This window comes from Wukongibacter baidiensis, from assembly GCF_050888315.1.
Taxonomy (GTDB): Bacteria; Bacillota; Clostridia; order Peptostreptococcales; family Caminicellaceae; genus Wukongibacter; species Wukongibacter baidiensis.
The window spans coordinates 3,114,253-3,344,938 of the sequence record NZ_CP138202.1; the positions used below are offsets into that span (position 1 = coordinate 3,114,253).

The 230,686-nt window shown below is 34.4% G+C and carries 178 protein-coding genes, 1 tRNA gene, 3 rRNA genes, 1 pseudogene, 2 riboswitches and 1 other annotated feature (2 of these 186 running past the window's edge); of the genes and pseudogenes, 47 read left to right on the top strand and 136 right to left on the bottom strand.

Annotation, left to right across the window (positions count from 1 at the left end):
* The 7 genes from mfd to purR form a co-directional block, all read right to left on the bottom strand.
* Positions 1–2,333, bottom strand: the 5' portion of a protein-coding gene (gene mfd / locus R9X47_RS14175; RefSeq protein ID WP_432667511.1) for a transcription-repair coupling factor. The gene continues 1,183 nt to the left of window position 1, outside the view; the window shows 2,333 of its 3,516 coding nt (coding positions 1–2,333); the start codon lies at positions 2,331–2,333; the stop codon falls past the left edge of the window.
* A 303-nt stretch (positions 2,334–2,636) separates the two neighbouring features.
* Positions 2,637–3,194, bottom strand: coding sequence for an aminoacyl-tRNA hydrolase (gene pth, locus R9X47_RS14180; RefSeq protein WP_432667512.1), 558 nt, complete (start codon positions 3,192–3,194; stop codon positions 2,637–2,639).
* Positions 3,195–3,446: 252 nt separating this feature from the next.
* Positions 3,447–5,477, bottom strand: a complete 2,031-nt coding sequence (locus tag R9X47_RS14185; protein WP_432667513.1) for a methyl-accepting chemotaxis protein — start codon at positions 5,475–5,477, stop codon at positions 3,447–3,449.
* 197 nt (positions 5,478–5,674) lie between these two features.
* The gene (locus tag R9X47_RS14190; protein WP_432667514.1) at positions 5,675–6,625 is read right to left on the bottom strand and encodes a ribose-phosphate diphosphokinase; all 951 of its coding nucleotides are present in this window, start codon (positions 6,623–6,625) and stop codon (positions 5,675–5,677) included.
* 31 nt (positions 6,626–6,656) lie between these two features.
* Positions 6,657–8,027, bottom strand: a complete 1,371-nt coding sequence (gene glmU, locus R9X47_RS14195; protein ID WP_432667515.1) for a bifunctional UDP-N-acetylglucosamine diphosphorylase/glucosamine-1-phosphate N-acetyltransferase GlmU — start codon at positions 8,025–8,027, stop codon at positions 6,657–6,659.
* Positions 8,028–8,335: 308 nt separating this feature from the next.
* Complete coding sequence (spoVG, locus tag R9X47_RS14200) at positions 8,336–8,602, bottom strand: septation regulator SpoVG (RefSeq protein WP_432667516.1); 267 nt, start codon at positions 8,600–8,602, stop codon at positions 8,336–8,338.
* Positions 8,603–8,778: 176 nt separating this feature from the next.
* A complete protein-coding gene (purR, locus tag R9X47_RS14205) occupies positions 8,779–9,591 on the bottom strand; it encodes a pur operon repressor (RefSeq protein ID WP_432667517.1) in 813 nt (270 codons plus the stop codon).
* A gap of 509 nt (positions 9,592–10,100) precedes the next feature.
* Here purR and murC point away from each other — a divergent pair.
* Positions 10,101–11,498 carry a UDP-N-acetylmuramate--L-alanine ligase gene (murC, locus tag R9X47_RS14210; protein WP_432667518.1) on the top strand — a complete coding sequence of 466 codons (1,398 nt, stop codon included), beginning with the start codon at positions 10,101–10,103 and terminating at the stop codon, positions 11,496–11,498.
* Between the two features lie 137 nt (positions 11,499–11,635).
* Here the strand turns inward: murC and R9X47_RS14215 are convergent, their stop codons facing one another.
* The 5 genes from R9X47_RS14215 to R9X47_RS14235 form a co-directional block, all read right to left on the bottom strand.
* Entirely contained in the window at positions 11,636–12,952 is a 1,317-nt protein-coding gene (locus tag R9X47_RS14215; RefSeq protein WP_432667519.1) for a chloride channel protein, read from the bottom strand.
* 34 nt (positions 12,953–12,986) lie between these two features.
* Complete coding sequence (locus R9X47_RS14220; protein WP_432667520.1) at positions 12,987–14,195, bottom strand: hypothetical protein; 1,209 nt, start codon at positions 14,193–14,195, stop codon at positions 12,987–12,989.
* Positions 14,196–14,409: 214 nt separating this feature from the next.
* The gene (locus R9X47_RS14225) at positions 14,410–15,384 is read right to left on the bottom strand and encodes an LCP family protein (RefSeq protein WP_432667521.1); all 975 of its coding nucleotides are present in this window, start codon (positions 15,382–15,384) and stop codon (positions 14,410–14,412) included.
* Between the two features lie 379 nt (positions 15,385–15,763).
* A complete protein-coding gene (locus tag R9X47_RS14230) occupies positions 15,764–16,087 on the bottom strand; it encodes a hypothetical protein (RefSeq protein ID WP_432667522.1) in 324 nt (107 codons plus the stop codon).
* Positions 16,088–16,429: 342 nt separating this feature from the next.
* Entirely contained in the window at positions 16,430–17,635 is a 1,206-nt protein-coding gene (locus R9X47_RS14235) for an aspartate kinase (RefSeq protein ID WP_432667523.1), read from the bottom strand.
* Between the two features lie 224 nt (positions 17,636–17,859).
* Positions 17,860–18,046: riboswitch (Lysine riboswitch) on the bottom strand.
* Positions 18,047–18,232: 186 nt separating this feature from the next.
* Between R9X47_RS14235 and R9X47_RS14240 the strand changes: the two genes are divergently transcribed.
* The 4 genes from R9X47_RS14240 (at position 18,233) to R9X47_RS14255 (ending at position 22,764) form a co-directional block, all read left to right on the top strand.
* Positions 18,233–19,582, top strand: coding sequence for a Na+/H+ antiporter NhaC family protein (locus R9X47_RS14240; RefSeq protein WP_432667524.1), 1,350 nt, complete (start codon positions 18,233–18,235; stop codon positions 19,580–19,582).
* 20 nt (positions 19,583–19,602) lie between these two features.
* Entirely contained in the window at positions 19,603–20,280 is a 678-nt protein-coding gene (locus R9X47_RS14245) for a metal-dependent hydrolase (RefSeq protein WP_432667525.1), read from the top strand.
* 164 nt (positions 20,281–20,444) lie between these two features.
* On the top strand, positions 20,445–21,326 hold the full coding sequence (locus R9X47_RS14250) for a DMT family transporter (RefSeq protein ID WP_432667526.1): 882 nt from the start codon (positions 20,445–20,447) through the stop codon (positions 21,324–21,326).
* A gap of 190 nt (positions 21,327–21,516) precedes the next feature.
* Positions 21,517–22,764: an aminotransferase class I/II-fold pyridoxal phosphate-dependent enzyme gene (locus R9X47_RS14255; protein ID WP_432667527.1), complete on the top strand. Its 1,248-nt coding sequence runs from the start codon at positions 21,517–21,519 to the stop codon at positions 22,762–22,764.
* A gap of 437 nt (positions 22,765–23,201) precedes the next feature.
* Here the strand turns inward: R9X47_RS14255 and lspA are convergent, their stop codons facing one another.
* The 10 genes from lspA to R9X47_RS14305 all read right to left on the bottom strand — a co-directional run bounded on the left by lspA (position 23,202) and on the right by R9X47_RS14305 (position 35,127).
* The gene (lspA, locus tag R9X47_RS14260; RefSeq protein ID WP_432667529.1) at positions 23,202–23,654 is read right to left on the bottom strand and encodes a signal peptidase II; all 453 of its coding nucleotides are present in this window, start codon (positions 23,652–23,654) and stop codon (positions 23,202–23,204) included.
* 110 nt (positions 23,655–23,764) lie between these two features.
* Positions 23,765–25,321 (bottom strand): cardiolipin synthase, encoded by a 1,557-nt coding sequence (gene cls, locus R9X47_RS14265; RefSeq protein WP_432667530.1) that lies wholly within the window; start codon positions 25,319–25,321, stop codon positions 23,765–23,767.
* Positions 25,322–25,603: 282 nt separating this feature from the next.
* Positions 25,604–25,696, bottom strand: a tRNA-Ser gene (locus R9X47_RS14270).
* 65 nt (positions 25,697–25,761) lie between these two features.
* Positions 25,762–25,878: ribosomal RNA gene (gene rrf / locus R9X47_RS14275) — 5S ribosomal RNA — on the bottom strand.
* Between the two features lie 94 nt (positions 25,879–25,972).
* Positions 25,973–28,895 (bottom strand): 23S ribosomal RNA (locus R9X47_RS14280).
* A 158-nt stretch (positions 28,896–29,053) separates the two neighbouring features.
* Positions 29,054–30,586: ribosomal RNA gene (locus R9X47_RS14285) — 16S ribosomal RNA — on the bottom strand.
* The 16S, 23S and 5S rRNA genes sit together here with 1 tRNA gene alongside, the layout of an rRNA operon.
* A 596-nt stretch (positions 30,587–31,182) precedes the next feature.
* Positions 31,183–32,106, bottom strand: a complete 924-nt coding sequence (locus tag R9X47_RS14290; protein ID WP_432667531.1) for a dihydroorotate dehydrogenase — start codon at positions 32,104–32,106, stop codon at positions 31,183–31,185.
* On the bottom strand, positions 32,099–32,884 hold the full coding sequence (locus R9X47_RS14295) for a dihydroorotate dehydrogenase electron transfer subunit (protein WP_432667532.1): 786 nt from the start codon (positions 32,882–32,884) through the stop codon (positions 32,099–32,101). Before R9X47_RS14295 ends, R9X47_RS14290 begins: the two co-directional genes overlap by 8 nt.
* Positions 32,885–32,902: 18 nt before the next feature.
* The gene (gene pyrF, locus R9X47_RS14300) at positions 32,903–33,844 is read right to left on the bottom strand and encodes an orotidine-5'-phosphate decarboxylase (RefSeq protein ID WP_432667533.1); all 942 of its coding nucleotides are present in this window, start codon (positions 33,842–33,844) and stop codon (positions 32,903–32,905) included.
* On the bottom strand, positions 33,835–35,127 hold the full coding sequence (locus tag R9X47_RS14305; RefSeq protein WP_432667534.1) for a dihydroorotase: 1,293 nt from the start codon (positions 35,125–35,127) through the stop codon (positions 33,835–33,837). Before R9X47_RS14305 ends, pyrF begins: the two co-directional genes overlap by 10 nt.
* A gap of 697 nt (positions 35,128–35,824) precedes the next feature.
* Between R9X47_RS14305 and pyrB the strand changes: the two genes are divergently transcribed.
* From pyrB to R9X47_RS14320, 3 genes are all read left to right on the top strand, one after another.
* A complete protein-coding gene (gene pyrB / locus R9X47_RS14310) occupies positions 35,825–36,751 on the top strand; it encodes an aspartate carbamoyltransferase (protein ID WP_432667635.1) in 927 nt (308 codons plus the stop codon).
* Position 36,752: 1 nt separating this feature from the next.
* The gene (locus R9X47_RS14315) at positions 36,753–37,181 is read left to right on the top strand and encodes an aspartate carbamoyltransferase regulatory subunit (RefSeq protein ID WP_432667535.1); all 429 of its coding nucleotides are present in this window, start codon (positions 36,753–36,755) and stop codon (positions 37,179–37,181) included.
* Positions 37,182–37,322: 141 nt separating this feature from the next.
* The gene (locus R9X47_RS14320; protein ID WP_432667536.1) at positions 37,323–38,606 is read left to right on the top strand and encodes a uracil-xanthine permease family protein; all 1,284 of its coding nucleotides are present in this window, start codon (positions 37,323–37,325) and stop codon (positions 38,604–38,606) included.
* 66 nt (positions 38,607–38,672) lie between these two features.
* Here R9X47_RS14320 and R9X47_RS14325 read toward each other — a convergent pair whose 3' ends face one another.
* A complete protein-coding gene (locus R9X47_RS14325; protein WP_432667537.1) occupies positions 38,673–39,314 on the bottom strand; it encodes a lactate utilization protein in 642 nt (213 codons plus the stop codon).
* Positions 39,315–39,407: 93 nt separating this feature from the next.
* Positions 39,408–39,902, bottom strand: coding sequence for an AbrB family transcriptional regulator (locus R9X47_RS14330; RefSeq protein ID WP_432667538.1), 495 nt, complete (start codon positions 39,900–39,902; stop codon positions 39,408–39,410).
* 228 nt (positions 39,903–40,130) lie between these two features.
* Between R9X47_RS14330 and R9X47_RS14335 the strand changes: the two genes are divergently transcribed.
* The gene (locus R9X47_RS14335; RefSeq protein WP_432667539.1) at positions 40,131–40,826 is read left to right on the top strand and encodes a TrkA C-terminal domain-containing protein; all 696 of its coding nucleotides are present in this window, start codon (positions 40,131–40,133) and stop codon (positions 40,824–40,826) included.
* Between the two features lie 188 nt (positions 40,827–41,014).
* On the opposite strand, the gene R9X47_RS14340 is transcribed toward R9X47_RS14335, so the two are convergent.
* The 11 genes from R9X47_RS14340 to R9X47_RS14390 form a co-directional block, all read right to left on the bottom strand.
* Positions 41,015–43,396, bottom strand: coding sequence for a glycogen/starch/alpha-glucan phosphorylase (locus tag R9X47_RS14340; protein ID WP_432667540.1), 2,382 nt, complete (start codon positions 43,394–43,396; stop codon positions 41,015–41,017).
* Between the two features lie 8 nt (positions 43,397–43,404).
* Positions 43,405–44,883 carry a 4-alpha-glucanotransferase gene (gene malQ, locus R9X47_RS14345; protein WP_432667541.1) on the bottom strand — a complete coding sequence of 493 codons (1,479 nt, stop codon included), beginning with the start codon at positions 44,881–44,883 and terminating at the stop codon, positions 43,405–43,407.
* Positions 44,884–44,931: 48 nt separating this feature from the next.
* Complete coding sequence (locus tag R9X47_RS14350) at positions 44,932–47,082, bottom strand: glycoside hydrolase family 31 protein (RefSeq protein WP_432667542.1); 2,151 nt, start codon at positions 47,080–47,082, stop codon at positions 44,932–44,934.
* 15 nt (positions 47,083–47,097) lie between these two features.
* Positions 47,098–47,949, bottom strand: a complete 852-nt coding sequence (locus R9X47_RS14355; protein WP_432667543.1) for a carbohydrate ABC transporter permease — start codon at positions 47,947–47,949, stop codon at positions 47,098–47,100.
* Positions 47,949–48,815 carry a carbohydrate ABC transporter permease gene (locus R9X47_RS14360; protein WP_432667544.1) on the bottom strand — a complete coding sequence of 289 codons (867 nt, stop codon included), beginning with the start codon at positions 48,813–48,815 and terminating at the stop codon, positions 47,949–47,951. The genes R9X47_RS14355 and R9X47_RS14360 overlap by 1 nt, the downstream gene beginning before the upstream one ends.
* 163 nt (positions 48,816–48,978) lie before the next feature.
* Complete coding sequence (locus R9X47_RS14365) at positions 48,979–50,331, bottom strand: ABC transporter substrate-binding protein (RefSeq protein WP_432667545.1); 1,353 nt, start codon at positions 50,329–50,331, stop codon at positions 48,979–48,981.
* A 208-nt stretch (positions 50,332–50,539) separates the two neighbouring features.
* Positions 50,540–51,556: a LacI family DNA-binding transcriptional regulator gene (locus tag R9X47_RS14370; RefSeq protein ID WP_432667546.1), complete on the bottom strand. Its 1,017-nt coding sequence runs from the start codon at positions 51,554–51,556 to the stop codon at positions 50,540–50,542.
* Positions 51,557–51,793: 237 nt separating this feature from the next.
* Positions 51,794–53,563 (bottom strand): family 14 glycosylhydrolase, encoded by a 1,770-nt coding sequence (locus tag R9X47_RS14375; RefSeq protein WP_432667547.1) that lies wholly within the window; start codon positions 53,561–53,563, stop codon positions 51,794–51,796.
* Between the two features lie 250 nt (positions 53,564–53,813).
* Positions 53,814–54,572: a hydroxypyruvate isomerase family protein gene (locus R9X47_RS14380; RefSeq protein WP_432667548.1), complete on the bottom strand. Its 759-nt coding sequence runs from the start codon at positions 54,570–54,572 to the stop codon at positions 53,814–53,816.
* Between the two features lie 33 nt (positions 54,573–54,605).
* The gene (locus R9X47_RS14385) at positions 54,606–55,541 is read right to left on the bottom strand and encodes a 3-hydroxyacyl-CoA dehydrogenase family protein (protein ID WP_432667549.1); all 936 of its coding nucleotides are present in this window, start codon (positions 55,539–55,541) and stop codon (positions 54,606–54,608) included.
* A 67-nt stretch (positions 55,542–55,608) separates the two neighbouring features.
* Positions 55,609–56,790, bottom strand: a complete 1,182-nt coding sequence (locus R9X47_RS14390; RefSeq protein WP_432667636.1) for a glycine C-acetyltransferase — start codon at positions 56,788–56,790, stop codon at positions 55,609–55,611.
* Between the two features lie 569 nt (positions 56,791–57,359).
* Here R9X47_RS14390 and R9X47_RS14395 point away from each other — a divergent pair.
* Positions 57,360–59,129: a sigma 54-interacting transcriptional regulator gene (locus R9X47_RS14395; RefSeq protein ID WP_432667550.1), complete on the top strand. Its 1,770-nt coding sequence runs from the start codon at positions 57,360–57,362 to the stop codon at positions 59,127–59,129.
* A gap of 159 nt (positions 59,130–59,288) precedes the next feature.
* Here the strand turns inward: R9X47_RS14395 and nhaC are convergent, their stop codons facing one another.
* The 10 genes from nhaC to R9X47_RS14445 all read right to left on the bottom strand — a co-directional run bounded on the left by nhaC (position 59,289) and on the right by R9X47_RS14445 (position 75,577).
* On the bottom strand, positions 59,289–60,683 hold the full coding sequence (gene nhaC, locus R9X47_RS14400; RefSeq protein ID WP_432667551.1) for a Na+/H+ antiporter NhaC: 1,395 nt from the start codon (positions 60,681–60,683) through the stop codon (positions 59,289–59,291).
* A 507-nt stretch (positions 60,684–61,190) separates the two neighbouring features.
* Positions 61,191–62,582, bottom strand: a complete 1,392-nt coding sequence (asnS, locus tag R9X47_RS14405; protein WP_432667552.1) for an asparagine--tRNA ligase — start codon at positions 62,580–62,582, stop codon at positions 61,191–61,193.
* A 77-nt stretch (positions 62,583–62,659) separates the two neighbouring features.
* Positions 62,660–62,947 (bottom strand) — a binding site (T-box leader).
* A 128-nt stretch (positions 62,948–63,075) separates the two neighbouring features.
* On the bottom strand, positions 63,076–64,395 hold the full coding sequence (locus R9X47_RS14410; protein WP_432667554.1) for an aspartate kinase: 1,320 nt from the start codon (positions 64,393–64,395) through the stop codon (positions 63,076–63,078).
* 261 nt (positions 64,396–64,656) lie between these two features.
* The gene (pyrE, locus tag R9X47_RS14415) at positions 64,657–65,289 is read right to left on the bottom strand and encodes an orotate phosphoribosyltransferase (RefSeq protein ID WP_432667555.1); all 633 of its coding nucleotides are present in this window, start codon (positions 65,287–65,289) and stop codon (positions 64,657–64,659) included.
* Between the two features lie 28 nt (positions 65,290–65,317).
* Positions 65,318–68,518 (bottom strand): carbamoyl-phosphate synthase large subunit, encoded by a 3,201-nt coding sequence (gene carB, locus R9X47_RS14420; protein ID WP_432667556.1) that lies wholly within the window; start codon positions 68,516–68,518, stop codon positions 65,318–65,320.
* Between the two features lie 13 nt (positions 68,519–68,531).
* Positions 68,532–69,587 (bottom strand): glutamine-hydrolyzing carbamoyl-phosphate synthase small subunit, encoded by a 1,056-nt coding sequence (carA, locus tag R9X47_RS14425; protein WP_432667557.1) that lies wholly within the window; start codon positions 69,585–69,587, stop codon positions 68,532–68,534.
* Positions 69,588–70,030: 443 nt separating this feature from the next.
* Complete coding sequence (locus R9X47_RS14430) at positions 70,031–71,554, bottom strand: putative glycoside hydrolase (protein WP_432667558.1); 1,524 nt, start codon at positions 71,552–71,554, stop codon at positions 70,031–70,033.
* A gap of 297 nt (positions 71,555–71,851) precedes the next feature.
* A complete protein-coding gene (locus R9X47_RS14435) occupies positions 71,852–73,327 on the bottom strand; it encodes a L,D-transpeptidase family protein (RefSeq protein ID WP_432667559.1) in 1,476 nt (491 codons plus the stop codon).
* 280 nt (positions 73,328–73,607) lie between these two features.
* Positions 73,608–74,504, bottom strand: coding sequence for a nitroreductase family protein (locus tag R9X47_RS14440; protein WP_432667560.1), 897 nt, complete (start codon positions 74,502–74,504; stop codon positions 73,608–73,610).
* 173 nt (positions 74,505–74,677) lie between these two features.
* The gene (locus R9X47_RS14445; protein WP_432667561.1) at positions 74,678–75,577 is read right to left on the bottom strand and encodes a fumarylacetoacetate hydrolase family protein; all 900 of its coding nucleotides are present in this window, start codon (positions 75,575–75,577) and stop codon (positions 74,678–74,680) included.
* A 142-nt stretch (positions 75,578–75,719) separates the two neighbouring features.
* Between R9X47_RS14445 and R9X47_RS14450 the strand changes: the two genes are divergently transcribed.
* The 5 genes from R9X47_RS14450 to R9X47_RS14470 all read left to right on the top strand — a co-directional run bounded on the left by R9X47_RS14450 (position 75,720) and on the right by R9X47_RS14470 (position 81,532).
* The gene (locus R9X47_RS14450; protein ID WP_432667562.1) at positions 75,720–77,123 is read left to right on the top strand and encodes an MBL fold metallo-hydrolase RNA specificity domain-containing protein; all 1,404 of its coding nucleotides are present in this window, start codon (positions 75,720–75,722) and stop codon (positions 77,121–77,123) included.
* Positions 77,124–77,626: 503 nt separating this feature from the next.
* A complete protein-coding gene (locus tag R9X47_RS14455) occupies positions 77,627–78,439 on the top strand; it encodes an ABC transporter permease (protein WP_432661758.1) in 813 nt (270 codons plus the stop codon).
* A gap of 12 nt (positions 78,440–78,451) precedes the next feature.
* On the top strand, positions 78,452–79,429 hold the full coding sequence (locus R9X47_RS14460; protein WP_432661760.1) for an ABC transporter ATP-binding protein: 978 nt from the start codon (positions 78,452–78,454) through the stop codon (positions 79,427–79,429).
* Between the two features lies 1 nt (position 79,430).
* Positions 79,431–80,249, top strand: coding sequence for an ABC transporter permease (locus R9X47_RS14465; protein ID WP_432661762.1), 819 nt, complete (start codon positions 79,431–79,433; stop codon positions 80,247–80,249).
* 230 nt (positions 80,250–80,479) lie between these two features.
* On the top strand, positions 80,480–81,532 hold the full coding sequence (locus R9X47_RS14470) for a metalloregulator ArsR/SmtB family transcription factor (protein ID WP_432661763.1): 1,053 nt from the start codon (positions 80,480–80,482) through the stop codon (positions 81,530–81,532).
* Between the two features lie 120 nt (positions 81,533–81,652).
* On the opposite strand, the gene bioA is transcribed toward R9X47_RS14470, so the two are convergent.
* The 4 genes from bioA to R9X47_RS14490 form a co-directional block, all read right to left on the bottom strand.
* Entirely contained in the window at positions 81,653–82,999 is a 1,347-nt protein-coding gene (gene bioA, locus R9X47_RS14475) for an adenosylmethionine--8-amino-7-oxononanoate transaminase (protein WP_432661764.1), read from the bottom strand.
* Positions 83,000–83,098: 99 nt separating this feature from the next.
* Positions 83,099–83,797, bottom strand: coding sequence for a dethiobiotin synthase (gene bioD / locus R9X47_RS14480; RefSeq protein ID WP_432661765.1), 699 nt, complete (start codon positions 83,795–83,797; stop codon positions 83,099–83,101).
* 247 nt (positions 83,798–84,044) lie between these two features.
* Complete coding sequence (gene bioB, locus R9X47_RS14485; protein WP_432667637.1) at positions 84,045–85,022, bottom strand: biotin synthase BioB; 978 nt, start codon at positions 85,020–85,022, stop codon at positions 84,045–84,047.
* 46 nt (positions 85,023–85,068) lie between these two features.
* Positions 85,069–85,641 (bottom strand): biotin transporter BioY, encoded by a 573-nt coding sequence (locus tag R9X47_RS14490; protein WP_432661766.1) that lies wholly within the window; start codon positions 85,639–85,641, stop codon positions 85,069–85,071.
* 336 nt (positions 85,642–85,977) lie between these two features.
* Here R9X47_RS14490 and R9X47_RS14495 point away from each other — a divergent pair, with 336 nt between their 5' ends.
* A complete protein-coding gene (locus tag R9X47_RS14495) occupies positions 85,978–86,604 on the top strand; it encodes a GyrI-like domain-containing protein (RefSeq protein WP_432661767.1) in 627 nt (208 codons plus the stop codon).
* 134 nt (positions 86,605–86,738) lie between these two features.
* Here the strand turns inward: R9X47_RS14495 and R9X47_RS14500 are convergent, their stop codons facing one another.
* From R9X47_RS14500 to R9X47_RS14520, 5 genes are all read right to left on the bottom strand, one after another.
* A complete protein-coding gene (locus R9X47_RS14500; RefSeq protein ID WP_432661768.1) occupies positions 86,739–88,652 on the bottom strand; it encodes a TRAP transporter permease in 1,914 nt (637 codons plus the stop codon).
* 260 nt (positions 88,653–88,912) lie between these two features.
* Positions 88,913–89,914: a TAXI family TRAP transporter solute-binding subunit gene (locus R9X47_RS14505; protein ID WP_432661769.1), complete on the bottom strand. Its 1,002-nt coding sequence runs from the start codon at positions 89,912–89,914 to the stop codon at positions 88,913–88,915.
* Between the two features lie 283 nt (positions 89,915–90,197).
* Positions 90,198–91,541 carry a sigma-54-dependent transcriptional regulator gene (locus R9X47_RS14510; protein WP_432661770.1) on the bottom strand — a complete coding sequence of 448 codons (1,344 nt, stop codon included), beginning with the start codon at positions 91,539–91,541 and terminating at the stop codon, positions 90,198–90,200.
* Positions 91,526–93,496, bottom strand: a complete 1,971-nt coding sequence (locus tag R9X47_RS14515) for a transporter substrate-binding domain-containing protein (protein WP_432661771.1) — start codon at positions 93,494–93,496, stop codon at positions 91,526–91,528. Before R9X47_RS14515 ends, R9X47_RS14510 begins: the two co-directional genes overlap by 16 nt.
* Positions 93,497–93,582: 86 nt before the next feature.
* The gene (locus R9X47_RS14520; RefSeq protein WP_432661772.1) at positions 93,583–94,644 is read right to left on the bottom strand and encodes a 4Fe-4S dicluster domain-containing protein; all 1,062 of its coding nucleotides are present in this window, start codon (positions 94,642–94,644) and stop codon (positions 93,583–93,585) included.
* Between the two features lie 218 nt (positions 94,645–94,862).
* Here R9X47_RS14520 and R9X47_RS14525 point away from each other — a divergent pair, with 218 nt between their 5' ends.
* A complete protein-coding gene (locus R9X47_RS14525) occupies positions 94,863–95,537 on the top strand; it encodes a hypothetical protein (RefSeq protein ID WP_432661773.1) in 675 nt (224 codons plus the stop codon).
* A gap of 452 nt (positions 95,538–95,989) precedes the next feature.
* Here the strand turns inward: R9X47_RS14525 and R9X47_RS14530 are convergent, their stop codons facing one another.
* The 5 genes from R9X47_RS14530 to R9X47_RS14550 all read right to left on the bottom strand — a co-directional run bounded on the left by R9X47_RS14530 (position 95,990) and on the right by R9X47_RS14550 (position 104,619).
* On the bottom strand, positions 95,990–97,897 hold the full coding sequence (locus tag R9X47_RS14530) for a S8 family peptidase (RefSeq protein ID WP_432661774.1): 1,908 nt from the start codon (positions 97,895–97,897) through the stop codon (positions 95,990–95,992).
* 488 nt (positions 97,898–98,385) lie between these two features.
* Complete coding sequence (locus tag R9X47_RS14535; RefSeq protein ID WP_432661775.1) at positions 98,386–99,534, bottom strand: anti-sigma factor domain-containing protein; 1,149 nt, start codon at positions 99,532–99,534, stop codon at positions 98,386–98,388.
* A complete protein-coding gene (gene sigI, locus R9X47_RS14540; RefSeq protein ID WP_432661776.1) occupies positions 99,524–100,261 on the bottom strand; it encodes an RNA polymerase sigma-I factor in 738 nt (245 codons plus the stop codon). Before sigI ends, R9X47_RS14535 begins: the two co-directional genes overlap by 11 nt.
* A 179-nt stretch (positions 100,262–100,440) precedes the next feature.
* Complete coding sequence (locus tag R9X47_RS14545) at positions 100,441–102,501, bottom strand: S-layer homology domain-containing protein (RefSeq protein ID WP_432661777.1); 2,061 nt, start codon at positions 102,499–102,501, stop codon at positions 100,441–100,443.
* Positions 102,502–102,987: 486 nt separating this feature from the next.
* Positions 102,988–104,619 (bottom strand): S-layer homology domain-containing protein, encoded by a 1,632-nt coding sequence (locus tag R9X47_RS14550; RefSeq protein WP_432661778.1) that lies wholly within the window; start codon positions 104,617–104,619, stop codon positions 102,988–102,990.
* 208 nt (positions 104,620–104,827) lie between these two features.
* Between R9X47_RS14550 and R9X47_RS14555 the strand changes: the two genes are divergently transcribed.
* From R9X47_RS14555 to R9X47_RS14565, 3 genes are read left to right on the top strand one after another with little or no spacing between them, the layout of a single operon-like run.
* The gene (locus tag R9X47_RS14555; protein WP_432661779.1) at positions 104,828–106,021 is read left to right on the top strand and encodes a GerAB/ArcD/ProY family transporter; all 1,194 of its coding nucleotides are present in this window, start codon (positions 104,828–104,830) and stop codon (positions 106,019–106,021) included.
* Positions 106,002–107,138: a Ger(x)C family spore germination protein gene (locus tag R9X47_RS14560; RefSeq protein WP_432661780.1), complete on the top strand. Its 1,137-nt coding sequence runs from the start codon at positions 106,002–106,004 to the stop codon at positions 107,136–107,138. The genes R9X47_RS14555 and R9X47_RS14560 overlap by 20 nt, the downstream gene beginning before the upstream one ends.
* A gap of 11 nt (positions 107,139–107,149) precedes the next feature.
* Positions 107,150–108,589: a spore germination protein gene (locus tag R9X47_RS14565; protein ID WP_432661781.1), complete on the top strand. Its 1,440-nt coding sequence runs from the start codon at positions 107,150–107,152 to the stop codon at positions 108,587–108,589.
* A gap of 88 nt (positions 108,590–108,677) precedes the next feature.
* Here R9X47_RS14565 and truA read toward each other — a convergent pair whose 3' ends face one another.
* From truA to R9X47_RS14625, 12 genes are all read right to left on the bottom strand, one after another.
* The gene (truA, locus tag R9X47_RS14570) at positions 108,678–109,415 is read right to left on the bottom strand and encodes a tRNA pseudouridine(38-40) synthase TruA (protein ID WP_432661782.1); all 738 of its coding nucleotides are present in this window, start codon (positions 109,413–109,415) and stop codon (positions 108,678–108,680) included.
* A 146-nt stretch (positions 109,416–109,561) separates the two neighbouring features.
* On the bottom strand, positions 109,562–111,265 hold the full coding sequence (locus R9X47_RS14575) for a bifunctional diguanylate cyclase/phosphohydrolase (protein ID WP_432661783.1): 1,704 nt from the start codon (positions 111,263–111,265) through the stop codon (positions 109,562–109,564).
* A gap of 233 nt (positions 111,266–111,498) precedes the next feature.
* Entirely contained in the window at positions 111,499–111,636 is a 138-nt protein-coding gene (locus tag R9X47_RS14580; RefSeq protein WP_432661784.1) for a cyclic lactone autoinducer peptide, read from the bottom strand.
* A 183-nt stretch (positions 111,637–111,819) separates the two neighbouring features.
* Positions 111,820–112,470 carry an accessory gene regulator ArgB-like protein gene (locus R9X47_RS14585; RefSeq protein ID WP_432661785.1) on the bottom strand — a complete coding sequence of 217 codons (651 nt, stop codon included), beginning with the start codon at positions 112,468–112,470 and terminating at the stop codon, positions 111,820–111,822.
* Positions 112,463–112,921 carry a hypothetical protein gene (locus R9X47_RS14590; RefSeq protein WP_432661786.1) on the bottom strand — a complete coding sequence of 153 codons (459 nt, stop codon included), beginning with the start codon at positions 112,919–112,921 and terminating at the stop codon, positions 112,463–112,465. The genes R9X47_RS14585 and R9X47_RS14590 overlap by 8 nt, the downstream gene beginning before the upstream one ends.
* A 389-nt stretch (positions 112,922–113,310) precedes the next feature.
* Positions 113,311–114,264, bottom strand: a complete 954-nt coding sequence (locus tag R9X47_RS14595) for an arsenic resistance protein (protein WP_432661787.1) — start codon at positions 114,262–114,264, stop codon at positions 113,311–113,313.
* A gap of 282 nt (positions 114,265–114,546) precedes the next feature.
* Entirely contained in the window at positions 114,547–115,071 is a 525-nt protein-coding gene (locus R9X47_RS14600) for a GNAT family N-acetyltransferase (protein ID WP_432661788.1), read from the bottom strand.
* A 14-nt stretch (positions 115,072–115,085) separates the two neighbouring features.
* Positions 115,086–117,044: an endonuclease MutS2 gene (locus tag R9X47_RS14605; RefSeq protein WP_432661789.1), complete on the bottom strand. Its 1,959-nt coding sequence runs from the start codon at positions 117,042–117,044 to the stop codon at positions 115,086–115,088.
* An 855-nt stretch (positions 117,045–117,899) separates the two neighbouring features.
* Positions 117,900–118,133: an FmdB family zinc ribbon protein gene (locus tag R9X47_RS14610; RefSeq protein WP_432661790.1), complete on the bottom strand. Its 234-nt coding sequence runs from the start codon at positions 118,131–118,133 to the stop codon at positions 117,900–117,902.
* A 57-nt stretch (positions 118,134–118,190) separates the two neighbouring features.
* A complete protein-coding gene (locus R9X47_RS14615) occupies positions 118,191–118,661 on the bottom strand; it encodes an HAD family hydrolase (protein ID WP_432661791.1) in 471 nt (156 codons plus the stop codon).
* A 383-nt stretch (positions 118,662–119,044) separates the two neighbouring features.
* A complete protein-coding gene (gene nifJ / locus R9X47_RS14620; protein WP_432667638.1) occupies positions 119,045–122,584 on the bottom strand; it encodes a pyruvate:ferredoxin (flavodoxin) oxidoreductase in 3,540 nt (1,179 codons plus the stop codon).
* A gap of 208 nt (positions 122,585–122,792) precedes the next feature.
* A complete protein-coding gene (locus R9X47_RS14625; protein ID WP_432661792.1) occupies positions 122,793–123,341 on the bottom strand; it encodes a cupin domain-containing protein in 549 nt (182 codons plus the stop codon).
* Positions 123,342–123,688: 347 nt separating this feature from the next.
* Here R9X47_RS14625 and R9X47_RS14630 point away from each other — a divergent pair, with 347 nt between their 5' ends.
* On the top strand, positions 123,689–125,047 hold the full coding sequence (locus tag R9X47_RS14630; RefSeq protein ID WP_432661793.1) for a D-serine ammonia-lyase: 1,359 nt from the start codon (positions 123,689–123,691) through the stop codon (positions 125,045–125,047).
* Positions 125,048–125,364: 317 nt separating this feature from the next.
* On the opposite strand, the gene R9X47_RS14635 is transcribed toward R9X47_RS14630, so the two are convergent.
* Positions 125,365–126,537, bottom strand: coding sequence for a class I SAM-dependent methyltransferase (locus R9X47_RS14635; protein ID WP_432661794.1), 1,173 nt, complete (start codon positions 126,535–126,537; stop codon positions 125,365–125,367).
* Positions 126,538–126,821: 284 nt separating this feature from the next.
* Entirely contained in the window at positions 126,822–127,325 is a 504-nt protein-coding gene (locus R9X47_RS14640) for a ferritin-like domain-containing protein (protein WP_432661795.1), read from the bottom strand.
* Between the two features lie 214 nt (positions 127,326–127,539).
* Positions 127,540–127,643, top strand: a riboswitch (SAM riboswitch).
* 128 nt (positions 127,644–127,771) lie between these two features.
* Between R9X47_RS14640 and R9X47_RS14645 the strand changes: the two genes are divergently transcribed.
* The 3 genes from R9X47_RS14645 to R9X47_RS14655 are packed head-to-tail and all read left to right on the top strand — an operon-like array spanning position 127,772 to position 130,251.
* Positions 127,772–128,767 carry a methionine ABC transporter ATP-binding protein gene (locus R9X47_RS14645; RefSeq protein WP_432661796.1) on the top strand — a complete coding sequence of 332 codons (996 nt, stop codon included), beginning with the start codon at positions 127,772–127,774 and terminating at the stop codon, positions 128,765–128,767.
* Positions 128,760–129,410 carry a methionine ABC transporter permease gene (locus R9X47_RS14650; protein WP_432661797.1) on the top strand — a complete coding sequence of 217 codons (651 nt, stop codon included), beginning with the start codon at positions 128,760–128,762 and terminating at the stop codon, positions 129,408–129,410. The genes R9X47_RS14645 and R9X47_RS14650 overlap by 8 nt, the downstream gene beginning before the upstream one ends.
* Positions 129,411–129,423: 13 nt before the next feature.
* Complete coding sequence (locus R9X47_RS14655; RefSeq protein WP_432661798.1) at positions 129,424–130,251, top strand: MetQ/NlpA family ABC transporter substrate-binding protein; 828 nt, start codon at positions 129,424–129,426, stop codon at positions 130,249–130,251.
* 79 nt (positions 130,252–130,330) lie between these two features.
* On the opposite strand, the gene R9X47_RS14660 is transcribed toward R9X47_RS14655, so the two are convergent.
* The 7 genes from R9X47_RS14660 to R9X47_RS14690 all read right to left on the bottom strand — a co-directional run bounded on the left by R9X47_RS14660 (position 130,331) and on the right by R9X47_RS14690 (position 139,749).
* The gene (locus R9X47_RS14660) at positions 130,331–131,485 is read right to left on the bottom strand and encodes a dicarboxylate/amino acid:cation symporter (RefSeq protein WP_432667639.1); all 1,155 of its coding nucleotides are present in this window, start codon (positions 131,483–131,485) and stop codon (positions 130,331–130,333) included.
* A gap of 114 nt (positions 131,486–131,599) precedes the next feature.
* Positions 131,600–133,366, bottom strand: a complete 1,767-nt coding sequence (locus tag R9X47_RS14665; RefSeq protein WP_432661799.1) for an NADH-dependent [FeFe] hydrogenase, group A6 — start codon at positions 133,364–133,366, stop codon at positions 131,600–131,602.
* Positions 133,367–133,385: 19 nt separating this feature from the next.
* Positions 133,386–135,029, bottom strand: a complete 1,644-nt coding sequence (nuoF, locus tag R9X47_RS14670; protein ID WP_432661800.1) for an NADH-quinone oxidoreductase subunit NuoF — start codon at positions 135,027–135,029, stop codon at positions 133,386–133,388.
* A 27-nt stretch (positions 135,030–135,056) separates the two neighbouring features.
* Positions 135,057–135,452 carry a (2Fe-2S) ferredoxin domain-containing protein gene (locus R9X47_RS14675; RefSeq protein ID WP_432661801.1) on the bottom strand — a complete coding sequence of 132 codons (396 nt, stop codon included), beginning with the start codon at positions 135,450–135,452 and terminating at the stop codon, positions 135,057–135,059.
* Entirely contained in the window at positions 135,452–135,979 is a 528-nt protein-coding gene (locus R9X47_RS14680) for an NAD(P)H-dependent oxidoreductase subunit E (RefSeq protein WP_432661802.1), read from the bottom strand. Before R9X47_RS14680 ends, R9X47_RS14675 begins: the two co-directional genes overlap by 1 nt.
* Before the next feature lie 339 nt (positions 135,980–136,318).
* Complete coding sequence (locus R9X47_RS14685) at positions 136,319–138,208, bottom strand: sensor histidine kinase (RefSeq protein WP_432661803.1); 1,890 nt, start codon at positions 138,206–138,208, stop codon at positions 136,319–136,321.
* A gap of 230 nt (positions 138,209–138,438) precedes the next feature.
* Positions 138,439–139,749, bottom strand: a complete 1,311-nt coding sequence (locus tag R9X47_RS14690; RefSeq protein ID WP_432661804.1) for a YjiH family protein — start codon at positions 139,747–139,749, stop codon at positions 138,439–138,441.
* A 303-nt stretch (positions 139,750–140,052) separates the two neighbouring features.
* Here R9X47_RS14690 and R9X47_RS14695 point away from each other — a divergent pair, with 303 nt between their 5' ends.
* The 5 genes from R9X47_RS14695 (at position 140,053) to R9X47_RS14715 (ending at position 148,169) form a co-directional block, all read left to right on the top strand.
* Complete coding sequence (locus R9X47_RS14695; RefSeq protein WP_432661805.1) at positions 140,053–140,739, top strand: response regulator transcription factor; 687 nt, start codon at positions 140,053–140,055, stop codon at positions 140,737–140,739.
* A gap of 92 nt (positions 140,740–140,831) precedes the next feature.
* Positions 140,832–142,568: a flavin monoamine oxidase family protein gene (locus R9X47_RS14700; protein WP_432661806.1), complete on the top strand. Its 1,737-nt coding sequence runs from the start codon at positions 140,832–140,834 to the stop codon at positions 142,566–142,568.
* 43 nt (positions 142,569–142,611) lie between these two features.
* The gene (locus R9X47_RS14705; RefSeq protein WP_432661807.1) at positions 142,612–143,151 is read left to right on the top strand and encodes a methylated-DNA--[protein]-cysteine S-methyltransferase; all 540 of its coding nucleotides are present in this window, start codon (positions 142,612–142,614) and stop codon (positions 143,149–143,151) included.
* A 400-nt stretch (positions 143,152–143,551) separates the two neighbouring features.
* Positions 143,552–145,759, top strand: a complete 2,208-nt coding sequence (locus R9X47_RS14710) for an SBBP repeat-containing protein (RefSeq protein ID WP_432661808.1) — start codon at positions 143,552–143,554, stop codon at positions 145,757–145,759.
* Between the two features lie 187 nt (positions 145,760–145,946).
* On the top strand, positions 145,947–148,169 hold the full coding sequence (locus tag R9X47_RS14715; protein WP_432661809.1) for an SBBP repeat-containing protein: 2,223 nt from the start codon (positions 145,947–145,949) through the stop codon (positions 148,167–148,169).
* A 313-nt stretch (positions 148,170–148,482) separates the two neighbouring features.
* Here R9X47_RS14715 and R9X47_RS14720 read toward each other — a convergent pair whose 3' ends face one another.
* On the bottom strand, positions 148,483–148,788 hold the full coding sequence (locus R9X47_RS14720) for a hypothetical protein (protein WP_432661810.1): 306 nt from the start codon (positions 148,786–148,788) through the stop codon (positions 148,483–148,485).
* Between the two features lie 177 nt (positions 148,789–148,965).
* Between R9X47_RS14720 and R9X47_RS14725 the strand changes: the two genes are divergently transcribed.
* The gene (locus tag R9X47_RS14725) at positions 148,966–149,343 is read left to right on the top strand and encodes a helix-turn-helix domain-containing protein (RefSeq protein WP_432661811.1); all 378 of its coding nucleotides are present in this window, start codon (positions 148,966–148,968) and stop codon (positions 149,341–149,343) included.
* 264 nt (positions 149,344–149,607) lie between these two features.
* Here the strand turns inward: R9X47_RS14725 and R9X47_RS14730 are convergent, their stop codons facing one another.
* Entirely contained in the window at positions 149,608–149,775 is a 168-nt protein-coding gene (locus R9X47_RS14730; RefSeq protein WP_432661812.1) for a hypothetical protein, read from the bottom strand.
* Between the two features lie 439 nt (positions 149,776–150,214).
* Positions 150,215–150,781 carry a uracil-DNA glycosylase gene (locus tag R9X47_RS14735; protein WP_432661813.1) on the bottom strand — a complete coding sequence of 189 codons (567 nt, stop codon included), beginning with the start codon at positions 150,779–150,781 and terminating at the stop codon, positions 150,215–150,217.
* 171 nt (positions 150,782–150,952) lie between these two features.
* Between R9X47_RS14735 and pepV the strand changes: the two genes are divergently transcribed.
* Entirely contained in the window at positions 150,953–152,341 is a 1,389-nt protein-coding gene (gene pepV / locus R9X47_RS14740; protein WP_432661814.1) for a dipeptidase PepV, read from the top strand.
* Positions 152,342–152,402: 61 nt separating this feature from the next.
* Here the strand turns inward: pepV and R9X47_RS14745 are convergent, their stop codons facing one another.
* The 4 genes from R9X47_RS14745 to R9X47_RS14760 all read right to left on the bottom strand — a co-directional run bounded on the left by R9X47_RS14745 (position 152,403) and on the right by R9X47_RS14760 (position 154,547).
* The gene (locus R9X47_RS14745) at positions 152,403–153,509 is read right to left on the bottom strand and encodes an FAD-dependent oxidoreductase (protein WP_432661815.1); all 1,107 of its coding nucleotides are present in this window, start codon (positions 153,507–153,509) and stop codon (positions 152,403–152,405) included.
* Between the two features lie 91 nt (positions 153,510–153,600).
* Positions 153,601–154,050, bottom strand: a complete 450-nt coding sequence (locus R9X47_RS14750; protein WP_432661816.1) for a hypothetical protein — start codon at positions 154,048–154,050, stop codon at positions 153,601–153,603.
* Positions 154,051–154,099: 49 nt separating this feature from the next.
* A complete protein-coding gene (locus R9X47_RS14755) occupies positions 154,100–154,327 on the bottom strand; it encodes a DUF2383 domain-containing protein (RefSeq protein ID WP_432661817.1) in 228 nt (75 codons plus the stop codon).
* 10 nt (positions 154,328–154,337) lie between these two features.
* Positions 154,338–154,547, bottom strand: a complete 210-nt coding sequence (locus R9X47_RS14760) for a hypothetical protein (RefSeq protein ID WP_432661818.1) — start codon at positions 154,545–154,547, stop codon at positions 154,338–154,340.
* Positions 154,548–154,686: 139 nt separating this feature from the next.
* On the opposite strand from R9X47_RS14760, the gene R9X47_RS14765 reads away from it, so the two are divergent.
* Positions 154,687–155,169, top strand: a complete 483-nt coding sequence (locus R9X47_RS14765; protein ID WP_432661819.1) for a CBO0543 family protein — start codon at positions 154,687–154,689, stop codon at positions 155,167–155,169.
* A gap of 5 nt (positions 155,170–155,174) precedes the next feature.
* Positions 155,175–156,245, top strand: coding sequence for an NAD(P)-binding protein (locus tag R9X47_RS14770; RefSeq protein WP_432661820.1), 1,071 nt, complete (start codon positions 155,175–155,177; stop codon positions 156,243–156,245).
* 81 nt (positions 156,246–156,326) lie between these two features.
* On the opposite strand, the gene R9X47_RS14775 is transcribed toward R9X47_RS14770, so the two are convergent.
* From R9X47_RS14775 to R9X47_RS14810, 8 genes are all read right to left on the bottom strand, one after another.
* Positions 156,327–157,424, bottom strand: a complete 1,098-nt coding sequence (locus tag R9X47_RS14775; RefSeq protein WP_432661821.1) for a GerAB/ArcD/ProY family transporter — start codon at positions 157,422–157,424, stop codon at positions 156,327–156,329.
* Positions 157,425–157,474: 50 nt separating this feature from the next.
* The gene (locus tag R9X47_RS14780; RefSeq protein WP_432661822.1) at positions 157,475–158,626 is read right to left on the bottom strand and encodes a Ger(x)C family spore germination protein; all 1,152 of its coding nucleotides are present in this window, start codon (positions 158,624–158,626) and stop codon (positions 157,475–157,477) included.
* Between the two features lie 44 nt (positions 158,627–158,670).
* Complete coding sequence (locus R9X47_RS14785; protein ID WP_432661823.1) at positions 158,671–158,880, bottom strand: hypothetical protein; 210 nt, start codon at positions 158,878–158,880, stop codon at positions 158,671–158,673.
* 1 nt (position 158,881) lies between these two features.
* Positions 158,882–160,045: a Ger(x)C family spore germination protein gene (locus R9X47_RS14790; protein WP_432661824.1), complete on the bottom strand. Its 1,164-nt coding sequence runs from the start codon at positions 160,043–160,045 to the stop codon at positions 158,882–158,884.
* Between the two features lie 4 nt (positions 160,046–160,049).
* The gene (locus tag R9X47_RS14795) at positions 160,050–161,603 is read right to left on the bottom strand and encodes a spore germination protein (protein WP_432661825.1); all 1,554 of its coding nucleotides are present in this window, start codon (positions 161,601–161,603) and stop codon (positions 160,050–160,052) included.
* Positions 161,604–161,945: 342 nt separating this feature from the next.
* Complete coding sequence (locus R9X47_RS14800) at positions 161,946–162,704, bottom strand: exodeoxyribonuclease III (protein WP_432661826.1); 759 nt, start codon at positions 162,702–162,704, stop codon at positions 161,946–161,948.
* A gap of 24 nt (positions 162,705–162,728) precedes the next feature.
* Positions 162,729–164,309 carry a PAS domain-containing sensor histidine kinase gene (locus tag R9X47_RS14805; protein ID WP_432661827.1) on the bottom strand — a complete coding sequence of 527 codons (1,581 nt, stop codon included), beginning with the start codon at positions 164,307–164,309 and terminating at the stop codon, positions 162,729–162,731.
* 244 nt (positions 164,310–164,553) lie between these two features.
* On the bottom strand, positions 164,554–166,173 hold the full coding sequence (locus R9X47_RS14810; protein ID WP_432661828.1) for an ATP-binding protein: 1,620 nt from the start codon (positions 166,171–166,173) through the stop codon (positions 164,554–164,556).
* Positions 166,174–166,460: 287 nt separating this feature from the next.
* Here R9X47_RS14810 and R9X47_RS14815 point away from each other — a divergent pair, with 287 nt between their 5' ends.
* The gene (locus R9X47_RS14815) at positions 166,461–166,604 is read left to right on the top strand and encodes a hypothetical protein (protein WP_432661829.1); all 144 of its coding nucleotides are present in this window, start codon (positions 166,461–166,463) and stop codon (positions 166,602–166,604) included.
* A gap of 75 nt (positions 166,605–166,679) precedes the next feature.
* Here the strand turns inward: R9X47_RS14815 and R9X47_RS14820 are convergent, their stop codons facing one another.
* Complete coding sequence (locus R9X47_RS14820; protein ID WP_432661830.1) at positions 166,680–167,819, bottom strand: hypothetical protein; 1,140 nt, start codon at positions 167,817–167,819, stop codon at positions 166,680–166,682.
* 361 nt (positions 167,820–168,180) lie between these two features.
* Here R9X47_RS14820 and R9X47_RS14825 point away from each other — a divergent pair, with 361 nt between their 5' ends.
* Positions 168,181–168,348, top strand: a complete 168-nt coding sequence (locus R9X47_RS14825) for a CDIF630_02480 family spore surface protein (protein WP_432661831.1) — start codon at positions 168,181–168,183, stop codon at positions 168,346–168,348.
* Between the two features lie 113 nt (positions 168,349–168,461).
* Here R9X47_RS14825 and nifJ (R9X47_RS14830) read toward each other — a convergent pair whose 3' ends face one another.
* The 5 genes from nifJ (R9X47_RS14830) to R9X47_RS14850 all read right to left on the bottom strand — a co-directional run bounded on the left by nifJ (R9X47_RS14830) (position 168,462) and on the right by R9X47_RS14850 (position 174,721).
* On the bottom strand, positions 168,462–171,992 hold the full coding sequence (gene nifJ / locus R9X47_RS14830) for a pyruvate:ferredoxin (flavodoxin) oxidoreductase (RefSeq protein WP_432661832.1): 3,531 nt from the start codon (positions 171,990–171,992) through the stop codon (positions 168,462–168,464).
* A 250-nt stretch (positions 171,993–172,242) separates the two neighbouring features.
* On the bottom strand, positions 172,243–172,674 hold the full coding sequence (locus R9X47_RS14835; RefSeq protein WP_432661833.1) for a putative ABC transporter permease: 432 nt from the start codon (positions 172,672–172,674) through the stop codon (positions 172,243–172,245).
* Positions 172,675–172,733: 59 nt separating this feature from the next.
* Positions 172,734–173,456 (bottom strand): lysophospholipid acyltransferase family protein, encoded by a 723-nt coding sequence (locus R9X47_RS14840; protein ID WP_432661834.1) that lies wholly within the window; start codon positions 173,454–173,456, stop codon positions 172,734–172,736.
* Positions 173,457–173,725: 269 nt separating this feature from the next.
* On the bottom strand, positions 173,726–173,956 hold the full coding sequence (locus tag R9X47_RS14845; RefSeq protein WP_432661835.1) for a helix-turn-helix domain-containing protein: 231 nt from the start codon (positions 173,954–173,956) through the stop codon (positions 173,726–173,728).
* 408 nt (positions 173,957–174,364) lie between these two features.
* Entirely contained in the window at positions 174,365–174,721 is a 357-nt protein-coding gene (locus tag R9X47_RS14850; protein ID WP_432661836.1) for a hypothetical protein, read from the bottom strand.
* Positions 174,722–174,944: 223 nt separating this feature from the next.
* Between R9X47_RS14850 and R9X47_RS14855 the strand changes: the two genes are divergently transcribed.
* From R9X47_RS14855 to R9X47_RS14870, 4 genes are all read left to right on the top strand, one after another.
* A complete protein-coding gene (locus R9X47_RS14855; protein WP_432661837.1) occupies positions 174,945–175,760 on the top strand; it encodes a divergent polysaccharide deacetylase family protein in 816 nt (271 codons plus the stop codon).
* A gap of 237 nt (positions 175,761–175,997) precedes the next feature.
* Positions 175,998–176,477 (top strand): DUF4342 domain-containing protein, encoded by a 480-nt coding sequence (locus R9X47_RS14860; RefSeq protein WP_432661838.1) that lies wholly within the window; start codon positions 175,998–176,000, stop codon positions 176,475–176,477.
* A gap of 281 nt (positions 176,478–176,758) precedes the next feature.
* On the top strand, positions 176,759–177,442 hold the full coding sequence (locus R9X47_RS14865; RefSeq protein ID WP_432661839.1) for a response regulator transcription factor: 684 nt from the start codon (positions 176,759–176,761) through the stop codon (positions 177,440–177,442).
* Complete coding sequence (locus tag R9X47_RS14870) at positions 177,435–178,949, top strand: HAMP domain-containing sensor histidine kinase (RefSeq protein WP_432661840.1); 1,515 nt, start codon at positions 177,435–177,437, stop codon at positions 178,947–178,949. The genes R9X47_RS14865 and R9X47_RS14870 overlap by 8 nt, the downstream gene beginning before the upstream one ends.
* Before the next feature lie 71 nt (positions 178,950–179,020).
* On the opposite strand, the gene R9X47_RS14875 is transcribed toward R9X47_RS14870, so the two are convergent.
* The 9 genes from R9X47_RS14875 to R9X47_RS14915 form a co-directional block, all read right to left on the bottom strand.
* On the bottom strand, positions 179,021–180,385 hold the full coding sequence (locus R9X47_RS14875; RefSeq protein ID WP_432661841.1) for a Na+/H+ antiporter NhaC family protein: 1,365 nt from the start codon (positions 180,383–180,385) through the stop codon (positions 179,021–179,023).
* Positions 180,386–180,475: 90 nt separating this feature from the next.
* Positions 180,476–180,637, bottom strand: coding sequence for a rubredoxin (locus tag R9X47_RS14880; protein WP_432661842.1), 162 nt, complete (start codon positions 180,635–180,637; stop codon positions 180,476–180,478).
* Positions 180,638–180,798: 161 nt separating this feature from the next.
* On the bottom strand, positions 180,799–181,599 hold the full coding sequence (locus R9X47_RS14885; RefSeq protein ID WP_432661843.1) for a M55 family metallopeptidase: 801 nt from the start codon (positions 181,597–181,599) through the stop codon (positions 180,799–180,801).
* A 237-nt stretch (positions 181,600–181,836) separates the two neighbouring features.
* The gene (locus R9X47_RS14890) at positions 181,837–182,670 is read right to left on the bottom strand and encodes a hypothetical protein (protein ID WP_432661844.1); all 834 of its coding nucleotides are present in this window, start codon (positions 182,668–182,670) and stop codon (positions 181,837–181,839) included.
* A 239-nt stretch (positions 182,671–182,909) separates the two neighbouring features.
* Positions 182,910–184,298: a sensor histidine kinase gene (locus R9X47_RS14895; protein WP_432661845.1), complete on the bottom strand. Its 1,389-nt coding sequence runs from the start codon at positions 184,296–184,298 to the stop codon at positions 182,910–182,912.
* Complete coding sequence (locus R9X47_RS14900) at positions 184,295–184,993, bottom strand: response regulator transcription factor (protein WP_432661846.1); 699 nt, start codon at positions 184,991–184,993, stop codon at positions 184,295–184,297. Before R9X47_RS14900 ends, R9X47_RS14895 begins: the two co-directional genes overlap by 4 nt.
* Positions 184,994–185,040: 47 nt before the next feature.
* Positions 185,041–186,369: a hypothetical protein gene (locus R9X47_RS14905; RefSeq protein ID WP_432661847.1), complete on the bottom strand. Its 1,329-nt coding sequence runs from the start codon at positions 186,367–186,369 to the stop codon at positions 185,041–185,043.
* 230 nt (positions 186,370–186,599) lie between these two features.
* Positions 186,600–187,067: a DMT family transporter gene (locus tag R9X47_RS14910; protein WP_432661848.1), complete on the bottom strand. Its 468-nt coding sequence runs from the start codon at positions 187,065–187,067 to the stop codon at positions 186,600–186,602.
* A gap of 12 nt (positions 187,068–187,079) precedes the next feature.
* Positions 187,080–187,502, bottom strand: coding sequence for a DMT family transporter (locus R9X47_RS14915; protein ID WP_432661849.1), 423 nt, complete (start codon positions 187,500–187,502; stop codon positions 187,080–187,082).
* A gap of 177 nt (positions 187,503–187,679) precedes the next feature.
* On the opposite strand from R9X47_RS14915, the gene R9X47_RS14920 reads away from it, so the two are divergent.
* Positions 187,680–188,378: a cyclic nucleotide-binding domain-containing protein gene (locus R9X47_RS14920; RefSeq protein WP_432661850.1), complete on the top strand. Its 699-nt coding sequence runs from the start codon at positions 187,680–187,682 to the stop codon at positions 188,376–188,378.
* Between the two features lie 55 nt (positions 188,379–188,433).
* Here the strand turns inward: R9X47_RS14920 and R9X47_RS14925 are convergent, their stop codons facing one another.
* Positions 188,434–189,888 (bottom strand): aminoacyl-histidine dipeptidase, encoded by a 1,455-nt coding sequence (locus R9X47_RS14925; RefSeq protein WP_432661851.1) that lies wholly within the window; start codon positions 189,886–189,888, stop codon positions 188,434–188,436.
* Positions 189,889–189,916: 28 nt separating this feature from the next.
* The gene (locus R9X47_RS14930; RefSeq protein ID WP_432661852.1) at positions 189,917–190,936 is read right to left on the bottom strand and encodes an alpha-hydroxy-acid oxidizing protein; all 1,020 of its coding nucleotides are present in this window, start codon (positions 190,934–190,936) and stop codon (positions 189,917–189,919) included.
* Positions 190,937–191,102: 166 nt separating this feature from the next.
* On the opposite strand from R9X47_RS14930, the gene R9X47_RS14935 reads away from it, so the two are divergent.
* Positions 191,103–191,807 (top strand): DUF554 domain-containing protein, encoded by a 705-nt coding sequence (locus R9X47_RS14935; RefSeq protein WP_432661853.1) that lies wholly within the window; start codon positions 191,103–191,105, stop codon positions 191,805–191,807.
* A gap of 53 nt (positions 191,808–191,860) precedes the next feature.
* On the opposite strand, the gene R9X47_RS14940 is transcribed toward R9X47_RS14935, so the two are convergent.
* From R9X47_RS14940 to R9X47_RS14950, 3 genes are all read right to left on the bottom strand, one after another.
* Positions 191,861–193,750, bottom strand: coding sequence for a diguanylate cyclase domain-containing protein (locus R9X47_RS14940; RefSeq protein WP_432661854.1), 1,890 nt, complete (start codon positions 193,748–193,750; stop codon positions 191,861–191,863).
* Positions 193,751–194,086: 336 nt separating this feature from the next.
* Positions 194,087–195,475 (bottom strand): MATE family efflux transporter, encoded by a 1,389-nt coding sequence (locus R9X47_RS14945; protein ID WP_432661855.1) that lies wholly within the window; start codon positions 195,473–195,475, stop codon positions 194,087–194,089.
* Positions 195,476–195,558: 83 nt separating this feature from the next.
* A complete protein-coding gene (locus tag R9X47_RS14950) occupies positions 195,559–196,128 on the bottom strand; it encodes a TetR/AcrR family transcriptional regulator (RefSeq protein WP_432661856.1) in 570 nt (189 codons plus the stop codon).
* Positions 196,129–196,416: 288 nt separating this feature from the next.
* Here R9X47_RS14950 and R9X47_RS14955 point away from each other — a divergent pair, with 288 nt between their 5' ends.
* From R9X47_RS14955 to R9X47_RS14970, 4 genes are all read left to right on the top strand, one after another.
* Positions 196,417–198,027 carry a spore germination protein gene (locus R9X47_RS14955; protein WP_432661857.1) on the top strand — a complete coding sequence of 537 codons (1,611 nt, stop codon included), beginning with the start codon at positions 196,417–196,419 and terminating at the stop codon, positions 198,025–198,027.
* A 101-nt stretch (positions 198,028–198,128) separates the two neighbouring features.
* Positions 198,129–199,325, top strand: a complete 1,197-nt coding sequence (locus R9X47_RS14960; RefSeq protein ID WP_432661858.1) for a Ger(x)C family spore germination protein — start codon at positions 198,129–198,131, stop codon at positions 199,323–199,325.
* 4 nt (positions 199,326–199,329) lie between these two features.
* A complete protein-coding gene (locus tag R9X47_RS14965) occupies positions 199,330–199,563 on the top strand; it encodes a hypothetical protein (protein ID WP_432661859.1) in 234 nt (77 codons plus the stop codon).
* 11 nt (positions 199,564–199,574) lie between these two features.
* Positions 199,575–200,672: a GerAB/ArcD/ProY family transporter gene (locus tag R9X47_RS14970; protein WP_432661860.1), complete on the top strand. Its 1,098-nt coding sequence runs from the start codon at positions 199,575–199,577 to the stop codon at positions 200,670–200,672.
* A gap of 105 nt (positions 200,673–200,777) precedes the next feature.
* On the opposite strand, the gene cls (R9X47_RS14975) is transcribed toward R9X47_RS14970, so the two are convergent.
* The 10 genes from cls (R9X47_RS14975) to R9X47_RS15020 form a co-directional block, all read right to left on the bottom strand.
* Positions 200,778–202,223 (bottom strand): cardiolipin synthase, encoded by a 1,446-nt coding sequence (gene cls / locus R9X47_RS14975; protein ID WP_432661861.1) that lies wholly within the window; start codon positions 202,221–202,223, stop codon positions 200,778–200,780.
* Positions 202,224–202,475: 252 nt separating this feature from the next.
* On the bottom strand, positions 202,476–203,021 hold the full coding sequence (locus R9X47_RS14980; RefSeq protein ID WP_432661862.1) for a TetR/AcrR family transcriptional regulator: 546 nt from the start codon (positions 203,019–203,021) through the stop codon (positions 202,476–202,478).
* Positions 203,022–203,183: 162 nt separating this feature from the next.
* Positions 203,184–205,469, bottom strand: coding sequence for a beta-glucosidase (locus R9X47_RS14985; protein ID WP_432661863.1), 2,286 nt, complete (start codon positions 205,467–205,469; stop codon positions 203,184–203,186).
* A gap of 213 nt (positions 205,470–205,682) precedes the next feature.
* Positions 205,683–207,416 carry a ribosomal protection-like ABC-F family protein gene (abc-f, locus tag R9X47_RS14990; RefSeq protein ID WP_432661864.1) on the bottom strand — a complete coding sequence of 578 codons (1,734 nt, stop codon included), beginning with the start codon at positions 207,414–207,416 and terminating at the stop codon, positions 205,683–205,685.
* Positions 207,417–208,005: 589 nt separating this feature from the next.
* Positions 208,006–209,616 (bottom strand): polysaccharide deacetylase family protein, encoded by a 1,611-nt coding sequence (locus tag R9X47_RS14995; RefSeq protein WP_432661865.1) that lies wholly within the window; start codon positions 209,614–209,616, stop codon positions 208,006–208,008.
* A gap of 121 nt (positions 209,617–209,737) precedes the next feature.
* A complete protein-coding gene (locus R9X47_RS15000; protein WP_432661866.1) occupies positions 209,738–212,017 on the bottom strand; it encodes an ATP-dependent Clp protease ATP-binding subunit in 2,280 nt (759 codons plus the stop codon).
* A 478-nt stretch (positions 212,018–212,495) separates the two neighbouring features.
* The gene (locus R9X47_RS15005) at positions 212,496–213,830 is read right to left on the bottom strand and encodes a GNAT family N-acetyltransferase (protein WP_432661867.1); all 1,335 of its coding nucleotides are present in this window, start codon (positions 213,828–213,830) and stop codon (positions 212,496–212,498) included.
* A gap of 302 nt (positions 213,831–214,132) precedes the next feature.
* Entirely contained in the window at positions 214,133–214,648 is a 516-nt protein-coding gene (locus R9X47_RS15010) for an FMN-binding protein (RefSeq protein ID WP_432661868.1), read from the bottom strand.
* 715 nt (positions 214,649–215,363) lie between these two features.
* The gene (locus tag R9X47_RS15015) at positions 215,364–216,059 is read right to left on the bottom strand and encodes an RluA family pseudouridine synthase (protein WP_432661869.1); all 696 of its coding nucleotides are present in this window, start codon (positions 216,057–216,059) and stop codon (positions 215,364–215,366) included.
* 112 nt (positions 216,060–216,171) lie between these two features.
* Positions 216,172–216,789 carry an acetate uptake transporter gene (locus tag R9X47_RS15020; protein WP_432661870.1) on the bottom strand — a complete coding sequence of 206 codons (618 nt, stop codon included), beginning with the start codon at positions 216,787–216,789 and terminating at the stop codon, positions 216,172–216,174.
* Positions 216,790–217,344: 555 nt separating this feature from the next.
* Here R9X47_RS15020 and R9X47_RS15025 point away from each other — a divergent pair.
* Positions 217,345–217,395: pseudogene (locus R9X47_RS15025) on the top strand (hypothetical protein); the annotation flags it as partial.
* A gap of 86 nt (positions 217,396–217,481) precedes the next feature.
* On the opposite strand, the gene R9X47_RS15030 reads toward R9X47_RS15025, so the two are convergent.
* From R9X47_RS15030 to R9X47_RS15060, 7 genes are all read right to left on the bottom strand, one after another.
* Entirely contained in the window at positions 217,482–218,720 is a 1,239-nt protein-coding gene (locus R9X47_RS15030; protein ID WP_432661871.1) for an Nramp family divalent metal transporter, read from the bottom strand.
* A gap of 395 nt (positions 218,721–219,115) precedes the next feature.
* Positions 219,116–219,757 carry a pyroglutamyl-peptidase I gene (pcp, locus tag R9X47_RS15035; protein WP_432661872.1) on the bottom strand — a complete coding sequence of 214 codons (642 nt, stop codon included), beginning with the start codon at positions 219,755–219,757 and terminating at the stop codon, positions 219,116–219,118.
* A gap of 207 nt (positions 219,758–219,964) precedes the next feature.
* Positions 219,965–220,882 (bottom strand): DUF979 domain-containing protein, encoded by a 918-nt coding sequence (locus tag R9X47_RS15040; RefSeq protein ID WP_432661873.1) that lies wholly within the window; start codon positions 220,880–220,882, stop codon positions 219,965–219,967.
* A gap of 1 nt (position 220,883) precedes the next feature.
* The gene (locus R9X47_RS15045) at positions 220,884–221,576 is read right to left on the bottom strand and encodes a DUF969 domain-containing protein (RefSeq protein WP_432667640.1); all 693 of its coding nucleotides are present in this window, start codon (positions 221,574–221,576) and stop codon (positions 220,884–220,886) included.
* Between the two features lie 242 nt (positions 221,577–221,818).
* Positions 221,819–222,670 (bottom strand): TrmB family transcriptional regulator, encoded by an 852-nt coding sequence (locus R9X47_RS15050; protein WP_432661874.1) that lies wholly within the window; start codon positions 222,668–222,670, stop codon positions 221,819–221,821.
* A gap of 135 nt (positions 222,671–222,805) precedes the next feature.
* On the bottom strand, positions 222,806–223,111 hold the full coding sequence (locus R9X47_RS15055) for an AzlD domain-containing protein (RefSeq protein ID WP_432661875.1): 306 nt from the start codon (positions 223,109–223,111) through the stop codon (positions 222,806–222,808).
* Entirely contained in the window at positions 223,104–223,817 is a 714-nt protein-coding gene (locus R9X47_RS15060) for an AzlC family ABC transporter permease (protein WP_432661876.1), read from the bottom strand. The genes R9X47_RS15055 and R9X47_RS15060 overlap by 8 nt, the downstream gene beginning before the upstream one ends.
* A 366-nt stretch (positions 223,818–224,183) precedes the next feature.
* Between R9X47_RS15060 and R9X47_RS15065 the strand changes: the two genes are divergently transcribed.
* Complete coding sequence (locus R9X47_RS15065; RefSeq protein WP_432661877.1) at positions 224,184–225,860, top strand: alkyl sulfatase dimerization domain-containing protein; 1,677 nt, start codon at positions 224,184–224,186, stop codon at positions 225,858–225,860.
* Positions 225,861–226,079: 219 nt separating this feature from the next.
* On the opposite strand, the gene R9X47_RS15070 is transcribed toward R9X47_RS15065, so the two are convergent.
* The 4 genes from R9X47_RS15070 to R9X47_RS15085 all read right to left on the bottom strand — a co-directional run.
* Entirely contained in the window at positions 226,080–227,786 is a 1,707-nt protein-coding gene (locus tag R9X47_RS15070) for a methyl-accepting chemotaxis protein (RefSeq protein ID WP_432661878.1), read from the bottom strand.
* Positions 227,787–228,046: 260 nt separating this feature from the next.
* Complete coding sequence (gene pyk, locus R9X47_RS15075) at positions 228,047–229,483, bottom strand: pyruvate kinase (protein WP_432661879.1); 1,437 nt, start codon at positions 229,481–229,483, stop codon at positions 228,047–228,049.
* Positions 229,484–229,630: 147 nt separating this feature from the next.
* Complete coding sequence (locus R9X47_RS15080; RefSeq protein WP_432661880.1) at positions 229,631–230,122, bottom strand: TRAP transporter small permease; 492 nt, start codon at positions 230,120–230,122, stop codon at positions 229,631–229,633.
* Between the two features lie 40 nt (positions 230,123–230,162).
* Positions 230,163–230,686 carry the final stretch of a DctP family TRAP transporter solute-binding subunit gene (locus tag R9X47_RS15085; RefSeq protein ID WP_432661881.1) on the bottom strand. It continues 556 nt past the right edge of the window, so only the last 524 of its 1,080 coding nucleotides appear in the window; its start codon lies beyond the right edge, outside the window — the gene reads right to left on this strand; its stop codon occupies positions 230,163–230,165.

Genomic DNA, 230,686 nt, shown 5'->3' on the forward strand with positions numbered 1-230,686 from the left:
AAAGTTAAGACATCAACACTTCTTTTCAATTCCTTAAGCGCTTCCTTATGCTTCACTCCAAATCTTTGTTCCTCATCAACTAGCAAAACACCTAGATCCTTAAAAGCTAAATCCTTCGACAACAGTCTATGGGTTCCCACTATAATATCAATAACCCCTGTTCTAACATCCTCTAAAATCTTTTGCTGCTGGGCTCTGCTCCTGAATCTACTAAGCATCTCTATGGTAACTGGAAAGTTTTTAAATCTTTCTACAAGGGTGTTATAGTGCTGCTGGGCTAATATAGTTGTAGGTACTAAAAAGGCCACTTGCTTACCATCCATAATCGCTTTAAATGCTGCTCTTATTGCCACTTCAGTCTTTCCAAAGCCAACATCTCCACACAGAAGCCTATCCATAGGTGATTCTTTTTCCATATCTACCTTAACCTCTTCAATACATCTCAATTGGTCAGGTGTCTCTTCATAGGGAAACATATCTTCAAATTGTCTTTGCCATTGGCTATCCTTTGAAAAACCATAGCCCTTAGATGACTTTCTTGCAGCATAGAGCTTGAGTAAATCCTGAGCCATATCTTCTATGGCTTTTTTAACCTTTGCCTTCGTTCTTTTCCACTCAGCACCACCTAGTTTATTTATCTTTGGTGCCTTTTCTTCACCGCCAATATACTTTTGTACCAAATCCATTTGATCTATAGGAACATAGAGAAGATCAGTCCCGGAGTACTTTATTTTTAAGTAGTCCTTTTTTGTATCTTCAACCTTCAATTGCTCTATACCAATATATTTTCCTATACCATGATTTTCATGTACTACATAATCACCAATATCAAGATCTCTAAAGGTTTTAATTTTTCTACCTTTTTTACTGAATTGCTTCCTTCTCTGCTTTTTTGATGATCCAAATATCTCTTTTTCACTTATTATGATAAATTTAGAATCAGTAAATATAAATCCATTTCCAAGGGTACCTCTAATAATAAAGGTCTGGCCTGATAATATATTTTCTTTAAAATCACTAAAGTACTGACATTCAATATCCTTGTCCCTTAGCTCATTTTCTATACCTTTTCCTTTTTCATCAGTCCTACATAACAATACAACCTTATAGCCTTTATATTTCCAGTTCTTTATATCCTCTGCAAGTAAATCCATTTTACCATGATATGAATGCATATCCTTACTTACAAAGGAAATATGGGCGCTAGGATAGAAATCCTTTATCTTCTTAGGAAGGCTGTTTATCAATATAGTATTTCTGTTGTTTAAGTCCTTTAGGGTCTCTTCATAGGGCCGTAGAATGTTATACTGACCTGTAAGTACCTCTCCCCTCTCAAGGAACTGCTTAAACCTTTCATTGAAGTCATCCAAATAACTCTGAACCTTCTCCCTTATTCTTTCAGGTTCATGTATGAATATTAAGCTGTCATCATGAAGATAGTCTAGGAAGGTTTCCGTCTCATTTAATAAATAGTTAATATAGTTATGAATACCGTCAAAATATATTCTATTATTAAGCTTGGATACAGCCTCTCCGATTTTTTCTTTCAAGCTCTCCTTTGGCCCATCCTCTAATCGCTTCTCATATTCACTAAGTTCGCTTTCTATCTTGTCTATACCCTTTTGGAGCAATTTATCATCTATAAGAGTTTCCCTTGTAGATTTAACTATAATATCCTTTAGTTTTTCTAAGGATAATTGAGTTTCAATATCAAAACTTCTTATGGAATCTACTTCATCATCAAACAGTTCTATTCTAATCGGATAATCATCCACAAAGGAGTAGAAATCTATTATTCCTCCTCTGACACTAAATTGGCCTTTTCCCTGAACCATGTCTACTCTTTCATATCCCATAAATACAAGTTTATCTATAAAATTACTGAGATCTATAATATCTCCAATCTTCAGATATATTTCGTGGCTTATCCAATCCTTTCCTGGAATTAATCTCAACAAAATACTATCAATCGTTGTAACCACAATACATTTTTCACCACTCAGAACTGAACGAATAGCCTTTAATCTTTCCTCAATAATTTGATTACTATGGGCATACACATCATAAAATGTTATCTCTTTCGCAGGAAAGTATAGAACCCTATCACCTGTAAAAAATCTTAAATCCTCATATATCTTTCTAGCTTCCAATTCGTTATGGGCTATAACTAAGCTTTGCTCCCCTTTATTAGCGCTTAATGAAAAAATAGTATTGCTAACGGCTGAGCCCGATGGTCCAGTTATTGATATTGGAAACATACCAGTTTTAATGCTCTGACTTAATTTTGAATACTCTTTAGAGCTTTTAAAAACATTTGAAAAAAGATTATTCATTCCTTATCTCATTCCTTCCAAAAATAAAGACACCTGAAGTACTTTGTAGTCTAACCCCTAATTAGGGTTCCAGTTTTGTTATAGAGATTCCAGTCAAAACTTTAACTTATACACATCAAAAATCCTCAGAAGCATCGGATATTTTAATATGTATAAATTAAGATTTACTTGGAACTCTTTATATCTAAATGATAACGCCTTTAGCCCGGATCCATAAGACCCGGGCATGTTAATACTAGTTATATATTTTTAATCTATTCATATTTATCTCCATAATTTATTACTCACTTAAGACTTAATTATCTATTTATTATAATTATTCATAGCTTTATCTATACCTTCTTCAATCATATTTTCAACGGCTTCCGTAGCTAATTTGATTGAAAGTATAATATCTTCCTTCTCTTTTTCAGCAAATTTACCTATAACAAAGGACACTAGATCTCCCTTTTCAGGTCTTCCAATACCAATCCTTACCCTTGGAAAAACATCTTGCTGGAGTAGGTATATTATATTTCGCATTCCATTATGGGTTCCACCACTACCTTTCTTTCTAATTCTCACTCTACCGAAGTCAATATCGATATCATCATATATTACTATTAATTTATCCAAGTCTATTTTATAGTAATTACATATTTCTGATACGCTTTGCCCACTTAGGTTCATAAAAGTTTGTGGCTTAACAAGCATAACCTTCTTCCCTGCAATTGTTCCTTCACCAATTAGTGCTTTATGTTTAATTTTTTTTACTTCAATATTATTTCTGTATGCTAAATAGTCTATTACTTCAAAACCTACATTATGTCTAGTTGCATCATATTTTCTACCTGGATTACCTAGACCAACTACTACGTACATTATTCTCACCTCATATATATAAAACTATCAATATTATACCATAAGTTCACCTTTTTAAAATCCATATATGCTTATATATAATATATATTAGTATATTACCCTTCCTTTGTTCCTCTTATTAGTGTGTAAATAAAAACTCCTGAGTATCGAACCCCTTCGTTTTGTTTTGTCCGACTTCTCTTCGAGAAATAATGTCGACAAAAAAAATAATTGCTGAATTCTAATCCAGCAATTATTTTTTATTTAAACCTATTAAATCTTAAATTTCTTTATTCCATCATTAAGCTCAAGAGAAAGCTCGTTCAGTCTTTCAGCTGCCCTAGCAACCTCTTCAACAGCCATACTTTGCTGTTGCATAGAAGCACTAACTTCTTCAGATGCTGCGGCGGTTTCTTCTGATACTGCTGAGATATTCTCTATAGCAGCAACTATCTCATCCTTTTCTTTATTCATAGCTGTAACAAATTCCCCAATTGAAGTAATCTTTCCTGAAATATTATCAATGGATGTAGATATAGCATCAAAGGAGCTATTTACTTCGTTAACCGCTTCTGATTGTTCTTGTGATCTTTCCTTAACATCCTTCATTATTTCTACTGTATTCTCACTATCTCTCTGAATATTTATTACTATTTCCTTTATTTCATCGGCTGCATCCCTTGAATCCTCTGCAAGCTTTCTGATCTCATCGGCAACAACTGCAAATCCCTTGCCGTGTTCTCCTGCCCTTGCAGCTTCGATTGACGCATTTAGAGCTAAAAGATTAGTTTGTTCAGATATAGAACTTATTGTTTCTAATATATTTCCTATGTGCTTAGTCTTTTCATCTAACTCACTAATTGCTCTTTCGATTTTTGAAGTCGCTTCATCATTTTGCTTCGTTTTTTCTTGGAGTTCTGTCATCATATTAACACCATTTACATTTGCTTGAGACACTTCATTTGCTGAAGATAGCATATCCTCTGTATTACTCGTAAGCTTAATAAAGTTCTCAGCCAAATGTGCCGTTAATGCAGCTCCTCTCTCAGATTCCGAAGCTTGGTCAGTGGCACCCTTAGCTATCTCTTCTACTGTCCTAGATACTTCTTCAGCAGAAGCACTAGTTTCTTCTGATGTTGCTGCAAGTCCTTGGGCTGCCATTGTAACCTCTGATGATAAGCCTTGAACATTTTTTATAAGATTACCTACATCTTCAATCATTAGGTTAAATCCATCGGCAAGGCTTCCTACCTCATCTCTAGTTTTCACTTCATTTCTTACTGTAAAGTCACCCTTCTTAATTTGCTCCATATTATGTAGAAGCTTAGCGATATGTTTAGTTAAGCCTGATGAGAATACTAACGAAATAACAACCGCAACAATTAATGAAATCGCTCCAAATATTAATGTGGTAGATAACACGCTGGAGGCATCCTCACCAATCTCATTAACGTACATTGTAACAAGTATAGTCCAATTTAATTTCTCAATCTTAGTAAATACAGCAAACTTATCGTATGACTCTTTAACTCCATCTCCGTCAGGGTCTTCATCCCACTCATAATCAGCATAACCATGATGGCTTTCATCTAATGCATTGTTTATCTCCTCTATAGGTAGAGGCTTCCCTATAAGCTCAGGATTTCTATGGGTCATAGTATTTCTATTCCCATCTAATATTACCGGATATCCATTTTTACCTACTTCAATTTCATTCATCTTTGCAGCAAGGGTATCTAATGTTAAATCTATCCCCATTACACCTACAAATTCTTTGTTATTAAAATTATTGTATACTGGAATAGCTACTGTGATAGTTAAATTTCCAGTGTTGGCATCTCTATAGGGTTCTGTCCAGATTATCTTATTCTCCTTTTTAGCCTTTTGATACCAAGGTCTTGAAGTTGGATCGTAATTAGTAAGGTCCTCCTTAGGATACATATGCATATCCTTATTCTTTGTACCTAAATATATGTATTCAGCTTCTGGATGGCTCTTGATATAGCTCTCGAAACTCTTCATCATCCACTCGGCAGAATCAGGATGACTAAGTACCTGTTGTACATTAGGATCTAGCGCCATTTGTCCAGCACTTTCTTCATAACCCTTCATCATATTGTTTATTGCTTCCTTAGTCTGCTCGACAAATTGAAGGGAAGAAGTCTTAAGATTTTCCTCTAATACAGCTACAGACTTCATATAGGAAAATGTTCCCAAGGCTAAAAGTGGAATAGTTATAAGAACAACAAACATAATTATTAGCTTTGCTTTAATTCCCATACCTTTCTTAAATCCCTTTTTCAAATGTAATTCCTCCTTTGTTTTTTTAACTGTGGGTCAAAGTACAAACTTACAAAACTTATAAATGCTACATTTTTTTCACAGTTCAACATTGTCTATTTATTCGACATTTTTATCCAAATTCCTTTTTTTTACCACAAAAAAAAGATGGTCACCAGACCATCTTAAGTGATTTTTAACTAACAAGTATATAGGTCAAATTAATCAAAAAGCACACTTACAGATTCATTTCCATATATTCTCTTTATAGCGTCACCGAGTATAGGAGCTACTGATAGAGTCTTCATATTTGGAAGTTTCTTTTCTTCAGGAAGTAATATTGTATCTAATACTACAATTTCCTTTATGTCTGCATCTTGTAATCTTTCAATAGCAGGTCCAGATAATACTGGATGTGTGCAACATGCATATACATCCTTTGCTCCAAATTTCTTTAATGCCTTTACTGCCTGTGTTATGGTTCCAGCAGTATCTATCATATCATCTATTAGTATAACGTTTTTGCCTTCTACTTCACCTATTATATTCATAACCTCAGCTACGTTAGCCTTTGGTCTTCTTTTATCAATAATAGCTAAGGAAGCATCAATTCTGTCGGCAAATTTTCTAGCTCTAGTTACACTTCCAAGATCCGGTGATACAACAACTACATCTTCTAATCCAAGCTCTTTAAAGTAGTTTCCAAGTATAGGTACTCCAAGTAGGTGGTCAACTGGAATGTCAAAGTATCCTTGTATCTGTGAAGCATGTAGATCCATTGTTAGAACCCTATCAGCACCAGCCGTAGTTAGAAGATCAGCAACCAGCTTAGCAGAAATTGGATCCCTCGCCTTTGCCTTTCTATCTTGTCTTGCATACCCATAGTATGGTATAACGGCATTGATTCTTGCAGCAGAGGCTCTTTTTAAAGCATCAATTAAAATAAGTAACTCCATAAGATACCTATTTACTAGAGGAGCACTCGTTGATTGTATAACATATACATCAGCACCCCTTACCGATTCAGTTATATTTACAGCTATTTCTCCATCACTAAAAGAATCAACTTCAGCAATTCCAAGGGGTAAACCTAATTCTTCACAAATTTCAAGTGCTAATTTTTTATTGGAATTACCCGCAAAAACCTTAATCTTTCTTTTTTCAACATTCATAGTATTTCCTCCTAGAGTTTATTGTATAGTGCTATTCTTTTACTAAGCCTTTTCTCCTAACCCATCCTTCTATATTGCTTTGCTTGATTCTTGCAACAGCTAAAGAGTCTTCTGAAACCTCTTTAGTAATTGTTGACCCAGCGGCAACATAGGCATTTTTCTTAATGGTAACTGGAGCAACAAGATTTACATTACAACCTACAAAGGCATTATCTTCAACGATGGTTTTGTTCTTATTTTTCCCATCATAGTTTACAAATACAACTCCACATCCAATATTTACATTTTTGCCAACTTCACCATCTCCAATGTAGGATAAATGTGAAGCCTTGGAATTGTCACCAATCTTAGAATTCTTCACTTCTACAAAATCACCAATTTTTACATTTTTACCCAAATCACTATTTGGTCTTAGGTATGCATATGGTCCTACCTTAGTATTTGAGTCAATCCTACTTTGTAGAACTGTGGAATTTCTTATTTCAATATTATCCTTTAGTGTAGAATCTTCTATACGGGCGTCAGGGCCTATTATACAATCTTCACCTATTACAGTGTTCCCCATTATGAATGTTCCTGGATACAAAACCGTATCCCTTTCTATTTTAACGTCTTTTCCAACATAGGTATTACTTGGATCTATTATAGTAACACCATTGTCCATTAGCTTATTCATGATTCTTTCTCTCATTATTCTTTCTGCATCAGCAAGCTGCCTTCGAGAGTTCACACCCATTATTTCAGTATGATCTTCAAGCTTAAATGCACTTACTCTTTTATTTTCATTATTTAAAATCTCGATAACATCAGTTATATAATATTCGCCTTGGCTATTTTTGTTATCTAATTTAGATAATGACTTTTTTAAATCCATTGCTTTGAAGCAGTAGATTCCAGAGTTGATCTCTTTTATGTTCTTTTGTTCTTTACTTGCATCTTTTTCTTCAACTATTGCTATTACTTGGTCCTTGTCGTCCCTTATAATCCTACCATAGCCAGTAGGATCGTCCATATCTGTAGTTAACACAGAGGCCGTAAAATCGTTATCCTGATGGAAACTTATAAATTTCTCCAGAGACTCTTCTCTAATAAGTGGCGTGTCTCCATATAATACTATTACATTTCCTTCTTCAGGTATTTCTTCTTCTGCCTGCATAACAGCATGGCCGGTACCAAGTCTTTCACTTTGAAGGACAAACTTGGCATCCCTATGTTCAATAGCTTTTTTAACTTCATCTGCACCGTGGCCTATAACCACAACCTTCTTATTGCAGTTCACATGTTCTACTATATCTAGAACATGTTCAATCATAGATACACCTGCCACCTTATGTAGTACCTTAGGCAGCTTTGATTTCATACGTGTACCTGCACCAGCAGCTAAAACAATAGACATCAACATATTCCTCAAAGCACTCCTTACTATAGAGTTTTAAGTAACACTATTAATTTTCATATATTCCAAAGACCTACAAGAATCGAGTATTCGTGTATACATGAATCAAGTTTTACCATGGGAACTCTATATTATTTATTTAAATTATATTTCAAATCTCATCAGACTTTCCGCGATATATTATATCATTTTATGCACAAAAAAACAAAAGCGATATTGCTTTTGTTTCAGGCTGGTGACAAATCTGAAATTCAAATTTATCAACAATCTGAAACAAAAACTAAACCACTTTTGTTTTAGGCTGTTATTTTTTGTTAACTAATGCTAACTAATGCCTTTTCGTACTCCGTAAGAATGATGTCTTGTAAATTAGCTCTGGTGTCAGAATTAATTGGGTGAGCTATATCTCTATAATCTCCCTCAGCAACCTTTCTGCTCGGCATTGCAATGAATAGCCCGTTTTGGCCTTCGATTATCTTTATATCATGTACAACGAAAGCGTCATCAAAGGTTACAGACACTATGGCCTTCATTTTCCCCTCATCATTCATCTTACGAATTCTTACATCCGTAATATTCACCCTAACCCCACCTTTCACGTCAATCATTTTAGGTTTATTAATATAACAAACTTATTCTCCATAAAATGATAAACTCCTCTTTCTACTTGACAAAATTTTAAGAAAATTTTATTTTTTTTGCTATTCCTTATAAAATACATAAAAATTTGCCATTCTAGGGTGATATAAACAGAAAATTATTCGATTTCATTTGGATAAATTTTTATTCCCTTTTCATCCTTTACGTTATCTAATATTATTAGTGGTAAGTATTCATCAACCAATTTTTCCTCAGGCTCTTTAGTAGCAATCATTACTCCGATACCCTTTACGGTAGCATCAAATTCCTTCATAAGGTCTACTAGCCCCTTTGCAGTACCTCCTGCCTTCATAAAGTCATCGATTATAAGTACATTGGCCCCATTTTTAATAGCTCTCTTAGATACATACATAGTTCGAATGTTTCCAGTAGAACCTGAAACATAGTTCATACTAACAGTTGATCCCTCAGTTACTTTGTTATCATTTCTCACTATAACCAATGGAATATTTAAATAATTTGCTGTCATTAGAGCTAATGGAATTCCCTTAGTTTCTATAGTTATAACATAGTCTATATTTTCGTCCATAAACTTAGTTGCGAATATTTTTCCCATTTTTCTAACGTAGGTTGGATTATAAATAACGTCAGACATATATAGAAAACTTCCCGGTATTATTCTACTTTCATCATTAATTATTTCACATATCTCATTTAAGGTTTGCATAGTACTTTCCTCATTCATATATGGCACATATTTAACACCACCAGAGGCCCCAGCAATAGTTTCTACCTTTCCAAGTTTTAGGTCTTCCATAAGCTTCTTTACAATAACTAAATCCTCACTTATAGTAGACTTTGCAGCATTAAATATATTAGTGAAATAATTAAGAGTATGGATTTCATTAGGACTATCGCATAGAATCTTAACCAGAGCCCCTATCCTTTCATTTCTTTTAAGCTTGCTCACCTTTTCCTCTCCTATTCGAATAATTTTTTTATTATATATAATTTTATTCGTTTTTTTTGTTTTATTCAATAGTACAAATCACATATTTTCCTTTTTTTCAATAATTTTATCTTCCTTGATGCTCCTATATGTCATATACTTTTCTAAGCTTACATTTTAATACTAGTTTATTATAGCTAAAATTACATAATTTCCTTATTTATCTAAATTACTTATAACATTTCCTCTATCAATAAAAATATGATATAATTGCCTATGTATTATAAAATGAGGGAAATAGCCCCTTATTTTCATGTTATATTTCGATTAAAAAATAGCCTCTAATATTTTTTTTAAATAATGAATTATAGTACAATAATTTCATGGATATAATACATATAATAGTAATATGTAAATAATTGTATTTTTTTATTCAGAGTTATAATATAAATTACAGTATGGTGAAACGAAGGTATTTTCTATCTTCGGAGTTTATGTTTTCCATCACATTATATCAAGGAGAGTGTATAATGTTAGATTTTTTGAAAAATAAAAAGTTAAACAGAGTCCACCTAATAGGAATCGGTGGAATCGGCATGAGTGCATTAGCTGAGATACTTTTAGATAAAGGATTTAATGTTTCTGGTTCTGACATTAAATCTTCCCATATAACTGAAAAGTTGAAAAAAAATGGTGTTAAGCTATTTATTGGACACCATGAGGACAATGTGGTAGGTTCAGATATTATTGTTTATACCTCAGCAGTAAAATCTGATAATCCAGAACTGACAAAGGCTAAATCCCTAGATATTCCAGCTTTAGACAGAGCTGAAATGCTTGGTAAACTTATGAACGATTACAAGACTAGTGTAGCTGTTGCTGGAGCCCACGGAAAAACTACTACCACTTCTATGATTTCTTTAATATTTGAACACGCAGACTTTGACCCGACTATTTTAGTAGGTGGAGAACTTAGAGAAATAGGCGGAAATGTAAAGGTAGGCAATAATGATCTTTTAATTACTGAAGCATGCGAATATAAGGAGAATTTTTTGAAATTCAATCCCAATGTAGGTGTCATATTAAACATCGATGAAGATCATCTTGACTATTTCAAGGATTTTGAACATATTTTTTCGACCTTTTCAAAATTTGTAAGGCTTATACCTAAAAAAGGTCATCTTATATTGAATAATGATGACTACGATGTTCGAAAATTAGTATCCCATGCTAATTGTAATATCATAACCTGCGGAATAAACTTGGATAGTGATTTCCAAGCAAAAAATATTACATTTAACGAAGCTGGATACCCTTCCTTTGATGTCGTTTATAAAGGAACAGTTCTCGAGCGTTTTACTCTAGATATACCTGGCCAACATAATATATATAATGCTCTTGCTGCTATAGCGACGACCTATACTCTTGGAGCTGAGCCAGATAAAATCAAAGAAAAGTTAAGTGTATTTAAAGGTACACATAGACGCTTTGACATTTTAGGTGAATGGAATAATATTAAGGTGATTGATGATTATGCACATCACCCAACTGAGATAAAGGCAACTTTAGGTGCTGTGAAAAAATTCCCACATAATAAAATTTGGTGTGTTTTCCAGCCCCACACCTATACAAGAACTAAGGCTTTATTATTAGATTTTGCTAAATCCTTTGGTGATGCCGATAAAATTATTATTAGCGACATATATGCTGCCAGAGAAAAGGATACAGGTGAGATTCATTCGAAGCATTTAGTAGAACATATCAGAAAAGAAGGCTATAATGTAGTATATATTGATTCTTTCGAAGAGATAGTTAGCTATCTTGAGAAAAACACAGAGGGTAACGATATTGTATTGACTATGGGTGCTGGTAATATATACGAGGTTGGTAATATGCTGATAAGCAAGAACGTCAATAGTGCAGTGTAGAGCAAGCTTGTCTAGAATTATACTTTAGATTTAAAAAGATTAAGTCTTATATTGACTTAATCTTTTTTATTGAAATCATTTCCTGAGGATAGATTTTAGCAAAATCTTAGAGCTGAGAACCGGTCCCTTTAGCTCCTCTACTGTTTCTTATCTTCAATATCGTCAAGAGACATATTATAAATTGTCTTTTGGAATATCAATTGAGTGGTAACACTACCAACGGCGCAGGATAATAGTATAGGAAGAATTATTGTGTAATTATCAGTTAGTTCAAATAATATTATCGATCCAGTTAAGGGTGCATTTGCAAATGCTGCAATCATAGCTCCCATTCCAACTAGAGCATAGGTATTTACATTGAATATTTTAAGTTGCATAATTTCTGCAATGTTTCCGTATATACTTCCTACTGTAGCTCCAATAAATATACCAGGTACAAAAACTCCTCCTACTCCTCCCGATCCCAAAGTAAGTGCAGTAGCAAGCATCTTTCCTAAGGATAGGAATATAAGAAGTCTTAATTCATAACTTCCTTCTACAATTTCCTTGATAGTTCCATATTTGATATCAAATATCTCGGGCAGGAAGTACCCAATGAACGCTACTCCCAGAGCTCCTACAACAGGATAGAATACTGAGTTTATCCTTATTCTCGCTATATTCTTTTTGATATAATCAATCAGCTTCATATAGAATACTGCAAATACTCCTATCAAAATACCTAGACCCACATAAAGAACAAGTTCTCTATAGCTTACTAAACCAAAATTTCCTTCTATTACAAAGAATGCACTATTTCCTATCAAAACTCTCGCTATTATTACAGATGTTATAGATGATATTACAATAGGTGCAAAGTATTCGAGGTGCTCCTTACTCATTAAAACCTCAAGTACAAATACTGATGCAGCAATGGGGGCATTAAATACTCCAGCAATAGCCCCCGAAACACCACAACCTATCAATATCCTTAGTTTCGTCTTACTAAAATTAAATTTATATCCAATGGTAGCCCCTATTGCCCCGCCAAGATGAACTGTGGGACCTTGGCGACCTGCTGATAATCCAGAACCAAGGGTGATAATTGTCTGTAATATTTTTATTAAAACAATTTTAGGTTTCATCAGAAACTTGTTTATATATCTCAATTCCTCAAGTACTCTTGATACTCCAAAGCCTTCATCCTTCTTATCTAAAAAAAATCTATTAATTATACCTATTGTAGCTCCACCTAAAATGGGTATAAAAAACAGTCTAAGCCTAATGGAAATATTTGATGTGCTAAATAATTGATCGAAGAACAAATGTCGAGTAATATCTACCATTTTATTAAATGCTATTGCAGCAGTTCCAGTAACAACACCAATAAAAACTGCTAAGCCCATCATTATTAGATTTTCGTATCTTTTTTCATCACCTATAAGCTTATTAGCAAATGATAAATAATACCGCATCTTTTCATCTTCCTTCTGTTATGTTTTTAATCGATTAGGGTAACATCAAGGTTGCTTTGATATGCTCATATATATTTTTCGAGTAGTACAAATTATCTTCGTATGCAATATAGTTATCATATATTAATACCTCTTTAGATTTTCCTTCTACTGAAAATTTAAGAACAAATCTTAAGTCTTCATTAATAGTAGTTTCATCACTTGTTCTTTCTATTTTCTCGGGCTTTGATTTAAGTATCTGTCTTGGGAGTTCAACATTATAGTAGGAACTATTCTCTAGGTCATATACTCCTTCTAGGTCTTTAACCACAACTCTATCAGCCTTCATAAGAAATCTTAATTCGTTTTCTCTCGCTGAGTTTTCCTTTGGCAGCTTGTCTACTATATAATCCCATAACTGCTTATCATACTTGCAGTATAGATATACTATTGGAGTATCAATAATCATTACTTCTTGATTTTTTATATAGAATTTATAGTCTGGATTTCTTTTAATAGTTATTTCGTAATTTGGATACATTGTAGGAGTTCCAATATACTGGTTCTGGTCCTCTATTGATAATATCTTAAGTCTTGAAATCAAACCCTTCGTCTCTCTCTTGTCCATAACATACATGGTATTTTCATCCCTGGCGCTTAAATATACTTTATCTGAAATTGGATATAAAATCTTTTCAAGTAATTTACCAATATACATCTCTTCTAATAGTGTTACAAAATTTCTAAATTCTCTTTCATCAAGTTTGTATATATACTTCATGTCATCTGTACTTTCTATTTTTTCAATTATCATATATTCACTCTGGTTATATAACCTTATCTTGATATTTTTCGAGAATATATCAATTTCATAATCATATAAATCAAAGTCTGTTATTTCTTCTTTAATTTCAGATATATCAACCTTTTCTTTTTGGAGGGCCTTAAAGTTTGCAACAAATACTGCTCTATCCTTTCCATTTAGCTCTACTACGCTTGATTGCTTAACATAGCCTTTTATGTATATTTTTTCTATTTCATTAAAAATATCCTGAATAGAGAAATCTGGTTGCTTGTCTTCGCTGTTCTCTTCTGTGGATACATCAATACTCTCCTTAACCTTCTCAACCTCTTCAACCTTTGTCTCTACTACCGGTTTTTCATTATTTTTTGTCCCCATTGTTCTATATGTTATTATTCCACTAAAAATAGACAAAACCATAATGAAAAAAATAAAATATAGTATTATTTTTTTATTTAACATATTTCATCACCTAAATTATAATTTTACATTCAAATTTTTACATTATTCATATATTTCTTAATTTATTCTACAAATTTTAATAAATACCTTCATAAAAAGAACAAAGTCTTTGATGAACATTCTCAGGATGGACTTTATTGAAATACATAAGGGAAATTACAAAGTTATTCTAGACTTCAAAAATTATAAAAAGCGGCTTTATCAGCCGCTTTAACTACTCTTCTAAACCTCTTTTATATATTTGTATCATCAACTGTTCAGTTGCACTTGGATCATGGATATAATATGATGCTCTTTTAGTATTCTCAGCCTTACCAGGAAGTCTATATGTCTCAATATCCTCGACAGAGATTCCTATAGCACTTTTAGCATAGTATATTATATCATCTAGTTCCATACTGGTTTTAACAAATTTAAAGGCTGTGTGGGCAACCACTGGCAATTTAAAACTTAATGCCCTTTTGGCAGCGGCTTTAGCAAATTGCTGTTGACGCTGTATTCTTCCTAAATCACCACTAGAATGACTTCCATCATCATTCTGCCTATGTCTTAAAAATTTAACTGAATCCTTACCATTTAACACTCTAGTACCCTTTTTAAGATCTATGCTAAGTGGAGGATTAGAGTAAGGATCGGTATACTTCATATCAAATGGAATTGTAACTTTAACTCCTCCAAGGGAATCAATTATCTGCTCTACTCCTTTATATGACAATGTAACATAATGATGTATTGGTACTTTTAAAACATTTGCTGCAACCTTCATAACACCCTCGGGTCCACCACCCTTAGATTTTTTATGTCCATATACAGCGTTAATCTTTTTCTGATCTGCGGAATCATAGCCCTTTATATGATAGTATGTATCTCTAGGTATAGAGATTAAATCTATATTTTTACTCTTTGGATCAAAACTGGCTAGAATTAATGTATCTGTTCTCGTTCCTTCTAACCCCATTAACAATATGTTTATCCTTTTGCTTTTTTCTACTAATTGCTCAAGTTCTGATTTTTCCTTTACTTCTGTTTTTTCTGGTTCTGGAGAAACTACTATATCATCAGGCTCTATCGGACCCACAGTTTGATTATCTGATTCACTAGTCATTTTTAGAAATGCTAATACTCCGCCACCCAAGAGTAGAGTGAAGCATATAAAAGAAACAATAAATACTTTCAAAAAAGATTTCATCAAATTCACCTTCCACAACAAATATTCCTATATAAAAAAGTCTTTTGTAAAGATTCTCAAAGTCAGCTTTTCTGAAATACATAAGGAAAATTATGTTCATTCATAATTTTAGCAGGTTTATAATTTCCTATGTATTGTAAAAACATCCACGATTTAGTAATCAAAACAGTTTTAAGAGATTTATCTTTTGCCAGATATTATATATACCAAATACTATTTTATCATACATTTAATTTATTTTGATAATTAATTTTTCATTACAAAAAATTAACAGCGGATAAGCTAAAATGTTATCCTCTGTTAATGACTACTCAAAAACTACTTCTGATATTACATGTTATTTTACGACGCATAATAAATTGTAGGTTCATTATATTTATCAATGCATGAGAGCTTCTAAAGTAAATCCTATTATTACCATAACTACAGCCATTAATGCAGGTCCCATTCCTTCTCCACCACGCATTGGATCTTCGAACTTCTCCTTGGTTTTCCTTACAAAGTATTCTTTTCTTATCCGCGGTGTCCCTACTAGTAAAACAACTGAGATAATCATAGCCACTGATCCTGCACCTAAAACTGCTATATATGCGCCCTTAAGAAACTCCCATCCCTTAAAGAGAGAAAATGCCCCGCCAATCACAGCAAATATCAGCGAATAAATTAACCCCTTAAAAACATACGTTAATAAATTTTTTATCAAAACGATCTCCCTTTCTCCTGGTTTCTATTTTACCCTAATTATATTTTTACAAAAAAGAAGGGAAACTGTCAAATTTACAGTTTCCCTCCTTAAATATATATTCATATGGGGGTATGAATATCAGATTAAAGAAATCTATACTATAGATTTCCGAAAATTGCACATAAATGCAATTCCCTTAGTTTTATTATAAATGATTTCATGGCTTTTAGCATTATAATAATTAAAATTTTATCAAGGAAATTTATGCAATTTTCTAATTTGCTTGAATTTGCTTTCAAATTATATCAAAATATACAACTTCTTATCATTTTTTCACATAGTATTTAAATGAAATTACCTTTATAAGTTGAATTCTTTTGCCACAGCTATAACTGCTTTTTCTTTGTCGCTAGTATTTATAGTATATGATATTCTTATTTCAGATGTTGTCACTTGCTTAAACTCAATGTCGTTATCTGCAAATATCTTAAACATCTTAGCTGCAACTCCTGATTGACTTTTCATTCCTATACCAACAACTGATAATTTTGTTATATCTTCTTCAACATCTATTTCAATACCTTCTAACTTACTTTTTACATCTTCCATTACCTTATCAATTATGAATTTATCACTTTGAGGTGCAGTAAAGGAAATATTTATATATCCATGGGATGGTGCCGTCTGGCTAATCATATCAACGTTTATATCATTCGAAGCCAAGTTTTGAAATATCATAGATATATTCCTTGCTGCATAAGGAACATGGTTTATAGTTATCATTATATCATCATCACTGACAGATAATCCAGTGATAACTTTACTTTCCATAGACTCATCAAACTCCTTTATATATGTTCCTGGCCATTCTTCAGTACTTAAGGCCACGTATATAGGAACACTAAATCTTTGTGCAATCTCTATTGATCTGGTTTCCATGACTCCTGCACCGAGGCTTGCCATCTCTACCATTTCTTCATAACAAATGTAGTTAAGCTTTTTAGCAGTTGAAAAAAGTCTAGGATCTACTGTATAAATACCGTCTACATCGGTATAAATCTCGCATACTGAATCTAGCTTAGCTGCTAGAGCTACGGCAGTAGTATCAGATCCACCTCTTCCTAAGGTAGTAATGTTACCTTCTTCATCTGCACCTTGAAATCCTGCCACAACTACTATCTTCCCATCACCAATATGCTTCTTTACCTTTTCAATTTCTATATCAGTAATTCTAGCCTTTGTATGATAACCCTTAGTAATTATTCCTGCTTGAACTCCTGTAAGAGATATAGATTCGTAGCCTAGTTCCTTTAAGGCAATTGACAATAGGGATATCGATACTTGTTCTCCTGTAGACATAAGCATATCTAGCTCTCTTCTATCAGGATTAGGAGCGATATCCTCAGCCATACCTAAAAGTATATCGGTGGTTTTTCCCATAGCTGATACTACAACTACAACGTCATCACCCTGAGCTTTTCTTTTGGCTACCCTTTTAGCTACATTTTTTATCTTATCTATAGTTCCTACGGAGGTTCCTCCATATTTTTGAACAACTCTTGCCATGCATTTCACCTGCCTTTACTTACAATAATAACTTTGTTTTTTTAACATAGATAACCAACTTTAATGAAAAAAATATTCATTGAAAAAATATTGGAGCTTTCATTATTTTCTGCTGAATATTTTTAATTTTAAGGTTGAGTCTCTATAATTTAACAAATAAAAAAACAGCCAAGAGCAAAAGGCAGCCATGACTGATGATATTATCATCAAATACCTCTCACCCCGCACAAATCAGCACTCCATCGGAAGATTGGGCAATCAACCGTAGACAGTACTATACTTATTAAGCATAGTCCCAATATATTACCTAGGGAAGTAATACATTTCGGCAATTATACCTTTCTTCTAACTCTACGATTTCCCCAAACCTAAGTTAAAATACTAATTATAATTGCATCCTCTAATTTGCACTCAAAGGATTTCTTATTCATTTCCATGTATCTTATCATAATTGTTACGTTCTGTCAATATTTCAACACCACATCTATCCCTCTTAATCAGCCCAAAAAGCTTACTACAGCTTGATTAAAGTTGGTTTTCCTATAAAAATATATTATAATAAATATGTTCACAGAATACTATTAAACGAGGTAAGATATGAAGAGAACAATCGAAACAAAGTATACATATTTAACGATTATCGTTACAATTATTGCAATAATAATAACTTTAATATTAAACATACCTTTATACTATGGACTTTTAATGGGACTCCTCATGGCTTGTGGGATTTCCTACAAAAACGGATATTCCCCCAAAGAAATTTTTCAAATGATTATCAAGGGTGTTAAAGGCGCTCTAATAATACTGATTATGATGTCTCTAATCGGAATGCTCATAAGTATATGGATGTCTAGTGGAACTATACCTACTATGATTTTCTACGGATTTAAGTATTTATCAAATACAAATATTATCTTGGCTGCATTCCTTACCAGTTCAGCTATTTCCATGGTTCTGGGTACGGCCCTCGGTACCATAAGTACTATTGGTACTGTTTTTCTAAGCTTAGCCCTTGGCTTAGATTTACCTATGGCACCCTTAGTTGGGGCAATAGTTTCTGGTGCATATTTAGGAGATAGAACATCTCCAATGTCAAGTAGTGCCAATTTAGCCGCTACAATTACTGAAACCAATATTATTGATAACATAAAACACATGATGACAACTACTTTGCCGGTTTTTTCTTTGAGTGCAATATTATATTGGATCATTGGCAATAATCTTGTTAATGATATTTCAAGTTCAAGTGATATTAAATATTTTCAGGAACTTTTATCATCTAACTTTCAAATTGAATTTGTTTCACTACTGCCACCATTATTAATCTTAGTTTCAGCAATTGCCTTTAGAACTTCAATAGTCAAAAGTATAACCCTAGGATTAATAGCCAGTGTTCTTATTTTTCTAATTAGAGATGGTGCTTCTATAGTAGATACCATATATATAATAATTTTAGGCTATAATCCTGACAATGTGGAGATTGGAAGGATTATGTCCGGTGGCGGATTTGTATCAATGAAAAATGTATTATTAGTCATTGGTATCTCAACGGGTTTAAATGGAATTTTAGAAGGCACAGAAATGATCGCCCCTCTAATCGAGAGCTTCTCCAATAGTATTAAAAGCGTAAGGAATCTTATTCACAAGACAGCTATTCTCTGTATTGCTGTATGTGCTATAACCTGTAGCCAGGCCCTTACTACTATAATACCGGGGCAATATTTAAAAAAGGTTTATGGGGAATTTAATCTTTCTAAAAATACCTTAGCCCGTACTATTTCCGATGCTGGAATTGTCATAGTTCCACTTATACCGTGGAATATTAACGCTATCTTAGTTTCATCAATAATGAAGGTTCCAACATCAGAGTATCTACCTTATTCTTTTTTATGTTACATGCTTCCTATGCTAACTTTTGTTTATCCAATGTTTAGAAAAAATTAAATTTTAAGGAGTGATTTTATATGAAGCTTAAATACTTAGGTCACGCTGCTTTCTATGTTGAGAGTGGAGATTTCAAATGTCTAATAGACCCTTTTCTAAATGGAAACCCTATGGCAAAGTCGGTACCAGATGATTTTACAGATATATCCCATATTTTTGTAACCCACGGCCATGGTGATCATCTAGGTGATACTGTTGAGATCGCTAAAAAGAATGATTCTACTGTTATAACAAATTTTGAAATAGCTGCTTTTCTAGGAGAAAATGGGGTTAATGCTCATCCAATGCACATAGGTGGAAGAACAAGGTTTGATTTTGGTAGAGTTAAAATGACTCCTGCTCTACATGGCTCTGGAATACAAACTCCAGAAGGAATGGTTTATGGAGGTAATCCATGTGGCTTTGTCATTGAAATCGATGACAAGAAGATATATCATGCTGGCGATACAGGACTTACTATGGATATGAAACTCCTTGAGATGGAAAATATCGATTTAGCTATACTTCCAATCGGTGGTAACTTTACTATGGATATTGATGACGCAATAAGGGCGATAGAGTTTATTAAGCCTAAGAAAGTTATACCTATACATTATGATACCTTCCCAATAATTGAGGCTTCTCCTCAGGAACTTAAGGATAAAGCCAGTGATGTTGAGATAATAATATTAGGATCTGATGATGAGTACTCTCTTTAATAGGTGTTGTAGTCTATTATCTTGTTATAAATATGAGAACCGAATTTTTTCGGTTCTTTTAAATTTCCTTAATAAAGGTTTATATTTTCCCTATATGATATATAATCAATACGATGAATAAATTCATATAATAAAATAATATATACATAAACGAGGTGTTTAATATGAGACAGGAATCTAAGGGTATAATATGCCTTCTTTTATCAACGTTCTTTTTTGCTATGATGGGGGCCGCAGTAAAATCAGTACCAGATATACCTATTGCCCAGAAGATCTTCTTTAGAAATCTAGTAGGTGTTCTTATTACTGGTAGTATTCTTATTAAGAGCAAGGAGAGTTTTAAAGGTTCTAATATAAAGCTTTTATCATTAAGGTCATCATTTGGATTATTAGGTGTAGCAGCAAATTTCTATGCCATTTCAAAATTACCTTTATCCGATGCAGCTTTATTAAATAGAATGTCTCCCTTCTTTCTTATATTACTGTCCTTACTTTTTTTAAAGGAAAATGTAAACAGATATCAGCTTTATGCAATGGTAGTGGCATTACTGGGTGCTGTCTTTGTGATAAAGCCTCAATTTGACTATACTGTTATACCTGCATTAATAGGGTTATCCTCTGCCATATTTGCTGCAGCAGGATATGCCACAGTAAGACAGTTAAGGCTCTATTCATCCCCATATATAATCGTGTTTTTCTTTTGTATGTTCTCATGCCTTGGCACAATTCCATTTATGTTAATGGGCCACTATAAGGTTCCAAATTCTGCAGAGCTGGTTATGCTTATTTTAATAGGTCTTTCTGCTACAGTGGCTCAAATCTTTATGACAACGGGCTACAGATTTGCACCAGCTTCTAGATTAGCTATATATGGATATACTAATATTATTTTTTCAACCATCTTAGGAGTAATACTTTGGAGCGAATATCCAGATCTATTAAGTATCACAGGTGGTCTTCTCATAATAATAGGTGGATTTATCAATTACGTTGCTATGAATAATAAAAACTTTAATCAGTCAGATGAAACAACAAATGATGACTAAGAATGAATAAGTATTAATTTATTAAAAATATGTTATAATTTAAAGAAGGTTTTGAAACGAAAATATATTTTTAGAGTAATGACACTTTAAAGATTAATAAATTTTACTGAAAGAATGTAGAAGCGATCATTATTTCAATAAAATTTATCTAAAGTTTTAAGGTGTCATGACTATAATAGGAGGAATACTTATGAGTCAAAGTTTTTCAATGGTTGCACCTCATTCTAAAAGACCAGTTAACGAAGACAAGATTTTTTCGGCCAGTAGGCAAGCTAATGAGGCCGCTTCAAAATATGGCTTTGAAAATGTTATTAATTCTACGGTAGGTGCTCTTCTAGACGACGATGGCAATTTGCTTGTCCTACCTACGGTTATTGATATACTAAAGAATTTACCACCTCAAGAAATAGCTGCCTACGCTCCAATTGCAGGATTGCCTGATTTTCTAGAATCAGCAAAGACTGCTACCTTCAGAGATTATCTACCAGAAGGATATATCGAAGCTGTAGCTACTCCTGGTGGTTCAGGGGCTATAAGACATACCATATGGAATTATTCTGAAATGGGTGATTATATACTGACATCGGATTGGTACTGGGGTCCTTATAAAACGGTAGCTGAAGAGCATGGTAGAAAAATTGCTACATACAATTTATTTGATGAGAATAATAATTTTGATATTAAGTCATTTAAGGAAAAGTTAGGCGAGTTGTTAAGTGCTCAGAAAAGGGTGGTTATTCTTTTAAATTCACCTGCTCATAATCCAACAGGATTTACCTTAGAGTTATCTGAATGGGAACAAGTAATTGATGTCCTAAAGCATTATGCCAATATTGATAGTAATAATAAAATTGTTTTATTCTCAGATATTGCATATATAGATTTTGCTGGAGAAACGAATTCTTCTAGGGAGTTCATGAAATACTTTAGTAACCTTCCTGAGAATATACTTACAATAGCATCCTTTAGTATGTCAAAGGGATATACTTTGTATGGAATGAGAAGCGGCGCAATGCTTTGTGTATCATCTAATAAGGAAATAGCTGAGGAATTTAAAAATACTGTACAATTTTCAAATAGAGGCGTATGGTCTAATGGAACAAGAAGTGCTATGAAGGTATTAGCTGAGATCTTCAATAACAAGGAACTTCTTGATAAGGTTGAGAGTGAAAGAGAAGTATATAAAAAGTTACTTGACGATAGAGCCAACGCCTTTGTGACTGAGGCAAACAAAGTAGGATTAGAGATTTGTCCATATAAATCTGGATTCTTCGTAACGATACCATGTGATAATCCTGCCGAGATAGCTGATAAGCTAAAAAAAGATAATATATTCCTTGTACCTCTTGAAAAAGGACTTAGATTTGCAGTATGTTCTGTGTCTAAGGAAAAATGTAAAAGTGCACCTCAAAAGATATATGATGTAATTAATGGATAAAATGGGGGTATCTCAGAATGGCAAATTTCTGCGTTATTTGAAATATTCACCGACTTGGCACGTACGTCAGTACTAGCCAAACCGTTGAAATTTCAAAACCTTGAACTTCACTCATTCTGAAACACCCCGAGGCTGTACTCATAAGTGATCTTTATGAGACAGCCCCGTTAGTTTTGTTGATAAGTATTTAAAAACAATAATTTTATCCACAATTTTAAAGGAATTATCATTATATGTGGAAAAAGAGAGGATATCCTCTCTTTAAGGCTGTTAAGAAACCCAAATTTCTTCGTTGTTGCTTCAACAAAGAATCCTTACGTATGTCTATATACGCTGCGGCCTCTTCGTTTCAGCACGCCTCGAACTTCGATTTTCTTAACAGCCTATTATCTTGTTAACCTTATTAACAATCTAAAAGAGAGGATATCCTCTCTTTTTTATATTTCTATATTTTTAAAAATCACAGCATATCCAAAAATTATTGATCCCGTAACAATAAAAACATCTGCCACATTGAAAACTGGATAATTAATCAAATTGAAATCCAAGAAATCAATAACGTAGTTCAATCTTATTCTATCAATCAAGTTACCAATGGCTCCCCCAATGATAAAAGCTAGAGGTAGTTTTAATAATAGTAAATTTTCTTTCTTCATTATCTTGATAAAGTATACTATCAGAGCAACTACTACTATTGATGTTATTAATATTAGCAATGTTTGCTTATCTCTTAAAATACTAAATGCTGCCCCAGTATTTTTTCTATATGTAAGATGAAAGACATTTTCGATCATTGGGTAAGTTTCTATTGGTCTTAGATGGATAACAGCCAAATATTTAGTCCATTGGTCTAAAATAATTATGGAAATTATCATTATAAAGTATATCATCAATTTCCCTCCAAGTTCTTTTAATGGGCTTTTTCAGTACCTTCTCTATTCTAACATATAGAGTTCATATAGTAAAATTTAATTTATACATATCCGAAGAGTCCGTTCTTCTAAAGTATTGGAGAAAATAATCTACCTAGGGCCTCTCTAAACTTAACAAATATATTTCTCTTTGAATACTCTGCAAATTCTATCTCTTTGCTATCACTAATATCCTTTAAAAAATCGCTCTCTATCCTTTCTACTACATCATTATCATAAATAAAGGCATTTACTTCAAAGTTAATGCTAAAACTCCTAATATCAAGATTTGCCGTCCCAATAGAGGCTCCAATTCCATCTACTAGTAAGAGCTTACTATGTATAAATCCATTTTGGTAATCATATACCTTAACTCCCGCAACTAGAAGTTCTTCTATATAAGACCTTGTTGCCCAGTATACTAGATAATGATCAGGCTTATTGGGTAGAATTATACGCACATCTATCCCACTAAGGGAAGCAGTCTTTAGGGCCATCAAAATACTCTCATCAGGAACTAAATATGGAGTGACTATCCATATCCTTTTCTCTGCAGTAGATATCATCGTAAAATATGCCTGTAGAATTGATTCCCAGTTTGAATCTGGCCCACTCGATGTTATTTGTACTAATTGCTCTCCATAATGAGCTAACTTTGGGTAATACTTTTTATCTAGGATTAGTTCCTCTGATACAAAGTTCCAATCCTTTAGGAAAATGTTTTGTAAACTATATATAGCTTCACCTGAGATTTTTATATGGGTATCTCTCCAAAATCCTAAGTGAGTGTTTTTTCCCAAATACTCGTCTCCAATATTTATGCCGCCTAGGAACCCTACTCTACCGTCGATAACTATTATCTTTCTATGGTTTCTATAGTTTAGCTGTCTGCTAAGTACTGGAAAAATAACAGGATAAAATGGATAAACCTCTACACCTGCATCCTTCAAAGATTTGATATATTTTTTACCTAATTTCCAACACCCAACGCTATCATAGATAAGTCTAATCTCTAATCCTTCCCGTGCCTTATTAATAAGGATATCTTTAATCTCATTTCCAATGTTGTCATTCCTTATTATAAAGTACTGCATATGAATATGATGTTTTGCTTCTTTAAGGGCCTTTATTATAGAAGCATAAGTATCTTCTCCATTAGCTAATACTTCTACGTTGTTATTAACAGTAAAGGGAGCATTTGAGTTTTTTAAGAGTAATTTAATCAGCCTACTTTTTACCATACTCTCATCATTCTGAAATAAGCCTATTTGATCTAAAATCTTTTCTTGGGTAAAAGCGATTTGTGAGAGAAGCTCAAAATCTATATTCTTCTTTCTTTCAAATCTTTTTTTCTTTCTGACGTTCTGTCCAAATAAAATATAAAAAACAAATCCAACTACTGGTACTAAAAACAGTATAAGTAGCCACGCAATCGTCTTTGAAGAGTTATTATTTTCTAAGAAAATAACTATTCCTATAAAAATGGCATACCATGTGAATATAATTCCTAATAGCGTGGTAATTTTTTGTAAAGCCTCGTCGTATGTAATATTCATCTTCACTTCAAAAACTACTAGACCTAAAAAAGCAAGAATTAATATAGAAAAAACTGAAATTGCTATAATTTTTTTAGATAGTATTTTCATATTATTCACCACTATATTCTATAGAGATTCAAGGAAAACTATTAATTTATAGATATTTAAAACGCCAAGAAGCATCGAGTATATACATAAATTAAGCTTTGCTACATGAACTCTATATATTTTATTTATTGAATATATATAATATTATAGAGTTTTCATACTAAAAATACTCTTGGTAGTTTTAGCAAGAATCTTTGTCTCCATAATATTATATTATTAGATACCCTATTCTAAAATAATAAAAACATCCTGCTAAATTTAACAGGATGTTCTTATTTATTTTGGCGGAGAAAGCGGGATTCGAACCCGCGCGCCGGTAAACCCGACCTAACGGTTTAGCAAACCGTCCTCTTCAGCCTACTTGAGTACTTCTCCACAATATTGCTTCTAATACACAAAATACCCTAACATGCATTAGGGAATTTTGAAATATTTAGTTTAACCGGCAACGACTTACTCTCCCAGGCGGCTGCCCGCCAAGTACCATCAGCGCTGAAGAGCTTAACTTCTGTGTTCGATATGGGAACAGGTGTATCCTCTTCGCTATTGCCACCGGATTTTTCGCTTTTTAGCGAATAAATATCATTAATTTAATTTTAAATTAGAAAAAATAAAGAAACTTTATTCTCTCAAAACTGAACAATGGAAAGTATGGTCAAGTCCTCGACCTATTAGTACCTATCAGCTAAAGACATTACTGCCCTTACACCTTAGGCCTATCAACCAGATAGTCTTTCTGGGGTCTTAATCCATAAATGGATGGGAAATCTTATCTTAAGGTGGGCTTCGCGCTTAGATGCCTTCAGCGCTTATCCCTTCCGTACATAGCTACTCAGCGGTGCTCCTGGCGGAACAACTGATGCACCAGAGGTACGTCCATCCCGGTCCTCTCGTACTAAGGACAGCTCCTCTCAAATTTCCTGCGCCCACAGCGGATAGGGACCGAACTGTCTCACGACGTTCTGAACCCAGCTCGCGTGCCTCTTTAATGGGCGAACAGCCCAACCCTTGGGACCTACTACAGCCCCAGGATGAGACGAGCCGACATCGAGGTGCCAAACCTCCCCGTCGATGTGGACTCTTGGGGGAGATAAGCCTGTTATCCCCGGGGTAGCTTTTATCCGTTGAGCGATGGCCCTTCCACTCGGAACCACCGGATCACTAAGCCCGACTTTCGTCCTTGCTCGACCTGTATGTCTCGCAATCAAGCTCCCTTCTGCCTTTGCACTCTTCGCGCGATTTCCAACCGCGCTGAGGGAACCTTTGGGCGCCTCCGTTACTTTTTGGGAGGCGACCGCCCCAGTCAAACTGCCCACCTGACAGTGTCCCAAGACCGGATCACGGTCTCTGGTTAGAACTTCAGTATTACAAGAGTGGTATCCCAACAACGACTCCGCACAAACTGGCGTCCATGCTTCTAAGTCTCCCACCTATCCTGTACATGCAATACCAAAATCCAGTGCCAAGCTACAGTAAAGCTCCACGGGGTCTTTCCGTCCTGCTGCGGGTAACCGGCATCTTTACCGGTACTACAATTTCACCGAGCCTACTGTTGAGACAGTGCCCAAATCGTTACGCCTTTCGTGCGGGTCGGAACTTACCCGACAAGGAATTTCGCTACCTTAGGACCGTTATAGTTACGGCCGCCGTTTACTGGGGCTTCGGTTCACAGCTTCGCATACGCTAACCACTTCCCTTAACCTTCCAGCACCGGGCAGGCGTCAGCCCCTATACATCATCTTTCGATTTAGCAGAGACCTGTGTTTTTGCTAAACAGTCGCTTGGGCCTATTCTCTGCGGCCACCTCGGGCTATTCACCCTAACGTGGCACCCCTTCTCCCTAAGTTACGGGGTCATTTTGCCGAGTTCCTTAACAGTAGTTATCTCGCTCGCCTTAGGATTCTCTCCTCACCTACCTGTGTCGGTTTACGGTACGGGCACCTTTTATCTCGGTAGAAGCTTTTCTTGTCAGTGTGGAATCAGCAAGTTCGCTACTTATTTTTCGCTCCTCATCACCTTTCAGGATTGCAAAGACGGATTTGCCTATCTCTGCTCCCTACGGGCTTGAACCCACTCAACCAACCGTGGGCTTTGCCTATCCTCCTGCGTCCCTCCATTCCTCAAACGATAAAGTGGTGGTACAGGAATCTTCACCTGTTGTCCATCGCCTACGACTTTCGTCCTCGGCTTAGGTCCCGACTTACCCTGAGCGGACGAGCCTTCCTCAGGAAACCTTAGGTTTTCGGCGGGTAGGATTCTCACCTACCTCTCGCTACTTATGCCAACATTCTCTCTTGTATAAAGTCCACTGCTCCTTACGGTACAGCTTCAGCCGATATACAATGCTCCCCTACCCCTGCCATACGGCAAGCCATAGCTTCGGTAACAGATTTGAGCCCCGGTAATTTTCGGCGCAGAGCCACTCGACTAGTGAGCTATTACGCACTCTTTAAATGAGTGGCTGCTTCTAAGCCAACATCCTAGTTGTCTAAGCAGCTCCACATCCTTTCCCACTTAATCTGTATTTAGGGACCTTAGCTGATGGTCTGGGCTGTTTCCCTCTCGACTACGAATCTTATCACCCGCAGTCTGACTCCCAGATAAAAGAATACGGCATTCGGAGTTTGATAGGCTTCGGTAGGCGGTGAAGCCCCCTAGGCCATTCAGTGCTCTACCTCCGTTTCTCTAAATCTGAGGCTAGCCCTAAAGCTATTTCGGGGAGAACCAGCTATCTCCGAGTTCGATTGGAATTTCTCCGCTATCCACAGGTCATCCGATAGCTTTTCAACGCTAAACGGTTCGGACCTCCACGAAATTTTACTTTCGCTTCATCCTGCCCATGGATAGGTCACCCGGTTTCGGGTCTACGGCATGCAACTAAATTCGCCCAGTTAAGACTCGCTTTCGCTGCGGCTCCAGACCAAAGGTCCTTAACCTTGCTGCATACCGTAACTCGTTGGCCCGTTCTACAAAAAGTACATGGTCGTTCATATAAAGAACTTCCACTGCTTGTAGACATAGGGTTTCAGGTTCTATTTCACTCCCCTCCCGGGGTTCTTTTCACCTTTCCCTCACGGTACTATCCTCTATCGGTCACCAGGTAGTATTTAGCCTTGGGAGGTGGTCCTCCCAGCTTCCCACAAGGTTTCACGTGCCTCGTGGTACTCTGGAGTAGTGCCAAGGATCTTCTTCTTTCACCTACAGGACTTTCACCTTCTGCGGTGGGCCTTTCCAGACCTCTTCGGTTAGAATACCTTCCTCTTTATGGCTCTATCCACAACCCCTAAAGCCGTAGCTCTAGGTTTGGGCTCTTCCCCTTTCGCTCGCCGCTACTGAGGGAATCGATTTTTCTTTCTCTTCCTCAGGGTACTTAGATGTTTCAGTTCCCCTGGTTGCCTCCAACTGCCTATGTATTCAGCAGAAGGTATCTAAGGTTTACTTAGATGGGTTTCCCCATTCGGAAATTCCCGGATCAAAGCTTGCTTGCAGCTACCCGAGACTTTTCGCAGCTTACCACGTCCTTCATCGGCTCCTGGTGCCAAGGCATTCACCCTATGCCCTTAATAACTTGACCATTATATTAGTCAATAAAACCTTTTTACAAAAGTTGAATTAACTCAGTGAAATTGCTTTTATAGCAATTCTGTTTCTCTCCATTGTTCAGTTTTCAAAGAACAAAATTTGAATGTCCTTAGACATTCAAAACTAAACAGTGTAAGGTTTTCTCCTTAGAAAGGAGGTGATCCAGCCGCACCTTCCGATACGGCTACCTTGTTACGACTTCACCCCAGTCATTGATTTCACCTTCGGCAGCTTCCTCTTAAAAAGTTAGATAGCTGACTTCGGGTGCCCCCAACTCCCATGGTGTGACGGGCGGTGTGTACAAGACCCGGGAACGCATTCACCGCGACATTCTGATCCGCGATTACTAGTAACTCCAACTTCATGTGGGCGAGTTGCAGCCCACAATCCGAACTGGGACTGGCTTTTTGGGATTCGCTCCAGATTACTCATTCGCTTCCCGTTGTACCAGCCATTGTAGCACGTGTGTAGCCCAGAACATAAGGGGCATGATGATTTGACGTCATCCCCACCTTCCTCCGGTTTGTCACCGGCAGTCTCTCTAGAGTGCCCAGCTTAACCTGCTGGCAACTAAAGACAAGGGTTGCGCTCGTTGCGGGACTTAACCCAACATCTCACGACACGAGCTGACGACAACCATGCACCACCTGTCTCCTCTGTCCCCGAAGGGAAAGGTACGATTAAGTACCGGTCACAGGGATGTCAAGTCCTGGTAAGGTTCTTCGCGTTGCTTCGAATTAAACCACATGCTCCGCTACTTGTGCGGGTCCCCGTCAATTCCTTTGAGTTTCAGTCTTGCGACCGTACTCCCCAGGCGGAGTGCTTAATGCGTTAACTCCGGCACCGAGGGTGTGAACCCCCGACACCTAGCACTCATCGTTTACGGCGTGGACTACCAGGGTATCTAATCCTGTTCGCTCCCCACGCTTTCGTGCCTCAGCGTCAGTTGCAGTCCAGAGAGTCGCCTTCGCCACTGGTGTTCCTCCTAATATCTACGCATTTCACCGCTACACTAGGAATTCCACTCTCCTCTCCTGCACTCAAGCCATACAGTTCCAAAGGCTTACTACGGTTGAGCCGTAGCCTTTCACCTCTGGCTTATTTGGCCGCCTACGCACCCTTTACGCCCAGTGATTCCGGATAACGCTTGCCCCCTACGTATTACCGCGGCTGCTGGCACGTAGTTAGCCGGGGCTTCCTCCTAAGGTACCGTCATTATTCTTCCCTTAGGACAGAGTTTTACGACCCGAAAGCCTTCTTCACTCACGCGGCGTTGCTGCATCAGGCTTTCGCCCATTGTGCAATATTCCCCACTGCTGCCTCCCGTAGGAGTCTGGACCGTGTCTCAGTTCCAGTGTGGCCGATCACCCTCTCAGGTCGGCTACTGATCGTCGCCTTGGTAGGCCTTTACCCCACCAACTAGCTAATCAGACGCGGGTCCATCTTGTACCACCTGAGTTTTGACTAATGCGCCATGCGACGCTATAGTTTTATGAGGTATTAATCACCGTTTCCAGTGGCTATCCCTCTGTACAAGGCAGGTTACCCACGCGTTACTCACCCGTCCGCCGCTTTCCAGTTAATCCTTCATCCGAAGAATCAGTCATAACCTTCTCGCTCGACTTGCATGTGTTAAGCACGCCGCCAGCGTTCATCCTGAGCCAGGATCAAACTCTTAAAAAAAATCTGGCGTTTATATTTCTTTAGCTTGAATTTATATCAAACTAAGGTTTAATTCCTTACACTGTTTAGTTTTCAATGTCCAAAGCGTTGCTCGTTGTTTCAGCAACATGAATTATTATATCAAATCTTTTTGAATCTGTCAATACTTATTTTCATCAGATTCAAAGTTTTTCTTCAAGTCGCTGTTTTCATTTCCCTTAGCGACAATGACTAGTCTATCACATTAAGACAACTATGTCAAATGGAACTTTATAGTAATTCATTTAAATTAAGTATCACTTTATAACCACAATTATTATATATCACTTCTATTCTTTTTATTCATAGAATATAGTTTTTTTATTTTTTTAATTTTAATAGGAATTTTTCATAAAAAATTCAAAAGATATAATTTAGTATAGCAGTGACCCACTTTAACTTCTAACTACTTTTCTAATGGATTTTAAAGTCATTTTCTTTAATTCTATATGAGTTACGAAAAATATATTACATCCTGAGGATTTAACATCCCCAGAAACATTGGCTGTCAAATCTCCAAACTGTAATATATTATCGTATCATATATAAGCCAGAATCTAATAGCTAGCGGCTGTACTTTACTTACTCGGTACCTTTACTCTTCCTTTAATTTCTTCAATTGATTTGTACCCTTTCTTCTCTAAATGCTTCTCTATTCCCTCAAGCACTTCCATAGAAATAGTAGGATTAATGAGGTTTCCAGTCCCTATAGATATGGCTGTAGCACCGGCCAATAAGAATTCTATTGCATCTCTCTCATTCATGATTCCACCCATTCCAATTATCGGAATGGATACAGAATTAAATACCTCATACACCATCCTCACGGCCACTGGTTTAATAGCTGGCCCTGAGAGTCCACCCATACCCCTAGCAAGAATAGTCACTTCTCTATCAATATCTATACTCATTCCTATTAAGGTATTTATAAGAGATAAACAGTCTGCGCCGCCTTTTTCAGCAGCAGCTGCTACTTCCTTTATATCAGTTACATTTGGACTAAGTTTTACAATGAGATGCTTATCAGCATACTCTCTAACTTTTTTTGTTACCTTATATACCATCTCAGGATCACGTCCAAAGGATACCCCGCCTTCCTTCACATTAGGGCATGATATGTTAAGCTCTAAAGAATCTACTGAGGTTTTTGAAAGAATATCAGCGATCTCACAATATTCTTCTATAGTATTTCCATTAATGTTTGCTATCACCTTTGTATCATATTGTTTTAGAAAAGGTAGTTCATTCTTTATAAAGTACTCAACCCCTGGGTTTTGAAGTCCCACACTATTTAGCATTCCCATCGGTGTCTCGGCTACCCTTGGTACAGGATTACCCTTTCTTTCCTTTAGGGTTAAACCCTTTACCATTATTCCTCCTAAGCTATTTAAATCCAAATAATCCTCAAACTCTCTTCCAAAACCAAAGGTTCCTGAAGCTACTGTTATAGGATTCTTAAGCTTTAATCCATTCAAGTCAACACTTAGATCTATTTTACTCATCAAATATCACCTCTTCACCGTAGAAAACTGGTCCCTCTTTACAGGTTCTTACATAGCTCCAATCATTGTCACCTTTCTTGGTTTTGCATGTGCACACAAGACATGCTCCAATTCCACATGCCATTCTTTCTTCTAGTAACAATTGTACAGTTTGATTGTTGTTTTTACATATTTCATTTACCTTTTTTAGCATAGGCTCCGGTCCACAGGTGAAAACTAAATCGTATTTCATTTCCTTTAGTTCTTCCTCAAGGGGTTTTGTAACATATCCCTTATAGTCGAAGCCTTCCTTTTCAGAAACTACTATTATATTCTCAGTATAGTTTTTAAATTTCTTAGTTAAAAATGGTTCCTCTCTATACCCTAGTATTGCTTTAATATCTAAATCCTTCTTGGTCGATAATACCCTAGTTAATTCTAATAGTGGAGCAACACCTATACCACCACCAACTATAAGAACTCTACCCTTCTCTATATCCATGTTAAAGGTATTCCCTAATGGCCCTAGTATATCCACAAGCTCACCCTTACTTCTATCACATAGTAATTCAGTTCCCTTACCAACCTTATTAACATATATCGTCATGCTATCTTCGTCGGTCAGTCCTATACTGATTGGTCTTCTAAGTAGTGGAAAGTCTCCTTCTCCGCACTTAATATTTATGAATTGTCCTGCCTTGATTTCAAAATCTTTATTAGGCTTTTTTAATGTTATTTTGTGTATATTCTGAGCAACCTCTATATTTTCAATAATCTCACAAAGAATTTTTTTCTCCAATCTTTGTCCCTCCTCACATTACCAATATTTTTTCCCGTGCTTTTCTAATGTTGTGTTTATATCTTCTCTCATATTAATAGCAGCTTCTCTTGCCGCCCTTCCGTAATCTTCTTCTGTCCATTTTTCTTCTTTATTATATGCAAATAGTATTCCCCTTGAAGAGTTTACTACTGCTCCAAGTCCATCTTCATTAAAACTATGAATTACATCCTCAGCTGTTCCACCCTGAGCACCATAGCCTGGCACTAAGAAATATGAACTTGGCATCAATTTTCTTAGATTACTTGCTTCTTCTGGATATGTTGCTCCTACTACTGCTCCTATTGATGAGTAGTTATATTCCCCAACATATTTTTTACTCCATTCGTCTACCATTTCAGCAACTTTCTCATATATTTTCTTTCCCTCTACAACTAAATCTTGAAGTTGACTAGAAGTAGGATTTGATGTTTTCACTAGGACAAACATTCCTTTTTCATACTTTTCAATGTCTCCTACAAATTCCTTTAAACAATCATCACCTAGGTATGGATTAACAGTTATTGAGTCAGAGTAAAATGCCTCTAAAAGCTCATCTTCTACTGCTGTTTTTCCTAAGTGGGCATTGGAATATGCCTTAGAAGTCGATCCAATATCGCCTCTTTTTATATCTCCTATTATTAGTAGGCCTTTTTCTGAAGCATATTCACAGGTTTCATTGTATGCTCTTAATCCTTCTATTCCATACTGCTCATAAAAAGCTATTTGAGGTTTTATGGCAGGAACTATGTCATAAACATTATCTATTATTTCTTTATTAAACTCTATTATTGATTCGGCAGCTGCCTTAAATGTCTTTCCATATTTTTCGAAGTATTTGTTTTTTATAGTACTTGGTATAAGCTCCAATCTTGGGTCGAATCCTACAACTACAGGACTCTTCTTTTCCTTTATTCCTTTAATCAATTTATTTATGAACATATTATTTTACCCCTTTCATATATTATTTTTCCTCCAACAATTGTAGATACGGGTTTACCCTTAACCTTATATCCATTGAATGGTGTATTTTTTCCCTTTGAATAAAACTTATTTGAATCTATAATGTATTCTTCATTTAAATCTATTATTGTTATATCAGCCTCTTTACCTACTTCCAAACTTCCTTTATCTATATTGATTATCTCCGCTGGCTTTCTAGTTAACATATCAATTAGTTTAATAAGTGGAAGTTTGTTTTTTAACACGAGATATGTGTAGCTAAGAGAAAATGCTGTTTCTAGTCCGGTTATTCCAAATGCAGCCTTATCATAGCTTACCATCTTGCTTTTATCATCATGGGGAGCATGATCGGTTGCTATAATATCTATGGTTCCATCTAAAATACCTTTAATTACTGAGTCTACATCTTCTTTAGCTCTTATTGGTGGGTTTACTTTTGTGTAGCAGTCCTCAGGTGTGATTATATCGTCAGTTAGTATGAAATGATGTGGTGCTACCTCTGATGTAACATTTATGCCCTTACTTTTTGCGTCCCGTAATATATCAACAGATTCCTTTGTACTTACATGGGCTATATGAACCATAGACTCCAGTTTTTCACATAACTCTATGTCTCTTTTTACTATCAAGTATTCCGCTGCTGCTGGTATACCTTTGATTTTGGTCCTTTCTGATGCTTTTCCTTCGTTTATACTTCCACCCTTAGAAAGATTGTGATCTTCACAGTGAGATATTAGAGGAATATTATATTCCCTAGCTTTCTTAAAGGCTTCTACCATAAGTTCTTCCTTCATTGGGGTTTTTCCATCATCAGAAATAGCTACTATTCCTGATTTATACATTTCATCTATGCTAGAAAGTTCTTCTCCATCTAAGCCCTTAGTTATACTCCCTATAACTAAGACGTTCGCTTTACCTTCTTCATTGGCTTTATCCTTTATGAGCTCAACAATTTCCTTTGAGTGAATAGTTGGATTTGTATTTGGCATACAAGCTACTGTTGTGAATCCTCCTGCTACCGCACTGCTTGTACCTGTCTCTATTGTTTCTTTATATTCAAATCCCGGCTCCCTTAGATGTACATGTATATCTATGAATCCTGGCGTTATCACCATACCCGTTGCATCAATTACTTTTTTATCCTCTGTACTGATATTTTTTTCAATAGCTGTTATTATATTGTCTTTAACAAGTACATCCATCTTTTCGTTCATTCCAGTTTTAGGATCTACAACGGTACCACCCTTTATAAGTAATTCCATAATTTCACCTCCATAATAAGTACGACTAAAATTCTTTCTTGTTAGTTTCCTCTTTATTAACACAAAAAAACCTTCCACTTTGAGAAGCGGAAGGCATTATTCATCCTAATTAGGCATAGTTCACCTATATACATTATTAATCTCCTACCTTTCCGGCCTCTCGGACCAAATTAAAGGTACTGCAAGTATTCAATTTTGCTTTTATTGCTTAACATCGTAACACAGAAAAAATTGTATGTCAAACTATAAATTATATGTTTTATTACTTATTTTTTATTAAGGATGAGATAATTATCTAATTCTCATTTAGCCCAATTGCCTAGGCCAATATTATCCCTAATTTAATTATTAAGAATAAAACATAATTTCAGCGATATAATCTTAGGCAGTTTTGATTAATACATTTCATAAGGCTTTTGAATAGATTTTTCCAGATAATTCTACTAAATTTGTTCTATTGACATAGGATTTTTAGTATGTTAGTATAGGTACGACAAGTAAATATTACGCACCTTTAAATTAGCCCCGTGAGGTTAAAAAGGAATGGAAAGCTACATAGGAGTTGGTATGCTAAATTTTGTACTACCTACAACAACTCTGCTTAGATTACAAACCTTTTTTACCCTCAGGGTAAGAAAGGTTTTTTTAGTACCTTTAATTTGATCCAGAGAGGTCAACAAGGAGGAGTGAAATTATGATGAGAGAAAGTGTTAAACATTTAATCAGTCTTGCAAATTACTCAAATGAAGAAATACTAGAATTAGTTGAGCTTGGAGAAAAAATCTATAATTCACCTAAGGATTATGCTGACGTATGTAAGGGACAAATCATGGCAACCCTATTTTTTGAACCAAGTACAAGAACTAAATTCAGTTTCGAATCTGCAATGCTTAGACTTGGAGGAAATATACTTGGATTTAGTGACGCAAATACTAGCTCAGTGAAAAAAGGAGAAAGTATTGCCGACACAATAAGATGTATCTCATACTATTCTGATATAGCAGTTATGAGACATCCAAAGGAAGGTACTCCAAAGCTAGCTTCAATCTACTCTGATATACCAATAATCAATGCTGGAGATGGTGGACATTTACACCCTACACAAACCCTTACAGATCTCCTTACAATCCACAAGTATAAGGGCACACTTGAAAATCATGTAGTAGGATTATGTGGTGACCTGAAATACGGAAGAACGGTTCATTCCCTTATTAAAACAATGGCTAGGTTTAATACGAAAAAGTTTGTACTTATATCTCCAGAAGAATTAACTCTTCCAAGCTCTTTAAAGAGAATTCTAAAGGAAACCTATGACATCGAAATCGAAGAGGTAAGATATATAGAAGATGTTATAGACCAACTAGACATTTTATATATGACTAGAATCCAAAAAGAACGCTTCTTTAATGAGGAAGATTATTTAAAGCTTAAAAACTCTTACATTTTAAATAACGAAAAAATCAAGAACGGTAAGGATGACATGATCATAATGCATCCACTGCCAAGGGTTAATGAAATTTCTTATGAAGTAGATTCTAACAAAAGAGCAGTCTACTTTGACCAAGCTAAAATGGGCGTATATGTAAGAATGGCACTTATCATGAAACTTTTGGAGGTGGAGTAATATGTTAGAGGTAAAACAGATACAAAACGGTATAGTAATTGACCATATTAAATCTGGAAACGGACTTAAAATTTTCAATAAGCTTGAGCTTTTTAAGGCTGAAAGTCCAGTAGTTTTACTCATAAATGTTAAGAGTAAGCAATTGGGTAAAAAAGATATAATAAAAATTGAAAATACGTTTGATGTAGATTTAAATTTACTAGGTTTAATAGATGAAAATATATCAATAAACTTTATCAAAGATGGAAAAATTATAGATAAGAAAAAGGTAGTTATGCCTGAGAAAGTGGCTGGATTAATCACATGTAAAAATCCTAGATGTATTACAAACTCTGATGATTATGTAAAGCCAACCTTCAATTTAGTATCAAAGGAAAAACTTGAATATAGATGCAGCTTCTGCGATGAAATAACAAGATACAAAATATAATTCTTGCAAGCTTTATCAACGGAAGTCCTGAATAAGGACTTCCGATTTACTGTAAACTTGAAATATACAAATTAAGGAAACAAATCTACATTTATGATTTTAAAAATTTTAACGACATCAAAGGAAGGGAGCACAAAACTAATGAATAACGATAATATATTATCACCAAAGGATGCTGTGACAGATCTCAATCAAGTATCTATTCAAAAGAAGATCATATTAGGAATTCAGCACACTTTTACTATGTTTGGCGCCACAGTATTAGTTCCAATACTTACAGGATTTGATATTTCAGTATCTCTTTTTATGGCTGGAATAGGTACACTTTTATTTCACTTAGTTACAAAGGGGAAAATCCCTGCATTTTTAGGTTCATCTTTTGCATTTATAGCTCCGGTATTATCTGTTTTATATTTAGTAACAGGAACACCTCAGTCAACAGATCCTAATGTATTGCTCGCCAATCCACTAGTTGCAGATGCTCTACCATATGCTCAAGGTGGATTGGTTGTAGCCGGTATTATATATCTGATTATGGCAGGACTTATAGCGGTTTTCGGAGTAGAAAAGGTTATTAGCTTTTTCCCACCTATAGTTACAGGCCCAATCATAATGGTAATAGGTCTAAAGCTTGCTCCTGTAGCAATAGGCATGGCTTCAAGTAACTGGGCGTTGGCAATAGTAAGTTTTGCTATAGTTACAGCGGTAAGTATATACGGTAGAGGATTTTTAAAGGTTTTACCAGTTTTAATGGGTCTTACTGGCGGTTATCTTGTAGCTCTTTTAACTGGAAATGTAGACTTCACACCATTAGCTACTGCAGCTTGGGTAGGAGCACCAAAGTTCACCATGGCAAAGTTCAGCTTTGAAACTGTTATGATAGTAGCTCCAGTGGCTGTTGCAACTATGATAGAGCATATAGGTGACGTTTTAGCTATAGGTACAACTGTTAATAAAGACTTCGTAAATGAACCAGGACTTCACAGAACGTTGATAGGCGACGGTTTAGCAACTTCAATATCAGCAATGTTTGGTGGACCAGCAAATACAACTTATTCTGAAAACACTGGAGTTTTAGCACTTACAAAGGTTCATGATCCATTTATAGTAAGGATAGCAGCAGTATTTGCGATTCTTTTAGGTATAATGCCTAAGATCGGTGCGGTAATTAAAACAATACCTACATCAGTTGTTGGAGGTATATCAATAGTTCTGTTCGGTATGATAGCTTCAATTGGTGCTAGATCATTAGTTGAACACAAGATAGACTTCACAAAACAAAGAAACTTAATAATATCTGCAGTAATACTCGTACTTGGTCTAGGTGGTGCTTCATTACCAATCCCTACATTGAATATTACATTAGAGGGTATGGCACTGGCTGCAATAGTTGGTATAATCTTAAATAAAGTGTTACCACAGTAATAAATGTTTTATAGATAAAAAAAGAAGTCCTAAATTTGGACTTCTTTTTTATTAATTCTATTTATATTAATACCCTAGCGCTTTATTAACTATTATTACATGTATTCTGTCTGCATCCATTTGTTTCTTGATAATGACATAATCACTACAAATTCTATCTTTACTGCTGCAATCCATGCAGTAACCCACTTCTGCACATGGAGTTTTTCTATCTAACCTCTTAGCATTTGCTGGAGCAGCCCATTCTCTATTTCTCATGATAGCTTCATCTAAATCTCTGACTATCTTGTTTACTCCTAAAACTACTACTACTTTATCAGGTCCATATATCATTGCTGCAACTCTATTTCCTCTGCCATCAACATTGTAGAGTTCACCTTCTTCAGTAATGGCATTACTACTTGTAAAATAAGCATCAGCAGCAAAACTTTTTCTATAAATTTCTTTAATATCCTCCTGGGATAATCCTTCTTCATATCTGTCTAAGAATTTATACTTTCCATTTCTTAAAAGGTCAATTACTCCGGTTTCAAATAAGGTCATGGAGCCACCAACGGTTACAGTATCTCCCTCTTTGATTATCTCCTGAACTTTTTTCAGTGCTTCGTCTTCGCTTTGAGCAAAGTATCCCCTCATATTATTCTTTTCTAGATTTTCAATTGTTCTTGATACCCTTTTCTCTAATACAAACTTCGCATTATTATCCATTAGAATCCACTCCCCTATGAAAATTTTATCTTATTTCTTTTTTAAATATTATAATACCTTTTCTAATTTATACCTTAATATATATTCAACTATTTACTTAGCTAGTCCTGCAAACAACTTTATAACAAGTGGCAGTACAGTTATAACTGTAATAAGCCTCATAAGATGCATTAAAGCTACTTTAGGAGTCTGAGCTCCATATTCCTCAGCAATTAGTGTCATGTCTGTAAGTCCTCCAGGGGAACAGCTAAATAATGCAGTTATTAAATCTAATCCCGTAAGCTTTGAAATTATAAATCCTAGACATATACTGAAAACTGTTAAACCAATTACTAGCATCAGAGCCGGTACAATTAGATTTTTTAAACCATATACCGTATCCATAGTAAAGTTTAAACCAATCATACCCCCCACTAGGATTTGAGCGAAGATTTTAAAATTGGTCGGTATCTCTCCTTTTCCAGTAAAAATATTATAAATAGCTACAGCAATCATTGCCCCAATTAATGCGCCGGCAGGAATTTTTAGTTTTATTCCAATAATTCCTCCTAGACTAGCAACTAAAATAGTGTATAAAACTTTGTCCATATATGTAATTCTCCTTAGTATATTCTTCTTCGTATTTTTCATTTCCAATATCCATCATAACTATATCATATATTATCTATGATTAATTTATTATTTTACTAAATATTCAGCAAACATTCTTTTAATATCTATAATTTTGTATTACAATTAATTAACCCCTAATTTTTCATGAATAATTCGGGTTAACTACTATAGATTCTCATATATTTAATAAAGGGGGATTAAAGAATGACTGGCATAACTAGTATAGTGATACTTTTAATACTAATTTTTTTAGTTGAATTCTTTTCAATAGCATTAAAGCTTACAGGTTTGGATATAGATAAAGCACGCTTTCAGGTTATTTCAATAATAACAAATACCGGTTTTACAACACTGGAATCGGAGCTAATATCTCAGCATCCTACAAGAAGAAAGATAGCTCAAACCTTAATGCTTCTTAGCTATGTTGGATATGCTGCTCTTATTGGTTTAGTAGTTAATATAGTTCAAAGCAAATATGAGATACTTTATGTACTATTAGCAGTGATAATAGTTTCCTTAGGTGTTCTATTCCTACTCAGAAACAAACCTCTAATTTATAAGTTGGAAAAAAACATTGAGAAATTTCTAATTAAGAAAATGGCTAAGGATAAAAAATATAGAACTGTAGATGAGGTTTTAAAGCTAAACGATGAGTTTGGGGTAGCTGAGTTTATGGTTGAGGAAGGTAGCAGATTAGTAGGTATAACCTTAATGAAATCAGATCTTACAGATAAATCCATACAAGTTCTTAATGTCGATAGAGGCTCTCATATAATTCATTTTCCAAAAAGAGATTTGGTTTTTAAGGTTGGGGATAAGGTAACAGTCTATGGAAATTTGGATAATATTAAAGAGCTTGTTATTAGGCAATATGATGAATTTCCAGAAAGTAATATATAAAAGATAAGAGAATAGCCTCGGCTATTCTCTGAGACTGTTAACAAACCCGAATTTCTTCGTTGCTGTTTCAACCAAGAACCCTTACGTATGTCTATATACGCTGCGGTCTCTTGGTTTCAACGCGCCTCGAACTTCAAGTTTCTTAACAGCCTGTCATCTTGTTAACAAGATGAAGAGAATAGCGAAAGCTATCCTCTTATCTTTTTATCTTCTATATTCCAAATCTCATTTGCATATTGTGCAATAGTTCTGTCACTGCTGAATTCACCTGCATTCGCCATATTCATCCAGCATTTTTGTGCCCACTTCATTCTGTCTCTGTATGCCTTATCAACCTTCATCTGTGCTTCTCTATACTCATTAAAATCTCTAAACAAGAAATAGTCATCGGCTCTATGCCAATCTGCTCCCTCTAGTAGAGAATCATATAATTCTTTGAACATACCCGTTTCTTCATCATCAAAGGTTCCATCAATCAGGGTATCTACGACTCTTTTTAATCCTGGTATCTTTTCATAATATTCCTTAGGGTCATAGCTTTCTTTAATCTCATTTATCTCTTCTACCCTAGCTCCAAATATAAAGTTATTTTCCTCTCCAGCATGTGCTACAATTTCTACATTGGCTCCATCATAGGTTCCAAGGGTTGGAGTTCCATTAAGCATGAATTTCATGTTGCCCGTACCAGATGCTTCCTTGCCAGCCGTTGATATCTGTTCAGAGATATCAGCCGCCGGAAACAGCTTTTCTCCATATGAGACTCTATAGTTTTGAACAAACACTACTTTGATTTTTTCATTTATATCTTGATCGTTGTTTATCAGCTTCGCTATCTCGTTAATATATTTTATTATTCCCTTTGCTCTAAAGTAACCCGGTGCCGCTTTAGCTCCGAATATGAAGGTTCTCGGTACTATATCCATATCAGGATTTTCCTTTAGTCTGTAGTATAGATCTAGTATGTGAAAAGCATTCAATAGTTGTCTCTTATACTCATGAAGCCTTTTTATTTGGATATCAAATATAGAGTTCGGGTCTATTTCTATTCCTTCATTTAACCTAATATATTCTGTAAGTTCACTTTTCTTTTGACCTTTGATATCTAAAAATCTCATCAATATATTTTCATCATCTGAGTATCTTTCTAAATTCTTTAATATAGACAGATTTGTAACCCACTCCTTGGTTCCAAGCAGCTCTGTTATTAATTCTGATAATTCCTTATTGCATAGAGCTAACCACCTTCTAGGAGTAATTCCGTTTGTTTTGTTCTGGAATCTATCGGGATAAAGACTATACCAATCATTTAACTCCTGATTCTTTAATATATCTGTATGGAGCTTTGCAACACCATTGATCGTATTTGTTCCATGGATAGCAAGCCATGCCATGTGTATTAAACCATCTGATATGATTCTCATACTGCTAATTTTCTCTTCATCATAACCCTTTTCTATTAATTCATTAACAAATCTTTCATCGATTTTCTTTATAATCTTATATACCTTTGGTAATAGTTTCTTTATAAGCTTTACATCCCACTTTTCAAGGGCTTCTGATAATATTGTGTGATTTGTATAAGCAAAGGTCTTAGTGGTTATTTCAAAGGCATCATTCCACTTAATTCCCTCTTCATCAACTAATATTCTCATTAGTTCCGGTATAGCTATTACTGGATGTGTGTCGTTTAGTTGTATAGCGTGATACTCGGGGAACAATTTAAAATCTATATCGCCTTTGCTTTTAAATTTTCTGACTATGTCTTGAAGCGATGCTGAGACAAAAAAGTATTGTTGCTTGAGCCTAAGAATCTTTCCTTTCTTTTTTGAGTCATTTGGATAAAGAACTCTTGATATATCTTCCGCTCTATTTTTTTCCCTCACAGCTTTATCATACTTTTGATCATTAAATGAATCAAAGTCAAAATCCTCTATAGGTTCACATTTCCACAATCTAAGTTTATTAACATTCTTTGTTCCATATCCAATAATAGGAGTATCGTAGGGAACAGCCCTTACATCTCCATCGCTGAATCTAACTATAACTTCATCTTGACTTCTCCCTATAGACCATGGATATCCGTATTTAAGCCAATTGTCACCTTCTTCAATCTGAAATCCATTTTCGAATTTTTGCTTAAATATTCCGTGGCTGTATCTAATACCATAACCCGTTACAGGCAGATTCATCGTGGCACATGAGTCAAGGAAGCAGGCTGCCAATCTTCCAAGTCCGCCATTTCCAAGACCCGCATCTTCCTCTATTTCTTCTAAATAGTTAAGGTCTATACCTAATTCTTTTAGTACCTCACTTACTTCATCATAAATTCCTAAATTTATTAGGTTATTGCCAAGTGCTCTTCCCATAAGAAATTCTGCTGAAAAATAATATGCCTGCTTCCCACTTGCATATTCTTCTTCAGTATTATTCCAGTGATCAACTACCCCTTCCATTAATGCTTTGGAAACGGCGTTATACCTTTCATAGTCCTCAGCCTTATCTATTGTTTTACCAAAATCAATTTTTAAAATCCTCTTTATGCTTTCCCTAAATTTCATCCTATCGAACATAGATGTACCTACCTTCCATACAGTTTTGTCATTTGATAAATCTTATTGGCTAACTCCTCAGTCAAATCATCTTTTCTCAGTCTCCACTGCCAATTATCTCCTAGGGTTGATGGTATATTCATTCTGGCTTCAGTTCCCAGACTTAAGAAATCTTGCATTTGGGCAATGGCAAGATTTCCAACGGAACCCCATGCCCCTCTAATAAAACCCCAATTGTATCCTTCTTCTTCATTTAAACCTAAATATTTAATAGCATTATTTACATCGTCTCTGTTTGCATTTTCAAACCATCCATCGGCAGTATCATTATCATGGGTACCTGTGTAGACAATACAATTTCTCTCGTAATTGTGTGGAAGGTAATCACTTTCTTCTCTGGTATCGAAAGCAAATTGAAGGACCTTCATTCCTGGGAATCCAGATTCTTCTCTAAACTTAAGTACTTCCTCTGTTAGGTACCCTAGGTCTTCAGCAATTACATCTATATCACCAAGTGATTTTTTTATGGCATTAAAAAGCTTCATTCCTGGGCCCTTTACCCATCTTCCATCAACTGCTGTTTTCTCACCATATGGCACTTCCCAATATGATTCGAATCCTCTAAAGTGATCTATTCGTAAAATATCGTAAAGCTTATAGTTTCCTTCAATTCTCTTAATCCACCAATCGAAGTCTTTCTTCTCCATCTCACCCCAGTCATATATGGGGTTACCCCATAATTGGCCCGTTTCAGAAAATGCATCGGGAGGGCATCCGGCAACTTTAACTGGCCTATTTTTCTCATCCAGCAGGAACAGTTCACTATTAGCCCATACATCGGCACTATCTTCAGCAACATAGATTGGAATATCACCTATGATTTTTATACCTTTATCGTTTGCATACTTTTTAAGGCTGTTCCATTGTTTGAAAAATTCATATTGAAGATATACCCAAAAGTCTATTTCTTCTCTAAAGTTCTCTTTATAGTATTTAATAGCTTCAGGCTTTCTGAGCTTAATGTCTTCATCCCATTCCTGCCATGACCTCAAATCAAAGTCTTCCTTTACAGTCATGTACAGGGAAAAATCCTCTATCCAGTCAATATTTTTCTCCTTAAATTCCAATATTTCATCTTTAATTTTCTCTACTGCCCTTTCATAGGCTTTTTTTAGGATAGGCATTCTATTATAAAATACTTCTTCGTAATCAATCTGACTTTCATCATCGTTTAAGTTTATATTCTCTATCTCACTCTTTTTGATAAACCCATCTTCTATTAATTGGTCCAAATCAATGAAATATGGATTACCAGCATATGCAGAAAAGGACTGATAGGGTGAGTCTCCATAGCTAGTCATTCCTAAGGGAAGTATTTGCCAATACTTCTGTCCAGCCTTTTCAAGAAAATCTACAAATCTATATGCTTCCTTACCAAAATCACCTATACCATAGGGACTTGGTAGAGAAGTTATGTGTAACAAAATTCCGCTTCCTCTTTCAAACATTTTCTGGCCCCTTTATTTATTATTTACTCTAGAGAGTTTCTGGATTCTCTATATATCCACAGATTTTTTCGTGACATTTCCACTCATATCTACAATATCAAAATTTATTCTTTTTACATGTTTATTTCCATTGTTCTTTATATTAATTTTGTAATCATTATCTATCTTCTCAATGTCAATAATAATTTCTGAATATACTCCCTGATTAAAATTATAGGTCATGCCGTCATCATCATAATAGGTATAAACAGCTCTATTATCAACAAAGGCTACAATGTTCATTTCTAAAGTTTCCAGCTTATCAACATTATTGGCATGATTTCCAAAAATGATCATCTTATTTTTTCTAACGAAAAGAGGCGTCTCATTAATATCTATATCTATAAAATGATGTCCCTTATCCATTACTTCCAGGGCTCTTTCCTTATAGTTACTTACCTTCCATAAAAGCATTTCCTCCGGCAACCATACATATCTTCCTACAGCATTTTCTTCATACACAGGAGCTATCATTAATGAATCTCCCACTAACAATTGGTTTTCAACATGTTTCGAGTATTTATCATCGTATTCAAATAGCAGTGGTGCAAAATAAACATCCTGATTCCTTGCTGCTTTCATGTACTCTGAATATATATATGGCAGTAGAGCATATCTTAATCTAATAGTCTCTCTCATTATATCTACGCTCTCTATATCAAATGCATAAGGCTCTTGTTTTCTAGTTCCCATTGCAGAATGATTTCTAAAAAGTGGTGTGAATATACTAAATTGTGTCCATCTTATCAGAAGCTCTGCATTTACATCACCACTAAACCCACCAGTATCAGCTCCGGAATATAGAAAACCACACATGTTGAGTGAGGGCATCATTTTCATGTTAAGAAGTATATGCTCCCACCATGAATAGTTATCTCCAGTCCATATGCCTCCGTATCTATGCATCCCAACGTATGATGCTCTGGAAAAGATTAAAAATCTTTTGTTTGTGTCTATTTCCTTAAAACCATCGGCTGCTGCCCTTGTCATATTGTAACCATACAAGTTATGAACGCTATCATGGTTTACAAGTTTTCCATCCATATTATGATAAAAACTTTTATAATCCTCATGATTGTTTAATAGTCCTTTAAAACAATCGGTAAGCTCAAAATAGGAATATATATTTAAATTTTTATCCTTTGAGTTTTCTACAAGATCTATTGCTTCCTGTAAACCTCTCTCAGTATAAAATATTGCTGGCTCATTCATATCGTTCCAAAAACCTTCTATACCACAATCAGTTAGCACCTTATACTTGTATCCAAACCATTTACGGGCATCTCTGTTGAGGAAATCAGGAAAATGGACTTTTCCCGGCCATACTGCTGCTACAAAAGGGCTTCCATCCTCATCTACACAGAAATATTCATTTTCTATACCCTCTTCATAAATATCATAGTCCTCTTCTATCTTTACTCCAGCATCTATTATTGGAATTAGCCTAAATCCCTTATTTTTTATTCCCTTCACAAAGTCTTTAAAATCGGGGAATCTTTCTTCACTTATGGTAAAATCCTTAAAATCCTCCATATAATCTATATCTAAATATATTGAGTCACATGGGATATCGTATTTAATAAAGCTCTCGGCAACCTCTTCTACTTCCCCTGCATCTACATAGCTCCATCTACATTGTTGGAAACCAAAGGCCCATTTCGGAGGCACATAGCTTTTTCCAATTATTTTTAAGAACTTATTAACGATCTCTCTTATGCTATCTCCATTTATAATGTATAAGTCTAAATTTTTATCATCTATTGTTATCTCGATTTCATCCTTATTGGTGAATCCTATATCAAATCTAACTCTTCCTGGGTAATCTATGAAGAGACCAAATTTCTGTACTCCATGGACTATCAAAAAGTTATGGGCACCATATAACGATTTTTTATCTGGTGTATGAACGGCATCATCGGTACAATAGGATTCAAAAATCCCACCACGCTTGTTAATTCCCTTTTGATTTTCTCCAAGACCAAAGACTTGGTCCTTTATATCCATTTTGTACTTTAGTTTAAAGTCCTCGTTATCTTCTATAGTAAAATACTTAGGTTTTTCACTATCTATTTCATGTCCCTCAAGGACAACGGCATCGGTTTGAATGGGGCTGCCAAATCTATACTTTTTTACACCATCTATTACTTCATATATTCTCATATTCATCACCTCTAATTACTTAATAGACCCATCGGTTACACCTTTTACAATATGTTTCTGTGCAAAGAAGTAGAAAATAATAATCGGAATCATACCTATTACAAGACCCGCTAGTGCTAAATGCCACTTCTTAGAGAATTGACCAAAGAAGAAGAACATCTTTAGTGGGATTGTATGCCACTCTGGCTTGTTAATTACAAGCTGCGGCAGTAAGAAGTCATTCCATATCCACATAGCATTTAATATACTCACTGTAACGGTAATTGGTTTTAGTAAAGGAAATATAATGTACCAAAATACTTGAAATTTATTGCATCCATCTATAGTCGCTGCTTCTTCCAATTCCTTAGGAATGTTTTTAATGAAACCATGATATAAAATTATTGAAAGGCTGGAGCCAAATCCTAGGTACATGAATATTAATCCAAAGGGACTTAGGAAAAGCTCTGGTTTACCTACTGCCCTACCCATTAATCCCATTAACCTAATTAGAGGTAACATTACTGATTGAAAGGGAATAAGCATAGATCCTGCAAATAAAAGAAATATGAAGGTACTAAACTTGCTCTTTGTTCTTACAAGCATCCAAGCAGCCATTGAAGCAAATACTATTATTATAATAGTGCTTATAACGGTGATAGATAATGAATTTATGAAGGAACGTACAAAGTTAAGTTCTTCAAAGGCCACTGTATAGTTTTTAGGACTGAAGTACTCTCCAAAGGGCAGGCTGACAACATTCAGAAATATACCCTTCTGAGTCTTAAAGGAGTTTGTAAATACTATATACAAGGGGGATAGAAATAATATTGCTAGTACAATACTTAAAGCAGTGAGTCCTCTATTTTTGTTTTGGATTTTTTCCATTACATCTCTACCTCCCTTTTCTTACTAAAATATATTTGAGTTAGGGTAATTGCGGCTACAGTAATTAGAAATATAACTGCCTTAGCTTGAGCTAAGCCAAATTTACTAAATACGAAGGCCGTCTCATAAATATTCAAAGCTAACATTTGTGTTGAGTTATAAGGATTTCCACCTGTCAGAGCTAGGTTTTGATCAAATAGCTTAAAAGAGTTAGATAATGATAGAAATAGACCTATTGTAAATGCTGGAGCAACCAAAGGTATGGTTATATTCTTCAGCCTTTCCCATCCATTAGCTCCATCTATCTTTGCTGCTTCCTTCAGGGAATCCGGTATACTCTGAAGGGCCGCTATATATATAATCATCATATAACCAGAGAGCTGCCAAGACATTAGGATAACTAAGCCCCAAAATCCAGTGGTTGTAGTCGACAACCATCCCTCTAGAAAACCTATGCCAAGCTTTCCTCCGATCGAATCCAAAGCTTTTGTAAAGATAAATTGCCATACAAAACCAAGAATCAAACCACCAATCAAATTCGGCATAAAAAATATACTTCTAAGGGCATTATTCAACTTACTGTTCCTTGTAACAAGAAGGGCCAGCCCAAATCCCATGAGGTTTATTGTTATCACTGATACTAAAGCAAATTTAGCAGTAAAAACAAATGATCCTAAAAATTCCCTGTCGTTACTTAGTACCTCTATATAATTTTTTAATCCTACCCAATTAGCATTATTTATTATTCCGTTCCAATCCGTAAAGGAGTAATAAATCCCCATAAGCATTGGAATGATTACAACAATTAAAAAAGCCAATAGTATTGGGTAAACGAAAACACCAAACCATAACCTTGAACTTTTCATAATCTCCTCCTATATAGAATGCATTTATAAATCTACATTTTCATTTTCTGAATGACCAAAGACTTTAAGGTAATTCAGAAAATCAAAATGCAACAATGTGGCAAAATATATTTTGTGGGGGATTATCAATCATCCCCCACAAAGTATATTACTTCATATTAGTTTATCTCAGTTCTGTCCATTTAGCTTTTGAGTTAGAAATTGCCTCTTCCCAAGTAACTTCTCCTGCTAGATATTTTTGAATATCAGTTCCAAGTGATTCCATACCCCAACCTGTTGGATATCCCATAAATACCCATGGCATTGTCTTTCCTTCTTGAGCATATCTTTTTACAGCCATACCTAGGGCATCCTTTGGTTCTAATCCATCATATCCCTTTAGTGGAGGTATGAAGAAGAATTTATTTACGATGTAGTCTTTTCCTGAGTCAGAAGTATAAAGCCAGTTTAAGAACTCCTTTGCTGCTTTCTTTTCTGCATCACTGCTATCCTTGTTAACTGACCAATGCATTGGTACCCCTACAGGAATTGAATCCTCTTTAGCTCCCTTTATAGGCATTGGAAGAATATCTAAATTTTCAGCAACCTTCGGATCTATATCGTTAACGCCGCCAAATATCCAGTTACCCTGTTGGATAATTGCAACTCTTTCGATAGCTATACCTTCATCAACTTGAGTAGAATAGTCAACTGCATTTAACTTACCCTTTGAATCAGCACTTGAAGAATAATCTGTCTGTAGGTCAATAATTGCTTTTAACCCATCGGCATATTTAAATTCAACCTTATCTGCTGCAAATGCACTTAATGAACTATCAAATTCTTGTGAAAGGGCTGTATTAGAAGTATGTAGCCCAGTTACCCAAGTTTCCTTTGCCGCATATTCAAATACAGCTTCTAGAAGAGGGTATTTTTCCTTTAGTTCACCTGACTTGATCTTCTTATCCAATGTTTTTACTGCTTCTTCTAAGCTTGCAAAATCAACTATTTTTGAAGCATCGATTCCTGCATCGGCGAAAATGGCCTTGTTATATACAAATCCATAACCTTCAATATTGAAAGGCAGTGCATATACCTTTCCATCTACAGTAGCTCCTGAAAGAACACCGTCAAGGGCTAAATCAACCCATGGCTGATCTGATAGATCTTCTGATTTTTCCATCCAATCTTTTATGTCCTGAGGTCCACCTACGTTATATATATCAGGTTCGCTACCTGATTGGAACTTAGTCCTTAATGCTGCACCATAATCATCACCGCCACCAACTGTTTGAATATTGATCTTAACATTTGGATTAGCTTCTTCAAATTCTTTAGCAGCCGCTTCTAGTTCCTTTGCAATTTCAACCTTGAATTGGAATATATCTACTTCTACTTTTTCTTCTGAAGCCTTAGGCTCCTCTGTAGCTTTCTTAGGTTCTTCATTTGTTGTTTTAGATGTACAACCTGTAAAAATAGTTGCAAATACAAACACAATTAAAATACCTAATGCCAACAACTTCTTTGATTTTTTCACTATAATCCCCCTCATAGATTCATTTTAATCTTACCTTTAATTACCTAAGTGTATCGCCAATAAATCTTCTTCCTAACCCTCACCTCTTTTCATTACACATTTGATATTGGTTTAATATGATTCTCTAAGGATAAATCTTAGCCTTAGAAAATTCGAATAAATAAAGTCTTTGGAAAACATTTTCATATACATTAAAATTATATTTAGGCTATACCTTTTTACAGGACTCTCTCTCAAGCAATTCTGTCTTTAGAATAATGTGCTGATTCTCCTTCTTTCCTTTGATTAGATCAAATAGTATCTCTACACTTTTCTTACCCAATCCTTCATCGGGCTGCTTTATGGTAGAAATCGATGGGTGGAAATACTCAGCGTATTCAATACCATCGAAACCAACTATTGAGATATCCTCAGGAATTCTTAACCCCTTTGCTAGAATCGCCTTCGAGGCCCCTATTGCCATGATGTCCGATGTTACAAATACTGCTGTCAAATCTATATCCTTATCTAATAATCTATTCATAGCATCGAATCCTGATTCGAAGGTATATTCACCTATTTCAAAATAATTTTCATTGTATTCTATATTGTACTCTGCCAGAGCCCTTTTATATCCCTCAAATCTGAGCTTCCCAATACATCTATCCTCTTGACCTGTAACGATAATGCCAATTTCCTTATGGCCAAGTCTACATAGATATTCTACCGCTTCAAATGCAGCTTTCTCATTTTCTATAACTACACTAGAGAAAAAGGGCTTGTTAGAATCTTCAATAACATCTGTGGAAGATAAAACTATGGGTGTCTCTAGGTTTACTAATTGACTTTCATCCAAATTTGTAAAATCCCCACCTAGACAAATAAGCCCCTTCAACTTCTTCTCCTTTATAAGCTCGACGGCAGCTTCGATGTCATTTGTATTGTCATCATTGTAATGAAGAATCATAGAATATCCTTCTTCATCTATTTTTTCCTCGATAAATTGAATTAACTTTGCGAAAAATGGGTTGAAAATACCCTTTACTAAAACTCCTATATTTTTAGAATCAGTTCTCTTTAGATTTCTTGCACTATTATTTGGAATATAATTATGCTCTTCTATTACTTTCAATACCTTATCCCTAGTTTTATCCTTAACGTCGGGATGGTTGTTGATAACTCGGGATACAGTACTTACTCCAACCCCTGCAATCTTTGCAATATCCTTTATATTCAAGTTTTTCATAGATAACCCTCACTTTTGGTATCGTTTTCGGAAACGTTTCTGGTAACGTTTCCAATTTATAAATCTATTCTACCACAATTTATAGAATTATCAAATAGTTTTTTATTTAGTTAATTTTTACATTTTATTTAGGTTATCTATAGAAAAGAAGTTTCAGTTACTTCGAGATGGGGATTTTAGCTAGAATAAAATTATTGTATGGGAGGTTATACTTTTATGTTGTACTATAAATTCACATTATTGGTTCCAATTCCCTTCATATTCTCCTGTTTTATTAGATATTGTATAGGTTCTATTTCCAATTGCGTCTTCCCAGATCACTCCATTAGATGACTTTTTAATAAATTTGAACTCTATAGTCTCTCCTTGGTTTAATCCCTTTACTCTCGCAGTCCAAGATGGATAATCATAGTTATACATTTTCACTGCCTTATTTGGGTCCCAATTTCCTAGCTCTGGTTTACTTCCAACGACATACAGTTCTTCTCCCAAGCTTGTATTTGCACTGTGAACACGGAATGTAACACTAGTCTCAGAACTTGTTTTATTATTGGCTATTAATTCATTGTAGTATTTGTTTGAAGTACCATATACGGCATCATTTATTCTTAGAATAGTGATTCCATTATAGTAATGATCATCTATGGCATCCTTTATATTATTCCAAAACTGCTCGTTATCATTTCCACCGGCTAATGCATTTTCACCTTTAATCTCTACTCCTTTACTATGAGCTGCATCCCCTACCCATCCGACTAATGTTTTTGCAGCAGATGTCTGATCACCATTTCCATTGTCCATTTCTAGACAAGTGAAATGTAATATAACCTTGTCACCGAAGCTCTTTATCATCTCGATGATAGGATTGTAACCATATCCGTTTTGTTGACTAAAATCAGTATTGACTATACCTGCACAGATCTCAGCAGTCCTTGGATAGTTTTGATTATTAATTTGCCAATGTACACCAGGAATTTTAATTCCAAGTTTTATATTTCCTAGTTCATCATCAAATGCTTGTCCAGCATAGGTAATCATATTTTTTCCATGGTCAGCTAATTCTTTGTTGTACCATTCGATGAAATCCCTTCCGTACTCTGAATCTAGGTATGCTTTTCCAGAACCATAAAAGAATTCTCCACCATTGCTAGGAGGCTTTATTTGAGATTCATCCATCAGTGTTGTCCCCCATGATGCATTTATCCCTTGTAAGTTATTGTACTTTTCTATCATAGAGCTTCTAAAATCATCCTGTGCTAGATCAGAATAGCATTGTAGATAGCCCTTATTGGGAAATCCGCTATAGGTGTTTCCTTCATCGTGGGCATTATAGGATGGATATCTTAGTTCCCCTGCTGGTCCACAGCTTATATTCAGCTCTATAAAGTCATTGGCATATGCGGAATATTGGTCTTCAAAACTATTCATGAAGTCAATGTACTCACTTTTCACCAGGTCATCAATCCATAATGAAAGGTATTCAGCGGAAGTATTTCCTAGCTCACTTTTATATTTTAAGTCGTCCCAATCTAGGGTTCTTCCTTTATAGGTTTTTCCACGATATTTACTCCATACCCAACTTGGTAAGTACGAGGTATAATCATCTCCAACATTTCCACCGCATTGATGGAAGGACATTATTGGAACAATCTTGAGGCCGGAGTCTTTAATTTTGCTAAATATTTGGTCATAGTAGCTCCAATTAAATTGATTATCGCCTTGCTTTTCAACGTCTCCCCACCATACATCAACACTGACCGCATCTACTCCTATATCCTTAGCCATGGATAGTTGATATTCAAAGCTACCCCAGTCACTAACATATAACGGAGCCATCACATTAGAAGTGAATTCACCTTCATGGCTTGCGGCAAATACATTAATTGGGTTTATTCCAATAAATATATTTGCTGCTACTAAGACCGACAACATTAGATATGCAATTGTCCTTCTTATACCTCTTTTTCTCCTTTCTTTTAATTTTTTTCCTTCTCGTGATTTAATCATAAAATAACCCTCCTTATATTTTTATAATTTGAAAACGTTACCGGTAACGTTTTCAAATTATGTTTTATTATATCACATTTTATAAATTTTGGTAAATACAACAAAATAAGTTTATTTACAATATACAAAAAAAGTAAAAAGGTGTTTTGGAATAACGAATTTCTACGTCATTCTAAAACACCTCGGGACTGAAATTATGCATTTTTTTTATGAGATAGCCCACAATTTAAATTAATACTCATTTCTAGCACTATTCAATTGGAAGATTTCCAAAAACACTATCAATATTGGTATATTCTAATCCAATATAATCTTTATAATACTCATCAATTGCCGGTAAGATCACATCAAATGGGATTTCACCCTTTCCTGGCTCTGTTCTGTTTGGACAATCGGAAATATGAACATGATTGACAATCCCTCTATACTTTTTAAATTCACCAATAACATCATGACCCATCCTATATAAATGATAAACATCAAAAAGTAATGCGATATTATCTGTATTTACTTTCTGTATTATATCACTTGCTTTCTCACATGTATCACAAATATATCCAGGATTATCAACGGAGTTTATCGGTTCAATCAAGAGTGTTAAATTATGGGGCTTCATTTGCTCCGAGGTATAAATAAGATTATCTACAATAGTTTCCATTTGCTTTTCAATGCTTATTCCAGGAAGCCTTTTGCCTACAAGACAATTCATTTTTTTTACGCCTAAATCAAGCGCAACCTTTATTGATAGTTCAACACCTCTTTTGTATTCATCAATTTTCTCAGGGTTGTTTAACATTCCTATTTCTCCATTGTAAAAATCTCCAGGTACAAAATCCATACCTAACATCTTCAGCCCGGTGTCTTCCATAGCTCCTTTTATCTTGTTTATATCATGATGATAGGGAAATAGGCATTCTACAGTATCAAATCCATGTTTCTTTGCCTCATAGAACCTTTGATATATGTCAAGTTCTTTAAACATAGTTGTTAAGTTTGCACAGAACTTCATTTTATACCTCCATTAATATATTTTTATAGCATATTATGCTAGTGCCTTTAAAGTTTTTAGAAACTTTTCATCACGTTCTTTTAATATTGTATTAATTTGCTCCTCACTTTCATATTTGAAGAAGCCTTCACCTGTTTTTATACCATATTTTTTCTCATTGAAAATCTCCTCAAGAATCTCTGGAGGTATCTCACTTGAAGAAAGATCTTTAAATAAGTTTTTTGAGATATAGTAAAAGGTGTCAAGTCCCCCTAAGTCAGCTGTTTCAAAAGGGCCTAATGTAGGATATCTAAAACCAATACCATATTTAACTGCTCGGTCTATATCTTCATAAGATGCAATGCCTTGTGCTGCAATGTTAAGGGCTTCTCTAAAAACCGCAAATTGAATTCTATTGCCAATGAAGCCATTGATTTCTTTTCTAATAACTACCGGTTCTTTTCCAATTTCTTTAAGGGTATCACAAATGCTTTGTACTGTTTCTTCAGATGTGTCATCCCCCATAGTAACTTCTACTAAAGGTATTATATGGGGAGGATTCCACCAATTCGTACCTGCGAACCTTGATTTATTGTCAAGTTTGGCGCATACGTCATTTATGCTAAGCCCTGATGTGTTAGTGGCAAAAATAGCTTCGCCATCACATATCTCCTCTACTTTTTTCCAGAAATCCTGCTTTATCTCCAGATTTTCTATGATGGCTTCAATTACAAAGTCTGCATCTGCAAAATCACCTAAATTGGTGGTCAGTGAAATTCTATCCAATGATTCTACTGCGCATTCTTCACTAATTATGCTATATTCAATAAGTGTTTTTTGATTAAATTTAATGCTATCAATACACTTATCTAGCAGCTCTTGATTAATATCATAGACTAATACATCATAGCCTTTTTGAGCAAAGCACTGAGCCATTCCAACGCCCATAATACCAGATCCTGCAATAGCTATCTTCTTTATTTCTTTCATATTTACACCTCTTTCTTCAGTTTTACATATACCACGTAATTGAGGAGAATCCTTATATCTATTGAACTTAAATGATATTCATTTCCTTACCCACTTTTTTATAAATCGCTAGGGTTTGGTCCAGCATATCGCGTGTATGTCCAGCAGAAGGCATGTTTCGTACTCTTCCCGTTTTCTTAGGAACAGTTGGAAACACAATTGACTTTGCATAAACACCCTCTTCTTTAAGTCGTTTACTGAATTCTTGAGTTAGGCTCTCATCACCAATAATACAAGGTGTTATTGGTGTTTCACTTTCGCCTATGTCAAAGCCCATATCCTTTAATCCCCTTTTTAAGTAATTGCCATTTTCCCACAATTGATCGTTCAATTTGCTATCTTCAGTTAAAATTTCTATTGCAGCTAAGCATGCTGCAGCTGCTCCCGGTGTAAGAGAAGTTGAAAATAGGAATGGTCTGCCCTTTACCTTCAGCCAATCGATAACACTCTGCTTACCTGCTACATATCCACCTACTACGCCAACGGCTTTAGAAAGAGTTCCTATTTGAAAATCAACTCTATCACTTAATCCAAAGTGTTTTATCGTTCCAGCTCCTTTTCCAAGGACTCCTGACCCGTGGGCATCATCAACATAGGTTATTAGATTATATTTTTCAGCGATTTCTACAATTTCAGGTAACTTTGCAATATCTCCATCCATTGAAAACACACCATCTGTAATAACCATAATTTTGTTGTATAAGCCTGATTCAACAGCTTCTTGTGCTTTCTTTTCTAAATCATCCATATCAGAGTGTGCAAATGGAATAATTTTTGCTCTTGATAGTCTACAGCCATCAATAATTGATGCATGGTTTAATTCATCAGATAAAATAGCATCGTTTTTGTCCATGATTCCTTGTATTGCTGCCATATTACAATTAAATCCTGACTGTAGTGCAATTGCTGCCTCGGTTCCTTTAAACTGAGCTAATTTTTTCTCAAGTTCATCATGAATATCTAAGGTTCCATTTATTGTACGAACCGCTCCTGCACCTACTCCGTATTTGTTTACAGCATTAACAAAGGCATTTTTCATTTTCGGGTGTGTTGCTAACCCTAAATAATTATTAGATGATAGATTAATAAGTTTCTTACCTTCGATTTCAATTATAGGTCCATTGGGTCCTTGGATAATATCAATCGAGTTGTATAAACCTTTCTCTTTAAGTTCATTTAAACTATTCTTGATAAACTCTTCTAATCCAATTTTCACCTAAACTCCTCCTAATCTAAATCAATATAAATAAATCGAAATTTTTTAAGTTCAATTTTTAACTTCTTATACACTTCAACTTCTAACACACATTGATCTCAAAATAACTTTTACATCAGCTTATATCTCAATATCCTCCTTATCTTCTATTTACGTCTATTAATTAGCAAGTATCGTACCAGAATAATTTCCGCTATTTCAAAGGTTTTCAAAATGATATTACATATTTAAGCTTTCAAATTGAAAGACAACATTACAATTTGCATTCGTATATGTTATAAACATTCAGTACATTTTTAAAGTAAGGATCATTTGGCATACTGCTATATATTAAGCAAAAGGTTTGTACTATTTTTATGCTATAATGTTAGTAACTTCTTAATCATTACACTTATTTGCTTCAGCTTCTCTACAATCTCAAATAATCAATAATTCTCATAAACCATAACAATTAGATTAAATAATAATAACTAATTAGAAACTTTTACTTTAGTTTTCTATGTCAATAATGCTCTTTGTGAATTTGTTTTTGGCGATACTATATTCTGAAAGGGAGAATATTTATGACTACAATGCAACAAATAGAATCTTTTATACAAAATGTAGCTGAAGCTATTGCAGCAGTCATTGATATAGAGGTTACAGTCGTTGATGATAATTTTACTAGAATAGTTGGTACGGGAATGCACCGTGATATGGTAGGTCAGAAAATCACATCGGGATCAATCGCTTGGCAAGTTTTCGAATCTGGAAAATTAATTGTTGTTGAGGAGCCAAGGAAGGATGAAAAATGCCGTAGATGTACAATAAAAGACACATGTAACGAATATGCTGAAATTTTATATCCTATCATTATGAATAACAAGGTAATTGGTGTTATCGGACTAATTGCATTTTCAGATGCTCAAAAGGAACGTTTAATGAGTAACAAACATTATTTAAATCCATTTATCGATAAAATGGCTTCTCTAATATGTAGTAAACTTTCGGAGCTTGAGAAAACAAATCAAATCCACAGTCTAAATAATGAGCTTGAAAAAATTGTTGATAACATCGACAAAGCCATAATTGCTACCGATCGTCAATTAAATATAAGGTATATTAATAATCGGTTAAAGGAATATTTTAATTTTCATCATATACAGAATAGACATATTAGCTCAATATTAGATTCACAGGATTTTCTAGAGCATTTTGATAAAGAAAAATCCTTAAAGGATTATATTTACATTAACTCTAGTGAACATTTCTTGATAAACTCCTACGAGCTTGGCAAAAACAATTTCTTAGATAATGTTAATTATTTGTTTATAATAAGGAAAGTTAGCGATATTCAGGAAAAAGAATATAGGACAAGGGCCAATATTCTGCAGAGAGGACATATAGCCAAGTGGCACTTTGATCATATTATTTCTAGTGGCATGAAAATGAAGTCTCTAGTGGAAGAAGCAAAGCATTACTCCCAAGCTAATTCCACTGTAACAATTATTGGCGAAAGTGGTACTGGGAAAGAGATCATTGCTCAGTGTATCCATAATTACAGTAGACGAAAACAGAAACCCTTTGTCGCTATTAACTGTGCAGCAATTCCTGAAAATTTATTAGAAAGCATTTTGTTTGGGTATGCACCAGGTGCTTTCACAGGTGCCAATAAGCAAGGAAAGGCAGGATTATTTGAGTTAGCTCATACCGGTACCATTTTCCTTGACGAAATCGGAGATATGAATTTCTCCCTACAAGCCCATCTTCTAAGGGTTTTAGAAGAAAAAGAAATTTTGCGTGTAGGTGGAGATAAGGTTATTCCCGTAGATGTACGAATAATAACTGCTACAAATAGGATTTTAGAGGAAGATGTACAGAATGGAAAGTTTAGAGAAGATTTATTTTACAGGTTAAATGTCTTAAATATTCATATCCCTCCTTTGAGAGAAAGAAAGGATGAAATACCGATATTTGCACAACAATTTCTTGATGATTTCGCTAATGAATATGAGCTAAATGAGATTCAGCTAGATTCGGACTTAATTGAATTATTGTGTGAATATGACTGGCCGGGAAATATTAGGCAATTACGTAACATCATGGAACGAATTGCTATAAAGTCAAGATATCAAAAATTAGATAAATATATGATTGAGAATACTTTATATAAAAAGAGAAAAAGTGAGTTATATGTAGGAGAAAGTATTGATATTGACTTTACAGGAAATTTTAAAGATGTAGAACGACAGATTATTAAACAGGTTATGTCAAAATCAAAAAATTTAGATGAGGTGTCAGAAAAGTTAGGCCTCAGTAAAACAACAATATGGAGACGACTACAGAACGAATAAAATGATCCTTTGCACAATAAAAAAACAGAGAAAATTCAGTACTGCTTTCCTAAGACTATTAACGTTTTAGGAATACCATACCGAATTTTCTCTGTTTTCAATTGCAATATTCGATTCGCTTTTTATCCATTAAAAATATTTCTTGTTTAACTGAAATTATTAGGCTGCTTTATCAACCTTTTCAATCGTAAATCCTAGGTATCCATATATCATTGAAATTATTGGATTTATTAGGCATAGGAAGCAGAACGGAACATAAGTCCACGGTGCTAAACCTAAGGTTGCCATAACATATGCTCCACCAGTGTTCCATGGTACCAATGGTGCAACTAATGTTCCAGAATCCTCAAGTACTCTTGAAAGGTTTTTAGGATGTAATCCTCTTTCATCAAATGCATCCTTGTACATTCTACCCGGTATAACGATAGATAAATATTGATCGGATGCAATGAAATTCATTGAAATACACGTAAGTACAGCAGCTGAAATTAAACTACCATCATCCTTAGTATAAGACAATATTTTTTTAGCTATTGCATGCAACATACCTGACTTTTCCATTATTCCCCCATACATCATTGCACAAAGAATTAGTGAGACAGTCCAAAGCATTCCTTGCATTCCACCTCTAGATAATAATTTATCTACTACCTTAACTCCCACATTTGATGTGAAACCATTGTTTGCAACATTTAATATTTCCCCAACGCTTGCGCCTTGGAAAATGTATGCAAAGACTCCGCCTATAACAACCCCACCAAATAGACCAGGGATTGCAGGAATTTTCTTTATTACTAAAATGATAACGAACACAGGTGCAAGCAATAAAAGAGGAGTTACATTAAAGGTTGAAGTTATACCATTTAATAAAATATCAATACCTTCTTGGTTAAGTGCTTGTCCTGCATATTTCATTCCTAATATTCCAAATAGAATTAAGGATATTATATAACTTGGACCAGTCGTAAATATCATATGTTTAATATGTTCAAATAAATCACAGCCCGCCATAGCCGGTGCTAGATTTGTAGTATCGGAAAGCGGAGACATTTTATCACCAAAATACGCACCTGAAATAATTGCTCCTGCAATCATTGGAACAGGCACACCCAAACCTTGGCCTACTCCCATAAGGGCAATACCTACTGTGGCACAAGTAGTCCAAGAACTACCAGTTGCAAGGGAAACAATTGAACATATTATTAATGTTGCAATTAAGAATATCCCTGGAGATAATATCTTAAGTCCATAATATATCATCGTTGGTACAACTCCAGCTAACATCCAAGTCCCAACTACCATACCAATTATTAATAAAATTAGAACTGCACTCATAGCCACCTTAATAGATTCAAGAATACCTTCTTCCAATTCTGACCACTCATATCCTAAATATTTTATAGCTATAAATCCCGCAAACATTGCTGAAACTACCATCGCTATTTGAGCTTCTCCTAAATCAAATACTAGAAGAGAAAGAACTAAAGAAATTAATAAGAAAGCAACTGGAATTAACGCAATCTTAAAGGGTACCTCTTTGTATTTTTTTTCCATTAACTTTTACCTCCTATAAATTTTATGTTAGCCAATATGAGCTTAAAAGTTCTTCATTTTCACGAATCCTATCTGCCTCCTTTTTCCTACTCCTGTACATAAGAATAGCTTATAAGCTTTAAACTTCTTATCAGACTGATAGTAAACATTTAAGCAAGTATTGTACCAGAATTCTAAATGGCTATTTTAGAGGCTTTCAATAATTTTATCTTATTAAGTTGATTTCAATGTGAAAACTACATTTGCAAATTGAAATATTGATTATTAATATTTAAGATTGGATTATATTATCTAGAGCTGAAAATTTATAAATCAATAACTAAGATTACTGCTATAACAATAATTATATTAGTATTTTGAAAGAATTTATAGCTATCATTAAATGGAAATAATCAATAAACTACTTAACTACTAAATACTTACAGGAGTTCAATTTAGGACGAAGAAAAGGATACCTGTCATACTTAGGTATCCTTTTTCCGTAACTTATCAATTTGAATTTCAATCCTAGAACTCAGCAGTCTTTGGAGTTCTTGGGAAAGGTATAACGTCTCTTATGTTTGCTATTCCTGTCATATACATAATAGCTCTTTCAAATCCAAGACCATACCCAGCGTGCTTAACTCCACCATATTTTCTTAAGTCTAAGTACCACCAGTAATCGTCCTTGCTAAGATCCATTTCTTCCATTCTCTTCTCAAGTACATCTTGTCTTTCTTCTCTCTGACTTCCTCCAATAAGTTCTCCAACACCAGGAACTAGTAAGTCCATAGCCGCTACAGTCTTATTGTCATCGTTCATTCTCATATAGAATGCCTTAATATCCTTTGGATAGTCAGTTACAAATACAGGCTTTCCATATACTTCTTCTGATATATATCTTTCATGCTCAGTTTGAAGGTCACAGCCCCAATGTACCGGGTATTCAAACTCTTTATCAGCCTTCTCTAGAAGTTCAATAGCTTCTGTATAAGTAATTCTAGCAAAGTCAGAGTTTACAACGTTGTTTAGTCTATCTAATAATCCCTTGTCAACAAATTTGTTAAAGAACTCAATCTCTTCTGGAGCATTCTCCATAACATACTTAATCATAAATTTAAGCATATCCTCTGCAAGATCCATATTGTCATTTAAATCAGCAAAAGCTATTTCTGGCTCCATCATCCAGAATTCTGAAGCATGTCTTGTAGTGTTAGAATTTTCAGCTCTAAAGGTTGGACCAAAGGTGTATATATTTCTAAATGCAAGGGCATAAGCTTCACCTTGTAATTGTCCACTTACTGTTAGATTTGTTTCCTTACCAAAGAAGTCATCGCTGAAGTCTATGTTACCTTCTTCAGTCTTTGGTATATTGTGAAAGTCAAGGGTTGATACTTTAAACATTTCCCCTGCACCTTCGCAGTCACTTCCTGTAATTATTGGAGTATGAACATATACAAAGCCTCTGTCGTTGAAAAATTTATGGATTGCATACGAAGTAAGGGAACGTACTCTAAATACAGCAGAAAATGCATTACTACGTGGTCTTAAGTGAGCAATTGATCTTAAAAACTCAAAGCTGTGTCTCTTCTTTTGAAGTGGATAATCCCTATCGGAATCTGCTTCTAAAGTCACTTTAGTCGCTTTTATTTCAAATGGTTGCTTTGCGCCTGGTGTAGCAACTAGAGTTCCTTCTACTACAACAGCCGATGCTATTGTAAATTTAGATATCTCCTTAAAGTTTTCAAGGTTCTCTTCAAAAACTACCTGAACATTCTTAAAGAAGCTTCCGTCATTCAATTCAATAAAACCAAAGGCCTTTGATGCTCTTAGGGTTCTAACCCAACCAGAAACAGTTATAGTTTTATCTACATACTTTTCTGTGTTTCTGTAAATGTCTTTAACTAATACAGCTTTCACTTTTCTTCCTCCTCTTTATTATCTAAAAAATTTTTAAAATATTTTTTTGTATTAAAAAAAGTCCTTCATCTCCTAATACTAGGGACGAAAGACTTATTATTCGCGGTACCACCCTTATTGCCATAAATTAGATATAAAACTTCGTGTTATATAGGACTATATCTATAATATGACCAACTCAAACTAGCACATTAATTATGCTATCCAATATTAACGGTTTGGCTCCGTCTAAGCCTACTCTTAATAGTAAATTTCGGTTAGAAACTCCGAGATGTTCTTCAATAGAGGTTTCGTACCAGGCTCCCACCATTCCCAGCTCGCTTAGGACTACATCCTGTATCTACTCTTCTCTTCATAGTCTTTTACTTTTTACTTTTGTTATGGCTATTATAATATTTTACAATTAATATGTCAAAGTCTTTTCATTATTCTTTGCAAAAATATTATTTATCATACTAAATTTGTGTATAGAGATTTAAGTGAATGCTTGGTTTTACGCTACAAATGCATTATATATAGCTCTTATGGCTTTTTCAAGATCTTTATCTTCTATTCCTGTAATTATATTCATTTCGCTTGAGCCTTGATCTATCATACGAATATTTATTCCTGCCTCTCCAAGGGCTGTGAAAAGCTTCGCAGCTATACCTGGTGTATAAGCCATACTCTTTCCAACCGTTGCTACTAAGGCCATATTAGTATAAACATTTATAGTGTTAGGGTTACATTTATTATTTATTTCATCGATAATTATATTAAGCTTGTTCTCTAATTGTGAGTTTGCAATAACTATTGAAACCGTGTCTATTCCCGAAGGTATATGTTCAATCGTAATATTGTTCATTTCGAGGATAGAAAGAAGCTTTCTAATAAAACCAACCTCTGAATTCATATGGTTTTTGTGTATTGCTATAACAGTAAAATCCTTCTTTCCTGCTATTCCAGTTACAATGTTTTCATTTTCTTTATCATCAATATCATCCGTAATGATTGTTCCTGTATTCTCAGGTTCATTGGTATTTCTAATATTTATTGGTATTCCTATTTCACGTACTGGGAAGATAGCTTCCTCATGAAGTACAGAAGCCCCCATATATGATAACTCCCTTAGTTCCCTATACGTTATTCTTTTTATCGGTTTAGGATTCTCTACAATACGAGGATCAGACATAAGAAATCCCGATACATCAGTCCAGTTTTCATAAACCTCTGCCTCAGCAACCCTGGCTACTATTGCACCAGTGATATCGGAGCCACCTCTTGAAAAGATCTTAACCTTACCATCGGTATTACACCCATAAAATCCTGGTATTACTGCTTTATTATGGTCAGATATTTTTTTTGATAGCATCTTCTTGGTTTTATCCCAGTCTATTGATCCATTATTATTGAAAAAAATTATTTCTTTAGCGTCTATAAAGTCATAATTTAAAAACTTAGCCATTATTAAACCATTTAAATACTCTCCTCTGCTGGCTAAGTAATCAATTGAAACATTCTTAGTTATCTTTGATTTTACTTCATCTAGATATGGCTGTATATCTAGATCGATTTCAAGCTCCTTAATTATTTCTAAATAACGTTCGGATATAATATCAAACACTTGGTCAAAGGGTACAGAATATTTTATATGAGCATGACATAGATAAAGTAAATCCGTCACTTTATTGTCATCACTATGACGCTTTCCAGGTGCAGACACAACAACATATCTGCGCTTTTCATCAGCCTCAACAATTGCCTTTACCTTCCTAAATTGATTAGCATCTGCTACAGACGTTCCCCCGAACTTTAATACCTTTATATTTCCCATGATTCTCCTCCTAGAACTTTAATTTATATTATTATATTTGAATTTTTAACAATATTCATTGCTTAAAATGCTTAAAATATTGCAAAAACTGCTTTCGTATATAAATGCAAAATTAGAAAAATCTTTTATAAATATAAAAAAGCAAGAATAGTGAAATTATTCTTGCTCTTTATTATACTAGATTCGATTTTCACTTCCAACCACTAATTCCCATAAAAGAATTTTTTTACGGAAAAATTAATACTTATGCATCACTCTTTATTATTTAGTAAATATATATGGATCTTTGCTCCATTGTTTTAAAAGGTCTAATTCTTCTTCCTTTACGTATCCCATTTCCATCGCTATAGGTAGTAATACATCATAATTCGTTAATGTTCTGTATTCTACAGCCTCTGCACTAAATAGATCTTCTACCTTCTTGAAGTTATAGCTAAATATTGCTACCACTCCGATAACATCAGCGCCTGCCTCTTGAAGGGCCTTTACAGCCTTCATTGAGCTTCCACCGGTTGAAAGTAAATCCTCTATAAGTACTACCTTTTTTCCTTCAAACAATCTACCTTCGATTTGATTCTGCTTTCCATGTCCCTTAGCTGAGCTTCTAACGTATACCATAGGTAGTTCCATCTTTTGTGAAACCCATGCTGCATGAGGAATACCAGCCGTTGCTGTTCCCGCTACAATTCCTGCCTCAGGAAATTCCTTTTCTATTACTTCCTTGAAGCCCTCAGCTACTAGATCTCTTACTTCAGGATAACTCATGGTAAGTCTATTATCACAGTATATAGGCGATTTTATGCCCGATGCCCATGTAAATAGATTTGAAGTATCCTTAATTGCAACGGCTTGAATCTCAAGTAGCTTTTTTGCGATTTCCTTTGATATTTTCATATTCATCACCCCATAAAATTTATATATTTTATATGTTACATATATTTATAACTTCTAAATCTTTCATTTTTATATCTTTCTTTATTATATCAATAATTGCTGCCAGTGTATCTAGGGAAGTTAGGCAGCACACTTTCTTTTCAACTGCTCTTCTTCTTATTTTAAAACCATCGGTTCTGGAGTTTCGTCCCTTAGTCGGTATATTTACCACTAGATCTATTTCACCTTCATCTATTAGATCTATAAGACATAAGCCCTCTTCTCCAATTTTGCTTACCTTGGTTGAGACAATATCATTATCATCCAAGAATTTTCCCGTTCCTCCCGTTGCAAAGAACTCAAATCCTAGTTCTTTTAAATCCTTAGCTATAGGTAGAAACTCTTCCTTATAGTTGTCGGAAACACTTATAATTACTTTTCCACCTCTAGGTATGTTGATGTTTGCTCCCATAAGACCCTTGTATAAGGCGATGTCTAAATCATCACCAACCCCTAGAACCTCTCCTGTAGACTTCATTTCAGGCCCAAGAGCTATCTCTGTATCTGGAAGCTTTTCCATTGAGAATACCGGTACTTTAACGGCTTTAATCTTTTTACTCTTATTAAGACCAGTTCCAAATCCTAGATCCTTCAATTTCTTTCCTAGCATAACCTTAGTTGCAAGGCTTATCATAGGTATTCCAGTTACCTTACTTATATATGGTACTGTTCTAGATGCCCTTGGATTAACCTCTATAACATATAGGCTTCCTTCATATAGTACATATTGGATATTTATCAATCCCTTAACTTCCAGAGCCTTTGCTAGTTTATAGGAATACTCCACTATTTTTTTCTCTATCTCATCACATATATTTTCTGCTGGGTAGATTGATATACTATCTCCAGAATGGACTCCTGCCCTTTCCAGGTGCTCCATAATCCCTGGTATCAATATATCTTCTCCATCACAGATTGCATCAACCTCTATTTCAAGTCCCATCATGTACTTATCTATTAGGACTGGGTTCTTCTTATCCCTCTCAAAGGCACCCTTTAAGTATTTTTCTAGTTCCTCTTTATTATAGGCTATTTCCATGCCCATACCTCCAAGGACATAGCTCGGTCTTATAAGTACTGGATATCCAAGCTCCTCTGCTGCTTCTAATCCTTCACATAATGTCATCACGCCTTTACCCTTTGGTCTTTCTATATTTAACTGCTCTAGTAGCTGTTCAAATTTTTCTCTATCCTCCGAGGTATCTATACTCTCTGAGGATGAGCCTAGGATTGGTACTCCCATTTTATCCAGAAACTGTGCAAGCTTTATTGAGGTTTGACCTCCGTACTGAAGTATAACTCCCTTAGGCTTTTCTTTTTCTATAATATTCAGTACATCTTCTTCTGTTAGAGGCTCGAAATACAGTTTATCTGAGGTATCGAAGTCTGTACTTACTGTTTCAGGGTTGTTATTAACTATAATGGATTCTATTCCTTCTTCCTTAAGAGCTAGTACCCCATGTACCGAGCAATAGTCAAACTCAATTCCCTGTCCTATTCTTATAGGTCCAGAGCCTATTACCATAACCTTATCCTTCGTTGAGACCTCTACCTCATCCACAGTATCATAGGTCGAGTAGTAATATGGCGATGTCGCTTCAAACTCTCCTCCACATGTATCAACCATCTTGTATACTGCTTCTATATTATATTTCTTTCTTAATTTATATACTTCCATACCATTAGAGTTTGTTAGGCTTCCGATACCCTTATCTGAGAAACCCTTTTTCTTAAGTACTGTCATAGTATTTTTATCTATACTATTTACATCCTTATTTCGTATTTCCTCTTCTAAATCGATTATATTTTTAATCTTATCCAGATAGAATTTATCTATTCCAGTCATCAGTGATATTTCCTTTATCTGTGTACCCCTTCTAAACATCTCGGCGATATAGAATAATCTTTCATCATCACCAAGCTGTATTTTTGCCTCAAGCTCCTCTGGAGATACTTCTTTTAAATCTTCATTGCATAAATTGTATTGGCCTATCTCTAGGGATCTTACACCTTTTAAAAGGGCACTTTCAAAGTTATTTGCTATGGCCATAACCTCTCCTGTTGCCATCATCTTTGTCCCAAGGGCTCTATTTCCAGTTTTGAATTTATCAAAGGGCCACTTAGGTATCTTAACTACACAATAGTCTAATGTAGGCTCAAAACAAGCGAAGGTCTTTCCTGTAACATCATTTTTTATCTCATCTAGGTTATATCCTATAGCTATTTTAGCTGCTACCTTTGCTATAGGGTATCCTGTGGCCTTTGACGCTAAGGCCGATGATCTACTAACCCTTGGATTTACCTCTATAACATGGTAGTTAAAGCTGTTTGGATCAAGGGCAAACTGAACATTACAGCCTCCTCTAATATTTAAGGCACTTATTATTTTTATGGATGCATTTCTAAGCATCTGATATTCCTTGTCGCTGAGGGTCTGTGATGGGGCTACAACTATACTGTCTCCGGTATGAACTCCTACGGGATCAATGTTTTCCATATTACACACGGTAATAGTATTACCCTTATTGTCCCTCATCATCTCATATTCGATTTCCTTCCAGCCCTTTACACTCTTTTCTATAAGTACTTGGCCTACCATACTATACTTTAGACCCTTGGCTGCAATTTCCTTTAACTCTTCTAGATCATTGGCGATTCCTCCACCGCTTCCGCCCATGGTGAAGGCAGGTCTAACAACCAGTGGAAATCCTAATATTTCACTATACTCTATGGCCTCTTCCATACTATTTACTATCTGGCTTTCTATAACTGGTTCACCGATCTCTTCCATGAGCTCTTTGAATTTCTCTCTGTCCTCTGCCTTATCTATTGCCTCTACATCGGTACCTAAAAGCTTTAAACCGTACTTTTGTATTATTCCCTTTTTATAAAGTTCCACTGCTAGGTTTAGAGCTATTTGTCCTCCCATGCCTGCAACTATGCTATCGGGCTTTTCCTTAATAATGATCTTTTCTATAACTTCTGCATTAAGTGGTTCTATATATACTGCATCGGCAATCTCCTTATCTGTCATTATCGTCGCCGGATTACTATTTATAAGTACAACCTCTATTCCTTCTTCCTTAAGAACCTTACAGGCCTGTGTTCCCGAGTAATCGAATTCTGCGGCCTGACCTATAATAATTGGTCCAGACCCTATTACCAATGCCTTTTTTATATCTATAGCCATGACTTTTTCCTCCCTACAACATTTTTAAAAATTCTTCAAATAGGTAAGCTGTATCTTGAGGTCCAGGTGAAGCCTCAGGATGGAATTGAACACTGAATAGTGGTAAATTTTTATGCCTAATTCCCTCGATACTTCCATCGTTCAGGTTTACATGGGTTATCTCTATTTCTTCTTTGTCTAAACTGTCCTCTTCTACTACGTAGCCATGGTTTTGTGACGTTATATACACTCTATCTTTAAGTAGATCTTTTACAGGATGATTAGTTCCCCTGTGTCCGTATTTTAGTCTTGTAGTTTTTCCTCCAAGAGCTAAAGATATCAGTTGATGTCCTAGACATATACCGAATATAGGTTTTTTCCCTATCAATTCCTTTACATTTCCTATTATCTCAGTAAGTTCTGCAGGATCACCAGGTCCATTTGATAAGAATATTCCATCTGGATTATCCTCTAGAATCTTTTCTGCTGAGGTAGTTGCTGGATAAACTGTCAGTTCTATATTTCTCTTTATTAGAGAGTCTAATATGTTTTTCTTTATACCATAATCTAATACGGCCACCTTTGGAAGTACAGGCTTCAAAGTGTATGGGTATGCAGTAGTTACCTTATCTACTGCCCTATGATTATCAAACTTCTCTATTTCCTTTTGGCAGGCACTCTCATCTATTTCTCCAATTACTATCTTCCCAGCCATTGTCCCCTTATCTCTTAGAAATTTAGTTAAGGCTCTGGTATCCACACCCTTTAGACCCACAATCTTGTTTTTTGAGAGATATTCATCTAATGTTTCAGTTCCTCTCCAGTTTGAATAGTTTTCGTATATTTCTCTAACTATGAACCCCTTAACCTTTGGACTAAAGGATTCCATATCATCGTCATTTACTCCGTAGTTTCCAATCAAAGGATATGTCATTACTACAATCTGACCGTAATATGAAGGATCCGTTAGTATCTCCTGATAACCTGTCATCCCCGTATTGAATACTACCTCTCCTACGGTTTCACTATGGTATCCGAAAATTTCTCCTTCAAATATAGTTCCATCCTCAAACAACAGCTGTCCTTTCATTACTTACCTCCTTAAATTTTATCTAGGAAAATCAACTCTAAGTTAGTCAATCTGCATATATACTTATAAGCATGTATAAATATCACTTTTATACTAAAAAGGGTAGAATTTATTCAATATGAATAATTTCCACCCGCGAAGCAAACGTATGAATATTTAATATTTTCAATGAATATTTATACATTCATGCCCAAAAAATTTTCTTGTTTTCGAACCTTGCTGGCCTCACGGGACCTAACTTAAAGGTATATTTAGTTTTTCCTTTTATCTATGCTATCATATAAGAATATTAATGTCAATAAAAAATTATGTTTTTAATAATGCATATTTTTGCATCTTTAATAGATGCTAAAATCTAATTTTACCAAATAAGAAAGAGTCAAAACCAACTCTTTTAACTGGTCTTGACTCTTTTTTTATCTTTAAGAAAAATACTTTTTAAATTATTTTAATCCACCCTCTGAATACTTATTACCTGCATTCCATAATAAATACTCTTTAACTCCATTATCTTCTAAAGCCTTTATTTGAGCTCTAACTTCTTTATCTCCATACCTTATATATCCCTTTACCCAAGTAGCTGTAAAGTCCTGAATCCAAGGTCTTATTATGGCTGGAGTTTCTAGAGTGTTATTTCTAGCTACAGCATCTCTTGTTCCAATATTTATTGTTTCATATGGGAATGCATCAGGTACTGACAAACCATATACTCCATTTCCATAGTGGCTTGGGTACATCATTGGAGATACATAATCAACTATGTTGCTTACACCTTCCCAATATTGTCCGATTCCCATATCATCGGCAACTGAACCAACTAACCCGTATATATCTGCAGATATATAAACTTTAAGTGGAGAAAGATTTTCTCTTGCATATTTTAAGTATCTCTGAACGGCTACTGGCTTTGACTCTCCAAGTTCATTTCTATAGTCTAGAAACTTATCAAGCTTTCCACCGTTTGAAGCTGGGAATCTAACATAATCAAATTGTATTTCATTAAATCCAACCTTTGCTGCTTCCTTTGATACTTCAATATTGTATTCCCATAGCTGTCTATCATGGGCAGATACCCAAATAAGTCCATCTCTATTTGCATAAGGCTTTCCATTGTTCTTATATACTATAGCCTTATCAGGGTGTGCCTTAGCATATTTAGGATCTTTAAAGGAAACTATTCTTGCTATCGCATATATATTGTTATCCTTTAGTTTTTTCATAAAGGCCTCTATATCCTTGATAGGAGCCTTTCTATTTGCTTCTGGAGAATATTTCTCAGCTGCATCAGTTTTAAACAGCATGTTTCCATTATCATCCTTAACATCGATAACAAATGCATTTATATTGGTATTCTTTGCTAACTCGATAAGATTGTCAAGTCTTTTCCCTGCAGCAGAATGAACAGTAACGTATACACCCTTAACTTCAACCCTTGGATTTTCAGGATATTCTATCTTTTCTTGTGCTGTTAAATCTAAGTCTTTATATCCTTCACCTAAAAGGTCCATTCTATCTGTAACTGTATATTTGGCTGAAATCCATCCTTCATTGTTTCCTTCAGCATTATCAAACTCAATCTTTAGCCACTCAACTTCGCCTGCTTCATTTGACTGCCTGTCCAAAATCTCTACAGCAGCTCCTTTTATAACAGCTCCAATTTTCTTTCCTTCTTTACTTGCTTCAGATCTAACGTTTAACTTGCTGGCGCTTATATAAACTATGTTTTCATTTTTCTTAGTTTCATCTACTTGATTGTCTTCGTTGTTTTGTTCTTCTTGTTGTTGATTGTCCTCACTATTTGTTTCTTCTTCCTTGGCTGGTTCGTCTCCTGTATTATTCTCATTACTATCTACAACCTTAATGTCTTCATCGCCCGATGTAGATTGATCTTTTTTACTACAACCAGATAAACCAACGGTAACTAAAATAATCGCTACTAAAACCATTATTGATATTCTTCTCAGCATTCTGCCACCCTTTCTTATTACGACTAAGAAAATTGCATAGTTAGATTATGGTAGTTTCTTCAAATAAGTCTATCGATATCTACCAATATGCAAGCCTGTACAATTTTCTGAACTAAATATAATTATACCATGATTATTACTCACTTTGCATTAGTAATTCGCATGTAATATTTGTTATGCGAACAAATGAGTCTCTCGACGCATTTTAGGTTACTAATAACCCCTGACTAATCAAGAAAACTGGGGCTGACTCAAAGCCTTTTATGAGTTCAACCCCAGGGTGTTTAAGATTAGCTCTTACTCTATAACTATAACCGCACTTTTACCGATTTCTACCCAATCATATAAAAATTTAGCATGACTTGAGTAGTTTCTTACACATTTATGGGAGCGAGGAACAGTCCCTATTGTATATAGGTACTCCTTGATACCAGGATCTATCATCTCTTTCTTTTCCTCTTCTCCTTCCCCTTCTACTTTAATTTCAAAGTTTACAGGTACTCCGTGGATATATGCTCCACCGTTAAATCTTATGGCATAAGGGGCATATCCCGATATTTCCCTTGTTTCATCATCAAGGTATAAGAATCTGTCCCTTGTTTGTATTGCCATGTAATATCCAAGTGAAGTCTCTTCCTTATATTCTGCCTTTTCACCGGTAGTTGCAAATATATAAGATATAAGATTCCATTTACCATCTCTATACTCAAAAACACCTTCATTCTGATTTTTTCTATCTACTACAACTACCTTAGTAAGTTCCTTGATTGAATGCCAAGATGTTATGAACTTTCTAGGTACCCAGTACTCACCTTCAAAGTTAAGGGTTCTAATTTTATAGAATTTATCGTTCTTATCAAGGATTGTTACCAATGTTCCATCGGATATATATCTAAATTCCGAGCTCGTCTTAGCTTCAGTATATGCTGGAGCCGCTTGATATCTCTTTATACCATATTTATCCTCTACTGCACCATTGTATAGGGGTGCAATTCCATTTCTATTTTTGTAGTTAGATACATAGGCAGTAGAATTATTATCAACTTCTTTTTTAAGGGCCGTTATGGATTCTTTCATTTTATCAAATTGAAAACTTCTAGGCTGACCCAAAGCACCAAATGCATATCCATACTCTACTTTATCTTTATTTTTCCAAAAAACCTTATACCATGTATCACTATTATATCTATTAAGGTGCTGACCCTTTACAGCTTGAACTAGATTTAGCTTTTCATATACGCCAGCCTTTCTTACCACCTTAGACCCTGTCGTAGGTTTTTCTCTAACATTTATGTTAGCACCTAGTACAAGGAAATAGTCATAGCTTGTATGATATCTATCATATTTTATGTCTAGATTGATATCTTCTGGTAATTGGGTATTAAACTCTTTTACAACAGGATACTCCCCTTGAGGTTTCGCTGGTTCTTGAGGCTGAGTCGGTTCCTGTGGCTCCTCTGGTTCTTGAGGCTCTACAGGGTCCTCTATTCCTTCTTGTATCTCTTCTTCCACCTCTTCTTGAGGTACTAATGTATCTTCCTCTGTCTTATGTTCTTCCTCTGCCATCTCTGTTAACTCTTCATCTTCCTCCAAATCCGAGGCATTTACATCCTCTTCAATATCACCCGGAGTACTACCCTCATTATCATGAGCTAGATTTTCCTTTTCATTATCAACGGGTAAGGAGTTATCGACGTGAACAGGCTGGGGCTGAGAGCATCCACTTACTATGAGTGCTATCATAATAAACCATAATAATATTCCTTTTTTCATAAAACGTCTCCCCTTCTAATACTTCTCATACTTCTACTATAAATACATTTCAGGTACTTTGCATTGGTAATTTTTCTCTTAGTTACTAATAATAATTTCGTGGGTATAATTCTAAACAAACTGTATGAAACTCATAATATTTATAGTAACCCATATTAAGTATAAATTGATTACAAACAATTTACAATTGCTTAACAAGATTTGACATAAAATATTAAGAAATTAAAAAGCTATGGCAGAACCATAGCTTTAGGCTTTTATATTTATAATTTAAATCAAATTAAACTCTATAATAGCCTGCAATAAAGAAATCTTCAGGTATATTATACTGCTTCTCAGGCTTTTCTAGCTTCCATCCTCCCGGAATCCCCATTTCATGACTCATTAATTCAAAGTATAGCATTGCTATTCCAGCTTCAATTCTTGCAACTTTTTCACTAACCTTTTCATCCTTAGCAACAGCTAAAATCACCTTGCCTCCATCGATTATAAACTTCCATGGCTGTCTATTTCCCCAGGATGGAGCTAATCTCATGTAGTAAAATACATCAGCCATACCTCTATTTTCCAAGTCCTCAATAGTTGTCTGTGTTCCCCATTCCTTTAGGTAAACAATGTCTTCTATAGATTTTCTTTCGCTTACGGGTTTATCTGAATATTTGATATCTATATTAGGGTATCCAAACTCAGTCAGTGGAGAAATACTTTTTCCTTTATTGCTAAATATCCCAGAAACCTTGTTTTCATTTTTAGGATATCCAATGGCAAGCAGTCCTACGATTTCTCCTTCTTTTTTAATGTTTAGAGCTTCCTTTACTTGATCTACATTTTCTGAAACCTCAATCCAACAGGTTCCCAATCCTAAATCCGTAGCCCTCAAAACAATGCTTTCTCCAAAATATCCTGAGTTCTCTAGGTATCCATCCTTAGTTTCTGAAACAATATAGAAATAATGCGGAGCCTTAATAACCTTACCGAAATATCCAACAAGACCATCTAACTTTTTATAGGCCTCTTCTCCATCCTCAATCAATTGAAAGTCTAGCTCTATATCTTCTTGAAGTCTTCTTTTATTACTCAAAGCCGCTAGTAAATCCTCCAATAAGTTCTTCTCCACCTTCTTGTCTTTGTATTCCCTTACCGATCTTCTATCCTTGATAATCTTGTTCAATTTCATAGTTAAAGCCTCCTAACTCCTTTTTACTATATAAATTTGATACAACTATCCAAACTTATTTCATCATATATTTATATATACACTATTATTCCCAAAATAAAACTTTATTTCATTAATTTTTCCTCAATAAAAAAAATAACTCCATCTAGAAGTTATTTTTTAAGTCTTGAACTTTATTCTTCAAATTTATTAGTCAATGTGCCTATCTTTTCTATGTAGCATTCAACCATATCTCCTGGTTTTAAAAACTTAAATGGTTTAAATCCAAGTCCAACTCCAGCTGGAGTTCCTGTTATAATTACATCCCCTGCCTTAAGCTTCATGCCCTTTGATAAGTCGCTAATAATGTATGGTATATCAAATATTAGCTGCTTGGTATTGGAGTTTTGCCTCACTTCCTCATTTACTTTACATCTAATATCGAGCTCTACTGGAAATGGGATTATACTTTTATAAGCAATGTATGGTCCCATTGGACAATGGGTTTCAAGACTCTTACCTCTAAACCATTGACCATGCTTTCTCTGGATATTCCTAGCAGATATATCATTTACGATGGTATATCCAAATATATAATCCTCTGCTTCCTCTTTCTTAATATTAATTCCATCCTTGCCAATAATAAGGGCAAGCTCTACCTCATAGTCAACCATATCCGTTACCTCTGAATGATTTAAGATAATGTCCCCATCTCCTATTGCCGGACTTGCAATCTTTGAAAAATATATTGGAAACTTAGGTATCTCCTCTGTTCCTCCCGGTAAGCCCTGAGTTTCTTTAGCATGATCAAGATAGTTCTTACCAAGACAAATAATATTTCTCTTTGGATATGGTATAGGGGCACAAAGCTTTATATCACTTTGAGGTATTCCTTTAAGATCATTCTCCTCAAGGATTATCTCTATTTCTTTAATTCTATTATCATCAGAAGTCTCAATAAACTGAATCATATTGTCTGGACAATCACCATCGATGAACTCAAATATCTCTTTCATTGGAATAACTTTATTTTCTTCCTTTAAGATGACCCCTATATTTTGAGCTTTATCATATTCGTAGGTTGCAAAATACATAGATATTCTCATCTCCTTTCAAACCCACACTATTTCTTATATTCTTTTAAATTTCTATATACTCTCTCCAAATCCTTCTATATTTATTTGTTAAATTGGGTATTTATTAAAATATATACTATTTTGATTGGAGTGATTGATTATGAAAATAAGTTTTTTAGGCGCAGCTAATGGTGTAACGGGTTCGAACTATTTGGTAACTACTAATAAATATAAATTTTTGATAGATTGCGGACAGTTTCAAGGCAGCAAAGAACTAGAAAAACTTAATTATGATAACTTTAACTTCAATCCCTCAGAAATAGATTTTATGATACTAAGCCATGCCCATGTAGATCATAGCGGTAGGATTCCAAAGCTTGTTAAGGATGGTTTCTCAAAGAAAATATACTGTACAAGTGCAACCCGTGATTTATCTGATATACTGCTTAGGGATAGTGGTCACATACATGAAATGGAGACAGAATGGGAAAATCGGAAAAGAATGAGGGCTGGACTTGATAAAATAAAACCTTTATATACATCTGAAGATGCTTTAATGGCTATGCAGTATTTTAATCCTATTTCCTATAATGAAATTATAGATGTTAATGACTCTATCAAACTGCGTTTTAGAGACGCCGGGCATCTCCTAGGTTCTACAATAGTAGAATTATGGATTAAAGATGGAGACGAGGAAAAGAAACTGGTCTTTTCAGGAGACTTAGGGGTTAAGGATAGACCAATATTGAAGGACCCAGAGTATATAGAAGAAGCCGATTATTTGATAATAGAATCTACCTACGGAAATAAGCTTCATGAAAATCCAAAGGAAAGAATAACAAAGCTCGTGGATATTATATTAGAAACTACAAGGCGAGGTGGCAACGTTATAATCCCTTCCTTTGCAGTTGGTAGAACCCAAGAGATTATATATGAACTAAATAAATATTATGATGACGAAGAAAAGTATAAGAATTTTATCAATATCCCTGTTTATGTAGATAGTCCTTTAGCCACCTCAGCCACGGAAATATTTAAGAAGCATATTGACTTTTTTGACGAGGAAGCCAAGGATTACTTTTTAAGGGGCGATGATCCCCTTGATTTTAAAAGTCTTGAATTTACCACTAACTTCTTACAGTCCAAGAGAATTAATAACTCTTCTGGCCCTAAGATAATAATATCTTCAAGTGGAATGTGTGAAGCCGGAAGGATAAAGCATCACCTTAAGCATAATCTATGGAAGGAAAAAACAAGTGTTATTTTTGTTGGGTATCAAGCCGATGGCACCCTGGGTAGAAGGCTAAAGGATGGGGCTAAGATGGTTACTATATTTAATGAGAAAATCAAGGTAAATGCACAGATACATTCTATAGATGGATTTTCTGGTCATGCAGATATGAATGATCTAATTGACTGGATAAATCATTTCACTAAAAAGCCTAAAAAGGTATTTATAGTTCACGGTGAGGAGGAGTCTTCAAGCCACTTGAGTAATCTCATTGTTGAAAAGTTTGGACTTGAGACAATAATTCCTAATATCAATGAAAGTGTTGAATTTTAAAATATGTGTTTTCTATGTTGTAGATGTGTGATAGCGAGGTTAAACTAACTCAAGTAGGCTCTGAGAATCCTTTTTGCTCATGCTATGAACCTGTTTTAAATTGAAGAGTAGAGATTAAAACAGATTCAAATCAAAGTCCTAAATAAAGATTCAAAAGGAAGACTTTGATGAAACACATAACGAAAATTATAAAGTGATCTAGAAATTAAGAGGTTTATAATTTCCTATGTGTTATAAAAATCGCTAAAAGGAAACCTCAGAGCCTACTTTCGTTTATAAAATTTCTGATTCACACATCTTACTAATGGCTTTATAATTTAATCTTTAAAATCTTAATGATAAAAACCTTAACCCTGTATAGTTTTTCCTCCTTAAACTACACAGGGTTTTTGTTTTACTTAATTATTGACATTGAAAGATGATCCCATTATAATACATGCACCTTAAGGAAGTATCAAATCCAATTAACTCATGAGTTAATCAAAATGTAAGGAGGAGTGAATTTGAGCTTTAGAATCTTATCTGCAACCTTTAAAAGAAATTTCATTATCCAAGTGCGGGCATATCCTATTGAATTTTTCATTGGTAATCTTTTAGGAGGTCTATATACCATACTGTCAGCCTATTTCATGTATAATCTTCTATTTAAAGGCAGTATAGATACATCCTTTGTCGGATTTACTGGCACGTCAGACTATATGTCATATGTAATTCTTGGGGCCTCTATGTACCTATTTATCGTACGAACTCTGCTCAATGTTAGTAGGAGCCTTATTACAGAAGCTAGAACCGGTACCTTGGAAAGTCTTATGTTGGCTCCCTTTGATAGATTTGGATATTTTATTGGAAATATGCTTCAGCAAACTATAACGACAAGTATAGAGTTTTTCATATCTATCTTGATAGGTATACCTTTCGGTTTGAATATTTCTAATGTCAATATATCTTCTACTTTATTGGCTGCTTTTATTTCTCTAGTGGCTTTTTTCGGTATGTCTATTCTACTTGCAAGTATAATGCTTTATTTTAGGGATACTTATATATCTCAGAATACATTGTTTTTATGCATTTTTCTCATATGTGGGATTACTTTTCCTATAGAATACCTACCGACTTGGGTACAGTCTATATCAAAGTATATTCCCGTCACAACTTCTCTAAGGCTAATTAGAAATAGTTCCATACTTGGTTTAGGTATAGAATCACAGCTCGATGATTTCATACGGCTGTCAATACTTGCAATCATATACTTAATCTTCGGTTTTATATTTATAAAAAAAGTCGAGAAAATATCTCTTGAAAAAACTTATATTTAGGAGGGCTTTATAATGCTTATAACTGAAAATCTTGGTAAAGTCTATAAAAGTAAGATCAGAAAAGGCTTGTTTCAGAGTGAAAGGGTAGAAATCGACGCTGTGAAATCCTTAAATCTAGAGCTACGCGAAGGGCAAATAGTCGGCCTTCTTGGAATAAATGGTGCAGGAAAGACAACGTCCATTAAGATGCTCTCTACTTTACTTGAACCAACTAAAGGCAGAGGGGAAATAGACGGTCTAGACCTCGTCAAAGATGAAAAAAGGATTAAAAAAATGATCAATATGATAGCCGGTGGTGAAAGGATGATCTATTGGAGGTTGACTGCTAAGGAAAATCTCTGGTATTACGGCAATCTTTATGATGTTCCAAAGGATATTTTGAAGAAGAGAATTGATGAGCTTTTATCCTTGGTAGGATTGACAGAAGCTAAAGATACTCCAGTAGAACGATATTCTAAGGGAATGAAGCAAAGACTGCAAATTGCTAGAGGCTTAATAAATAATCCTAACTATATTTTTATGGATGAACCAACATTAGGTCTCGATGCGCCCATTGCAAAGGAGTTAAGGGATTACGCTAGAAGGTTAGCCTACGATGAGGACCGAGCAATTCTACTTACCTCTCACTATATGCATGAAGTTGAAGAGTTATGTGAATACATATATGTATTGGATAAAGGTGCTTTAATAGCAGAGGGTACCCCTGCCCAGCTTGCAAGTATTGCATCTACAGAAAAGGTTTTAAGGGTTGAACTAAATAGACTCTCAAAACCCACTCAAAATTCCTTAGATTTACTATGTCAGAAGGCAGGAGCAACGCTTGAAATACTAAACAATAACACATCGGTAGAATTAGTTATAAAGTCCATAGATGATATCAGCTCAGAGATTGCGGCAACACTTTCAACTCATCATGCTCCTATTAGAAGCTTCTATATTGATAAGCCTAAGCTTGAAGATGCTATCATTAAGCTTTCAAGGAGGAATTAATATGTTTAAATATTTTGGAAGGGTTATTATTTCCGAGGCCTTTAAGCAGCATAAAAATTATTTCCATAGTAAGGTTATCTATTTTACCATGCTTCTATGGCCTATTTTACTTTTTCTGACGGCATACTATACCTACAAACCCTTTAGGCTTGAGGCTGCCACAAAGCATATTTCCTATTTAAGTGAAGAAAATCTTATAACCTTTATCCTTATTGGCTATGTGGCTCAAATGTTCTTTAGGTCATTTGTTCAGTCTGCGTGGTTTTTTTCCTTTGAAAGAATCTATGGGACACTAGAGCTTATTTATCTTTCTCCTGCAAATAGACTGGCATTAGTCTTTGGAAATGCTTTATCCTCCCTCTTACAAAATGTTTGGCTATTTGTAGTTTTTTCTGTAGGGATCGTTATTGTTTTAAAGAACATTATTTTTCCTGGACTTCTAATGACCTTGGTTGGTGTACTCGCTCTTTTTATTCCATCTATAATGTGGGGTGGACTACTAAATTCAATGTTCCTATTTTCGAGGGATACAAGAATATTGTTTACTGTGCTAGAAGAACCTATGGAACTTTTTGGCGGGGTAAAGATACCCGTATCAATTTTTCCTTTCTGGGCAAAGGGCATAAGTTATATCTTTCCCCTTACCCATTCTATAAAGATACTAAGGCGTATATTTCTTAAGGGAGAGTCTTTAATCGAACTAATTCCTATTCTTTCCTTTGTGCTTTGTTTGTCTTTATTTATGCTACTATTGACCATGGTTCTCTTAAAGCTCGGAGAGAGATATGCGAAAAGAACAGGTAATATGGCTTTATTTTAAAGGAGACTATACAGTTTTGTAGAATTACAAAACACTGAGACTGTTGACAAACCCGAATTTCTTCGTTATTGCTTCAATCAAGAACCCTTACGTATGTCTGTATACGCTGCGGTCTCTTGATTTCAGCACGCCTCGAACTTCAGATTTCTCAACAGCCTATCATTTTGTTGACTTTGTCAACAATCTGAATTACAAAACACTATAACCCTTTTAGACCTTGGAGGATAAACATGAAACTTATTCGTGAATCATATAATGGCTGTAAAATCGAATTTGTCTACTCACCATTTTTTGAAATGCTTTGCAGCCTACATGTTTTAAGTAAACCACAGCATCACATTGGAAGACTTGAATGGGCTGAAAAGCTTAAGGCCAAAATGTGTAAAAAACTTTTTAAAACCCTTGACTACTTTTCTAGAGAGTTTAATCAGTGGTGTGATGCCATGGATTTTTGCGGAGAATACGATTCAGTAAATGGGTTTAGCATAATCGAAGCCTTGGAATTTATTGAAGCCCTAGACATTAATAGATTTTCATACATTATGCTAGGTTCTAAAATACCTTTTGAGACTATACAGGATATTATAAGTGATAGAAAATCCACTGTAGACAAAGATAATATTAGTAATGAATATATGAAATTCTTAAATAATCCATATAAAGCTAGAGAAAAATTTATATCCTGCCTAAAGGAATATTATTATTGTCACTTTCAAGATAAACTAAAATATATTGAGCCTATCTTAGTAAGAAGTCTTAAAAGGCATAAAGCCTTAAGTGAAAAGCTTGATTTTTGGGAATATGTAGATACCTTACATAGTAGGATTGAAGTGAATAGCGATATAATCCATTTCCATAAATATACTAGATTTGATGTACCTCTAAAGGATTTAAAGGGTATTACAGTAAGTATAAGTAGTTTTATAGATCCCCATCTTCTAATAGGTCTAAGCAAAGCTGGTAACTTAGGTTTAACTATAAGACTTAATTTAAATAATCAGGATGAACATCATATACCTACGGACCTCCATGAGGTTATGAAGTCATTGTCGGATAAGACTAGGTTAAAAATTCTTAAATCAATTTACCAAAAGTCTGAATGCACTCAGGAACTAGCTAAGTCCTTGGGCTTAACAGAAGCCTGTATTTCAAAGCATCTAAAGGTTTTATATAAGTCGGGTTTGGTAGAAAAAGAAAGAAGGGGCAACTTTATCTTTTATAAAATAAATTGCATGGAAATAGATAGAGTACCAATGAATATTTATCAATTCTTAGATAGCTAGTAAAAACGCAGGGGCATCGAACCCCTTTCCTTTAGTCATATTCTTCTTCGAAAAATAAACTCAATAGAAACCCTATGAAAAACCTCTTGCTCAAGGGATTTTCATAGGGTTTTAATAATTTTATATGTCAAAATACTCTTCTATTGACTTCTTAGCTACATCTATCATTAGGTCAATTTCTTCCTCAGTTACAACATAGGGAGGCATAAAATATATTACATTTCCAAGAGGACGGAGTAAAACTCCATGCTCCAATGCTCTTTTATAAATCTTATATCCTACCCGTTCCTTCCAGTCAAAGCCTTCCTTTGTTTCTTTATCTATGACAAGCTCTACTGCGCCTATCATACCTAACTGTCTAAACTCTCCAAAGTAAGGAATATCCATTAGTTTTTCCTCAATTTTTTCCTTTATCATTTGCGACTTAAGCTTATTCTCTTCTATGATATTTTCATCCTCAAATATATTCAAGGTCTCACAGGCTACAGCACATCCTATAGGGTTTCCTGTATAGCTATGACTGTGTAAAAAGGCCTTTAATGTAGCATAGTCATCATAGAAAGCATCATATATCTTATCGGTCATCAGTGTAAGGGAAAGTGGTAAGTATCCAGCCGTAAGACCCTTCGAAACGCACATAATATCCGGCGAAACCTCTGCATGCTCACAGGCAAACATCTTACCGGTTCTACCAAATCCTACGGCTATTTCATCGGCAATAAAATGAATATCATACTTATCACATGTCTCCCTCAGCTTCTTTAGATATACTGGAGAATATATCTTCATACCTGCAGCCGCTTGAACCATAGGCTCAATAATAGCCCCAGCTATCTCTTCATGATTCTCCTCTATAGTCCTTTCCATATGCTCAAAGCACTCTGCATTACAAGTTTTTCTATCTAAGCCATATTTACATCTAAAGCAGTCGGGCCCTTCTACCTTAAAGGTATTTAAAAGTAATGGGTTGTAAATTTTGCTATATAAATCTATAGCCCCCACGGAAAGTGCCCCTAGTGTTTCACCATGATAAGCATCTGTAATGGCAATAAATTTAGTTTTTTTAGGCTTTCCAACCTGCTGGAAATATTGAAAGCTCAGCTTTATGGCTACTTCAACGGCCGACGATCCATTATCGGCAAAGAATACCTTATTTAAACCCTCTGGTGTAATTTTCACCATTCTTTCTGCTATCTCAATTGCAGGCTTATGGGAAAAGTTTGCAAATATAACGTGTTCTAGGTTATCTACCTGTCTTGCAATAGCTTTATTTATCCTCTTGTTGCTGTGTCCAAATAGATTAACCCACCAAGAAGAGACAGCGTCTAAATAACTTTTACCATCTGTATCATATAGAAATGGCCCTTCTCCTCTTTCAATGATTATTGGAGGAAAGTCTTCATAATCCTTCATCTGTGAACATGGATGCCAGATGTATTTTAAATCTTTTTCTTGTAGTGATTTCATGTTGTTCTCATCTCCCACTTATATTTAATTATAATAATTCCTTGCATTAAAGATGTGTACCTCAAAAACTTGAGCTAGTTTAACTTATCACTCGCAGATCTATATTATCTTACCAATATCTATCTTTTCCTCAAACTCCATCTTCAAGCTCTTAAAATCTTCCCTCTCAAAATCCTTTAAATCATCTATAACTGCTAGAATTTCCTTATTAGTTATCTTTTTTATGGTCTCTATGTTGTCATTTACATGTACTTCATCGGTATATCTATTTATAATAATTCCCTTTACATCTAATCCAATACTTTCTGCGAACTTAACGGTTAGAGCAGTGTGATTTATGGTTCCTACTGCTGCCCTTGCCACAATGATTACTGGAAGGTTCAAGTCCTTTATTAGGTCGTATATAAAGTAGCTTGTGTCTATAATGGGTACTACCAATCCACCTGCTCCTTCTGCAACAATGAATTCATATTTTTCTCCTAATTTTCTGTAGGTATCTAATATCTTTTCCCTACTTATCTCAACTTTTTCTAACCTAGCTGCCAAATGGGGCGATACTGGAGTTTCAAAACAATATGGATTCATAAGTTCGTATTCTTCATCGATGTTGCATACATCCTTAACTAGTTTCACATCTCCAGGAATAAGGCTCCCTTCTTCATAGATTCCACCGCTGAGTACCCCTTTAAAGTTGCATGCATTTATTCCACTTTTTCTGAGGACATGGACTAATCCTGCGGTAACTATAGTCTTTCCTACGTCCGTATCGGTTCCGATTATAAATACTCCTTTACTCATATCAATCACTTCCTTAACTTAGAAAATAATGAGATCGGTATATAGATTCCATTAAAAAAACTGCTTTAGGATTAAGTTTAGAAAATATGACACGGGGACAGACACTCAGACACACTTAAAAGAGTGTATGTCAGATGTGTTAGTCCCCATGTCACATTTTTATCCACGTCGTCATATTATAACCCGAGTTATATTTTTTAATTAATCTCTATTCTATATATAGAGATTTCAGTCAAAACTTTAATTTCTATATATCAAAGCCCTCACACATAATCATTTCTTTATCTTCAGCTATATTATTGCCTACTGTAGTTAAATAGTTGCCAACTAATGCAGCATTTACACCGGCTCTAAACCCTATGTTTTGCATTTCTTTAAGAGCATTTCTTCCGCCAGCATACCTTACATAGCAATCAGGTATTAGATATCTATATAATGCCATAGTCTTTAAAATCTCTGTCGGAGATAGTACATCTGTGCCTTCCATTGGAGTTCCCTTGACTGGGTTAAGTACGTTCATAGGTACAGATTTTACTCCTAAATCTCTAATTTCAAATGCCATTTTAACTCTTTCTTCTCTGTCTTCTCCCATGCCGATAATACCACCACAACAAAGCTCAAGCCCTGAATCTACTATATTTTTTATAGTTGCTACCCTATCCTCATAGGTATGTGTTGAACAGATTTCACTGTAATAGTCCTTGCTGGTTTCAACATTATGGTGGTACATAGTTACTCCGGCTTCCTTTAATTTCAAAGCTTGCTCTAAGTCAATAATCCCATGGGAAGCACATAATTTTAGATTTGTATCTTCATTTAATCTCCTATAGATCTCTACTACTCTATCGAAGTCCTTACCCTTCATTCCCCTACCGCTTGTTACAAGAGAAAATCTATGGGCTCCGCATTCTTCCATTTCTTTAGCTCTTTCTAAAATCTTATCGTAGTCTAGAAGTTCATATTCCTCTACACCAGTTTTATAGTGGGCAGACTGTGCACAGAACTTACAATCCTCTGAACATTTTCCTGACTTGGTATTCATTATTGTGCAAAGGTCAGCCTTTTTTCCAACAAATTTTTCTCTTATTCTATTTGCACCATCAAATAATGCTTCAAGTGCGTCCTTATCACTTTCTTCAATATTTATAAATTGTATTGCTTCCTCGTAGGCAATTGCCCCACCACTTAATATCCTCTCAGTAACATCAGAAATGAGCTTTTTGATCTCCATAGGTTTATCTCCTTTTCTCAAAAGTTATAGCATTCAACAATTAGTCAACATATCCTGCTCTTCTTAGTGCCGGTAATACTTTAACAGCCGTTAAAGCCACTAAAGAGCATTTTATTAAATCTTGAACTATGAATGGGTAGAAACCCCATTTAAGTGCAGTATTAAAAGTAATTGCATTACCTTTGTATACATTAAATATCATATAAAGATAAGGTACACCCACTAGATAAACTACTGCCAAACCACATACGGCTGCAATTAACAGATGAGTAAAACCTTTGATTCCCTTTACATCTCGTACTTTTTCACTGATTTTCCCCGTTACATATCCACATAATATAAATCCAATTAGAAATCCGAATGTTGGTTGTAATACATAACCAAATCCTGATGCTCCATTTGCAAATACAGGTAAACCTATAAGTCCCATTAAAACGTATACAATTTGTGATGCAAAACCAAGCTTAGAACCTAATAAAATCCCAGCATACATACAAAATAGAATTTGTAGTGTGATTGGTACAGGTTGAGTTGGTATTTTCAAATACGCTCCTATAGCTGTTAGTGCTGCAAATAGTGCTACTAGAATCATATCTCGAGTTTTTAACTTCATAGTTGTTCTCCTTTCAAGCAATTAAATATGTACATAACTATATGTTAACCTAGGCATGTTCGATTGTCAACCTTGATCGTTCACTTTGTTAACATTAAAAGTTGACATTGAATTCTGTAATCAAAAGTCTTTCTATATTATGAAATTTTAGTTCTAAATTCTTCATAGAGTACTCAAAACTGGGAAAGGAATTTATAGATGATAGATATTAAAATAGGGGAATATTTCAAACCTTCTTGTACAATTCTAGTAGAAACTAAAAATAATTTTTACAATACGACACAGGGCTGTCGTATTTGGTTTGTTATAATATACATAAAAAGGAGTCTTAAGGTTATGAAAAAGGAATGGAGAAAACACGAAAAGAATATTTATATTCCCAAATCAACTCCTGAATTAGTTGAAATACCAGACTTTAAATATTTTACAATCAAAGGACAGTGTAACCCTAACGATAAGGCTTTTGAAGAATATATTTCTGTACTATACTCTTTATCATACGCAATAAGAATGTCATATAAGTGGGACAACCCGCCCAGTGATTATTACGAATACACTGTCTACCCCCTTGAAGGTGTATGGGATCTAGCTGATAAGAGTAAGTATGTTCCAGGAGTTTTGGATAAGGATAACCTGGCCTTTGAACTAATGATTAGACAGCCTAGTTTTTTAATAGAGGATTTAGCCAATCAGATAATAGAACTGACTAAACAAAAAAAGCCCCACAAATTGCTAGAACAAGTTGAATTCAAAACAATACATGAGGGTAGCTGTGTACAGATGTTGCATATAGGTCCCTATGATGATGAACCAAAGAGCTTCAAATTAATGACACAGTATTGTATGGAAAATAATATTAAAAGAACTTCTATGAAACATAGAGAGATATATCTAAGCGATTTTAGAAAAACAGCTCCAGAGAAACTGAAAACTGTATTGAGATTTAAAGTAGAAAAAGAATAGCACATCTCAAAATGACTGATTTCAAATTATTTCAAAAATACCCGAGGGCTGTATCTTAAGAAATCCATCTAAGATACAGCCCTTCTTATATACCAATCCCAATATCCCTTTTAAACCTAGTCTATTCCCCTTAATTATACAGCTAATCTCTTTTCACTCTTCTTTTTATTCTTGAAAAATATTCCCAAACCAATTGCTAAACCAATAGCATCGGTAATAAGGCCTGGATAAACTAAAGTAAGAGCCCCTATGAAAAGTATTAAGCTTTCAAATTTATTAATTTTACATTTTAGATATCCTTCATTGGCTGCTCCGAGAAGGCATATTCCTATTAACCCCGTAATAATTGTTGTTAACATACTTATCGGGTTTATATCTCCTTGTAATAACAGTATTGGAGAGTATACAAACATAAATGGTATTATTATCCCTGCCGATGCAAGCTTAAATCCTGTAAAGGCAACCTCTGTAGGATTTGCACCTGATAGTCCCGCAGCCGTATATGAAGTCAGCGCTACCGGGGGTATTACAGCTGATAATGTTCCAAAATAGAATGCAAAGAAATGAGCCGCTAAAGGATTTACACCCATGTTTATTAGTGCTGGAGCAGCTATACTAGCCGTAATTATATAGCATGCAGTAGCAGGAAGTCCCATACCTAAGAATATAGAGGCTACCATAACTAATAACAATGCTAGCCAAGTTTGACCCATGGAGAGCTTTAGAATATTATGGGCTAAAACTTGACCTAGACCCGTCATAGATACCACACCAACTATAAATCCAACAACTGCACATGCAATTGCAACGGGAACAGCATTTTTAGCTCCATCCTCCAAAGCTTCAAGTATATCCTTTATGGACATTCTAGTTGATTTTTTTACAAAACTGACAACTATTACTGAAATCAATCCATAAAAAGCTGAATATAAAGGAGTTAATCCCTTTACAAGTAATATTAATATAACTATTATAGGTATCATTAAATGTCCCTGTTTCTTTATAACCGCCTTAAGATTTGGAAGCTTATCAGCGCTAAGTCCCCTTAGGTTTAGCTTTTGTGCTTCAAAGTCTACCATTATAAAGATTGCGAAGTAATAGAACAGAGCCGGTATGATACCTGCTACCATAACCTTAAGATAAGGCACTCCTAAAAATGATGCCATCATAAAGGATGCTGCACCCATTATCGGGGGCATTAATATTCCACCGGTCGATGCTGCTGCCTCTACTGCCGCGGAAAATCTAGGAGTATATCCAACCTCCTTCATAAGAGGTATAGTGAAAGCTCCTGTAGTTGCAACATTGGCCTGGGAACTACCGCTTATTGTACCCATTAACCCACTGGCCATTACAGCAACCTTTGCAGGACCGCCCCTGAACTTTCCTGCAAAGGCCAAGGCAAAATCATTAAAGAATTTTGCTGTACCTGATTTGTTTAGAAATGATCCAAATAGTATAAACATAAATACATATGAAGCTGAAACCATCAAGGTTACACCGTAAACACCATTATCAGTAAGATACATTCTTGTTAATATCCTTTTCCATGTAAAGCCTTGGTGGGCCAAGACTCCTGGAAATAGATATCCAAACTTTGCGTAAAATATAAATGACATCGATAGAACCGGTAAAATCCATCCTACAGCTCTTCTAGCTGCTTCTAATATTAGTAATACAGTTATTATTGCAAAACAATAATCTATTGTATTTGGAGTAAGTGACCTGTCAATCAAACTGTCATAGGTCAAATAAATATATATTCCTGTAAAAATACCTAATACGGAAAATATCCAGTCAAAAATACTGGGCTTTTCCTTTGAAGATTTTTTTGTAGCAGGGTACATTAAAAAAGTAAGTCCCAGCATCAATCCTAAATGTATAGCATTTTTCTTTATTACCATCATTAGACTGAAGCTATTCATCCAGATATGAACTACCGAAGTAACTATAGCAAATATCATTACAAAGGCTGCCGTCTTGCCAAAGAATCTACGTGTACTGGTTTCTTCTTCGTGTTGGTTTACTTCTGCGATGTTTTCCTTCACTTATTTACCTCCTTTTTCTTTTATTCTAGATTTATAACATGAAATCTTCACAAGCGAAAGTAGACTCTGAGGTTTCCTTGTGAGCGATTTCAATGAACCTGTCTTTACCTTCTTTCTCTCAACTCAAAACAGGTTCATTGCATGAGCCAAAAGGAATTCTCAGTGACTACTTGAGTCAGACTAACTTTCCTCTTACACATCTACAAATAAATTACAGAACTAAACGTCCTGTAATTTATTCTATAACTTAGTATCTTTCTCTACTTTATTAAATGCTCTGGAACTTCAATACCCTTTTCTTTATAGTATTTTACCGCACCTGGGTGTAGAGGCACTGGAGGTAAGCCCTTAATAGCATCATCAATGCCCATAAATTCTAAAGCTTTGTGAGAACCTACGATCGATTCATAGTTTTCATATAATGTTTTAGTTAATTCATATACTAAATCTTCATCAAGGTTAGCATGACAAATAAGTGCTGATTTTACACCTACCGTTTTAATGTCTTCATCTATACCTGTGTAAAGTCCCTTTGGTACTGTGAATTGACCATAGTAAGGTGCCACAGCGTGAAGCTTATCATAGTCACTGTCACTAAATCCAAGAATCTTTACCTTTGTCTTACTTGCTGTTATCTCTGATACTGCTGATGTAGGAAGACCACCTTCTGCATTCATACCATCAACTTGGCTGTTTTGCATTGCACTTGAGGCCTCACTATAGCCTAGATACTCCGGAGTAAAGTCTTCGTATTTAAGACCTCCAATAGTCTCTAATATAAGCTTAGTACTGTACTCTGTACCTGAACCCGCTGAACCTACACTAAATCTTTTTCCCTTTATATCTCCTATAGAATTAATCTCAGAACCCTCTGTCACCACAAATTGTGTAACATCAGGCCATAATGCAGTAACAAATCTTACGTCTTCAAATTTATTGTCCTTAAATCTTTCTTCTCCATTGTATGCAAATAAAGTAAGGTTAGCCATGGCGATACCAAATTGCGCTTCGCCATCCTTAAGCATGCTTAAATTTTCAACTGAACCACCGGATGATTGCACAGAAGCTTGTACTCCGCTTTCTCCTAGTTTTTCATTCCATAGCGTAGTAAATATAGTTCCTACAGGATAATATGTTCCTCCTGTACCACCAGTTACAAGGGTTACAAACTGTTTTTTGTTACTAGCTTCCTGCCCCTGACACCCCGTAAATATTGCTAAGGTCATACAGATCATTAAAATAATAGCGATTGTTTTCTTCATTAATATTCCCCTCCTATTTTTTATTCAATCTTATATAATGCAAGTATTATTCCAAACAGCTCGTTTTCTATGTAATATTGTGAAAACTACTGAATTTCAATAATTCTCTTACTCATTTGTTCTCATGCTTTTATATAAAATACCAATCCAATGTATGCAAATTTTGCAGACTATGAATTTTTTGCATAATAAAAACTCAGGGACATCGAGCCCCTGAGTTTTGGTCAGATTTTTCTTCGAAAAATGACCTCAAAAAACCGCTAAGTTATATTCCTTAACGGCTTCATATTTCATATTTTTTTATTTTGTTCCATAGGGTTCTCTCACTTATTCCAAGTATCTTTGCTGTTTTCCTTTTATTATCACACTTTTCAAGGGCTCTCCTTATCACTTTCTCTTCTATTGATTCTATAGTTTCATATATACTTACGATAATCTTGTCATCTGAAATTTTTACATTCTCATCACTGATTACTTGACCAGGCAAGTCATAGATATCTATTATATCCTTATCCGTTAGAATAACTGCCCTTTCCAGTATGTTTTCAAGCTCTCTGATATTTCCCTTATAGTTGTATGATTTAAGGAGCTGCAATGCCTCCGGTGAGACAGATTTTATATTTTTATTTAGAGTATCATTATACTTTTTTATGAAATGTTCTACCAATAATGGTATGTCCTCTATACGCTCACTAAGGCTTGGCATCTTAATGTTAATAACATTTAATCTATAATAAAGATCCTGACGAAAGTTTCCCTTTTCTATTTCATCTAATAATTTTCTATTGGTTGCAGCAATGATTCTAACATCTACCTTTACCGCTTCTTCCCCTCCAACTGGATATACCATCTTATCTTGAATCACTCTTAAAAGCTTAACCTGTGTATCTACATCCATTTCTCCTATTTCGTCTAAAAATAGAGTCCCTCCATCGGCAAGTACAAACTTTCCTTTTTTCGTCTTTACAGCCCCCGTAAAGGCTCCTTTTTCGTAGCCAAACAACTCACTTTCTATGAGGTTTTTAGGTATGGCTCCACAGTTAATGGCCTCAAATCGACCCTTTTTTCTCTCTCCATTATAATGAATTTCTCTAGCTACTAACTCTTTTCCTGTTCCGCTCTCACCGGTAATCAATACATTTACATCTACATTTTTAACCTTATTGATCAGATTGAATACATCTTGCATTGATTTGGACTTTCCAATGATTTCATCGGTATTTATGGTCGAAAGTTCATCCTGCATGACCTGAAGTCTAGAGCTTAATGCTTTGTATTCTAGGGCTTTATCAATTATTATTTTCAAGTTGTCTAAGCTTAAAGGTTTTAAAACATAATCCCAAGCTCCTAATCTCATAGCCTTAATAGATGAATCTATACTGCTATATGCAGTCATCATAATAATTTGACATTCTGGAAGCTTCTTTTTAATGTATTTAAGTACTTCCAGGCCATCAATGTCACCAAATTTTAGATCTAATAGTATAATATCTAAATAGTGTTTAGAAACATATTTTTCCACTGTATAAAAATCATTGGCTACATAGGTCTTGTATTCATCTTCAAATGCAAATTGCAAGGAACTACAAATAGCTTCTTCATCATCTATTATCAAGAGTTTATGCATGCTGTATCTCCTTTACTCAGTGTGTTATTCTTTGAGTGCCCTAGGGTTATTATGAATTTTGTACCTATACCCTTCCTTGACTCTACTGAGACTTCTCCATTGTTTTTCTTGATTAACTGTTGCGTTATTGCAAGGCCTAAGCCTACACCATCAGATTTCGTCGTATAGTATGGTTCAAATATTCTATCTTTTAAATCCTCATCAAATCCATTTCCGTTATCTTCAACTATAAGATTTATATACTGACCATTCATCACAGAATATACTCTCACCCGAGGATTTTTTACCTCTTTTACGGCATCTATAGCATTTAGGAGTAGATTCATAAGAATTTGCTTCATCTGGTCCCTAGATGCTAGTATCCTCAAGTTTCTATCAATATTACAGCTCATCTCTATTTCATTCTTTTTAGCCTCTCTGTTTAAAAATCTCAAGGTTCCTTTAATAACATCTTGGAGATTTATTTCTTCCTTTTTTCCCTTTCTAGGTCTAGAGTAATTTAAGAGATCATTTATAAATTTATCAAGTCTTTCGATTTCCCTTGGTACATCCTCAAGAAGCTTTTCCCTAAACCTTTCGCTATTAAGCTTTGCAGGTATTAGCTGGACATATGTTTTTATGGCAGTTAAAGGATTCTTTATCTCATGGGCTACCGTAGCAGCTAGTCTACCTAGAGTTTTAAGCTTGTCCTTTGCTATTAGACTTTCTCTTAGGATTTTTTCTTCCGTTATGTCCTTTATGCTGATTACCGCTCCAAAATTATCGTTATCTATGGATATTGGGCTTAGATTATATTGATATGTGCTAAAGTTATCTACGCTGCTTACAACTTCTTTATGCTTTATCTCCTTACCCTTTTGTATTACTTCCCTTAGATCATCCTTATCTATTATTTTACTAAAAACAGTCTTATCTACATGGACTTTATCCTTTTTACTATCTATTAATCCCTCAGCCTTATCATTCATGAGTAATATTTGCTTATTCTTATCGACTACTATTATATAGCTAAATATTGAGTCTAATATCTTCTCCTTAAGTATATTCTCTGTCCTTAATTCAACGGTCCTCTCCTCTACCTTTTTCCTTAGTTCCCTATTCCATTTTACTGTAAATATTGTAATAAGGATTACTAATAGAAGTAACGCAGCTAATGCCATTAGGATATTTTTAAGTACCTTGCTGTCATCATAGAAATATTGTCCGAACCATTTCTTATATATTTTGTCATAGGTACCATTAGCAATTATTTTTTCAATACCGTCATTAAATATCTTAATTATTTCTTCATTACCTTCTAAAGCTGCTACACAATAATTTTCTAAAAGGAGATCATCACCTACTGTCTTTACCTTCTCTTCAAAACCCTTCTTTTGTATGTGATAGACTCCGGTCAACTTATTTCCAACGTAAGCATCGATTTCATTATTAATTAACTTAATAAGGGCCACCTCTTGATTATCAACTTCAATAAGGTTGTTGATGTCTCTACTTGCCAATAAGTATTTACTTATATCGTTTTTCTGGATAGCCACCCTTTTATCTTGTAGGTCATTTATCTCATGAATATACTTATTATCATTCTTAACAAATATTGAATGGGATGTTTGAATATAGGGATTTGAAAAATCATAGTTTATATCTCTGGTTTTCGAATATTTCATTCCTTGTATCGCATCTATTTCTCCCTTATTCAATTTATCCATAGCCTGATACCAAGTCATAGGTATTATCTCTATCTCAATACCCTCTTCAATAGAGATCGCTCTCATTATGTCTACATTGAATCCTTTATAAATCCCCTTTTCATCTATATATTCAAAGGGTGGAAGGGCATCATCTCCAGCAATTGCAATGGTTTTATATGTACCCTCAACGTCTATTGCCGTTGCATAAAAATTATTAAACAATAGAATTATAAGGACTAATATTAATATGGTATAGGATTTCTTCATAGTATCCTCCATGATATAAATAATCATATCTCTATAATATAGGGTTTTTAGTAAAAGCTATATTATACTAACAAACCCTATATTTACTATTTCAATAGATCTAAAGGCTCTCTAGTATATGGTCTGATTCCATATTTTTCTTCATATTCCTTCAGTATCTTTTCCATGGCTTCTTTAGAGTCCTTCATTTCATCTATTAGCTCCATAGAAACACCTTGACTAAATGGACATGTTGACAAGCATACTCCGCAGTCAGTACCTAATCTTCTCCATACAGCATAGCACTGCTCTTGATTTATTTTCCATCTCATAACGCCATCAATAAGCTCCATATCATCACGGGATATAGCTTTACCTGGACAGGTCTTTGGGCATTTGTTACACACCTTGCAAAACTCTTTGATTCCAAAGTCATTTCTTTCATCGGGGATTAAAGGCATATCAGTAGTAACTACACCTAATCTAACTCTTTGTCCATATTCTTTAGTTATCAGTATTCCATTTCTCCCTATTTCTCCAAGACCGGCATCTTGAGCAACTAAAGGGGCAACTACTAAGTAGTTTCCATCCATATGATTTCGTGCATCGTATCCTAATTCTCTGATGTAATAGCTCAGCCACATACCTATTATAGCGGCATCTACATACCCCTTTGTAACGGCTAATACTTCCTCACATTGAGGCGCTCTGTTTATCATTTCCTTATCCATCTCCACGGCAAAAACTATACCGTATTTCGGAAACTTATCTATCTTTTCACCATAGGTTTCTGGATTTCTTCCTCTATGGGTATAGAAATGATAATCCTCCATTTTAGTTACACCTACAAGCTTTGCTCCTAAATACTTTGAGAATTTTTTTATCTTTTTTGTTATTTCCTCGGCCTCTATCTCTACCCTATTTGGATTGACTTCTCCCTCTACATATTTCTTTATGTCTCCTAAAAATCTAAATCCTGCATCGGCAAAGGGGGAATGTAAAGGGTGGAAGGTAGCTGTTCCTTCTCCGCATATATTTGGAAGGGCCCTTAATTCATCGTCTCCCTCTTTCTTGTCGGGGTTTCTTTTATAGTAGTCATCATATTGCTCCGAGTCTTTCTGATAGCTCATTCTAGCAAACATCGTATCTCTTTCATCTATCCTCTTCATGGTAACCATCCTTTTTTAGGGTTATTTAATCTATGGATATATTATACCATTTTCAATTCTACCATTCATGAAAAAATGAATGTACATCAGTGTCCATTTACAAATGAAATTTTACTACATTATTACAAGATATTTACATATATGTTACTATGCTGTACTTTTCATTATTTTAATTTATAATTATATTGTTCCAGAATTTGTGATTGGAGGAATTATTGATGTTAAATATCAAGGAAGCCGGTAGATACGCAAATTTTTTGCAGAAGAATATTGATTTGTTAAAGAATTTTTTCATTAATGATACTTTGATTTATAATACAAGAGAAGAGCATTTGAAAAGCAAGGTTCTAAAGAATGAAAGTGATGAAATAAAGTTGATTGAAGAAAAGAGTGATCTTGATATTAGCCTCGAGGATGCACTCTATTTAATCGACTCATTAATTAATAAAAAAATGGAACTTTCAATGGCCATAAATAGTGCAAAGGCCAAAACCTTAGTAGATTGGACAGAGAATGGGGAACAGCTTCCATTAGATACAGCAATTGAATATAATAAAAACCTCCGCGGCTTTGCAATGTCACCCCTAGAAGATCTCACACTGAATCGAAGTGAAGAATACATAAAGGATGGGATTGGATATCTAATAAATAACGAAGGTAATCAAAGCCAATACCGCTATGAAATTAAGGTTATTAAAAAAATAAATTATGATAGAAATATAGTAAAGAATTTGTATAAAAAGACTCTAAACAAAGCTGATCTTTTGTCAGAAGCTATAGACAAGGCCATGTTAAAAAAATCCATTGCCTTTGAAATGGAATACAATATTCATGATTCTCTAGAAGACTTAGTGGAGAAGTTTAAAAAACATAAGTCTAATAAGAAAGATTAGGGTTATTTTGTTGGTTCTAAGCTTTAATGACAAGGAACGGTTTATACCCGTTCCTTGCCTTACTCAATTCGTCAAAACTGTTTTAATACCTATATCCTATAAAAATTGATACTAAAACTGAAACTAGCTAGAATTTAATTTTTTAGAAGTGTGGATTGGTTCGGTAGCGGAACTATGGAGCTACACAATAAAGATTCTGAGCTGATTAGATTATGGTGCTCTCTAAAAAATGATAGAGAATGATAATTTCCCACCAATCATTTCGGGCCAATATTTTCAACATTCACTATGCATTATTCATAAATGGGCTGATTCACCATTTTACAGATTCATCAATTCAACAATTCACCAATAAAGATTAGTTAAAAAATATTATCCTAAAATAATCCCGTTTTAAATTATTAAATCTAGTTTTTTCAGTTTTAGTATGAGTTTTTATCTCTAACCGGGATTTAATCTCTATATTTATATTTTTTGTAAATCTTAGGAAGATACGATAAAAAGACAGGATTCATAAGTCTAGGATGAACTCCTAAAACCTTCACTATCCTTTCATTTATATGTTCATTATCTACTTTGGTCTCATTATAACTTCTAAATCCTCCACCCTCTGCCATGGCTATACTATTTTCTATCCATAGGCTACCAAATCCCCATACTCTATTAGGGAATTCTATATTTCTATTTTTCCTCATGGCTCCTTTAGTAAGATATGTTTTTACTTTTTCCCCATACAGGTCTGGATCATTTCCTTTTACTATTCCCCACTCCATTAAGAGTGCTGCCGCTCCAGTTACATAGGCTGCTGATATCCCTGTACCAACTAAACTACCATTATCAATTTTGTCGATGGGCTTGATTATATTTTTATATGGGGCAACCAATTCGGGCTTTATGCTATCCTCAAGTTTTAGATTTCCTTTCCCTGAAAAATCACAAACGCTATCGGTTAGAGGATCATAACTGCCAACCGTAATTACCTTAGAAGCTGTTCCTGGAACCTTTACTGTACCGTTTATCTCAGGCTTAAGAAATCTAGTTTCCTCACCTACCACCTCTGACATAGGTAACCAAATATCTAGATTTCCATCTACTACATTTTCACCGTAGATTCTTAGTTTCCATATCCCATCCTTAATAGTATCCTTCTTGGGTAGAATTAGAATATATCCCTGTTGACTCTTATCATATTGATTTGGCTCATTGAAGCATACATAGCATTCCAAATTGTCCAAGTCAATTTTATATAGGTCTTCATCAGTTCTCATCCTGCCACTAGAATGTCCATAGGGCGATATGAGTTCAAAATATAGTATGTCATGGAAGCTCTTCCATATCTCTAATGTAATTACTCTCTCCTCTTTGCCTACCTCTAACTCGATTTCTTTTTCTTCGTCCTTTTCTATTTTCCCTCCGAAGTGATGACCTGCATTACCTTCATTTCCAGCAGCCACTACCATCGTCACTTTCCATTCGTCCAAGATTTCATCTATAAAACTTTCAAATAGAGAGTTGCCATCATGAGCTCCTTCATTTGTTCCATAACTTCCATTTATTACAATGGGTTTTTTTAGTTTCTTAGCTTTATCTACTATATATCTCATAGCACGCATAAATTCAGTGGTCCTCGAGAATCCTTCTCCTCCTCGGGCACCTAACTTAACAACTATAAGTTCTGTCTTCGGAGCTACTCCCGAATAATTTTCTCCACTTGATTTTCCATTACCTGCTGCTATCTCTGCTATACATGTTCCATGTCCTAGTGCATCTACATGATGTATCGCCGATAGATCTTCGTCTCCATCTATGTTTTTTAAAGCCTCATTAATTTCTTTTCTACTCCATTCTGTGCCCTTGTTAAATCCCTTTGGAGGCTCGCCTTCCACAACGGATTGGTCCCATATGCTTATTATCCTCGTTGTTCCATCTTCATTCATAAAGTCTAAGTTGCTGTAATCTACTCCAGAATCAATTATTCCAATTAGCACCCCTTCTCCACGTAAATCATTTGCATAGTTCCTTTGTAAGTCATCCAGACTATATCTTCTTACTGTATTTATTGAATTAATCAATCTTCTGGGTTTTTCAATATATTCTATTTCTTTATATTGAGATAATAGATATATCTTTTCTTCCTCAATTGTCAATATTGCAAATCTGTCGCTAAGAATCTCTAGACTTGCATCTAGCTCCTCTGCTATCTTTTTTATATTTTTACCTGTATACTTTACTATTACCTCCCAAGTATCTGTTAGCGTCTCAAATCCAGTTTTAAGATATCCACTTCTCTGTTTTCTTTCTTCGGGGAGTTGCAAAGCTAAATCTAATGTTGTATCAATTTTTTGATTTATCTTCTTCATAAATCTTTTTTCCCCCTAAATAATAATAACTAGAGCAAATTGCATAATTACAATCTAAAAAACTCTTAATACATATAGTCTTAACCGCTCTAGAAATATACCTTATTTATTATACAATTGCATCATTAGTTTATAATATTCCTGTTATTTGAATTAAGTGTATAAAATAATCTAAGATAAAATAATTTTATTTATATGTAACATATTAATTGCTATTTCATATACTCTTAGTAACAAGGAGTTAAGGCTTCATTTTTTCTACTGAATAGAAATCCGGTAGCTCCCTACAACAGTTTTTTTACTTTGTTACTTGAGAGAAAACATATAATTAAACGCTTGAGCTAAATATATATCATATGAAAATCACCCTTAATGTTGATATAGCTACTTCCGATTCTATTCATTCTATGAATAAATCAGCCGCCTAATCATATAATCATTTGATCAGGCGGCTTTTTCATGGCACATATTAAGGCAATATACTTATGCTAATCATCCTTGTCTTTATTACCCTTGTTTTTCTTATTGTCCTTCTTTTGTTTTTCTTTTTTAGTCTTTTTCTCTTTTGGTTTAATCTTTTTATTATTTTTACTATCTTCTTCATTATCTTGATTCTTCTTAAGAATCTCGTCATTCTTTTTCTTTTTCTCTTTAGCCTTCTTTAGGTCATTTTTATCCTTAGCTTTTTTCTTTTTTCGTTTTTCAGCCTCTCGTTTTTCTTTCAGCTTTTTCTGCTTTGCAATTTTTTTATCTCTTTTCTTTTTTAAATTACTTTCCTTTTTGTTTTTTTGTTTCTCAATATTTTCCTTCTTAGATTTTTTCTTTTGATTTTTTTCTTTATTTTTCTGCTTTTTAGTCTTATCATCTTTTTTCTTAGTCTTAACTTTTTTAGCATTGGTTAGTTCCTTGTTCTCTTTAACTATTTCACTAACCTTTTTCTCTTTTATATCATTAATTTTTACACCCGGATTATTCTTTGAAACAATTTCATAGACCTTATATTTCCCAACAGAAACTTGATTTTCCCTTGCTTTTTCTAAGTCTTCCTTATCTGAATCTACGTATATGACATCTATATTTTCTAGCTCATTATCTTCATTAACTTTTTTAAAAATCTTCTTTTCAATTACAGTAGGGTTCTGGGGGTTATCATCTATTATCACATCTGAAACTAATACAATATTGTTTTTACCGTTTAAATAATTCTTATTTAAAGCTTTTTTTATACTTATGGTGATTGCATCCTCAATCTTCATTCCTATCATACTATCATCTATAAGTTCCTCGCCATCCTTATTTAAGGATTTAACCTTCCTTACAATCTCTTTTTTATCTATTTGGAATTCTAGGCTTGGATTTATATCAAGGCTCACTATAGCATAGGCTTTAGAACTATCTATCAAATTAGTACCAAATTGACCTATTATAATGGTCATTAACATAATAACAGCCGCTACAACACCTATAAATGGACGTACATACTTATTCTTTTCTTTAATAATGTCCTCTTCTATAAACATTATCTTTTTTCCTACATCTATCTTTCCCTTATTCTTTAGCTTTATATAATTAGCATCATCGGTAAGAACTATTATGTAATCCTTTGTGTACTCCATTACCAAACCCTTATGCACCATGTTTCATCCCCCCCTCTACTTGACAGATATAATCTATTAATAAATCTAAATCACTATCAAGTATTAACACAGTAGCAATAATGAACTTTCTATTTCCTTTTAAAACCTTCTTACTTACGCCTATTCTCTCCATAATTTTTTTAGCCGGTAAAACCTTTTTTCTAATCAAATCCTCTTTTATATCTCCATTCTTCACAATGTTCTTTGCAATATTAATAGAGTTTAGTCTAGTATCAATGTGTTTTGGTGATTCATTAACAAGTTCACTAAAGGTGATATTAAACTCCGTCAATAGAGTTTGCAGCCTATATATCTGATCCTTCATATCATACTTGTCTGTAAAGTCATTCTCTTTTAGCATCTCTATTACATTGCCCTCTACTGGACTATCCCTATCTATTGATATTGTGTTTTTTAACCTCTTTGTTTTTCTGTGAAAATCTATTATTCTGTTTCTAATAACTATTTCTGCATATTTAATGAAATTCCCCTTTTCAAATTCATACTTATTAATGGCCTCATTAAATGCTTCTAGACCAATACTGAATTCATCATTGTTTTCTATTTCGATATATCTATTTGTTACCTTCGTTATACTCTTTATTATAAAAGGTGTATATTCCTTAATAAGATTCTCTCTCTCTTCTTTATCTCCGCTCTTAATCTTTTTAAGTCTATCTTCAATATTTATTTTTTTTCGTTTAAACATTTTTAGAAATGGGCCCAATCTCTCACCACCTTTTACAACATAGATATACGTAGCAAATTAATATTTTAGGGTACTTAAACCTCATAAATAAATTATAATTTATTTGATGCATACAAAAAACCACTGGATTTTTCCAGTGGTTGAAAATAATTCAATATCTTAGGATTGTTAGTTTATATATTAACTTTTCTCTATATCTATTTATCTCTATCTACTTCAATCCACTTAACCTCATCATCGTCATCTTCATCAACAATTACCTTGATTTCATCGCCTACTGTTAAATCTTCTATATCTCCTTCTTTATCTTCAAATATCACCTGTACATCTGAATCCACTTCAAACTTTACAACCTCTTTTGATGTACTCATTAGTAACTTATCATCATCAAACTCTATAAAAAGACCTTCATAAACATCATAATCTAATTCTCTGTATACCTTTATATATTCAACTTCTTCATCATCAACTCTTACTTTAACCTCATCGCCTTCTTTTATATCATCTATACTACCTTTTCCATTTTTAAACTCTACCTTCACATCATCTTCTATTTCAAAGGTCATCTCTATTTTATTTACTTTAATAGTTATTTCATCATCCTCTATTTCCTCTACTTCTCCTTCATACTCACTTTCCTCTAAATCTCTGTATACCTTTATATACTCTATCTCTTCATCTTCATTTAATCTTACTTTAACCTCATCTCCTTCTTCTATATCCTTTACACTACCTTCTCTATTTTTAAACTCTACTTCCACATCATTTTCCATTTCAAAGGTCATTTCCACTTTATTTACCTTAATTGTTATCTCATCATCCTCTATTTCCTCTACTTCTCCTTCATACTCACTTTCCTCTAAATCTCTGTATACCTTTATATACTCTATCTCTTCATCTTCGTTTAACCTTACTTTAACCTCATCGCCTTCTTCTATATCCTTTACACTACCTTCTCTATTTTTAAACTCTACTTCCACATCATTTTCTATTTCAAAGGCCATTTCTACTTTATTTACCTTAATTGTTATCTCATCATCCTCTATTTCCTCTACTTCACCTTCATATTCACTTTCCTCTAAATCTCTGTATACCTTTATATACTCTATCTCTTCATCTTCATTTAATCTTACTTTAACTTCGTCTCCTTCTTCTATATCTTCTAAACTGCCATCTCTGTTCTTAAATTCAACTTCTACATCGTCTTCTATATCAAAGGTCATTTGTATCTTATTTACTTTAATTGTTATTTCATCATCCTCTATTTCCTCTACTTCTCCTTCATATATATCAAGGATAACTTCCTCTTCATATTCCTTGATTTCAATAAATATTATTGTCTTCTTATCATTAAGTTGTATTTTTACTTTCATTCCTACCGAAAGCTCATCTGTAGAAACGTATTTGCCATCTTCAGTATAAACAGGAGTATTCTCTAAAATTTCATAGGTTTTAATCTTATTATCTACCTTTAAAGAAAGTTCATCTCCTTTAATCTTAACTATTTCTGCAAACTCTTCATTCTCGTCGATATCACTATCTACCTTATCGTCTAATCTAGCAATCAAAACTGCCATTTCAGCCCTTGTTACAGCTCTACTAGGTCTAAATGTCTTATCTGGATAACCGGAAATAATACCCTTTTTATCAGCAAGATATACATAACCTACTGAACCAAGAGGTACCGCTCCTGCATCAATAAATCTTAGCTCTTTTTTCATATACTCCTGTGCTTCATCTTCATATCCTAAGGCTCTTATTATGTACTTAGCAACCTCATGTCTCTGAGCCGGTGCCTTTAAGTTCATCTCTATAAGATCGACTTCGTCTAGTATTCCTTTCTCTAAGGCTACTACAATATATCCATAGGCCCATTCTTCAATTCTATTCTTATTTTTTAACTTCTTAGTTCCTCTTCTAACTCTATCTAAGTTAACCTTAGCTAGGTCTTCATAACCCATAACTCTTAGTGCCATAATTATTGATTCAAGCTTAGTAACCGCTCTTTTCGGTGCAAAATTTCCATTGCCATTCCCTTTTATAACACCCTTTATAGCCATTTTTTCTATGGCTCTTTCAGCCCAATCATAGCCATCAATATCATAAAACTGTTTTACAAATACTACTGACGTATTCCCTTTCTTATTGCCCGATTTTTTATAAAAGTGTTTATAATTCTTCCCCATGGCATAAGTATCCGTCATAGATACCGATGCAATTAATAATACTGCTACCATAAAACTTACTATTCTCTTCATTTTTGTCCTCCCTTGTATTCTTCCTTGATGTCGACTATATAGGGTTCATATAGTAGAACTTAATTTATACATGTACAAATACTCAGCGTTTCTGGGAGTTTTGGATATGTATAAATTAAAGTCTCTACTTGAATCCCTATAGAGAGTTCCAAGTAAATCTTAATTTATACATATCAAAATATCCGACGTTTCTGGGGATTTTTGATGTGTATAAATTAAAGTTTTGACTGGAATCTCTATACAACAAATTCTTTACTTGTAGCTCTCTTAACTCGTTCTATATAGATTACGACTACTATTAGAATTTTTGGGGACCCTTTTGAAAATTTTATTACAATATAAATTAAGTTTTGCTATATGAATCATTTTACGGCAAATGAGGATTCTACTTTTATAGTAAAGCGAAGAAAAAAATCATCACAAAAAACCACTGGATTTTCCAGTGGTTTTACAAATCATCTTCATACATCTTCGCTAGCTCTAGTACTATAAATTTCTATCAACTTCAATTAACATAATTTCATCCTCATCTCTCTCAGTAAAAACTTTTACCACATCTCCAACTATTAAATCCTCCAAATCCCCTTCTTTGTTCTTGAATTTAATCTTTACGTCTGAATCAATCTCAAATTTGATAATTTTTTGAGATACGAGGATAGACATTTCTTCATCGTCTATTTCTATAAAAAATCCTTTGTATTCATCATATAATTCTCTATCCACTTCAATATGTATCACTTCATCATCTTCGTTTACTTTTATTTGGACTTCGTCTCCTACCTCTATGTCTTCTATATCTCCCTCTATATCATCTTCAAATACTACTTCTGTTTTACTTGTTATATCAAACTTCTTATCTTTACTTCCTATATCTATTTCAATCCAATCATAATCGTTATCTATATCTTCTACTTCACCTTCATATTCATCATATAATTCTCTATCTACTTCAATGTATATCGCCTCATCATCTTCGTCTACTTTTATTTGGACTTCGTCCCCTACTTCTATGTCTTCTATATCTCCCTCTATATCATCTTCAAATACTACTTCTGTTTTACTTGTTATATCAAACTTCTTATCCTTACTTCCTATATCTATTTCAATCCAATCATAATCGTTATCTATATCTTCTACTTCACCTTCATATTCATCATATAATTCTCTATCTACTTCAATGTATATCGCCTCATCATCTTCGTCTACTTTTATTTGGACTTCGTCTCCTACTTCTATGTCTTCTATATCTCCCTCTATATCATCTTCAAATACTACTTCTGTTTTACTTGTTATATCAAACTTCTTATCCCTACTTCCTATATCTATTTTAATCCAATCATAATCGTTATCTATATCTTCTACTTCACCTTCATACTCTTTAAGCTCATCTTCATCGATTTCATCATCTACTCTATCTACCATCACTGCCATTTCTGCTCTAGTTACTGTATTTAATGGTCTGAAGGTTTCATCTTCATATCCCTGTATTATTTTTTCCTTATTGGCAATATATATATATCCAACTGAACCCTGTGGTATAAATGATGCATCTTTATAATCAAGGTCTTCATCCATATGATCTTGTGCTTCATCTTCATATCCCAAAGCTCTTACAATATATTTTGCTACCTCATGACGCTTAGCTGGTTCATTTAGTTTAAAGTATAATATATCAGCTTCATCCAAGATTCCTTTTTCCTCTGCCAATGCAACATAGCCGTATGCCCACTCTTGTAGACGGTCTTTAATCTCCAGTTTTCTTTTGCCTTGTTTAATCTTTACTTGATACTCTCTTGCCTCATCTTCTTCTCCCATTACTCTGAGTGCCATAACTATTGCTTCCAATTTAGTTACCTCTCTTTTGGGTGCAAATAACCCTTCTCCAATACCTTTTATAACTCCTTTTTCAACCATTTTCTCTATAGCATCTTCAGCCCATACGTAATCATCAATATCATTGAATTTTTTTGCAATACCAGGTGGTAAGTGCCCTTTCTTTTTTAATCCTGGTGGCAATTTTTTTCCACTTCCATGCTTCCAAGGATCAGCAAATGATACTGAAAAACTTGTTGTAATCACGAATGTCATTACTAATACAAAGGATACAATCTTTTTCATATTTTTTCCTCCTTTATTTAGACTCTTCCATAATATGCGATAGTTTTAATCCTTTAGGGATGTCTTTAAAAAGATTTTATTACAATAATTTGAAAAAATTCCCTTTGTAAACAACTTGTAATTCAAAAGTAATATCTAGTAATAAAATTTAAAACTTATAAGAACTATTAATTTACAAACCTCCAAAACTCTTAGAGGCCTTGAGTATTTGGATGTCTATAAATTAAGTTTTCTATATCAACTCTATATGAATGATTTAACAATAAATGAAGATACTAGTTTTATAGGGAGTGACGAAAATACGATGAATGAGACTTTGACCAATAAACAGGTGGCCTTTATTCTTTTTGGCTTTATTGTAGGATATGGCGTTATGGGACTACCGAAGAATGTTGCAGAAAATGCTGGTACCGGTGCCTGGATCGCCCTCATGATTAGTACATTTTTCGCTATTATGATTACATATATAATTCTTTATTTAGGGTATATCCATGAGAATAAGACTTTATATGAATACAGCGAACTGTTAGTTGGTAAATTCCTAACTACAGTATTCGTTATTATATACACGATTGAGTTCTTTATTTTTTTTACGATGATAACCCGAAGCAGCAGTGAAATAATCAGGCTAACTGTACTAATTAAGACACCCTCTTGGGCCCTATGTTCCACCATTCTATTAGTCGTTTTATATGCTGTAATTAAAAGGCTAAAGGTTATTGCAAGGATTTGTGAAATCTACGGAATTATCATCATACTGACCTATATAATAGTATTTTTTCTCATATCTACACAGGGCAACTTATTAAATATAAGGCCGTTATTTGAAGTCAGCAATATTTCAACGTATTTAAAAGCTTCATTGGTAACTACTCTCCCCTTCATGGGTATGGAGATATTAACGGTCATTCCCTTTAGCAGAAAACAAAATAATAAGAGAGTCTTCAAGTATGCAGCTTTTATGATGTTATTTATAGGTTTTTTATACATTTTTGCAGTGGAATCCTGTATTTCTGTAATGGGCGTGGAGAGTATTATACATTTTAAAGACTCCCTATTGGCTACGGTAAGAAGGGTAGATATCCGATGGTTGCAATTTCTTAGAAGACTTGATGGTCTCATGTTAGTAGTATGGATAATGTCTATATATTGTACCCTTGCAGTATTAGGGTATGGTACAGTTTATCTTGTGAATAAGCTTTTTAAGAAGGCTAACTTTAACCTTCTCGCAGCCATAATATTCACTTTGTCTTTCATAATATCTCAATTGCCTAGTAGCTTTCAAGAGTTAGAAGAAATATTGAATTATACAACCTATATAGGAATTTTAACTGGAATTTTTATTCCTGGACTACTATTAATAGTGACGAAGGTGAAAAAGTATGATAAGAAAGTTAAATAAGTTATTAATAATATTCTCTATCTCACTTTTTTTAACAAGCTGTTGGGATTATAAAGATATAAACGAAAGATCTATTACCCTTGCTACAGGTATAGATTTTGTAGATGGCAAGGTAGAATTTACAGGAGAACTTGCAAAGCTTACATCTCCTGCTGGCGAAGAGGACGAAAGAGATCACTCAAAGGATGTTTACGTAAATGTATCCTATGGAAAGGATTTTGAAGAAGCTAGAATACTCTACGATGCAAAGCTTCCGTATCCAGTATTCTTAGGGGCGACACAGGTTGCAATATTCGGGGAAAGATTTGCAAGGCACGGCATAGAACCCTATTTAAATCGAATAAATAAACTGTATGATTATAGAAAAACTCTCCTTATAGTAGTCAGTGACGTACCCCCAAGAAAACTTTTTAACATCAAGCAAGAAAAAGAGCCATCGGTGGGCCTACTAGTAGAAGACCTTGTTAATAATTTGAGAGAAAAGAAGATGACTGTTTATTCAAATTTTGGAGAAATGCTATCCGTCCTAGAGTTAAACGGTGTAGGTTACCTACTTCCCTATGTCGGGCTAGAAGACGGTGAAATAAGTTACAAAGGACTTGCTGTGATGAGGGATTCAAAATTAGTGGGTATCGTTGATTATCAAGATACTGACGGACTGATATATGTTCTTGCCGAAAAGCCTGTTTTAACTGAAAGTCTTTTTGCCCCTGGAGATGAGGAAAACAAATATTCCCTTAGAACAGCCGTAAAGAAAAGAAAGATTAAGACTGAATATAAAGATGGAAAAGTGATATTCAACCTAGATATGCTTGTGGCAGGAGAGTTACGATATCAGTATTACTTAAGCAAAATAGATGATAGTATAAAAAAGGATTTAGAAAAAATGGTATCTCAAAAGCTGAAGGAGGATATTGCTGATATTTTTGAACGGTCACAAAAAGTATATAAATGCGATATCTTCCATTTTGCTAAAAACTTCAGAGCTGAACATCCAAAAATCTACAAGGGACTCAACTGGGAGGAAGCCTATATAACAGCTGAGCTAAACATTAATATCGAGACAGCATTAATAAATCTAGGTTTAACCGATCCTAATGTCCAGAAAAAATATTAGAGGGTGCTGCCATGGATAAATTTCAGAAACCAAATAAATTAATTGATAAGATTGAGGAAATACAAGAGCAGGGCTATGGAATAAATATAAGAAAACTTACCGTATGTGATACAGATATCTATATATTGTTTATCCTACATATTGTAAACAGAGATAGGTTCTCAAGTGATATTATAAGACCAATTTTGAGATATAATGGTGCTGATCCAATAACCATAGACCGAATTTCAACCTCAATTATTTATATGGATGATATCTCTATAGATGATGATGAAGATACTATTATTGATTATGTTTTAAATGGTAGATCCGTAATCATAGTTTCAACTGAAGAAAGGTATTTAGTTGCTAATACTAAAAAAGTATCGAAACGTGAGCCCGACTCTCCCGAGATTGAAAATACCTTAAGGGGCCCTAAAGATGGATTTACTGAGAACTTCTACACCAATCTCTCATTGATACGATATAGAGTAAAAGATATTAACCTAAAGATTGAAAAGCTAATAATTGGTGAGAGGACTAAAACCAATGTTGCTGTAGTATATATTAAGGATATTGCAAATCCCAAGTTCGTGAAGGATATAAAGAAGAAGCTGGAGGATATTAATATAGATGGCATAGTTGAATCAGGATATATCCAGAAGTTTTTACTAAATCATACCTATGATCTTTTTCCCCAAGCCGGCATAGTTTCAAGGTCGGATAAGGCAAGTGCATGTATTTTAGAAGGTAAAGTATGTATAATTGTTGAGGGCAGCCACCTTGCATTGTCTACCCCAAAAACATTTGTTGAATTCTTCGACTCTGGTGATGATCATTACGATAGTATGTACTTAGCTATGTTCTCAAAAATACTGAGGATGCTATCCTTTTCAATTACATTAACTCTATCGTCATTATATGTTGCTGCAGTTGCTTTTCATCCAGATATTTTGCCCGAGGGATATATTTTAGCTTTAGCATCTTCGAGGGCCTCAGTTCCCTTTAACGCTCTACTGGAAGCTCTTTTAATGGAGGGCATTGCAGAAATACTTAGAGAGGCAAGTATAAGACTTCCTAAACAGATTGGCCCAGCCATCGGTATCGTTGGAACAATTGTTATTGGTCAAGCTGCTGTTGCTGCAGGGCTCGTCAGCCCTCTTATGGTTATAATTGTATCATTATCTACCATGTGCTCATTTGTAGCACCGGATTATACTATAATGAATCCCATAAGAATATTAAAATTTTTATTAATTTTTGTTACAGGAGTATATGGGCTGTTTGGATTTGTTATGGGTATGACAGTAATAGCAATAAACGTACTTTCCCATAGCAGTCTTGGTGTACCTTATATGGCTCCCCTTGCTCCATTGAATCTTAAGGATTTATTGAACTACTTTATGAGCGATGAGACTTTGAGTAAGGAAAGACCTAGGCTTCTTAGGACTCAGGATAAGAAACGGCAGTAAAGAGGGGTGTCTCAGAATGGCGAATTTCTGAAACACCCCAGGGCTGAACTCATAAGAAAACTTATGAGACAGTTCTTGCTTTTTTAAGTTAGTATTCTACATCATATAAAAACAATCCCTTAGCAGGAGCAGTCGGTCCTGCTAATTTTCTGTCTTTTTTATTTAATATATGTAATACTTTCTCTGGCTTCAACCTTCCAAGACCTACTTCTATCAAAGTACCCACTATTATTCTTACCATATTATGTAAGAATCCACTTCCATTAATCATTATCTCTACTATCTTGTCCTCTTTATTTATATCAATGTCATAGATTGTTCTTACTCTAGATTTTTTCTTAGATTTAGCCGTTGTAAAACTAGAAAAATCGTGTTCACCAACAAGGTAATTAGCGGCCTTTTCCATTGCCTTTATATTTAAGTTCTCTGGAATATGGGTTATATATTTTCTCGTGAATGGATCGTGGAGTTGATAGTTCAATATCTTATACAAATATCTTTTTCTCTTTACAGAATATCTAGAATGGAATCTATCATCTGCCTTTCTCACTTTTTTTACAACTATATCATCCGGTAGATATCTATAGCAATAATCCAGAATTTCTTTGCTACTAAGCTCTGAATTCGTCTTAAAGTTTGCCATCTGCATCAAGGCATGAACCCCTGCATCGGTTCTTCCAGAACCAAAAATCTCAACTTTCTCTCCTGTCATTTTGCTAAGAACATCCTCTAATTTCCCTTGTACAGTCATGTCACTATCTCCAAGTCTTTGCCATCCTTTGTATCGGCTACCATCATACTGTACTATAAGTTTAATATTTTTCATAAGTAATCTCCCCTAAAGACCAATTTTTATATGAGCTAATCCCAATTTGCTAAAAAAGACTTCCCTGAAAAGGATAGTCTCTTGAAGTCGGTTACCAATTTCTTATCAATTCTATTTTTCAATTTAACATAGTATTATATACCTTACTATGCTTCCTTTTTAAATCTAAAGGTATTTAGATATTCTCTATTATCTTCTATAGCCTCTATAAAGTAACTTACTATATCTGGATCAAATTGAGTTCCGCTACAGTCCTTCAGCTCCTTAAAGGCGTCATCAAAACTCATACTTTGTTTATAAGGCCTACTTGATGTCATGGCGTCAAAGCTATCAACTACACTTAATATTCTAGCCAAGTAAGGGATTTCCTCTCCCTTTAGTTTGTTAGGATACCCTGTACCATTGTAACGCTCATGATGATGTAAAATCAGTGGTATAACCCCTTGAAGTGATTGAACAGGTTCTATTATCTCAGCTCCATTTTCAGGATGCTTTTTCATCATACCCCATTCTTCGTCGGACAGTTTCATTTTCTTGTTCAGTACTTCCGTAGGAATCTGTATCTTTCCTATATCATGTAGATAAGCCCCATATTTCAAGGTTCTTCTATCTTCCTCACAAAGCTCTAGCTTATCTGCAATTAATTGTGTGTAAATGACAATCCTTTCAGTGTGGGCATAGGTATATCTATCCTTAGCATTTATCACACTAATTAAGGTTTTTATGGAACTTATTAGGTCAATATGCTCTTCTTCAATATTCTCCTTAAGCTCTTCCAATATAGAGTGATAGGATTCTACTCTATTTTTATTAAAGAACTTTGCTCTATACAATGCATCATCGGCACTATTTATGAGCTCAGTTTTATTCTTTGCCTTATCTGGATATGTAGATACACCAACAGAAATGGTCAGGTTATTATTAGGTAGATTTTCCTGTCCCTCAAAATGTGTATTCTCTATCACACTTCTAATTCCTTCACCAAGAGAAAGCGCTTCTTTCTCATCTGTATCTGGAATAATTATTGCGAACTCCTCGCCACCATACCTAGCTGCTATATCCATGGGTCTTATTTCTTCACTTACTATCTGTCCGATTTTCTCCAACACTATATCTCCTGCTAAGTGACCATAGAGATCGTTATATTTTTTAAAATAGTCTATATCTATGAATAAGAGAGAAACGGGTTTATCTGAATTTTTAGCCTCACTCACCTTATTTTCAATTGCCTCTTGAAAATATCTATGGTTAAAGACTCCCGTCAACTCATCCTTGTTTGCTAAGTCAATTAATTGGTTTCTATAATTTTTTTCAGTGGCTACATAGTATCCCAGAAGCCACGCCGTCAATATGAATATACCTGCCAAAATAAGATCAGTTTGAAAATAGGTATTTATAATATCTCCAGGCGCCACTAGTAAGTCTAAAACTAGTACTATCCCAGAACAAATGCATGAAATAACAAGACCATAGGTTCTTCCGAATTGGATAGTAGACGTTATAATAATAAATAAATATAGTATCTTATATTGGCTGGTATAACCGTCAGTAAAAACTATTAAGGTAGAAAATAGCATTATAAAAAAAATTGATTCAATAATATCTTTTATCTTAATGCTAAAATTATAGTCCACTTTTTGGGAAGTAACACTCCAAACGTGATAAATTAAGGCTAAAATTATACAAACAATACTTAATGTAATAGAGTTAAATTGTGTATATAGATCTTCTGTATTTTCAATTCCTTTACTACCCAAGAAAACAATCGCACAAAAGAACAATGATATTAATTTAACAACCAAAACTATTTCTCTAACTTTTTTTCTTCTATTATTCTCAAAATTGATCATTTTCAACACCTATCTTATTATATAGAACTCAATTATAAATCTAGATTTTGGTTTCTCAGGTTCTAGGAAATTTGAGAAATCGAAATGTAGAAGATTTATTGCGATTTCTATAGTAAGTTAATTTTTAATAGTGGTGTCTCACAATGATGGATTTCTGCATTACTTGAAATCCATTCATTCTGAAACACCCTTGGGCTAAAACTCATAAAATCCTTTTATGATGCAGCTTCAATTTACTTCTCCTGAAGTGCTTTTGGTTCTTTAGGTTGATAGTTACCCCACCAACATGCTGATGCTGAAGTAGCTGTAGCAAAGAAAGTTAAAACCGAAGCGCCAAATGCAGCTACAAACATAAGCATTCTCTTTTTCATACTTTCTCACCTCCCGCTAAAGAAAAAAAATTCTTTAAATCAGATTATTCATAGAAAGTTTGAAAATATTTAGAGTATTTGACTTCTAAGGTATTTATCAAGTACAAAGGCATACTATGGCAGTACATCAAAAGTTTGATGAATGCCTTAGAAGCAAAATAACACTGTAAAGTTTTAAATTTTCTATGAATACTCTGAGCCTAATATAGCATCTAATTTAGATACTATATAGTGACCTAGTGAAATCAAAGTCATATCCTGCCACAACATACCCGTACATATGGATACGATAAATTTTAAATAGATATAACTCTTTTCTTTTGAGTAACATATGAACAAAATAGTAATTACTATAAAGTAAAAATGAATCATCTTAAAAGCTGATTTTCTCAAACGTTTCTTAGTCTCATCCTTTGTAATTGGCTTATTAGGAGTATCTACAGGGCTATATCTATAAATTATATAATAGGTAAAAGCCAAGGTTAGAAGGGCATATATTATAATATATATCGGACTTGTATATATTGATATCTTGTCCAATATCAATGCAGGACCTACCGATATAATCACACCAATAACTGCGCACCTGCTAGGGGATGTAGCATGGGCTCCTCCTGAATATTTCCTGAGTAGAGCTCCAGCAAATGAGATTATAACTGCCTCCCAAAAGACTTTAAATAATAGTCCAAATGCCATTACTAATCCTATTGACCAGATGGTTTGTATCAGACTAAAGGCTCCGTAGGCAATAATCTCTTGTCTATCTTCATCTAGCTCTAGTATCTTGGCGATTTTCAGTGCAATATTATTTGATAAGCTTTCTATCCTAGACATTTTTGTTTTCCTCTGTTTTTTTATAGAAATAAAATACGATTATTAAAAATAGTATAAGTGAAGGCAATCCCAATAACATCTTCAAAGCAATATTTTCAACAACCTTTTCAACAGAAATATTCAGTACATTCGAAACAAAAAACAGATTAGCAAACTCACAGACTGACAATACGATATATGCAATTAATCCAGATTTTATTGCTTTCAATATTTCAAGCCCGTTAATATTAGCTGCTACTAAAATATAACACATAATAAGTAATATAGTGTGAACTCCAAAATTTATTGGCAGCATTCTTATAAAATAAGGGTTTACTGTAAGTATGATTCCAGATATTATATATCTCTTTACATTAATTTCCGTATTTGAAAATGCATAAATCGATAAAGCTAATATAAAGCCCTCTGGAATCAGTCTTAGAAAAAGTTCTATTAAGGATAATTTCAACATCTATTCTCACACCTTCTAAAAGCACGTATACACGTATATATAATCTTTATTCAAGATTATATTCGACAATTCAATATGAAATCCTTCCTCATTTATAAATCTTTGAATATTCATAATAAAAACTCAGGGATATCCAGTCTCCACATTTTGGTCAGATTTTTCTCCTAAAAATGACCTCAAAAAAAACAGGAGTATATACTCCTCAGATTGTTAACAAAGTTAACAAGATGACAGGCTGTTAAGAAACCTGAAGTCCAAGGCGCGCTGGAACCAAGAGACCGCAGCGTATATAGACATACGTAAGGGTTCTTGGTTGAAGCAGCAACGAAGGAATTCGGGTTTGTTAACAGCCTCAGGAGTATATACTCCTGTCAAAGTTAATTGCTTCTCTATTTCTCAGCTCGAGCTGTAAGCTTCATATAAAATGCTGCTATTGGAAGTTGAACAATATATCCTATAGCTATCAAGAAAACTGCTAAGCTTTCCCCGAAGGAACTAAGGGATAGGCCTAAAGCTATTGTTAGATTTCTCATAGTAGTGGCATAAACTAATGCAGTCCGATCTTCATAATTTAGAGTTTTATTTCCTACTAAATGTGATATCGCTATTATTAATATATATAGTATGACTAGTGGTATTATTGACATAAAAACTAGATCAAGTCTTCCTATGATTGTTTTACTCTTCAGTGCCATTGCTATGAAAACTATCATCAATACACCCAATGAACTTATACCACTAAAGTTTGGTTTAATCTCTTTATATTTCTCCATACCAAAACCTTTAATTATCAGCCTTCTAGTTAAATCCCCTAGAATTAGTGGCACTATTACAACCTTCAATAAACTCTTTAATATTACTATCGTCTTTATAGTAACTATCTGACCTAAAAAGAGCTTAAGATAGATTGGTATCATAAATATTGATAATAATAGATTTACAGAAATCATAACTAGCGATAGCTGTAAATTCCCCTTTGCCAATCCAGTCCACGAAGCCGTCATTCCACTTGTCGGTATTAATCCTATTAAGATCATACCTACAAGTAGCATAGGTTCATTACTAAAGAACATTTTTCCTAAAATAAAGGCTGCTATGGGAGCTATAATAAAGTTTATAATTACACTAAGCAATAGTGGCTTTATATTGTTAAAACTTTTGAATACATCTGTAACCTTCAGATTTATCATCATAGGATAGATCATTAGAAATAATACTGCTGAAACATAGTTTTTTAAATATGATGGCTTAGAAAAGTATCCGTAAAGCAAGCCCAAGGCTATAAATACCACAATTAAATATGATAGATTCTTCTTTATAAATTTCAGTGATTTTGATATCATAATATAATCCCTCTTTTCTTTACTATTTTAATATTATTCCCGATTTCATTGGAAAAAATCTCACATATCTACTATGATCCATCGTCAACTTCTACCTTCATATACCTTAGAATTTCTGATTAATTTTTTATTATTATCAATATACCCCCAGAGGGTATAGCTAAACATTTAATTTTACCTTTACAAATCCTCTTACTAAAAAAACTACCCCTTAATACCGGGATAGTCTTCTTAGTAATTTATTAGTTACTCTTAAATTCCATGTAAATCAGCATATAATCATTATATTTCTAATTCTAAATGTATATCCTCAGGCTCCAACTTGAACAGCTTTTCATTGATTTCTGATGCTAATTCGCAACCTACTCCCATATAAAAATCTACGGTTCCTTGAGTTGGAGTTGCTGAAACATATAGTTTTGATACCCCAATTTCCTTTGCTCTGTTTTTCACACATTCAACCAGCTTTCTACCTATACCCTTTTTCCTATATTTACTGCTTATATAAAGTATATCAAGCTTAAGCTGATCTTTGTTTTTTCCAATACGTTCACTATCTAAGGCTACCATTCCAACTATATTTTGACCATCAAAACTACCGTATATTGACCCTCCATTGTCATATAGGTCATAAAGACGATTTATGAGACATTCTAACTCTTGAGGATGCCATCCCTTTACAATACAGGAATCTTTTTTAAGCTTCAGCTTTCCATCCTCTAAATAATAGGATTTCTCTATTTCTTCACTTCTGTCTATATCTCTAAGACCTTCTATCTCGTCCCTTAATAATATTCTGTACTCCACAGTTATCAACCCCTTTAATTATTTTCTACTTCTATCTGAAGTCCCTTAACATATTTCTTATTCATAAGCTTCTTTTTCTTTCTATTTTCCTTAGTTTCAAAAACAATATCTAAGTCATAATTCTCTGGGTATAGATTCTCAGCTTCTATATGGAGAGATAGTCTCTTTTTGTTTACCTTTAATTTCTTCTTCTTAACCATTACACCAACGTCACCCTTACCATCCTCTAGGGAATACACTATTCCGTAGTCATCTAGGCTGCTGATATATACCCTATCTCCAATATTGAACTTAGAAACAACCTTTTCTTTTGTTAATTTCTTCTTATTAATTTTAGTTCTTTTTAGCTTTTCAAGCTGCTTTTCATGGTGCTCTGTTACTTCAATATTCTTTACTTCCTTTATCTCACTAAGTCTTTTATAAACCTCGCTATAATCTTTATTTTCCTTATAGGATATCTCATGGGCTCTTTCTATAATTCTCTTATCCATTCCTAGTCTAAGGGCTATATTAAATCCATTGCTATCTCCAGACTTACCTATTTTCAGTCTGTATAGGGGTTTTAATGTCTCTAGATCAAATTCCATACACCCATTCTCAAAACCATCATTATTGTTAGCAAATTCTTTAATCTCACTATAGTGGGTGGTAGCCATGATTGTAGACCCCTTTCTATGGATTTCCTCAAGTAGTGAAGTTGCAAGACCCATTCCCTCAGTTGGATCGGTTCCCGCTCCTAGTTCATCTAGTATTATTAATGAATTATCATCGGCACACTCTACAATCCCTATTATATTGCTGATATGAGAAGAGAAGGTGCTTAGGTTTTGCTCTATACTCTGCCCATCGCCTATGTCAACCAGTATATCATTGAATATTGCAAATTCTCCATTTGTCTCTATTGGAACATGCATTCCGGACTGAACCATCATGGTTAATAACCCAACGGTCTTTAGTGCTACTGTTTTCCCACCTGTATTTGGCCCTGTAATTACTAAGCTTCTGTATTTATCCCCTATAATAAAGTTTAGAGGTACAGCACTCTCACCGATTAGAGGATGCTTTGCTACTCTTATATTTATATATTTTCTTGTGTTAAGTTTAGCTGTGTTCCCTCCTATGGTTTTACTATATTTGGCCTTGGCAAATATAAAATCGTAATAGGACATGGTTTCAATATTGATCTTAAGTTCTCTATTGTATCCCATTATTAAGTTGGTTAAATAGGCTAATATTTTATATTCTTCATTGTGCTCTTCAGCCTTTAGTAAACTAAGCTCTTGTTGTATTCTTCCTACAGCTTCAGGCTCTATAAAAACAGTCGACCCTGAGCCCGAGGTTTCTACAACTCTTCCATTTATATTTTTTCTATATTCTCTTTTTATAGGTATTACATACCTTCCTTCTTTAAAGCCTATAAGGTTATCTTGTATATATTTACTATAGGCCGGAGAATTTAATATACTTTGGAACTTTGCTTTAATTCTATCCTCTAATATTCCTATTCTTTTCCTTATCTTAGCCAGCTGAGGAGAAGCCTTATCATCCACTCGGCCATTTCTAATGCATTTATCTATTTCCTCCCTTACATCCTCAAGCTCATCAATAGACATTGCATAGGTACATATCCTTGGTGCAATTAAAGTCTTAGTCTTCATAAAGTTCTTCATTCTATTAGCATTTCTTGCAAAATCAAGTATAATCGCCATCTCTTCAGGATTTAATGTATAGTCGATATCCAATTTTTCCATTATCTTGCCAATCCCTGTTAGACTGTGAAGAGGTGCTCTAAAATTGCTTTCTAATAGTTTTTTTGCTTCTGTCGTTTCTTCAAGCCAGGTTTTGATAATCTCTATATCTATTGACGGTTCTAGTTTTTTAACTAAACCCTTACCTTCTTCTGATAAAGCATATTCCATTAATATATCTTTTATTTTGTCATATTCAAGCATTTTTATAGTGTTCGTATTCAACTTCTATCCCTCCATTTTTAAATAATTTTCTAAAATACATTTCTAACTCCCTAACATCCAGTAACATATAGTTCCTCCTAGTAAAATTTTTTTATGTGTACAAGCTAGGCTCAGAGCTCTAACTGAACTTCAACGCAACAAAAAAAGACCGCAAACAAACACTAGGCTTGTTTACAGTCTTTTAAAAAGGTTTATTATGCTTAAAATATAGATGTATGCTTATTAAATTCAACTATTGATATGCAACATTAAAATTTATTTAACCTTGAAGTTGCTTATCTATATCAGGAACGGTCACATCCCATCCTCTATACCAGAGAAAACAGTTGTAATGGTCCCTAAAATGGTTAAACCTATTGTATGTTAAATTTAACAGCCACACTTCTATAGATAAAATTAGACATAAAAATACCGTGGATTAAGCCACGGCATGTATTGTCTATATAAGGTCACATTCAAAAAGCAGATTAGTCATCTTGCTAATACTTTTGCTTTTTTTCATGTATCTAATTTATCAGCCAGCCTGTGTTCTTAACTATATAGGGGTTACATAGTAAAACTTAATTTATACATATACAAATACTCAGCGTTTCTAAGAGTTTTGGATATTTATAAATTAAAGCATTTACTTAAATCCCTATAGGATTTGAGACATCAAAAGAAAAGTATTATAAATAGACCTGCAAAAACAGGCTTATGTCCTTTCTTTATAATGACTCTATTTAATTGAATTAGTTAAGAACAAACTCCAGCATAAAACACCTCATAATTTTTTATCGAAATTATTATTTCCTATTATAGTATATATTATTTATACGCTAAAATCAAGGCAATATCCATATATTGGATTTCATTTTATACTCCACACCCTGCACAGCAGCTATTACCTGAAGCCTCACCACAGGATGGCTTTTTGCTTTCTACTTTGGCTCCTGTATTCGGACAACCACCAATTCCAAAAGTAGAGAAGGCCTTCTTTACATTATTGCTATCACATTTCGGACATTCTGGTAGATTAGTATCTGATATCTTTACTAGTTTTTCAAATTTATTACCGCAGTCACTGCACCCATATTCGTAAATTGGCATTATTCTCACCTCCTCTGAATATTATAACCTCCACAAACCCATGGTTCAACATATTATTTATTTCCTTAAATTAGCTATTATTCTTTTCTTGTTCATTATCATATCAAAGAAATCATTTATATCTTTTAATACTATATCACTTGCAATTAAGGATCTTGTCGCAAGTCCTTCATCTCCCAATATACATACTCCTATTGCACTCTCTTTAATCATCAGTTCATCATTATTGCCGTTTCCTATGGCTATTGTTTTATCCTTGCCTAATTCTCTTATAAAAGACACCTTATCTAGCGTCCCATTTTCTTGAGAAATCACCTTAACATTTAGTTCTACATCCTTGAAGTTCTCCCTAACAGTTCCATAGGTGTCTGCAGTAACGACGTATACATTAACCGCTTTAGAAGCCTCAATTAGTTTTTCTTTGATCCCATCTATTAGCCTACCATCTACCGCCAAGGTTCCATTATAGTCGAAAACCACATTTTCAATCTCAATTTTTTTATAGGAAGGAATATCAATCTTTATCATTTTTTTCTACTCCCTTCATATTTTTCTTAATTAGTACATATTATATCACAATATTACAGTCTCCATCGTAACTTGTCATTTTATGTTATTAATCTATGGGTACTAAAATTTCAATGTCAAGCCATAAGTCCTATGGATAATTAGTTCTTAAGCTCCTTAAAATTTTTGTAGAAAAATAATATAATTTACTTAAGGAAAAGATAGCTGTATCAAATATCCATTTTACTTGACCTAGCCCCTTCCTTTAAATTTTAATAGACCCAATTCTCCCATGTTTCATAAACTTTTAAAAGCCTAGCAGAGAATTCTCTGCTAGGCTTTTAGCTTTTGTAAGATCAAAAAGTAAAAAACTCAGGGGCCTCGAGTCCCCTGAGCTTGTTATTTTAGTATTCCATTTCAGCCATACGCTTGTAAGTTGCTAATCTATCCTTAGCATCTTCTTCAGCCGTTTCGAATAAAGTAGCTGCAACTTCTGGGAATCCATTTTCAAGAGCAGTGTATCTTACTTCTCCTCTTAAGAATTCTTGGAAGTCAGCCTTTGGCTCTTTTGAATCAAGTACAAATGGATTTTGACCTTCAGCTTTTCTTCTTGGGTCAAATCTCCATAAGTGCCAGTATCCTGCATCAACAGCAAGCTTAGTTCTTTCTTGAGTCTTACCCATACCAGCTTTAATACCATGAGCTATACATGGAGCATAGCAGATGATTAGAGATGGTCCCTTGTAAGCTTCAGCTTCAGTTAATGCCTTCATGAACTGGTTGTTATCTGATCCCATACCAGTTTGAGCTACATAAACGTAACCGTATTGAGCAGCTATCATACCAAGGTCTTTCTTCTTAACTCTCATACCAGCAGCAGCAAACTTAGCTGTAGCAGCCGTTGGAGTAGCCTTAGAAGCCTGACCACCTGTATTTGAGTAAACTTCCGTATCGAATACAAGAACATTTATGTCTTCTCCTGATGCAAGAACGTGGTCTAATCCACCGTAACCGATGTCATAAGCCCATCCGTCTCCACCAACGATCCAAACTGATTGCTTAACTAAGAAATCTTTCTTTTCGATGATTTCATCTACTATTTCCTTAGCTTTTCCATCGAAGTTATTTCCTTCGATAACAGCAACTACCTTAGCAGAAGCTGCCTTAGAAGCTTCACCGTCAGTCATTGTTTCGATCCAACCCTTGAATGCTTCTTTTACTTCAGCTGGAACTTCTAATTCTAGAGCTTCTTCCATTAATAATCCAATCTTTTCTCTAATCTTCTTAGAAGCTAATGCCATACCATAACCGTATTCTGCATTGTCTTCGAATAATGAGTTAGCCCAAGCTGGACCTTTACCTTCTGCATTCTTACAGTAAGGAGTAGAAGGAGCACTACCACCCCAGATTGAAGAACAACCTGTAGCGTTTGCAACTACCATTCTGTCACCATATAATTGAGTAACAGCCTTCATGTAAGGAGTCTCACCACAACCAGCACAAGCTCCAGAGAACTCGAATAATGGCTGAGCAAATTGGCTTCCCTTTACAGTAGTCTTAGACATAAGATCATCTTTATAAGTTACGTTGTTAACTGCGTATTCCCAGTTAGCAACTTCATTTTCTTGAGTTCCAAGAAGCTTCATTTCTAATGCTTTGCCCTTAGGAGCTGGACAAATATCAGCACAGTTTCCACAACCTGTACAGTCTAGTGGAGAAACTTGGATTCTATACTCAAGTCCGTCCATACCTTTACCTATAGCCTTCTTAGTAGCGAAAGTCTCAGGAGCATTTGCTCTTTCTTCTTCGTTAGCTAGGAATGGTCTTATAGCAGCATGAGGACATACATATGCACACTTGTTACATTGGATACAAGTATCTATATTCCATTCTGGTACAGTTACCGCGATACCTCTCTTCTCGTATGCAGCTGAACCAGCTTCAAAAGTACCATCTTCTGCTCCCTTGAATGTAGAAACTGGAAGATCGTCACCTCTTTGAGCATTTATAGGTCTTAGGATGTCTTTGATGAAACCAGGCTCATCACTTGCAGCAGCAACTTCTGCAGCTACTTCGCCAGCCCAAGAAGCAGGAACTTCAACTTTTACAAGAGCAGTTCTTCCTTTATCAACAGCTTCGTGGTTCATCTTAACGATGCTTTCACCCTTCTTACCGTATGCCTTAACAATGGCATCCTTTAAGTAGTTCATTGCATTGTCAACAGGAATTACATCAGCTAAAGCAAAGAATGCTGATTGCATTACCATGTTAATTCTGTTTCCTAGTCCTATTTCAGTAGCTATATCGTATGCATTGATGATATAGAAGTTGATTTCATTATCAGCAATGTACTTTTTCATTTCACCTGGAAGCTTAGCTTCTACTTCTTCAACACTCCATTGAGTATTAAGAACGAAAGTTCCGCCTTTTCTTAAACCTTTAATTAGGTCATACTTATCAACGTAAGATTGGTTATGACACGCTATATAGTCAGCCTCATCTACAAGATAAGTAGATCTGATTGGCTTTTCACCAAATCTTAAGTGAGATACTGTTACCCCACCTGACTTCTTAGAGTCATATGAGAAATAACCTTGTGCATAAAGATCAGTTTTGTCTCCGATGATCTTGATAGCACTCTTGTTTGCACCAACTGTTCCATCTGAACCAAGTCCCCAGAACTTACATCTTACAGTTCCTTCTGGCTCAGTTACTATATGATCAACTAACTCTAATGATGTATTAGTAACATCATCGTTAATACCTAATGTAAATCCGTTCTTAGGCTCATCACTATTAAGCTCATCAAACAATCTCTTGATTTGAGAAGGAGTAGTGTCTTTTGATCCAAGACCATATCTACCACCAACAACTATAGGAGCATTTTCTTTTCCGTAGAATAATGTACGTACATCTTGATATAAAGGCTCACCTAATGAACCTGGCTCCTTAGTTCTATCAAGTACAGCAATCTTCTTAACTGTGCTTGGTAATACATCAAAGAAGTATTTAGGAGCAAAAGGTCTGTAAAGACGAACTTTAATTAAACCTACTTTTTCTCCCTTTGCTAATAGGTAATCAATAGTTTCATCAATAGTTTCAACTACAGAACCCATAGCAATAATTACACGCTCAGCGTCCTCAGCACCATAGTAGTTGAATGGCTTATATTCTCTACCAGTAATCTTGCTGATTTCATCCATGTAATTAGCTACTACATCCGGTACTTCTTGATAGAATGTATTAGATGCTTCCTTAGCTTGGAAGAATATATCTGGGTTTTGAGCAGTACCTCTAGTTACTGGGTGCTCAGGATTTAAAGCATTCTTTCTAAATGCCTTTATACCATCCCAATCAACTAATCTAGCGTATTCAGCGTAGTCAACAACTTCGATTTTTTGAACCTCATGAGAAGTTCTAAATCCATCAAAGAAGTGTAGGAATGGAACTCTTGTCTTAATTGAAGCAAGGTGAGCAATTCCACCTAAGTCCATTACCTCTTGAACTGATCCAGATGCAAGAAGTGCAAATCCAGTCTGTCTTGCAGCCATTACGTCAGAATGATCTCCGAAGATTGAAAGTGCATGTGTAGCTACGGCTCTAGCACTAACATGGAATACACCTGGTAATAATTCACCAGCGATTTTGTACATGTTAGGTATCATTAGAAGTAAACCTTGTGAAGCAGTATAAGTAGTAGTTAATGCTCCACCTTGAAGTGAACCGTGAACAGCACCAGCTGCACCAGCCTCTGATTGCATTTCTGTTACTGCAACCGTTTGCCCAAAAATGTTCTTTGTTCCATTTGCTGCCCATTCATCAACAAATTCAGCCATATTTGATGATGGGGTGATTGGATAGATAGCCGCAACGTCAGTAAATGCATATGATACATATGCAGCAGCTGTATTACCATCCATAGTTTTCATAACTTTTTTAGCCATCATTTTGACCCCCTTATTATGTAAATCTTAATAGTATGCCACATTACAATTCTAAGTATAGTATACAATATACAATTAGTCAATGGCATGTTTTTAACAATCAATATACAATTATTCAAAACTTAAAAATTTTTAATATTTTCCTTTAAAATCCTTTCAAAAAAGTCTATTTCAAGGATTAATAAATTTTAAAGTAGTATTACTATAATTAAAACGAAGGTGGAGTTATAGCAAATATTACCTTGCATGTATTTTCATATGGGTTCTCCCATTTATGTCTTACCTGGGCAGGGATTTTTATACTATCACCGGTATTTAAAATAATACGCTCACTCTCCAAAAGTATCTCTACTTTTCCTTCGATTACACAGGCTACTTCCTCACCCTTATGCTCCATAGATTCAGATTCTCCATCCTTCTCTAATTGAAATACTGCAAGTTCAATAGAGCCGCTTAAATCTGGTGACAAAAGCTCATATGCTATCCCCTTACTCTCAGGAAATATGATTTTCTTTCTATTATTTGCTCTTACTACAAGCTTTTCACTATCGTGGGACGTCATAAAAAAGGCGAATAATTGTACCTCTAAAGCTTTAGATATGTTTTTTAATGTATTAATAGAAGGATTTGCCAGACTTCTTTCAATCTGACTTAACAAGGAGGGAGTTACCTTAGAAAGCTGTGCTAATTCACGAATACTTAGGTTTTTTGCTTTACGATATTCCATTATTTTTTTTCCTATATTTATATCATCCATATATACTCTTCCTTTATTTGATTAGTTTATATAACTATATAGGGTTCATATAGTAGAACTTAATTTATACATGTACAAATACTCAGTGTTTCTGGGAGTTTTGGATATGTATAAATTAAAGTTTTGACTAAAATCTCTATATAGCACTTATTATATCAAATGATTAGACTATAGTTAAATCTAATTTAGTTTTGTTAAATTTAATTTGACTTCTATATCAAATATAGTTAAACTATATTTAACACAAGTAAATTTTATTTAACGATTTAATTCTTGATATTTATATTTTTATAATATACGTTGAATATATACAAGAAAATATCTTTAATAAAGAGAGGGGTATAATTATGGAAAGTAAAATTATTGAAGGTAAAACAATAGCAGAATTAAAAAAAGATCATCCATTGCTTGATGAAATGATTTCTACTAAGGAAGTATTTTGGACAAATCCTAAATACGGCAGATTCAGAGACTCTATAGAAAAAATATCTTTATCAGAAAAGGATGTAATGGATGCTGAAGCACGATTAAAACGTTTCGCCCCCTATATTTCTAAGGTATTTCCTGAAACCCAAGAAACAAAGGGTATAATAGAATCTCCTATTATAAAGATACCTAATATGAAAAGAGCGCTAGAAGAGATATATAATGAGGAGATTCAAGGTTCTTTGATGTTAAAATGTGATAGTCACCTTGCGATTTCAGGATCAATCAAAGCACGTGGAGGTATATATGAGGTCTTAAAGCATGCCGAAGATCTTGCAACTGAACATAATATGCTTTCTTTAGAAGATGACTATTCAATTTTAGCTAGTGATAATTTCAAAGAGTTCTTTTCTGACTACTCTATTGCTGTAGGATCAACGGGAAATCTTGGTCTCAGCATTGGAATAATGAGTGCGAAGCTTGGCTTTAAGGTATATGTTCATATGTCAGCTGACGCTAAGAAGTGGAAAAAAGACCTTCTTAGAAGTAAAGGTGTTACTGTTGTTGAGTATGAGTCAGACTATAGCAAAGCAGTTGAAGAAGGAAGAAAACAGGCTGAATCAGATCCAAATATGTATTTCATCGATGATGAAAACTCTACGAATCTATTCTTAGGATATGCCGTTGCTGCCTATAGGCTAGAAAAACAGCTAAAAGAAAAGGATATCATAATTGATGCTGATCATCCTTTGTTTGTTTATCTCCCATGTGGAGTTGGTGGCGGACCAGGTGGTGTTGCCTTTGGTTTAAAGCTCATATTTAAGGATAATGTACATTGTTTCTTTGCGGAACCTACCCACTCACCTTGTATGCTTATTGGCATGATGACCGAACTCCATGACAAGGTATGTGTTCAAGATTTTGGAATTGATAATATCACAGCTGCCGATGGCTTAGCCGTAGGTCGTGCCTCCGGCTTTGTAGGTAAAACCTTGGAAAATCTCCTTAGTGGCTGTTATACCATAGAAGATAGCACTCTATATATGCTTTTAAGTAAGTTATTTGATACGGAAAAAATTTACCTAGAACCATCAGCTCTGGCAGGTGTTCCAGGTGCTGTTAAGTTATTTAAGGATAGCTTAGGGCAGAAATATTTTAAGGATTGCAATCTAGAAGAAAAGATGAAGAATGCTACTCACATTGCTTGGGCAACCGGTGGGAGTATGGTTCCAAAGGATATTATGGAAGGATACTATAAGAAAGGTTTAGAAGCAAAGTAAACATTAAAAGTTTGATATACAGCTTAAGGGTTTTTCCTTTAAGTTTGGAAAACATGACAAGGGGACAGACCCCCAGACACACTAAAAAGATTGTATGTCAGATGGGTCAGTCCCCTAGTCACGTTTTCATCTATATATAATACGATAAACATCTTACATTCTGGAGATTTGACATCCAACGTTTTTGGGGATGTTAAATCTTCGGAATGTAATAGATTTTTCGTAATTTATATATGGCATAAATATATCTTTTTAAATAGTTTTAGTTCAATCTCTTATCAAGCTAAAACCTAATAGTTTCGACTAAATCCTAGTAGCTAGAAGCTTATTCTTTTCCTCATTTCCTCACCCATAGCTTTTTCAAGGTAGGGGTCTATATTCCAAAACTTTTTAAACTCTTTATATTGCTTTATAGACTCTTCATTGTATTTACCTTTATTAAAGGCCCTTATAAGAATGTTTTTCGGTGTATGTTCCATATCTATAAACTCCAGCATCTGTACAGAATATCCCATTATTTCAAGAACATTTCCCCTGATGCTATCGGTAATAAGACTTGAAAGCTTTTCCTTAATGATTCCATGCTTCTCCATAGGTTTCATTACGGGGTTATGAATTTTGTTAAACATCTCATGCTGACAGCAAGGAACTGAAAGGATTACATCTGCTTCCCAATTCACCGCTTTGATAAGGGCGTCATCGGTAGCTGTATCACAGGCATGAAGTGAAACTACCATGTCAGCCTTCTGGGTTCCTTCAAAACCCTTTATATCTCCATGTATAAATTTCAGTTTATTATAGCCTAGCTCACTAGCTATTTTATTACAAAACTCTATTACATCTTCTTTAAGGTCAAGTCCTATTATATTAACATCCAAGTCTAGTTTATCCACAAGATAATAGTATAAAGCAAAGGTAAGATACGATTTTCCACAGCCAAAATCGATTATATTTATAGTACGCTCTTTATTTAAATGAGGTATACAATCTGAGACCATCTCTAAGAATCTATTTAGCTGCTTAAATTTGTCATATTTTTGAGATAGAATCTTTCCATCCTTATTCATAACCCCAAGCTTGATTAAAAATTCACAAGGTTCATTTTCTGGAAGTATATAATTTTTCTTTCGATTATGACTTAGATCTACTTTTTCCTTTGTTGGAGACTTTTTAAGTACCTTTTCCTTCCCTTTTTTACTTACTAATATCTGATAGTCTGCATCTATTGTATATATATTTGCTTGCCTAAAATATGATTTAATCAGATTATTTAGCTCTGATATTGCTTCATAGGAATCAAGGTTGTTATGGGTTACTTTCTTATCATAGTGATATGTAAACTGAATCATAAATTGATTTTTAATAATTACGGGTTTTACTGAAACTTTGTTAAAGGTCTTTTCGCTCTTTTTCCTAACATTGCTTAATACTCCCTGTATAAGCTTTTCCTCACCTACTACGCTATCTATTAAACTTAGTATATTATCCATAAATTCTCTCCTAATAAGTATTTATAAAGATATTTTTTCCTATATAGAACCCATTTATAAATCTTCTTTTCAATTCAAGATTATAATATATATATGAATAAGTTTAAAGAGATAACCTCCTTATAAATCTACATTGTGATTTTCTATATACAATAAAATAGGCATTGTTCTTTAGAACTTTGCCCCATATCTTAGAAATGACCTCTTCACTTGAAATTTGAACATGTCATTCTACCATCTATGAATTTATAATTTGGATGCATCGCACGCCGCCCTTTAAATTTTTATCTTAAACACTTACATCCTTTACATTCTGATATAAACTTTAAAGGCTCTACCGCTTTCTTTTTTTCAAGCTTACCTACAAAATTTAAAATATTTTCCATAACTAATTTATGTTTCTTCTCTTCTTCTGCAAGTTTTTTAAATATCATTCTTTCTCTTTCATCCTCAGCCTTATGATAGTGTTCTTCATATAATTTCATGCTTTTATCTTCCATGTTGTAAGCATGTCTATAGGCTTCTATAGCAGGAGCCGTTAGATCAATTTTCTTATCTGAGGAAAGCATTTCAGCAAATATATTATTTGCCTTTTTTAAAGTGTTTGATTTGATACTCTCTCCTTCAGCATCCTTCATGCCATTTATTATTCTATGGTGATCATCTTCATCCTTTGCAAGCATTTCAAATATTTTTTTAAGCCCCTCATCCTGGGATCTATTCATCAGCTCTTCATAATATCTTTTTCCATCTAGTTCCATATTCATAGCAAATTCATAAATATCCACTACACAACCTCCTATATAGAGTTTTCAATGAAATCTCTATAATAATCTTCTATTAGTTTATTAATACCCATATGTTATTGAAAATTAAACTTAAATTTTAATATTATTTGATATTTGGTAAATTTTACATAGAAAATTCTCTATTGACAAATCTTATCATTGCTTTATAATATAAATCATATTATTAAAATATCGTAAAACAAAATATCTGAAACTCTTATCAAGAGCGGCGGAGGGACTGGCCCTATGAAGCCCAGCAACCGGCATTTTATGCATCGGTGCTAAATCCAGCGATATTTCGGTATCGAGAGATGAGACTAACTATAAGCCTATTACCTCTTTCGTTATCGAAAGAGGTTTTTTTATTGCTGTAATTTCATAGGAAAAAAGTTTTACCAAGACGTGAACATCTCAGTCCTCAAACTTTTATTAGTGAGGTGAATCAATTGATTAAACTTAGTAATCTAACAAAGGTGTATAGCAAGAATAAAAATGAAGTAGTAGCTTTAAAAAATATCAACTTAGAAGTCAACAAAGGTTCTATTCATGGAATAATTGGCCTGAGTGGAGCAGGTAAATCCTCTCTAATCAGATGTGTAAACCGACTTGAAGAACCTACTTCCGGTGAAGTTTTGATTAATGGAGTAAATCTAACAACATTAAATAGCAAAGATCTCAGAAATGCAAGAAAGCGAATAGGTATGATTTTTCAAGGATTTAATCTTTTATTAAGTAAAACCGTTTTTGATAATATAGCTTTTCCATTGAGATTAGCTAAGATACCTGAGGCCGAAATCAAAAAAAGAGTTATATCTTTACTCGAGTTGGTAGAGCTTTCTGACAAAGCCAATGTTTATCCATCTCAATTAAGCGGAGGACAGAAACAACGAGTAGGTATAGCTAGGGCCCTAGCCAACGAACCAGATGTTTTACTATGTGATGAAGCTACTTCGGCCCTAGATCCTAAAACCACAAAGCAAATTCTAACTTTACTTAGAGATATAAATAAGTCCTTAGGGATTACAATGGTTGTCGTTACCCATGAAATGGATGTAATTAAAGAAATATGTGATTATGTAACGATATTAGAAGGTGGAAGAGTTATTGAAGCAGGAAACACCGTGGATGTCTTTTCAAAACCTGGCAACGAGATAACGAAGCACTTTGTAGAGAGTAATAATTACTTACCAAAAGAATTCATAAAGGGTGTGACTTTGAATCTCTCCTTCACAAAGGGAAGTGCAAAGGAGCCTGTTATATCAAGCTTAATAAGGGAGTTTGATATTAATGTAAACATTTTGTCGGGCCAAATAGAATATGTTCAAGATCAACCCTTAGGTAAATTAACTATAGGTATTGATAATATATCAAATAATTTAAATACTATTATTTCATACCTTGAGTCTAATAATGTAAAAGCAGAGGTGATTGCAAATGAATAATATACTTGAACTTCTTATCCCATCACTTGTTGAAACACTTTATATGATAGGAATATCGGCATTGTTTACAATACTACTTGGTTTACCCCTCGGCATAATCCTAGTAGTTACAGAAAAAAACCATATAATGCCTTTTCCTTCACTAAATAAGGTGCTTTCTACAATAATTAATATTATACGGTCACTGCCTGCAATAATCTTAATAATCTTAATTGTCCCATTTACTCGGTTTATAGTAGGTACTTCTATTGGAACTACAGCAGCTATTGTTCCATTGGTCGTCGCGGCTACACCATTCTTCGCAAGGGTAGTCGAGACTTCTTTAAGAGAAATTGATTGGGGAATAGTAGAGGCTTCAATTGCAATGGGTGCATCCCCCTTTCAAATTATTCTAAAGGTTTTATTACCAGAGGCAATGTCATCCCTTGTCCTTGGTATTACTATAACACTTATAAATATTTTAGGTTATTCTGCTATAGCTGGAATAGTCGGAGGAGGTGGACTAGGAGATTTAGCAATTAGATATGGCTATCATCGTTTTAAAACAGATGTATTAATAGCTGCCGTAATTGTACTTATTGCTATAGTTCAAATTACTCAGTTCTCAGGAAATTTTTTAGCAAAAACACTGAAGAAAAGTTAAGGAGGAAAATTTAATGAAAAAAAATATCTTATTAATTACTATTGGTTTACTAATTCTTTCCCTTGCATTAGCTGGTTGTACTTCTTCTAATGCACCGGCAAATAATGAGTCTAAGGATGATAAAGTAGTTCTAAAGGTAGGTGCAACACCGGTACCTCATTCTGAGATTTTAAATTTAATCAAGCCAAAGCTTGAAGAAAAGGGCATTACCCTTGAAATAATTGAATTTACTGATTACGTAAAACCTAACCTTGCTCTAGATGCGAAGGAAATAGATGCAAACTTCTTTCAACACGTACCTTACATGGAATCCTTTGCTAGGGAACACAAGATACAGCTAGCTAGTGCTGCTAAGGTTCATGTTGAGCCCCTTGGGCTGTATTCAAAGAAAATCAAGTCAGTAGATGAATTAAGGGATGGAGCCGTAATTTCTATTCCAAACGATCCTACTAATGAAGGTAGAGCGTTAATTCTTCTTGAAGCTAAGGGATATATTAAGCTCAAGGAAAATGCTGGCCTAGAAGCTACTGATAATGACATAATAGAAAATCCTAAGAACTTAGTATTTGAACCTATCGATGCAGCTCAGTTACCTAGAACTCTAGATGATGTTGATGCATCTGTTATCAATACAAATTATGCTCTTGAAGCTGGTCTTAATCCTTCAAAGGATGCATTAATAATCGAGGGAAGTGAATCTCCATATGCAAATATACTTACTATTAGACCCGATGATAAAGAGAATGAAAGTATAAAGAAATTGGTTGAGGCTTTACAATCGGAAAAGGTTAAAAATTTCATTGAAGAACAATATAAGGGAGCCGTAGTTCCTGCTTTCTAATAAATGAGGGTGTCTCAGAATGGCGAATTTCTGAAACACCCTGGGCTGAACTCATAAGAAATCTTTATGAGACAGCCCCTTACTTCTTTCTCTTCGCTATCTCATCAATCATTATTGCTATAGCACCATCGCCAGTCACATTTGTTGCTGTCCCAAAGCTATCTTGGGCAAAATGTAGAGCAATCATAAGACCCTGCTGACCAGTGGTAAACATCAACATATTTTCTAATAAGCCCAATGCTGCATATACCCCACCACCGGGTATTCCTGGTGCAGCAACCATTGTTACTCCAAGCATTAATATAAATGGAAGCATAGTTCCAAAGGTCGGAGTTGTTCCTGCTATCAGCATCACTCCCATGGACGCAAGCACTAAGGTAATGGTATCCCCAGCCAAGTGGATAGTCGCTCCCAATGGGATGACAAAATCAATAATATCTTCGGTTATATGGTTTTTACGAGCACTTTGAATAGTCACAGGTATAGTAGCCGCTGAGGATTGAGTACCTAGGGCTGTAAAGTATGCCGGAAGCATGTTTTTTATTGATGTAACGGGGTTCTTGCCGCTTACCATCCATGCTACTATGTATTGTATTATTACATAACATATTTGCAAAATTATTATTAAAGCAAACACCGATGAAAATGCCTTTATTGTCTTAAATATTTCCCCTGTAGTAGTTAATCTTGCAAAAATACCTGAGATATGAATTGGTATCAATGGAATCAATACCCTTCTAATTACACCCTGTACTATATGTTGAAAGTCTCTTAGGGCTTCGAACAAGGTCTTTCCTTCTATATTTGCCATACCAAGTCCTAAAATAAATGCAGTAACTAAAGCAGTCATTACTCCCATCATCGGTGGCATTTCAATAGTAAAATATGGTGCTAGCTCTATTCCTGCTTCACCGGCTGTTTCTCCAGCTTTAATCACACCCGGTAATATTGTGCTGCCTATAATAAATGCTGTAGTTCCAGCAATTATAGTTGAAACGTAGGCAATAAGTGCTGTTAACCCTAATAACTTTCCAGCTCCTCTACCTAGGTCTGCAATACCCGGAGCAACAAATCCAATGATAATCAGTGGAATGATAAATCCTAAGAAGTTTCCAAAAATGCTAGTGAATGTGGTTAATATCCTTACTACGAAATAGACTTCCACAGATCTAGAAACTAGACCTACAATTATACCGAGAATAATTCCCGCAATCAGTTTTGGTAATAACCCCATTTTTTTTGCCAAGTCCATTACCCCTTTCTTTTGTTATTATTTTTTGCAAATTTAGTAGTTGTATATACATTAAGTAGAGACCTAGGTCCCTACTTAACGTATATTCTCTATATTCTAAATCCTCTCTCTTTCCTCATAATGAGTATGAAGAAGCTCATGAGCTTTTTCTCCGAATGGTTCACCAAGATATTCTTCGTATAGCCTCATAACTTCAGGATTTTCATGGGATTTTCTGAGGGTCTTTCTTTTATCCTCTCTATAGATTGCCTCTTGGCGCTTCTTAACAATCTCATCATTTCCATGGTGGTATGGTTGTCCTCCACCGCCAATACAGCCTCCTGGGCATGCCATGATTTCAATTGCATCGTACTTTGAATCGTTTTCTCTAATTTCCTCAAGAAGTCTGCGGGCATTTCCAAGTCCACTGGCAATACCTATGGTCAGTTCCTTATCACCTATTTTAACCTTGCCTTCACGGAGTCCTTCAATACCTCTAAGCTGATTGAATTCGACTTCTTTAAGCTCTTCTCCTGTGATCCACTCATATGCTGTACGAATAGCCGCCTCGATTACACCACCTGTTGTACCAAAAATAACTGAAGCTCCGGTACTTTCTCCCAGTGGTCTATCAAAATCCTCCTCTGGAAGGTTTTTAAAATCTATTCCGGCTTCTTTGATCATCTCTCCCAGTTCACGGGTTGTAACAACGATATCTACATTGTCATTTTCATCCTTAGTAAGCTCTGGACGTTTAGCTTCAGCCTTTTTAGCTATACAAGGCATTATTGAAACTACAACTATATTATCTGGGTCAATATCATTTTTCTCTGCATAGTAGGTTTTAGCAATTGTACCAAACATTATATGGGGCGATTTACAGGTAGACGGTATCTCTAGAAGTTCTGGAAATTGATGCTCTATAAACTTAACCCATGCAGGACAGCAGCTCGTAAGCATAGGCAATGTCTTATTATTTTCCATACGGTATATCAATTCTTTTGCCTCTTCTATTATTGTTAGGTCGGCTCCAAAATCCGTATCAAAAACTCCATCGAAGCCCATACGTCTTAAAGCTGTTACTAGCTGACCAGTAACTATTGTCCCTGGCTCCATACCAAAAAGCTCTCCTATCGCAACACGAATAGCTGGAGCTGTCTGTACAACAACATGCTTGTCAGGATCATTTAAAGCCTCCCAAACCTTATCGGTATGATTGATTTCTGTAAGGGCTGCCGTCGGACACACTGCAACACACTGACCACAATATGTACATGATGATTCTACCATTGGGATATTAAAGGCTGGTCCAACAAAGGCATCAAATCCTCTTCCTATACCCGACAGAATACCGCAGGTTTGGACTTCATTACACATAGTTTCACAGCGTCTACAATATATACATTTATTTGCATCCTTTACTATTGCGTCACTTGACAAGTCCTTTGGATAATCCATCCTTTCCCCTTCCCATTTAATTTCCCTTACTCCAAGCTCCTTCGCTAGGGCTTGAAGCTCACATTCTAGGTTTTTAGGGCAGGTAAAGCATTCATTTGGATGGTTTGAAAGTAGAAGTTCTACTGCCATTCTACGGGCCGTAATTGACCTCAGTGTATCGGTTCTAACCTCCATTCCATCGGTTACCTTTGTTACACAGGAAGGTACGAGCTTATTTCTATTGTTTCTTGCATCTACAAGTTCTACCATGCATACCCTGCACGAAGCCGTTTGGTTTACCATTTTCAGATCATGTAGGTCAAGATGACATAGGGTCGGAATTTTAACTCCAGCTTCCTGAGCAGCCTCTAGGATAGTTATCCCATCTGCCACGGTCATCTCTTGATCATTCATTTTCATGTTAATCATTTTTGTACTTTCTGACATAATTTCACCTCACTCCTAACTAAGACTTTTGCACTTTATTTTTCGCAGTATATTTGCCTTCTCCCTGAGGATGGTCAACGTCTTTAATAAGAACCATATATTCATCCCAGAAGTGCTTCATTGTACTAATAATTGGATTCGGTGCAGTTTGACCTAAACCGCATAAAGAACCATCCTTAACCATGTAGCATAATTGCTTCATTGCATCAATATCCGCCATGGTTCCTTTACCACTGCTTATCTTATTTAGCATCTCATATAGTCGTTTAGTACCAATACGACATGGAGTGCATCTTCCACAGGATTCATCCATTGTAAATTCTAGGTAGAATTTTGCTATGTTCACCATATTGTCGGTTTCATCCATCACTATCATACCGCCGGACCCCATCATTGATCCAATACCTACTAAACTATCGTAATCGATTGGTACGTCCAGTTCTTCCTCTGTTATAACTCCTCCCGATGGTCCACCGGTCTGTACAGCTTTAAATTTGTGTCCACCTTGTATTCCTCCACCTACGTCGAATATGATTTCTCTTAGGGTTATTCCCATAGGAACTTCCACTAATCCAACATTGTTGACCTTGCCTGCCAATGCAAATACCTTTGTTCCTTTACTTGTTTCAGTTCCTATTGATGCAAACCACTCAGGCCCCTTTAGTATAATTGGAGGTATATTAGCAAAGGTTTCAACGTTATTAACACAGGTTGGATGTCCCCAATACCCTTCCTGCGCTGGATATGGAGGCTTATAATTCGGCTCTCCTCGTTTTCCTTCACAGGAATTTATAAGGGCAGTTTCTTCTCCACACACAAATGCTCCTGCACCATATTTCAAATCTATATCAAAGCTGAAATCCGTATCAAATATGTTCTTTCCTAGGAGTCCCAATTCACGGGCTTGCTTTAATGCAATGTTAAGTCTTTCTATAGCAAGGGGATATTCTGCTCTTATATATATAATCCCCTTATCTGCTCCTATGGCATATCCTCCTATAGCCATGGCCTCTAGAACTCTATGAGGATCACCTTCTAGAATACTTCTATCCATAAAGGCTCCTGGATCACCTTCATCGGCGTTACAGATAATAAACTTTGTATCTCCTTCTTGCTTATTAGTTATTTCCCATTTCAGTCCCGTAGGAAATCCTCCGCCACCTCGGCCGCGAAGCTGTGATTTCTTTACCATGTCTATAACTTCATTTTGAGACATTTCCGTAAGCACTTTACCTAAGGCTTCATACCCTCCAAGTGCTATGTACTCATTGATATCTTCAGGATTTATCAATCCACAATTTCTAAGAGCAATACGCAGCTGCTTCTTATAGAAAGGCATATCCTCTTGTTTAAATGCCTTTTTCTTTTTCTCAGGCTCAACATATAAGAGTCTCTCTACCTTTCTTCCTTTGACAATATGTTCATCTACTATGTCCTTGGCATCCTTAGGTCCAACTCTAACATAAAGAACATTATCAGGTTCTATCTTTACAATTGGTCCCTGCTCACAAAATCCAAAGCATCCTGTTTTTACAACTTGAGCTTCCTTATCATATCCACGGGCCTTGAGAATAAGGTTAAGATTTTTGATTACTTTCTCACTTTCACTTGCCACACAGCCTGTACCACTACAGACCATTATATTTGTACGAAATTTGGTCATATTAAACCTCCTTCACTACTAACTTTTCTATGCTCTTTCAAAGTCAACATGTAAAACTAAATCCTCTACTGGCTCTCCGCCCTTTATATGCTTTTCTACAATTTGATGAACTCTCTTTTCGCCCTTTACATTTCCATATAAAACTGGCTTCTTACCAGCTATATTAACCTGTACTGTAGGCTCTGAATGGCAATATCCAATACATCCCACGGGAATAACTTTAACATTATCCAGCTTTTCTTTTTTTACTTCTTCTACTAGGGCATTTAAGGTTTCCCTTGCGCCTGAAGATATCCCACAGGTCGCCATTCCAACCAAAATTTCTATTCTATCTTCACTGGTCTCACCGTGTTCTCTTAGATTAACTCTTTCAATGGATTCTTCTCTCAGCTTCTTTAACTCTTCTAAAGACTTGACTTTCATTATTGCTTCACCTCCTGATTGCGATATGTATTGATAATATCGTCTAATTCTTCTTCCTTCACACGTCCATATACCTTCTCATCTACCATCACAACAGGTGCAAGCCCACAGGCTCCTATACACCGAACATCTCTTAATGTAAAGAGTCCATCTTCAGTAATCTCATTGGACTCAATTTGGAGCTTTTCCTTTAAGCTTTCAATAATCTTATCTGCTCCTCTTACAAAGCAGGCGGTACCCATGCAAACACTTATAGTATATTTGCCCCTTGGTTTAGTTGTGAAATAGGAGTAAAAACTCACCACCCCAAAAACTTCAGCTCCAGGAATCCCAAGCTTCCTTGCTACATAAAGCTGAACATCTCTAGGAAGATATCCAAATATATCCTGAGCCTTATGAAGTATTTCGATTAAAGCTCCCTTTGTGGTCTCAAGTCCATCAATAAATTGTTCTAACTCGTCAAATTTTTCCTTAGGTAAATCTTCACTTACAGGCTTTGTTACACTTATGGCCTCCGGTTTTGTCATAAAGTTCACCATCCTTTCCAAGTATCTGTATAGAGTTCCTAGTAAAGCTTAGTTTATACATATTCAAATACTCAATGTCTTTTAGAGTTTTGAATATGTGTAAATTAGTAGTTTTTCTGGAATCTCTATATATAACTCTTTACCTATTTAATATTTCCTGATGTTTGTATGTTTATCACATTTATTATTTGCAATAATCGAATTTTCATAAAAAAATTCATAAAAAAGATTCTAGGGCATCGAACCCCTTTGTTTTGATCAAATGTTTCTCCGAAAAATGGCATCAAAAAAAACAGCTCCAACACATTGTGCTGTTAGAGCTGTTTTTATGGAGCCTTATTATATATTAAGATAAAACCAAAATACTGTACCTTTTCCCTTTTCAGATGAAACATATAGATTAGACCCATGGGCTTCTATTATAGATTTTGCAATAAATAATCCAAGTCCGTATCCCTTTTTATTATCTTCTTTCCCTCTATAAAACATATCAAAAATTTTATCTATTTCAGTTTCACAGATTCCCCTACCTTCATCCATCACTCTGAAGAGAATTCGATTATTTTCCGCAGTAATATCTATTGTTATTTTACTTCCCTTCTCAGAATACTTAATACCATTGTTTATGAGGTTGTTCCAGGCTCTCTTTACTTTAGTTGTATCTATATAGATATCTCCATCCCTGCTACATTCATAGTTTCCCTCAAATCTTCTATCTGAGTTTATTATATATTGCTTTGTATTCTCATATAAATTTACCAAAAACTCATTTATCTCTATATCTTCCCGATGCAACCTTGGACTGCATTTAGCCTCATAGGCATTATCCAAAATATCACAGGTTATCTTTTCAATATCTTCTACACTATTTGAAATCCCCTCCAGGAATTCTTGTTTAGTTTTTTCATCCTTAATGACTCCCGTTTTTAATCCTGCTGAATATCCCTTTATTAAAGTTATGGAGGTCTTTAGATCATGGGACAAGGTTGATATAAACTTACCTGTTCTAAAGGAACTCTCCTCTATCGTCTTTGATAACTCCTCGGAATACTCTATCATCCTCTTACTTTCATATTCAAATCTGTTTGTTATTGATATGAAATAATCCTTTAAGTTCCTGAGGGCCTTTCTTAGATTTCCAATTTCATCCTTAGTAGAATCTTCAAGTTTTTCTTCAATAATATCACTGTTATCCTCCGTAAAGGATTTGATTGAATCTTCTATTGACTTTTCTATAAGCAAATTTCCCTGTACTGCTTTATCTATAAATTTCGTAATAGCTACTATAGGCTCTGATATTCTTTTAGATATAAATATTCCTATTAATATAGCTAGCATAATTCCAAAGGAACCTGCAAGTAACACATAAAATAAAAGCTTCATAGACCTTTCATACATTTCTGCCTCTGGAAGAACTGCTATCAATACCCAATGTTTGCTTTCCATTAGCTTATAAATCTGTAATTCTCTAATCCCTTGGTCTTCAAATCTCCTCTTTTCAATGATTGTTTCCCCTTTATCCTCGGCCTTTCTTAAAATTTCCTTGGTTAGTTTAAAGTTTGATTCCTTTCCTACAAGACTCTTATCCCCATGGACTAGGATCCGATTATTTGAATCAATTATTGAGTAGAATCCTGTTCTCCCTAATTCTAGGTGATTGACTATGTTAGAAAAATACTCCGCCTTCATCGCTATACCTGCATATCCTAATACCTTCTCATTAATATTAACTATGGGGCTTACAGTTATAACTATGAGTGACCCATCGGACCGTGCCACCAATATATCGCTAACAACCGTAGCCTTTGACTCTTTACTTTTTATAAAATATTCTCTAGTTGATAAATCAAGATCCACTGCCTCGGGCATACATGTTGCTATAATCTTTCCTTCATTGTTCAATATAAAGAGATCTTTATAGTAGTTTCCTTTTAAATTCTTCTCACTCATTTCATTAACTAAAAAGTTATTCATTTTGTTTGTACTCATCTTATTATGAAGGAAGGCCATTACTTTCTGATTTAAGGCCAGGGCCTCTGTCTCTAATCTGTTGATTTCGATTAACAAGTCGATATTTTCACTGGCTCTATCAAGCTGAGACAGCATGTATCTTTCGGCTTCTTTATTTAATATATTGGCCGATCTCGTGTATATAATGCCACTAAGTAGAACCATCAATAAGATTATTATTGAGCAGATTGTTAAGGTTATCCTTCTTCTCAAGCTCATGGCTTCACCCCCTATGACAAAAGCTACTAGGATACTCTTGCCAATTCCAAGTTTTAAGCTCTTAATAATAAATACTCAGGGCTATCGAACCCCTTCGGTTTTGATCAGATTTCTTTGCAAGAAATAACCTCAATATAAAGAAGTGCCTATATATATTGTATATAGACACTTTAATTTTATCATAAATATATTACTACTATTATTGATTAGATTATCCTATGAAAGAATACTTAAAAAATCAGGAAGGCTATTGGAACAGCCAACAATAAGGTAAGTATCGTTCTTTCTATCCAAATAATAATTATTTCTGTAATACTTATAGGAATTTCAGTAGATAATATACATGGTATCGATGCAGAGAAAAATAAAACAGAGGATACTGAAATTACACCTATAACAAACTTAGTAACCAATGGAGCACTTGTTACTAAAAGGGCCGGCAAGAACATCTCAGCTATTTCTACAGCCATAGCTTTAGCAGCCAGCATTGGTTCTGGAACCCTTAATAATAGAGTGAAAGGATAGAATATATAGCCTATAATATCAAATATAGGTGTATATTTAGCAAGTATCAACCCGAGTAAACCTATTGAAAGTATTGATGGTAATATACCCATAGCCATTACGAAGCCATCTTTTAGATTATCAACGATATTCTTTCCAAGTGGTGATGATACAGACGCCGCCTTAAGACCTTCATCAAATGCATTTTTAAATATATTTCCTTCGAATTTAGGTTCTGGATCTCCTTCTCCCGTTATATATCTATCTTCTTTACTGCTAAGGGGCTTAATTCTCACTGTTATAGCAGTAACTAAGAATGTTATTACTAATGTAGACCAGAAATAGATATTCCACATCTCCATTAGTCCTAAGGTTTTAGCTACAATAATCATAAAAGTAGCTGAAACTGTGGAGAATCCTGTTGCTATTATACAAGCTTCTTTAATTGTGTATTTACCTTCTTTAAAAACCCTGTTTGTTATCAATAAACCTATGGAGTAACTTCCAACAAAGGATGCCACAGCATCTATAGCCGACCTTCCAGGTGTTTTCCATATCGGTCTCATAACAGGCTGCATCAGAACTCCTATAAACTCTAATAGTCCATAGCCTACTAAAAATGCAAGAAATGCTGAACCTATAGGAACTATAAGTCCTACTGGAATAACCAGCTTATTAAATAGAAATGGTACCATGTCCTTCTCAAATAACCATGACGGTCCAAACTTTAAATATGCCATAAATGCAACTACAACTCCAACAAGTTTCATAATTGAGAATACTGTCGTTACTTTATCCTTGTTCCACGTCTTCTTGACAAATGGATAGAAACCACCTAATATAATAACAATAAGTGCATAAATAGGGGCTATAGATGGTAAGCTAGTCTTAATTCCAGTAACGATATGGTCAATCGGTATTGTAGATTTTCCACCAATTGTTATTGGTATAAAAAACATAAATATACCAATCAAGCTAAAAAAGATAAATCTAATAAGACTATTATTGCTGTTTCTTTTTTCACTGGTATTAATCATGACATCTCCTCCTTTTCTTCATATAAATTACGAAAACTCTATTCCATTCCGAAGATTTTCCATCCCAAAGAAGTGTTGACTGTCAAATCCCAAGAATGTAAGATGTTTATCGTATTATATGCAACTAAACTTATTTTCATTATAGGTTAAATATGCTGAATTTTCTTGATATTAATTGTTTTTATATAATTCTGTCACCAAATTGTCATTTTCCCATGGATTTTAATATATCTATATGTTACTATAGCCTTAAATTAGGATTAAACGGTAGCATCACCACCCATTATAAAAGGAGTATTTTTTATGGATAGAATAATGGTAGTAGACGATGAGAAAAAAATTGTTCATATGATTACTGAATTCATGAAAGTGAATCAAATCGAGGTAATTCCAGCCTATAGCGGCAGAGAAGCTATTAAAAAATTAGATTCTACGCTAAAATTGATTATTTTAGATGTCAATATGGAAGATATAGATGGAATGGAAGTCTGTAGGAAAATAAGGGAAAAGTCTAATATACCCATCTTGTTCCTTAGCGCGAACTCAAGTCAATATAATAAGGTTTTAGGTCTTGGAATAGGGGCAGATGATTATGTAACGAAACCCTTTGATCCTATAGAGCTTGTCGCAAGGGTTAAAGCCCATATAAGAAGATGTAATAATTATGATAATCCTGTTAAAAATAGAAACACTATTAAATTCGGTGATATAAAAATTGATAGAGCTGCCCGTAGAGTTACTAAAGACAATACGGAAGTAAGCCTATCTACAACGGAATTTAACCTACTACTATTCTTTCTAGACAATCGAAATACTGTTTTAACAAGAAAGCAAATTTTGAATAACGTTTGGGAAAGTGAATTATATGACCGTAACACTGTAACTACCTATGTAAAAAGATTAAGAGATAAGGTTGAAGACGATAGAAGCAATCCCAAGTATATAAAGTCCGTAAGGGGCATAGGATATATTTTTGAAGTGAATCTTTAATACGGGGTTCACTTAAATTCTTATATGAAAGAATAAAAGTATAAACTCCTAAATATATTTTTAAAAAGTATACTTTTAGGAGTTGAATGCACATGATAGATGATATTATGCCTCCTTTAGTCCCCTCTGAACCAGAACTACCTCCACCAATGAAAAATAATCCTTCCAAGGAAGAAAGACATGCTTTTTTAAAACATTCCCTCAAAGAAGCAGGACGCCCAGAGGATTTTAAAAACATTATAGATTTACTAAGTCCGCCAGCTGATATCACTACTATCGGTAGCCCCGGGGAATTTAGAAATATAAGGGTTGGCATAATAGGAGGAGGTCTTGCAGGGCTGTCATCGGCATTTGAGCTTAGAAAGCTTGGTTTTGATATTACTATATTTGATGCCCTAGAAGATAGGATAGGCGGTAGAGTCTATACATACTATTTTGATAAAGATAAAAATTTATATGGTGAGCTAGGCCCAATGAGGATTCCTATAAGCCATGAAACCACCTGGCATTACGTAGACCTTTTTTGTCTTAACACTAGGCCCTTTATCCAATATAACGAGAATGCATTTTTTTACATCAGAAATATCCGTGTTAGAAATGATCCCGAAGGCAAAAATGTAATGCAGAAGATTTATCCTCAGTTTAACTTAACTCCTCTAGAAAGGAGTAAACCCTGGATGGAGCTTCTAGATTATGGTCTTGGTACGCCTTTATCAAATATGCATCCAGCTATCAGAAAAGAAATTCTTCAAATCAAGCCCTATTATAGTCCTTATCTTCTATATTGGACCGAAAAGAGTATGCGACAAGTACTAGAAACAATGGGCCTTAGTCAAGCCGCCATAAGTCTTTTAGGGTCACTATCTCCCCTTCTTGGCGAGTTCTTTTATGATAGCTACTATGAAATATTACAGGAGGACTATCCCTTAAACTTCTCCTCGCTTTATGAAATAATTGGGGGTATGGTAAATCTTCCTCTAGCGCTATACAAGTCCTTAATGTCTAAAGATCCAAGTGAATATGGGAGTATTTCACCTAAAGACCTTGGTCGAATTACTTGGAAGGGTGGAAATCTTGTTACGGAAATTAACCAATCACCAAAGGATAGTAGAGTTATTTTAAAATATAAGGATAAACATTTAAATGATACCTTAATGGAATCCTTTGATTATGTCATATGTGCCATCCCTTTTTCTTCCCTCAGAACAGTAACGGTCAACCCCGTATTTAGTGTCAGTAAGATGCAAGCCATTAGCGAGGTTAATTATGCAGCTTCACAGAGAACCCTCTTTCTCTGTAATAAGCGATTTTGGGAAGAAGGTGGTCCTTCTGAGAAGATCATCGGTGGAGGTTCCTTTACTGATCGGCCAATCATAAGTATATGGTATCCATCGGATCATGCTGCGCTAGATGATATCGATAGAAGTAGTGAACCTGGTGTTTTATTATCCTCATATAATTTTACACTGGATGCAATCCGGCTCGGCAACTTAGAGGATAAAAGGCGATTTGAAGAAATAAAGAGTCAACTCGAAGCAGTTCATGGTCTTCCCAAGGACTATCTTGATTCTATTGTTGAAGATTCTGTAACAATCGAATGGAATGAGGTACCGAATTTCACTGGAGCTTTTTGCTATTTTATGCCCGGACAAAAGCGTCTCTTCTCATACGTGGTAACTCAACCAGAATACAATAACAGAGTTTTCTTCGCCGGTGAACATACCGCCTCAACTCACGCCTGGATGCAAGGAGCCCTACACAGTGGTATGAGAGCCGCAAATCAGCTGGCAATGTCCTGTAAAAATCAGAGCAAGGCTGCTACTTTATAGGATTCTATAGTATAATATAAAAAAAGAACAAAGGAGAAAACAGATGGCAAATACTAAAGATATGAAAGTCTATTATTTTATATTCGATACTTCCTTTGGAAAGATATTTTTCGCCTCTACTAACGAAGGTCTATGTATAGTGAGCTTTACGGATGATAACCCAGAGAAACAGTTTAATTGGCTTAGAAAACACTTCAAGGAAAATAACATCATAGAAGATAAGAATAGAAACATAGAAGCCTTTAATCAATTAGAAGAATATTTTCAAGAAAAAAGACAGGATTTTGATTTAAAGCTCCATCTGATAGGTACAGCTTTTCAAGAACAGGTTTGGAATGTACTAACGGAAATAAAGTTCGGTGAGATCTTAACCTATAAGGATGTTTCCTGTAAGCTTGGAGACATGAATAAAAGCAGAGCCGTTGGTGGAGCTGTAGGTAAGAATCCGATCGTTGTCATAGTTCCTTGTCATAGGGTTATTGGTAGTAATGGTAAGCTTACTGGATTCTCTGCTGTTGGTGGATTGGAGTTAAAGAAGAGATTGTTAGATTTAGAAGAAGTGAATGCTCAGCTGAGCTTTTGATTGTTAGTTAATGTACAAGATGGGTGACAGGCTTATTATTAAACTTTATTATTGTTTATCGTATGGTAAAGTTTGATAGTAAGACTGTCACCCGTTTTTCATGCCTTTAAATAGCCCCTAGTTAGCACTAAATTTTAACTACTACATAATATAAAGTGCAAGAAATACTGTTATAAGTCTCTAAACTAAATTTTAATCTAAACATTTATTTAAAGTTCTAACATTATCATATATATAATAGTAAAGTCCTTCTGGACTTGCACGATAAGCAATTAGTTAAAAATATAAAATAAGAGGGGAATATACTTCATGGCATCTTCAGATGGTATACAGAGGTATATAGTCTTCGCTTAAAAGGCTCAAATAAGAATGTATAGAAACATAGGGAGTGAATTTTTTAATGTCTATTATATTGAAAAAAGCAGAGGATGAACAAAGCTTGTATTCTTCTAAGACAATTCCTGTAGCTCAGAAGGAGAAAGTCCTTAGTAATCTAAGCAAAATGCCTATGATGTTTATCACAAATGCCGGACAAATAAACCATAAGGTTAAATACTATGCTAAAGGAGGAAACTTTGGCTTCTACTTTACTAAGGAAGAAGTAGTGTTAAGTTTTGTTAAAAGAACATCAAAAGAGAGTTTTGATAAAAGCACAAGTAAAAGTGATATTTCTAATGAAGGGGAAAAAGAAATTGGAGTAGCCCTATCTATGAAGTTTATTGGTGCTAATCCGGATGTAAAAATAGAAGGTCAAATCATGGGCAGTGGAAGGGTCAATTACATTAAGGGAAATGACCCTGAAAAGTGGTATACAGATTTGTTTACCTATGAAAAAGTAGTGTATAGAGAGCTATGGCAAGGTATAGATTTAGTGTTTTATGGGGCAAGGGGGCAATTGAAATATGAATTTGTAGTTCATCCCGGTGCAGATTCCCAGGATATTAAGCTAAGCTATAAAGGTGCAGAAGATATATCCTTAGACGAAGAAGGAAACCTATTAATTAAAAATGATCTTGGAGTACTAATTGATGAGCATCCTGTAAGTTATCAGGAGATTGAAGGAAGAAATGTGACACTTGATAGCAGCTTTGTAGTAAAGAAGCATGAAGATGGGGAAAGCTTCTATAGTTTTAAAGTTGAAAAGGGTTACAATCCAGACTACCCTATTATTATAGATCCAGTTCTTATTTACTCCACCTATCTTGGGGGAAGTGGTTTTGATGTAGGCTTTGGTATAGCAGTAGATAATACCGGCAGTGCCTATGTGACAGGACAGACTAGTTCATTAAATTTTCCACTTATGAATCCTATTCAACCAGTAATTGGAGGTGGTTCTGACGCATTTGTAACAAAGGTAAACCCTGCAGGTACAGCTCTCATTTACTCCACCTATCTTGGGGGAAGTAGTTTTGATAGCGGCAATGGTATAGCAGTAGATAATACCGGCAGTGCCTATGTAACAGGGCAGACTAATTCAATAAATTTTCCACTTATTAATCCTATTCAACCAGCAATTGGAGGTTCTTCTGACGCATTTGTAACAAAGGTAAACCCTGCAGGGACAGCTCTCATTTACTCCACCTATCTTGGGGGAAGTGGTTTTGATAGAGGCCTTGGTATAGCAGTAGATAATACCGGCAGTGCCTATGTGACAGGAACGACTAGTTCATTAAATTTTCCACTTATGAATCCTATTCAGCCAGCAATTGGAGGTTCTTCTGACGCATTTGTAACAAAGGTAAACCCTGCAGGTACAGCTCTCATTTACTCCACCTATCTTGGGGGAAGTAGTATTGATGAAGGCTTTGATATAGCAGTAGATAATACCGGCAGTGCCTATGTGACAGGACGGACCAGTTCAATAAATTTTCCACTTATGAATCCTATTCAGCCAGTATTTGGAGGTTCTGGTGACGCATTTGTAACAAAGGTAAACCCTGCAGGTACAGCTCTCATTTACTCCACCTATCTTGGGGGAAGTGCTTTTGATAGAGGCTTTGGTATAGCAGTAGATAATACCGGCAGTACCTATGTGACAGGACGGACTGATTCAGCAAATTTTCCACTTATGAATCCTATTCAACCAGTAATTGGAGGTTCTGCTGACGCATTTGTAACAAAGGTAAACCCTGCAGGCACAGCTCTTATTTACTCCACCTATCTTGGGGGAAGTGCTTTTGATAGAGGCCTTGATATAGCAGTAGATAATACCGGCAGTGCCTATGTGACAGGACGGACTGATTCAGCAAATTTTCCACTTATGAATCCTATTCAACCAGTAATTGGAGGTTCTGCTGACGCATTTGTAACAAAGGTAAACCCTGCAGGCACAGCTCTTATTTACTCCACCTATCTTGGGGGAAGTGCTTTTGATAGAGGCCTTGGTATAGCAGTAGATAATACCGGCAGTGCCTATGTGACAGGGCAGACTAGTTCAGCAAATTTTCCACTTGTGAATCCTATTCAACCAGTATTTGGAGGTTCTGCTGACGCATTTGTTACAAAGATTAATACCAATCCTCCTATAATATCTCCAATACCTCCTCAAATAAGAATAACGAATCAAAATATTACTGCTATAGTTTATGAAGCAGGTTCAATTCAATAAAATGGCGCAATATGCTGTCCTATCAAGCCTAAGATTAAGAAATCAAACTGCAGGTTATAGCAGAGCTTAAAGAAGATAAATACTTGTATTGTAGAATGTCTAATGCATCTATAATACAAGTATATATAGTCTTCGCTTAAAAGGCTTCAATTAAGAATGTATAGAAACATAGGGAGTGAATTTTTTAATGTCTATTATATTGAAAAAAGCAGAGGATGAACAAGGCTTGTATTCTTCTAAGACAATTTCTGTGGCTGAGAAGGCGAGAGTCCTTAGTAATCTAAGCAAAATGCCTATGATGTTTATCACAAATGCCGGACAAATAGACCATAAGGTTAAATACTATGCTAAGGGAGGAAACTATGGATTCTACTTTACCAAGGAAGAAGTAGTGTTAAGTTTTGTTAAAAGAACATCAAGAGAGATTTTCGATAATAGCGCAAGTAAAGGTGATATTTCTAAGGAAGAGGAAAAAGAAATTGGAGTAGCCCTATCTATGCAGTTTATTGGTGCTAATCCGGATGTAAAAATAGAAGGTCAAATCAGGGGCAGTGGAAGGGTCAATTACATTAAGGGAAATGACCCTGAAAAGTGGTATACAGATTTGCTTACCTATGAAAAAGTAGTTTATAAGGAGCTATGGCAAGGTATAGATTTAGTATTTTATGGAGCAAAGGGGCAGCTTAAATATGAATTTGTAGTGCAGCCAGGAGCAGATTCCCAGGATATTAAGCTAAGCTATAAAGGTGCAGAAGATATATCCTTAGACGAAAAAGGAAACCTATTAATTAAAAATGATCTTGGAGTACTAATTGATGAGCGTCCTGTAAGTTATCAGGAGATTGAAGGAAGAAATGTGACACTTGATAGCAGCTTTGTAGTAAAGAAGCATGAAAATGGGGAAAGCTTCTATAGTTTTGAAGTTGAAAAGGGTTACAATCCAGACTACCCTATTATTATAGATCCAGGCCTTATTTACTCCACCTATCTTGGGGGAATTGGTTCTGATAATGGCATTGCTATAGCAGTAGATAATACCGGCAGTGCCTATGTAACAGGATTGACTAGTTCATTAGATTTTCCCCTTATGAATCCTATTCAACCAGTATTTGGTGGTGTTTCTGATGCATTTGTTACAAAGGTAAACCCTGCAGGCACGGCTCTTATTTACTCCACCTATCTTGGGGGAAGTGATACTGATGTCGGCTTTGGTATAGCAGTAGATAATACCGGCAGTGCCTATGTGACAGGACAGACTAGTTCATTAAATTTTCCACTTATGAATCCTATTCAACCAGTATTTGGAGGTCTTTCTGATGCATTTGTTACAAAGGTAAACCCTGCAGGCACAGCTCTTATTTTCTCCACCTATCTTGGGGGAAGTGATACTGATGTCGGCTTTGGTATAGCAGTAGATAATACCGGCAGTGCCTATGTGACGGGACAGACTTTTTCAGCAAATTTTCCACTTATGAATCCTATTCAACCAGTATTTGGTGGCTCTGCTGATGCATTTGTTACAAAGATAAACCCTGCAGGCACAGCTCTTATTTTCTCCACCTATCTTGGGGGAAGTAGTGGTGATGCCGGCAGAGGCATAGCAGTAGATAATACGGGCAGTGCCCATGTAACAGGATTTACTAATTCATTAAATTTTCCACTTATGAATCCTATTCAACCAGTATTTGGTGGAGGTGGTGCTGACGCATTTGTCACAAAGGTAAACCCTGCAGGCACAGCTCTTATTTACTCTACCTATCTCGGGGGAAATGGGGTGTTTGATATAGGCAGAAGTATAGCAGTAGATAATACCGGCAGTGCCTATGTAACAGGATCAACTAGTTCATTAAATTTTCCACTTATGAATCCTATTCAACCAGTATTTGGTGGAGGTGGGAGTGACGCATTTGTCACAAAGGTAAACCCTGCAGGTACAGCTCTTATTTTCTCCACTTATCTTGGGGGAATTGGGTTTGATGTCGGCTTTAGTATAGCAGTAGATAATACCGGCAGTGCTTATGTGACAGGAGAGACTAGTTCATTAAATTTTCCACTTGCGAATCCTATTCAACCAGTATTTGGTGGAGGTAGTTTTGACGCATTTGTCACAAAGGTAAACCCTGCAGGCACAGCTCTTATTTTCTCCACTTATCTTGGGGGAAGTGGTGATGATTTTGGCAGGGGTATAGCAGTAGATAATACCGGCAGTGCCTATGTGATGGGACAGACTAGTTCATTAAATTTTCCACTTATGAACCCTATTCAACCAACATTTGGCGGAGGTATTAGTGACGCATTTGTTACAAAGATTAATACCAATCCTCCTATAACAGCTCCAATATATCCTCAAATAAAAGTAACGAATCAAAATATTACTGCTATAGTTTATGAAACAGGTTCAAATCAATAAAATTGTAGAATATGCTGTCTCTATCCAGCCTAAGATTAAGAAATCAAACTGCAGGTTATAGCAGAGCTTAAAGAAGATAAATACTTGTATTGTAGAATGTCTGATGCATCTATAATACAAGTATTTATATTTTTAGTATTTGCTTTGTGTATAGTTGTAGTTATGTATTAATTATAGAGTATACAAAGCCTCTGATTGCCCTGTGTTTAGTAGAAAAAATTACGTAATAGATTGATAGATAGAAGTCAACTTATCAGCCCTGACCGCTTTAACTTCCAATTATCGTGACAAATACAAACTCCCCTTGCCTTCTCTATAACCCCGCAATATCTTTATTTCTTATTTTATTAGATATATTCCCTATTCTTAAACCGTCAGCTAAGCCTTGTTTATATATGATTTGAAAGTGCAATAGCTCTTCTTCGTTGCGTTTTTCTTCATATCTAAATATTAAGCTTCTATCTTCCTTGGGCAAGGATTCTAATATCCTATCCCACAGGCTAAAACACTCTTGTCTGACTACTTCTACCCTCTTATCATTTCTTATAACTTGTTGACCAATATCATTTAGTCTGTCATCAATAAAGTCCTCCAAGTAACTATCTATGCTTTTTAGCATTTAAAATTCCCCCTTTATTAAGCAACATGATTGTTTCACTTTGTGACCGCATTTACTATATTTTACATCACGATACGAAACATTTCAATAGCTTTCCAAAATCAAAGTTGCATTTCGTGACAGTTTATTTTCAAAACGCAACATTAATGTAATAATAAAACTACGGAGCGTGATAATATGACCCTAGGTGAGAAGATACGATTACTTAGAGAAACCAAGAAAATGACTCATGATGATTTAGCTAAATTACTTAATGTTGGCAGATCAACTATATCTAATTATGAGAGAAATTATAGAAAACCAGATATTGATATGCTAAAAAGAATAGCTAGTGTCTTTAACGTTACTACTGATTATTTATTAGGTATAACTGAAAATCCAAACAATAAATTAACTGATGAAGCCAATAAACAATTAGTCGATGAAATTATTGAAATCTATATTAAGAATGGTAAAATCAAAAAGGGTGAAAAACTTACTAAGGAACAAGAAAAGAAAATATTAAAAGAAATAGAATTGTTTGTAGATATGTCTAGCAAGCTTGAGGATATTTAATTGTTCTTAATAATTCCTTTAAGCTTGCTTTATTTTTATTAACCTAACTCATTGTACTAGTAAAATAAATTTCCTAAATATCAAGCACTTAAGGGATATTAATATTTCCTTTTAGTGATTTCAATGAATCTGTTTTTACTTTTAAAGTACATAAAAAAACAGGTTCATTGCATGAACGAAAAGGAAATATTAATATCCCTCGACCAAAGTACTAGCTAAACGGCTAACCTATCATTATCCTTAAGTTTCAGTTCTTTCTTCTTTTTACTTTTTCACAAATCCATAATGAAAAGATATAAGAATAGTAATAACTACAATTGCAATCAGTGGCGTTATATACCAATAACCAAGTTCTTTATTTAAATAAAATGAAATTAAAAACATAGTCAGACAATATATACTTCTAAATATATTTCGTTTCATTTTACTCATACTACTCACTCCTTTTACTTAATGGTTCCGAAACTGTCTCGTTACCCTTATGACGAACAAAAATATCTTTGCTTTATTAGATTAAATTTAATAACTTAAATTTTCCACTCAGTATAAATATAGCAAGTATTATACAAGCTACTGTTATTATAATTTTAAAAATAGGTAATTTTTTTCTTTCTCTATAAAATTCAATCGACTCTAAAATATTAAGTAATGCTATCAAAAAAAGTAAATAAGGAGTAGGTAACTTATTTATAATTATCACAAAAGCAATGATAATTAATATGCCCTTAACAGTACTAAAAAACGATAAATACTTGTTTGAAATAAACATTTTAAAATCTCCTTAATTATTTTTTATATAAATTATTATATTCAAATTCCAACCGCTAAAGGGATATTAATATCCCTCGACCGAAGTACTAACAAAACACCTTTAATCAGCTTCACCTACTAGCTCCTCATAAACCCTCTTCACTTCCTTAAAATCTGCCCAAAACGGCCTCTTCTTACCTTCATCCCTAAGCAGTGCCGCCGGATGAAAGGTCGGAAGTATCTTGATTTCCTTTTTTTCTACCCATTGTCCCCTTTGTCTCGTTATCCTTAAATTTTTGTCTATAATATTTTTACCTGCTATAGACCCTAGACATACTATTATCTTGGGCTTTATGAGCTTTACCTGCCATCTTAAATAAGGTATACATGCCTGCATTTCGTCATCTTGGGGATTTCTATTATTCGGCGGACGGCATTTAACAATATTAGCTATAAAAACGTCTTCTCTTTTGAGGCCTATTCCTTCTATTGCTTTAGTAAGAAGCTGTCCTGCAGCACCTACAAATGCCTCTCCACTCAGGTCCTCGTCCCTGCCGGGACCTTCTCCGATAAACATGATGTCAGCCTCAGGATTACCCTGTCCAAAAACAACATTAGTTCTTCCACCGCACAGTCTACATTTCCTACAGCTGTGAGTGATTTCCTTCAATTCATCTAAGGTATACATAGTATTATCACCTTCATCAATTTCCTGACATTTTTTGTTATATTTATGGTAATTATACTAGTAATGCACTTTCAAATCAAATTTAATTTATTAGTAACAGGGCAATTTTGTTGAAAAAAGTTCCAAAATCAAGTAATATGAAATCAAATTGAAGTGTTTGGGGGAATGAATATGAACTTAGAACAGAGAATTGATGCAATGCAAGATGAGATTATCAAATCAACTCAAGAAATCATTAGTAAAAAGAGCGTTAAGGGTTCTCCAGAGTCTGACATGCCCTTTGGTAGGGATATCCATGAATGTTTTACATATACACTGGGTCTATGTGAGGAATTTGGTTTTAAAACAAAGAACGTTGATAACTACGCTGGACATGCTGAATTTGGAGATGGTGAAGAGGTTGTAGGCGTATTGGTTCATCTCGATGTAGTTCCTGAGGGTGACAACTGGACATACCCTCCATATGGTGGAGAAATCCACGATGGCAAGGTATATGGTAGAGGAACTATTGATGATAAAGGTCCTGCAGTAGCGGCTCTATATGCTATGAAGGCAATTAAGGACTCGGGAGTCAAGCTAAATAAGAAAATACGTATTATTTTCGGCCTTGATGAAGAAAGCGGATGGGAAAGTCTAGCGTATTATCTTGATCGCGAAGAATCTCCAGGTGTTGCCTTTACTCCAGATGCTGACTTCCCAGCTATTCATGGAGAAAAAGGGATACTTATATTTGATTTAACAAAACCCTTTACAAACAAAGCCTCAGGTGAAGGTATTAAAATATTAAACATCAAGGGTGGTAACAGACCTAATATGGTTCCTGATTATTGTGAGGCACACCTCGTATCAGATGACTCATTAGGATCAAAGCTAGAAGCCTATGTTAAGGAAAATGATGTTAAGTTAGAAATCCTTGAAGAGGATGAAAAAATCACAATAAAATCCTATGGGGTTTCTGCCCACGGCAGTCTTCCTAAGCATGGTCATAATGCAGTTTCTCAGCTTATTTTATTCCTAAGCACCCTAGATTTAGCAGCTGGAGATGTTTCTGACTTTGTAAAGCTATACAGTGAAAAAATCGGAATGGAATACTATGGTGAGTCTATTGGTTGTGGTTTTAAGGATGAACCTTCAGGAAATCTTATATTTAATGTTGGAGTGATAGACCTAACAGAGAATCAGGTAAAGGTTACTGTTAATGTTAGATATCCAGTTACCTTTAATGATAAGGCAGTCTATGAAGGTATGGAAAAAGAGCTCACCGATACTGGCGTTAATATAGTACCTATTGAACACGTTGCTCCTATATATCTTCCAAAAGATCATGAACTCATTAAAAAACTTATGAAGGTTTATAGTGAGTTTACCGGTGATAATAGTGAGCCTATTGTTATCGGAGGAGGTACATACGCAAGATCCATGGAAAATGCCGTTGCCTTTGGTCCGTTGTTCCCAGGCCAACCAGAACTAGCCCATCAAAAGGACGAGTATATATCTATTGAAGATTTAATTAAGATTACTAAGATATATGCAAATGCATTATATGAATTAGCTAAATAATAGTTACTATACTTCATATAAAAAAGGTCCAAATATCACAAATTTGGACCTTTTTTAATATCTATATCTTCCCCTGTCTTTTATTTCTTTCATAAATCTTATTTAGAATACCTAATACACTTCCACCAATCTTAGCAATGTCTAAGTTGGTATCATAAATTAATTGCTTAACTCCCGGCAAACCAATGGTAGGAACAAAAATATCATATCCTTTATTATTCATTCTGTTGTAGACTCTCCTGAAGTCAATCATTTTTCTAATGCCTGAGTCTATGGTCTTTAAGAGCTTATCATAATCTTTTCCCTCGGCTATAGCTCTAGCAACCAATGTTCCTGCCGTAAGAGAATTCATCTGGCCAAATCCTAGGAAAGGTTCTATCCCTCCCCTTGCACCACCTACTAAATATATATTGCCAACACGGTTTGGATATATATATCCAGTCTCATGCTTCAGCTTAAATTCTTCAACAATAGTATATTTTATGTCTTCTTCAAATAGAAATTTATTCCAATAATAATCCATCTGCTCGTCATTTACATCATTTGTTATTAAAACAAGGGTAGCTTTTTTCTTGTTAAAGGGGGTGAGATATGCATATCCATTTTTACAATAGTCTTGATTTATCCACATAATTAGCCTCGTTGGATCAAAGTTGCCTAAGACTATTGCCCCCCTTACCATAGATGAAAATAAAGTATATACACAACCTAACTCTTTAGTAAAGTTCGTATTTCCAGTTGCCACAATAACCTTGTCATAAGCCTTTGACAATTTATCATAGTCAGCTAAGTTATTAAATATTATCTTTGTATCTCTAAGTTGAGAATATAGTTGACATTTTAGTCCATCCTTCTCTCTTCCTCTTTTGAAAAAGTATCCCAAATTCCCCCTGATAATAGATTGATTTCTAGGAGAATTGTGAACTACGGAATATATGGGATTTAAAGGTTCTATGTCTTTATCTAATTGATATTTGAAGTAGTCAATCATATCTTCTCTTTGATTTTTTAAATGCCTTACAATAACATCGAAAATTGCTGTAACATGGGGATGCATTTCGCCAATAAAGTTATTTTTCTCATATACAACTGGTTTAACACCATACTTTTCAAGCTCTAAGGCACAGGAAAGCCCTGCTACGCCGGCTCCAATAATTGCTACCTTCAAGATTTTCAGCTCCCATATCTATATATTATTTTAAACCATGAATAAACAACTACAGCTATTATAATAACTAAGCAAATATATACTAGAAGGCTCATCTCTCCACTCCCCATTTATTTAAAACTACTATAGAAAACCAGCTAATAATTAGTATTGCTCCTATATTAATTATTAAACTGTCATAAAAGTGCCACTCTAAATACTCAACAGCACCTCTATAAACTAAGATTAATTCAGTTGATGAATATATTATAAATATCACTATAACATTTAATACCGATAGCAACCTTCTTTTCGGGTGATATTGCGCTAACAAGGTTCCTATTATAAACACAGGGCCTAATACAAAAAATAATGATGAATCCAAGATACAGATTACTGGCCTGTTAATAGTATATCTCCCATGGGATATATTGCAGAAGTCTACGATAATAGCCATCGAGGATGCCAATAATCCTGCCCACATGTTTGTCTTTAACTCTTTCCAGTTTACTAAAAGCAAAAAAATAATCCAATTAGCTACAAATAATATTATCCATTCCATCTAACTCCTCCCCCAGAATAATACATATCTTAAAAAACTTCATAAAGAATTAAAATCTATTTTTCGTTGGAAATATTTTTCCTATTATATAAGGCTTAGCTTGCATCCTTTGAATTTTCTGTTGTAGTTTCTCTATTCCCCTCATTTCATCATCTCTCATCTCGCTAAAGAGCTGCCTCACTTCTGGGTTTCTTATATGTATTAGATTTTCATTATAAAAAAGCTGACTTGAGATTTTATATTGCAATATATCTTTTAAAATATCTGTATCCTTCATAGTACCCCACCTAGCCTTGAAGATTTAGTTTTATCATTAGATCCTTTATTAGCTTAATATGTTCCTTGGAAATTTTTTTAAATTCCTTAACAAGGTTCTTAAGCTCTTTATTGTCAATTTCATCTATATACTGTGAATATTTCTTCAGGAGAAGCTCTTCTCGTTCTATTGATAGTACAAAAGCAGTATCCATTAAATATTCCTGAGATATTTTTTTCATTTTCTTCCTCCAACATTGAAAAAAATTATTGTTTTTAAATATTTTTCTCTAATAAAGTAAATATTATTCTTATATGGAAATGTAGAACTCTATCATTGATTTAGTAGTCAATATATATCTTTTTACTAAGGGTGAGATAATGGATAAAGAAACTTGGACTTTTATTTTCTTTTATGGAAATGTCTTGATTTTACTTATTGCTTTCATGGTTCTAGTTAACAAGGGAAGATTTAAAGAGTTAATTCCCATTGGTCTATTTATTGCTGTTGAAAATTATACAGTTGAAATTATTGGACTACATTATGGTCACTGGAAATATCCTCTAGAAAATCCAGGTTATCCAGAAGTAACCATTATATCTAGTCTCATCTATTTTCCGATTATAGCTATGTTGTTTTACCAATATCTTTCAGGAAATAAACTAAAGGATATGCTTTTGATAACATGCTTTGTTTCGGCAAATATGATTATAGAAATAATAACTTTAAAAACAACGACTCTATTTACCTATGGAGAGAAAATGAATTTGTTTTTTGCATTTTTAATGTATCTTGGTGCCTATATATTAATAATCTTATTTGGCAATTACTTTAATCATCTACATACACTAAAGAGGAGCTAACCTATATGAAAATTGCAATAGTTGGCGCTGGTCTATCTGGTTTGTCCTGTGCCTTTGAACTAAAAAAACATGGAATAAAGCCAATTATCTTTGAAAAAAGGACTTCTATAGGGGATGGTTTAGATTATTCTATTGCAATTCTAAGAATGTTCACAGATTTTACTGGAAGTCCCAAAGGATATTTCAAAAAAAATTATGGACTTAATATAGTTCCATTAAAGGTATTAAGAGAAAGTATAATGATTGGTCCAAGTAAGAGAACCCTTGTAAGAGGAAAATTGGGATATACTTTCAAGAGAGGCCCAGAACCCCATTCCATAGAAAATCAAATTGCTAGGCAGGTTAATCTTCCCATAGTTTTTGATACTCATATTAATTTTGATGATATAAAAAATGATTTCGATTATATAGTATGGGCATCTGGTATCAATAAGCTTTCTAGAAGGCTAAATATATGGACTTCTGCATTTAATACTCAAATTAGAATCTCAACAGTATTGGGGGATTTTAAAAACAATTCTGCCACTATGTGGCTTAATAAGGAATATGCTAGAAATGGATATGGCTACCTCTTGCCTTATAGTAAGAAAAATGCGACTTTAACACTGATAGTAAACAATATTTCTCCAAAGGAGCTAAATTATCACTGGAAGAAATTCTTGTTAAAGGAGAATTTTCAATATAAAATTCTAGAAACTAGAGATGTAGAGTATTGTACTGGATTTGTACACCCTATGCAATTAGATAATATCTATTTTGTAGGGAACGCCGCTGGCTTAACGGAAAGCTGTCTTGGTTGTGGGGCTGTAAATGCTATTAGAAGTGGTATAACTGCTGGAAGGTGTATTGCTAAAAACCTTAATTATACTAAACTTATGGAAAGTACTGGTGATCTTATACGAAGCAACCATGAATTACGAAGATTTTTGAACACCCTCGAAAACAAAGATTTTGATAGGCTTATAACTTTTTTACGACTACCAATAGTGAAGCAACTAATATACAATAATCCCTTTTACAAATCCGTCCATGGCGCTCATATTATAAAACATTATAACAACTTTATTGATAATTAATAAATTTCCCAGGGAGTCTGTCCATTAATTTGGAACAGCTTTCGTTCCGAGAAATAGCCTCAAAAATACAAAACCGGATATTTAACCGGTTTTCTTTCTTCTACCATGCCTTTTCTTGATTTCAGCAAATATCAATACTATAACAGGTAAAAAAACCTGAAATGGTAAAAAATAGTATACTCCCACTTCTTTATTCCACGTAAATTTTTCCATTACACTACCAAAAATGAAATAGGAAGAATTACACATAAGCAGAGCAATAGGTACCACTATAGATCTATAATCCTTTAACTCAAATATCTTAGAGATTCCATTACAAACGGCCAGTAAACATACGCTTATTTTGAGAAAGAATGATGTTATAGTTGCAACAATAGCAATTACTTCTAATCTGTGTAAGATTTCTCCAATATCAACTTTCCCTGCTACACTATGATTTGGATAATAGGTTGATAAGTACACATCCTGCCCTAATACCAAAACTTCTGCCATAGATACCCCAACTATTAGTATTCCCCCCCACAATAATCCTTTGATTAATACGTTGTAGGAGGATTTTTTAGATTTTAATGCAAAGAAGATCATTATGAAAACTACCGAATCTCCAAAGGGAAATGTAAGGGCTTGCAATGTTCCTTCTAATAAAGGTTTAACTCCATTGAATAATATTGGCAAGATATTATTCATATCCATTTGCGGTATTAACATAAGAATAGTAATTGTTGGTACCGGCCCATTAAATATTACAAAAAGCTTTGCCCACCTAGCCAATGTTTCTATTCCTGCTTTAACTACAAAAATACTTAATGCAGTCATCATAAAGATTGGTACTACCATAGGAGTCTCCGGCAGAGAAAGCGTTATTAGATATTCCCCTTGATCTCGTAGTATCAACGATGCCAAACTAAAGGTATATAGAACAAATATCAAACTAAGGGCTTTTCCAAAGAACTTCCCAAATACTTTCTCAAGTATATCAAAAATATCATTTCCGTGATATAGAGAAAGTAACCTAGAATATATTAAGTATAATGGTATTGCAATAATTAATGCAAGTAAAACAGCCAGCCAGAGGTCGCTTCCTGCTGCTGAACCAGTAGGAAGGGCTAAGGTACTTCCAGCAATAAATAAGATAACTAAGCAAATTCCCTCAGCATCTGCAATTACTTCTCTATTCAATCTAAGCTCCTCCTGAGTCCTTCCCCAGATTGTCTATGGAAAATCTGGAGTTACTGATCTTCTACTTTAATAGGTTCAGATGTTAATGCACTTCCACGTATGTTTGCCGTTGCATTAACCTTTACTTCCATATCACTAAAAACTTCATCCCATTCAGGTTCAATCTTTTTCCATTCATCCGGCATTTTCCTTTTTATTTCTGTGCTAAATTTGAAAATATCACTCTTGTATTCTTTTTGTACTTTTTTTACTGTATCTTCTACTAGCTTTTTTATGTTCTTCTCTATATCTTTTTTCATTATCTCTCTACCTTTTTTCTCTATAACATTTACATCTCCAGCTATTTCTGCTATTCCAACATCAGTTTCTATATCAATATTCATAGTTATTTTATCCCCGATTTTTTTTGGCTTTAAGTCTGTTTTATTTCCAAATATTTCGAGGGTAACTTCTACTGGATCACCTCCAACTTCTGTCTTTACAGTCAATAGACCTCCCTTTAACTCATCTATAACCCATAGATAGGATCTGGTTTCCATTTCATCTAATTTACCTACTATCTTTTTTCCTTTAATAATTGCTTGCCCCCCAAGCTTGGGTACCTTCTCACCATTTCTCTCGGCAACCTTAACTATTGGCAATGTGGGCGAAACTCCTTTAGCAAACATATCCTTTGTAAATCGCCACGCGGGAACTCCATGATAGGTCGATATACTTTTCTCATTCTTCAAAGTATTATCTATATGAAATGAGGTTATTTCATCACGTTTTTCAAAGGTCTCTTCTAATATCTCACTGGCCGCCTTTTCTCCCGATACTATAACCCATATATCATCTCTAAACTCAGCATCTCTGCTAGTATAGTCAAGAGCAGTAATTAATCTTTCGTCAGAGATATCTTGACTCAATATGACTACTTTTGCATGGCCCCAATATAACTTTCTTGCGTTTTTCATTACAGTATCTCTTACAGCATCAAATACTGTCTTTCCTCTGCTTTGAAATAGGGTACTGCCAAATTTTTCTCCGCCCCTTATTAACCTAACTACTTCACTTGTGACTATGTATTCATCCTTTACCTCATCATAGTCGATAGCAACCCCTGCAACGAATCGCATTTTGTTGACTTCTCTATAATTCCAACAACTCGTAAGAAATATTAAGCTAAGTACTATTGTCGCTAATACATATAGTTTCTTCATGACATTACCCTCTTCGTTCTATATAAAAGTTTATACATACACCATTATTTTCCTAGAATAGTGTTAACAATTGTTTCAATGGGCTTTGCAGGGCTTGGAATCTTAACACCCAAGCTTAGTAGTAAGCTAATGATAAAGGCTGCAGAAAAGAATATACTATACACAACAAGCTCTTTTTTCTTATTATTCTTATATAGTGGGACTATCTCAATAATCCCTATTATCAAATAACCCAAAATTATTAAAATATACATTCTAATCTCCTACCTTAATTGTTTTTGATCTTAGTGCACTACCCCTGATTTCCAAGGTTGAATTTACTTTAACATCTAATTTCGAGAAAACATTGTTCCAGTCTGGTTTTAGTTCTTTCCACAGATCAGGCATTTCTCTGCTTATAATGGCACCAAATCCAAAAATATCACTTTTATATTCTTTCTGTACTTTCTTTATTACACTTTCAACCATATTTTTTATTGTTTCTTCTCCATTTTTTTGTATAATTTCTAGATTTTTTTCATCCATAAAGTCTATATCTCCATCTATTTCATTGATATTAACAGTCGTTTTAATATCTATCTTCATAGTTAGCCTTTCACCCTTATATAAAGGCTTTACCTTAGTTTTATTCTTAAAAATTTCGAAGGCTATCCTTACTGGCTCCTTTGCAAGCTCCTTTTCTTCAATTACTATTGTTCCTCCCTTTAATTCATCGATGACAAATAGAAAGGCCTTTGTTTCGCTTCCACTTAACCAGCCTACAGTTTTAGCTCCTTTAAAAACAGCCGTTCCAAAGATTTGGCTGAGGGCCTTATTGTTATATGTAGATACTTGAACAGTGGGAAGTGTTGCCGATATCCCTTCCCCAGCCAACTCATCTACAAACTTCCAAAGAGGTACTGCTCGATACTTTGAAATACTTTCATGATTTTGAAGCATATCCTCTAGGTGAAAGGATATTATATCTTGAACCTTTGCATCTGTCTTCAAAATTTCACCTGCGGTTTTCTCCCTTGAAACTAATAGCATTATATCATCTCTTGTTTCGGCATCCCTTTTTACAAAATCAATGACGCTTAAAAATTTGTCCTCATTATTGATTAACTCCTCGCTTAGGATCAGAACTTTTGCATGGGACCAAAATATTTTCTTACCTGTTTTGGATATCATATTTCTTGCGGCATTGAACATATTATCGCCCACACTTTCATAAATTTCGTGCTCCATTTGAGTTTGTTGCCCACCCATTACGGGCTTTACTAATTCTACTGTTAATTTAAGCTTTTCCTGTTCTTTATTAAAATCTAATGCCGATCCTGCAATTATTCTTTTATCACTGATTTCACTATAGTTCCAGCATCCTGTGACTGTCAAAGCCGCTATAACAATAGTAATTATTAGCTTTTTTTTCTTTCCCATAATACTACCTCTTTTCATGAAGCTTTGGATCTTTTTGGCGAACCTTATTGTTATCCCCAATAAGCTTAGGCCTCAAATGCATAATCCACCAAGGTGCCCTTATAGCAGTATCCTTGACATCCTGCATGTTTAATGCTCCAACATCAAGCATGTATGGTATCCCGAAGGAACGCATTGACATTAGATGAATGAATAGTCCTATGACACCAAAAATGTAACCGTAAAGCCCTAAGAAAGCAGAAAGTAATAAGAATATCAGTCTAACTGCTATTAACGCCCCAATCATTTTTGGAATTAGAAAGTTAGAAATACCTGTTAGGGCTGTAACTATTACTATTGGTGCACTAACAAACTTTGCATCCACTGCCGCCTCTCCCAGAATCAAGGCTCCAACGAAACTTATGGTTGAACCGATAGGCTTTGGAAGTCTAATTCCACTTTCTCTAAGTATTTCAAAAGCAAACAGCATAAATAAGGCTTCAACTATAGTTGGAAAAGGCACCCCTTCCCTAGCTGCAGAGATACTCAAAAGCAGAGGAGTAGGTATCATTTCCTGATGAAAGGTAGTTAGCGCCACATAGATAGCCGGTACACTTGTAGAAAGAAAAAAAGCAAATGTTCTTATCAATCTATTTATCGTAGCATAAATAAATCCATTGTAATAATCATCATTTGCTTGAAAGTGCTCTATAAAAAGATGTGGGAGTGTTAGTACATGGGGAGTTCCATCTACTACTAAAGCAACCCTTCCTTCAAGCAGATTAGCCGCCACAACATCTGGTCTTTCTGTATTTCCAACGGTCGTAAATGGTGACATTGGTGAATCCTTTATAAGTTCTTCTATATATCCCGAATCTAATATGGCGTCAATATCAATGTCATCTAACCTTCTATTTAACTCTTTAACAATTTTCTCATTAGCTATTCCTTCAATAAAACAAACACACACCTTTGTTTGTGTTCTTGTTCCAATCTCTCTAAACTTGAATTTTAAGTCGGTACTTCTTATTTTTCTTCTTATTAGTGTCAGATTTATCATGACAGATTCATTAAATCCTTCTTTAGGTCCTCTAACTATTGTTTCAGCAGTTGGCTCGTTAATTGCTCTGGTAGTCCATCCCTTTGTGTCTATAAGTAGGGCTTCTTCAAAACCCTCTATCAATAGAATAGCGTTTCCATATAGACATGACCCTATAAGCTCATATACTTCTTTCTGAGCCTGAATAGTACTTGAAACGATCACTTTATTTTTTAATGTATCTATTACCTGATTACTTAAATCTATATCTTTTAGTGGAAAGCTAACTATAGGCAATATTATATTTTCATTTATAATCGCTTTATTCACCATTCCATCTACAAAGATTAAACAAAACTTTAGGGGCAGCGCTTCCTGTGTTTCAAATTCTCTAAAATTGACCATATCGTCTTTATTAAATATTTTTTTAAACATCTTTATATTTTCTTCTAATGACTTAGATAACTTCCAATCTTCAGCTGTAACTATTGGTTTATTTTTCTTTTTGCCAATTATCTTATCCTTTAATATCCTAAACATATAGTCATCCTTCCCTTATTTATAGTGAAAGTTTTAATATCATAAGAATTTTTTTCTAGTATTAAACATTTAATCCAATTAAGGTAGTATTAGTTTGCATTATGCACTAGTAAAATATTCATAAAAAAAAGAGAATTCATTAGTTGAATTCTCTGAGACTGTTGAGAAACCCGAATTTCTTCGTTGTTGCTTCAACCAAGAACCCTTACGTATGTCCGTATACGCTGCGGTCTCTTGATTTCAGCACGCCTTGAACTTCGGCTTTCCGGGCAGTCTGTCATCTTGTAGACTTTGTCTACAATCTGAGAGAATTCATTAGCTGAATTCTCTTTCGTATCTATATTATAAATATATGGCTACAGGGCAATGGTCAGATCCCATAACATCATCTAAAATCTCAGCACCCTTTAAATCGTCGATTAAATTATCTGAAACAAAATGATAGTCTATTCTCCAGCCAACTCCCTTTTCTCTTGCTTTAAATCTATAGCTCCACCACGAATATTTTACTTCGTCTTCATGGAAATGTCTAAAGGTATCTACGTATCCATGGGATATAAACTTATCTATCCATGCCCTTTCTATAGGGAGAAATCCCGATCTTTTTTCATTTGATTTAGGATTTTTTAAATCTATTTCTCTATGGGCTGTATTGTAGTCCCCAGAAATAATAAGCTTCTTGCCTTGAGATTTTAGATCTTCGCAATATTCTAATAAAGCATCATAGAATTCCATTTTATACTTTAAGCGTTCATCATCCTTTTGTCCATTTGGAAAATATATATTGAATAGAATAAACTCAGGATATTCCGTTATCAAAAATCTCCCTTCAGAGTCAAACCTTTCTATTCCAATGCCATGTTTTACAGATAAAGGTTTTATTTTTGAATATGTAGCAACTCCACTATATCCCTTTCGCTCGGCTGAGCTAAAGTATGAATGATATCCATCTATATTAATAATTTCCTCATCTAATTGATCAACATTTGCTTTAGTTTCCTGAATACATAATATATCTGGTTGCTCTTCTTTCACCCAATCTACAAACCCTTTTTTTTGAACAGCTCTTATACCATTTACATTCCACGAATAGATTTTCATAAACTTCTTCCTCCTTTAGAGTAATTATGAGTATATATCTGAAAACTCGATATTGATTCTTTCAATATGGCTTTCTTTAATATTATCTTCAGTACTGCCATCATATTTAAAGTCTTCGTCATCTAAAACTTCAACTGGCATCTCTATAATAAATTCACTTCCATGTCCATATTCACTTTCAACAGATATCTTTCCCTGATGCATTTCAACCAAGGACTTTACAAGGGATAATCCTATTCCACTTCCCTCATGCTTTCTAGACCACATATTGTCGGCCTGACGGAATCTCTCAAATATAACTTTCTTTTTATCTTCTGGTATACCTATACCCGTATCCTTTATAGATATAACCATAGTTTCTCCTTTATCAAAAATATTTACAAATATCATACCTCCACTAGGAGTAAATTTTATAGCATTGGATAAAAGATTTAATATTATTCTTTCTATCTTATCACCATCAAATGCCATAATTTTTTCTTCTGTTTCAGTATCAAATATTAAATTAATATCTTTATTTTCTATATAATCTGCAACAGAAAGTGTTATATCTTCTACTACCTTTATAATGTTCCCATTCTTCAAATCAATATCTAAATATCCTGAATCTATTTTCGTGATGTCTATTAGATTATTAACAAGCCTCAACAATCTATTACAGTTTTGCATCAATACATTCATATATTTATTTAATTTTTTATCATCTATTGTATCCTCGCTATTTATTTGAAGGCCCATCAGCTGTAAAGATCCTAAAAGAACATTTAATGGTGTCCTTAGTTCATGGGATATGTTTGCAAAAAATTCTGTTCTCAGTCTTTCATATTGCAGAACCTCATCTAGACGTCTTCTACTTTCTTCTGCTTCCTTGCGTTTTGAAATATCACGGGCTGCTGATACAACTATATTTTTATCATTTGAATTAAAAACATGGGCTGTTACTTCACATGGAACTTTTCTCCCAATCTTAGTTCTTAAGGTGTTTTCTTGGGTGTAGAAGCCACATTCTTCAACAAACTTAAAACCTTCATAAAATTTCTCTATTTCATCTTCCCAAATCACATCCCTTGGAGACATGCTGAGAAGTTCTTCTCTTGTATATCCTAGCATTTCGCAAGCAGCATCATTAACTTCACAAAAAGTCTTTGAATCACCTTGTTCATCCATTTCATGTAAGCATATTCCATCCTTCATACTATTAAATAAATTTTTATATTTGAGTTCACTATCCTTAATTTGCCGCTTAAGCTTCTTTTGTAAGAGATTAAAGCCTAATGCTAAGGTGAAGAATCCCCCTATATGAATTATGCCCTTTATCATGAAATCAGAGCCCTGTTTATGATCAATCGAATGTTTACCATAACTATGTATTATAAAGATAAAAGATATAATCCCTATTAGGGATGTATTTATAAACTCTTTCCTCCATAACCCATTTATTGTGAAGTATGCCAAAAACACTATAGCAAGCTTAATACTCTCAGGAATATTTATACCTACAAAATATAATAAATCAAATATTACTATAATTACAAATAAAATAATTATATCAATAAATTTTTTTAGTATATCTATTATATCAGTAAAAATTTTTTTATTATTCATCTTATATTCACCTTTCTATCATGGTGTTCAAAAGCATTATATTCCATTATTTTCTACATTTTTCTCCTTTTCCCTTCATTTTTTTGATTGTTGCTTTATTTCACGACAAAACTCAAGGGCATGAAATTCCTTCGCTTTAGTCAGATTTCATTTCGAGAAATAACTTGAAAAAAAAATTATCTATAATCCCTTAAATTGATTATAGATAATTTAGAAAGCTCTATTATAAATTCTATAATGTGGTTTAATGAGGAAATCTTACTATAAAATGATTTCCTTCCTCATCAACCTTTAACTCAATAGTTCCATTATTCTTTTCCGCAAGTCTTTTCACTATGTGAAGTCCAAGACCACTACCCTCATTTCCCTTTGTAGTAAAACCTTTTTGGAATATCTTACGTCTTAATTCCTCAGGGATTATAGGTACATTGTTGATAACTTCAAATACATATTCCCCAAGTTCTTCGTATATCCTAATTTTAAGCTTCTTGTCATAGGCATCAGCCTTTTCCAAAGCATACATAGCATTTTTCAATAGATTGCTAAGGATTTTTGTTAAGTCATAAATTCTAATTGGTAAGTTAGGCTCTAGTGTTATGCAATCCATCTCTACATCAATATTTTTCTCCCTAGCCTTTGACAGAACAGAAAAAATAGTTGATTCTATCTCTGGAATACCTATCTCATATTTTTCCCTTATGGTCATTCCTTCACTACTCGCCTTTATTAAATAGCTCAAGGCCTTATCATAATGTTTAAGTTCTAGTAGTCCCCAAATAATTTGTAAGTGATTAGTAAAATCATGCTTATACATTCGAAGCTTCTCATTCATCTTTTCACTCAGCACCAAACGATAATTTGCCATTTCCTTTTCAGTAACCACTTTAGAAAGTATTAAACTTTCTATTACAATTATCAAAGCAGTTGCTAAACTTACAAATATGATGGGGGTAAAATTACTTTTAAGATTGTGCTTTACTGTTTTAGTTAATTCATCTCTGGGAACTATGGCTACTAAAAGCCAATCCATGGGGAATAATGGAGCTACACCCAAAAGATACTGCCTATCAGCAATGGTCGTATTACTCATTTTATAAAAATTCTCTTGTTTAACCAATCTATCTAATCCAGTTTCTGGAAGGTCATAATTTCTAGTATTTAATACAGGGTTGTTATTTTCATCGTATATAACTATCTCGCCTGTAATCCCAATAAAGGTCTCTTCATATAACTTTTTAAGGGGTCCAGTACTTATAGTAACAAAAAAGTACCCTACATTAACTTGAGTGTCTTTATCATCTATTTCACACACTAGATAAAGCTTCTTTTCATCCTTTGACTTAGAATCAATATAATCAGGAACTCCATAATTCCATAAAATATTATGGCTACTAGTTACTAATTTCTTGTAGGTATTACCTCTAAAAAAGTCCTCACTATCAATTTGTATTTTTCCATCGGAGGAAATAAATTGTCCGTTTGTATCAATACATGCGAACCCGTCAATATAAGGAGTGTTATCTTTTAGATCTCTAAATTGGTGTTTTATAAACTTCGATATCTTCTCTCTATAATTCTGAGGAAAACCTTCAAAATCCCGTACTCCGACTTGTACGCCATTATGATTGATTATTTCAAGAACACCTTCTTCAATATTATTTAATGCAAAATTTAATGACTGAGTCGTTTGTCTCAGTATTTGTTCAATATCTTCCTTTTTTTCTTTTTCTACTGCTTCGATCGTTCTCGTATGCACAAAATTTACATATAAGGCCATAGGTATATATATCAATATTAGAAAAAATATTAATAGCCGTACACTTAAAACCCTATCTTTATTAAAAAGCTTCAGGAGCCTATCCAATATTATCCACTCCATTTTCTAAATATTATTTATTAAAACCTATACATATTTTGCCATAAGTTTTGAGTTTTTTACATTATAACATAAAGTTTTATCTTCTATGTGAATATTTTATCTGACAATAAAAGGCATTACAATGAAATAGTTTTATGTTCTTTTAATAATATGATATTATTAATGTTAAATGAAAGCTCTGAGGTGTCGAGTTCCTTCGTTTTTGGTCAGATTTTTCTTCAAGAAATCACCACAAAAGAATAGAGCATTCTTAAAATAAGGGAGGTCTTCTTATGTCATCATGTAACAAAGATAAATGTCCATGTCCATATGATAACTGTGAAAATCATGGCAAATGCTGTGCTTGTATAAACAGTCATAGAGAAAAGGGTTCATTGGTATATTGTATGAAAGAATTTGCTGATAAGGACAAATAATTTTTATAAAGGTGCAGCCCTAGGGTGTTTCAGAATGAGTGAAGTTCATCATTCTGAGATCCCCCTAATATTATATTATCTATTACTTAACCACTCTAACCATTCTCCGCTCAATTCTTCTATAGTTGTACCAAGGACTTTCTCTACTACTTTTTCTAACTTCTCTTGATTTTCCTTATCCCAATCTTTATTAGCTAAGCTTTCATTATATGAATATTTGCCTAGTTCATCAATTATTTCTAATACCTTATCTTTTCCATAGGATAATGATATGTATTTAACTATCATTCCTGATACTCCATAATATCTACCTATGTCGTAATCCTTTGTTAGCTTTTCTAGGTTCATTTCTTCTAATCTATCTATACTTAGGTGAAAATCTTCCTTGCCATACCAGCCTAATTCAATGGGATCGCCACCTCTTTGATAAAAGTTTGCAAAGTAAACTGCCACCCCTTCGCAAAGCCAATAGGGCATGTTATTTTTAGATGCTGATAGAGTTATTTTATGGGTGAGTTCATGTTCTATTAACCCTTGATAATCGTAGTCTTTTTCTCTACCTGAAAATATTTTAAGTCCTTCCTCTAGCTCATACCAACCCGTAAATTGCCATTCAATACTCAGTTTAGTACTCTGTCTAAGCAGTTCACGGTCATTATATATTTTTATAACTGTTTTATCCTTTGTTTGCTTTTCTAAGTCACTTGTAATCCTATCATAGGCCCTTTCAGCTGCATTAATAATCTTATCTAGATTTGCAACCCCTTCCATATAATTAAAAATAAAGTGCTCTGTTTCTTTAACCTTAAAGTTTAAATCAGAGTCCTTCCAGCCTTCATCTGTTTTAATATATTTTACAGAATATAACAGTTCATTATTTTTATATCTGTATTTATAGGTTTGTTTTAATCTCACAACTAATATATCATCTTCTATCTCTTTTATATCAATAATTTCTAGATTAAAGTTTTCTATGTTATTATCTAATAAATCCTTAATCCAACGCCTTTGCTCATTGTAGTATTCTTTATTACTTTTATTAATAGTGATTAAATATTTTTCCTCATTCTTTTCTTCTATTGCCTCAAGCTTAATTCCAATAACTTTAGAAATTTCTTCTTTATAATCATCTTTAGCACCACAGGAAGCTAATAACAACAAAAAAGCTATACAAAACATTAAAAATATATTTCTTTTAATATGCTTTATATTCACATATCTGTCCCCCTAAAAATTCAATTCCTTTCTATTATATATTAATTTTTTGTTATATTTAACCCAAATTATTCATATAAACTTTTAAATTTTACTGCATCCTTTTGTTTCTAATACATCCATCACGTTTTTTAGTGGGGTAATTATGCAATTTGCTCATATAATAAAACCTATTATAAAGAGTTCTAAGCAAATCTTAATTTATACATATCAAAATATCCGATGTTTCTGGGGATTTTTGATATGTATAAATTATAGTTTTGACTGGAATCTCTATATTTGTTAAAAGGTTTTATTATGAAATTTTATAATACTGCAAATACTAATTAGGAAAAAATAAAACTTCACAAGGAGGATTAGTATGGGCGAAAATAGGTACAAAGAAAAAAACATGTCTATGCCACTTGAAAATCATAAAACTGCCGCATGGGCTAATGTTGAGCATGTAAAGAAAAACTCAAGAGTCCCTCTTCCTAGTACCTTTGAGGTTGAAAACGCAAAGGAATGGGTAGATAATAATCAGAAATAATACAAACATGCGTTAAGTACAAGGTGCGTAGTTTTAGTTATTTTGAATTTGAACAAAGTTTTCTATAATAATAAATTGAGGAACGGTGGATACTCCGCCGTTCCTTAATTTGTTTAGCTATAATTCATTTCTGATAGTCTTCTATAGGTATCGTATCTATCCTTTGCATCTTCTTCAGCCTTTAAGTATAGCTCCTGAGCTATGTCTGGGAAGGTATTCTGAATCTGTGCAAATCTAACTTCTCCTAATATATAATCTCTAAAGGATGCCTTAGGCTCCTTAGAGTCAAGAACAAATGGATTCTTACCCTGCTGTTTCATAAGAGGGTTGTATCTATAAAGATGCCAGTATCCCGCTTCAACAGCCTTTTTCTCCTGCTCAACGGAGGTTCCCATACCGGTCTTTATCCCATGGCTTATACATGGTGCATAGGCTATGATAAGGGATGGTCCTCTATACTTCTCTGCCTCAACAAAAGCCTTTACTGTATGATTCATATTGGCACCCATTGCAACCTGAGCAACATAGACGTAGCCATAGCTCATAGCCATCATACCAAGATCCTTTTTACGTATCTTTTTACCTGAAGCTGCAAACTTTGCTGCAGCTGCTGTAGGTGTTGCCTTTGATGATTGACCACCTGTATTAGAGTAAACCTCTGTATCCATTACTAATATGTTTACATCCTCTCCAGATGCCAATACATGGTCAAGACCTCCATAACCTATATCATATGCCCAACCATCTCCACCAACTATCCATTGAGTCTGCTTAACTAGATAATCCTTTTTCTTCAAAATCTCATCGACAATTTTATTGCCTCTATAATTTGGATTATCTATTACAGATATAAGGTTTTTACTAGCAGCTTTAGAAGCTTCTCCATCATACATTGCTTCTAGCCACTGACTAAATGCATCCTTACATTCATTAGGAAGCTCTGCTCCTAAGCCTTCCTGCATTAAATCTCTTAATCTCTCTCTTATTTGCCTTGCTGCTAAATGCATTCCATATCCATACTCAGCATTGTCTTCAAATAAGGAGTTAGCCCATGCTGGACCATGTCCACAAGCATTAGTAGTAAACGGCACTGATGGTGCACTTCCTCCCCATATTGAAGAACAACCTGTTGCATTTGCAATTACCATTCTATCTCCATACAGTTGAGTTGCTAACTTAACATATGCTGTTTCTCCACAGCCTGCACAAGCGCCTGAAAACTCAAGTAGAGGCTGAGCAAATTGACTTCCCTTTACGGTGTTTTTATTCATCAGGTCGTCTCTATAAGGTAGATTGTTTGATGCATACTCCCAATTGTCAAGTTGCCTTGGAGTTTCTTCCTCTGCATTTACCATTACTAGCGCTTTCTTAGGAGCAGGACATATATCTGCACAATTGCCGCATCCAGTACAGTCAAGTGGACTTACTTGCATACGGTATTCAAAACCTTCAAATCCTTTACCCATAGCCTTTTTAGTTTCAAAGGTTTCTGGTGCATTTTTCTTTTCTTCTTCATTCAACAGGAATGGTCTTAGTACTGCATGTGGACATATATATGCACATTGGTTACATTGAATACATTTGTCGGTCTGCCACTGTGGTACCATAACAGCTATACCACGCTTTTCAAATGCAGTAGTTCCAAGTGGAAATGTTCCATCTTCCGTTCCTTTAAATGCACTTACCGGAAGGTCATCTCCCTCTTGTCTTGCCATCGGTCTCAAGATATTTTTAATGAACTCTGGTTCTTCTTTTACTTCCTTACCTTCATCCTGAGCATTTGCCCATTCACTAGGTACTTCTACCTTAACAAATCCATCTATGCCTCTATCTACTGCGGCATTGTTCATTTCAACGATTTGTCTACCCTTCATGCCGTATGTAGCCTCAATAGATTCCTTAAGATATTTGGCAGCATCCTCCATTGGAATTACATTTGTAAGCTTGAAAAATGCAGACTGCATAATCATATTTATTCTGCCACCTAGACCGATGTCCTGGGCAATACCCACGGCATCAATTATATAGAAGTTTATATTATTTTCTACCAAATATCTTTTAATTGGTGCAGGTAGTTTTTCATCTAATTCTTCCTTACTCCAAGGGCAGTTGAGCATAAATATTCCGTTCTTCTTCAGTCCCTTAAGTAGATCATAGTGATATACATAGGACTTATTGTGACATGCTACGTAATCAGCTTTATTTACTAAATATGAAGATTTAATAGGCTTTTCACCAAATCTTAGATGAGAAACCGTAGTTCCGCCAGATTTTTTACTATCATAGGAAAAATATCCTTGAGCATATTTATCTGTTTTGTCTCCAATAATCTTGATTGCTATTTTGTTTGCTCCTACTGTACCATCAGAGCCGAGTCCCCATAACTTGCAGCTGATTGTACCCTCTGGTATAGTCTCCACTTCTTCCTGTGCAATTAGGGACGTATTTGTAATATCATCTACAATACCGATTGTAAAGTCATTTTTAGGGTTCACACCCTTTAGATTGTTAAATACGGCAACAATTTGTGATGGTGTTGTATCCTTAGATCCTAAACCATATCTACCACCAACAATAACTGGCATTTCATCTCTATCATAGAATAGGTTCCTTACATCTTCATAAAGAGGTTCACCTAATGATCCCGGCTCCTTTGTTCTATCTAACACAGCAATCTTTCTAGCTGTCTTCGGAAGAACCTTGAAGAAGTACTTGCATGAGAAAGGTCTATATAAATGAACCTTTAATACTCCAACCTTTTCGCCTTTCCCAATTAGGTAATCCACTGTTTCTTCTATAGTATCACATACTGAACCCATGGCTATGATAACGCGATCTGCGTCTGGAGCTCCATAGTAATTGAATGGATGATATTCTCTTCCTGTAATCTTAGAGATTTCATTCATATATTCCTCTACCATATCTGGAACCTTTTCATAGAATGGATTTATTGATTCTCTTCCTTGGAAATAAATATCTGGATTTTGTGCAGTTCCTCTTAGTACCGGACGCATAGGATTTAGTGAATTATCTCTAAAATCCTCTACAGCTTTGTAATCCAACAGTTTTCTAAAATCCTCATAATCAATTACTTCAACCTTTTGTACTTCATGGGAATTCCTAAATCCATCAAAGAAGTGAAGGAATGGGATTTTTGATTTTATAGATGCTAGGTGGGCAATACCTCCTAGGTCCATTACCTCCTGTACGCTTCCTGCTGCAAGTAGTGCGAAACCAGTCTGTCTAGTAGCCATTACATCCTGATGATCTCCAAATATTGATAGTGCATGGGCTGCCACGGCACGAGCACTTACATGAAATACTCCCGGAAGCAGTTCTCCAGCCATTTTGTACATATTAGGAATCATCAATAACAATCCTTGAGAAGCTGTATAGGTTGTAGTAAGTGCTCCTCCCTGAAGTGAACCATGCATAGCACCTGAAGCTCCTGCCTCAGATTGTAGTTCTGCTACCTTTACTGGCTGTCCAAAAAGATTTTTCTTCCCCTTTGCTGACCATAAATCTACCAACTCAGCCATTGGAGAAGAAGGAGTAATTGGATAAATTGCTGCGACCTCGGTAAATGCATATGAAACATATGCAGCAGCTTCATTACCATCCATGGTCTTCATTTTTTTTACCATATATCTCCCTCCATTTTATTCGATTCATACAATTTTTAGTATTTTACATTTTTCATATATCATTCATAAATTTAGATTTTAAACCCAGATTATTCATAGAAAGCTTAAAAATATACAAGTATATAGGACGCACTTATAAATCTACATTTTGATTTTTTGAATAGCCAAAGCTTTTAAGGATATTGAAAAAATCAAAATGTAAAAGATTTATTGCGATTTCTATAGTTGAATCTTCTATGAATAATCTGGACTAAATAATGCTACCTATTCTTTCTAAGCCGTAATGAACTCTTTCAAGTAAAAGTCCTGCAACAAACCATACGGGTGCATAATCCAGCCTTATTAATCCATTAACAGAGAAGATGCTGGAACTATAATCCCACGGACACACACCTAGAACTCTTCTTAATATCCATCCAGCAAAGTATTCTGCTGTAAAAATTAATAAAGTATACAATCCTCCTCTCAAAAGAATATTTAAGCCACCTACACTTTCTTGGATGGGTTCAAGAAAGACTGCTAAACCATATATAAAGAACATCCATATATATGTTCGTCCAGTCAACTTGACATCTCCCTTTAAAAGCGAACCAAGCCCGGTCCAAAATATTTCCATACACCAACCGAAAAGTCCGTAAATTATAAATCTACCTATCATATGCTTATTTTTACCTTGATTCACTAAATTATCCCAGAATAAAAAAAATGCTACTCATAATTAAGTAGCATTTTCTCCTATTTTTAGTTCTTTTTTAAATTTTCATCAATAATATTTCTTACTGTCTCAGTTAAAGCATTAGAATCCTTAGCAACCTCATCATCCATATAAATAGGCTTAGATATTACTAATTCAACATTAGCGGGTCTAATAGCTAACTTACCACTTGGCATTATATCCTTTGCTCCATTTATGGTAACTGGTACTATAGGAACACCTGATTTAGTTGCTAACTTCAGGCTTCCTGGTTTGAATTCCATTAAGTTACCATCCTTGCTTCTAGTTCCCTCGGGAAATATAACAAGTGAATATCCACCCTTTAAAAGCTTTATACCTGCCTTTATGGCCTTTAGAGATTCTCTAGCATTGCCTCTGTCAATAAAGATGCAGTTAATGAGTTTCATCCAAGTACTAAGTACAGGGAATTTGCTAAGCTCTATCTTTGCAACAAATGCCTTAGGTTTATCAATAAACCCGAGTAGGATAGGAATATCTAAATTACTTTGATGATTACTTACAAAAAGTACTGCTTCATTCTCTGGAATATTCTCTTCCCCTACAACCGTTACCTTTGATCCACTTCGTTTTACCAAATCTCTTCCCCAACTCTTAGCTATACTATAGGCTAGCTTATCTTTCTCCTCTACCATGTTTTGCTTATCAAGGGATTTAACCTTCATTAGCTTAGGAGTCAGGATCAATATTCGAAAAATAAAATAAATAATCCATGTTATTGTTCTAAACATACAACACCTCTTCTTAACTATTCTAATATATAGAACGCACTTATAAATCTACATGTTGATTTCTTAAATAGCCAACGTCTCAAGGCTTTTTAAGGAACCAAAATGTAACAGATTTATTGCGATTTCTATAAATATTTTATCATATTGCCTGTATATAATTCTATATTTCTATTCCTTTTACCTCCTAATTGAATGCGAATTATTCGTAAAAATCTCCATAAAACTTTAAAAGAACGGTATATAACCGTTCTTAATATATATTTTATTATTTACAAACCCTCAATGCTTAAAACCAGGTCATCTAATTTGCAACATAATACATTAGCAAGAACTTCAATCTTTTCAAAGCTTGGATTTTTCTTATCCCCTCTTTCTAATTCTTCTAAGTATGATTTTGAAATCGAAGTACTGTATTTGACGTTCTTTGTAAGAATCTCCACATCCCGAGCAGTGTAACCTAAGCTCCTTCTGATTTCTCTGATTTTCTTACCATTTAACATAAAATACCCCCTCAAGCTGAGATTAATTAATGTTATTTTAATTATATGATTTTTTTATTATGAATAGATTAAATTTTGATTTTTTTAATGAGAATGTAAAAAAGCCTCTTATTTTAAAGATTTTATATGTAGGCTTTTTTGAAACACATGACGAAAATTATATCTATTATGTTTTTTATAAGTTTATAATTTTCTATGTGTTATAAAAAAGCCTCCTATTTTAAAGATTTTGTATGTAGGCTTTTTTGAAACACATGACGAAAATTATATCTATATATGATTTTAATACGTTTATAATTTCCTATGTGTTATAAAAAAGCCTCACACTTTAAAGATTTTGTATGTGTTATAAAATTATTTTCTTTTGTCATAAAAGTCTGTTGATAAACTCATGATTTTTGTAACTTATCAACAGTTTTTCTTCTTTTCTATCCTCATTTCCACAAAATATTCTTTGTCACTTATATCTATACTATAATCACTATAATCTATTTCAAAATTTACTACAGATGAGTGCAAGTCTATACTTCCTAGCATATGGATCGTTAAAGTGTTATTGTCGGGTTTTGTACTCAATCTAAATACTAGATTTCTTACTATAGAAAATTGCATTCTAGAGTTTAGACAGTCTATAGTATCGTCAAAATGTAAATTTAATGTTCTATTCCCTATAGGTATAAATAAGTCGATGTCATTTTCATCTTCTCTTATGATTCTAATCTCAAAATCGCTATCTAAATAGAAATTGTTTTTATCGTATACCATATTCAATACCTGCCTTTTATTCTTCGTATAGAGTCCATGAGAGGTCTCTATACGCTAAAGATTTTATTACAATTCTGCTTATCTTATAATACACAAATTATCATATTTTCTCAATACTTTATACATAACAGTCATAATATCCCCAAAATAAAATATTTATATATTAGGACTCAAGACCAAAGTCTTCTTTCTAAAAAAAATAACCATAAAGGAAGTGTTTAACATGTGGATAATCATTACTAAAAAACATTTGTACAACTTAATAATAGGAATATTGTCGCTTCTTATTTTATTAGTCCTATTTCAAATTTTTTTTAATAACAGCGAAAGCGTTACAACCAGCTCAGAGACCAAGGGATATGTTGTACTGATAATTGATGATTTCGGTAATAATGGTAATGGAACAGAAGAAATGCTTAAGCTGGATGTTCCCGTTACTGCCGCAGTTATGCCTTTTATGCCCTTCAGCAAGGCAGATGCTAAGGCTGCAAAAGACGCTAATCTAGAGGTAATTTTACATCTCGCTATGGAGCCTAATCAAGGTAAAAAGGAATGGTTAGGTCCAAGGGGGATTACTTGTGATTTAGACAGCAATGATGTCAAATCTATCATATATGATGCTCTTGATGAAGTTGAGTATGCTGTAGGCATTAACAATCATATGGGCTCAAAGGCTACTCAAGATAAAAGAATCATGAAATCTATTTTAGAAGTAGCAAAGGAAAAGAACTTATTTTTTGTTGATAGTAAGACCTCACCAAAGTCAGTAGTATTAGAAACTGCTAAGGAACTGGGTGTTCCCTGCTTATGTAGGGATGTATTTTTAGATGGTACGAAGGATGTAAATCATATAAGAAGACAGGTGTTGAAATTAGGCGATGTAGCTCTAGAAAAGGGCTATGCCATAGGAATTGGTCATGTAGGAATTGAAGGAGGAAAGCCAACGGCCCAGGCTATTGCATCGGCCTACCCAATCCTAGAAAAGAAAGGAATACGCTTTATTACCGTCTCTCAGCTAATGGAGATTTTAAATAAATAGTTTAAATACACATTAATATTGTTATCTCATAAAGATATCTTATGAGCTTGGCTCCAGGGTGTTTCAGAATGATGAATTTCAAGCAAAGCAGAAATTTATCATTCTGAAACACCCTTTTTTCTAATCTTATTTTAATCTTCTACTCAGATTTATCTAATTTTGAAATTGTACAATTATTACATAGAGAACAAGAAGTTCAAATAACAATAATTTTAATGATTACTCGGAGGTGTTAATATGAAAGCTACATTGGAACAAATAGATTCATTGAGAGAAAGAGCAAACGTAAGCTATGAGGATGCTAAAGAAGCTTTAGAAAAATTTGAAGGTGATATAGTCGAAGCCCTTGTATATCTTGAAAAGGAAAAGAAAATTAAGGCTAGAAAGAAGGCTGAATCTAGAGGCCAATTTGTAGATAAGCTTAAGAAAATAATCAAAAAAGGAAATGATACAAAATTTGTAATCAAAAACAGTAAGGGGACTGTCTTAAATATCCCAATCACATTGGCTATAATAGTATCGATTTTGGCAACTCCCTTTGTTATAATTGCTCTGCTGGCAGCTCTATTAACAAAACATAGGATTAGTATTAAGAAAACTGATGGAGAAAACTTAGAAGTTAATAAAGTCTTTGACAAAATGACTGACGCTGTAGATAATATGACATCTGAAGCTTCTTCCAATGAAAGTAATATTGAAGAAGAACAAGAGGAATAATGATACTTTACTAAGGCAACCTATTTAAAAGTGTAGGTTGCTTTTACAATATATTGTAAAAGTGACACTGATGAGAAACCCGAATTTCTTCGTTGTTGCTTCAATCAAGAACCCTTACGTATGTCTATATACGCTACGGTCTCTTGCTCTCAGCACGCCTTGAACTTCAGCTTTCTCATCAGCATTCCATCTTGTTGAGTTCGTCAACAACCTGGCTTTTACAATATATTGTAAAAGTTATATACTAGATATAAAGTATTATTCTGAGGAGGATGTTATCAATGCAACATAAAATCCTTATAGTAGAAGATGAACAAAAGATCGCTCGTTTTTTAGAGTTGGAATTAAAATATGAAGGTTATGCCATTGAGAAGGCTTATGATGGTAGAAGCGGCCTCGAGAAGGCTCAATCAGGAGATTTCTCATTAATTATTTTAGATATTATGCTACCTGGTTTAAATGGTGTAGAAGTCTGTAGACGTATTCGCCAGTCATCTGAAGTTCCTATTATCATGCTTACCGCAAAGGACTCTACTATGGATAAGGTAATGGGCCTAGATACAGGTGCTGACGATTATGTAACTAAACCCTTTGCCATTGAAGAGCTTCTAGCCCGTATTCGAGTTACATTAAAACGTAAAAATTCAATCTCTACAAAGGCTTCTAATGTTCTTTCAGTCAATGGATTGCAGATTGATTTAGATAAATATCTTGTAACTTACAATGATGATCCTATTGAATTAACCAAAAAAGAGTTTGATTTCTTACATTATTTAATGGAAAATAAGAACATGGTCCTTACAAGGGATCAAATCCTAGAAAAGGTATGGGGATATAGTTACTTTGGCGATACAAACGTTGTAGATGTTTATGTCCGTTATTTAAGAAGCAAGATCGATAACAAGTTTAACAGAAAGTTCATTCATACTATACGAGGGGTGGGTTACCTTTTAAAAGATGAGTAAGAACAGATCAGTTTTTCAAATAATCTATAAGTTTTTTCAAATTCTTTTTTATATACTTAAGATATTAATTGGTATAATACCGGCTGTGTTTAAATCCCTAGGGTTTATATTAAAGCTTATTAGGCAAATGTTCAGTAGTCTAGGCCGGGGTTTTAAAAAGCTTCTTAGATTTTCCTTAACCTTTAAAATAACCTTTGTCTACGGTATTATAATTTCTATTATTCTCTTTTTATCCAGTTTAAGTATATTGTTTGGTTTTCGTTTCTTTATAGACTACGATTCTAAGAAGGATATTGAAAAGAGCAAAGATATTATCTTAAGCCAAATGCAAAAAGATTTAGAAATTCCACATGATAGTATAGATTCAATTGCAAAGTTTGAAAACATAACCATAGCAGTTTTCGATAAAAATAAAGATGTTATCTATCCATCTGAGAATAACATAAAATTCCATGGAGCGTTCAGCTCACCTACATTTATGCGGTCAAATGGTAAGGATATACTTGTTTTAAGCGATGAGATTAATTTAACTGAAGGTACACTTTATCTTCAGCTCTCAAAAGACTTAACTACCGAGAATACTCTTTTATATACTCTATTTATAATTCTATTGATTGTAAATATTATAGGACTCATCATAATAGTCGCTATAGGCTTTAGAATCAGTAAACGGATGTTAAGCCCTATAAAGGATATGACTGAAAGAGTAAACGCAATTACCGTTGAAAATCTTGATACTAGGCTTGATGTAGGAGGAGCCTACGATGAGCTTAGGGACCTTGCTGTAACCTTTAATGAAATGTTTGATAAGATTCAATCATCCTATGAAAAACAGAATCAGTTTGTCTCAGATGCTTCTCATGAGTTAAGAACACCAATTTCCGTCATTCAAGGATATATAAACCTCTTGGATCGCTGGGGTAAAGGTGATAAAGAAGTCCTTGATGAATCTATAGTTGCCATAAAGGGTGAGTCTGAAGCCATGAAGGATTTGATAGAAAAGCTTCTATTCTTGGCAAGGAGTGATAAAAATTTATTAAATCTGCAAAGAGAAGATTTCTATATAAACGAATTAATCGATGAGATTATTTATGAAACTAAACTAATTGATTCAAGTCATACAATAATCGGTGAGACTAATGAAAATATAACCTTTAATGCCGATAGGAAACTATTAAAACAGGCCTTAAGAATATTTATTGATAATAGCGTGAAATTCACACCTAAGGGTGGTACCATAAAAGTCCTTTCTACGCTCCAAAAAAGACAATTACTTTTAGTTGTTGAAGACACAGGAATGGGAATCCCTAAGGAAGATATCGATCATGTATTTAACCGCTTTTATCGTTCTGACAAGTCAAGAACAAAGGAAACAGGAGGTCATGGACTTGGTCTGTCGATCGCTAAACTAATTATCGATGAGCACGGAGGTCATCTAAAAGTCGAAAGTACAGTCGATGTTGGTACTAAAATCAAAGTATTTTTACCGATAAAAAAAACATGGTGAATATAAGGCTACTGAAAAAATATTAGTATATACTTTTTCAGTAGCCTTATAAGTTTCTACTTTTGTATTCTTTATTCTTTATTCTTCGATTTGTGCAAGGAAAAAATAGTAAACGTTATGATTGGTGAAAGATAGCAAAAGACAGCATAGGGTGCATATGAAATTGCCGATACTCCTGCTATTACATAGATGAATAGGGCGTTAACGTTCCATGGCATTAGGGGAGCTATAATAGTTCCTGTATCGGATATAGTTCGAGCCAATATGCTATGATCTACTCCTAACTCATCATATTTATTCCTTAGTAGCCTTCCAGGCAAAATAATCCCTACAGTTTGATCGCAGCTTACAATTGTTAGTATGCTACTAAGTATACCAGTCATGAATACAAGCTCCTTCTTTGACTTTACCCTATATATCATATTATCAATTATTGGTTGAATAATCCTTGTTCCTTCAAATAGGCTGTTTAAAGCCACTACTCCCATTACAATAAATATTACTTCTATCATGGAAACAATCCCACCGCTAATCAGTATCTCGTTCAATTCAGGGCTAGCAGTAGTTCCTCTATATCCCACAAATATTGCTTTTACAATGTTAATCAACTCTAAATCCTGTAATGTTAGACTAATGATAATCCCCACCACTGATCCCAATGTAATAGTAGGAATTATTTTTGCTCCTAGAATAGACATTACTAGAATTAATACCGGTAACAATAGTAGTAATGGTGATATGAAAAATCCTTCTTTGATAGCCATTTTATAACTGTCTAGATTGCTTACATCAACCGTTATACTATACCCTCTTCCAATGAAAAAATAAAATAATGCCGACAGTATATACGTTGGAATCAATGTAACAAGCATGGATTTTAATGCTTCTCTATATCTTATATTTGTTGTTGTTAGAGTAAGATTTAATAATGCCGATAGGGGCGATATTTTATCTGCAATAAAGGCCCCTGAGATAATTGCAGCTAGGAGAATATGGACGGGTATTCCAAAGCCCTTTCCCAATCCCAGTAAAGCCAATCCTATGGTGCTAATAGTACCAAATGCAGTCCCCATAAAAATCGAAATAATAGACGTAATAATAAAGGCTGCAAATAAAAAATTCATGCCCTTCATATATTCAAACCCGTAGTATATCATTGCTGGTACGATTCCAGATGATAACCAAATGGATATCGTTGTAGCAATTAAGATGAGCAATACAAAAATCATCCTACACTCGATTAATCCATCCCACATCATCTTTATTAGATTTCTTGGTTCATACCCTCTCTTTTCAAATATATAGAATGATAAGACTATACCAGCTATGAATCCATAGGCTAACGAAATCTTCAATAATATACAGCTTAATATAAATATTAATGAAGTAATTAATACTATATATGTATCCCTCTTTGGGATTATTTTTTTATCCATAGTTACCTCTCTATTTTTTACTCATAGTAACTATTATATATTAAAGCCATAAACAATAAAACACCTACTCTAGGGTAGGTGTTAATTATTTTATTTCACTTCTTCAAAGACCATCTTAGGTTGATTACATGTCGGGCATTTCCAATGTTCTGGGAGATCTTCAAAGCTTGTATTTGGTGGTATATCATTTAGCTTATCTCCTCTTTCTGGCTTGTATGTATAGCCACAAACTGTGCACTTGTAATTGTTCATAATAGTTCCTCCATAATATATAATTTTTACTCGGATTATACTCCTAATATTATTTTATCCTCTACATAGTCTGCTTAATCACATTTTACATTTTATTAAAAGAAATTTATTAATCTGTGCGAAAAAAACCTATCCTTTTTTTAGGATAGGTTTTTTTATAACTAAAGCACAAACAACATCATTCTAAGAACTTCAAAGTAATCATTTGTCTTAAAAACTACTGTAGTCGGAGATGTTTGCTCCATACCTGGATAAAAAGAAGCTTTGTACGCCTTAACATGCTTCGAATATGATATCTCTACCTCAAAGGTATCTGGTAGCTCTATCTTACATAAATCCATATTTCCCTTTAAAATCTCTTCTACTTTTTTCTCCGTAAGCTCTACAGCTAGTTCATTATGTATACTTATCGTAGAGTTACCTATTCCTTCCTTAACTGCAAGAGTACTAATATCATTATTAACCTCATTTATTTCATCACAAAGTCCTTTGTCTCCACTTACAAATACCACTGGAACATTAAGAGCAGCCGCTGCATAGGCGTGTATTAGAAATTCGCTGGCATATCTGTCATTTATCTTTATATAATTAACACTAGTTGAATTCATGCTGTGAGATAGCGGGTTCTCATTAGAACCACTACGTGAATGATATCCGATAAACATTAGGGCATCAAAGGATTCATCAAGTTCTTGTACCATTGAAAATGGATGGCCACTCCAGCCTCTGATTAGCTTAGTATTTCTCGGAAGAGATTCTGGGTCTATATTCCTTCCGCTATCATGGGCATCCTTAACCCAGATTTCCTTAGCCCCTGCATTTAAAGCACCTTTACACGCAGCCTTAACCTCATTTTCCATCTGTCTTGCAAAGATAGGATAATCAGAATTCCCCTTTTCAGTTTCACTCCAAGTAGTTACACCTGTTATACCTTCTATGTCGGCACTAATATATACTTTCATATTCATCCCCCTTAAAATAATATGTCCAATACTATTTTATATCTTTTTTTATTTCACATAAAGAAATTTCTATAATATTCTGAAATATTTTTTAGAATTATCTTGCTTAAGCAGCTAAGGATAACAAATTAAAAAGAGGGCTGTCTCATATAATCCTCTCATGAGTTCAGCCCCTTAATATTTCAGAGTGAGTAGATTTGAAGTAACTCAGAAATTCATCATTCTGGTATAGCACTCTTATTCTTGCTCATATATTCTATATCCAAATTCAAAAGGTGTATCCTCCTGTCCCTCTGACCCCTTTAGAAGTATCATAGTGCTGAATGATACCAGCCCTTTATCTTCTTTATAGGTTCTTACTTCTTGATAGGTATTTTCGGGATAAGATTCAATATCCTTTATTATAGTTTCAGTCTTCACTAAGCCTTTACCCTTTTCATCCTTAGAAATCTCAGTTATTTTTGTTTCTACTGTATATTCCTTACCATCTATGTTAACGGTTTGATTCCACTTTTTACCCTCTTCTATGGGAGTCTTTAAAACAATTTGTTCTCGAATAATAGATTGAGAATATCTTCTTTCCTCATTTCTTTGTATTTCCTTTACAGAGTCCTTATCGATTTCATACTCTGTCTCAAGAATAAAATCTTCCTTCTTCTTAGAACTCTCTCCTCCACTTAAATCTAACATTTCTCCTTTAAAGCCTAATATGAGTCTATCTTCATTCTCTATAACCTTACTCAAAGTAAGTGTTTGTCCGTATTCTACAGTTCCAAAATAGTTTAAGACAGTTCCTTCTACGGAAGGAAAGTACTTAGCAAGTTCCTGACTATATGCTTCTTCTACATCTGTATCCTTATCATCGGATTTAGGTTCCTCAGTATCTACCTTAGATTCATACTCATCGGCTTTAGGCATCTCTCTATCAGCTTTAGATTCTTCCTCATCAACTTTAAGCCCATCATTATCAATTTTAGGTTCTTCATTATTAGCTGGTGTACATCCAACGGCTGAAGCCACTAGGGCTAAAATACAAATAATCAAAAATATTTTTTTAGTTAATAATTTCATTCTTTCATCCCTTCTAAATCAATATATTCTATAGTAATTTTTTAACTGCTCTATTTTGGAGAGTTCCAAGTAAATCTTAATTTATACATATCAAAATATCCGATGTTTCTAAAGATTTTTGATGTGTATAAATTAAAGTTTTGACTAGAATCTCTATATTTAGATTGTTTTATCTCTTCATATCACCTCCATCTGTTTATATTGTATATAATCACATCAATTAAATCTTTACAAAGTGGTTAAAGTTTTATTGGGAGCTCTATCCCCATCTTTGTCCCTTCTCCTTCTATGCTGTTAATATGTAAATTGCCATGATGCATATCTATAATTTCCTTGCAAATTGCCAAGCCAATCCCACTACCGGCGCCCTTTGATTTACCTTTGTAGAATTTTTCAGTTATTTTTTCTATTTCTTCTGTAGGTATTCCTATTCCGTTATCTTCTACTTCAATCAAAACGTATTTTTCTCTTATTAGAGTTCTAATAATTATTCTACCATCTTTCTCCGTAAACTTTATGGAATTATCTATAATATTTATAAGCACCTGTTTAAGTCTATTGGTATCCCCTATAACTATGCAGTCTTTTTCATCTAATATTAAACTAGCTTCGATCTCTGCTATTTCAAATCTTTTCTTAAAATTACTATACACGATCTCCATTAATTCCTTTATGTTAATTTTAGTTAAGTTTAATGTGATTTTTCCCGATTCAAGTTTAGAAAAATCCAAGAGTTCCTCAACTAATCCCGATAACCTTCCGGCTTCATCGTATATGATTTTTAAGCCCTCCTGTTCTTCCTCAGGGTCATCTATCTCACCGGCAAGAATGATTTCACTCCAGCCCTTGATTGCGGTAAGAGGGGTTCTAAGTTCATGGGATACGGAGGTTATAAATTCATTTTTTATAGAGTTGCTCCTTTGGATTTCCTCTGCCATGAAGTTCAAGGTATCGGAAAGCCTTCCTATTTCATCATTATTTCTTTTAATGGCCCTTTTAGAAAAGTCTCCTCCGGCCATTACCTCAGCAATATTTGTCAGTTCCTTAACTGGTTCAACTATATCCCGTGCTAAAAATGAGCTCAATAAAAATATGACAACAATCACTCCTAGACCAATTATAAAGGAAATACTTGAGATTTTACCAACCATCTCATCCACTTCTTCAACAGAAACAATGTATCTTAAAGCTCCTGAAATATTATCTAAATGGTATAAGGGTATAGATATAGCCATTATTTTTTCGCTTGTTTCCTTGTCTCTAGCCATAACAATCTTACTTCTTCCAAATAATGCTTCTACAATGTCTTCTTCATCTATAGGGGTTGATGTCATTAATCCATTTGAATCTGTTACTATAGTTTGATTGCTATCCAGTACCTGCATGTAAAAGATTTTATTTTTAGATTCATTTTCTAATATATATCTTGCTTTTCCATGTATTGTTTCATTAATGAGATATCTATTATAAAAGTCACCCGAAATAACTGCTCTATTGAATAGCTGCTTTTTAGTACTTTCAAAGTAGTAATTCCTTACTCCCCATAGAAATATAAGCTCCAAAATCAAAACAATACTAAGAATGATTATTCCATTTTGTCTATATAGCCTATGTCCTATACTCTTCATCCCTCAGTACTCCATATATAACCATGTCCCCATACGGTTTTTAAAAACATAGGTTTCGAGGCATCATCTTCTATTTTCTGCCTAATCCTTCTCATGTTTACATCTACTGTTTTTACATCTCCAAAATAATCTACTCCCCATACTTCATCTAGTATCTCGTCTCTGCTAATAACCTTATCAGGATTATTGATTAAAAAACTTACAATGGCGTATTCCGTAGGGGTAAGGGAAATGAAGCAATCTTCCTTAACTAGGGTTTTCTTGTCTGTGTCTAATTTGAATGGGCCAAATTTAATAATGCTTTTTTCGATTCTCTTGTTTGAATCGTTTACGTCTATTCTTCTTAATAGTGATTCTATCCTCGCCACTAATTCCTTGGGGCTAAAGGGCTTTACAATATAATCATCGGCTCCACTGCCCAGACCCATAACCTTATCATCCTCCATACCCTTTGCAGTGATCATAATGATTCCTAGATTACGATAATCCTCTCTGAATCTTTTACAGACCTCAAAGCCATCAATATCAGGAAGCATGACATCCAATAATGCGATATCTACGCTATCGTCTATCTGATCTAAGGCTTCACTTCCAGTTTCCGTTTCTATTACCTCATATCCAAAACTCCTGAGCTTTATTTTCATAAAACCTCTTATTGATTTTTCGTCCTCCAAAATCAGTATTTTCCTGGTCATAATAACTCATCCTTTTATACTCAGATTGTAGTATTTATAATTTTTTCCTATATTTTCACAAATATTTCTTTTAGTTTTTCCTTGACTATATAATACTTAGATTTTTTATCTTTATATAGAATTTTTCCCACGATTACCCTCTCTCTATTCTCATCTAAAACAATATAGAATCTATTATCTAAGACTGTTTTTTCCTTTGCCCATTCATCAGAACTAAAGCTTTTAATAGAAAAAATTTCATCTTCGGGTCTTCCAGTGTGATCTGAAGAATAAAATCCTATTTCATTTTCATCTCTTCTTTCTAGTATTACAAACTCTCTGTTCCACTCAAGAGGAATTACTATCTTGTATCCATTATCATAGTTATAGTACTCCCTCTGTATAAAAATAATCTTCTTATCACCACTCCATTGATACCACTCTTTTATATATGGAACTTCATAATCTATATACTCTTCCCTTAGCCCCATATCTGTTATAAATCCAAATTCAATAATACCATCGTCATTGATATCCTTTGACTCTGTGATATTCCCCTTAAGCTTCTGATAGTAACCAGTTAATGTATCTCTTAAAACCTCATTAAGCTTATCATTTTTCATGATTAGCAAATCAGTGTATCCATTAAAGGTCCCTATATCATGATCTATAAAAATACCCATATAGTCATCGGAAGCCCTTCCGAGAGTCATTGTACTATAGAAGCTTTTATCTTCGAATCCATATCTATCTATAGTAACTAATTCATTCTGGATATACTTAAATGCCTCTACAAACCCGGTATCACTATTTTCTTCTTTATTAAATAAAACTACTTCCTGTCTTCCATCATTGTCCAAGTCCCCTAGGCTAAAGTCCCTATAGCTAGAATAGTAAATATTTCTAAAATACCCATCGTGATATGAATATATGGTTAGAAACTTTTCAATCTCACTTCCTGTATTTTCCCCTACAAATATTTCCGGTTTATTATCTCCAGTTACATCATCATATTGTATAGAGTCAAATCCATATCTCGAGCCCTCAATTCTATTAATTTCACTCCACTTATCTTTCTTTTTCTTTAGGATAAGCATACCGTATTCTTCAGATTTTCTATGCCTATTATCGACTTCTTTATATAACACAAAGAGTTCTAAAGCTCCATCGCTGTCTAGATCGACTCTTCTAACGGCTTCTGCTCTCTGATTTGTTGCTAGTGTCAAGGTTTTATTTTCATCTAGGAAATCAGTAATGACCCTAGTAATTTCACTTTTTTCTACGGCACTTCTCGGCATTCTTACTAGTTCTTCTGGAGACTTGATATTGATACAGCCTGTAGCTAAAAAAATTATTACTATTCCTGTTAGAGTCAAGTTTATTTTCTTCCCCATCATTACACCTTCAGTTCGCTTTATTATCTTTATTATTTTTACCAAACAAAAATATTATGTGTTATACACGAATCAATAAATCTCACAAACATCGAGTTCCTTCATTCTGGTCGGATTTTTCTTCGAGAAATGATTTCAAAAAAAAATATAGAGCCATGTAATGTAGTCTAAATAGGACATAAGTGAGGAAAGATACATTACACGGCTCTATATTGTAAACAATACCTATAGGTTTAACTTATTTGCTCATTAATACTTAAGTCTGCAAACTGCTTCTTATCAATATAGGAGTTATATACCATTCCACATAGGATCAATAATCCGCCAATTATCTTACCTTGAGAAATTGAATTTCCTATGAAAAAATCGATGGTTATTCCCATAAATAGTTGGCCTATGAATATAAGAAGGGTAGCATATATGGCTCCAATCTTCGGTACTACAGCATTATTTATGGCTATACCTATTATTCCAATTGCTCCACCTAAATAGGCCCAAAAAGGAATATGTGCCAAAATCTCTGACGAAAAATTCATAGAGCTGAAATTAGCTAATAAAACTAATACACTAAATAGGAGGCCAACTAAATAGTTAATCAAAATTCCTTGCAATACCCCTATTCTCATAGCCAATTTTGAATTTATTATTATAGATACGATGGTCAAACCACCAGTCAAAAAAGCAAATATTGTATATATCAAAGTCTTCCCCTCCTAGTATACAAACATAGTTACTATTCCAATTAATACTAATAAAAAACCAAGTAGCTTTTCTTTTTGGAATCTCTTAACTTCCATTTCAAACAAACCATAATGGTCTATAATACATGATGCTATGGATTGCCCCAATAAAACTAACGATATAGTCAAGGATACTCCAAGAAAGTTAAAGGTCATATTATTAGAAAACACCATAAAAACACCTAAGGCCCCTGCACTAAATAGGTAAATAGGAATCCCTTTTAGATTCGAAAGCTTTTCTTTTTTAAAAAACATAATTGGTAGTAGTATAACAAGACCTACCAAATGAATAATAATTAATGATAAATAATCTCCAGCATACTTCGCCAAAAGACCATTGAAGGTTACCATAATAGATACCAATATTCCTACAAAAACCGCATATAACTTGTTCATAATATACCCCCTATTGAAGATTTGCATTTGGTACATTTATAGACTATCATTACAATAAGGGGTTCAAAAGGACAAATGTCCTATATAAAATATAAAATCGCTAATAATATAATTATTGTAGACGTTAGCAAATAAGCCCTGATATTAGCAAGAAATAAATGAAAGATAGGTAAAATTATGAGACTTCTAGATGATAGAGAGAAATTATTATTCTATATCAATAAATTTAATATTGGAGATTTTTTTGAGAAAGATATGATTGATAATATGGAACTACATCTCTTTAGTAGAGGAGAACCACTATTCAAATCATGTGAAAAAATCCATTACTTTTATTTCATGGTAGAGGGTAAAGCAAAGGTATATACGATGTTAAAAAACGGGAAGTCTGTACTCTTAAGGTTTTATAGACCCTTACAAGTATTGGGTGATGTGGAATTTTTAAATAGTGATAATACCGATTGTAATGTGGAAGCCGTAAGTAATGTTATATGCATAGGTATACCAATGGATTACTTAAGGAAGGAAGCTAGTAGAGACGTTACGTTTTTACAATTCATTTGTAAAAATCTAAGCTCTAAATTAGCTAATTCCTCCTATTGGAGTTCAGTCAACCTACTCTATCCCTTAGAAAATAGATTGGCAAGCTATATTTTAGCTATTACTAATAACGATGAAGACTATACTATTCCCTTAAATGAAATTGAAACCCACAAATTGACGGATATGGCAGAGTTATTGGGTACAAGCTACAGGCATTTAAATAGAACCATAAACAATTTGTGTCAAAAGGGAATCATTAGAAAGGAAAGAAATTCAATTATTATTATAGATAACGAACAGCTTGAGGAATTGGCTGGTGATTTATATGAGTAATAGAGTAGAGCCTTCTACTCATTCATGAATAGAAGGCTTCTCAAGTTATACATAATTATTTAACTCTCTTTAATACCTCACACAGAAACTCAAAAACACGTCTTGTTGATGATATACTTAAGTGCTCATTTGGTGTATGAACATCATATAGATTAGGTCCAATAGATATCATATCTATATCTCCAACCTTTTCCTTTAAAAATCCACATTCTAATCCGGCATGGATGGCATCAACTTCCATCTTCTCATCGTACATCTCTCGATAAACCTCAACCATTAGGTCACGTATAGGTGAATCTACCTTGTATTGCCACTCTGGATAGTCACTAACCAACTCCATCTTGGTTCCTGTTAATTCACATACTGTATTTATCCTGTTATTAATTTCATCCTTTAAAGTATTTACAGAACTGCGAACTGCACTGCTAAATACTACTTCTTTTTCAGTGGTTTCTAAAACTCCAATATTGTTCGAACTCTCAACTAAACCTTTAATATCGGCACTCATTGTTTGAACTCCGTTTGGAGTTAATCTTAATATACTTATTAAGGATTTACTTGTACCTTTACTAAATACTTTCTCTGGTTTAGAAGCTTTCTCTATGTAAAGTTTAATATCTGGATCAGCAGTCTTGAACTCATTCGATAGTATATTTTGACAGTCACTTATCATAGTATTTAGTTTATCTTCATTTGCTTCATCAGTTGTAATAATTGCATCGGCCATTTTAGCAATGGCATTCATTTTTTCTCCACCACTTACCTTAGCAATATCAATATCTATATTATTATTAATTGACTCTAATAATCTTCCTAGCAATTTAATTGCATTCCCACGATTCTTATCGATTTCCATTCCAGAATGTCCACCTAAAAGACCTTTTATTGATAGCTTATAGGCAGCCTTGCCTGAGTCTGCATCTTGCCACTGAATCGGTAGATGTACTATATTATTAACACCACCGGCACAGGAAGATAGGGCTTTCCCTTCTTCTTCAGAGTCGATATTGATTAGGATATCCCCTGAGATATTTTCCGGTTTAAGTCCTATAACTCCGTCCATACCTGTTTCCTCTGCCACAGTAAATAGTGCCGTTAATGGAGGATGAGATAGTTCCTTAGATTCTAAAATCGCCATTGCCATGGCTACAGCAATTCCATTATCTGCACCAAGTGTAGTTCCGTCTGTTCGAATCATATCTCCATCTAAGACTACTGGGATTGGGTCCTTTGTGAAGTCAAAATCTAAACCCTCTCTCTTAGCACAAACTATATCCATATGGCCTTGAAGAATAACCCTAGGTGCATTTTCGTATCCCTTGGAAGCGGGTTTATTGATAATAACATTTAGACACTCTTCTTGAATTACCTCTAGCCCAAGATCACTCGCAAATTTCACTAGGAAATCACTAACTTCCTTTTCATTTCCTGAACCCCTAGGTATACGGGTTAGGGACTCAAAATTCCTAAAAACAGCTTCTGGTTGTAATCCATTTAATACTCTTTCCATGGTCTATTCCTCCCTGCTTTTCATTATATTATTTTATAATAGTCACCATATTTTCGTTGATATCCTTAAGGGATTTTGCTCCACTCATAACCATAGTTTCATGTAACTCTTTTCCTAATTTATGAGTATATAGTTCTACGCCTTCAGTTCCGCCTCCATAAACTGCTACTGCATATGGTCTCCCTATTAATACCGCATCAGCACCAAGGGCTATGACCTTAAATATATCTAAACCAGATCTTATTCCTCCATCTATAAATATCTTCATCTTGCCCTTAACTTCCTTAGCTATCTCAGACAATACCTCTACCGTTGATGGTGTTTCATCTAGAACCCTTCCGCCATGATTAGATACTACAATACCATAGGCTCCAGCCTCTAGTGCTTTTCTAGCACCTTGTACAGTCATTATTCCCTTAAAAATAAAAGGCAGATTTGTAGAAGAGATTATCTCCTTCATCTCCTCAGCTGACTTAGGAGAAACTGGCTTACCCTGCATTCCTAGCAGTGCTAGCCCGGCAGCATCAATATCCATAGCAACTGCCATTGCGCCACTCTCCTCGGCCATCTTTATTTTTCTTAATATTTCATCCTTCTTCCAAGGCTTTATTGTAGGTACTCCCCATCCATCATTTTCTGCTATAACCTTTAATGGGGCTTCATAGGCTTCATCCTTTACTCCATCACCTGTAAAACCTACTACTCCTGAGTTTTTACAGCCTTCAATAATTGACATCTGGTAGTTATAATCGTCATATAGCTCACCATAATTTAATTTAACTGCTCCAATAGGAGCTGCAAATACTGGGTATTTAAAACTCTTTCCAAATAGCTCTATTGACGTATTCACCTCATCAGCACTATATAGAGTATCCATATTAATTTTTACTTTCCTTAGTTCTTCGTAATTGCGAATAAACCCTGATCCCGTTGCTTTTCCGCCTACTCCAGGAATTTCACCTCTACATGCCTTACCATTACACTGTGGACAGACCCTACAAGTTTCTATATTTTTTTTTGCATTTTCTAGTAGTTTCTTATAATCCATTTTTCTCCTCCTTGTCTAAGCTATTTTTTATTTTTATAAATTATTTTTTTAATTTATTCAACATTGCTCTTCAAACTAGTCCCAATATATATTATTATATTATATAGTTATCTAATCTATAAAGTTTTTTTGTTATTTATTGGTTATTCAAGAGGAGGATAAATATATGCTAGGTACTATAGTAAATGCTCTGGCGATAGTAGGTGGAAGCCTTATAGGGCTTTTTTTCAAGAAAGGTATTCCAAAACAATATAATGACACAGTTATAAATGCTTTGAGTCTTGCTGTGATTCTAATTGGTCTGCTAAATGCCTTAAAGGCTGAGAATATACTTCTACTAATCTTTAGTTTAGCTTTAGGTAGTATTTTAGGAGAGTTTCTACGAATTGAAGATAGGCTTGAGAAATTAGGGGGATATATTGAGGACAAATTACAAGGAGCATTTCCTAATGGCAATAACAATATATCTAAGGGTTTTGTAAATGCTAGTTTAATTTATTGTATAGGTGCTATGGCTATAATGGGAGCTTTAGAAAGTGGGCTTTCTAATAATCATCAAACCCTTTTCGCAAAGTCTATTATAGATGGTATATCAGCTATAGCTTTTACTTCCTCCCTAGGCATAGGGGTGCTATTTTCTGCTGTATCAGTATTCATATATCAAGGATTTATCACTATTACAGCATCCTTTATGAAACAGTTTTTAATTGCATCTGTAATAACGGACATGTCGGCTATTGGAGGGCTTCTAATTGTTGCTATAGGTATTAATATCCTTGAAATCAAAAAAATAAAGGTAGGTAATATGCTTCCTGCAATTTTTATACCCCTAATATTCCATATACTAAAATCGGCATTCTTTGCAATGTAATCATATAATAAAACCTCAAGGGCAGTATCTATACTTATCCCTTGAGGTTTAGTTTACTCTGAATATATATGATAATTATCCTTGCCAAGGCTCTTTACTTGATACATAGCATAATCAGATTTTTTTATAAGCTCTTCTAGATTATCTCCGTGCTCAGGATATACACTTATACCTATGCTAAGCTTTATAGTGATTTCATGTTCTCCAATAATAAAGACTTCTTTGAAAATATTAATAATCTTTCTTGCTACTTTTGTAATGTCTTCAGATGAATTGATCTCCTTTACAAATAGTATGAACTCGTCTCCTCCGATACGGCAAATCACATCGCTCTTCCTTAGAATATTTTTAAATCTCTCTGCTATATCCCTAAGAAGCTGATCACCTATACCATGCCCGTATGTATCATTAATTGTTTTAAAATTATCTATATCGATAAACATTAAAGCTAATTTTTCTTTATTTTCCTTTGCCTCACATAAAGCCTTGACAATTTCTCTATCAAAGAGCTTTCTATTCGGTAAACCTGTTAGCCCATCATGATAGGCCATATGTTTTATACATTCTTCCGCCATCTTACGCTTTGTAATATCATAAAGAAAGGCAAAAATATATTTGGGTTTTTCTTCGTTATCTTTTACCACTGTAGCCTTTATAACAATATATAGCTCTCTGCCCTCTTTTGTCCTCATGACCTCTTCAAATTCATAGTGAGTTTTACTAAAACTAAAGCAATTCTTATCTATTAAACTCTTATTACTATGTATATTAAAAAAAGCAGTAGCATTAGTTCCTAGAATTTCTTTACGGGAATATCCAAACATCTCACCTAGAGAATCATTAGCTTCTATAATTTCCATGTCTAAATTTAGCATACAAAAGCCTTCAGATGTCCTATTTATTACGGTTTCCAACCGTTCTCTGCTTTGCTCCGATTGACGGAAAAGATAATCAATAATAAATATAAGAACAGAAAAAACAAAAATAACTGCCAAACCATTATATAAGAACAAGTTTCTTTGCTCACTAAGTAAACTGTTAAAGTCCTTATCATTATAAATGAGTTCAATTAGGTATGAGTTCCACCAGTCTAGATCACCATTTGTCTTATAATCATTATATGGAATATATTTATAAGTTTTATTGTTGCCTTTAGAACCCTGTTTCTCTTTTAAAATTCTAACCTCATCTGACTTAACTGCGTCTTGGGCAATAATTCTTCTTTCTTCTGGGAATACAAGAACACCATTCTTGTCATATGTGTTTAACTCCTTATAGGGTATCCCCATTTTATTTATCTTATAGATAGAAATTTTATCAATAGCTGAATACTTTTTAGTCAGATCCTTAAGAACTAGGGAAAAATTTAAATCCTTCGATAACGGAAAAGCCTCTTCAATATCTACACTAAGCTCGAGAAGATATTTATGATCTGGTGTAGGCATATAGCTATACTTTCTTATTTGTCCAGTATTTATTGATATATCTAAACGGTCAGCAACAAATTTATTGCCTTCAAGCCTCCTCCTCAGAAGCCTTGCTAGATTATCATATTTTTTAAAATCCATCCCCATATCATGTTCAAAGGTTGTATTGATAACAACTAAATCACTACTGATAATATAAATGTCATAATCCTCAAATTCCTTCTTGAACTTTTCCAAGTCCCAAGTCAAAACCTCTGGATTATCTTTATAAAGTTTCCGCATTTGCTTTAAATATCTTCTCATTTTTGCATTAACATATTGCTCAATAGTTTTTGATGCAATATCTGTACGCTCCATAGTGTTTATAATACTTCTCTCTATCATTGCCTGTTGAATGTCATACTCTGACTGCAGAATCTGTCTTGAATTTTCATAGTTTTTCCAGGATATAGATAGAATAATAGAAAGTACAATCAGCATAATAGTAAATCTAAACCTGTACAGAATCTTACTCATTTGAAATGTCCACCCTTTAATATATCTACTTTAAAAATAATTGTCTCTCAATAAACAACTTCAAGGCTTAATAAATTTCAATGTTGTTTATCTATAATAGAACTAATTTTTTCATTAGACATCATAATTTGTGTCTTTTCAACATTTTAATACATTTCTTTGGACTTTTGTAGCTTTTTCAGAAAGTTTATCTCACAATAAATGCTTGTTGAACACCAATCCCTTTATTTTGAATAGGTCTCTCATCTAGAAATATGAAAAAGATTTAGCTAAATTTAACTAAATCTTTTTCTATGCCTGGAAAAAAGCTTACACTACCTGAGCTTAGGTTTTCCTTTAGATTATCTTCTTCGGATGCTGTAAATCTTTATTCTCATTTTCTTCTTTTCTTAAGGATTTGTTTAATGACATTGCTAGTATTGCTGTAACAATTATTGTAAAAAAGTCTGCTATAGTCTGACTATAGATTACTCCATTTAATCCAAACAACTTCGGCAATATTAAGACTGCCGGAATAAGGAATATCCCCTGTCTTGCAAGGGATAAAACAAGAGCCTCTTTTCCCTTACCAAGGGCTTGAAAAAGTGAAGCATAAACCTGCTGAAATCCAAACAGTGGGAATAACAAGCTTATAGCTCTGATGGTTTTTGTTCCAATAGCTATTACCTCAGGATCTTTACTGAATACCGCAACTATACCTTCTGCAAAGAACATTAGTACAATCGTAACAACTACTGCAAAACTAGTGGTCCATTTAAGGGATACCTTTATTGCTTCCCTTAGACGATTATATTTTTTAGCTCCATAATTGTATCCCACTACAGGCTGAAATCCTTGATTATATCCAAATATTACAAACATACCTATTGAGACTACCCTTAAAGTAACTCCCATAGCTGCAACTGCTGCATCTCCATAGGGCATGGCCGCTACATTTATCAACCCTAAAGCTAAACTTGAAAGTGCCTGCCTTGCGAAGGTTGCTATTCCAATCTTCATTATCTCAGTATATATCTTCCTCGATAAGGTAAAATATTTAAAGGCTATTTTTATATAGCTCTTTCCACTAATAAAATATCTAATAAGGAATATAAAGGATATACCTTGAGCAAGAACCGTTGCCAGGGCTGCTCCCTTTATCCCCATATCAAAGCCAAACATGAAGATAGGATCCAAAATAATATTTAGTCCTGCTCCGAGGCTTATTGCAAACATACTGTATTTTGCATTCCCCTCTGCTCTAATCATATTATTTAGTGTCATATTACATACTGTAAATACCGAACCAGCAACTAATACCAAGGAGTATTCCTTAGCGAAGGGCATTATAGTTGTAGTTGCTCCAAACATTTTTAGCAATGGTTCGATAAGAATAGTTCCAACAATAGTAAATGCTATACCACAAACTAAACTCGTAAAAAAAGTAGTTGATGTGGTTTTATCTGCTAATTCCTTATTCTTTTCTCCTAAAAGCCTTGATATATATGAACCCGCACCTACTCCAAACATTTGACCAAATGCAGCTATTATCATAAACAATGGAAAGGCAACAGAAACAGCACCAATAGCACTTGTATTTCCTAACATCCCCACAAACATTGTATCTACAACATTATAGACTGCATTTACAAGCATAGCTATAATACCAGGTATAGCTAGCTTCATCAGTATAGCAGGTATTTTTTCATTCTCCATCATTTCTGCTCTTTGATTTTTCTCTGACATATTATACCTCCTATTAAATTATTAACTGTTAGAACGCACTCATAAAGTTTTATGAATCATCGTTCATTAAATCTCAAAAAAAATTATCTTTTATAGATACTCTCTATAAACATATTGATGAACTCTAAATTTGTATCTCTTTCACCGGGATAAATTTTTGTCATTTCAGCAGTCAGCGTAACCAATGAAAAACATAACCTCTCATCCATATCCGATTCAAATCTAAGCTCTTCATTACATCTAAGTTCATGTATCAATGCCTGCATCCTATTTGAAAGTTCCTTCTTAACAAATAGGAACTTTTCATTTTTTTCATGGGCAATTACATTCTCCCTAACCAACTCACTTCCAAGCCCTTTTCTTTTTGATATCTCATCATACAATATTTCTACGAAACTTCTAATTTTTTCTTTAGCGTCGGTTTTCTCTCTAAACATACTATCTATCCTAAAAAAAGTATTTTTCCAGCTCTTTTCAAAAACACTCAAAAAGAGTTCCTTTTTATTTGAATAGTAATTATATAGAGTCCCTACTGCAATACCCGCCTTTTTAGCAATCTTTTTCATATCAGTTTCTTTATATCCATACTCTCCAAACAACTCAAAGGCAGCATTAAATATATTTTCTTCTATATCTTTAATAATCTTTGGCATATTCTCACCCTTTATGAATTCAAGTTCATTTTAAATGAATCTGGATTCATTATATGATTTTCTTTTAGTATTGTCAAGTTAATTTACATGTTAATATTTTCTAAGTTATTTCTGATGCAAATATTTCGATAAAGGTCACCAACATTAGAATAAAAATCCTTAATAGAAGAAATATTAATAGAAACTAAAGGATACAGATCTCTTTGGTTTTGTTGAGGTCTTGTCTTTTAGCATTATCTATAGGTGTTTAAGCAAATTTTATAAAAAAATAATCTAGGGGTTCAAATAATGAAAGCTTTTTGGAAGTTTTTTAAAAGAAAAAATGAATATTCTTCCTCCAATCGCCAAAGAAAAATAGATGATTCCAACAGTAAAGGTCCCCTAAATATCAACCTTCATGAGAATATCAAGATAGTAAAAGAAGTCCTTGGAGAAAGTAGCGACATAGTGACAAGGATTTTTCCCGTTGGTGAAGAGATAAAGACAGAGGTAGGTGTAATTTATACCGATGGATTGGTTGATAAAACATTGATTCAGGATTTCATTCTAAAGGCACTAATGATAGATATAAGAAGAACTACGATCAATACAGATATGTCTTTCAAAAAGAGCTTTTTTGAAATATTGAAGAACTTTGGGCTTCCAGACGGTGATATAAAGGAAATCTCAGACTTTAAAGATCTCTTTGTTCATCTTTTGTCTGGAGATACTATTGTACTGATCGATGGATATTGTGAAGGGTTTGTAGTAAGCTCAAGGGGCTGGGCAGATCGTGGCGTCCCGACACCTGATTCTGAAACTGTTGTAAGAGGCCCAAAGGATGGCTTTACAGAAACCCTTAGAACTAACACAGCACTCATCCGTCGAAGAATAAAGGATACAAATCTTCGTATAGAAACAAAAAGAATTGGGCAGAGAACAAAGACCGATGTGGCTATCGCTTATATACAAGATATTGCCAACGACAAGATCGTTAAGGAGGTTCGTAAGCGTCTTAATCGCATCGATATTGATGGAATATTAGAAAGTGGATATATAGAGGAACTTATTCAGGATGGAGTATATAGCCCCTTTCCTACTGTATATAACACAGAAAGGCCCGATGCTATTTCAGCTGGTTTATTAGAGGGACGAATAGCAATACTTGTAGACGGTACACCCTTTGTCCTTTTAGTACCGGCTTTATTTGTTCATTTCCTCCAAGCTCCAGAGGACTATTATCAGCGTTTTGATATCAGTACACTCATTCGTTTACTTCGCTATATTTCTTTCTTCATCGCACTACTTACACCATCGATATATATTGCAGTAACGACCTTCCATCAGGAAATGATTCCAACATCTCTTCTTATTAGCATTGCAGCACAAAGAGAAGGTGTACCATTTCCTGCCTTTGTTGAAGCGCTGATAATGGAGGTTACTTTTGAGATCCTTCGCGAGGCTGGAGTAAGAATGCCTAGGGCTGTTGGAGCGGCTATTTCCATCGTAGGAGCATTGGTGCTTGGCGAAGCCGCTGTACAGGCCGGAATAGTTTCACCGGTAATGGTAATTGTCGTATCCCTGACTGCCATTAGTAGTTTCGTATTTCCAACCTATAATATGGCTATTGCCGTTAGGATGCTGCGCTTTGTATTAATGATACTGTCTGCTACCTTCGGTCTATACGGCATGGCCTTAGGCCTCATAGGAGTAGTTCTTCATCTATGCAGCCTACGCTCCTTAGGAATACCATATATGTCTCCTATGGCACCTTTTAATTGGAGTGATCAGAAGGATACTATATCGCGTTTTCCTCTTTGGAGTATGTTTTATCGTCCTCGTTTAATCAATCAAAAAGATATGATTCGACAGCAAAGTCCTGAAATGGCTGAACCAAAGCCGCCACAAAACAGTGGGTAAAAATAGGACCTCTGATGAATGTATAAACGCTTAAGCTTATAATCTTATTTTTCTTGAAAAATGACCTTAAATCCCAATAGGTTAGACTAAGGAGCTTTATCATGAAAAGAACTTTTATTCTTTTTTTTATATTAATAATCTTCACACCCTCCCTAACCGGTTGTTGGAGCAGTAGAGAAATAAATGAGATTTCTATAGCTTCAGCATTAGGTATTGATAAGAGTGATGAAGGATATCTTGTTACAGTCCAGTTAATTAACCCTGGTGAAATTGCTGCACAGGCTACTAGTACCCGTACGCCAGTTACTACCTACAGAACTTCGGGGGAGTCTATATTAGAGGCTATGAGAAAGTTAACCCTTGAAACCCCCAGAAAAATCTATCTATCCCATTTACGGTTACTGGTTTTCGGAGAAGACTTTGCCAAGGATGGCATAGGAAAATCTCTCGACTTTCTCTCTAGGGACCATGAGATGCGAGCTGATTACTATATCGCTGTTGCAAAAAATGTCACAGCTGGAGAGTTATTGGATGTTTTAACTCCTGTTGAAAAAATCCCAGCAAATAAAATATTTTCTTCCTTAGAAATGTCTACACAATCATGGGCTTCAACTTATGATGTTCAACTAGACGAGCTTATAAGCAGCTTAATTAGTGATGGTAGTAACCCTGTATTAACGGGCATCATTATAAAGGGAGATTCAAACGTTGGAAACGATGTTAGAAACGTAGAAAAGGTTGATTCTCCTACCACAATTCAACTGAGATATATTGCAGGTTTTAAGAAGGATAAGCTTGTTGGATGGTTAAGTGAAGAAGAAAGCATCGGATACAATTATATTATGGATCATATTACCAGTACAATTGTGACTGTTCCCTGGCCTGAAGATGGAAAAGTAAGCATTGAACTAATCCGTACGAATGCAAGTATAAAAGGTATAGTAGAAGATGGACAACCTAAAATAGACATTGAGGTCTGGGCAGAAGGGAATGTTGGAGATGTACAGAGTAAAGTTGATCTATCTAAAACTGAAAATATCTATAGTTTAGAAAAAGTAGTGGGAGAAAAAATAAAGTCGCAAATGGAAGCAGCAATAAAAAGGGCTCAAGAAGATTTTGAAAGTGATATATTTGGATTTGGTGATGTTATCCATAGAGTAGATCCTAACCTGTGGAAAGAGCTAAAAGACAATTGGGATAAAGAGTTTAAAAAATTGGAAGTCAATATAAAGGTTAATGCAAAAATTAGACGACTTGGAACGATTACTGAGTCCTTTCAAAAAGAGATAAGGGAGTAGACTTATGTGGCCAATACTAGGAATTCTAACAGTAACAATCGGAATTGTATTATATGAGGTTCCATCATTGATAGAAAGAGGTTTAAAAAGAGAATTATGGGCATTTTCTATTCTACTCCTCTTCGGCCTAACTCTAAGTATTTCTGAAAGTTTAAATCTCGATATCCCAAATCCAGCTGAGTGGATTACAATTATTTATAAACCTCTTACTGATTTCTTCATAGGAATCTTAGAGTAAAGGAGAAAGACATGAAAAAAAACGCCTTAGGGATTTGGAAAATAAGCTCACGTCAATTTAGAATTTTAGTAATTTTATGTTTTATTGGTACTTCTATTTTGCTTACTCCAGGGGGATTAGCTGCAGAATCTAAACAAGATGCCTGGATAGCTGCAATAGTAGGTAGTCTAATAGGATTGTTAGTGATATTGTTTTATAATTCCATAGGAAGCCTCTTTCCTAATATGTCATTCATAGAGTGTATAGAAAAACTACTTGGCAAATGGCTAGGTAAAATGGTTTCTCTTTTATTTGTTTCTTTTTTGTTTATAAATTCTGCAACCATTGTGTGGTTTGTAGGAGATTTCGTAACAACACAAATAATGCCAGAAACCCCTATCCAGTTTACTAATATACTTATAGTAGGTATTGTTGTAATAGGTACTCGATTAGGCTTAGAAACCTTTTCACGAGCTGGTGAAATATTATTTCCTTGGGTAATTGGACTTTTTATCATATTAGCTTTATTTGCCTCTAAGGATATAAAGATCCAAAACGTTCAACCTATGTTTGAATATGGGATAAAGCCCATTATTCGAGGAGCGCTGTTATATGTAAGTTATTCTTCCCTAACCCTAATAGCTCTTATGATGATTTTTCCTGCTTATATCAATAATCTCAAGGAAGCTAAAAACTCCTTTCTAATTGGTACCTTAATAGGAGGATTTATGATATTCTTTGTAACCATATTGAGTATTTGGGTTTTAGGACATGGAATAACAGCACGAAGTACTTTTCCCACCTATATACTAGCAAAGAAAGTTCGTTTAGGAAGCTTCCTACAGAGAATTGAATCGGTAATAGCTATTCTTTGGTTTATTAGTATCTTTTATAAGATACTGGTTTACTTTTATGGTGGTGTCATAGGTTTAGCTCAGATTTTGGAACTTAAGGATTATAAATCACTAACTCTACCTCTTGGTATGATTACAGTTATACTTTCACTGGTGGTATATCCTAACAGCACCTACGCCAACGTGTGGACTTCAACGACTTGGATTCCTTATGTCTTAACTTATAGCTTTGTTCTTCCCTTGTTTTTACTTATAGTCTCCATATTTCGAAAATAAATAAAGATGTCTCAGAATAACACAAAGATTCATTCTGAAACACCCGAGGACCAAAACCATGAGATCTTTTTTTGTGGCATAGCTCATCTTTAATGATTAAGACCATTATAAAATTGGTGATAATAATCTTGAAATAGATTCTTTGATTTTAATAACATTTGAACGATTTGAGTATATTTCTCTAGTGATTTCTTTACAGTCCTCTATATCCTTTTCAAAAACGTTTTTTAACTCACTAGCAACGGCGCTATCGTAGATAAATGCATTCACTTCAAAATTGAGCCTAAAGCTTCTAACATCAACGTTAGCCGTTCCCACAGAAGCAATCTTTCCATCCATGACAAAGGTCTTAGCATGAAGAAATCCCTTATCGTAAATATAAGCTCGTGCTCCTGCCTTTAGTAATTCACCTATGTATGAATAGGTAGCCCAATAAACAAAGATATGGTCGGGTTTATTTGGAATCATGATTCGTACGTCAACTCCAGATAGAGCAGCTATCTTAAGGGCTTCTAAGAGACTGTCATCTGGAATAAAGTATGGAGTCTGAATATAAATACTTTCTTTAGCTGAATTAATCATCTTAATATATCCATACTTAATCTGCTCCTGCTCAGAATCTGGTCCGCTAGACACAATCTGAACTCCTGAGTCTCCAGGGTTCTTTACATCAACGAAATATTTATCTAAATTATCTAGTGTTTCTCTAGCAGCATGTCTCCAATCTAATAAAAACCTTAGTTGGATACTTTGAACAGCATTTCCTTTAATCTTTAAATGGGTATCTCTCCAATATCCCATTTTCTTGTCTAAACCAAGATATTCATCTCCTATATTAAATCCACCAATAAACCCATGCTTACCATCAATAATAACAAGCTTACGATGGTTTCTATAGTTTATTCTAAAGTTTATAAATGGAATTCTAGATGGAAAGAAAGGAACTGCTTTGCCGCCGGCCTTTTTTAATTCCCTTAGTAATTTCTTAGAAATAGACCTACTTCCTACTTCATCGTAAAGCAATCTAACTTCTACACCGTTCTGAGCCTTCTTTATCAAAGCATTTATTATTCGTCTGCTAATAGAATCATTTTTTATTATATAGTACAGCATGTGGACATGATCCTTAGCATCTTCAATAGATTTAATAAGCTGATCAAATTTTATATTACCATCTGTGAAAATGTCAATTTCATTATCTTGAGTAAAAAATGCATTACTATTTATTAAATTCATGTAGATCATATCTTGATATTGTGTCATAGATTGATCTTTAAAACGGATCTCATTATTTGTCAAAAGAGATACTTCCTCATCCCTAAATGTATTGATAAGTTCATCTTCTTCTTTTCTTAACTTAAATATTCTCTTTTTACTCAGATTTTGTGAAAATAACAGATATAGGACAAATCCGACATTTGGTAGCAATAATAGTACCATAATCCAAGCCCATGTGGCAGTAGGATTTTTTCTTTCTAAGAAAATAATGGTAATGGCAAATAATATATTTAGTACAAAGAATAAAGATACATAAGTAGAAAAATCACCCATGGCACACCTCCAAAACAATTTTTATTCTGAGACACCCCAGGGGGCTGAACTCATAAGAAAATTTTATGAGATAGCCCCTATATTTTTTTAAATTCAAATATCAAACTTCTAATGTTTCATAGTTTAATTTTATTATAATTCTATATCATTAGTAATATTCAATAAAGAAATCCTATATCATATACATAACCTTCAATATAAATATTGAAAACACCTCTATTTTAGAGGTGCTCCACTCATTATCACTAAATACTATTTTAATAGACACTGAAATATATAGTAATCAAATTCGTCAATCGCCGTTCTTGTTTTCTCTAGCTTAACCTTCATAATGGCGCCTTCAAAGGTTGTGACAATAAAGGACGCCATTGATCTAGGATTAATTCTTTCTTTGATTTCACTATTCTCTAGGATTTCAACAATTTCATCCTCTAGATACTTAAGCCATTCAAGTAGTTTATTTCTATAACTATCTCCTAAATCAGCCAGTTCTAGGATAAGGTTTCCTACTGGACAGCCTCTTTTATACTCCATTTCTTCTAATCGCATGAAAAAAATATTGAAGAAGCTTCGAAGGCCCTCTATACTTCTATCTATCTCATTAAATATTATCTTTGTATTCTCTATATGAAATTCTATCACAGCTAAGGCCAGGTCTTCCTTACTTTTAAAGTAATGATAAAATGATCCCTTAGGAATATTAGCTTCATCTAAAATTCTTTTAATCCCTATATTGTTATAACCATATTCATGGATCAAATCAGCGGCAATCATAATAATTTCATCTTTTTTAGTCATTAGTAACTCACTTCCATTTTATTATAGTCATGACACATTGGAATTTATCAATCTTTAAAGTGTCATTACTTTATCTTGTGGACAATCTGGTTTTAAGAGTTCTTGTATTTTTAATATTCTTAACTATATCATAATATTTTTTATTTGTGAACAGCTTCTTAGTTACTTTCTTTTTCCATGTACCTGAGTCAATAATCTAGACATGATCATATCCGGTACTAATGGGAGTGACCATGACAATTGTCTAAGTAGAAAAATCAGCTGTGTATCTTGGGCAGCCTTCCATACATCTACCTCTGAACCTTCCGATAGATTTTTAAAGTCTCTGTTATTCATGATTTTGCTGCTAAGAGATTCGATTATCTCTCTTCCTTTTTTATCCTCAAGCCATTCTCTTACAGTACTGTTATAATCTAAGGTGCATGGTGGCTCTATTGTAGATATAAGATTAACTTTTTTACTTTGACAAATTTCTTTTGATGATCTACCAATCATTATTTCAATTTCTCCATCCTCTGTTATCCATTCCTTGTGCTTAGGATGGTAGTAGGCAAAATCTCTCATGTAGAGTTCAAAGGAAACTGTCTTTGTTTCACCGGGCTCTAATTCTATCTTTTCAAATGCCTTTAATTCTTTAATAGGTCTAGCAAGACTACATTCCGTATCACTAACGTATAATTGAACAACTTCCTTACCTGTGACTTTTCCAGTATTAGTTATGTCTATGGATACATCTACTCCATCTACATCTCTAAACTCATCTGAGGAAACAGTAAGATTGGAATATTCAAAGTTTGTATAGGAAAGACCATATCCAAATGGAAACTGCACTTCTACATCTTTCTTATCATAATATCGATATCCAACAAATATACCTTCACCGTATACTACCTTATTATTTTCCCCTGGATAATTAATATATGACGGTGTATCACTTAACTTTATTGGGAAGGTTTCTGCTAGCTTGCCTGAAGGGTTAACATTTCCAAAAAGTACATCTGCTGTTGCCTTACCTCCTCCTTGACCCATCAACCATGTCTGAATCACACCAGGTACATCGTCAATCCACCCTGTCATAGAAATAGGTGCTCCATTGTTTAGTACTACCACTGTATTTTGTTGAACTGCTGCAACAGATTTGATTAACTTAGTATGATTCTCTAATAGATTCATATCACTTCTATCATAGCTTTCAAATTCCTTATGGGGCGGCAATGCTATAAATACTAGAGCTATATCGGCAAGTCTAGCAACATCCTTTGCTCTATCTATCTGCTCATTATCAGTCTCTCCATCCATGCTATATCCATCCTCATATAGGAATGTTACACCCTTTGCTAGTTTTTTTATCTCCTCATATGGAGTATCTAGTTTTGTTGAAGTAACCTGGGAGCTTCCTCCACCTTGAATCCTTGGATTCTTGGCTGCACTTCCGATTATAGCTATATATTCCTGATCCTTTATAGGAAGAATATTTTCCTCATTCTTCAATAGAACCATGCTTTCACCAGCTACTCTTCTAGCTAGGTCATGATGGGTATCTACATCAAATTCTTCATTACCTTTTTCTACTTCATTTGCCATAAATATTATCTTTAATATACGCTTAACTGCCCTATCTAATACCTCTTCATCAAGCTCTCCATTTTTAATAGCTACCATAATCTGTTTAAAGGAGTGTTTCTGAGGTCCTGGCATTTCAAGATCTACTCCAGCTTTAAGGGACTCAATCCTATCATGTATCGCTCCCCAATCCGACATAACAAAACCATCATATTCCCACTCATCCCTAAGTATTTCCGTCAAAAGTTCATGGCTTTCAGAGCAATAGGTTCCATTTAATTTGTTATATGAACACATTACTGCCCATGGTTTTGCTTTCTTTACAGCTATTTCAAATGCCCTTAGATAGATTTCCCTTAAGGTTCTATCATCAACTTCGGAACTCATGGTAAGCCTTTTATATTCTTGATTATTGGCTACAAAATGCTTCAAGGTTGCTCCAACACCCTTGCTTTGAACTCCTTCTATGAAGGCTGCTGATAAGTATCCACTTAGATATGGATCTTCTGAAAAGTATTCAAAATTTCTTCCGCATAAGGGAGTACGCTTCATGTTATTCCCTGGCCCTAGAACGATATCTACTCCTTGGGCTATACACTCCTTAGCTATGGCTTCTCCGACTTCCTCAATCAACTGAGTATCCCATGAAGACGCTAAAGCCGATGCAGTAGGAAAACAGGTAGCAGGAATGCTTTTAGTTAGCGAGGCTACATTTTGAGTTTCATTTACATTCTCTACTCGCCTTACTCCGTGGGGGCCATCGGTCATAACAATTTCAGGAATCCCTAGCCTTCTGATTAAAGCAGTACACCAAGCACTTCCCCCTATACAAATTGCTGCCTTTTCTTTTATAGTCATTTGGTTGACTACTTCATCTATCCTCATATTATCGACCTCCAAAATCATTATAAAGATATATAGTTTCACAATTTTCAAATGTTTACACAACTAAAATAGGTAATTTTCATCATATAGAATATTTTATGCTTTTAATGCTAATATAGTGTCTAGGATAAAGACTTTGTTGAAATTTGTTTGCTATTAAAAAGAGGAACCCTTGTTCCTTAAGGTTTCCTCTTTTTATCTTCACGTGTTTTTTTATTTGCTTTTTAATTTAATTAACTCTTTGAATTCTAGGTCTAGCCTTATATACTCTGGATCTTCTGGAGAATATTTACTCAGTTCTCCTAATAGATAAGCTATCCTATTCTCAATAACTAATTTTTCTTCTTTAGTATTATATTCAGACTCTGTTTTTTTATTATTCCCATTATTGTTAAGTTTGCTTAAGTACTCTTTTAAACCATACTCTATCCTTTGAATCATGTTATCCTTAAATATAAGCATTCTATTACAAAGTCTTTCAAGCATATATCTATCATGGGATACTATTAAGATAGTTCCATGATAATCTTCTAGGGTTTCCTCTAGCTTTTCTCTACTATGGAGATCTAGGTGATTTGTTGGTTCATCTAAAATTAGAACATTATTCTGGTTCAAAATTAAGTTTGCAATTTTTATCCTTGTTCTTTCCCCAAGACTTAGGGCTTTAATGGACTTGTTGATCGCTTCTTCGTCAAATCCCATATTAGCTAATAGAGTCCTAGCCACACTTCTTTTTTCCTTCGACAAAGTATCGAATAACTCTAAAATGGTCTTTCCTTCATCTAAATCAAGTACATCCTGGCTTAAGTAGGATACCTTTGCCGAGGGACTTACAAATAACTTTCCCGAATCAACAGCTTCCTCTCCTATTATAGCCTTTATCAACGTTGTCTTACCGCATCCATTACATCCAAAAATACCTATCCTATCACCACGCTTGATATAAAAGGAACTATCTTTAAATAAAACCCTATCTCCATAAGCCTTGGAAATATCTCGTGCTTCTAAGATTCTTTTTCCCATCTTCTCAGTGTCATTAAAGGCAAAATTAATCCTTTGTTCTGTTTTGGGCTTTTTTACACCCTCTATTTCAATCTTTTCTAGTTTCTTAATCTTTGATTTTACTTGTTTATCCTTCTTTTTAGCCTTTGCTCTAAAGTGTTCCTTTCTCCCTGCTACAACCTTAGCCTTCTGCCTTGATTCTTTATGGGCTTTGGCTGACCAGTTTTTCAAATTATCTATCTCCCTAGCTATTTTTTCCTTATTCTTTTCTTGAACCATATACTCATGAAGCTTGCTTTCATATCTCTTCTTTTTCTCATCCCTATAAAAGGAGTAATTCCCTTTATAATTATTTACTGCTCCATCCTCGATCTCAACTATTCTATTAACACTTTCATCAAGAAAGTATCGATCATGAGAAATAATTATAATCGTTCCATTATATTTTTTTAACTCTTCGATTAACCATTGTACCCCCTCAAAATCTAGATGATTAGTTGGCTCATCTAAGATCAGAAGCCCCGGTTTCGAAGCCCAGATATTGGCCAAGGCCAGCTTAGTTTTTTCTCCACCGCTTAATCCACTAAAGCGCTGGGTATCCCACCTGTGTACATTTTCTATTCCTAAATGACTTGATACTTCAAGAAAATCTCCTATATTATGTTTATTGCCACTACTAGTAATCATGTCATTAAAGGTATCTGATGTATAAAATGTGGATTGTAAAAGATATCCCATCTTTATACCCTGTTGATACCAAATAATATCTCCCTTATCTTTCTCTAGGCTGCCAAATATAATATTGGCTAGAGTAGTTTTACCTGCTCCATTGTTACCAACTAAACCTATCCTTTCTCCAATACCTATATCCAAACTGACATCCTTTAGTACACTTACTTCCCCAAAATCCTTTTTTATAGCTCTGCAACTTAGTAGTACAGTCATAAACTCACCCCATTATTTTTTGTTATTCAAAAATATGAAAAGGCTGCAAATGAACATCTGTCCATTTACAGCCTTTAACTTTTATGATAACTCTAAATTTTTTGTGCAGTAGTAGTTTTCTTTATATCTTTAAAATAAGTTAAAAATAACACGAGTTTTTTCAACCTATTCATCTTAAAGGTTAGTTTTTCTTCTAATGAATAACCTAAAAAAAATAGATATAAAGCTACATGAAATCATGTTTTTTAGACACAAAAATACTGTGCTTTAGACGCACAGTAATATAGTTATTTTATATAGGCATATTATACAGTGTTCTCAGCTAATTATAGAGATCAACACCAAAATAAAGGGTTGTTCATCTATAGTCTTGTCTAAAAGAATTCTAAAAAAGGACACACTTCTCCTTATATTTGTAGATTCTTCTTTCAGACAATAATATTCAGTTAATATTATCTAGCTAAGAACAAATTGCGCATCTTTCTCTCCTCGTACACATATTTTGACTTTATTACTTTATAACCAAATAATAACAAATAAGTATGATTAATGTCAAGGGGCTTACACTTTTACTAATTATATAGCGTTCCTAATATTCTATCCTTTTTTCCTCAAGAAGCCTAGCAGATGTATCATATATTAAAATCTTTTCATCTTCATCCTCTGTAATCTGAAGTACAAATTTATTATTATCTAGCCAGGATATATTATTCAGAATCTTGGATGTATCCATTTCAATTACAGGAATAACTTTAGAACTCTCTACATCTATTAGTTTTATTGCAAGTTTATTATCCTTCAAATCTCTTACCTCTAGCAAAAGCTTTTTTCTACTGGGAGAAGTATATATTCTCTCTACACTCAAGTTATACTCACCGATGGCATTAAAATGAGTTATTCTTTGCAAACTATCATTATTGGAATCTAAGGCAAAAACATCCTTTGGAGCTTCTCTATCTTCCATATAATAGTTTCCAGTTATAAATACATATTCATGATTCTGGGATTTAGAAAGAGGTTTTTCTCTATACTCTCCTTTATCACTATCTAAAATCCTTATTAAATTATCCATTAACAATGCCAATTCTTTTCTTTTAAGGATTTTCTTTTCCTCTATATCTTCGATGCCACTAAGTAGTCCAATTTTTTTACCGCTACTCAAAGCATCTTCCTCTATGTTAAATTCAGATATGTTGAAATAATTATTTAAGGTTTTGAGGGCACTCTCCATGGTTACCGCCTTTGCTGTATCTTCATTCTGTCTATCCTGTATTACAAAAATATTTGATAGACACTCTATTAAGTAATCAAATGTTACCTCTTTATCAGGATAAACTTTGCCATCCTCTAATTGAATAACGCCCTTATCCACTCCGTTGATCAGTCCTAGAAAGTACTTATCATCTATACTAACATCTTTAAATATCGGTTTAGTAAAATTCTTTGTATTTCCCTCTATACGCTTTATCAGACTATTACCGGGGTCCTTTCCAGATACCCTTAGTCTCTTAAACCTTAGAAGATCACTGCCCTTAGCTGACACACCATATTGAGTAGTAACCGCAATAGTATATCCTTCATCCTTCAAGATTTTCCTCAGCTTTTCTGAGCTTCTTCCGTATGGATAACAAAATACATTCACTGGCTTCTCTAACAATTCTTCTAGCTTCTGTTTAGAACCTCTTACATCCTTTACCATCTCATCATGGCTTAACTCTGAAAGATTATAATTATGGGTAGCACTATGACTTTCTACATCAAATACACCATCTGACTGGATCTTCTTCAGTACGCCACCACTCATATACCCTTCCTTGCCTATATAGTCGGTAATCATAAATACAGTGGCCTTGTAGCCATATTTTTTTAATATTGGATATCCATATTGGTAATTACTTTGATAGCCATCATCAAAGGTTATGATAATTGGATTAGGTGGTAAGTTGCCTTCACCTTTGAAATATCTATCCATCTCGCTGAAGTCTATAGTATGGTATCCATGGAATTTTAAATATCTTAGCTGATCCTCAAATCGCTCCTTAGAAACATTTAGTCCATCACCTTCCTCGTTATCATCTACTAGATTATGATACATAAGGATTGGAATAGATACCTCCTGCACTCCATAGGCAATAGGTATAGTCGTAGATATAAAGCTTAATATCAAAATAAATATCAATAGAATTTTTGTTTTCTCCATAAAAACACCTCCACTAATTCTATTGATATGCACCACCCATAGAAAATATTAAGCTTGTCTCAAAAAAAATTAAAACTCAAGGCTATCGACAATCGAATCCTTGAGTTTTGCTAAATATATATTAGTTTAGTACCACCTTATCATCCTCTAAGCTTACCTTTACATGTGAGCCTTCTTTAAATTTCTTTTGAAGGTATTGCTCGGCAATTTCATCCTCAATGTGCCTTTGAATAGTTCTTCTTAGAGGTCTAGCTCCATATTTTTCATCATATCCTTCTTTTAGTATAAACTCCTTCACTTTATCTGAAACTTCTAGAGTCATTCCCTTTTCCCTAACCTCTTCTATTACTTCCTTCATCATAAGGTCGACAATTTTACGCAGTTCTTCCTTCTCAAGCTTAGTAAACACTATTGTTTCATCTACCCTATTTAAGAATTCAGGTCTAAATATCTCCCTTAAGGCATCTTTCACACGATTTTCTATAGCCAGGTATTCATCCTTTGCAAAGCCTATTCCGTTTGATTTGAATCTAGTTCCCGCATTAGATGTCATAATAATTACTGTATTTTCAAAGAAAACCGTTCTACCTTGACTATCTGTTAGTCTTCCATCTTCGAGTATCTGAAGCAGCATATTAAATACATCTGGGTGAGCCTTTTCAATTTCATCTAAGAGAATAACCGAGTATGGCTTTCTTCTTACTTTTTCAGTTAATTGACCGCCTTGATCATATCCTACGTATCCTGGAGGCGCTCCAATCAGCTTTGATACAGTATGCTTCTCCATATATTCTGACATATCTACACGAATCAGTGCATCTTCACTTCCAAATAGTTCTTCAGCCAAGGTTTTAACTAATTCAGTCTTTCCTACTCCAGTTGGTCCTACAAAAATAAAGGAAGATGGCTTTTTCTTTTTTCTAAAGCCTGAACGATTACGTCTAATTGTTCTAGCTAAGCTTTCAATAGCCTTCTGTTGTCCTATAACGCGTCTATGCAACCTACCCTCTAGATTTAATAATTTCTCGGCTTCTTCTTCTGTGATCTTTTGTACTGGTATCTTAGTCCAAGATTCAATAACATAGGCAATATCCTCTACGGTTATCTGGACTTCACCGCATTTTGCATCTATCTCTTTGATTTTTTCCTGAAGCTTACATTCTGTCATTTTATACTCTGCGGCCTTTTCATAATCGTTTCTATTTGCTGCAGTTTCTTTTTCATCCTGAATCTTCTCTAGTTCTTCCCTTAAAGCCTCCAGTTCAACAAGTCCCTGATTCTTTAGATTTGCCCTAGAGCCTGCTTCGTCAATTACGTCTATAGCTTTATCTGGTAAATATCTATCAGTAATATATCTTTCCGATAGCTTTGCAGCAGCTTCAATAACATCATCTGATATTTTAACTTTATGATATTCTTCATAGTAGTTTTTTATACCGCTTAGGATTTCTATTGTATCCTCTACAGTAGGTTCTTCAACTAAAACCGGTTGAAATCTTCTCTCTAAAGCAGAGTCCTTTTCGATATGCTTTCTATACTCCTCTAGGGTTGTAGCTCCAATTACTTGTATCTCTCCCCTAGCAAGGGCAGGCTTTAGAATGTTGGCAGCATTCATAACTCCTCCATGGACTTCACCTGCTCCCATGATATTATGAACCTCATCAATAACTAAAATAATATTTCCACATTCCGTAGCTTCTTTTAATATAGATTTCATACGACCTTCAAACTGGCCTCTAAATTGAGTTCCAGCTACAATAGCCGTTAAATCTAGAAGATAAATCTCTGCATTAAATAGTTTTGCAGGAACCTGCTTTTCAACTATTCTTACTGCCAGCCCTTCTGCAATAGCTGTTTTACCAACTCCAGGCTCTCCAATTAATATAGGATTGTTTTTAGTTCTTCTGTTTAGTATTTGTACTACTCTGTCTATCTCTCTATGTCTACCAATAATCTTATCCACATTGTTGTTCTTTGCTTTTTCCGTTAGATTTGTTCCATAGGTTTCCAAATGCTTTCTTTTCTTTTTGGCCTTTTTATTTTTCTTTTTATCGTTAATTTCATCCTTTACATCGGAAGAATCTCCCTTATTCTCTGGCTCCTCTACTGTATCCTTCTCGTCATCTAAAGATTGAAAGGACCCATTTAAAAAGTTAGTAAACATATTATTGCTATCTATGTCTTCAATATCCATATCTTGAAACATACCATTCATTTGTTCCGTTAAATTGTCAACATCTTCTTTGGACATTCCAGTTTGCTGCATTAATTGATCTATTACAGGTATACCCATTTTTTTTGCACAGTCTATACATAAACCATTCATTTCAGTTTTTCCATTTTCCATTTTGGTTGTGAATATAATCGCTACATTTTTCTTACAAGCGGAACACAGTTTCATGTAAATCATCTCCATATTTTTTATGTCTGAGCAAATTGCATAACTACCATTTATATTATCTATCGTCTTAAAAGCCCTACAGCTATATTACATTTATTATACAATTGTAGAGAGTTCCAAGTAAATCTTAATTTATACATATCAAAATATCCGATGCTTCTAGGGATTTTTGGTATGTGTAAATTAAAGTTTTGACTAGAATCTCTATATCTCATTTGTTAGTTTTGATTACAGTATAGCATATTTTGCGAATATTTTTTCATTAATTGTAGAGAGTCCCTAGTAAAACTTAATTTCTATATATACAAAAATAATTCCCCAAAAATCTTGGGGTAAACTAAATCGATCTATATAAATGATCTCAAATACAAATTTTATACTTACTATAAATCCATTAAAGTTGGTCAGTTTACCATATAATTTACCCTTTCACTAATAAAATTATTCTCTGACTGTATATGTGTCATAAATACTATTCTCAAGAGTGATGGCTAACCTTGAAACCTAAATTTTTGAATGTATCTATACACTCTTTAGTACTTTGGAGTACGACTAATGCAAAACCTTCTTCTTTTCCTTTTACCATTGTATTGGCTACAGTCATAGCTTCAATTCCTTGATTTCTTACTTCTAATAATGTTGATAAGAAATACAGACCGGCTTCCTCTTCATCTTCATTAGATTTTAAAAGAGCTGAAGTCGAAATAGGCTTCCCATTTAGCAATCCTATATATAACTTATACCCCAAATCACTATTTAAAACAGTATCAAATAAAACTTTTTTAGCTCTTTCACTATCGCATTGTGGTATTTCATGACTTCTAATAACAAGATCGCACCATATATTAATAAGTTTATCGTCCTTTGCTTCTCTAAGTACAAAACCTGATACTTCCTTATGGTCTGAGGAAAGATTGTTTAAAAAGCTATACATACCATGATCCTTTAGGTCATTTGTGAAAAATCTTTTTCCCTCACCAATACTTTTAAGAAATTGTTCATGGCTCTTCTGATTTATTTCTATAAGCTCCTTTGGAGTTCCAGCAATTATTCCAAACCAAGAAACATGACCACACTTCTCAAAACCACATTTTTTTGCCAATCCTGGAGACATATTATTTTCTTCTATTATTTGTAAATAGGGTATTTTTCCACTGTTTATTATTTTCTCAGCTAGATCTATACTAACATCAACTGCATATCCCTTCTTTCTATGCTCTTTCTTTGTATACATAATCCCCATGGAATTATCCTCATGTACAAGTACCCATGATGCAATTTCTCCATCTACATAAACCGCCGACGATGGTCTATCTTTAATATCTCGACTTATTGCTTGGAGGCTTTGGGAGTGGCTAAATTCATAATATTTATCAACTATTTCTGCATCTCTAATATCAACACTTTGAACTTCATTTTTTATTAAGTCTAGATTTAGATTTTCCTCGGGTAAATAGTATAGGGTACATGGGTTTTCCCAATGACGCTGAAACTTACCTTTGATTTTTTCAGCAATAGACTTCTCGACTCCAGCAAACCCAAAGAAGCCTTCCTTAAAAAAGGTTTCTGCTACTTCATCGATAAAGCTATCTTCATTTGAATAAATATAGTGCATATATCCACGCTTTATAAAAACTCCCCTAGGATTTTTCTCATCATCAACATATATATCTACATCGGAGATATTTTCTATAATTCCAAGTATATTTAGATTTATAAGTAAGTTCGTCTTTAAAAACTCTATAATTTCTTTAGATCTTTTGGTTCTTTTTATCATATTCTCACCTGTTCTTTCTATAAATAAGTATTTCAATTCTTCCTGCCTTAATAATTATTTTACATATTTTTTCAGTAGAATCCAATTGTTTTTTACATATATTTCTATGTTACTCTAGTTTTCCTAGATTTTAAAAATCGACCTTTGAAATCACACAAAAAAAATAGGGGCTATCTCATAAGAATTTCTTATGAGCTAAGCCCCTGGGTGTTTCAGAATGAGTGAAGTTCAAGGTTTTGGAATTTCAACGGTTTGGCTAGTACTAGTGTACGTGCCAAGTCGGTGAACATTTCAAATAACGCAGAAATTCGCCATTCTGAGACTCCCCCTTAGTTTATCTATTTCGTAGCTTCTTCTAGAGCTCTCTTAACTGCTATCTTCCAATTACCCGTGCTAACCGTTGCACCTGATATTGTATCTACTTCGTAGGTTTGTTTTTCTATCATTTCCTTAGCTATGTCTTTTCTATATTGCTTGAGATTTGGATAGGTCTTTCCCTCTACCTCTTGGCCAGCCCAATCATCATAATTGACTTCATTGCCTTCTTTGTCTAATCTTCTCAATGTGATTTCTTCCATTTTACCATCAGCAATTACTACAGTAGCATTTTCTGAGCCATATTCCCAAGGATCGCCTTTACCTTCATAAGTTCCATCTTTATATTTCCCCTCATCAGCTTCTTCCTCTTCCTCGGTTTCTTTCTCTTCTTCAGGCTCTTCCATCTCTTCTTCGGGCTCTTCTATTTCTTCTTCCTCTGGTACAGGCTCCTCCGGCTCCTCAGTTTTTTCCGGTGCACATGCTGCGATAGAAAAAACTAGTAAAAAAGTGAGCAAAATACTAAAAAATTTTTTCATAATTTTCCTCCATCCATAGTTAGATTACTACTACTTTAAACTCCTAAAGTTTTATTTAAACTACTTTTCATCATAGTATAACCTTAAAAATGTCAATTTATTAATTTTATAAGGCCTATCTTAAGCTAATCTTTATGAATTATCATTTGTGTATGTTAACTTGATATAAAGAATATACTAACATTAGAGTTGTTTTTAAATTTTCTAAAATAACCTAATAATGAATAGAAAGGAGAAGGTATCTTGAATCTATCTCAGTCAATATCTTGCCCCTCATGTGACGGTAAAAATTTTCTGGCAAAATACGAGGCAACTTATGTGTATACCTATAAAATAGATACACCCGATACTAAGGCTTCCTCAGACGATGATGAAAATTTACCATTTTTATTTGATAAACGTGACCAATCCTCTTCAAATCAATATATAGAATGCATACGATGTGGCACACGATACCCTTGTTCCTTCAGACTTGATTCTAACAAAGTTGATTTTACAATTTTACAAAGAGCAATTCGCGGCGACCATGTTCAAGATCCTGAGTTTTTTGGATAAATAAAAACTTAGGGACATATAGTCCCTCAGATTGTTAACAGCCTAAAGGACATCGAGTCCCTTCGTTTTGATCAGTTTTTTCTTCGAAAAATGACCTCAAAAACAACCTAAGAAGATCATCGCCCTTTATGATTTTCTTAGGTTATTTTTTATGTATACTCTATATATCAAATAATGCAAAAGGAAACTCATTATATGGTTTTGTTTCAAACCTATGGATCTTCTTATCCTTTGGATGTATGAACGATATAGAGGTTGCCCATAAAGCAATCTGTGTCCACTTTTTCGTCTTTACAAAGGTTTTATTATACTTATTATCTCCCCATAAGGGAAGACCTGCATTTGAGAATTGAACACGTATTTGATGATGTCTACCTGTTTCAAGTGCAATTTTTACTAGGCTGAGAGTACCGTACTCCTCATCATAAGCACTATCTATAAGCTCATATTTTAAGATAGCCTCTTTCGCCCTTTTTATTCCCTTTGCTACCACCTTTGACATATTGATTCTACCATTTCTTAAGAGATAATCCTTGAGCTCAGCACTATCTTTCTCGGGCTTTCCACAAACTACTGCATGATATTCTTTTTTAAGTCTTTTAGTTCTGATTTCCTCCGATAACCATGCATTAGCTTCCTTGGTTTTTGCAAATACCATTAACCCTCCAACGGGCCTGTCAAGCCTATGAACAATCCCAATATAGGGATCCCTAGCGGCAGGATAATTCTTCTTTAAATGTTCCTTTAGTTTAGATACCATATCACTATCCCCTGTTTTATCACTTTGAGATGGCACCTTTGGAGGTTTTTCAGCTACTATTATGTGTTTATCCTCAAAAATTATTTTGACTTCCATCCAAATCACCTTGCTTGTATTTTATATTTAATCTTGGGTTAAATAATAGTATCCCCTAAAAGTAGATTTCTCTCTACTTCAAGGGGATAATTTTTTAAGATATATATTATATCTACTTTTTAAATATTCCGAAAGGCTTTCCAACTGGTAAGAAAACTCTTCCAAAATGATTATTTAATACTGATGCTGCTGAACCATAGAATGCAACTAATGATATAAGGATCTCAGAGTATGCTGCAAGAGCATGAGCTGCTTCCTCCGCTATACCAAATGTGCTAAGTGATAAACCAATAAATAATAAGTCAATTAGAACAAAAATTATAAATAACACCTTGTGAGTTTCCATGGCCCCAATTGTCATAAAAACAGAAAAAATTAGATAACCAATAAATGCAAAACCAAGCTGTCTAACATCTGCATTAGCTGCCATCTTTTCACCGAATACACCTAATTTGATAAGCCAAGAAGCTGCAACACCAAACCAGAAAAATGCATATCCACCAAATGCAGTAGTTCCAAAGGTATTTCCTTTTTGTGAATCATTAATACATGCAAATAATTGCGCAAATGCTCCTAAAAATATAGCCCAAGGAATTATAAAAGCTGTTCCATCAGTAATTCCAAGCTTCTGTGATGATGCTACAAGAGTTACTATAGCAAGACCAAATAATCCTAATGCCGATGGGTCTGCATTAGTTATTGTTACGTTTTGTGATTGATTGTTACTCATAACTTCCTCCTTATAATAAGATAAAATTTTCACATACAAAGTCATAGTATCATATTTCACGACAAATTTCTAGCTATTTTTGCATTAGGTTTAAATTCCCATAGATTTTTCTTGATTCTCCTACATTTTCTTCCACATATGCACTTTTCCATACTCTGAGTTAGTCGTAAAAAATTTAAGTATATCCTCCCCCCTTATCTTTGACGGCATTTTCTAATAAATAGCTTAAAGAAACAAAAAAAGTATAGAACAACGCTTTCATAAAAGCGAAAATTCTATACCGTTTAATTTCTAAGAAGTAAGTGATGGGAAATCACTTTGCTAGAAATCTGGTAACATAGCTATGATTTTCACAAATATAACTCCCGCATTCCTACTGTAAAATGAAAGAACTTATATTAGAAAATTTTTTTGAATTCTACTGTTTTTATTATACACTATTTTCTATTCACCTTCAAACACTCTTGTTTTAGCTTGTATTTTTTTAGTTGTGTTCCTAGACTATAACCTTTATTCAAGACTCTCAACAAAAACCATTATAATGTAAAAAAGACATCAGAGGCCCTGAGGATATCAAAAAGGCAGTTATTCAATAAACTTAAATAATACAACCTCAGAATACGAGATAGAAACTAACTAGGTAACAGGGGATGAATGCATAAAAAATTCTTACGCATTTATCCCCTGAGTCTTTACATAATTCCTAATGCCTTAAGAATCCCTCTCACTCCTAATCCAATCGCAACTAATACTACTATTGAGCCTAGCAAATTAACCATTGTACTGTTAATGTATTTACCTAATCTCTTTTTATTGTTCATTACATATAACAGAAATATTGCAACTATTGGAAGTAATATTCCGTTTGCAGCCTGGGCAAATATTATTGCGGAAAGAGGTTTTAAGCCAATAGCAGAAAATACAATACCTATAGCTAAAACCAACATCCATACTGCCTTAAATCTCTTATCCTTGAAATCTCTTTCCCATCCTAAGGCTCCTGCCGTTGCATATGCTGCTGCAAGGGGGGCCGTTATCGATGATGAAAGTCCAGCTGAGAATAATCCAAAGGCAAAGAAATATTTCGCCCACTGACCTAGTAATGGTTCAAGCTGCCTTGCCATATCCCCTGCACTCTTTATTCCGATTCCCGTTCCAAAGAATGCAGCTGAAGCTGTTATTATTACTGCTATTGATATTAATCCACCAAGAATTATTGAAACGAAAATATCTGATCTTGCTTCTCCGAGGCCCGATGAATCCTTCCACCTTTCCTGAACAGCTGAGGAATGAAGGAATAGATTATATGGAACTACCGTTGTACCTATTAATGCCATAACTATAAATACCGATCCCTTTGGTACTTTAGGTACAAACATTCCCGCAATAATCTGTCCCCAGTCGGGTCCAACTACTATTGCAGTGGTTATAAAGGTTAAACTCATAAGAACAACTAAACAAATAAGTACTTTTTCAATTAATTTGTAGCTTCCAGTATATAGTAGTATAAATGCTCCAATTCCCATAACTGGTCCCCAAACATTCATGGATATTCCTGTAATTGATTGAAGCCCTAAGGCACCTCCTAAAATGTTTCCCGTTTCATAGGCTGCACAACCAATACCGATTGCAGAGATTACTAAGAAGATACTTACATACTTCGCTAATGGATTTTCAAACTGCTCCCTTAAGGCCTCTCCCAGACCCATTCTTGTAACTATACCCAGTCTAGCTGACATTTCCTGAAGTATCACCGTTGCAAATATCGAGAATACCATTGCCCAAAGCAATGAATACCCAAAGCTCGCTCCTGCCAGAGAACATGTCGTAACGGTCCCGGGTCCTATAAAAGCTGCCGTTACAATAGCAGCAGGACCTATATTTTTGATTCTCTCCACAAGCCCTTTCTTTTGATTTATCGTACTAGACATAAAAGCCCTCCTCTAAAATATAAGATAGTATCTCCCATGCTTATTCTAAAAGAGTATTTAAATATACTAAACATATTTGACTAATATATTTTTATATCATTTAGATTTCGAGATTTTTTAAGAAAGTGAACTAAATATTAGAATTAAAGTCGACGGTAGAATTCCGAAAGCTATAGTAAGCTTCAAGGAAAAGAATTAGAAGGAAAAAACAATATATTTTCCAATGTTCTAGCGGATGTATAAATTTATGACAATTTGATTCTTTTAGATTTGAAAAACCTCCTTAACATATTTTCTACTGATATTATCAAATGTATTAAGGAGGCTTATTTACAAAATAATAAAGCCGTTCATCATTAAGTATTTATACTAATTTTATATATAGAATATTTTATTTAACAAATCTCTCCACCAACCATTTTTATATCCACTTCATTTTCTACAACCGCTTCAACTGCGCAGGTTAGACCCTTTACAATTTGATCGGTAGACATTGATGGTACGTTTCTCTTATCTATAACCTGCTCTGCAATAAATGGAACATGGATAAAGCCACCTTTAATTTCTGGATATTTCTTGTGCGCCAGATATAGTAATCCATACATTATATGATTACAAACGAAGGTTCCAGCTGTGTTTGATACGGCTGCTGGTATATTACTTTCTTTTATTTTCTTCACCATGGCCTTTATTGGCAGAGTAGAAAAATATGCATTCTTCCCATCGACATAAATAGGTTCATCGATAGGCTGGTTCCCTTCATTATCAGCTATTCTAGCATCATCTACATTTATTGCTACTCTTTCAACACTGATCTCAAATCTGCCACCTGCTTGACCAACACAGATAACAGCATCAGGCTTTTCAGTTTCAATGGCCTTTTCTAGAACATCAATAGCCTTCTTAAAAACCGTCGGTACCTCCATAGTAACGACCTCGGCGCCTAGTATTGTATTATTTAATTGCTTTACTGCCTCATATGATGGATTTACTTTTTCTCCACCAAAGGGAGTAAAACCCGTAACTAGAATTTTCAAGCCTATCATCTCCTTGTAACGAATACTTTTATATATAATACTAGATATTACTTTTTTAGCTTAATCTTATTTCTTTAAATGTCTAAAACGTAAATTTCGATTTCTCCGATATTTTATACCTTAGAAATCGAAATGTAAAGTGTTCATACTATTGTACTGTATATAGATATGCAAGGAACGGCTATACACCGTCCCAAACTACTTTATCTAAAATGCTAATACATACATCAAAATAATATGAGTAACAAATAGTGCTATACCAAATGGTGCTTGTGAAATAATTACTCTATATTTATTCTTAGTATCCAATACCGCCGCAGGAACAATATTGAAGTTTGCAGCCATTGGAGTCATTAATGTTCCACAATATCCTGCAGTTAATGCTAGTATTCCAGCTATTGCTGGATTTGCTCCCTGAGAAAATACGAATGGCATTCCTATCCCCGCAGTAATTACAGCAAAGGCCGCAAAGGCATTTCCCATTATCATTGTGAAAACAGCCATACCAACACAATAAGCTATTACTCCAGCTAAAATGTTTCCTTCAGGAATAATACTACCTATCCCAGTAGAAATAACTTCTCCTACACCTGCAGCCTTAAATAGTGCTCCTAGAGCTGTTAAAAGCTGTGGTAGTATACTAGCTGCTCCTACTTGAAGTAATAATCTACTACCATCATAGGAAAATTCATTTGGCTTAGCCTTTACAATTCCAAGACATAAAATTGTTGCTAGTGTAGCACCAAATCCTAGCCCTACTAAACCTCCTAGGCTTTTAAATAATTGAGCTACTAGAAAAGCCGTAACACCAATTGCCAAAGCAGGTATAAATAGTGAGTTACCTAGCTTTTTAGCGCTGGCCATCCTATCGGCTTCATCGGCAGTTTTCATCGAGCCATTAACAACCTTGTTTAGAGCAGTTATTACTCCCATTACTAATAAAAGACCACCTACTATATATGCAGGTATGTACTTCCCTACAACGAATATTAGGCCAAATAAAATCCAAAATGTAGCTGTTCCCTTTTTAGCTGGATGTTTTTCATCCTTTAATGCATGGAAACCAGCTCCTATAGCTACTAACCCACAAACAATATACATTATTTCAAGTATGATACCCTTCATGCTAACACCCACTTCCATCTACATTTTTGTTGACTTTTCCTAAATTTTTCTGCAAACGTTTATCTAGTAGATAGTTTTGAGTAATTGCGTATATACCTGCAATTACAGCAATTGGTATAGCAGATTTTGAAACAGCAAGGGGCGTAACAACTATTCCTAATTCCTCTAAAGTACCAACAACTAATAGCACTCCACCGGATGCAACAAATACGTTTTGCCCGAAGAAATTACCGATATTCTCAGATGCTGCAGAATATCCCTTTATTACATCTTCCTCTTTTTCATCAACTTCACTAAAATTAATTTCAGCTGCACCATGGGCCATTGGCTGAATTAATGGTCTTATAAACTGTACATGACCACCAAGTCTTAATGAAAGTGCTGCTGCGATAATTCTAATGGTTGTGTAAAGAGATAACACCTTACCTGCTGATACAGATTTCATAGTCTGAATCAACATCTTTGCTCTCTCTTTAAGTCCATATCTTTCAAGAACCCCAATTACTGGTAATGACAATAGGAATAATGACATGTATCTTGTTTTAACAAATGCAGAACCAATGATATCTAATATCTTAATAAAATCCAATCCTCCAACTAGCCCAGTTACTACTCCGGCTACTAATACTACCGCGATAGGATTATACTTTCTTATAAAACCAATTAATATAATTAAAACACCTATCAGTTTTATCATGTATATTTACCCTCCTGTTCGTATGATTATTAATTTTTTAATCACAACCTATAGGCCTATAGGAATATAATTTAAGTATATAACATGGAGGATATAAATTTCTGTAGTCTAGACTACATTTTAGATGAAATATTCTGAAAATTCATCTTTTGCTTATAACTATACAAATAGGGCTGTCTCATAAATAAATCTCATAAGTTCAGCCCCAGAGTATTTCAAAATATATTATTTATCCTATACTATTCATCTTTAGATAAATTTCTAAAACTATTATACTCTTCATCAGTAAAATTATAATATTCCTTTCTTACTCTATCAGAGAACTCCTCATACTCGACCTTCTCATCGTCCTTTAGTTTTTCCGAATAACGATTTACCATTAAATCATGGGCAATGTAGTCCTCACTCATTTCAATGAAACCAATATCCTTAGTCCAGGTCACTTGGCTTTCTTCACCCCTTGATACAATTCCAGATACAACGTGAACACCATCAATGATAATCGTTATGTATCTCTCCTTTTTCTCCGATAAATACCTTTCTATTCTTCTATGGGTTACCAGCTCTTTATAGGGATTGTTTTTTCCAAAATACATTCCCCTGAGGATCACACCTCTATTAATGACCTCATCTAAACAAGGAGAAATGTCCTGAATTTCCTCATCCCATATTGAAACTGCTATTCTTTTTTCTGAACTAGAAATTAATACCTTTAAAAAATCAATAATCTTACTCCGCCCTTTAATTACAACCAATTTATTATCATTTTCTTCTTCTGAATAAACCTTTTTCGTATATTCATCTACATTATTTAAAATGTTATCAAAATTACTTTTAAGCTTATTCATCAGTAGCCTTGGATCCAATGGATGATATAAGGTCGTTTTACCCTCAACTTGCTCAAAAACCATCTGCTTATTTTTAAGACTTTCCAATACCTCATAGATTCTTGATCTTGGAACTCCCGAATTTTTACTGAGTGTATATCCATTTGCAGGATATTCCTCTAAAAGCTTTAAATAGGCTTTAACTTCATATTCACTCAGACCTAGTTTTTTCATATCTTCAATAATTGATAATTCATTGCTCATATAACTCCGTCCACCTTTAACTATAATATGTATAGAAATTGCAATAAATCTTTTACATTTTGATACCTTAAAGAGCCTTAAAACATTGGCTATTTAAGAAATCAAAATGTAGATTTATAAATGCATTCTATATTTCTAATTCATAGAAAGCATAAGAAACGTTACTAATATCGATCCCAGTACAGGAATTATTATACCACCTTTATACCATCCATAAACAAAAGCAAATCCTATTCCTATTACTGAAGCCTGTGGCATCTGGGGTGTAGCAGAAAACACTCCCGGTATAATAAGGGCTCCTAAGGCTGTATATGGTATGAACTGTAAAAATCTATTGAGTCTTTTGGGTAGACTTTTTCCCGATACAATGACAAAGGGAAGTAGTCTAGGTATATATGTTACAATCATCATTCCAATGATTAGTAATATATGACTATTCATGAGTTTCTTCCCCCTTCGCCTCAAATAAGTATAAACCTAAGTAGGAAACTACAACAATGGAAATGATTATACTCCATCCCTGAGACAAGGACAGAAAGTATTTAAGTAATGTATTTAAAATACCCGATAAACATGCAAGAATTACAACCATAGTAGACTTCTTTGCTTCAGGTATTAAAATTGCCACAAACATAGCATATAAACCTACTCCCATACTGTCCTTCATAACCTCCGGTAATATGCTTCCAACAATATACCCCAAACCAGTGGCACCAACCCATGCTAAGTAGGATATAAGCTGTAAGGATAGTATAAATTCCTTTGTTAATTCACCTTCTTTAAATGATGCTACTGAAAACGTTTCATCGGTTACACTAAAGGCAATAAAGGGAATCCATTTCTTAATGTCATCCTTTAGCCTAGCTGCAAGTGATGCACTCATTAGAATATGACGCAGATTCACTAATAAGGTCGTTAAAATAATCTCTCCCGCGCCTGCTCCCATGGCTAATAAGTTTAAGGCCATGAACTGGCTTGCTCCTGCAAATACTATAGCGGAAAATAGTATACTATCTATGAATGTAACATCCATAGTTTTCGATAGAACTCCAAAGGCCATTCCTATTGGTACATATCCAATAACTAATGGCAATCCTGCAACAAAACCATCCTTTAATTCATGTTGTTTTCTATATCTAGCTTCCATTTTAGTCCTGTCCCCCTTTACTTTAAGCTTGTTTTTATCGAGTAGCTACTATAGTAACTACTCAATAAATGCTATTAGTAGTTATTATAGTAGTTACTAGTTTCAATGTCAATAAATATCTCTCCATTCTTATTTATAAAAATGCTTTTAAAAAACTTGAGAATCCTTTATTAATACACCTACATTTTTCTTTTCTAATATCAAATGCTTGGAATCTATCTTAAAATCATGCAATACAAATATTCATACGTTCTAATAATCACATAATAGTTTTATCTTCATATAATAATTATAGTTATCATATTCATATTTAACTTTGCAAAATCGAGTGCCAAGTAAGTTTTATATGAGATGGAGGTTATAAATATGAGTCATCCAGAAATTGATACAAATAATTCTTCAGTGACCCCTGAGGAATTAGCGGCACACTCAGCTGAGTTTGAGAGGGAGATTCTTGAAGTTACAGATGGAGTTTATGTTGCAATTGGTTATGGGATCGCTAATTCAGTACTACTTGAAGGAAGCGATGGTATAGTTATCGTCGATACCCTAGAAAGTGTAGAAGCAGCTACGCCTGTAAAAAAGGCCTTTGATAAAATAACTTCAAAACCCTTAAAGGCCATCATCTACACCCATTATCATAGTGATCATATTGGCGGTGCTGGAGTTTTTGCAGATGATGAAGAGGTTGATATCTATACCCATGAAGAAACAGTCAATGAGATCAACAATGTTGCATTGACTTCAGAAATAATCTTCGATAGGTCAATGGCCATGTTTGGAACATATCTGTCACCACCTGTATTCATTAATTCAGGGATTGGACCTTATTTATTACTCAATGATAAAACTGAGGTGGACTATATTCCACCAAATAAAACCTTTTCATCTGAAAAACTAAAAATTAAAATCTCAGATATAAACATTGAACTCATTCATACTCCAGGAGAAACCAAGGGACAAATAGCAGTTTGGCTACCAGATAAGGGGGTACTCATTGGAGCTGATACCTTCTATAAATCCTTCCCAAACCTGTACTCCATCCGTGGTACAAAGTTTAGAAGTCCTAGTAATTGGGCCGATAGTGTTGAAAAGCTGAGAAGAATGAGATCGGAATATTATGTGCCATGCCATACACGTCCAATTGTTGGAGAACAAAAAATAGATGAAGTATTGTCGGACTATAGAGATGCTATACAATATCTTCATGACCAAACTATTAGGGAGATTAATAAGGGCCTTACTCCAGATGACCTTGTAAAAGTGGTGAAACTACCTAAACACCTAGCAGATAAACCCTATCTTAAGGAGTTTTATGGAAATGTCGAATGGTCAATCAGAAATATGTATAATGGCTTCTTGGGATGGTTTGATGGCAATACAACAAATCTATTTCCTCTGTCTCCAAAGGAAAAGGCAAATCACTTTGCTAAGCTAGCCGGGGGTGAAAAAGAACTTTTATTGAAAACTAGAGAAGCATTAGAAGAAGGTGACTATCAGTGGACACTAGAACTTGCGGATCAACTGCTTCATCTTTCTAATTATAGTAGCGAAGCTCTAAAAATGAAGTCCACAGCACTCTGGGCCCTTGGTATAAGTCAAGGTAATGCTAACGCAAGAAATTATTATCTAACACGGGCACTTGAGGCTGGGGGTTTTCTTGAAATGCCCACTTTTAAAGGTGAAAAATCTATTTTCCTAACCCTAGATATAATGACTATTTTTAAAATAATGGCCGTTAATCTTAATCCAGAGAAGAGTGCAGACGTATATATGGCAGCAGGTTTTCGCTTTACCGATCTGGATGATATATATTCTGTTAATGTCCGTCGTGGTGTAGCAATAGTAGAGCCCTATTTCCTGGATACTATTGATATAGTAATAATCTGTAGTTCAATGACATGGAAGAAGATAATAGGCAGATATATGACTCCTAGGGAAGCTTTCAGGAGAGGTGATTTAAAAGTCGAGGGAAGCAAAATAGAATTTTACAAGTTTCTTAACCTATTTACCGATCGTATGTTTGAGGATAGTCCGTTTTAATCTGAGGGATCTAGTTTTAGAGATCATTGTTTTGGTCTTAAATACAAAACCTATGAATGGCTTCGTAATCGATGCCATTCATAGGTTTTTATGTAAAAGTAAAGATATTCATCTATCAATATCTTTTAAAAAAGCTACTATTATAAATCTTAGAATTTGTCTACATGACTTACTCTGCCACAAATATAGTTAAGTGTACGAAAGTGCTCGGCAAATTCTCTACCATTTAAATTGGCCAATTACCTCACTTAATTTCTCTGATAAACTTAGTAGAGAATCTGCGTTTTGAGCAATAATTTCCATAGAGCTATTCTGCTGTTGTACAGATGCAACTGTTTCTTCAATTCCTGCTGAATTTTCCTCTGATACGGCTGCTATTTGCTCACTTAAGATATTAACAGACTCACTATTTTCAGTTATATAGTGTATGTTTTGAGATATATCTTTTATTTTATCTACCATTTCAACAACTTCATCATTAATTTCTTTAAAAGCCTGTCCTGTAATTTTAATTTGATCTGTTCCCTCTTCTACCTGATAATATCCTTTTTCTAATGATTCAGTCATTAACCTAGATTCATTCTGAATTCCTACTACAATATCCGTTATTTCATTAATTGAATTTTCAACTTGCTCAGCTAATTTTCTTATTTCTTCTGCAACCACTGCAAACCCTTTCCCTGCTTCACCCGCTCTTGCCGCTTCAATTGCAGCATTTAATGCCAACAGATTTGTTTGCTTAGCAATAACGTTAATTACTTGAACTAATTCAGATATATTCTCAGAATTTTTTTCTAGTTCTTTTACTCTCAATACAAATTCTTTAAAAATACTATTGATTCCATTCATTTTTTCGATAGAAATTCCCATCTGTTCATTTCCTTTACAGGCCATATCTAAAATGTCATTTGATGAGTTTTCTAAAGCTATGCCGTTTTTATTTACTTGTTTAATTAATTCTATTAACCCAGTTATTGAACTCGCTATCTTATATGAAGAGCTTGTTTGCTCTTCTACGCCACTAGACATTTCTTGCATAGTTGCTACTATTTGATCGCTACCATCCTTTACTTCTTTAGCTATTTGATCTAGATTTTTCCCTTGACTACTTACTTCTAAAGATGACATATTAATTTCTTGAATTATCTTTCGCAGCTTATTTTGCATTTGGCTCGTTGCTATAAACAGTTCTCCAATTTCGTCCTTACCATTATAATCTATTTTTTCTATCTTCAAATCCCCTTTAGAAATTTTATTAACTGTATTTACAATTTGGCTTAAATTACGATTGATACTTCTGCTAACTAAAATAATAACTATACAACCTGTTACTATAGCTATTACAATTGATATTGTTAGAGTGCTAGCCGTTTTATCAACAGCTTCGTATGCATCGTCTATCCCCTTCTGACGATCATCATTTACAATGTTCCTCAATTTATCAAAAAGTTCAAAGGAAGAATTGCTTATACTCGATACTGTTATTCCTGTAAGCATCGCCTTTTCCTTATCATTTTTGTTTAGTTGAGGAATAATATTCTTTTTAAAAATCTCATTTATTTTCTTATTGTTTTGAGTAACTACATTAAACAACAATTTTAAATCCTTTGTGTTCATTTCAGGCTCTATTTTTCTTTGTAGCTCTATGAACTCTTTTTCATATGATTCATACTCTTCAAGGGCACGTTTGGATGGAAAAAAGATATAGTCCGATATTACTGCATCTTTTGATTTCAATAAATAAGCCATTTGTGTAATTGTAATAGATCGCTCTCCCTTATGCTCAATAGCTCCAATAGAATCCTTAATATTAGCTAAAAGACTAGTCACATAAACTGTAGCACTAATAAACAATACAATAGTAATTAATAATACTACTCCATATTTAAAACCTATTTTTAAGTCTTTCCATTTTATTAGTTTCAATTTATATCCCCCCTGCTTTAATCCAAATTATCCATAGAAAATTCAAAACACTGCTATATATGACAGGGACAGATCCCTCATACACAATTTTTTGCATTGTGTCTGAGGGCCTGTCCCCATACTATGCTTTTGAAGTTTACTCTAGCAATTGACTTTTTAGGCAATCTGAGATAAGTCCTACCTCTATATTTCTTTTTTTGACAGATTACTTTCTATACACAAAGTCTTTTCTCTTCATGACCTTTTTATCCAACATTGATCTATTGGCTGATATTCTCGCCAACAAGATGTACCTTCATCAGATTGGTAGATCCACAAACACCTATAGGTACACCGGCAGTAAAGATAACTAGTTCTCCATCCTTAACATAGCCAGCCTTCTGTGCTGCCGAAATGGCCATATCAAAAATTTCATCGGTGCTATTACCAACTTCCACAACAAGGGCATAGACCCCCCACGCAAGACACAGTTTTCGCATAACTTCTTCTGAATCCGTTGCAGCTATGATTGGAGTTGTAGGTCGGAACTGCGATATATTACGGGCTGTGAATCCTGTGGCCGTAGCAGTAATTATTGCAGAGGCATCTAATTTCAATGCCGCACTGCATGTTGAGTATCCAACAACATTAGTCACATCAGACTTTTTAATACCTGCCCATTTGACGAGCACCATATTGTAATTTAGATGTGCCTCAGTAGTTTTAGCAATCTTTGCCATAGTTCGGACAGCTTCCACGGGATATTTCCCAGCAGCAGTCTCTCCTGAGAGCATAATAGCATCCGTTCCATCAAGAATTGCATTCGCTATATCCGTCGTCTCGGCTCTGGTGGGTCTAGGATTTCTAATCATTGAATCTAACATCTGAGTAGCAGTAATAACCGCCTTTCCGGCTGTATTACATTTGGCTATCATCTTCTTCTGTACGTGTGGAACCATCTCGGTTGGAATTTCAACACCTAAATCCCCACGTGCCACCATGATACCGTCAGAATACTGGATGATTTCATCCATGTTGTCGACACCTTCTTGATTCTCGATTTTTGAAATAATATGGATATTCTGACCATTATTTTCTTCAAGAATCCTGCGGATTGCCAACACATCATCGGCCTTTCGAATGAAGGATGCAGCAATAAAGTCCAATCCATTCTGAATAGCAAATAAAATATCTTGGGTATCTTTCTTAGTTATGGCCGGAAGGTTTATTTTGATGCCAGGAACATTAACACCCTTGTTATTTTTTACTATCCCAGGATTATTAACCTTGCATGTGATATCAGTAGATGTAGGTATCTCTATAACCTCCAGCTCTATCTGTCCATCGTCAATAAGAATACGATCTCCAATCTCGACATCACCTGGAAGTCCTTTGTAGGATATACTACATCGGTTCTCATCACCTAGAACATCCTCAATGGTCAGAGTGAATATCTGTCCTTCCTTAAGTTCAACGGATTCTGGGGCAAACTTTCCAGTTCGAATTTCAGGACCCTTGGTATCTAGCATGATAGCCACAGGGATTCCTAGTTCCTGCCGAACCTCCTTTATGGCGTCGATTCTTGCCTGATGGTCTTCATGACAACCATGGCTAAAATTGAGTCGAGCAACATTCATTCCGTTAAGAACCAGTTCTCTTAGTACTTCCTTCTTATCACTAGAAGGTCCAATGGTACATACAATCTTTGTTTTTTTCATTTTCTTATAACTCCCTATAAATTGCGACTTAACAAATTTTTCATTTTCCTAGATAATATCTGCCACCTACACTAAAACAGTCGCAAAACAGCTATAAACTAACCGTTATGTGACTGTTTCGTGTTTTGGTGCAGATTTAAGTTCTTACTAAAGAGGTTGTGAATTATAGTGTACGATATCATAAACGGTATTGCGAATCTCGTAGAATGTAATTATTGTAAATGAAGTCGGTACTGCTGCATATGCCAATGCATAAGGTATAGGCAGTGCAGGAATAGATCTACTTCCAGCGTTTATTACCATTCTAATACCGACATAAATTACTGCCAACGATGCCACTACAAGAAGCATCTGTGCTATTAATGTCACTACTTTTCTTACTTTCTCAGGCATCTTTTCCTTAAAAATTACAATACCTATATGTTCTCTATTTAGAGATATCATCGACGTGCTTAGAAGGCAGAACCATACCAACATAACCTTCAATAAAGCCTCAGACCATGATAGAGAGCTATTCATTACATATCGTGCAAATACGTGGGCCCACGCTATGCCAAGCATAGCACAGCCAATTACAACCAGAATACCTAGCAAAATAGATTTCATTTTATCGATGATTTTATCCATTGTTGCTAACATAGTAGCCCTCCTTTCAGTAGGGATTAAGCTATAATGTAAGTTATTGAATTCCTTTAACAATATCCTTCTTTACATTTTCGATTCCATTTAAGAAATTGCTGATAGTTTCTTCACCAACTTCTTTTTTCACAGCATCTGCAACAACATCTTGAGAAGCAGCTCTCATTTCATCTTTAGCTTCCTTTGATACTTCTACAACTGTCATACCCTTTTCTTCTAACTTTGCTTTAAGAATATCTTCTCTTTCATAGTTACAGAAACGGCTATAGTTTTGTCCTAGAATTGCACCCTTTTGAATAATCGTTTGATATTGCGGAGGTAGCTCATTCCACCACTTCAAGTTGGTTACAAGTGGCATAGCATCATAAATATGTCCTGTTAAAGAAACATAAGATTGTACCTCATACATATTAACATCCCAAATATTTGCAATAGGATTTTCCTGACCATTTACAATATTTTGTGACATAGCCATATATAACTCTGAGAAAGGAACCGGTGTAGGATTAGAATCTAATGCTTGGAAATTTTTAATATGCATTGGTGAATTCATTGTTCTAATTT

Excerpts from the sequence above, each read along its gene's own strand:
- R9X47_RS14895 (WP_432661845.1), bottom strand. The coding sequence starts at position 184,298 with ATGAAGAGTATAGGACATAGGCTATATAGACAAAATGGAATAATCATT.
- R9X47_RS14225 (WP_432667521.1), bottom strand. The coding sequence starts at position 15,384 with ATGAAATCTTTTTTGAAAGTATTTATTGTTTCTTTTATATGCTTCACT.
- truA (WP_432661782.1), bottom strand. The coding sequence starts at position 109,415 with ATGAAAAATATTAAACTTATAGTACAGTATGATGGTAGCCGATACAAA.
- carA (WP_432667557.1), bottom strand. The coding sequence starts at position 69,587 with ATGAAAGGACAGCTGTTGTTTGAGGATGGAACTATATTTGAAGGAGAA.
- pyrE (WP_432667555.1), bottom strand. The coding sequence starts at position 65,289 with ATGAAAATATCAAAGGAAATCGCAAAAAAGCTACTTGAGATTCAAGCC.
- R9X47_RS14220 (WP_432667520.1), bottom strand. The coding sequence starts at position 14,195 with ATGTTAAATAAAAAAATAATACTATATTTTATTTTTTTCATTATGGTT.
- R9X47_RS14435 (WP_432667559.1), bottom strand. The coding sequence starts at position 73,327 with ATGAAAAAAGGAATATTATTATGGTTTATTATGATAGCACTCATAGTA.
- R9X47_RS14700 (WP_432661806.1), top strand. The coding sequence starts at position 140,832 with ATGATAGATGATATTATGCCTCCTTTAGTCCCCTCTGAACCAGAACTA.
- R9X47_RS14255 (WP_432667527.1), top strand. The coding sequence starts at position 21,517 with ATGAGTCAAAGTTTTTCAATGGTTGCACCTCATTCTAAAAGACCAGTT.
- R9X47_RS14950 (WP_432661856.1), bottom strand. The coding sequence starts at position 196,128 with ATGCCAAAGATTATTAAAGATATAGAAGAAAATATATTTAATGCTGCC.
- R9X47_RS14325 (WP_432667537.1), bottom strand. The coding sequence starts at position 39,314 with ATGGATAATAATGCGAAGTTTGTATTAGAGAAAAGGGTATCAAGAACA.
- R9X47_RS14515 (WP_432661771.1), bottom strand. The coding sequence starts at position 93,496 with ATGAAGAAATCCTATACCATATTAATATTAGTCCTTATAATTCTATTG.
- R9X47_RS14370 (WP_432667546.1), bottom strand. The coding sequence starts at position 51,556 with ATGAAAAACTTGAATATAAAGGATATTGCAAAGATTGCAGGGGTTGGA.
- R9X47_RS14985 (WP_432661863.1), bottom strand. The coding sequence starts at position 205,469 with ATGAGGATAGATGAAGTAGTCAACCAAATGACTATAAAAGAAAAGGCA.
- nifJ (WP_432667638.1), bottom strand. The coding sequence starts at position 122,584 with ATGGCTAAAAAAGTTATGAAAACTATGGATGGTAATACAGCTGCTGCA.
- R9X47_RS14920 (WP_432661850.1), top strand. The coding sequence starts at position 187,680 with ATGAGACTTCTAGATGATAGAGAGAAATTATTATTCTATATCAATAAA.
- R9X47_RS14735 (WP_432661813.1), bottom strand. The coding sequence starts at position 150,781 with ATGTATACCTTAGATGAATTGAAGGAAATCACTCACAGCTGTAGGAAA.
- R9X47_RS14710 (WP_432661808.1), top strand. The coding sequence starts at position 143,552 with ATGTCTATTATATTGAAAAAAGCAGAGGATGAACAAAGCTTGTATTCT.
- R9X47_RS14330 (WP_432667538.1), bottom strand. The coding sequence starts at position 39,902 with ATGGACAAAGTTTTATACACTATTTTAGTTGCTAGTCTAGGAGGAATT.
- R9X47_RS15060 (WP_432661876.1), bottom strand. The coding sequence starts at position 223,817 with ATGGAAGCTAGATATAGAAAACAACATGAATTAAAGGATGGTTTTGTT.
- nifJ (WP_432661832.1), bottom strand. The coding sequence starts at position 171,992 with ATGGTAAAAAAAATGAAGACCATGGATGGTAATGAAGCTGCTGCATAT.
- R9X47_RS14490 (WP_432661766.1), bottom strand. The coding sequence starts at position 85,641 with ATGAAGTTAAAAACTCGAGATATGATTCTAGTAGCACTATTTGCAGCA.
- R9X47_RS14690 (WP_432661804.1), bottom strand. The coding sequence starts at position 139,749 with ATGATTAATACCAGTGAAAAAAGAAACAGCAATAATAGTCTTATTAGA.
- abc-f (WP_432661864.1), bottom strand. The coding sequence starts at position 207,416 with ATGACTGTACTACTAAGTTGCAGAGCTATAAAAAAGGATTTTGGGGAA.
- R9X47_RS14965 (WP_432661859.1), top strand. The coding sequence starts at position 199,330 with ATGTGGCCAATACTAGGAATTCTAACAGTAACAATCGGAATTGTATTA.
- R9X47_RS14595 (WP_432661787.1), bottom strand. The coding sequence starts at position 114,264 with ATGATATCAAAATCACTGAAATTTATAAAGAAGAATCTATCATATTTA.
- R9X47_RS14860 (WP_432661838.1), top strand. The coding sequence starts at position 175,998 with ATGAAAGCTACATTGGAACAAATAGATTCATTGAGAGAAAGAGCAAAC.
- R9X47_RS14715 (WP_432661809.1), top strand. The coding sequence starts at position 145,947 with ATGTCTATTATATTGAAAAAAGCAGAGGATGAACAAGGCTTGTATTCT.
- R9X47_RS15030 (WP_432661871.1), bottom strand. The coding sequence starts at position 218,720 with ATGTCTAGTACGATAAATCAAAAGAAAGGGCTTGTGGAGAGAATCAAA.
- R9X47_RS14800 (WP_432661826.1), bottom strand. The coding sequence starts at position 162,704 with ATGAAAATCTATTCGTGGAATGTAAATGGTATAAGAGCTGTTCAAAAA.
- pyrB (WP_432667635.1), top strand. The coding sequence starts at position 35,825 with ATGAGAGAAAGTGTTAAACATTTAATCAGTCTTGCAAATTACTCAAAT.
- lspA (WP_432667529.1), bottom strand. The coding sequence starts at position 23,654 with ATGATATACTTTATAATGATAATTTCCATAATTATTTTAGACCAATGG.
- R9X47_RS14305 (WP_432667534.1), bottom strand. The coding sequence starts at position 35,127 with ATGGAATTACTTATAAAGGGTGGTACCGTTGTAGATCCTAAAACTGGA.
- R9X47_RS14395 (WP_432667550.1), top strand. The coding sequence starts at position 57,360 with ATGACTACAATGCAACAAATAGAATCTTTTATACAAAATGTAGCTGAA.
- R9X47_RS14875 (WP_432661841.1), bottom strand. The coding sequence starts at position 180,385 with ATGGATAAAAAAATAATCCCAAAGAGGGATACATATATAGTATTAATT.
- R9X47_RS14750 (WP_432661816.1), bottom strand. The coding sequence starts at position 154,050 with ATGGAATGGATAATATTATTTGTAGCTAATTGGATTATTTTTTTGCTT.
- cls (WP_432667530.1), bottom strand. The coding sequence starts at position 25,321 with ATGAAAATACTATCTAAAAAAATTATAGCAATTTCAGTTTTTTCTATA.
- R9X47_RS14870 (WP_432661840.1), top strand. The coding sequence starts at position 177,435 with ATGAGTAAGAACAGATCAGTTTTTCAAATAATCTATAAGTTTTTTCAA.
- R9X47_RS14935 (WP_432661853.1), top strand. The coding sequence starts at position 191,103 with ATGCTAGGTACTATAGTAAATGCTCTGGCGATAGTAGGTGGAAGCCTT.
- R9X47_RS14440 (WP_432667560.1), bottom strand. The coding sequence starts at position 74,504 with ATGAAATTGAACAAGATTATCAAGGATAGAAGATCGGTAAGGGAATAC.
- R9X47_RS14650 (WP_432661797.1), top strand. The coding sequence starts at position 128,760 with ATGAATAATATACTTGAACTTCTTATCCCATCACTTGTTGAAACACTT.
- R9X47_RS15015 (WP_432661869.1), bottom strand. The coding sequence starts at position 216,059 with ATGGAAGTCAAAATAATTTTTGAGGATAAACACATAATAGTAGCTGAA.
- R9X47_RS14290 (WP_432667531.1), bottom strand. The coding sequence starts at position 32,106 with ATGAGTAAAATAGATCTAAGTGTTGACTTGAATGGATTAAAGCTTAAG.
- R9X47_RS14905 (WP_432661847.1), bottom strand. The coding sequence starts at position 186,369 with ATGATGGGGAAGAAAATAAACTTGACTCTAACAGGAATAGTAATAATT.
- R9X47_RS14945 (WP_432661855.1), bottom strand. The coding sequence starts at position 195,475 with ATGTCAGAGAAAAATCAAAGAGCAGAAATGATGGAGAATGAAAAAATA.
- R9X47_RS14725 (WP_432661811.1), top strand. The coding sequence starts at position 148,966 with ATGACCCTAGGTGAGAAGATACGATTACTTAGAGAAACCAAGAAAATG.
- R9X47_RS14505 (WP_432661769.1), bottom strand. The coding sequence starts at position 89,914 with ATGAAGAAAACAATCGCTATTATTTTAATGATCTGTATGACCTTAGCA.
- carB (WP_432667556.1), bottom strand. The coding sequence starts at position 68,518 with ATGGCTATAGATATAAAAAAGGCATTGGTAATAGGGTCTGGACCAATT.
- R9X47_RS14245 (WP_432667525.1), top strand. The coding sequence starts at position 19,603 with ATGAAGCTTAAATACTTAGGTCACGCTGCTTTCTATGTTGAGAGTGGA.
- R9X47_RS14545 (WP_432661777.1), bottom strand. The coding sequence starts at position 102,501 with ATGAAGAGAATAGTAAGTTTTATGGTAGCAGTATTATTAATTGCATCG.
- R9X47_RS14470 (WP_432661763.1), top strand. The coding sequence starts at position 80,480 with ATGAAACTTATTCGTGAATCATATAATGGCTGTAAAATCGAATTTGTC.
- R9X47_RS14755 (WP_432661817.1), bottom strand. The coding sequence starts at position 154,327 with ATGAAGGATACAGATATTTTAAAAGATATATTGCAATATAAAATCTCA.
- R9X47_RS14855 (WP_432661837.1), top strand. The coding sequence starts at position 174,945 with ATGTGGATAATCATTACTAAAAAACATTTGTACAACTTAATAATAGGA.
- R9X47_RS14615 (WP_432661791.1), bottom strand. The coding sequence starts at position 118,661 with ATGATAAAGATTGATATTCCTTCCTATAAAAAAATTGAGATTGAAAAT.
- R9X47_RS14705 (WP_432661807.1), top strand. The coding sequence starts at position 142,612 with ATGGCAAATACTAAAGATATGAAAGTCTATTATTTTATATTCGATACT.
- R9X47_RS14525 (WP_432661773.1), top strand. The coding sequence starts at position 94,863 with ATGTTAAATATCAAGGAAGCCGGTAGATACGCAAATTTTTTGCAGAAG.
- R9X47_RS14765 (WP_432661819.1), top strand. The coding sequence starts at position 154,687 with ATGGATAAAGAAACTTGGACTTTTATTTTCTTTTATGGAAATGTCTTG.
- R9X47_RS14655 (WP_432661798.1), top strand. The coding sequence starts at position 129,424 with ATGAAAAAAAATATCTTATTAATTACTATTGGTTTACTAATTCTTTCC.
- R9X47_RS14925 (WP_432661851.1), bottom strand. The coding sequence starts at position 189,888 with ATGGAAAGAGTATTAAATGGATTACAACCAGAAGCTGTTTTTAGGAAT.
- R9X47_RS14580 (WP_432661784.1), bottom strand. The coding sequence starts at position 111,636 with ATGAAAAAGAGAATGCTTATGTTTGTAGCTGCATTTGGCGCTTCGGTT.
- R9X47_RS14720 (WP_432661810.1), bottom strand. The coding sequence starts at position 148,788 with ATGCTAAAAAGCATAGATAGTTACTTGGAGGACTTTATTGATGACAGA.
- R9X47_RS15080 (WP_432661880.1), bottom strand. The coding sequence starts at position 230,122 with ATGTTAGCAACAATGGATAAAATCATCGATAAAATGAAATCTATTTTG.
- glmU (WP_432667515.1), bottom strand. The coding sequence starts at position 8,027 with ATGTTGATGTCTATTGTTTTAGCTGCTGGTGCAGGTACACGTATGAAA.
- cls (WP_432661861.1), bottom strand. The coding sequence starts at position 202,223 with ATGGGTGATTTTTCTACTTATGTATCTTTATTCTTTGTACTAAATATA.
- R9X47_RS14850 (WP_432661836.1), bottom strand. The coding sequence starts at position 174,721 with ATGGTATACGATAAAAACAATTTCTATTTAGATAGCGATTTTGAGATT.
- R9X47_RS14940 (WP_432661854.1), bottom strand. The coding sequence starts at position 193,750 with ATGAGTAAGATTCTGTACAGGTTTAGATTTACTATTATGCTGATTGTA.
- R9X47_RS14410 (WP_432667554.1), bottom strand. The coding sequence starts at position 64,395 with ATGGGAAATATAAAGGTATTAAAGTTCGGGGGAACGTCTGTAGCAGAT.
- R9X47_RS14315 (WP_432667535.1), top strand. The coding sequence starts at position 36,753 with ATGTTAGAGGTAAAACAGATACAAAACGGTATAGTAATTGACCATATT.
- R9X47_RS14530 (WP_432661774.1), bottom strand. The coding sequence starts at position 97,897 with ATGAAGAAGATAAATCAAAAAATTGATACAACATTAGATTTAGCTTTG.
- R9X47_RS14250 (WP_432667526.1), top strand. The coding sequence starts at position 20,445 with ATGAGACAGGAATCTAAGGGTATAATATGCCTTCTTTTATCAACGTTC.
- R9X47_RS14680 (WP_432661802.1), bottom strand. The coding sequence starts at position 135,979 with ATGACAAAACCGGAGGCCATAAGTGTAACAAAGCCTGTAAGTGAAGAT.
- R9X47_RS14885 (WP_432661843.1), bottom strand. The coding sequence starts at position 181,599 with ATGAAAGTATATATTAGTGCCGACATAGAAGGTATAACAGGTGTAACT.
- R9X47_RS14240 (WP_432667524.1), top strand. The coding sequence starts at position 18,233 with ATGAAGAGAACAATCGAAACAAAGTATACATATTTAACGATTATCGTT.
- R9X47_RS14685 (WP_432661803.1), bottom strand. The coding sequence starts at position 138,208 with ATGAGCTTGAGAAGAAGGATAACCTTAACAATCTGCTCAATAATAATC.
- R9X47_RS14635 (WP_432661794.1), bottom strand. The coding sequence starts at position 126,537 with ATGGATAATATACTAAGTTTAATAGATAGCGTAGTAGGTGAGGAAAAG.
- R9X47_RS14825 (WP_432661831.1), top strand. The coding sequence starts at position 168,181 with ATGGGCGAAAATAGGTACAAAGAAAAAAACATGTCTATGCCACTTGAA.
- R9X47_RS14215 (WP_432667519.1), bottom strand. The coding sequence starts at position 12,952 with ATGCGGTATTATTTATCATTTGCTAATAAGCTTATAGGTGATGAAAAA.
- R9X47_RS15010 (WP_432661868.1), bottom strand. The coding sequence starts at position 214,648 with ATGAAAAAATTTTTTAGTATTTTGCTCACTTTTTTACTAGTTTTTTCT.
- R9X47_RS14880 (WP_432661842.1), bottom strand. The coding sequence starts at position 180,637 with ATGAACAATTACAAGTGCACAGTTTGTGGCTATACATACAAGCCAGAA.
- R9X47_RS14430 (WP_432667558.1), bottom strand. The coding sequence starts at position 71,554 with ATGCTGAGAAGAATATCAATAATGGTTTTAGTAGCGATTATTTTAGTT.
- R9X47_RS15040 (WP_432661873.1), bottom strand. The coding sequence starts at position 220,882 with ATGAAGGGTATCATACTTGAAATAATGTATATTGTTTGTGGGTTAGTA.
- R9X47_RS14495 (WP_432661767.1), top strand. The coding sequence starts at position 85,978 with ATGAAAAAGGAATGGAGAAAACACGAAAAGAATATTTATATTCCCAAA.
- R9X47_RS14350 (WP_432667542.1), bottom strand. The coding sequence starts at position 47,082 with ATGAGAATATATGAAGTAATAGATGGTGTAAAAAAGTATAGATTTGGC.
- R9X47_RS14375 (WP_432667547.1), bottom strand. The coding sequence starts at position 53,563 with ATGATTAAATCACGAGAAGGAAAAAAATTAAAAGAAAGGAGAAAAAGA.
- R9X47_RS14915 (WP_432661849.1), bottom strand. The coding sequence starts at position 187,502 with ATGAACAAGTTATATGCGGTTTTTGTAGGAATATTGGTATCTATTATG.
- R9X47_RS14675 (WP_432661801.1), bottom strand. The coding sequence starts at position 135,452 with ATGAAAGTCAAGTCTTTAGAAGAGTTAAAGAAGCTGAGAGAAGAATCC.
- R9X47_RS14780 (WP_432661822.1), bottom strand. The coding sequence starts at position 158,626 with ATGAAGAAACTATATGTATTAGCGACAATAGTACTTAGCTTAATATTT.
- pepV (WP_432661814.1), top strand. The coding sequence starts at position 150,953 with ATGAACTTAGAACAGAGAATTGATGCAATGCAAGATGAGATTATCAAA.
- malQ (WP_432667541.1), bottom strand. The coding sequence starts at position 44,883 with ATGTTTGAAAGAGGAAGCGGAATTTTGTTACACATAACTTCTCTACCA.
- R9X47_RS14355 (WP_432667543.1), bottom strand. The coding sequence starts at position 47,949 with ATGGAAAAAATCCAAAACAAAAATAGAGGACTCACTGCTTTAAGTATT.
- R9X47_RS14630 (WP_432661793.1), top strand. The coding sequence starts at position 123,689 with ATGGAAAGTAAAATTATTGAAGGTAAAACAATAGCAGAATTAAAAAAA.
- R9X47_RS14730 (WP_432661812.1), bottom strand. The coding sequence starts at position 149,775 with ATGAGTAAAATGAAACGAAATATATTTAGAAGTATATATTGTCTGACT.
- R9X47_RS14445 (WP_432667561.1), bottom strand. The coding sequence starts at position 75,577 with ATGTATTTTGCAACCTACGAATATGATAAAGCTCAAAATATAGGGGTC.
- R9X47_RS14770 (WP_432661820.1), top strand. The coding sequence starts at position 155,175 with ATGAAAATTGCAATAGTTGGCGCTGGTCTATCTGGTTTGTCCTGTGCC.
- R9X47_RS14890 (WP_432661844.1), bottom strand. The coding sequence starts at position 182,670 with ATGAAATTATTAACTAAAAAAATATTTTTGATTATTTGTATTTTAGCC.
- R9X47_RS14995 (WP_432661865.1), bottom strand. The coding sequence starts at position 209,616 with ATGGAGAAAACAAAAATTCTATTGATATTTATTTTGATATTAAGCTTT.
- R9X47_RS14760 (WP_432661818.1), bottom strand. The coding sequence starts at position 154,547 with ATGAAAAAAATATCTCAGGAATATTTAATGGATACTGCTTTTGTACTA.
- R9X47_RS14560 (WP_432661780.1), top strand. The coding sequence starts at position 106,002 with ATGATAAGAAAGTTAAATAAGTTATTAATAATATTCTCTATCTCACTT.
- R9X47_RS14865 (WP_432661839.1), top strand. The coding sequence starts at position 176,759 with ATGCAACATAAAATCCTTATAGTAGAAGATGAACAAAAGATCGCTCGT.
- R9X47_RS14535 (WP_432661775.1), bottom strand. The coding sequence starts at position 99,534 with ATGGTGCATAAGGGTTTGGTAATGGAGTACACAAAGGATTACATAATA.
- R9X47_RS15065 (WP_432661877.1), top strand. The coding sequence starts at position 224,184 with ATGAGTCATCCAGAAATTGATACAAATAATTCTTCAGTGACCCCTGAG.
- R9X47_RS14625 (WP_432661792.1), bottom strand. The coding sequence starts at position 123,341 with ATGGATGATATAAATATAGGAAAAAAAATAATGGAATATCGTAAAGCA.
- R9X47_RS14930 (WP_432661852.1), bottom strand. The coding sequence starts at position 190,936 with ATGGATTATAAGAAACTACTAGAAAATGCAAAAAAAAATATAGAAACT.
- R9X47_RS14795 (WP_432661825.1), bottom strand. The coding sequence starts at position 161,603 with ATGTTTAGGATATTAAAGGATAAGATAATTGGCAAAAAGAAAAATAAA.
- nhaC (WP_432667551.1), bottom strand. The coding sequence starts at position 60,683 with ATGGAAAAAAAATACAAAGAGGTACCCTTTAAGATTGCGTTAATTCCA.
- R9X47_RS14900 (WP_432661846.1), bottom strand. The coding sequence starts at position 184,993 with ATGACCAGGAAAATACTGATTTTGGAGGACGAAAAATCAATAAGAGGT.
- R9X47_RS14845 (WP_432661835.1), bottom strand. The coding sequence starts at position 173,956 with ATGTTAAATGGTAAGAAAATCAGAGAAATCAGAAGGAGCTTAGGTTAC.
- R9X47_RS14960 (WP_432661858.1), top strand. The coding sequence starts at position 198,129 with ATGAAAAGAACTTTTATTCTTTTTTTTATATTAATAATCTTCACACCC.
- R9X47_RS14565 (WP_432661781.1), top strand. The coding sequence starts at position 107,150 with ATGGATAAATTTCAGAAACCAAATAAATTAATTGATAAGATTGAGGAA.
- R9X47_RS15020 (WP_432661870.1), bottom strand. The coding sequence starts at position 216,789 with ATGAGTAACAATCAATCACAAAACGTAACAATAACTAATGCAGACCCA.
- R9X47_RS14585 (WP_432661785.1), bottom strand. The coding sequence starts at position 112,470 with ATGTCTAGGATAGAAAGCTTATCAAATAATATTGCACTGAAAATCGCC.
- R9X47_RS15000 (WP_432661866.1), bottom strand. The coding sequence starts at position 212,017 with ATGAAACTGTGTTCCGCTTGTAAGAAAAATGTAGCGATTATATTCACA.
- R9X47_RS14955 (WP_432661857.1), top strand. The coding sequence starts at position 196,417 with ATGAAAGCTTTTTGGAAGTTTTTTAAAAGAAAAAATGAATATTCTTCC.
- R9X47_RS14320 (WP_432667536.1), top strand. The coding sequence starts at position 37,323 with ATGAATAACGATAATATATTATCACCAAAGGATGCTGTGACAGATCTC.
- R9X47_RS14385 (WP_432667549.1), bottom strand. The coding sequence starts at position 55,541 with ATGAAAGAAATAAAGAAGATAGCTATTGCAGGATCTGGTATTATGGGC.
- pyrF (WP_432667533.1), bottom strand. The coding sequence starts at position 33,844 with ATGTTCATAAATAAATTGATTAAAGGAATAAAGGAAAAGAAGAGTCCT.
- R9X47_RS14450 (WP_432667562.1), top strand. The coding sequence starts at position 75,720 with ATGAAAATAAGTTTTTTAGGCGCAGCTAATGGTGTAACGGGTTCGAAC.
- R9X47_RS14970 (WP_432661860.1), top strand. The coding sequence starts at position 199,575 with ATGAAAAAAAACGCCTTAGGGATTTGGAAAATAAGCTCACGTCAATTT.
- R9X47_RS14695 (WP_432661805.1), top strand. The coding sequence starts at position 140,053 with ATGGATAGAATAATGGTAGTAGACGATGAGAAAAAAATTGTTCATATG.
- R9X47_RS14550 (WP_432661778.1), bottom strand. The coding sequence starts at position 104,619 with ATGAAAAAGATTGTATCCTTTGTATTAGTAATGACATTCGTGATTACA.
- R9X47_RS14785 (WP_432661823.1), bottom strand. The coding sequence starts at position 158,880 with ATGTATATTTTAATAATTTTGGGTTATTTGATAATAGGGATTATTGAG.
- R9X47_RS15050 (WP_432661874.1), bottom strand. The coding sequence starts at position 222,670 with ATGAGCAATGAATTATCAATTATTGAAGATATGAAAAAACTAGGTCTG.
- R9X47_RS14790 (WP_432661824.1), bottom strand. The coding sequence starts at position 160,045 with ATGGGAAAGAAAAAAAAGCTAATAATTACTATTGTTATAGCGGCTTTG.
- R9X47_RS14190 (WP_432667514.1), bottom strand. The coding sequence starts at position 6,625 with ATGAATGTTGAAAAAAGAAAGATTAAGGTTTTTGCGGGTAATTCCAAT.
- R9X47_RS14460 (WP_432661760.1), top strand. The coding sequence starts at position 78,452 with ATGCTTATAACTGAAAATCTTGGTAAAGTCTATAAAAGTAAGATCAGA.
- R9X47_RS14610 (WP_432661790.1), bottom strand. The coding sequence starts at position 118,133 with ATGCCAATTTACGAATATGGGTGCAGTGACTGCGGTAATAAATTTGAA.
- R9X47_RS14575 (WP_432661783.1), bottom strand. The coding sequence starts at position 111,265 with ATGATCAATTTTGAGAATAATAGAAGAAAAAAAGTTAGAGAAATAGTT.
- nuoF (WP_432661800.1), bottom strand. The coding sequence starts at position 135,029 with ATGACCAAATTTCGTACAAATATAATGGTCTGTAGTGGTACAGGCTGT.
- R9X47_RS14360 (WP_432667544.1), bottom strand. The coding sequence starts at position 48,815 with ATGAAAAGTTCAAGGTTATGGTTTGGTGTTTTCGTTTACCCAATACTA.
- bioD (WP_432661765.1), bottom strand. The coding sequence starts at position 83,797 with ATGAGTAAAGGAGTATTTATAATCGGAACCGATACGGACGTAGGAAAG.
- pth (WP_432667512.1), bottom strand. The coding sequence starts at position 3,194 with ATGTACGTAGTAGTTGGTCTAGGTAATCCAGGTAGAAAATATGATGCA.
- R9X47_RS14660 (WP_432667639.1), bottom strand. The coding sequence starts at position 131,485 with ATGGGGTTATTACCAAAACTGATTGCGGGAATTATTCTCGGTATAATT.
- R9X47_RS15055 (WP_432661875.1), bottom strand. The coding sequence starts at position 223,111 with ATGAATAGTCATATATTACTAATCATTGGAATGATGATTGTAACATAT.
- R9X47_RS14510 (WP_432661770.1), bottom strand. The coding sequence starts at position 91,541 with ATGCATAAACTCTTGATAATAGATGATGAAGAAGCTATTTGTAGTTCC.
- R9X47_RS14235 (WP_432667523.1), bottom strand. The coding sequence starts at position 17,635 with ATGGCAAGAGTTGTTCAAAAATATGGAGGAACCTCCGTAGGAACTATA.
- R9X47_RS14340 (WP_432667540.1), bottom strand. The coding sequence starts at position 43,396 with ATGTTCGATAGGATGAAATTTAGGGAAAGCATAAAGAGGATTTTAAAA.
- R9X47_RS14815 (WP_432661829.1), top strand. The coding sequence starts at position 166,461 with ATGTCATCATGTAACAAAGATAAATGTCCATGTCCATATGATAACTGT.
- R9X47_RS14465 (WP_432661762.1), top strand. The coding sequence starts at position 79,431 with ATGTTTAAATATTTTGGAAGGGTTATTATTTCCGAGGCCTTTAAGCAG.
- pyk (WP_432661879.1), bottom strand. The coding sequence starts at position 229,483 with ATGAAAAAAACAAAGATTGTATGTACCATTGGACCTTCTAGTGATAAG.
- bioA (WP_432661764.1), bottom strand. The coding sequence starts at position 82,999 with ATGAAATCACTACAAGAAAAAGATTTAAAATACATCTGGCATCCATGT.
- R9X47_RS14335 (WP_432667539.1), top strand. The coding sequence starts at position 40,131 with ATGACTGGCATAACTAGTATAGTGATACTTTTAATACTAATTTTTTTA.
- R9X47_RS14380 (WP_432667548.1), bottom strand. The coding sequence starts at position 54,572 with ATGAAGTTCTGTGCAAACTTAACAACTATGTTTAAAGAACTTGACATA.
- R9X47_RS14590 (WP_432661786.1), bottom strand. The coding sequence starts at position 112,921 with ATGTTGAAATTATCCTTAATAGAACTTTTTCTAAGACTGATTCCAGAG.
- R9X47_RS14665 (WP_432661799.1), bottom strand. The coding sequence starts at position 133,366 with ATGTCAGAAAGTACAAAAATGATTAACATGAAAATGAATGATCAAGAG.
- R9X47_RS14520 (WP_432661772.1), bottom strand. The coding sequence starts at position 94,644 with ATGAAGAGGATAGATGAAAGAGATACGATGTTTGCTAGAATGAGCTAT.
- murC (WP_432667518.1), top strand. The coding sequence starts at position 10,101 with ATGTTAGATTTTTTGAAAAATAAAAAGTTAAACAGAGTCCACCTAATA.
- R9X47_RS14980 (WP_432661862.1), bottom strand. The coding sequence starts at position 203,021 with ATGACTAAAAAAGATGAAATTATTATGATTGCCGCTGATTTGATCCAT.
- R9X47_RS14840 (WP_432661834.1), bottom strand. The coding sequence starts at position 173,456 with ATGTTTAGAACAATAACATGGATTATTTATTTTATTTTTCGAATATTG.
- R9X47_RS14805 (WP_432661827.1), bottom strand. The coding sequence starts at position 164,309 with ATGAATAATAAAAAAATTTTTACTGATATAATAGATATACTAAAAAAA.